The sequence below is a fragment of the Piscinibacter sp. PDB1-1 genome, from assembly GCF_056675995.1.
Genome location: NZ_JBWVZJ010000003.1, coordinates 564,392 through 767,616, shown reverse-complemented (window position 1 = coordinate 767,616; position 203,225 = coordinate 564,392). Strand labels below are relative to the sequence as shown.

Genomic DNA, 203,225 nt, shown 5'->3' with positions numbered 1-203,225 from the left:
CGCAGATCGTCATCCAGGGCTCGGGCATCACGGTGCAGTGCCCGGGGAAGATCACGGTCAGGGCGGCTACCAAGAGCTTCGTGGGGGGTGGGAGTGAGAGTTATGCGGTGCCGCTGATGCCCAAGGGCAAGCTCAAACTGAGAAAGCAGCGGCCCACATCGCGCTAACAAGACAAGAACGAATCAGGATTTTGCATGCTTATCAGCCCCCCGTTTCTGCCGCCGCGCGGCACCCAAACAGAAGAACAGTGGCTCAACACTGCCATGTCGGGCGGGCAGCCTGGCCATGGCGCATTCCCGGCCAGCTACATGTTGGAGTGGCACGGTGGCATGCATCTCACCGCTCCGATGGGAGGCAACGGGGTCGCTCTGCCAGTGCGCGCCATTGCGGATGGCACTGTCGTGTTCGTCCGGCAACGCACCAGTGCTGATTCCCCTGAGGATCCGCTCAACTACGGCGACGGCTACACGAGCGACGCAGTGGTGGTGATCCGCCACGACACCGAGATCGGCGCGAATGCCGGCGGCCAGGCGACGCAGGTGCGCTTTTATTCGCTGTACATGCATCTTCATAGCATCCAGCCGACGGTGATGGCGGGTCGACCCATTTACCGCAAGGATGAGATCGGTCAGGCAGGGCACATCTATGGTGAGCCCAACGTCATGCACTTCGAGATCTGCTGCGATGACGCCAATCTGCGGCGCCTCGTCGGGCGTGCCACCGGAGATCTCAGCGTTGCAGCTGACGGGCGCACAGATGTCTTGTTTGGCGAGATGTATTTCCACCTGCCAGCGGGCACACGGATCTACGGGGCAAAGCCATTGCCTCAATTCACCCAAGCAATGATGCAACCCGCTGCTACACCGGCCAGACGCGGGCAACCAGCCAACCCGCCGCCTGCGCCAGTGGCCCTTCAGGCGGTGCACACGACGTCCAGCGAGTTCGTGATCGGACTGCGCTACGCCGGCGGTGAGGGCGCTGCTGGGCAGCGGGGCGACGCGCTACTGACAACCTATCGAATGACAGGAGAGGTTGAGGGTGTGCCGCAGCGCGAAACCGAGGCCGAATACAAGCTCTACACGAGCGCTAAGAAAATCAGCGAGGCCTACCCTGCTGCGGCTCGGCCGATTCCCAGTGCGGTGTATGAGCTGCTGCGTTTCGGCCGTGTCGTCGGGCCTGACGCCCTGGCTCCGACCGACGTGCCGCATTGGCGTGAAGTGAGCTATCCGGGGGGGCAGGGCTGGGTGAACCTGAATGCGCCCAACGTGCACAAGTTCAGCGATGCCGACTTCCCGCACTGGAGTGGCTGGGCACTGATTGACGACGACACCAATGGTGACAGCCGCTGTGACTCGGCCAAGCTGCGCCAAATGATCTATGACAACGGCGTGAGCTGTTTGCAGCCGAGCAAGCAGCATGCGACCGCGCAGCTCAACAGCCCGGCTGTGCAAGTAAAGCTCTCCCGCACGGTGTGCAAATTCCCCAGCGAGTGGGACGCATCGACGATCGACCGGCGCTGGAGTTGGCTCAAGACTCAGAGCGATGAGAACCCTGAGCCATTGACGGAGGACGACTACACGGCGTTGAAGGCGCATGTGCAGGCGCTTTGCTTCCCGATGCCCGAACTGTTCTCAGCGCAATGGTGTTTCAACGCCAAGAAATTCATCGAGCACTTCCGCCTCTGCGGCTGGTTGAGCGCGAATGAGATGGCTCAGAGCTTCCCAAGGTCGGTTCTGCATCTGCGTCAAACGCAGTTTCATGCCTCTTCAACGACATGGGCGGTAGCCCTGAGCCGGGCGCAAAGGTGGTGCGCCGCCTTCAACAGGGCAACCAGAAAATATGGCGTTTCTTCATCTAAATATCGGCTCATTCATTTCTTTGCGCATGTAATACCGGAAACGGGCAACCTAGGTCTTGTCAAAGAGATTCAGGGCGAAACGCAGTCCTACAGCCCCTACTATGGGCGAGGGCTCATTCAGCTCACACACCTTGACAACTATCAATCCTACGGTCAGTTCAGAGGCTTCCAGATTAGCAATCCGTCCAACACCTTCCCCGCGCTGGGGTGGAGCCCTGACGATTTAATCGCAAGAGACAATAGCGGGAATCACAATTCAGATAACTGCGCCGATAGTGCTTGCTTCTATGTGGTCAAGCGCCAAAACATGCTGAGCCACTTGGATAATGGAATTTCGCAGGCAGACGCCATTGTGGCAAGCAAGGATGTGAATGGCTATGTTGCGATTGAGAACTTAAATGGACTAGATGTTCGTCTCCAATCTGTCGCTTATCTGAGTACCGTGTTCCTGGATGACGTGCCTGCTGGCAATACAGTTCCTATTACATTCACTTGGAGACGCAACAGTCAAAAAGAGCCTGTCTTTGACGCCCAAGGGAACCCGGTAATGAGCGGTACACCCCCACGTCAGAAGAAGCAGTTCCTTCCTGTACAGCATGTAATCAATGCGTCCTTGCAAAAGCAAAGGCCTTGAGTCGAAGGGAAATGATCGTGAAGACACTTGCTGCCATTCTGTTATCGCTGGTTTCGGTCAGCGCATTTGCCGACGTCACCACTGAACTGTTTTGCTTCACTTCTGCGGGCAAGAAGCCGATTCGTTTCGAGATGCGCTTGTATTTTGACACTGACACCAAATGGAGCGCTGGATCAGTTAAGTACGCAAAGGCCAACTCTTATATACCTATAGTTCAAAAGGATTTTAAGTCTGAAGCAAGCGGCCGAGATCGACCAAATGAGACCACTGCATCGTGGGTGGAGATATCCAATGGGGCCGTGACGGGTGTCTACGAAATGGATTGGCAAGGAGCTGTCATTAATTCCATGACATACGTCAATGCTGCAAGCGGCAAGAAATTTGCCTTTCTTGCGGATACCGGGATCGAGTCGTCTCTTTCAAAAGGGTGCCAGTGGGACAAATGAGCGCCGGATTGCCACGGCGGTCGCGAATTACGTCGTGAAGTGCTGTCGTTACTGAGATGCTCCAGGCGTCTTGAACTATCTGGAATCACTGTCCGTCACGTTCGCTCTGGATGCCCTCTCGCACATCGGCAAACGAGTGGCGTTCAATCGATGAGCCGCTTCACCTTTCAATGGTCAGCGACCTCTTAATTTTGTGCGCATGGGTTGGCCCTTGTATCTACAAGGAGCTGACCATGTCCTCTTTTCGTATACCTGTTACCGGGGGACTTCATGGGTCCGGTCTACGTTCTCTAGGATCAGCAAGGCGGAATGCTTCCTCAGCCTGATCCGTTGAGCCAACCCGTTGCCGTGCCAGACAACGGTGTTGTCAAGCTCGCGGGCAGCGTCTCTGAACTGCTTCGCGACTCTGAGTCAGCGATGCGACCTGAGGCAATGGTGCTCGTCGGCAAGGACGGATCACGCGGAATGCTCAAGATCTTCGCCGAGCCACATCGAAGCGACGATGGGAACTCGCTTTAGGAGGCCTACGTGGATGATCACGACGAATTGCACGGGTTCGAGGTTCATAACCTGGGCGATTGAGGCGGCGAGAAGCCGCAAAGGCGATTTCACTTCCTGTCTGACGCTCTGATGGCGGAGTGCATGGTTTTCAACGAGGGGGCAGCAGCCACCAGGGCTTCGTTTCGAATCCGGCGAAGATTCGTTCTTGTGAGGAGGGCATCGCCTCGGCTGGGGTGCCTGCGTGCAGCCGGTTCCTCGCTGTCGCTCCCCCTGGCATCGTCGCTGGCCTGCCCATATGGCTATGGGAATCGCCTTCTTCGCGGCTTTACGAATCTATCGATGGGTTTGTCTCCGAAGCCAACACGCGTGCATTGAAAAGGAGTCAGATTCCTCTGTCCGCCGCGGGATCATCCGTCAGGTAGTCGTTTCTGCCCCGAGGTCTGCGGCAGTTTTGACTCACGGGCTGAGGTGGCAAGGCGGTGCGCACTACGGCCGTCGACCCCAAATCACCCTGTCCGCTGGACCGAGTCAACCGCAGTTGCCTGCCGAGAGCCACCCAACCAGTTGTGCGTCTCGGCCTTCACAAGTGTCGCGGCAGACCGCGTTCGCCACAATCTGAAGAAAGCTGCATGATTCGGTTCAATTGCTTGATAGTCGCGGGCATCCTTGCCTGCAGTTATGGCGATGCGCGTTCTGACGGTACGCCCACGGCTTGTGGAAACCCAACCGCCAGCGGATCAGGACTTCGGACAACGAGTTGCACCGTCGAACAGGGAGTGTTGGTCGTTCATCTCACTGGCGCAGAACCGTTATCCCCTTACGCTTCTGAGTTTGACAAACGATCCGTTGTTTTCGCCATTGGAACTGATTCGAAGTCGGTCACGTCGGTGGCGGGTATTCGTGAAGATCGGCAGGGCCCGTCAGTGCAAGCCGGTTTGACAACGCCACCGGAGGTCGACCAGGTCGCACGGCGCAGCCCCTCCAAGTCGTTCAAACATCGGCAATGGGTTGTCGCGTCGGAGCGAATTCAGTATGCGGCTCAGGGCGGAGCTCCAGGATTTGTGTTTGACTGCGCGACCGCAATTCGAAGAGATCGGCAAAAGGCGGTTGCAGTCGCAGAGTGCTTCCTCGTCGAAGAGCGCCCGCGCTACCTACGAACACTCGACTCCGCAAAGTAGATTGGGCGGCACGGCATTTGACGCTTGCTGCTGACCAGGCCTTGCCAGCACAGGACCGTCCGGCACTCACGTCGCTGAACTGACCGGACTGTGTGAGCGCACCTTGATCGCCTGTCCACCCCTGATGGGTCCGGAAGTGAGTGTCGCCTGTCGTTCGGGGTCGTCGACTGGCTCGGCCGCAGTGAACTGACGCTTCGCGTGACTGTGCGAAAACAGAGCGGGCCTGCCGCCATGCGTGCCGAGTCGGCGCCAATAGCCTGTCTGCGAACGCAAACCTACGAGTTGGAGCGGCTGCGACGCAGGGTGCTTGTCGCAGTGTTCGCCCAGGTCGCGTATCGCGTGTCCGTCTGCGGGAGCCATCTGCGTCGTCGCTGCAGCGGCCAGACTCGCTCGACCTGCAGAACATACGCCCCTCACTCGTGGCATGGCTAGGGTTTGACCCCGCTATCAAACGTGTACCAGTTCTCTACATTCCGCTCGCTGACCGAGAGCCGGGAGTGCTTGTCAGCCGAAGTGAATTCCGCAGTGCAGGTTCCCGCAGAACGCGTGAGCCACAGCAGGGAGAAATCGAATCGACGCGAGCACTTCAACGCCGCTTCTTGCCGTCACCGACGTGACGGTTCGTTTCGGCGGTATCACGGCCCTGGACAAGATCTCGTTTGCTGTTCATGGCGGCAAGATCGTGGGGCTCATCGGCCCCAACGGCGCGGGCAAGACGACGCTGTTCAACTGCCTGTCGCGCCTCTATGAGTTCAGCGAGGGGCGCATCGATTTCGAAGGGCGCCCGCTGACCGACACACCGCCGCACGGCATCGCCGCGTTGGGCATCGGCCGCACGTTCCAGAACCTCGCGCTGTTTCGCACCATGAGCGTGCGACAGAACATCCTGCTGGGCGGGCACAGCCGCACGAGCACCGGCTATCTCGCCAACGCGTTCCGGCTGCCGCAGGTGCGGCGCGAGGAGCAGGCGCTGGGCGAGCGCGTTCAGCAGGTGATCGAATTGCTCGATCTCGGTCCTGCAGCCGAGACGCCAGTGGCCGATCTTCCGTTCGGTACGCAAAAACGTGTGGAACTGGCGCGTGCCCTGATCACGCAGCCCAAGTTGCTGCTGCTCGACGAGCCGGCCGGCGGTCTCAACCATGAGGAGGTGGCGGCATTGATGGATCTGCTGCGCCACATTCGCGACCAGTTGAAGCTGACCATCCTGCTGGTGGAGCACCACATGAATCTGGTGATGCGCATCTCCGATCAAGTCGTGGCGCTCAACTTCGGTCGGAAGATCGCTGACGGCACACCGGCCGAGGTACAGAGCAATGCAGAGGTGATCAAGGCCTATTTGGGGACTGAAGCATGAGTGGCGCCGAAGTGCTTCTCCAGGTGCGCGACTTGCAGGCCGCCTACGGCCCCACCAAGGTGTTGCATGGTCTCGACTTCGACGTGAAGGCCGGCGGTATCACCACCATCCTTGGCGCCAACGGCGCAGGCAAGACCACCACGCTGCGTGCGGTGTGCGGCATGGTGAAGACGCAGGGCGAGGTGACCTTCGGCGGCGTTCGCATCGATGGCAAGGCCACCGAGAACATCGTGCGGCTCGGCGTGGCACATGTGCCCGATGGGCGAGGCACCTTCCTCAACTTCTCGGTCGAAGAGAACCTGCGCATCGGCGCCTACACGCGAAAGGACAAGACCGAAGTCGCCCGCGACTTCGAGCGCATGTTCAGCTACTTCCCGCGTTTGAAGGAGCGCCGCAAGCAGCAGGCGGGCACGCTCTCTGGGGGCGAGCAGCAGATGCTGGCCGTGTCGCGCGCCTTGATGCTGCGCCCGCGCCTGCTGTTGCTCGACGAGCCTTCGTTCGGCCTAGCGCCGTTGGTGGTGCAAGAGCTGTTCGAGATCTTCAAGTCGATCAATCAGGCCGACCGCATCAGCATGCTGCTGGTGGAGCAGAACGCCTCGCTCGCGCTCAAGCTGGCCGACCACGCATACCTGCTCGAGACCGGCAGGGTGGTGATCTCCGGCAGTTCCGAATCGATCCGCAATGACGAATCGATCCGCCGCTCTTACCTCGGCTACTAAAGGCAGGACAAGGCATGGACCTTCTGATCCATCAGGTGCTCTCCGGCCTGGCCACGGGCGGCATCTACGCCAGCATGGCGCTCGCGCTGGTGATGATCTACCAGGCCACGCATGAGATCAATTTCGCGCAGGGCGAGATGGCGATGTTCGCTACCTACCTGGCGTGGGCGCTGCTCCAGGCCGGGTTCCCGTACTGGGTGGCCTTCGTGCTCACCACGGTGATTGCGTTTGTGGCGGGCGTGGCAATCGAGCGCATCATCATCCGCCCGGTGGAGAACGCGCCAGTGCTTTCGGTCGTGACCGTCTTCATCGGCCTGCTGGTGATCTTCAACAGCATTGCCGGCTGGATCTTCGGCCACACGATCAAGCCGTTCGAGAGCCCGTTCCCCGAGCAGCCGTTCTTCGGCAACCGGTTCATGTCGTCGCACGAGATCGGCTCGATGGGCATCACGCTGGTGTTGCTCGCGCTGTTGTTCGCCTTCTTTCGCTTCACGCCGCTCGGCCTGGCCATGCGCTCAGCGGCTCAGAACCCGGTCTCGGCGCGGCTCGTCGGCGTTCGCGTCGGTTGGATGCTCGCGCTCGGCTGGGGGCTGGCCGCGGCCATCGGTGCGATTGCCGGGATGATGGTGGCACCCGTGGTGTTCCTCGAGCCCAACATGATGGGCGGCGTGTTGCTCTATGCGTTTGCGGGTGCGCTGCTCGGTGGCATCGAGAACCCCTGGGGCGCTGTGATCGGCGGCTTCATCGTCGGCGTGCTCGAAAACGTGGTGGGCGTGTACCTGGGCACCGAGCTCAAGCACACCGTCGCGTTGGTGTTGATCGTGGCCGTGCTGGTGATCAAGCCTTCGGGCCTGTTCGGCAAGGTCCATGTGTCGCGGGTCTGACAAGGTGAACGACATGAGCAACACCAGCCCCAACCCCGCCGGCCACAAGCCCGCGTTGAGCCGCAACCAACTGATCGGCCTGGCGGCCTTGCTGGCGGTAGCGGTCGTGGTGCCGCTCTTCATCCCCAACTACCGCGTGTTCCAGCTCGCACTGGCGCTGTGCTACGCCATCGCGATCCTCGGGCTCAACATGCTGATGGGCTTCAACGGGCAGATCTCGCTCGGGCACGGGGCTTTCTATGCCATCGGGGCCTACGTCGCTGCGATCCTGATGGACAAGGCTGGCATGCCGTACTGGGCCACGATTCCCATCGCGGGCCTGGTGTGTCTGCTTGCGGGGTTCTTGTTCGGCCTGCCTGCGCTGCGGCTCGAAGGCCTGTACCTTGCCATCGCCACGCTCGCGCTCGGCATCGCCATGCCTCAGATCCTGAAGCACAAGGCACTCGAGCACTGGACGGGGGGTTCTCAAGGTCTGGTGATCATCAAGCCCGATGCGCCGGAGTGGACCGGCCTGTCGCAGGACCGCTGGCTGTACTACTTCATTCTGGTGTGGACGGTGCTGCTCTTCTTCATCGGCTGGAACCTGTTGCGAGGGCGGATCGGCCGCGCGATGGTGGCCCTGCGTGATCAACCGATTGCCGCGCGTGCGATGGGGGTCAATGCCTCGTTGTACAAGTCGCTCACCTTTGGCATGTCGGCCATGTACACCGGGATCGCCGGTGCACTGGGTGCGATCGCGGTGCAGTTCGTGGCGCCCGATTCCTTTGGCATCTTTTTGTCGTTCACGCTCTTCATCGGCGTGGTGATCGGCGGGTTGGCTTCGATCTCGGGTGCGATCTATGGCGCCTTGTTCATTCAGTTCATCCCGAACGTGGCGGATCAGATCAGCAAGTCGGCGCCGTGGGCCATCTACGGCGTGTTCCTCATCGTCTTCATGTACGTGATGCCCACAGGTGTGGCGGGCTTCTTCAGGCTCGTGCGGGCTCGGTTTCTACGAGGGCGGGTAACTCAGTAGTCCCTCATCGCGGTCTGGTGCGTTGATGCTTGGCGCACCAGGCGCTTTCCGTGTCTCTGGTTGATAGTTCGAAAGGAAGCGACATGACATCGAGAACCTTGAACCTAGTGCAATGGGTGGCAGCGTCTGCGTCACTGGCTTTCAGTGTGGGCGCGATGGCGGCTGGCAAATACGGCCCGGGTGCATCGGACACCGAGATCAAGATCGGGCAGACCATGCCCTACAGCGGCCCCGCATCGGCGTACGGCACGATCGGCAAGTTGCATCAGGCCTACTTCAAGATGGTCAATGAGCAGGGCGGCATCAACGGCCGCAAGGTGAACCTGATCAGCCTCGACGACGGCTACAGCCCGCCCAAGACGGTGGAGCAGATCAGAAAGCTCGTCGAGCAAGAGGAGGTGCTTGCCACCTTCAATACGCTGGGCACTGCGCCCAACAGCGCGATCCACAAGTACATGAACGCGAAGAAGGTGCCACACCTCTTCTTGTCCACGGGCGCCACCAAGTGGGCCGACCCGAAGAACTACCCCTGGACCATTGGCTGGAACATCGCCTACCAGTCCGAAGGCATGATCTACGCGAAGTGGCTGATGAAGAACAAGCCCAACGCCAAGATCGCGATCCTTTACCAGAACGACGACTACGGCAAAGACGTTCTCAAGGGCGTGAAGGACGGCCTGGGCGCCAAGGCCGCGTCGATGATCGTGAAGGAGGCCACTTACGAGGTGTCCGACCCGACCGTCGATTCACAGGTGCTCACGCTGCAAGCGTCGGGCGCCGACACCTTCATCAACATCGCCACGCCCAAGTTCTCGGCGCAGGCGATCCGCAAGGCGTTCGATTCGGGCTGGAAGCCGCTGCACATCGTGAACAACGTGGGCGCGTCGGTCGGGTCGGTGCTCACGCCGGCCGGCTTGGACAAGTCCAAGGACCTCATCACGCTGCAGTACTACAAGGACCCGAACGACCCGCAGTGGAAGGATGACCCGGCGATGCTCGAGTGGCGCGCCTTCATGGGCCGCTACTACCGTGATGGCGACCCCAAGGACGCCAGCAACATGTACGCCTATCTCACCGCGCAGACCCTGCACCAGGTGCTCAAGCAATGCGGAAACGACCTCACCCGCGAGAACCTGATGAAGCAGGCCGCCAACTTGAAGAACTTCAAGATGCCGCTGCTGCTGCCGGGCATGTCGGTCAACACGTCGCCGACCGACTACTTCCTGATGGAGCAAGGCCAGTTGGCCAAGTTCAACGGGACGCAGTGGCTGCTGTTCGGAGAATTGATCGGGACGAACGACTGAAGTCGGCTCACTCCTGAGAACGCCGGGGCCGCCGCGAGGCGGCCCCTTTCTTTGGCTCAAGCGAATCGGCACCGATGGCGATAGAACGAAGCACTCTCCAGGTCGATGGCGTCGACGTTCACATTGAAGGCCAGGGCGACGAGACCGTGGTGATGATCCACGGCTGGCCCGACACATGGCGCCTGTGGGACGCGCAGGTGGCCGCGCTGGCGCCAACGCGCCGCTGCGTGCGCTTCACCGTGCCCGGCTTTGACATCACGCAGCCCGAGCGCCGCGGCCTGCCGCTCGACGCGATGGTGGCGTTCTTCGCGCGTGTGGTCGACGCCGTCTCGCCAGATCGCCCGGTGGTGCTGATGCTGCACGACTGGGGCTGCGTGTTCGGCCTGCAGTACGCGCTGCGCCATGCGTCGCGGGTCTCGCGCGTGGTGGCGGTTGACGTGGGCGACAGCGGTTCGCCGCAGGTCAAGGAGTCGCAGACCTTGCAGCAGCGCTGGCGCGTCGCTCACTACCAGTTGAAGCTCGCGCTGGCCTGGCATGTGGGCGGAACGTGGGGCGATCGCATGACACGCGAGATGGCCGCGCTGCAGCGCGTGCCGGGTGACGCGGCGACCGTGTGCGCCTCGATGAACTACCCGTACGCGATGCGCTGGTTCGGAGCACTCGGCGGCTTGCGCCACACCCTCCCGGCCCGGCCGGCGTGGCCCACGCTCTTCATCTGGGGCACGCGCAAGACCATGATGTTCCACTCGCCGCAGTGGATTGCCGCGCTGGAGGCGCGGCCCGATTGCCGCATCGTCGGCATCGATGCGGGCCACTGGATGATGGTGACCCGCGCCGCGGAGTTCAACGCGGCGATGCTCGATTGGCTGGATGAGCCGCAGCCCGCTCAGTAGCTCGCGTTCAGCGTCACCAGGAAGTTGCGCGGCCGGCCATAGGCTTCGGCCGCGCTGTTCCAGTACCAGCTGGTGCCGATGTTCGAGTAGTAGACCTCGTCGAAAACGTTGTTGACGTCGAGCTTGACGCTGAGGTTCTTCGTCATGCGGTAGCTGGCCGTGAGGTCGACGACGCCGCGTGCGTCCTGCTGATTGCGAACGATCTCGCCCGCCTGGTTGTCGCCGTCGTAGTAGATCTTGCTTTGCCACTCGACCCGCGCGCCGAGCGTCAACTTCTCCCAGGCCCCAGGCAAGGTGTACTGGGTGCTCAGCTTGAACAGCGTCATCGGGTCGAGGGTGCTCACCCGCTGCCCCACCATGGCTGGATCGGGGTCTTCGCGGTAGCGTGATTCGGAGTAGGTGATGCCAGCGCCGATCTGCCAGCTGGGCGTGAGCGCACCCTGCAGCTCGACGTCGACCCCCTCGGTGCGCACCAGGCCGGCGGGCGCGAAGCAGGCAGGCTTGGGGCAGCCGGTTTGGTCCTCGACGTAGATGGGCCGGTTGTTCTCTTCGATGCGGAAGAGCGCAATGCTTGCGTTCAGCGCGCCCTGCAGGTACTCGCCCTTCATGCCGATCTCGTAGTTCTTGCCGGTCTTGGGCGGGAGGTAGCTGCCGCTCATGTCGTACAGGTTCTGCGGCTGGAACACGTCGGTATAGCTCGCGTAGGCCGAGTGCTGCTGGGCGAACTTCCATGTCAGCGCGAGGTACTTCGTGAGGTTCGCATCGACGGTGAAGGGCTCGGGGTCGGCGATGGCCTCGCGGTCGTACCAGTCGAGGCGCAGGCCCAGGATCGCGTCCAGCGAATCCGCGACGTTGAACTTGCCGACGGTGTACAGGCTGTCTTGCCGGTAGCTGCCCTGGTCTTCGGTGAGCCAGGGGCTGGTGCTGCTGGTGTCGGGCTGAGGCAGGACGTGGTTCCAGTTGCGCAGGTCGATGCCGCTGCTCAGCGGCGCGTCCCAGCCCTGCCACCATTCGTTGAGGTGCGAGTCCTGGCGGTTGAGCGTGGCGCCGAGCGCGAGATCGTGCTTGCGGCCGAACCACGAGACGGGGCCGGTCACCTTGAGGTCGACCGCCTTCTGCACGCGGGCCACGTCGCCCGCCCACCACGCATGCCCCCAGCCGCCGACATCGGGCGTGGGGATCAGCCAGGTCGAACGCATGCCGTAGCGGCGGTCTTCGTAGATGCCATTGAGGCTCAGGTTCCAGCCGCCGCCGAAGTCGTGCTCCAGGCTCGCGTAGAAGGTGTCGACGTTGGCCATGTTGTACTCCCAGTCGGCGCCGGCGTAGGTTGAACGCGGGAGGTCGAGGTGGGTGAACTCGTAGCTCGTGGGCATGCTGCCCCAGGCCATGCGCTTGTTCGAGTACAGGTGCGAGTAGCCAATGTTGAGCGTGGTGCGCTCGGTCAGGTCGAAGTCGACCGTGCCGTAGATCAGGCGTTTGTCGTCGACGGCCAGGTCGTAGTAATCGCCGGCATCCTGTGCAAAGCCGACGAGGCGGGCGCGCATGCGGCCGTCTTCCGACACGGTGCCGCTCACGTCGGCCGTCACCATGTAGTGGTCCCAGCTGCCGGCGCTGGCGGAGCCCTTGAACTGTGGGGTGCTCGTGGGCCGCTTGCGGATCATGTTGATGGCGGCCGAGGGGTTGCCTGCGCCCTGCATTAAACCGGTGGCGCCGCGCACCACCTCCACGCGGTCTTGCATGGCCAGGGCGCCGAGCGCGTCGCCGGTGTAGGCGTCGTACAGAGTGGACAAGCCGTCCTGGCTCACGCTTTCGACCACGTAGCCGCGCGACATCAGCTCCGGCCGCACGCCCACGATCCACAAGCCCGGTGTGGCCTTGGCGATGTCGACCAGGTCGACGATGTTGTCGGCCTCGATGCGGTCGCTGGTGAGCACGGTCACCGACTGCGGCGTCTCTCGCATGGAGAGCGGCAGGTGCGTGGCGCTGGACATGGATCGCGTGGTGAAGGAGCCGCTGCCCTCGGTGGTCGGGTCGCGCTCGGTGGTTGCCGTCACCCGGACGGGTGCGAGCGTGGCGTCAGCGCCGCTGGGCGCGGGGCGGATCGTCACTTCGTTGCCTTGGATGTCGGCCACCAGGCCGCTCCCGCTCAGCAACTGGTCGAGTGCCTGGCGTGGCGTGAACTGGCCCGAGACGGCGGGGGCCGTCTTGCCGGTCACGAGCGCCTGCTGCACCGCGAGCTGCGTGCGCGTCTGGCGCGCCCAGGCGTTGAGCGCCTCGCCAAGTGGCTGCGCGGGGATGCTGATGGCGATGGGGGCTTCACTTTGTGCCCACGCGCTGGGCAGCGAGAAGACGAGAGGGAGGGCGAGGGACAGCGCGAGAACCAGCGGTGCCGGCCGCAGAACGAGGCGGTTCATGGAAACTCCGAACAAGATGGGAATGATTCTTGTTCGTGTAGACGCGGTGGCTTCCGAGTTACCGGATGCCCCGGGCAAACTTTCTGTTCGAAGCCCTCAATCCGCGGGGTGCAAGGCTACGCCGCTCCCGTCGGGCGCGAGGCGGATGGGCAAGGCTCGCGTCAACAGCCGGCGCGTGGCGGGAGCGTTGCGCGGGTCGAAGGTGCCGCTCAGGCGCAATTGGGCAACGGCCGGGTCGACGGATGTGATGCCGAGCGCGCCATAGCGCTCCATTTCGGCCACGGCCTGGGCGAGCGGCACGTCGCTGAAGCTCAGGGGCAGGCTGCGCCACGGCGCGATGCCGTCGGCGCTCACCGTGCGGTGCTGCGCCTGCTGCGCGGCAGCGTCGAACGCCAGGGCTTGCATGGCGCTCAGCTCGAAGACCTGCGGCCAGCCAACGCCCGACGGCTGGTGCGAGACCTTCACCCGGCCTTCTTCGACCGCCACCTCCACGCCTTCGCGGCCGGGCACGCCAGGCGTCAGCCGCACCGCGAACCGGGTGCCGACGACGGTGATGCGCACATCGCCTGCCGTGACATGGAAGGGGCGCTGCGCATCTTTCGCCACGTTGAACACGGCTTGGCCTTCGGCGAGCCTCACCTCGCGCCGCCGCCTATAGAAGGTGGCGTTCAGCGTGGTGGCGGTGTCCAGGCGCAGCGTGGAGCCATCGGGCAGGGTCAGGGTCGCCATCTCACCCTTGGTCGTGTGAAAGGCGTTCTCGTACACCGGTTGGGCCTGCAGGTGCTGCCACCCGAGCCAGCCAGAGGTGACAGCCACGGCGGCCACGCCGGCGAGCGCCAGGCCCTGCGTGATCCAGCGCCGACGTTGCGGCAGCGCTGGGGCCTGCGCGCGGCGCCGGTCGTCGTCGACCAGGGCGCGCAGCCGTTGTGCCGAGGCCCGCGGCATGTCGTCGATCAAGCGCCAGTCGGCTTCCCACCGCGTGTACATCGGCTGGTGCCCGGGCTGGGCCAGCCAGAGCTGGAACTCGGCTTCGTCGTCGCTGGTCCACCGCGGGTTGCCGCGGCGCACGAACCACGCGACCAGTTCCTGGCGCGCGAGTGTGGTGTCGTCAGGCTGGGCGGTGGGCGTCATGGCGGAGCGGCGAACTCATTGAAGCTGTAGACGCACGAGAAGCATGGTTGCCGGATGCGCGGCCTATTGGGCACTGCCTGATGGGCGGCGGCTGCGCGGACGCGAGGGCGGGGCGCCGTCCAGCATTTGCAGGCAACGCAGGCAGGCGTCCATCGCGATCTCGAGGTGCGTCTCGACCGTCTTCACGCTCACCCCCATCTTCTCGGCCACCTCGCCGCGGCTCAGCCCGTCGAGCTTGTAGAGCACGAAGGCTTCGCGTGGGCGCGGGGGCAGGGCCGCGACGGCCTCCTCGATGGCGGCGAGCCGCTGGCGGCCGGCGAAGATCGCATCGGGCTCGTCGGAGGGCGAGCCGTGCACGGTGTCTGACTCGTGTGCATCACCGGCTTCTTCCACATGCGCGCGCACGCTGCTGCGGCGGTAGTGGTCGGTGACGAGGTTGCGCGCGGTGGTGTAGAGCAATGCCCGGGGTTCGGCCACCGTCTTGTTCTCTGGAGCGGCCGCGTACAGGCGCGCATAGCTCTCCTGCGCAAGATCGGCGGCCAACTCGCGGTCGCCCACCTTGCGTGCGAGAAAGTTCAGTAGCTCGCGGTAATAGCGCTCGAACACGGAGGCACCACGCCGGGAGGGGCCGCCGGAACGCGTGCGTTCCGGTCAGCCCGATCACTCGGCGAACAACTTGCTCAGAAGGTGGTGACCAGTGCCAGAGACAGGTTGCGCGCTTCGCCAGGGTTGCCCGCACCCCAGCCACCGCTGGCCCAGTACTTCTCGTTCAGCAGGTTGTTGATGTTGACGTGCAGCGTGCAATCCTGCGCCAGCAGGGGGAAGTCGTAGCTGAGACCCGCGTTGACCACATGCCGGCTCGGCACCTTCAGCAGGTTGTCGTCGGCGACGTAGCTGCTGCCGAAGTAGCGCCAATTGCCGTGCAGCTTCAGGCCCGTGAGCATGGGCACCTTGTAGGTGGTGTTGGCGACCACCTGCCATTCAGGTGCGTTGGAGGGGCGGTTGCCCAGAAGCGACTCGTTCTCGGGCGAGACGCGGTCGATCTTCGCGTTGAGGTAGGTCGCTCCTCCACCCACTTCGAGATTGCGTGTCACCCGGACGTTGGTTTCCAGTTCGACGCCGCGGTAGATCACCCGGCCGTCCTGGGTGAGGTAGCGCAGGCCGTCTCGCAGCTCATCGATCTGGTTGGCGCGGTCGATCTGGAACAAGGCCGCGGTGAAATCGACACGCTCGCCGGCCAGCTTGAAGCCCAGCTCGCCCTGGCGCGACACGGTGGCACCGAGGACGTCGCCTGCGTTGGCGTACGGCGGGCCGACGCGGGTGCCCGGCTCCATGGCTTCGACATAGCTGCCGTAGATGCTGGCGTTTGCATGTGGCTTGTAGATCAAAGCCAGCGTCGGGCTCGTCGCGCCGACCTGGTAGCCGAAGGTGTCAGGGTCGTCGTCCAGGTCTTCCTGGTCGTACTTCGTGTAGCGCAGGCCGACGATCGCCTGCCAATGCGGGCCGAAATGCAGCGTGTCGCTGGCAAAGGCGTAGGTCTGGTTGACCTCGCTGCTCACGGGCTGCAGCGAATAGTCGAACGGGCGAGACTCGAGATAGGGTTGGGCGACATAGAGGTTGCCGGTGAAGTCGCCGCCGTTGAAACGGAAGTCGGACGTCCATCGGTCGGTTGCCCGCTGCAGCCCCACGCCGGTGACGAGTTCGTGGCGCACGGGGCCGGTATCGAGCTTGCCGCTCACCATGGCCTGTGTGTAGAGATTGTCGAGACGGCCGCCGAAGGCGTAGATCGTGCCGTCGTAGTCGCCCTCGCGGTTCAGGATGTTGGCGAACGACTTGCTCGACTGGTGGTCCTTGCGGGTGAAGCCCAGCTGATAGCGCAGTGCCCAGTCGGGTGCGAACTCCCAGCGCAGGCTGGTGGACGCCATCATGGTCTTGGTCTTGTAGTACGAGTTGTCGATGTTGAAGTTGTCGTAGTCGTAGCTCACGTCGGGCAGCACGCCGCCGCTGCCGACCACGTCGTAGCTGGAGAGATAGAACTGGAAGGGCTCGCCGGTGTTCTTGCTGTCTTCGTAGAGAAACGTCGTTTCCCATTTCACGGTGGCGCCGAAACTCTTGTCGAGCGCAAGCGATGCCACGGTGCGGTCGATCTCGGCCGCGTTGTACGCGGTGCCCTGTTCGGTGGCGAGGTTGGCTCGCAGGCCGAACGACTCGCCGAACCGATGGCTCGTGTCCACCTGCGCCTGATAGAGCCTGGGGTTGCGGTAGCCGACCGTGACGGTCGTCTCGGGTGCAGCGAGTGGCCGCTTGAGGGTGTAGCTGAGTGCTCCGCCGGGTTCGCCGAAGCCGTACATGAAGCCGGCCAGCCCCTTGAGCGCGGTCACGCTTTCGACCGCCTCGACGGGGAAGTCGCCGCCCCAGTACAGCAGCATCGGCACCTCGTCGACGTACATGCTGCGCACGCCCAGGCCGCGGATCTGCGTGCCCCACCAGTCGGTCGAATACGAGTTGGAAGGTGTGTAGACCGAAGCGTCGTTCGCGAAGATCTGGCCGATGGAGCGGGCGCCGCGGGCCGTGATGTCTTCCTGGGTCACGATGCTGATGGAGAAGGGCGTGTCGATCACCTTCTTCTCGCCCAGCGCGCCGGTCGTGCTGTCCTTGCGCAGGTAGTCCATGGTGGAGTCGGACGCGCCCTTCACCTTGACGGCCGGCAGGGTGGCCTCGGTGCTTGTTGCGGGCGGCGTGGGCGCCACCGGTGCTGCGGGTGTCTCGCTCGGCGCTGCCTGCCCCATGGCCGCGGGGACGGCGAGGGCGAGCATCACGGCGACGGCCGTTGGGGTGAGGCGTGGGCCGAAGGGCGGGCGGTTCTTCATGGGGACTCTCGGAATAATGCAAATGCGAATGATTCGCATCATATTCGACGAAAGGCCGACGCCCGCGAGAACAGCTGGCTCAGCGTGGTTCGGTGTCGCGCCGAGGCATCTCTGCCGCGGGCGCCGCGTGCACGAAGTCGGCCACGTCGTCGAGCACGGTCGACATCCAGCGCAATGACCACGCCATCGATGCGACCAGCGTCACGTGGTTCACGCCGTCGTAGAGCTTCATCTGCACCGGCGCACCGGCGGCTTTCATGCGCTCGGCCATCTGCACGGTGTTGCGTATCGGGTCGACGAGGTGATCGTCGCTGGCAGCCCCGAGGAAGGCGCGCGGCGCGTCACGCCGCACGTAGTCGATGGGCTGCGTGCCGGGCGGGTAGTTGGGGTGGTGGAAGACGACTTGCGCCTGCGGGTTCGTGATGGGCAGGAACTCGTACGGCCCGGCCAACCCGATCCAGCCGGCGAGCGATGCCGGCGACTGGCCCTGGGCCTTGAGCCAGCGGTCGTCGAGCGCCAGCATCGCGGCGTTGTAGGCGCCGGCGCTGTGGCCCATCACGTACACGCGCTGCGGGTTGCCGCCCAGCTTCGAGGCTTCGCGCAGCGCATGGCTCGTGGCCATCGCGCTGTCTTGCAGGAAGGCGGGGTAGCGCACTTCGGGGTACAGCCGGTAGTCGGCGATCAGCGCCAGCACGCCGCGCGAGGCCAGCGCCTCGCCGGCGAAGGTGTACTCGCCACGGTTGCCCCAGTGCCACGAGCCGCCGTAGAAGAACACCACCACCGGCCAGCCGCCGGGTGGCGCCGGGGTGACGGGCCGGTAGATGTCGAGTTGTTGTCGAGGGTTGGGGCCGTAGCTCACGCCGTCGGTGGCGACGAAGGTCGACGACGGCTTGAGCTTGTTGAGGCCAGACGAGCAAGCGGCGAGCGCGACGCTCAGAACGACAAGCGCGATTCGCCGGCCCGCGTGCATGCGCTCAGGCGGCGAGGCGAGCGCGGTGCCGCGCAATCTGCGCGCGCACCTGGGCCGGCGCCGTGCCGCCCAGCACGTTGCGCGCGTTGAGCGAGCCGTGCAGGCTCAGCACGCCGAACACGTCGTCGCCGATGGCAGCGTTGAAGCCTTGCAGCGTGGCCAGCGGCAGCTCGCTCAAGTCCTTGCCCGCCGCGATGGCGGTCTTGACGGCATGCGCCACCACCTCGTGCGCGTCGCGGAAGGGCAGGCCCTTCTTCACCAGGTAGTCGGCGAGGTCGGTGGCCGTGGCGTAGCCCTTGAGCGCCGCGCGTTCCATGGCCTGCGGCTTGACGATGATGCCCGCCACCATCTCGCTCATGATGCGCAGCGTGTCGCGCACGGTGTCGACGGTGTCGAACAGCGGCTCCTTGTCTTCCTGGTTGTCCTTGTTGTAGGTGAGGGGCTGGCCCTTCATCAGCGTGATCAGGCCCATCAGGTGGCCGACCACGCGGCCGCTCTTGCCACGCGCCAGCTCGGCGACATCGGGGTTGCGCTTCTGCGGCATGATCGACGAGCCGGTGCAGTAGCGGTCGGCCAGGTCGATGAAGCCGAAGTTCTGGCTCATCCACAGCACGATCTCCTCACTCAGGCGCGACACGTGCACCATGGTGATCGAGGCGAACGAAGCGAACTCGAGCGCGAAGTCGCGGTCGCTCACGGCATCGAGGCTGTTCTGGCAGACGCCCTCGAAACCCAGGGTTTTCGCGACGCGCTCGCGGTCCAGCGGGTAGCTGGTGCCGGCCAGTGCGGCCGCGCCCAGTGGCAATTGGTTCACGCGCTTGCGCACATCGGCCAAGCGCTCGGCGTCGCGGGCGAACATCTCCACATAGGCCAGCAGGTGGTGGGCAAAGCTCACCGGCTGCGCGACTTGCATGTGGGTGAAGCCGGGCAGGATGGTCTCGGCGTTGTTCTCGGCCACGCCCACGAGTGCGAGCTGCATGTCCTTGAGCAGCGGCAGCAGCGTGTCAATCTCGTCGCGCAGCCACAGGCGCACGTCGGTGGCCACCTGGTCGTTGCGCGAGCGGCCGGTGTGCAGGCGCTTGCCGGCGTCGCCCACCAGGGTGGTGAGGCGGGCCTCGATGTTGAGGTGCACGTCTTCGAGGTCGAGCTTCCATTCAAAGGCGCCGGATTCGATCTCCTGCGTGATCTGCGCCATGCCACGCTGGATGTCGGCCAGGTCTTGCGCGCTGATCACGCCTTGGGCGGCCAGCATGTCGGCATGGGCCAGGCTGCCGGCGATGTCAGCCTTCCACATGCGCTTGTCGAAGAACACGCTCGAGGTGTATCGCTTGACCAGTTCGCTCATCGGTTCGGAGAAGAGCGCAGACCAGGCTTGGGATTTCTTGTCGAGTTGGTTCGAGGACATGGGGAAAGACCGGAGGGTGTAACGCTTGGTAGGCCCGATTGCCGAGTAGCAGGACTTGGCGACAATTGAGTGACGCCGCCGCGCTTGCAGGCCCACGCAAGCAGAAGAAGACCGTTCGATTCTATGGCCGACGCCAGCCGACAAGACGCTTCCGCCAAGAGCCGCCGCCAAGGGCTGGCGGAGCTCACCCGTCCCGGCGCGCAGCCTCACTCCAGCAGCATCTTCGGGCCCACGGGTTTCGGCTTGGCCGATGACGTGAAGGCGCGTGCGCCGGGCTCCGGCTCTGCCTTCGATGTGTGCCATGTGGGCGTCGTGCTGCGTGCGCTGCTGTTTGTTCATGGTGTGCTGGCCGTCGGTGTCGTGTTCGCGGCGGGCGATGTGACTGGCTGGCTGACGCTCCTGGCCATCGGCTCCAGCATGGCCTTGCCGGGTGTGCTGCTGTGGCTGGTGGCGGCCTGCCTGCTCAAGCGCCAGCTTGCGGCCTTGGCGCCCGGTGGGCAGTGGGTGGCCGCGATAGGCCTGGGCGCCCTGGGTGGCGCTTTCGGCTGGGGCATGCAGGCGGCCGGTGGTCTGAACCTCTATGGGGGTGGCATGTCGTGGGTGGGGCCGGTGCTGGCGGGGGCAACGCTTGCAGCCTGCTTGTTCTACTGGCTCACGCTGCGCGCCCGCGCGCGCTTGCCGGCCGACACCACGGCGCGGTTGGCCGAGCTGCAATCGCGCATCCGCCCGCACTTCTTGTTCAATACGCTCAACACCGCCATCACGCTCGCGCGGCTCGACCCGGCGCGCACCGAGGGCCTGCTCGAAGACCTGGCCGAGCTGTTTCGCGTGGCGCTCACCGAGAGCGGCGAGTCGGTGAGCCTGGCCGATGAGGTCGAGCTCGCCAAGCGCTACCTGGCCATCGAGAAGGTGCGCTTCGGCGAGCGCTTGCAGGTGAGCTGGGAGCTCGACGACGATGCCGGCACCGCGCGCGTGCCGCCGCTGCTTCTGCAACCGCTCGTCGAGAACGCAGTGAGGCATGGCATCGAACCTGCCACCGATGGGGGCGTGGTCCGCATCCGCACACGCGTGAAGCACGCGCATGCGGTGGTGAGCATCGTCAACACCCTGCCGGGCCAGCCCTCGCGGCCGGGCAACGGGATCGCTCTTCGCAACGTGCGCGAGCGCCTGCGCTTGCTGCACGACGTGTCGGCGCAGTTCGAGGCCCGCCAGGATCGCGATGTGTTCCGCGTGCAGATCGTGGTGCCGTTGTGAGGCGTGACCGATGAGCGACCAACTGCGCGTACTGCTGGTAGACGACGAAGAGCTCGCGCGCCTGCGCCTGCGCGGTCTCGTGGGCGAGTGCGAATCGCCCAAGGCGCGTGTGGTGGGTGAAGCGGCCAACGCCGGCCAGGCCTTGTCGTGGATCGGCGCCAACGAGTGCGACCTGGTGCTGCTCGATATCCACATGCCCGGGCCCGATGGCACCCAGCTCGCCGCCCGATTGCGGCAGTTGCCGCTGCCGCCCGCGGTGGTGTTCGTCACGGCGCATGCCGAGCATGCCTTGCAGGCCTTCGAGCTCGAAGCCGTCGACTACCTCACCAAGCCCGTGCGCCGCGAGCGGCTGCAGGCAGCCTTGCAGCGCGTCGCGCAGCGCTTGGGTGGTGGCCGACCCGCAGCGCCACCGCCTGCGAGCGACGAGCCCGTGCTGCTCGTCAATGAACTCGGCCGCAAGGTGCGTGTGCCGTTGTCGGAGGTGCTGTACCTCAAGGCCGAACTCAAGTACGTGACCCTGCGCACCGCCACGAGCACCCATGTGCTCGACGATGCGCTCACCGACCTGGAGCAGCGGCTGGGCGATCGCTTCCTGCGCATCCATCGCAATGCGCTGGTGGCGCGCCGCGCCATGCGCTCACTCGAACGGCGGGTGCTGCCGGGCGACGGCGACGACGAAGCGGCCGAAGGCTGGGCCGTGCGCGTGGCGCCGGTCGATGAATGGCTGGTGGTGTCGCGCAGGCAAGTCGCTGCAGTCAAAGAAGCAATAGCCCAGGGAGGGGTGTGATGGAACAAGAGACGGAAGAACCGCGAACGCGGGCGCGATGGTTCGGCCTCGCGCTCATCGTGCTGGCCCTGGTCGGCGTGGCTTGGCAGGCCTGGACGTCCGGCTTCGGCGCCGAGCCGCCGCCCCATGCCATGCCGGCGGGCTCCGTGTCGCAGCCCAGCCTGCGCGAGATGTTCGATCGGATCGACCCGAGCCGGCTTGCAATCTCGATGGGCGCAGCCGCATCGGTCCCGCTCATGCAGATCAAGCCCGCGCTGGCGCCTGACGAAGCCGAGGTATGCGGCCTGGGTGCACGCAAGACCGACGACGCCGGCCAGCTGCAGGACATGACCCCCGTGGTCGATGCCGCCCGCGGCGCCCGTACCAAGGCGCTGGCCGCGCTGCTGCGCAGCCCCGATGAACAAGGCCGCGCGGCGGGCTTGCTGCTCATGGCGCTGAACGCCGAGGCCGGCGACGGCCCCGAGCCCATGCAGCAGGCGCACGCACGCGACGCTCTGGCCGGCATGGCCGTCGCCACGCAGTCGCCGGCGGTTTATGCCTGGGCCATGCGCGCATGCCAGAACGACCGCAGCGAAGGCAATTGCCAGTTGCTCAACGCCGACCAGTGGGCGCGGCTTGAACCGGGCAATGCCATGGCCTGGATGCAAGCCGGCGTCGACGCCCAGGCGCGGCTCGATCCTGCAGGCGTGGCCGAGGCCATGTATCGCGTCTCGCAGGCCAGCCGTGTCGACGCGCACTGGAACAACTTCACGAGCGCCGTGCTGGCCCGCTTGCCGGGCGACGTGACCCCGTTGGGCAAGGGAGCGCTCGCCGAAGAACTCGTGGGCATCGAGGGCGCTGTCGCTTCACCGCACCTCATCGCCAGCCAGTTCTGCACAGATGCCGACGTGCGCGACGCCAACCGCCGCCAGACCTGCTCCGCGGTGGCCGAGGTGTTCAAGTCACGCGGCACCACGCTCACCGACGTGGGCCTGGCCGCCTCGCTCGGCGAGCGTGTGGGTTGGCCGGCGGATCGCGTCGACGCCCTGCGCGACGAGCGCGACGCCGTGTTGCAGGTGTACCGGCAGCGCGCCGAGGCACCGCGCGAGCGCTGGAGTTGTGCAACGCTGGCCAAGAGCACGCGCGAGTTCGCCGAGATCGGCCAGCAGGGCGAAATGGCAGTGTTGCGTCGCTCGTTCACGGATCAGACCGAGCCCGCCGCTGCGCTTGCACGGCGCTATCGTGAGACGGCGGCCAAACAGGCTGCGAACGGGGCGAGTGCAGTGGCGACGTCGGTTCTCCCAAGTGGGGGCTGACTAGGTCGTTCCCTCCCCACGAGACATTGCCAACGGGGTGCTTGGATGAGAGACGCAGGCGAGGGCCAGCCGCGACACTTGGCTCACTGGCTGGGCCTTGTACTGATCGTGGTCGCCGTCGCAACTGTCGGCCGGCTGGCCTGGACATCGCTTGAGGCCGATCAGCCATCGTCCGTCAGTCCGAGGCGCCCAGCGATGCAGCGGGAGACCCCCAGTCATCCCGGTGATGAAGCTGCCGATTCCGCGCTCTCGGGTAGTAGGCAGGCATCCGCTGTGTCGGCTCAGGATGGTGCGAGCGTCTCGCTGCGGTCCGGCGAGGTCGAGGTTTGCGGCGTGGGGCGACTGAAGGTCGACGCGAACGGCGAGCCCGCGAATCCAGAGTTGTTGCAGATCCCGCTACAAGAGGCGCGCGAGCGCGTGCTGCGTGCCCTTGCCGGCAGCAGCGACGAGGACGAGCGTGCTGCGGGTTTCTACATTGAGGCAATGTCATCGCAGCAGGTGATGGCCGCGGCTGAAGCGGCTTCCCTGCCTGCACTCGTGAAGGTGGAAACGGGGGCCGTCGACTCCCTGGTCCGCATGGCAGTCAACACGCGCTCGCCGCAGGTCTACGCGCTTGCCATGAGCGCCTGTCAAAAGCGGCCCAAGGGGGTGTGCCAGATGCTGTCGGCCGGGCAGTGGGCGCGCCTGGACCCGACCAACGCGGCCCCATGGCTCTACGTGGCGCAGGAGGCTCACCACCAGCGCAATGAAGCGGGCGTGGCCGAGGCCGTCTACCGAGTGTCACGCGCCACCAACAATGACTCACGCACGCTTCCGGCCGTGCGAGCCGCGATGGCGCATCTGCCGCCTGGGCCCCCGGGCTTCGTGCACGTGATGCTGTCGACAGAGCTGTTGGCCATGAGCTTTGCAGCGTCCCCTCCGCTCCAAGCCCTTGTCCGGCATTGCGACAAGGCGCGCTTCGACGCGAACCGGCAGCAGCTGTGTTCGGGCGCCGCTGAGCTGATGGTTTCGAGCAATGGTTCGTTGATGGATCTGCACATCGGCATTCGCCTCGCGGAACGCGCAGCCTGGTCGGATGAGCGCCTGAAGGCGTTGCGCGATGAACGCGACGCCTTGCACGAACGCTCCGTGGTCGCCATGAAGGACGTCGGCGACTTCATGAGCTGCCGGGCGGCCGAAGCGCTGTCGAGCTACCTGGGCGAACTAACCCAACATGGCGGCGAGCTCGGCGCCCTGCGCCAGATGAACAGTCCCTCGCGAGCCGACGCGGTGACGCTCGCGCAGCGCTACCGCGAACGGAGCCCTGTATCGGCAGCGGCCGCGAGCGCTTCGGCTTCCGGGCCGAACGCGTACACGTCCATCCCCAGGCAACCGTAGGTCACGCCTTCGTGCAGGCGCAGGGGCGTGCTCTCGCGCCCGCCGGCGCCGGCGGCCACGAACCAGGGCAGAAGGTGCTCGTCGGTCGGGTGCATGTCGGCCGCGTTCGGTGCGAGGCTTCGGTAGTCGAAGAGGCTTTGCCAGTCGCGCGCGCCACTGCGATCGTTCACCCATAGGCGAAACGCCGCGCTTTCGGCGATCTCCGGCGCGTGGGTGTCGGCGCGGCCGCCGGCAAACACGCGGCGCAGGTTGTGCGTGATGCTGCCGGTGCCCATCACCAGCACGCCTTGCTCGCGCAGGCTCGCAAGCGCTTCGCCAAGTGCGAACTGCTGCGCGGGCGGCAGGTTGGGCACCCAGGCGAGCGGCAACACGGGGATGTCGGCCGCGGGGTACATGAAACGCAGCATGCTCCAGATGCCATGGTCGAGGCCGCCTTGGTCAAGGCGGTGCACCGGCCAGCCGGCGCGCGAGAGCAGGCCTTCGACCTGGGTGGCGAGTTCGGCGGCGCCCGGGGCGTCGTAGCGAAGCTGGTAGAGAGCGTCTGGGAAGCCGCCGAAGTCGTGCACGGTGGTGTGCTGCGCGGCGGCCAGCAGCACGGGCGCGCGTGCGGTGCTGTGGGCCGATATGGCGAGGATGGCGCGTGGACGGCCGAACGTGGCGTCAATGGCCGGGCCGAGCGTGCCCAGGAACGCTCCGGTGGCGCCGGGTTCCAGCGCCAGCATGGGCGAGCCGTGCGAGACGAAGAGGGCGGGCAAGGTGGTGGTGCTCATGCCTGCATTGCAGCACCGCACTTGCGAGCGTTGGTTCGGCAGATTTGCATGCAGTGTTCGTGAGCCTTGCTCGACGGCCCCTGATGCGCGGCGGTTCAGTTGCCGTCGACCACCGGGTTGCGCAGCACGCCCAGGCCTTGAAGTTCGATCTCGCACACGTCGCCGGCCTTCATCCAGATCGGTGGCTTGCGGGCCATTCCGACACCAGCCGGCGTGCCGGTGATGAGGATGTCGCCGGGTTGCAGCGTCATCGCCTCGGAGCACGCGGAAACCAGCGTGGCCACGTCGAAGATCATGTCGCGCGTGTTGCCGTCCTGCAGGGTCTCGCCGTTCAGTCGGCACTGGATCTGCAGGCCACTCGCACCGGGCGGCAGTTCGTCGGCCGTGACGAACTCGGGGCCGAAGGCGCCGGTGGCGTCGAAGTTCTTGCCCATCAGCCACTGGTGGGTGCGGAGCTGGTAGTCGCGGATCGAGCCGTCGTTGAAGAGCGAGTAGCCGGCCACGTGCTCCAGGGCGCGTTCTTTCGGGATGGCGCGACCGGCCTTGCCGATCACGGCGACCAGCTCGGCCTCGTAGTCGAATTGCACCGATACCCGCGGGCGCTGAAGCGCCTGACCGTGTGCCACCCACGACGACGGGTAGCGCTGGAACACGACCGGGTGCCTGGGGGCTTCGAAGTTGCTCTCGCTCGCGTGATCGCGGTAGTTCAGTCCGATGGCCAGGGCCTTGCCGGGGTTGAGCACGGGTGGCAGGTAGCGCAGCCCGGCGAGTGGCACGCGCGTGGCGGCGCCCGCAGCAGTGGTGCGCGCCGATTGCATGGCGCTGTCACCCAGGCGCAGCAGTTCGTCGAGCGTGGCGGGCAGGCCGAGGGCGGTGATGTCCACCAGTTCGTCGGGACCGGTGCGCACACCCAGGGCGGGCTGGCCGCGGTCGTTCTGGAATGCGATGAATCGCATGGTGTTCTCCTGTGTCTGGGCTGAGGGTGCCAACAAGAACGCAGCGATCAGCGATCGAGTCGCGTGGCACCGGTCACGAAAACGGCTTTGCGGATGCGCCCGTGTTCTACCTCGTAGATGCACAGCATCTCCAGCGTGCCGCGGCCTTCGGGGAAGTTGCGTGTGATGAGCTCGTGGTCGCTCACGACCGATCCCACCGCCACGCGCGACAGCAGCCGCGCATGCAGGTCGGGCTCGACAAAGCGTGCCCGGTAACGCTCTCGCATCTGCGCGTGCCCGGCGGCGATGCGCTCGCCCTGCAGCGTGCACTGCTCGGCGTCGGGCGCGTAGGTGGCGAGCAGGGCCTCGATGTCCTTGGCGTTGTAAGCATCGAGCTGTGCTTGCACGACGGCGATGGCGGCCGTCTCGGGTGTGGATGGCTGGGGCATGGCATGTCAGGGCGGTCTGTGGGCGGATTCAACCATGCCTGCCCGAGCAGAGCCCGAGTTGCCGCGCGGCCACCGGCCTTGCGGTAAGGTGCAGCGCTCATGGAGCCTGTCATGCCCCCACACACCCCTGCATCCCTGTGGCAACTCGCCTGGCGCCAGATGGCCCGCGATTTTCGCGCCGGTGAACTGCGCCTGCTCTTGGTTGCGGTGACGCTGGCCGTGGCGGCGCTGAGCGCGGTGGGCTTCTTTGCCGATCGGCTCAACAACGGGCTGGCGCGCGACGCACGCCAACTGCTGGGGGGTGATGCGATCGTGGCGAGCGACAAGCTGCTGCCCGCCGAGTTCAGCGAGAAGGCAGCCGCGCTCGGCTTGAAACTCGCGCACAGCGCCACCTTCCCGAGCATGGGCCGCGCGCCGGATGAGAAGGGTGGCGCGAGCAAGCTGGTGGCGGTGAAAAGCGTGAGCGACAGCTACCCGCTGCGCGGCGCGCTGCGCATCGCCCGCGAGCCGGGCGGGGCAGAGCAGTCGGTGACGCGCGCGCCGCCGCCCGGCAAGGTGTGGATCGATGGCCCCTTGCTCGACGCCTTGCAACTGCGCATGGGCGACACCTTGCTGCTGGGTGATGCACAACTCACCATCGACGCGATCATCGTGACCGAGCCCGACCGTGGCGCAGGCTTCATGAGCTTTGCGCCCCGCGTCATGCTGAACGAGGCCGATCTCGCGTCCACGGCGCTGGTGCAACCGGCGAGCCGCGTTACCTACCGGCTGGCTGTGGCCGCGCCGGGCAAGAGCGACCGGCCGGTGAGCGACTTCGTGGCCTGGGCCGATGCACTGCTCAAGAAGGAGTCGCTGCGGGGTATCCGTGTCGAGTCGCTCGAAACCGGACGCCCCGAGATGCGCCAGACGCTCGACCGCGCCGAGAAGTTCCTGAACCTCGTGGCGCTGCTGGCGGCGCTGCTGGCCGCGGTGGCGGTGGGCATTGCGGCGCGCGACTTCGCAGAGCGGCACCTCGACGACTGCGCCATGCTGCGCGTACTCGGCCAGCCGCAGCGCACGATCGCCCTGCAATACCTGATCGAATTTGCGTTCGTGGGCCTGCTGGCCAGCGTGGCCGGCGTGGCGATCGGCTATGCGGTGCATTACGTGTTCGTATGGCTGTTGGCGGGGCTGGTCAGCGCCGCATTGCCTGCCGCAACGGGCTGGCCGGCGTTGTTCGGCGTGGGCGTGGGGTTCACGTTGCTGATGGGGTTCGGCCTGCCGCCGGTGCTGCAGTTGTCGCAGGTGCCGCCGCTGCGCGTGATCCGTCGCGACGTGGGCGCGCTCAAGCCGGCATCGCTCGCCGTGCTCGGTGCGGGTGCGCTGGGCTTCGTGGCGCTGTTGCTTGCGGTGTCGTCCGATCTCAAGCTCGGGCTCATCGCGGTGGGTGGGTTCGCGGTCGCGGTGGCGGTGTTCGCGGCGCTGTCGTGGCTGGCGGTGCAGTTGCTGCGCCGCGCCGTACCCGAATCGCGGGCGCCACGCTGGCTGGTGCTGGCCACGCGCCAGATCGCGGCGCGGCCGGCGTTCGCCGTGCTGCAGGTGTCGGCGCTCAGCGTGGGCCTGCTTGCGCTGTGCCTGCTGGTGCTGCTGCGCACCGATCTCATCTCGGCCTGGCGCCAGGCCACGCCACCGGATGCGCCCAACCGCTTCGTGATCAATGTGCAGCCCGACCAGGGCGAGGCCTTCCAGGCGCGCCTGAAGGCCAGCGGCGTGGGCAAGTACGACTGGTACCCCATGATCCGGGGCCGTCTCATCAGCATCAACGGCCGGCCTGCGTCGACCGACGACTACGCCGACGACCGCGCCAAGCGCCTGCTCGATCGCGAGTTCAACCTGAGCCACAGCGCGGTGCTGCCGCAGCACAACGCCGTCACCGTCGGCAAATGGGTGCCGGAGGAGCAGGGCGGCCTGAGCGTCGAAGACGGCCTGGCCGAGACGCTGCGCCTGAAACTCGGCGACACCCTGCGTTTCGACATCGCCGGCGTGCCGGTGGAAGGCCGCATCACCAGCCTGCGCAAGGTCGACTGGGGTTCGATGCGCGCGAACTTCTTCGTGATGTTCCCGACCGCGCAGATGGCCGACGTGCCGGCCACCTACATGGCGGCGTTCCGCGCGCCCGCACCGGCCGATGTGCCGGGCTTCGACAACGCGTTGAGCCGCGAGTTTCCGAACATCACCAACGTGGATGTGTCGGCGTCGATCGCGCAGGTTCAGGGCGTGCTCGACCAGGTCGTGAGGGCGGTCGAGTTTCTCTTTGCCTTCACGCTGGCCGCGGGGCTCGTGGTCTTGTTCGCGGCCGTCACCGCCACACGCGAGGCGCGTGCGCGCGAGTTCGCGGTGATGCGTGCGCTGGGTGCCAGCGGCAAGCTGCTGGCCCAGGTGCAGCGCGCCGAGTTGCTGGGCGTGGGCGCGCTGGCGGGCTTTCTCGCCGCCGTGGCGGCCATGGCCGTGGGCTGGGCGCTGGCCCGGTTCGTCTTTCAGTTCACCTGGACGGCCGCGCCATGGGTCCCGTTGGCCGGCAGCCTGGCGGGCGCCGTGCTCGCGCTGGGCGCGGGCTGGTGGGGCTTGCGAGAGGTGCTGCGCCGCCCGGTCATCGAGACACTGCGGCGCGCGGCGGCGGAATGACGGCGCGTTGGCGCGAGCGGGTCGACAGCAAGAGACACAACGACAACCAAGGAGCAACGCATGGCCAATGACAAGAACCCACCACGCCACTTCTCGATGATCCGGGGCTTTCACCTCGCGGACTTCCTCACGCTGGGCAACGCCGCATGCGGCGTGTGTGCGGTGTTCCTGGCGATGGCGTTCATGTCGAGCCGCTCGATGGGGCTCTTCTTTGCCGCGGCGGCCATGGCACCGGCCGCGTTCGTGTTCGACATGTTCGACGGCCGCGTGGCGCGCTGGCGCCAGACGCACTCGGTGCTCGGCCGAGAGCTCGATTCGCTGGCCGACGTGATCTCGTTCGGCGTGGCCCCCGCATCGCTCGCCTTTGCCGCGGGCCTGGACGGCGGTTGGGACGTGGTCGGCCTCGTGTACTTCGTGTGCTGCGGCGTTTCGCGCCTGGCTCGCTACAACGTGACGGCCGAGTCGCTCGCCGGCGGCGCCGACAAGGTGGCTTACTTCGAAGGCACGCCGATCCCCACCAGCGTGATCCTGAGCGGCGTGCTCGCGCTTGCCGCATGGCAAGGCGCGATCGGGCCTTCGGTCTGGGGCGGCGCATTCGCGATCGGGCCCTGGGTGCTGCACCCGCTGTCGTTGATGTTCGTGCTCTCGGGCACGCTGATGATCAGCAAGACGCTGCGCATCCCCAAGCTCTGAAACCACACGCCGCGGGCGGCTGCATCCACACGGGGTCGGGCGACCGATGCATGATCCGGCCCTGTGCAAGGAGGATCGAACATGAAGCGACGCGCACTCCTCTCGACCCTGGCCAGGCTGGGTCTGGCCACCTTCGTTCTGGCGGCGCTGGGTGGCCCCAGCCTCGCGCAGGTCTACCGGCCACGGCCCGGCCGCGGCCAGGGGGCGGTTGCCCGAGGGCGCTTCAGGGGTTCGACCGGCGGGGTCAACCGCGGTCCGCTGCCGGGTGTGTTCACCGTGAAGTCGGTCGATGCGGGTCAAGGCATCCTGCTGCTGGGCGACGAAGACGGCCAGACCGGTGAGGTCTATGTGCAACCCCGCGTCTTCGACATCAGCACCCTGCAAGCAGGAGACGAGGTCGAAGTCGATTTCGTCGTGCCGAGCGGGAGCAGCAGCAGTGAAAGCGACAGCGGCCGCCCTACGGCAGCCGCCCTCTGGAAGGTCGAACGCGTCAGCGAGTAGACAGGGTCAGACCTTGACCAGGTGCACCGGCTGACGCACCCCGTGCATCAGCCCATGCGCTCGAAGATCGCCGCGATGCCCTGGCCGCCGCCGATGCACATCGTGACCAACGCATAGCGGCCCTTGACGCGCTCCAGCTCATAGAGCGCTTTCACCGTGATGATCGCGCCGGTGGCGCCCACCGGGTGGCCGAGCGAGATGCCCGATCCGTTGGGGTTGACCTTGGCAGGGTCGAAGCCGAGGTCCTTGCTGACCGCGCAGGCCTGTGCGGCGAAGGCCTCGTTGGCCTCGATCACGTCGAGGTCGGAGACCTTGAGGCCCGCCTTCTCCAGCGCCTTGCGCGTGGCCGGCACCGGGCCGATGCCCATGTACAGCGGGTCGACACCTGCATGGCCGTACGACACCAGGCGCGCGAGCGGCTTCAGGCCGCGGCGCTCGGCTTCGGCGCGCTCCATCAGCACCAGCGCAGCGGCGCCGTCGTTCACGCCCGAGGCGTTGCCTGCAGTGACGCTGCCGCCTTCTTTCTTGAACGCGGGCTTCAGCTTGGCCATGTCTTCGAGCTTGGCGTCGTTGCGCACGTGCTCGTCGGTGTCGAACATCACGGTGCCCTTCTTGCTCTCGAGCGGCACCGGCACGATCTGCTCCTTGAAGTAGCCGGCCGCGATCGCCTTCTGGGCACGGCGGTGGCTCTCCAGCGCGGCCTCGTCCTGCTGGCTGCGGGTGATCTCCCACTTGGCGGCCACGTTCTCGGCGGTGATGCCCATGTGCACGTTGTTGAACGGGTCATGCAGCGCGCCGAGCATCATGTCGACCAGCGTGGCGTTGCCCATGCGCGCACCCCAGCGCGCCTGCGGCATCGAGTAAGGGCCGCGGCTCATGTTCTCGGCGCCGCCGGCGAGCGCGATGTCGGCATCGCCCAGCAGGATGGTCTGCGCTGCGCTCACCACGGCCTGCAGGCCCGAGCCGCACAGGCGGTTGACGGTGAGCGCGGGCGTCTCCTGGCCGACACCGCCTTCAACCGACGCCACGCGGGCGAGGTACATGTCGCGCGGCTCGGTGTTGATCACATGGCCGAAGACCACGTGGCCGACGTCCTTGCCGTCGACCTTGGCGCGGGCCAGCGCCTCGCGGGTGGCAATGGCGCCCAGCTTGGTGGGCGGCACGTCTTTCAGGCTGCCCCCGAAAGTACCGATGGCGGTGCGTGCTCCGCTGACGACGACGACTTCTCTCTTCATGTTGGGCCTCTCGGGTGGTGGGTTGAACCGATGAATGGTGAACCGGCATTGTGATCACATCCACAATGCCGAGTGTCCTGTTCAACCAGTCGAATGCCCATGACGTCCTCACTCTCCATCGTCATCACCGGCGCTGCCGGCGCGCTGGGCCAGGCGACGGCCCATCACCTGCTCTCGGCTGGCCATCGTGTGGCCCTGCTCGATCAGGATGCGAGCCGCCTGCAGGCCATCTTTGGGGCGTCGGCGGGCGCCTTGCTCCTGGCCGCCGACGTGACATCGCCCGCGAGCGTGGCCGCCGCCGTGACACAGGTGCATCAGGCGCATGGCGGGATCGACGCACTCGTTCACATCGCCGGTGGCTTCGAGATGGGCGAGGCGGTGCACGAGATCACGCGGGCCTCGTGGGATCGCATGATGGACCTCAACGCCTGGTCGTTCGTCAACCTCACGCAGGCGGTGGTGCCCGTGATGAAGCGCCAGGGCAGCGGCGGCGTGGTGGCCGTGTCGGCGCATGCGGCCTTCGAGGGCCAGGCGCTCAAGGGCGCCTACTGCGCGGCCAAGAGCGCGTTGCAGCGCTTGGTGGAGTCATTGGCGCGCGAGGGGGGCGCAGACGGCATCCGCGCCAACAGCGTGGCGCCCACGATCCTCGACACACCGGCCAACCGGCACGCCATGCCCGACGCCGACCGTTCGGCGTGGGTGCCGCTCGAAGCGGCCGCACAGGCCATCGCCTTCCTGGCCACACCGGCCGGGCAGGCGGTGACGGGGCGGCACGTGTCGCTCGGGCGGAGCTGAGTGCGGCGCCCTATCGCGACAAGGTGATCTGCGAATCCTTGACGTGCAGGGCGCCGTCCTTGCCCAGGTCCACCAAGGTGCCGTCGCCCAGCCGGTATTCGGAGATGCCGGTAGGCTCCCAACGTTCGGGTTCGCTCGGGCCGGCCGAAGGGTCGCGCACCATGTGCTCGAAGCCATAGACCTTGTGCGTGGCGCCGTCCGAGCCGTGCGCGTCGAACGATTCGAGGAGATGAAGCTTTCTGTCCATGAGGGCCTCCTGTGTGAGCAGTGTTAGAGGGTGCTCGCCACATGATGTTCCCCTTCTGGTTTCGCCAAGCGGGCTACCCATGCGGCCCGCGTGGACGCTGCTCTGGATGCGGCAGCGCGCCGTTCAAGCATGCACCTGCTGGCTCGGCGGATGTTCATCGAAGGTTCAGTGGCACGTGCCCCTTCACGGTGCTCGGGTTCTCCACTTTTGATGTGGTTAAGGCTGTGGATAAGCCGCCTTCGTGCCCCGCGAAGCGGCGCAAATGCGTCGCTTTCTCAAGCTGCCCGCCGATTGAGCAGGCCGCTGCGGCGCAGCATGCCAGGCGGCCTTGAGAAGTGAGAAAGACGACACGCGCGGACATCGCCTGAGCATGGCGTGATCTGGGTTGCGTCGGTAAACTGTATAAAAAGACAGTTGTTGTGCGGGCATCTCCGGTGCATGCACTTTCTCGATGCCAGCCGCCATGTCCCCCACCGCTCCCGCCGCGCCTTATGCCGAGTTGCATTGCTTGAGCAACTACAGCTTTCTTCGCGGAGCATCGTCGCCCGAAGAACTGGTGGCTCGCGCGCAGGAGTTGGGCTACAGCGCGCTCGCGATCACCGATGAATGCTCGCTCGCCGGCGTGGTGCGTGCCCACCACGCGGCGCTGGAGCACAAGCTGCACCTCGTCATCGGCAGCGAGATGCGCCTGTGCGGCAGCGACGACACCCGCACGCCGCATGCGCACCTGGTGCTGCTCGCGCAAACGCGGCGCGGCTACGGCAATCTTTCGCACTGGATCACCGTGGCGCGGCGGCGTGCCGCCAAGGGCTGCTACCTGGCCCACCCCGGCGATGTGGAAGGCCAGGTGCCCGATGCACCTACGCTCGCCGGCCTGCCCGACTGCCTGGCCTTGCTGGTGCCCGATGCCGATCAACCTGTCGAGGAGGTGCTTGCCCATGCGCAGTGGCTCAAGCGCTGGTTCGGTGACCGTGCAGCCCTGCTGATCGAACTGCTGCACCACCAAGGCGACGACACCCTGCGTGACACCGTGGAGCAGGTGGCCGAGGCCACTGGCCTGCCCATCGCCGCGGCCGGCGGTGTGCTGATGCACGTGCGTTCGCGCAAGCCCCTGCAGGACGTGCTCACCGCCACGCGGCTGGCCCGCCCGGTGGCGCAGTGCGGCTGGAGCCTGGAGCCCAACGCCGAGGCCCACCTGCGCCCGCGCGCGCGGCTGGCCGGCATCTACCCGGCCGAGTGGCTGGCACAGACGATCACGCTGGCGCAGCGCTGCAGCTTCTCGCTCGCCGAACTGTCGTACGAGTACCCGCAGGAGATCGTGCCCGAAGGCGAAACACCCACCAGCTACCTGCGCAAGCTCACGCTCGCCGGCGCGCAACGGCGGTATCCGCGCGGCCTGCCCGAGCGGGTGCTCGATCAGATCGAGCACGAGCTCGACCTGATCCGCCGGCTCGACTACGAGCGCTACTTCCTCACCGTGGCCGACATCGTCGAGTGGGCTCGCGCGCAGCACATCCTTTGCCAGGGCCGGGGGAGCGCCGCCAATTCGGCGGTGTGCTACTGCCTGCACGTGACCGAGATCGACCCGGGCCGCTCCACGCTGCTGTTCGAGCGTTTCATCAGCATGGAGCGCAACGAGCCGCCCGACATCGACATCGACTTCGAGCACCAGCAGCGCGAAGAAGTCATCCAGTACATCTACGCCAAGTACGGCCGGCACCGCGCGGCGCTCACCGCGGTGGTGATCCGCTACCGGCCACGCTCGGCGCTGCGTGACGTGGGCCGCGCGCTGGGCATCGACCTGCAGCGCATCGATGCCGTCTCGAAGAGCCTGCACTGGTTCGACACGCTGGAAGGCAACCAGGCCCGGCTGCGCGAGCACGGCTTCGACCCCGAGGCACCGCTGTGCAAGTTGTGGCTGGAGCTCACCGCGGCCTTGATCGACTTTCCGCGCCACCTGAGCCAGCACCCCGGCGGTTTCGTGATCGCCCGCGACCAGGTCTCGCAGCTGGTGCCGGTCGAGAACGCAGCCATGGCCGACCGCAGCGTCATCCAGTGGGAGAAGGACGACCTCGAATCGCTCGGGCTGATGAAGGTCGACATCCTCGCGCTCGGCATGCTGAGCGCGCTCAAGCGCTCGCTCGAGTTCGTCAGCCACAAGCTGGGCCGGCCCTTTCGCCTGCAAGACGTGCCCGACAAGGACGAGGCCACCTACGACATGGCCTGCGCGGCCGACACCGTGGGCGTGTTCCAGATCGAGAGCCGTGCGCAGATGAGCATGCTGCCGCGCCTGCAGCCGCGCTGCTACTACGACCTCGTGGTGCAGGTGGCGATCGTGCGGCCCGGGCCGATCCAGGGCGGCATGGTGCATCCGTACCTCAAGAACCGCCGCCTACATGACGACGAGATCGAGTACCCCGCCGAGTTGCGGCCCGCACTCCACCGCACCAAGGGCGTCCCGATCTTCCAGGAGCAGGTGATGCAGATCGCGATGCTCGCGGCCGACTTCACCCCCGGCGAGGCCGATCAACTGCGCCGCGCCATGGCCGCCTGGAAGCGCAAGGGCGGCCTCGGGCCTTTCCATGACAGGCTGGTGAACCGCATGGTGCAAAAGGGCTACAGCGAGGCGTACGCCGAACGCATCTTCAAGCAGATCCAGGGCTTCGGCGAATACGGCTTCCCCGAGAGCCATGCCGCGGGGTTCGCGCTGCTCGCCTACGACAGCAGCTGGCTCAAATGCCATCACCCCGATGCCTTCCTGGCGGGCCTGCTCAACAGCCAGCCGATGGGCTTCTACGCACCGGCCCAGTTGGTGCGCGATGCGCGCGCGCATGGCGTGGAGGTGCGCGCGGCCGATGTGATGTGCAGCGGGTGGGAGTCGAGCCTCGAAGGCGCGGCGGGCAGCGATGGTGGCGGCGTGCACGCACCCCTGCAACCGGTGCGACTGGGCCTGCACATGGTCTCGGGGCTCTCGCAGGAAGCCGGTGAACGCATCGCGGCGGCTCGTGCCCAAGCCCCGTTTGAGAATGCCGAAGACCTGGCGCGCCGCGCGCACCTGAACGCACACGATCTCAAGTGCCTGGCGCAGGCCGATGCATTGCACGGGCTGAGCGGCCACCGCCACCAGGCGGCGTGGGCCGTGGCAGCCATCGACACGCGGCCCACTGCCCTGCTGCGCGAGACGCGGCTGCACGAAGACGCCACCGCCGTGCTCGAAGCACCTTCTGCGATCGACGACACCCTGGCCGACTACCGCACGCTCGGGCTCACCCTCAAGCAGCACCCACTGGCCATGCTGCGCGAGCAACTTAATGCCTTCAAGGTGCAGACCGCTGCCGAGTTGCGCCACTGCCCGAACGGGCGCCTGGCGCGTGCGAGCGGGCTCGTCACGCATCGGCAGCGGCCTGGCACGGCAAAGGGCACGATGTTCGTCACGCTAGAAGACGAGACCGGCGTCATCAACGTGGTGGTGTGGCCGCGGGTGGTGGAGTCGCAGCGCAAGCCGTTGCTCGCGTCCACCTTGCTCACCATCTACGGGCAGTGGCAGCGCGAAGGCGAGGGCGCACGCACGGTGATGCACCTGGTGGCCATGAAGGCCATCGACCATTCGGCATTGCTGCAGGGGTTGGTGAGCCGCAGCCGCGACTTCCATTGACACCGCAAGCGAGGTAGACGGGCGTAGGAAAGAACCGACACGCAAACCGGCTACGGGCCGAGGGACAAGGCGAGTCGCCGCTCCTACAGTTCATCGCACAGGCTCATCGAGAAGCCGACGACAACCTCAGGAGTTCCCATGAAAGTTCAATCTGCCCTCTACGTCTTCATCGCCACCGTCTCCATCGCCATGGCCGCGTGCCAACCGGCCGAAGGCCCGGCCGAGCGTGCTGGCAAGTCGATCGACAACGCTGCCCAAAAGGCCGGCAACGAGATCGAGAAAGCCGGCGACAAGGTGAAGGACGCGGTCGACGACGCGAAGAAGTAAAGCCAAGCGCCGCGTAGCCCAGGGCTTGCGGACACGCCCTGGCTATCAGGCCATCTCGGCGGTGGCGGCCTCTCTGGCCGTTGCTTTCGTGGTGGCCTTTTCATGTGCGTTGGCGTGGGCTTTGCCTGCCTGCCCCGCCTTGGCTCGCTTGGGGGGCATGGTCATCTCGAGCGTCGCGTTGTGCCTGGGTGCAATCTCTGCCCCCCGCAGCACATGGTTCAGCTCTCGCGCGCCACCGAGCACCACCACCAGTGGGCAACCCACCTGGCGCAGGTTGCGCACCTGTTTGGCCTGCGGCAGCCACAGGATGGGCGTGGCGCCCCAGGCCGACGCCGCCTGCATCAGCGGCCCGACCGGGTCGGTCTTGAACTTCTTGCCGCTTGCACCCACCAGCAGCGATTCACCTTCGATCAGGTCGGTGTTCCAGTCTGCGTCTGTGCAATCCTGGATATCGATCACGAAGCGCACACCGTCGGAGCGGATCACCGCCACCGGGATCACGCCGCCGTGCGGCACCGCCTTGTCGAAGCGCACCGCCCATTGCGTCGGGAAGTTGAGCGAGCGCCGAGCCTTGAGCAGCACGCGCAGCGGGCGCTGGCGGATTTCGGTGAAGGCCATCCATGCCAGGCCGCACGCCGAGACGACGAGGCTCGAGACGGCGAACTCCCACCAACTGCCCCAGGTGATGCGCGCGGCTTCGATGCCGCCGACGAAAAGCGCAAAGCCCAGGAGCATCTTGGCGAGCCAGGTGACGAAGGGAGTGCTGCGCATGGCGGTGCTGCGGATACAAAAGGTGTTTGCAGTGACGATTCTGTACAAGCCTTCACGCGGCACAAGCGACGTAATGCACAGTTCGCCCGGTCTGATGCAGGCGTGGCCGAGAATTGCCGCATGCACTTTCTGATTTCCCCCGCGAAAACCCTTGACTACGTTAGTCCTCACATCGCTCCGCTCACGACGCGCCCCCGGTTCATCGAGCAATCCGAAGAACTGATTTCGGTGCTGCGGCCCCTGTCCGCCGAGCAGATCGCCGAGCTGATGAGCCTCTCGCCGGCGCTCGCCGAACTCAACGTGGCCCGCTACGCGGCGTGGTCCACGCGCTTCACAGAGCGCAACAGCAAGCCCGCGGTACTCGCCTTCAATGGCGATGTGTATGAAGGCCTCGATGCGCCCACGCTCAGTGCGGACGACTTGCTCTGGGCGCAGTCACAGGTGTCGATCCTGAGCGGCCTCTACGGCTTGTTGCGCCCGCTCGATCGCATGCAGGCGTATCGGCTGGAGATGGGCACGCCTCTCGTCACCGCGCGGGGCAAGAACCTGTATGACTTCTGGGGCGACACGCTCACCCGCCAGATCAACCGGCAACTCGCGAGCGACAAGCCGCCTGTCGTCGTGAACCTCGCGTCGCAGGAGTACTTTCACGCGGTACAGCGCAAGGCCCTCAAGGCGCGCGTGATCGATTGCGTGTTCGAGGACTGGAAAGGCGGCGGCTACAAGGTCATCAGCTTCTTCGCCAAGCGCGCGCGCGGGCTGATGCTGCGGCACGCGATCACCCAGCGGCTCGATGATCCCGAGGGCTTGAAGGTATTCGACGCAGAGGGCTACCGGTACGACGCACGAGAGTCCGACGAAGACCGACTGGTGTTTCGCCGCCGCATCGACTCTTAAGCAATGCTCTGCCTGCCCAGCAGCATCACGACCACGGTGAAGATCGCCCAATCGTTGAGGATGTGGGCGCCGGTCGAGACCCAGATGTTTTTCGTCGCGACGTAGCCCAGCAGCAGCACGGCGCGCGCTGCGCCAATGACGACGAAGCACTGCACGAAGTTCCAGCCATAGGTGGGCAGGTGCAGCGCACCGAACAGGACGCAGGTACTGGCCCAGGCCACGACGACCGAGGTCTTTCGTGCCATGCCCAGCCTGGCGTGACAGAGCCACAGGACGGCGAGGAACGGCAGCACCGACACCACCTCTTCACCGAAGAGCTGCGGAAGGGTCTTGAGATAGAACAGCACGCGCTCCAGTCCGGAGTAGCTGCTCAGCAGCGTCCCGACCGGGTTGGCGTTCATGTCGAACACACGCCGCACCAGCAAGGCGACGCTGACCGTCACCACGAGGTTCAGCAGGGCCAGACCGAGCATCCACAAGATGTCTCGCACGAGCAGCGGCCTGAACACCGCCTTCCAGCCCGAGCCCGCCACCAGCCCCAGCGTCGCAAGCGGAATGGCCGGGAACAGAATGGCAGGCAGCCAGCCCCCGAGCACGCCTTGCAGCAAAGGGATCGGGGCAATCAGCGCCGCAAAGCCGAGGCACACGCCGAGCAGCACCGCCGCCCACTGGCCGGCCGAAAGGCCCACAGGCTGATCTCGACAGTATGGAAACTCGCCAGCCGAGGTTCGTTCGAACCAGAAGAGGTTTCGTGCCCATGGGGCAGTGATATCGGCAGCTTGAACCTTCGTCATCGCGGCTTCTTTCCTTCGCTCTGCGGGCTTTGGTGCTTGGCGCTTGGCGTACGGGAATTGTGACGGCAGCCTGCGATCCGGCAGAATCGCTCCGCGCTTTTTGACCACCTCCGGTGGCAGACGAGGTTTGACATGAGCACGCAGAACGTTACCCCCGAACTCAAGCAGTGGATCATCGAACAGGCCAAGGCCGCGCGCCCGCCCGACGAAGTGCTCAAGTCGATGATGGCCAGCGGTTGGGACGAAGACGTTGCACTCGCCGCGCTCGAAGACACGCTCTCGGGCTTCCTGAAGGACCACGCCCAGGCCAATGGCCTGCCGGCGCCTGCGCGCGTGCCCGAGCCGCCGATCTTCGATGCCCCCAATGCGTTGGTGGTCGACGGCCACAAGGTCGAGATCGTGATGACCTTGCGCAACCCACGCGTGATCGTGCTCGGCAACTTGATGACGCACGACGAGTGCGATGAACTCATCGCGCTCGCGCGCGCACGCTTGGCGCGATCCGAGACCGTGGTCACCAGCACGGGTGCGAGCGAGGTCAACGTGGCGCGCACCAGCGAAGGCATGTTCTTCGGCCGCGGCGAGAACGAGATGTGCGCGCGCATCGAGGCCCGCATCGCCGCCTTGTTCGGCTGGCCGGTCGAGAACGGCGAGGGCCTGCAGATCCTGCGCTACCGGCCGGGTGCGGAGTACAAGCCGCACTACGACTATTTCGACCCCGCTCAGGCCGGCACGCCCACCATCCTCAAGCGCGGCGGCCAGCGCGTGGCCACGCTCGTCACCTACCTCAATACGCCGGAGCGCGGCGGTGCGACCACCTTTCCTGACGTGAACCTCGAGGTCGCACCGGTCAAAGGCAACGCCGTGTTCTTCAGCTACGACCGCGCGCACCCGATGACGAAGACCCTGCATGGCGGCGCGCCCGTGCTCGAAGGTGAAAAGTGGGTTGCCACCAAGTGGTTGCGCGAAGGGCGCTTCGATTGAATCGCCGATGTGTGGTTCAGCTTCTACTCATGCTGGATGCAAGCTGAACGGTGCGAGATGCACGCAGAAGGGCGTCAACCGCCGTCATCGGGGTGGCGTTGTGATGACGAGCGCAATGCTCGACACACTGCAAAGGAATCCTGATGAACAAGATCATCGCGGCCCTGGTCGCTGCCTGTTTCTCTCTCGGCGCATTCGCGCAAGGCTCGGCGGCACCTGCTGCTGCCGCTGAACCCGCAGCCAAGACCGCGCCGGCTGCGAAGAGCGAGAAGCCGGCTTCGAGCAAGAAGAAGAGCTCGTCTGCAAAGAAGAAGTCGAGCTCCTCCAAGAAGGCAGCTTCGGGCGCCTGAAGACGCACGCACCGAAAGTGAAAACCCGGCCGAGGCCGGGTTTTTCATGTGCGCGCTTGTAGCGAGCGAATCAGTCGGGGATCAGGCGCGGCGTCTCGGTGCGTTATCGAGCAATTCGCCGGGTTGCGTGGGGGTGGTGCTGTTCATTCCGGCGAACGGGCGGCTGAGCGCGATGCGCATCCACTTGCGCTGCTCCCAGGTCTGCGGCCCCACCAGCGGCCACTGCTCGATGCGTGAGGCGAGTTCGCTGCGCGGCACGCGAGCATAGGCCGGCGCGCCGGGACGTAGCAACCAGAGCCCGCGGCGCAGGCGCGTGGGCAGCGAGGCCTTGCCCTCGGGCACCCAGTACACACACTGCCTCTCGGACCAGAAACTCAGCCGTTCGAAATTGACGCGGCCGGCGAAGCCGGTCTCGGCGGGAAGGAGCACGTATTCCTCGGGCAGTTCGACCAGCGCGAACATCAGGTCGCCCGGCGTGTCGCCATTCCCGCGGTGAGCAAAGATGACCCGTTCGATCTGGGATGACGCGAAGCGATCGACCTCGACTTCATCGCGGAAAAGGACCAGATCCGAGCCCTGCCAGGCCGTGTTCCAGGTTGTACGCATGAGACTTACTCCACAAAACGGCAGAAAGGCTCTGTTGTAAGCGCTCATTCATGCTGCGACGCGACAACCTGCAAGCAGCGAAGGTCTTTTCAGCCCTCGGCGAAACACTTTGTGACAGTTCGGCGGCGAGCGGGGCGCCTCAGTGCATGTCGCCCGAGCGCAGCAGGGTGAGGCCGGGGTTGCCATCCTGCAGCGCGCGCACAAGCGATGCTGCCACCTGGCTGGCGCGAATCGGGCGAATGCCGCGTGGCAACCAGCCCATCAAGCGGGCGCCCCAGACCTCGCCCGCGCGCACCGGCTGACCCAGCGCGCTTCGATCGCCGAGCAAAAGCGAAGGCCGCGCGATCACGACCGTCTCGTAGCCGATCTCGGCCACGGCCTGCTGCATCTCGCCCTTCACGCGGTTGTAGAACACGCGCGAGTGCGCATCCGCGCCGAGTGCCGAAACCACGGCCAGGCGGCGTGCCCCTGCGTGGTGGGCAGCCCGTGCGGTGTTCACGACGGCGTCGAAATCGACCTGCCGGAACGCCGCCTGCGAGCCCGCCACCTTGATCGTCGTGCCGAGGGCGATGTAGACGTCGTCCACGTGCGGCAGGTCGGGCAGGGCCTGGAAGTCGACCTCATGCACCTGCAATCGGGATTGCGGCGCGAGGCCCGACCGGCGCACGAGCGCATGAACCTTCGCGTAGCGTGGCGAAGCCAGCAGAAGGGGCAGCAGCGCATGGCCGACCAGCCCGGTGCTGCCGGCGATGAGCGCAATGCGGTCGGTGGAATCAGTGGCCATGGTGTCGGCCACTGTACTCACATCAGCGCTTCGGGCCCGAGGTCAGGCGCGGCGTCTGCTTGGTGCCGCCGTCACGGCGTGGCTCGGGGCGCGGGCCTTGCGGGCGGGCCGACTGGGGCTGGCCGTGCGGGCGCGCGCCGCCGTGGCCAGGCTGTGCTGGCTTGTGTGCTGTGCTGCCTGCGCTGCGCCCGCCGGGCTGGCCTTGGCGGGCCGGCGCATGGTGGCCGTCGCGAGACGGTGCGGCCTGGCCTTGGCGACCACCGCTGTTGCCGCGGTCTCCACCGCGACCGCCGCCGCCACCACCGTGGGAGCGCTGGCCCCCGCGGCCTGCGCCCTGGCCGATCGTCATGCGGCCGAGCACGATGGGCTCGGGGCGTTCGCTCGGGTGCGGTGCGAAGCCTTCGATCACCTCCTTGGGGATCTCGCGCTTGATGAGTTTCTCGATGTCACGCAGGAAGCCGTTCTCGTCCACGCACACCAGCGAAACCGCCTCGCCCTGCGCGCCCGCGCGGCCGGTGCGGCCGATGCGGTGCACGTAGTCCTCGGGCACGTTGGGCAGCTCGTAGTTCACGACGTGCGGCAGTTGATCGATGTCGATGCCGCGCGCGGCGATGTCGGTTGCCACCAGCACCTGCAGATCGCCGCTCTTGAAGTCGGCGAGCGCCTTGGTGCGTGCGCTCTGGCTCTTGTTGCCGTGGATGGCCATGGCGGTGATGTCGCTCTTGACGAGGTGCTCCACCAAGCGGTTGGCGCCGTGCTTCATGCGCGTGAAGACGAGCACCTGGTGCCAGTCGTTGCTCTTGATGAGGTGGACCAGCAGATCCTTCTTCATCTCGCGGCCGACGGGGTGAACCTTCTGCGCGATGCTCTCGTTGGTCTGGTTGCGGCGCGCCACTTCGATCAGGCCCGGCTTGTTGAGCAGGCGGTCGGCCAGGGCCTTGATCTCGTCGCTGAAGGTGGCGCTGAACAGCAGGCTCTGCTTTTGCTGCGGCAGCAGGGCGAGCACCTTCTTGATGTCGTGGATGAAGCCCATGTCGAGCATGCGGTCGGCTTCATCGAGCACGAAGATCTCGATGTGCGACAGGTCCAGCGTCCTTTGCTGTGCATGGTCGAGCAGGCGGCCCGGCGTGGCGACGAGGATGTCGACGCCGCGCTTCAACTTGTCGATCTGGGGCTGCATGCCCACGCCACCGAACATCACCATCGAGGTGAGCTTCGAGTGCTTGCCGTAGTTGCGCACGCTCTCTTCGACCTGGGCCGCGAGTTCGCGTGTGGGGGTGAGGATCAGCGCACGGATCGGAAGGCGGCCGCGTGCATCGCGCACGGCCGGCTTGGCCATCAGGCGATGCAGCAGCGGCAGCGTGAAGCCGGCAGTCTTGCCGGTGCCGGTCTGCGCGCCGCCGAGGACGTCGCCGCCTTGCAGCACGAGCGGGATGGCCTGCGCCTGGATGGGAGTGGGGGTGGTGTAGCCCTGTTCGTGAATGGCACGCAGCAGCGGCTCGGCAAGGCCGAGAGAGTCGAAAGACATGGGGTTCCAGAAGAACGATCGGCCTGTCGCTTGATTGTGGCCAAGCGCCAGTCGCAGGCAGAGGGGGAGTGGGTTGAGCCGCGATGGGCTCGTGTCAGAACTGACGGCGTCGCTGTGACTGGTGCTGCGACGAGTGCCGCGATTGTAACGGTCGTGCGCCCATCTGCTGGTACGCAAGGGCATACAGATCGACGACATCGTCACGTTCGTCCCCCAGGTGAAGGGGGTGTGTCGACAGGGAGCAGCGCTGCGGCGGCCCGTCCTACAGCGAGAACCGCATGCATCCCGCTGCGGCCACGCGCCTGCGGCCGATAGAGTGGCTGATCGGAGGAGGATCGACATGCTCACACTCGACGCGTTGCAATGGCCGGCCATGCTGGCCACCGTGCTGGCCTCGTGGCTGGTGGCATCGAAGGACGACGCGCACCGCGCGCATGGCTTCTGGGTCTTCCTGTTCAGCAATGCGTTGTGGATCGTCTGGGGCTGGTCCACTCACGCCTGGGCGCTCGTGGTGCTGCAGTTCTGCCTCATCGCGATGAACATCCGCGGCGCGCGCCAGAACGACACGTCCGACTCGCGCTGAGGCGAGTTGAGAGGCTACGAAGCTGGCGCAGCCGCCCGTGGCGACGGGTGGGGCATCCGATGTCCGGGATAATCCCCGGCTTCCGCCCGCGTCACGCGGCCGCATTCCATCCCCAGTTCCACCGAGAGAAGCGCCCCATGGCCCAGTACGTCTTCACCATGAACCGCGTCGGCAAGATCGTTCCGCCGAAGCGTCAGATCCTCAAGAACATCTCCCTCAGCTTCTTCCCGGGCGCCAAGATCGGCATGCTGGGCCTGAACGGCTCGGGCAAGAGCACTCTGCTCAAGATCATGGCCGGGGTGGACAAGGACATCGAGGGTGAAGCCACCCCCATGCCCGGCATCAAGATCGGCTACCTGCCGCAGGAGCCTGTGATGAACCCGGACCAGACCGTGCGCGAAGCGGTCGAAGAAGGCATCGGCGGCGTGCTGGCCGCCAAGAAGCGCCTCGATGAGGTCTACGCCGAGTACGCCGAAGAGAACGCCGACTTCGACAAGCTCGCCGCCGAGCAGGCCGAGCTCGAAGCCATCATCGCCGCCGCCGGCAGCGAGAACACCGACCTGCAGCTCGAACTGGCCGCCGACGCGTTGCGCCTGGCACCGTGGGACGCCATCATCGGCAAGCTCTCCGGCGGCGAGAAGCGCCGCGTGGCCCTGTGCCGCCTGCTGCTCAGCAAGCCCGACATGCTGCTGCTCGACGAACCCACCAACCACTTGGACGCCGAATCGGTGGACTGGCTGGAGCAGTTCCTGCAGCGCTTCCCCGGCACCGTGGTGGCCATCACCCACGATCGCTACTTCCTCGACAACGCCGCCGAGTGGATCCTCGAACTCGACCGCGGATCGGGCATCCCCTGGAAGGGCAACTACTCCACCTGGCTCGACCAGAAGGAGCAGCGACTGGAGCAGGAGCAGAAGACCGAAGACGCGCGCACCAAGGCGATGAAGAAGGAGCTGGAGTGGGTGCGCCAGAACCCCAAGGGCCGCCAGGCGAAGAGCAAGGCGCGCCTGGCGCGCTTCGAGGAGCTGAGCGACGTCGAGTACCAGAAGCGCAACGAGACCAACGAGATCTTCATCCCCGTGGGCGAGCGCCTGGGCCATGAAGTGCTGGAGTTCGAGAACGTCACCAAGAGCTTTGGCGACCGCGTGCTGATCGACAACCTGAGCTTCAAGGTGCCGGCCGGCGCCATCGTCGGCATCATCGGCCCCAACGGCGCCGGCAAGTCAACGCTGTTCCGCATGATCTCTGGGCAGGAGAAGCCCGACAGCGGCACCGTGAAGATCGGTCCGACGGCCAAGATGGCCTTCGTCGACCAGAGCCGCGAATCGCTCGAAGCCGACAAGACGGTGTGGCAAGACGTCTCGGGCGGGCTCGACAACATCGTGGTCGGCAAGTTCGTGATGCCCTCGCGCGCCTACATTGGCCGCTTCAACTTCAAGGGCAACGACCAGCAGAAGCTGGTGGGCTCGCTCTCGGGTGGTGAGCGCGGCCGCTTGCATCTGGCCAAGACGCTGGCCCAGGGCGGCAACGTGCTGATGCTCGACGAACCGTCGAACGACCTGGACGTCGAAACCCTGCGTGCGCTCGAAGACGCGTTGCTCGAGTTCGCCGGCAGCGTGATGGTGATCTCGCACGATCGCTGGTTCCTTGACCGCATCGCCACGCACATCCTGGCCTGCGAAGGCGATTCGAAGTGGTTCTTCTTCGACGGCAACTACCAGGAGTACGAGGCCGACAAGAAGAAGCGCCTGGGCGAAGAAGGCGCCCGCCCGAAGCGCGTGCGCTTCAAGGCGCTGAAGTAAGCGGCTCTCCGTTCGATCGATAGCGGAGATCCCGGCGCAAGCCGGGGCTCCGCCTGACCGCGTGAACCCCGGCCCGCGCCGGGGCGTCGCACGCCGCCAACGCCGCCGTCTTGACGGCTGCGGATCGTGCCCAGACCATGCGCCCTCCGCAACGCAGCAGGGACACCATGGCCACGCGCACGAAGACCACCACCGCCACGAAGAAGACCGGCACGGCCACGAAGAAGAAGCCCACGGCCTTGTTCATGCGCGTTGCGCGGCCCGATCCGCCCGACTCCCGTGACCGCCCCTTTCGCCCGGCAGTGAGCCGCCCGCCCGCGGCGACCCTGTTCCCGGCTGTCGCCCTGCCCATCAAGAACCAGGGCGACACGCTGGCCTGCACCGGCTTCTCGCTCTCGGTGGTGGTCGAGTACCTGTTGCGCAGTGCCAGGCGCGAGAAAGCGCCGAATATTTCGGGCTTCATGCTGTATTCCATGGCGCGGCGCTACGACGAGTTCCCGGGGTCGGCGCAAGACATCGGCTCCAGCCTGCGCGGTGCACTCAAGGGCTGGTTCAAGCACGGGGCCTGCCGCGAAGACCTGTTCCCCGAGCGCGAGATGCCCGAGGCCAAGGCCAAGCCCACCGAAGACTGGTGGTTCGATGCCGTCAAGCGCCCGCTCGGTGCGTACTACCGCATCGACACACAGTCGCTCACCGACATGCATGCCGCGTTGAATGAGGTTGGCATCATCTACGCGAGCTGCGGCTGCCATTCGGGCTGGGATGTCGGCCTGGAGCAGCCGCCGATGAAGCGATGCCCCGCGTCGTTCAAGAGCGTGTGGGAGATCCCGGTGCAAGGCGGTGAGGCCGACCACCCCGGCCATGCCTTCGTGATCGTGGGCTACAACGAGCGCGGTTTCCTGATCCAGAACTCCTGGGGGCCGGGTTGGGGATCGCACGGCTACGCGATCCTCACCTACGACGACTGGCTGCGCAACGCGATGGACTGCTGGGTGGCGCAGCTCGGTGTGGTCACGCGCGACCACACGGCCATCTCGCAGGCCATCAGCCTGCGCACCGACAAGGCCGGGCGCGTGGCCCTCGCGGCCGATGAGACCCTGCGCAACCGCGAGATCTCGCCCTTCATCGTGAACATGGGCCACGACGGCTCGCTCAGCAACTCAGGGGTGTTCCGCACCCAGCCGGACGATGTGCGCGCGCTGGTCGATGTGCAACTCGTGCATGCGCGCAAGCTCTGGGCGCGCGAGCGGGGCGTGGTCGATGTGTGCATCTACGCGCACGGCGGCCTGGAGGGCGAAGCGGCCGCGGCCGAGGTGGCCGCCCGCTGGATCCCGCACATGTACGAGAACAAGGTGTTCCCGATCTTCCTGATGTGGGAGACCGACTTTCACACCACGCTGCTGCGCTACATCGAAGACGCCGTGAAAGAGGTACCCACGCACCCCGGCGTGGCCGGCTACGCGCTCTCCGGCTGGTGGGACCAGCGCCTGGAGCGGCTGCTCTCGCGCCCCGGCACGCGCATCTGGAGCGAGGTGAAGTCGAACGCCGACCGCATGAGCGCCTACAAGCCGGACGTGGGTGACGACGACCAGGCCGGTGGCGTGCTGCTGTATCGCCACTTCAAGCACGGCGTGGCCGACCAGCGCGTGCGCATGCACTTCGTGGCGCATTCGGCGGGCAGCATCGTTGCGAGCCACATGATCGACCGCCTGGCGCAAGAGGGGCTGCGCTTCGAATCGGTGAGCTTCATGGCGCCGGCGGTCAAGGTGTCGACCTTCGACCAGTGCGTGCGCCCGCATCTCGAATCGGGCGTCGTCAAGCGCTACCAGCAGTTTCACCTGACCGACCGGGCCGAGCAGGACGAAGGCACTTGCGGCGCTTACCGCCGCTCGGTGCTCTACCTGGTGCGTGAATCCTTCGAAGGCGGCAACACCACGCCGGTGCTCGGCTTGAAGAAGGACTTCGATGCCTATGCCCGCAAGCTGCCCCGCAGCCAGAGCGTTGTCGCGCCCGGCGCGGTGAGCGGTGCCACCACGCACGGTGGCTTCGACGACGACCCGGGCACGCAGGCCCAGATCCTGAAATTCATTCTGGGGAAATGATCCGCCGCACGCGCTCGGCCTGCTCGTCGCTGAGTCGGCCCGCGGATTGCACGAGCGCCAGTTGGCGCCGCGTGAACTCGCGGTACAGCGCGGCGTGCTCAGGCCCCAGCGTGTCGAGTGCGGCCAGGTGGCGGGCGATCACGCCATCGTCGCCGCGCGAGATCGGCCCGGCCACTGCATTGGCGAGCCCCTTGCTCCGTGCGGCTTCCAGGGTGCCTTGCGCCATCGGCAGTACGGCACGCAGCAGCTGCGCTTCGTCTTCGATACCGAAGCTGCGCCAGATCGCGCCCACCTCGGCCAGCATCGAGAGCAGGAAGCTCGCCGCATAGCTGGCGCCCCCGTGGTACAGCGCGCGGCTGCCAGGTGGCAGGCGCAACGGGTGCATGCCGAGCACGGTGGCGAGATCGCGCAGGCGTGCCTCCAGCGGCGCCGGGCCTTCGATGGCGACTGTGCTGCCGCCCAGCAGTTCGACTGCCCGCGCTGGATCGGAAAAGATCTGCAGCGGATGAAACCCGCCGATGTCTGCGCCGGCATCGGCCGCCGCCTGCAGCACCGACACCTCGGTGGCGCCACTGCAATGCACCACCGCCTGACCGCGGCGCCACGGCAGTTGCGCGGCCAGTGGCGCGAGCGCGTCGTCACGCACGGTGAGGAAGACCAGATCCGCCTGCGCGGCCGTTGCAGCATCGACCGCCTGGCAGCCGGGCAGCCGCGTGGCAAGTTGCCGTGCTGCATCGGGGTTGCGGTTCGCCACCATCGATACGGCCTCGCCGCGCTGGTGCAGTGCCGTTGCCAGCGCGGTGCCCAGCCGGCCGGTCCCGATGAAGGCGATGCGCGCACTCATGGGGATGCGCGATCAGGCCGCCTGCGTGGGCTTGTCTCGCGCGAGCTCGCCGCCGAGCGCGTCGACCAGTTGCGGGATCAGCTGGCTCAGCTCGCCTGTGGTGAGAGCCACGTCGGTGTCGAAGCCGCCGCTCTCATCTTTACCGCCGCCGTTGCCGCCGGCTGTGGAGCCCACGCCTTCGAGCGCCACGTCGAGCAGCTTGAGCTTCTTGATGGCGCCGGCCTCGTTCAGCACGAAGGAGACGCGGCTGTTCCACGTCATGGCCAGTGAAGTGGGCAGCTTGCCCTGCGCGATGTGCTCGCCGACCTCTTCGATGTCGAGCGTGTGGCGCGCGTAGCGCACGGTGGCCTTCTCGCTGTCGGGTTGCTTGAGTTCGCACTCGCGGTCGATGCTGAAGCCGGCAGGCGCCTCGCGGGTCTTCAGCCAGTCGGCCATGGCCGTGGCCGGCGAGACCTCGGTCTGCACCAGAGTCATCGAAAAGCCGTCGCCCTTGTCGTTCGCAAGCAGCTCCACCAGCATGCTCACCACGCGGTCGGTCGCTTTCACGCTGCCCGAGCCCACCACCACCAGGCGTGCGCGCGGGTCGATCCAGATCAGCGTGGTGGATCGCTTGGGGAAGGCGCGCGGCAGCAGGCCGTGCACGATGTCTTCCTTGATCTCCTTGGCCTTCTTGCCCTTCGGGCGGCGGCCGGTGTCGGCCTCGATCTTCTCCAGCTGCTGGTCGAGCTGGTTCTTGACCACCTGGCTGGGCACGGCCTTGCGCTCCACGCACAGCTTGAGGATGAGCTGGCCGCCAACGCCTTCCATGAGCGCGCCGCCTTTCTCGCCACGCGGCTCGACCCAGCCGACCGACTCGGCCTGCGACGCGCCGCATTCGACAAAGCGACCGGCGTCGAGCCGGCTTTCGATCTCGGCGCTGGAGGGCGGCTCCCAGGGGCCGATGCGGTAGACGAGGGCGTTCTTGAACATGGAGTCGTGTGGGTTCGCGGGGCGGGGGCGGATTGTAGGAGCGGGTATTGCCACCTGCTGTCACACGGCCTGCCGCCATTCGCACCCCCAAATCCGTGGCTCGTCGCAGCCACGAGCCCGCACATCTTGGGAAACCGCCTGAATGCCCGTATCGTGAGCGGCATGGATTCCCCCCAGCCCGCCGCACAACCTGCATCTGCCCGCGCCGCGGCGCTGTCGCTGCTGCGCTCGGCCTTCAGGGGGCCGCGCCTGCTTCTCGTGCTGGCCGTGGCGACGGCGGTTGCGGCCTTCCTCAACGGGCACTTCGTCACCTCGTTCGTCAGCATCCTGGCGCGCACCGTCTTCGTCGGTCTCGCCCTCCTGCTGGCATTCGAGATGGCCGGGCGCTGGCCGCAGCGCTGGGTGCCGCGCTGGGTGATGCAGGTGCTGGCCATCGTGCTGGCCGCACCCGTCGCCACCTTGCTCGCGTACCTGTGGATGGCCGAAGGCAGCGTGCTGCGCGTGCTGGCGCACGAGGGCATGGTGGCGGGGTTCATGAACATCACCGTGTGGGCCATGGCCCTGGGCCTGGTGCTGGCCCTGGGCGCCCTGCTGCGCGAGCGTGACGCCCAGGCGCGCGCCCAGACACTCGCCTTTGCGCTGGAGCGCAGTCAGCTGGAAAAGCAGGCCCTCGATGCGCGGCTGCGCCTGCTGCATGCGCAGATCGAGCCGCACTTTCTCTTCAACACCCTGGCCAACGTGCAGCAACTGGTCGAGTCGGGTTCGCCGCGCGCGGCCGAGGTGCTGCAAAGTCTGATCGCCTACCTGCGCGCCGCCGTGCCCGCGCTGGGCGAGCAGGCGACCACGCTCGGCACCGAAATGGCCCTGGTGCGCGCCTATCTGGAGTTGATGCGCATGCGCATGCCCGACCGGCTGGAGTTCAGCGTCGATCTGCCGGCGGAACTGGCGGCGTTCCGGTTCCCGCCGATGGCCTTGCTCACGCTGGTCGAGAACGCCGTGCGCCACGGCATCGACCCGCAGGAGTCGGGTGGGCGCATCCAGGTCGTGGCCGTTGCCAGCGGCGGGCAGGTCGAGGTGTCGGTGGCCGACACCGGCGGGGGCATGTCGGAGACCTCGGCCCCCGGTACCGGCCTCAGGAATCTGCGCGAACGCCTGCGCGGGTTCTTCGGCGAGGGTGCGCAGTTGCAGATGCTGCAGGAGTCGCCCCGCGGCCTGCGCGCGGTGATCGTCTTCCCCCAACCTTGATGGCGGACGCATGCCAAGCGCTCTGATCGCCGATGACGAACCGCTGCTGCGCGAGCGCTTGTGCGGCCTATTGCAGCGCCTGTGGCCCGACCTGAGCGTGGTCGCACAGGCGCGCAACGGCCGCGAGGCCGTGGAGATGTTCGACGAGCATGCGCCGCAGGTGGTGTTTCTCGACGTCCACATGCCGGGCCTCAACGGTGTCGAGGCGGCGCGTTCGATCGCCCGGCGCGCCGAGCTGGTATTCGTCACCGCCTTCGAGCAGTACGCAGTGACGGCCTTCGAGCAGGGCGCGGTCGACTACGTGGTCAAGCCGTTTGACGAGGCGCGCTTGTCCGACACGGTGCAGCGCCTCCAGCAACGCCTGTCGCGTGCCACGCCGCTCGAAGGCGCGGGGCTCGATGCCGTCATCGAAAAGGTCTCGGCCGAATTGCGCCGGCGCGCAGCCAGCCCGGCGGGGTGGCTGCAGTGGATCAAGGCATCGGTCGGCAACAGCCTGCGCCTCATTCCGGTCGAGCAGGTGGCCTACCTGCGCTCGGACGAGAAGTACACGCTGGTCGTTTGGGAAGGCGGCGAGGCGCTCATCCGCAAGACCATCCGCGAACTGGCCGATGAGCTCGACCCCGATCGCTTCGCACAGGTTCATCGCTCGGTGATCGTCAACCTGCACCAGGTGAGCCAGGTCGACCGCGGCCCGAATGAGACCGCCGAGGTGCGGCTCAAGGGGCGCAGCGACGTGCTGCCGGTGAGCCGCAGCTTCGTGCACGTGTTCCGGCACATGTGAGCACACGTGCGGGGGAGTCAGGCGGTGTCAGCCCTTGTCCGCCGTGGTGGGCTTGGCGTCGGGCTCCTTGTCAGCCACCTTCAACTCAGGCGCCGCGCGACGGCCCACGATCTCCACGCGTTCCAGTTGGATGACCTGCTGTGGTGACATCCCTTGCGCAATCAGGGGGGCGTCACTGCGAGCAGGCATCGCAATGAGTGCGCTGGCAAAGCCGATGGTGCCGGCGATCAGCGTGAGAAAAGTAAGGGCGGGGGCGAAGAGGCGATCCAACATGGCGGGCTCCGGTGAGATGTGTCGAGATGGGCGTTGAGAGTGACTCTAGGCAGCGGGCCGCGGCCTCACCAGCGGATTGCGATGAACTGCCGAAAGCGGGGCGTGAACTGCAGCTGGCGATTGCCCGCCCCAGAAACAAAAATGGCGACAAGGCTCGGCCTTGTCGCCAATGAGTGATCCGGGGCTTCAGCCCGACAACGGGATCGCCGGGTCAGGCAGTCGGGCCCGGATGTTTCAGGAACTGCGCTTGCCGGTGACGACCACCGTGTCAAGCATGACAACCGGGACAGCAGGTGCCTTGGCCAGTTGCGGCGCGGCTTGCTCGGCCGGCGCGCCGATCAGGGCGCTCGCGATCGCCACGTGGCCGGCGATCAGAACCAGGAAGGTCAGGGCGGGGGCGACGATGCGTTCAAACATGATGTTCTCTCCAGGCGGTTGTGTGTTGCGTTGGAGTGAACTTTAGGCAGCGCCTCCCGTTGCGGCGAGCGGATTGCGACGAACTGCGGATCAGGCGGGATGGGCCGCAGCCCAGCGCGATGCGCACGCCCGCTCTCGGTAGCGGATCACTGCAGCAAGACCGACATGGAGAGTCGCTGCGTGTAGCTCACGCTGCCGCGTGCGAAGGTCACAACGACGACCCACGCACTGGAATACCCTTCGGCTGGGCCGGGGGTGCCGCTCATCACACCGGTGTTGGCATCGATGCTCACCCAGGCCGGCAAGGGGTGCAGGCCGTCGGACTCCAAAGCGAAGGTCACCACGTCACCCGGCAGGGCACGGCTGACGACCGGCCTGCTCGACAGGTAGGGTTGGTTGCGCAGCGCGTGGAAGTCCGCGACCGTGTAGGTGGTCGTTGGGCGCTCAGTGTTGTAGCGCAGTTCCCAGGTGGCCGTGCTGGTGGCGCCATCGGTATGGGTGATGTGCTGCGTCACGGTTGACAGGGCCGGGCCATCGACCACCGCCAGCGTGCCGGAGATCCGGCCCGTGCCCGCATCCAGGCTCAGGCCGCCTGGCAGAGGCGTGCTGGTGAAGTGGACGCTGCCGGCGCCGTCGTAGCTGGGGCGCGCTTCGAAGTTCACCGGCTGGCCGAAGACCATGTCGCAGCAATTGAGGAAGTTGAGTGTCGGGGGTGTGACGTTCAGTCTGACGAGTCCCGGCAGGCTGGTGACTTGCAGCGCCCCGCGGCGCACGGTGGCCGTGACGTTGACGTCGAACTGCCCGGTGGCGGTGGTCTGGCCGATGATCTGGCCGCTGCTGGTCAGCGTGAGGCCGCCGGGCAGGCTGCCGCCTTGCAGCGCGTAGGTGATCTGGTCGCCGGGCTGGTCGTTGAAGTTGCCCATGCGAACGGCCTGCACGGCCGGGTGCGTCGAGCCCCAAGGCCAGCTTTCCATGGAGCTGAAGGCTTGCATGACAGCGGGCTGCGCCACCCGGACGTCCAGCGAGGCATCGATCGAGCCTTGGTAGCCGTTGACCGTGAGGCGGATCGTGGCGTTGGTGCTGCCGGGCTGGGTCGGCGTGCCGCTGAGGTTGCACCCGCGCAGCGCCATGCCCTGCGGCAGCGTGCCGCTGGCGAGCGTGCACTGCGGCGAGTTGCCCTCCAGGCCGGTGAAGACCGGCGAGATGGTGGTGTCGTCCCACAGGGTCGGGTTCGGCGAGCCGTAGCTGAAGGTCACCTTCAGGTCGCCGTTGCCTGAGCTGCCAGTGCCTCCGTCGCCGCCACCCCCTCCGCCGCAGGCAGACAGGAGTACCACCAAGCCGCATGCGGCCAACAGCTTCATCATGAAAAACTTCCCCGTGTCGTTGCTGAAAAACGACCGGGAGTCTAATCGCACGAGCGTGCGAATTTCCTTGGGGGCATCCCTTGCATGAGGGCCCGGCAAGCGTTCAAAGCGCCTGGGTGCGCTCGTTCAGCCAGGCGAGTGCGTCTCCTCCAACCAGCGGGGCGACCCGCTCACGCACCACCTCGTGGTAGCGGTTGAGCCAATCGATCTCGTCGGCGCGCAGCAGGCTCTTGTCGATGCAGCGGGTGTCGATCGGGCACAGCGTGAGCGTCTCGAATTCGAGGAAGGGGCCGAAGCCGCCGTCGGTTGCCGACGGCACGTTGAGTACCAGGTTCTCGATGCGCACCCCCCACTGGCCGGGCCGGTACAGGCCGGGCTCGATGCTGGTGATCATGCCGGTCTCCATCGCCATGTGCGGCTCTGGTGGGGTCTTGGAGATGCTTTGCGGACCTTCGTGCACGTTGAGGAAGTAGCCCACCCCGTGGCCGGTGCCGTGGCCGTAGTCCAGCCCCTGCTCCCACAACGGGGCGCGGGCGATGGCGTCGATCATGGGCGAGAGCGTTCCGCGCGGGAAGCGCGTGCGGCTGAGCGCGATCGTGCCCTTGAGCACGAGGGTGTAGTCGCGCCGGTGCGCGGCCGTGATGGTGCCGATGGGCCAGACGCGGGTGATGTCGGTGGTGCCGCCCAGGTACTGGCCGCCGCTGTCGATCAGCAGCAGCCCGTCGCCTTCGATCACCGCATGCGAATCCGCTGTCGCGCGGTAGTGCGGCATGGCGCCGTTGGCGTTGAAGCCGGCGATGGTGTTGAAGCTCAGGCCGACGAAGCCCGGTCGCTTGGCGCGTGCGGCACTCAGCTTCTCGTCGACCGTGAGTTCGGTGATGCGCACCTTGCCCAGCGCCTGCTCGAACCAGGCGTAGAACTCGCACATGGCGGCGCAGTCTTGCGCCATCACCTCGCGCACGTGCGCGGCTTCGGCGTCGCTCTTGCGGCTCTTGAAGAGCGTACTCGGGTTGATCGCCTCGACCACCCGCGTGGATGGGTTCACCGTTTCGCGCAGGCCCAGGGTGATGCGCCGCGGGTCGACCAGCAGCACGTCGGTCGCGGTCAGCGCGGCGAGTGCGTCGCTCGCTTGCGCGTAGGGCGCAATGACCACGCCATCCGCCGCGAGCAGCTTCTGCAAGCCCGCAGGCACCTTGCCTTCGGACACGAAGATCGTGGCGCCGTGCAGCCCGATCAGCGCATGCGCGAGGAAGACGGGGTTGTAGCTGACGTCCGAGCCGCGCAGGTTGAAAAGCCACGCGATGTCGTCGACCGTGGACACGAAGTGATGCGTGGCGCCGGCGCGCGCCATCTCCTCGCGTACCTTGGCCAGCTTGGCCCCGCGCGCAAGCGGTGCGTGGGGCGGCAAGTGCTCGTAGACCGGCGCATCGGGTAGGCCCGGGCGCTCGGGCCAGATGATGTCGAGCACATCGAAATCGGTGCGCAGCTTCACGCCGGCGCGGTCCAGCGTGCGGAGCAGGGCCTGTGCCGAGGCGAGGCCGAGCACGCTGCCATCGACACCGACCGCCTGACCGCGCGGCACCTGGGTGGCGAGCCAGTCGAGGTGGTGCGTGGCGGTGCCGGTGGGGATCTTCACGAGCTCGATGCCCGTGCCGGCGATCTCGGCCTCGGCCTGTGTCCAGTAGCGGCTGTCGGCGAACAACGCGGCCTTGTCCAGCGCGACGACGAGCGTACCCATCGACCCGGTAAAGCCCGACAGCCACTCTCGGCCCTGCCAGCGCGCGGGCAGGTACTCGGAGAGGTGGGGGTCGCTCGACGGCACCAGCACGGCGCTCAGGCCGTGTTGCTGCAGTGCCTCACGCACGCGTTCGAGTCGCAAGCGGATGGGGGAGGTGCGGGTGTCCATGGTGGCGGTCCGGTAGGTGCCGCATGGTGCCCGGTGAGGCACAGGCTGCGGCCAGGCTGGGGTTGGGCCATTCTAGGAGGCGATACCCCGGGGCGTGCCGGGAACCCGCACCCCGCCTCGGGTGTCACGGGGGGATCAGGACCGGCGCAGTGGCAACGTATCCGCTGCCTCGGTGATCACGGGCGGCTGCGTGGCGGGCGCGTCGCCCGGCGTGGCCGCCACCACGCGTGCACGCCGGTCGTAGGTGAGGTACGAGCCGGCCCAGTCGAGCATGACGAGCGGCCGGTTGCGATAGCCGATCAGGAAGTAGATGTGCGCGAAGAGCCACAGCAGCCAGGCCGGCAGGCCCGAGAAGCGCCAGCGGCCCACGACAGGCAATGCGAGGTCGGCCACGGCGGCGCTGCGACCGATGGTCGCGAGCGCACCGGCGTCGTGATAGCGGAAGGCGCGCGTCGGCTCGCCGCGCAGGCGGCACAGCAGGTTCGCGGCGGCCAGGCGGCCCATCTGCTTGGCCGCGGGGCTCAGGCCCGGCACCGGCGTGGGCGGGCTGCCGGCGTCGCCATGGCTGTAGGCCGCGGCCAGGTCGCCGACGACGCTGATCTCGGGGTGGTTGACGAGGCTCAGGTCGGGCAGCACCAGCACACGCCCGCTGCGGTCAAGCGTGGCGCCTGCGCTCGCGGCGAGGGTCGCGCCGAGGCCCACGCCCGCCACGCCGGCGGCCCAGATAACCGTGCGGGTGGGCAGGTGATGGTCGAGCTCCACGTCGCCTTCCTGCGATTGATAGCTCACACCGCCGGCATGGATGTCCGTGGCGCGGCAGTTGGTGCGAACGTCGACCCCGAGCCGCTTGAGTTGCTCGCGCGCACGTTGCTGCAAGCCGGGGTCGAAGCTGCTCAGCACCTTCTCCGAACCTTCGAGCAGCACCACGCGGGCGAGCTTGGAGTCGATGCGGCGGAACTCGCGCGAGAGCGTCTCGCGGGCGATCTCGCTCAAGGTGCCCGCCATTTCCACGCCTGTTGGGCCGGCGCCGACCACCACGAAGCTCATCCAGGCGGCGCGTTCCATCGGGTCGGCGCAGCGCTCGGCGCGCTCGAACGCGCCGATCACGCGGGCGCGTATCTCCAGCGCGTCGGCCAGCGTCTTGAGGCCCGGCGCATGCGGCGCCCAGGCGTCGTTGCCGAAGTAACTGGTGCGCGTGCCGGCGGCCACGATCAGGTGGTCGTATCGCAGGCGCTCGTCGCCGTCGAGCAGCAACGTGCGCGAGGTGGCATCGATGAACTGCACCTGCGCCTGCAGCACCGTGAGCCGCCCCCGCGCGATCTGGCGCCGCAGGATGTGCCGGATCGGCGCCGAGATGGCCGGGGCGCTCAGCCCCGCGGTCGCCACCTCGTAGAGCAGCGGCTGGAACAGGTGGTGGTTGGTGCGATCGACCAGCGTGATCTGCACCGGCGCCTTCGCGAGTGCGCGCACGGCCTCCAGGCCTGCGAAGCCGCAGCCGATGATGACGACGTGGGGGAGCGGGTGTTGTGGTGACATGGGTTGAACGGCCTCAACCCGCCGCCGCGAGCAGCCGCCCACGCACCATCTGGATGTGCCCGCGCAGCGCGTACAGCTCGTCGGCATAGCTCAGCGGCACCGACACGTGCTCGGCCGCATGCTCGATCTCGTCGAGCTCCTTGAGCAGCTCGGCGGTGGGGCGCTGGCCTTGGGCCTCTTCGACCACGCGCAGGCGCCCGTACCAGCGGAACACCCGCGAGCGGATGCGGAACTCATACAGCGGCGGCACCACGCGCGACATCGGGATCAGGATGGCGATGATCGACACCAGCACCACCCACATCCGCTCGATCACGTTGGCCACCCAGAAGGGCAGATAGCGCTGCAGCACGGGCACGCCGCGCGCGTAGTAGCGCTGCGCTTCGGCGGCCAGCGGGTGCTCGACGTTGTCGGGGCTGGGGAACTGGTTCTTCTTCTGGAACCAGCCGGCCGGGCTGTGGATGGGCGTGGCAGCCTGCACGAAGAGCTGGATCAGTGCCGGGTGCGTCTCCTTGCGCGCGACCAGGGCCGCCGTGGGGGCGATCAGGCGAACGTCGGCCGGCGGCAGGTCGGCGGCCAGGTCGACCACGCCGCGCGGCAGCACCACCGGGCTCATGAACGAGAAGCGGCGCGAGTAGGCATCGGCCTGGGTGAAGTTGAACAACTTGATGCCAGGCGTTTGCAGCAGCATCTGCACCATTACGGCCTCGGGTGCGGAGTTGAACACCATGGCATCGCTCTCGCCAGCCAGCAGGGCCATCACCGCCGGCGTGAGTGGCTCGCGCAGCAGGGCGATCTTGTCGCGGTCGATCTTGTTGGCCTCGACCATGCGGCGCACCAGGTTGGGCGTGCCGCTGCCGCGCACGCCGATGTTGACCCGCCAGCCTTCGAGCTGGCCCAGGCTCTCCAGCGTGTCGCTCTTGAGCAGGCGCCTGGCAGAGTCTTCGCGGTAGAAGAGCCACACCGGCTCGTAGAACATGCTGCCGATGGAGACCAGGGGGTCGTCGTCGTCGTCTTCGCCGCTGGGGCGGCGGTCGCGGTCGTCGGCGCCACCCTGCACGAACGCGATGTCGACACCCGACGACGGGTCTTTCAGCAAGCGCAGGTTCTCGGCCGCACCTGCCGTGTTGCGCAACTCGACCTGGATGCCGTGCTGCTTGAGAAGCTCTGCATAGCGCTTGCCGAACTCGCTGTACGCGCCTTGCGGCACGCCGGTGGCCAGCACCACGCGCCGCGGCGGAGACGGGTCCAGCGCGAAGTACGCGAGCAACAGGAGCGCCAGCGTCAGAACGATGAACGGCCCAGCCGTGAGGATCAGGTCACGGGCGGACAGCAGGGTGTTGCGCAAGGCTTTGGGCATGGCATGACTGCAGGGTTCCGGGCGAGGCTGCGGCCCGCACGATACCGTATGCTTTTCCTCCCCTGTAGCCCACCTGACCGATGCGCCTGCTGCTGGTAGAAGACGACCGCATGATCGGCGAGAGCCTGCGCACCGCCCTGCGCCAGGAGGGCCACGCCGTGGATTGGGTGCGCGACACCAGCGCCGCTCAGGCCACGCTGGGCAGTGAGCGCTTCGATCTGGTGCTGCTTGATCTGGGCCTGCCCCCGGTGGCGGATGCCGCGCCAAGCGGCGAAGGCGGCCTGGGCGTGTTGCGCTGGTTGCGCGGGCGCAACGATGCCACCCCGGTCATCGTGCTGACCGCGCGCGACGGCCTGGGCGACCGCGTGGCCGGCCTCGACGCCGGTGCCGACGACTACCTCGTCAAACCCTTCGAGCTCGATGAGTTGCACGCCCGCATGCGCGCCGTATCGCGCCGGCTCGACGGCCGTGCGCAGCCGCAGCTCTCGCACCGGGGCGTCACCCTCGACCCGGCCACCCGGCAGGTCACGCACAACGGCCAGCCGGTGCTGCTGTCGGCGCGCGAGTTCGCGGTGCTCGAAGCGCTGATGGCGCGCCCCGGCGCCTTGCTCTCGCGCGCCCAGATCGAAGACAGGCTCTACGGCTGGGGCGAAGAGATAGAGAGCAACGCGGTGTCGGTCTACATCCACCAGCTGCGACGCAAGCTCGGGGCCGAGTTCATCCAGAACATGCGCGGCGTGGGCTACTTCATCCCGGCCTGATGTTGTCGATGATGAACTCCATCCGCGCCCGGCTGCTGTTGCTCCTGCTGGGCATGCTCGCCTTGGCCGCCATCGTGATGGGGGTCGTGACCTACCGCAATGTGCTGGCCGAGACCGAGGCGCTCTTCGACTACCAGCTGCGCCAGATGGCCCTCTCGCTGCGCGACCAGGGTGAGGTGAGCCCCACGCAGGCCGACGCCCTGGCCAACGAGCAGCTCGACTTCGTGGTGCAGATCTGGACCATCGACGGCCGCAGCATCTACGCCAACCGGCCGCACTCGGAGCTGCCATCGCGCGCCTTGCTCGGCCTGGCCGATGTGCCGGTGCGCGGCGAGGTGTGGCGAACCTTCAGCGTGGCCACACCCGGCCGCGTGATCCAGGTCGCACAACCGCGGGTCACGCGCCAGCGTCTCGCGGCCCGGGCCGCGCTGCGCAGCGTGGCGCCGCTCGCGGTGTTGGCGCCACTCCTTGCGGTGCTTTCGTGGTGGCTGTCGAGGGTTGCGCTGCTGCCACTGAACCGCGTGGCCAACGAGGTCAGGTCGCGTGGCGACCGCCTGCTGCAGCCGTTGGCCGAGCAAGGCCTGCCGCGCGAGGTGTCGCCGCTGGTGCGCGCACTCAACGGATTGTTGCAGCGCCTGGGCCAGACGCTCGACACGCAGCGCGCTTTTCTGTCCGACGCGGCCCATGAACTGCGCTCACCGCTCACCGCGCTCAAGTTGCAGATCGAGACCCTCAAGCTCGCGCCCGATGCGCCCGCGCGCGATGCGGCTGTGGCCATGCTCGCGCAAGGCATCGACCGGGCGGCGCGCATCGTCGAGCAGTTGCTGGCGCTCGCCCGAAGCGAGCCCGGCGCCCAGGCCGGCACCCTGCAGTCGCTGGACCTGAGCGAGCTGGTGCGCCAGGCGCTGGCCCAGACGGCGCCCTACGCCATCTCGCGCGGCAGTGAACTGGCGTTGCACGCCGACGATCCCGTGTCGGTGCAGGGCGACCCGGCCGGCCTGACTGCGCTCGTGCGCAACCTGGCCGACAACGCGTTGCGCTATTCGCCGCCGGGTTCGCGCGTGGACCTGCGGGTCTGGCGTGACGGCGCCGCGGCCGTGCTGCAGGTGGATGACTCCGGCCCGGGCATCCCGCCGTCGGAGCGTGAGCGGGTGTTCGATCGCTTCTACCGCCGAGCGGGTGGCGGTGAAGAAGGCACGGGCCTCGGGCTGGCCATCGTTCGCAGTGTGGCAGCGCGGCATGGCGCCACCGTGCAACTCGACCAATCACCGCAGGGTGGATTGCGTGCCACCGTGCGTTTTCCACTTCAAGGAGAGAACCCATGAGAAGACTGAAAGTCACCTGGGCGCTGGTACTCGCCGCAAGCCTGCTCGCTGGCTGTGGCACGCAAGTCGTCAACCCCGTCACCGGCGAGACCGAGCGCAGCGCGATGAGCGAGCAAGACGAGATCGCCGAAGGCAAAAAGGCGCACGCGGGCGTGCTCGAGGAGTACGGCGCGTACGACAACCCGCGCCTGCAGGCCTATGTGAACGACCTCGGCCAACGCCTGGCCGCGCAATCGCACCGTGCCAACCTGAAATGGACGTTCACCGTACTCGACAGCCCGGAGATCAACGCCTTCGCGTTGCCCGGCGGCTATGTGTACGTCACGCGGGGGATCATGGCCTACCTCGACAGCGAGGCCGAACTCGCCGGCGTGATGGGGCACGAGATCGGCCACGTCACCGCCCGCCACGGCGCGCAGCGCGCCACGCGCCAGCAGAACGCGGGCTACGGCGTGATGGCCGCCACCGTGCTCGGTGCCGTGCTCGAAGTCGCGGGCGTTGGCGGCGCGACCAACCTCGCGAGTCAGGTCTCGCAGACGGCGGCCGCCGGCTACGTGGCGTCTTACAGCCGCGACCAGGAGTCGCAGGCCGACCAGCTGGGCGCCGAGTACCTGGCGCGCAACCACTACGACCCCAAGTACATGATCGAGGTCATCGAGGTGCTCAAGAACCAGGAGCGCTTCGCGGCCGACGTGGCCAAGGCCGAGGGCAAGACGGCGTCGTCGGGCACGAGCTGGCTGGCCTCGCACCCGAGCAACGACAAACGGCTCGCCGACATCCGCCAGTACGCGGCCAAGTACCAGACGGCCAGCCAGAGCAGCTACGGCGACAGCGGCCGCGATCGCTACCTGCAGGCGGTCGACGGCATGAGCTTCGGCGAAAGCGCGGCGCAAGGCCTCACGCGCGGGCGCAACTTCTATCACTCCGACCTGGGCATCGCGCTCACCGCGCCTGCGGGCTGGGAGATCGACAACAGCGCCGAGGCAGTGATCCTGGCCAACAGTGCGGGCGACGCCGGGCTGATTGTGCGCCTGATCCCCGCCAAGGCCGGCAGCACGCATGAAGAAATGATCCGCAACGTGCTCAAGCCCACCGACGGCCGCACCGAGCGGCGCAGCATCAATGGCCTGCAGGCCACGCAGTTCACCGGCACGGTTCAGAACAAGCAGGGGCGCAGCTCGAACGTGCGGCTCACGCTCGTTACCGGCCCGGGTGGGCGCACCTTCGCGCTGCAGCAGGCCGCCAAGGACTCGGCGGCGCTGCAGCGCAACAGCACGCAGCTCGCGGAGGCCGAGAACTCCTTCCGGGCCATGACCTCGGCCGACCGCGCGGCCGCGAGGCCGCTGAGCGTCAAGACCGTGGCCATGCCCCGCGGCGGCTTCGCCGAACTGGCGCGCAGCTCGCCGCTGCCTGCTCGCGCCGAATCTCAGCTGCGGCTGATGAACGGCGCCTACGGTGGCGAGGTGCCCGAGCCCAAGCCGGGGCAGCGGGTCAAGGTGGTGCAGTGAGCTGACACGCGCTCACGCCGGCACGTGGATCGCGTGCAGGCCGGCGGGCATCAGCCGCGGCATCTCGGCCTGGGCGATGGGGCCATCGGCCAGGCGCGCGGCGTCGAACACCGAGAACAGCGTGCTGCTGCGCGCCACGTCGAGCGCCGTGCCCACCAGCCAGCCGTCGCCCTCGCGCATGCTGCCCGGGCGCGGCACGAAGAGGTGCTCTTCGACCATCACGCTGGCGCCGTACCGGTAGTGGTCGGTGGCGCCGCTGGCGATGTCCTGGCGCATCACCGCGTCGTAGCCCGGCCGCTGGCCGGGCGAGAGCCTCAGCGCCGCATAGAGCTGCTGGTGCCGCTGGCCGACGCGTCGCGGGTCGATGCGCGGGAACTCCGCTCTTTGCGGCAGCACCTGCTGGCGTGCCCGGCGCGCGCCAGGGTCGATCTCGATCAGCGTGAGTTGGGCGTACCCCTCGTGGTCGAAATGGCCGCGCATCAACTCCTTGATGCCGGTGGTGGCCTGCCACGCGTCGTCGGCGCGCATGCAGTCGAGGCGGATCACGCCGGAGCGGTCTTCCCAGGCGTTGCCGATGTGAAAGACGAAGCCCGCCGGCAACTCGAACCACTGCGGCTTGTCGAGCGCGTCTTTCGGCAGCACCAGCACGCGCATGCCGAGCTGCGGCTTCCACACATGGCTGTCGAGAAAGCTCTGGCCGCCGCGCCAACGCTCGGTGTCGAACACGAAGGGCGGCAGCAAGAAGACGAGGTGCCGCTCTGTCACCGCGAAGTCGTGGACCATCGCGATGTCTGGCACCGGCAACGCGCTGGCCTGTGCCAGCGACCCGTCGCGCAGCACGCGGTACACGATGAGCAGGCCGCCCGACGCGCTGATCCCGAAGTTCCACAGCGTGCCGTCGGTCTCGATGCGCGGGTGGGCGGAGAACGGCACGCCGGCGAGCTCGGGTGACCAGACCTTCACGCCGCGGGTGCCAAGCGTCTTCTCATCCATTCGGTAGGCCGAACCGCCTTCCCACAGCGCCATCAGCTCACCACCGTGCCAGACGACGCTCGTGTTGGCTACGTTCACTGCATCGGGGCCGGTGGGTGGTTCGGCATGGGGCACCACGGTACCGAAGGCCGAACGCACCGGGCGGCCGGCGGCGCTGTCAGCCTTGAACTTCTCGGTGCGTACGAATCGGGCCTGGTGGCTGATGCCCTTGCTCGACAGCGTGTAGCGCTGCAGCAGGCCGTCGCCGTCGAACCAATGGTCGTAGCGCAGGCCGCCCAGTTGGTGGCGCGCCGGGCCGTTGCGGAAGAAGGCGCCGTGCAATGCCGGAGGGAGCTTGCCGCGCAGTGTCATGTCGAGGGCCGGCACATCGGCCTGCACGCCGACGTAGGCCTGCGTCCACGGCTGGGTGGCACGCTGCGACTCGAACGCGGCGAGTGTGCTGGGCGCGTCGGCGCGGACGGCCGTGAGCGGCAAGCCGGTGGCGGCCAGCGCGCCGGCGCCGAGAAGGCGCTGGAGGGCGTCGCGGCGCGCGCCGTCTTCCAGGGCGGTTTGAAAGTGCTCCATGAGTGTCGCCCCTTGCGTCAGCGCAGCTGGATGCGCAGGGTGGTGTCGGCCTGCAGTTCGACGGCTGCCTGTGCGAACGAGGGCGGCCCCATGGTCGGGCTGCCCGTGAAGCCGTAGGGCTCGGTCGGCATGCCCAGCATGTTGGTGTCGAGCTTGCCGTTGCCGTTTTCGTCGTGATACGCCGAGAGCGCGTACTTGCCCGGTGGCAGGTCGTTGAACACGAGCACGGTCTTGTCGGGTGTGGGCGAAAGTCTGCGCACCTGGGCAGCCTTGTCGATCTGGCGCCAGCCGGTCTCGCTGTTGTAGAGCGCAGCGTTGATGCTCCCTTCGGTGGAGCGTGCATCGACGAGTTCGATGGTGAGCGTGAATGCTTGCGCGCTGCCTGCAAAGGCCAGGGCGGCGGTGGCGAGCGTGAGGGCTTGAAGAGGTTGGGTTCGCATGATGGGTCCCTTGAAGAGTTGGAAGGCGGACCTATCGTGTGATGCGCCCTGGTGTGGCGCGAGCGGGATGCGACGAAGCGCCGGCTGGCGGCGCGAGTGGTGCCGAGAAGGGCGCAGGCGGTGCCAAAAAAGTCGCTGCAACACCGCCCTTGAAATATCGACCGAGGGGCACATCTCATGACTACCGGCGGCGAGAGGCCGCCCTCGTTTCAAGACATGCGTACCCCCAAGGAGAGCCAGATGTTCGCTTCGATCCTGAATCACCCAGACACCGTTTTCGCCCAGTTCGACCGCCTTCGCCGCGAGCTCGATGGTGCGTTCGCCGAGCCGCGGGTTGCCCGCAGCGTGGCGCGCGGCAGCGTGCCGCCGCTGAACGTTGGCCGCACCACCACGAGCGTGGAAGTGCACGTGTTCGCGCCGGGCCTCGATGCGTCGAAAATCGACGTGACGCTCGACCGCGGCGTGCTGAGCATCAGCGGCGAGCGCGTGGCTGATGCGCCCTCGAAGGAGGCCAAGGCCACCACCTACACCCGCGAACGCGGCGCCGGCCGCTTCACGCGCACCGTGAAGTTGCCCGACGACGTTGACCCGACCCAGGTGAGCGCAACCTACCGCGATGGTGTGCTGCGCGTCAGCATCGCCCGCAAGGAAGCCGCCCAACCCAAGCGCATCGCCGTGCAGTAAGGAGAACCGACATGAGTAACGCAAACGACATCACGACCACCCAGACCGCCGCGAAGGCGCAGCGCACCGTGCAGCCGCCCATCGATGTCTTCGAGACCGATGACGGCATCACCCTGCTGGCCGACATGCCCGGTGTGGCGCGCGAGCAGCTGGAGATCCACGTCGAAGGCAACTCGCTGCTGATCGAAGGTCAGGCCCAGCCGCTGACCCCGGCCGACCTGGAGCCACTGTGGGCCGAGACGAGCGTGCCGCGCTACCGCCGCAGCTTCAAGCTCGGCCGCGAGCTCGACACCTCGGGCATCGAGGCCAACCTGAAGGACGGCGTGCTGACCCTGCGCATCCCCAAGCAGGCGCAGGCGCAGGCGCGCCGGGTCGAGGTCAGCGTGCACTGAGCTGCCGTGGCGATCGGTGGGCGGACAGGCTCACCTAATCGATCATCGTGACATCACCAGCCGATCGCGCAAATGCGGCCCCGGGGCGACAAGCCCTGGGGCCGCTTTGCTTTGCCCAGAGCGCTTCGCCCTCCGCCCTGAGGCATTCCTTTGGCGATATGCTGACTCGGCCTCCCTGCACAGGACAGCCCCACCATGAGCCCAGCCGCCCCCACGCCAACCCGCGCCCGCGTCGTCCGCCTCGATGAACACGGCGGCCCCGATGTGCTGAAGCTCCACACCGTGGATCTGCCGGCACCAGAGGCAGGCGAGGTGCGGCTGCGCCACACGGCCATCGGCTTCAACTACATCGACGTCTACCAGCGCTCCGGCAAGTACCCTTTGCCGATGCCCAGCGGTCTCGGGCACGAGGCCGCTGGCGTCGTGGAGGCGGTGGGCAGCGGCGTGAGCGAGTTCAAGGCCGGCGACCGCGTTGTCTACCTGAGTGCCGGTGTCGGCTCCTACGCCACCCACCGCAATGTGCCGGCCGGCAAGCTAGTGGCATTGCCCGCAGGCTTGGCCGATGACGCGGCCGCGGCGGTGTTCTTCAAGGGCCTGACCGCGCAATACCTGCTCCGCAGGACGCACCGGGTGCAGGCCGGCGAGATCGTGCTCGTGCACGCCGCGGCGGGCGGGGTGGGCCAGATCCTCTGCAGCTGGGCCAAGGCGCTCGGTGCCACGGTGATCGGGACGGCGGGTTCGCCCGAGAAATGCGCGATCGCCCGCGAGATGGGTTGCGATGCGGCCATCGACTACTCGCAGCCCGACTGGGTTCAGCAGGTGATCGACGCCACCGGCGGGCGCAGGGCGCGTGTCGTGTACGACTCGGTGGCGCAGCACACGTTCATGGGTTCGTTGGATTGCACCGCGCCCTTCGGCCTGGTGGTGCTGTTTGGTGCGGCCTCGGGGCCGGCGCCCGAGATCCAGCCCGAGCTTCTCAACAAGAAGGGCTGCCTGTTCCTCACGCGGCCGTCGGTCTTCCCGCACAACGCCGACACGGCCAGCTTGCGCGCCAATGCGGCCGAACTCTTCGACGCGATGGCTGCAGGCGCCGTTCGCGCGTCGATTGCAGCGAGCTTGCCGCTCGAGAAGGTGCAAGAGGTGCACCGGCTGGCCGAGGCGCGGGGCAACGCAGGGGCGATCGTGATGCTGCCGTGAGGCGCGGAAGGCGTCACACCCACCACGGAGACCACCATGGACCTGGCACAGATCTTTGCCATCGACGTCTCGCCGCTTGAACTCGTGCTGCGCGGCACGTTGATGTATTGGTTCTTGCTGCTGATCTTCAGGTTCGTGCTTCGGCGCGATGCCGGTGCGTTGGGCGTGGCCGATATCCTGCTCGTGGTGCTCATTGCAGACGCTTCGCAGAACGCCATGGCCGGCCCCTACCAGAGCGTGACCGAGGGGGCCATCCTCGTCGCCACCCTGGTGTTCTGGAACTACGCGCTCGACTGGGCGAGCTTCCGCTGGCGCTTCGTGCGCAAGCTGACCGAGCCCGCGCCCCTGCTGCTGGTGAAGGACGGACAGATGCTGAGTCGCAATCTGCGCAAGCAGTTCCTCACGCGAGAAGACGTGGAGACGCAACTGCGCGAGGCAGGCGTCGACGATCTGTCGCGTGTGCGCGCGGTCTACCTTGAGGGCGATGGTCGCTTCTCGGTGCTCCAGTTCGACGATGGGGACGCGCCTGCCAAGCGCCCCGGCAAGGCCGATCGACCGCTCGGCATGTGACGCGGTCAGGCGCCACTGTGCTGCAATGCAGTGATCCCCACGGGCCCTGACATGACTGAACTCGAACTCAAGTTCCGCCTCGATGCCGCCAGTTCACTCACCTGGCAGGCCTTGTTCAAGACCCAGCAGGCGCGGCGCCTGCGCCTGCGTGCGCGCTACTTCGACACGCCCGATACGCGTCTCGCCCAGGGCGCCGTGGCGATTCGTCTGCGCCTGCAGGGTACCCGCTGGGTTCAGACGCTGAAGGCAGCCGGCGACAGCGCCGTGCACCGGTTGGAGCATGAGGTGAACGTCGCCGCCAGTCGGTCCGAAACGCCGGCATTGGATGTCGGCCGGCACCAGAGCACGCCGGCGCTGGAGCGCTTGCAGAGCGCGCTCGGCGGCGCCTCGCCCGATGACCTGGTGCAGCGCTACGAGACGGATGTGTGGCGGTCGATCGTGATGCTGCGCGACGGCGAGGGTTCGCAGGTCGAGGCGGCGCTCGACCTCGGTGCCGTGCTGGCCGGCGATGCTCGCTCGCCCATCGCCGAGATCGAGTTCGAGCATGTGGCAGGCCCGGTGCAGGCCGTGTTCACGCGCGCGCTCGAAGCGCTGGAGCTGGGCGGCATGTGGCTCAGCACCATCTCCAAGGCAGAGCAGGGCGAGAACCTGCGACGCGGCGGCGTTGGCGCACCGGTGAAGGCATTGCCGCTCGAACTGCCTGCCACTGCGTCGAGCGCCGTGCTGTTGCGCGGCGTGGTGCGCAACGTGCTGGCCCAGGTGTTACCCAACGCGAGTGTCGTCGCAGAGGGCGAAGGCGGGGCAGAGCATGTGCACCAGTTGCGCATCGGCCTGCGTCGCCTGCGCACCGCCCTGCGCGAGCTGGCAATCCTCAGCCCTTGCATCGCTCCGGAGTGGGAGCGCGCGCTCGCCGCCACCTTCGGCGCGCTGGGTGAAAGCCGCGACAACGAGGTGATCTCCGAAACTGTGCGGCCCCTGCTCGAAGAGGCGGGTGCGCCGAAGACGACATGGTCGGCATGCGCAGGGGCGGCCGACCCCGTGCTGGCGGTGCGCGATCTGGCGTTCCAGCGCACGCTGGTGGCCATCCTGGCGCTGGCGCATGCCGGCGACGAGGCGTTTTCATCGCACGATGCCCAACACACCCGGGCGCTAGTCGCGAAGCAACTGCAGCATCTGCACCGGCAGGTCGTGAAAGACGGGCGGCGTTTCATGTCGCTGCCGCTTGAGCAACAGCACCGGGTGCGCAAGCGCGTCAAACGCTTGCGCTACCTGAGTGAATTTGCGCAGCCGCTGTGGCGGCCCAAGCGGGTGGCGCGCTATCTCGAATCACTCAAGCCCGTGCAAGTGGCCCTGGGCTGGCACTCCGACTGTGCCGTGGCCGCCCAGCACTTCGAGTCAGACGCCCATACCGACCCGAAGGGGCAGTTCGCGGCCGGCTACCTCAAGGCGCACCTCGCCGTGACGGCTCAGGCGGCCTGCGGCGAACTCAAGCGACTGGCGAAGGCCGAGCCCTTCTGGTGAACAGCACCCGCACTCAGGCAATCAGCTCGTGCCTTCGTTCAGGCGGAGCAGGCACACGAGGCCTCGATGGCACGCTGTGATTCGAACTCGGCGGCGTTGGTGTGGGCGCCCCTTCGGCACGGGTGCCGAAGGGTGACTCGCACGTACCGACCACCAGCAGGCGGCATGGCGCCCTGCCGGCTGGTGTCGGGGTGAATGGGGTTTCCCAGGTCAGCGCAGCGGGATTCGCAAAGTGGTGTCGTCCTGCACCTCCACTGCAGCATTGACGAAGCTGGGAACGCCCATGACGCGGAGCGCGTCGCGCGAGAAGCCATAGCGCTCGGTGGGCTGGCCCCACATGTCGCGTGCGAATCGGCCATCACCGTTTTCGTCGTGGTAGGCGGCGATGGCGTAGCGGCCAGGAGGGACATTGGCGAAGACCAGCACGGTCTTGTCGCCAGCCGATGAGGCCCTGAGGGCCTGCGTGGGCTCGCGGAACGTCAACCAGCTGCCCTCGGAGGTGTATAGCGCGACGTTGATGTTGCCCTGGGGGGAGATGGCGTCGGTGACTTCTACGGTGAGTGTGAGGGCCTGGGCGGCACCGACGGCGAGCAGGCTGAGCGCGCAAAGGGGCTTGGCGAGGTTCATGTCGTCTCCGTGTGTTAAGAAGGTTAGGCGATGATGGCACCGCCACGCGTGCCTGCCAAGGGCCTGCGAAGAAATGACCCCGGCCGTTACGAACGGCACTCAGTCTTGCCCCAAATGAAACGGCCGCCCCAAGGCGGCCGTTCGAGGCGGGGCTGCAACCCTTACTGCGTCAGTTCCTTGACCATGTTGCGCGCGATCACCATCTGCTGGATCTGGCTCGTGCCTTCGTACAGGCGGAACAGGCGCACGTCGCGGTAGAAGCGCTCCATCGAGTGCTCGGCGATGTAGCCCGAGCCCCCCAGGATCTGCACGCCGCGGTCGGCCACGCGGCCCACCATCTCGGACGCGTACAGCTTGGCGCACGAGGCTTCGGTGGAGTGCGGCAGCTTCGCATCGCGCTTGCGGGCCGCGTCGATCACCATGCACTCGGCGGCGTAGAGCTCGGTCTTGCTGTCGGCCAGCATCGCCTGCACCAGCTGGAACTCGGCGATGGGTTGCCCGAACTGCTTGCGCTCCACCGCGTATTGCAGCGCGTCGGCCAGGATGCGCTTGGCCACGCCCACGCAGATGGCGGCGATGTGGATGCGGCCCTTGTCGAGCACCTTCATCGCCGTGTAGAAGCCCTTGCCCTCGACGCCGCCGATCAGGTTGGCAGCCGGCACGCGGCAGTTCTCGAAGATCACGTCGCAGGTGTGCGCGCCCTTCTGGCCCATCTTCTTGTCGCGCTTGCCGAGCGTGATGCCGGGAGACTTGGCGTCGACGATGAAGGCCGAGATGCCCGAGGCGCCTTTCTTGGCCGGGTCGGTGCGCGCCATCAGCGTGAAGATGCCGGCCTGCGGTGCATTCGTGATGAAGCGCTTGGTGCCGTTGACCACGTAGTGGTCGCCGTCCTTGATGGCGGTGGTGCGCAGCGAGGCCGAGTCGGAGCCTGAATCAGGCTCGGTCAGCGCGAACGAGGCGGTGATCTCGCCGGTGGCCATCTTGGGCAGGTACTTTGCCTTCTGCTCCTCCGTGCCGTCCATCAGGATGCCTTGCGAGCCGATGCCCACCGTGGTGCCGAACACCGAGCGAAAGGCCGGCGAGGTCTGGCCCATCTCGATCATGGCGAGCACTTCTTCTTCCATCGTGAGCTCGAGGCCGCCGTAGGCCTCGGGGATGGTCAGGCCGAACAGGCCCAACTCGCGCATCTCGTCGACGATGGCCGGCGGGATCTCATCGGTGTCGGACACCTCGTGCTCGGCAGGCACGAGGCGCTCGCGCACGAAGCGGCGCACGCTGTCGACAAGGGCGGTCAGGGTTTCTTGGTCGCGGATCATGTGAACACTCGGGTGTAAGGCGGGGAGAACTGTCGTTCGAGAGCGAACGGGCCGGCCGAGAGCATAGTGGATGCCCGTGCTTAATCCAGTCGCCTACCGGACGCCTACCCGCGAGCAGGGGAGCGCAGCACGATGTCGGTGCAAGCCCCCTCGCGGGTGGCCGCGGTGCCCACGTACATTGGCGACTCCCCCACGAACTCGAGCGCGGACATTGAACGTCACCCCCACTCCCATCACCGCCGCCCTCGCGGGCGGCTTCTCGGCCTTGGTCATGCCTTTTCTGTGGGCGCGACTGGCCAACGACAGCATGTGGCTGGTGCTGGCTTTCCTGCTCATCGTGGCGCTACCGGCGCACGCGTTCGTCTTCGGCTTCGGCCGCAATCAGGTCGCGGGCGGCACGCTCGACACCGCCTTGCTCAAGCGCATCGGCGCCTGGTTTGGCGCGGCGGTGGCGGTGCTGGCCATTGCATGGGCGGCGCGCTCATAGGTGCGTGATCGCCGCGCCCAGTGCGTGGCCGCTCACGCAGCAGGCGCTGCGGCAGGCGCCGCGGGCGTCATCACCAAGGTACGGGTCGGGAACGCGAAGTCGACGCCCAGTGCGGCCAACTCGCGCATCAAGGCGAGGTTGATGCGCTGCTGCTGGTCCATGTAAGGGCCATAGCCGGGGTCGAGCACGATGTACACGACTTCATAGTCCAGCGAGCTTTCGCCGAAGGACTTGAAGTGCGCCCGGTCGAAGCGAAGCTGGTCGCTCGCCTCGACCACGCGCTTCACGATGGCCGGGATGGCCTCGGCCTGCTCGGGCGTCGTGTTGTAGGTGACGCCGAACCCGAACACGATGCGCCTTTCGCGCAGGCGCTTGTAGTTGCTGACGGTGTGCTTCAGCAGCTCGGTGTTCGACATGACGATCTGCTCGCCACCCAGGCTTCGGATGCGCGTGGTCTTGATGCCCACGGTTTCGACGGTGCCCGCCACGCTGCCGAGCACGATGAAGTCGCCGACCTCGAACGGCTTGTCCACCGCGATGGCGACCGAGGCGAAGAGGTCACCCAGGACGTTCTGCGCGGCCAGCGCGATGGCGATCCCGCCCACCCCCAGGCTGGCGATGAACGCGGTGATGTTCACCCCCACGTTCGACAGCATCGCCAACAGCACGACGGTCCACAGCAGCGTGCGCGCGCCCCACGACATCAGCGTCGTGGCTGCGCTCGCAGGCGCATCCGGCCTCTCCGAATGGCGTTCGCGGTAAAGGTGCAACCCGATGGTCACCGCACGATTGGCCCACAGCGCCACCTGAAGTGCCACCACCACGAACCAGAACTGCGCGACACGGCCCTCCCATTTGTCGGGGAGATCGATGAAGCCCAAGCCGATGAGCAGCGATGCCAGCGCGATCAGCCAGCCGCTCGTTCCGCTGAGCACATCGACCAGCACGTCGTCCATCCGGTTGACGGTGTGGTCGGCGATCCTGCGAAACCGCCCCAAGGCCAGGCGGGTCACCAGCGTCATCAGGAGGTAAGACACAAGCGCCGCCACCGCCGCCAATGCGACCCTGCTCAGTGGGAGCCCGAAGACAGTGTGGTTGTCCAGCCAGAAGATATTCAATTGCTCAAGCATCGAGCGACCGTAACAGGGTGGGCAGGCCACGACGCGCTTTAGCGCACTAACCTGCCGGGTTTTCTGATCGCGCCTCGCGCGGGGGTACGGCCCCGCCGTGCCTGGCTGTCGGCAAAGGGAATGCCATTTGCCCCGTCACATCATCTCGCAGGCATTGCGATGGAAAAGGCGGGGGTACTCATGACAGATCTTTCGATTTCTCGACGCGACCTGCTCATTGCCGGTACTGGCGCGGTCGCTTCGTCGTCCGCTACGGCCCAGGCCAGCGATTCGGCCGGTGCCGTGACCGGTTCCGCGACTGGAGTCGCCGGGGCTGCCACGATGAAGGTCTCGTTCGCGGTCAACGACCGCTCCCGCACGCTCGACCTTGACACGCGAACCACCTTGCTCGACGCGCTGCGCGAACACTTGCACCTCACCGGTACCAAGAAGGGCTGCGACCATGGCCAATGCGGCGCGTGCACAGCCATCGTCGACGGCCGGCGCATCAACACCTGCCTGAGCTTGGCGGTGATGCACGAAGGCGCACGCATCACCACCATCGAGGGCCTGGGTTCCCCTGAGAAGCTGCACCCCATGCAGGCCGCCTTCGTCAAGCACGACGGCTACCAATGCGGCTACTGCACCCCCGGACAGATCTGCTCGGCCGTGGCCGTGCTGGACGAAATCCGTGCGGGCGTGCCCAGCCACGTCACGGCCGACATCACCGTGAAGCCGCTCCTTTCCGCCGAGGAACTGCGCGAGCGGATGAGCGGCAACATCTGCCGTTGCGGTGCCTACTCCAACATCATCGATGCGATCACCGAGGTGGGCGCGGCACCTGCCGGGAGGCCGGCATGAAGCCCTTCACCTACGAGCGCGTGACCACCGCCGAACAGGCCGCCGCGGCGATTGCCCGCACGCCACACGCCAAGTTCATCGCTGGCGGTACCAACCTGCTCGACCTGATGAAGCTGCAGATCGAGGCGCCCACGCATCTGGTGGACGTGAACGCCTTGCCGTTGGCGCGGATCGACACCACGACCGAGGGCGGACTGCGCATCGGCGCGCTTGTGCGCAACACCGACCTGGCCTCGAACGAGGCGGTGCGACGGGACTACGGTGTGCTGTCGCGCGCGCTGATGGCCGGCGCGTCGGGCCAGCTGCGCAACAAGGCCACCACCGCCGGCAACCTGCTGCAGCGCACGCGCTGCCCGTACTTCTACGACACGGCGCAGCCTTGCAACAAGCGGGTTCCCGGTAGCGGCTGCGGTGCCCTGAACGGCATGAGCCGCCAGCATGCGATCGTCGGCACCAGCAATGCCTGCATCGCGACCCACCCGAGCGACATGGCCGTGGCCATGCGGGTGCTCGATGCCACGGTAGAGACCGTGAGGGCGGACGGCCGGCAGCGCCGCATCCCCATTGCCGATTTCCATAACTTGCCTGGCAGTACGCCGCAGGTCGAGACGACGCTCGAGGCGGGTGAGTTGATCACCGCCGTCGCGCTGCCGCCACCCGTAGGAGGCACGCACGTCTATCGCAAGGTGCGCGACCGCGCCTCGTACGCGTTTGCGCTGGTGTCGGTGGCGGCCATCGTGCAGCGCGACGGCACCGGGCGGATCGCCCTGGGGGGCGTGGCCCACAAGCCGTGGCGTGTCGAAGCGGCCGAGGCCGAGTTGCCGCGTGGCGCCACGGCCGTCAGCAGCAAGTTGCTCGCGGGCGCAAGGACCACCGAGCACAACGCCTACAAACTGCCGCTGGTGGAGCGCACGCTCGCCGCCGTACTCACCGACGCGAGGGCCTGAGCATGAAGTTCGACACCCCGGCCACCACCAACCCGATCGATCAACTGAAGGTCATCGGCCACCCCACGGATCGCATCGATGGGCCACTCAAGACCACCGGCACCGCCCGCTACGCGTACGAGCAGCATGAGGCCGCTCCGAATGCACTCTACGGTTACATCGTCGGGGCCACGATCGCCAAAGGCCGGATCGTGTCGATCGACCAGAAGGCCGCCGAAGCGGCGCCTGGTGTGCGGACCATCGTGACGGCGCGCAGCGCAGGCAAGCTGGGCAAGGGCCAGTTCAACACGGCGCGATTGCTGGCGGGACCCGGGGTGGAGCACTACCACCAGGCGGTCGCGCTGGTCGTGGCCGACACCTTCGAGCAAGCCTGGGCCGCCGCCGATTTGGTGCAGGTGCGGTATGCCACGTCGGCCGGCAGCTACGAGTTGGCGAAGACGCGCCGCAATGCCAAGCCGCCCAAGCCATCGGGCTTCGCCGGCCCACCCGACACCCGGGTCGGAGATTTTTCCGCAGCGTTCGCTTCGGCGGCGGTGAAGATCGACGCCACCTACACCACACCGGATCAGTCGCACGCCATGATGGAGCCGCATGCCTCGATTGCCTCGTGGCAGGGCGACCGCCTGACGCTGTGGACGTCGAACCAGATGATCGACTGGAGCACGGGCGATGTCGCAAAGACGCTGGGTATCGAGAAGCAGAAGGTGCGCCTCGTGTCGCCCTACATAGGCGGTGGGTTCGGCGGCAAGCTCTTCGTGCGGGCCGACGCGGTGCTGGCTGCCCTCGGCGCCAAGGCGGCGGGGCGGCCGGTGAAGGTGGCGCTGCAGCGCCCGCTGATGATGAACAACACGACGCACCGGCCGGCCACCATCCAGCGCGTCCGCATCGGCGCGGGCCGCGACGGCAAGATCACGGCGATTGCGCATGAAACCTGGTCGGGTGATCTCCCCGGTGGGCAACCCGAAACGGCGGCAAACCAGACGCGCCTGCTCTATGCGGGTGCGAACCGGCTGACCGCCACGCGGCTGTCGGTGCTCGATCTGCCGGAAGGCAACGCGATGCGCGCACCGGGAGAAGCGCCCGGCATGATGGCGCTCGAGATCGCGGTCGACGAGATGGCCGAGAAGTTGGGTCTGGACCCGGTCGAGTTTCGTATCCGCAACGACACGCAGGTCGACCCCGAGAAGCCAGAACGCCCGTTCTCGCAACGCCGGCTCGTCGAGTGCCTGAGGCAGGGAGCCGACACCTTCGGCTGGGCCAAGCGCAACCCGCGCCCCGCGCAGGTGAAGGAGGGGCGCTGGCTTGTGGGGCTTGGCGTGGCGGCGGCTTTTCGGAACAACCTCGTCATGAAGTCCGCAGCGCGTGTACGGCTCGATGCACAAGGCATCGTCACCGTCGAGACCGACATGACCGACATCGGCACGGGCAGCTACACCATCATTGCCCAGACGGCGGCCGAGACCATGGGCGTGCCGCTGTCCAAGGTTTCGGTGAGGCTCGGCGATTCGAGCTACCCGGTGTCCTGCGGCTCAGGCGGGCAGTGGGGCGGCAACAATTCGACCGCGGGCGTCTTTGCGGCATGCATGAAGCTGCGAGAGAGCGTGGCGCTCAAGCTCGGCGTGGCACCTTCTGACGCCGAGTTCACCGACGGCACGGTGCGCGCAGGTGGACGTACGGTGTCGCTGGCTGAGGTGGCCGGTGCCGAGGGCTTGGCCGCGCAGGATCACATCGAATACGGCGACCTCGACAAGAAGTATCAGCAGTCGACCTTCGGCGCGCATTTCGTCGAGGTCGGTGTCGATGCAGCGACCGCCGAGGTGCGCGTGCGGCGCATGCTCGCCGTGTGCGCGGCCGGCCGCATCCTCAACCCGAAGTCGGCGCGCAGCCAGGTGATCGGTGCGATGACGATGGGCGTGGGCGCAGCGCTGACCGAAGACCTGGGCCTCGACGTGCGGCGCGGCTTCTTTGTGCACCACGACCTGGCCGCGTACGAGGTGCCTGTACATGCCGACATCCCGCACCAGGAGGTGATCTTCCTCGACGAGACCGACCCGATCTCGTCGCCCATGAAGGCCAAGGGTGTGGGCGAACTGGGCATCTGTGGCGTAGGAGCGGCCGTCGCCAACGCGATCTACAACGCCACCGGCGTGCGTGTGCGCGACTACCCGATCACGCTGGACAAGCTGATCTCGAGCATGCCGGTGCTGACGTAGCCCCGTCGGCGCTCGCAGTGCGGCAATCGAGTGCATCGCCGCCGGGTCATCCAAAGAAAAAGGCCTTGCATGACAAGGCCTTAAACGTTGGTGGTGGAGAGGAGGAGGATCGAACTCCCGACCTTCGCATTGCGAACGCGACGCTCTCCCAGCTGAGCTACCCCCCCAACGAAGCGACAAGTCTAGCAAAAGGGCGTTGAGCGGTGTGCCTCTGGCGCGGTCTGCCGGGGCGGGTTAGAAAGCAGCTGGCTTTCACATCCACCCACTTCGGACCCTCCCATGCCGCAACCTGACCCCGCCTGGCTCGACGTTCAGTACAACAACCGCGCACGGGTGCCCGAGCACCCCCAGATCTTCGAGCGCTGGGCGATGGCGTCGCAGCGCGTGCGCGAAGGGCTCACCTGCCTGCTCGACCTGCCTTATGGCGATGGCGAAAAGGAGACGCTCGACGTGTTCCCTGCCGCGCAACCGGGGTCGCCGGTGTTCGTGTTCATCCATGGGGGCTGGTGGCGCAGCTCGGACAAGGCGGACAACTCCTTCCTCGCAGCGAGCCTGGTTCGTGCCGGCGCGATGGTGGTGTTGCCGAACTACGCGCTGTGCCCTGGCACGGTACAGGCGCCGGTGACCATAGAGACGATTGCCTTGCAGCTGGTGCGTGCCGTTGCGTGGACGTACCGCAATGCCGCCGCCTATGGCGGTCGGCCGGGGCGCATCGTGGTGGGCGGGCATTCGGCTGGCGCTCACCTGGCCGCCATGCTGTTGTGTTGCGACTGGCAGGCCGTGGATGCGAACCTGCCGACGCGCGTGGTGCATTCGGCCCTCGCGATCTCGGGCCTCTTCGACCTGGAGCCGATCCGCCACACGCCGTATCTGCAGGCCGACCTGCGGCTCACGCCGGACATGGTGCGCCGCGTGAGCCCGGTGCGCTTTCGCGCGCCGGCGGGCCGGCTGAACGCGGTGGTGGGCGGCGATGAGAGCGACGAGTTCCTGCGTCAGAACGGGTTGCTGCGCGACGCGTGGGGCGCTGAGGTGGTGCCGGTGTGCGAGGCCATCGCCGGCGCCAATCACTTCACCGTGCTGCATGACCTGGCCGACCCCGACGGGCGGCTGAATCGCATCGCACTGAACTTGCTCGATCTCAGGTAAGGGGGCGGCGCACGCTGTCGCTCACAGGCTCGATCGTCCTACACGGGTGCGGGCAGGTGGCCGATGGGCGGGGCCGCGTGCAGTTTCTACAGTTCATTCGGGGCGTTTGATCGCGTTGCCGATGACAAAGGTCGTCGAATCAACCTGCAAGCGCACGTTCGGCGCCGACAGGCGCTTGCCACGCGAGTGGCTACAACCTGAAGGAACTGACCATGAACCAATTCAAGACCCCTGTCGCCACCCTGGGCGTGATCACGGTGGCCTTGGCGCTCGGCGCCTGCCAGCGCAATGACGAAAACGCCACCGCCGGCCAGCAGGTCGACCAGGCTGTCGCATCGGCCGAGCAAAAGGCCGACGCGATGAAGCAAGACATGAAGCGCGAAGGCAACGAGGCCAAGGACGCCATCAGCAACGCGGTCGACAAGGCCGGCGACAAGGTGAAGGACGCGAGCATCACGACCGCCGTCAACGCCGAACTGGCGCGTGACACCGAGTTGAGCGCTCTCAAGATCGACGTCGACACCAGCAGCGGCCGCGTGGTGCTGCGCGGTACGGCGCCCACCGATGCATCCCGCGATCGCGCCACGCAGATCGCACAGCGTGTCGATGGTGTGGTCTCGGTCGACAACCAGTTGAGCGTGTCGCGCGGCTAATTAGAACCAGCAAAGCGCCCATGCCCATGCCGCTCCACGAGCGGCGAGGCGGCCACTTCTTCGGAGGCTGGCCGCCTTCTTGTTTTGGTGCACGCACTTCTTTGTTGCAGCTTGCGTTTTGATACCGGGCCGGGCACGCCGTTCGCCGGGGTGAGCCATCACCTTCACCCACCCCGAGCACCCACCCATGAAACGCGAATTCGATGAGCTGGCACCCCGTGAGGTGTTGTATGTCGAAGACCACCCGACCAATGTGCGCTTGATGCAGGCACTGTTCGAACGCCGCCCGCACCTCGAGCTGGTGATCGCCGGAGACGGCCGAGAGGCCTGCGAGATCGCCCAGCGCATGCGCCCGGCGCTCGTGCTGCTCGACATGCGCTTGCCCGACTGCGATGGCGTGGCGCTGCTGCAGGCGCTGCGTCGCAACGAGGGCTGGGAGACGCTGCCGGCGGTCGTGGTGACGGCCGAGCAGGGCTTCGACATCAGCGGCACGGGCTTTTGCGAGCTGTGGCCCAAGCCGATCGACCTCGCGTTCGTTCTCAGCCGCCTCGATGAACTTGCTGCAACGGCGCAGGCACCTGCCCCGCAGGCTGCTGTCGCGGCGACGCAGGCGGCTGCCGCTTGAGTTCCGCTGCCGGATCGTCAACCCGGCCTTGACCGAGCCTCAACAGGAGACCCACCATGACACCACCATTCATCGCACGCATCGCCGCCAGCTCGACTCTGGCGATCGGCCTCGCCACGGCGCTGAGCGCCTGCGATCCGAAACCGCCAGAGCCCAAGGCTGCACCGGATGTGACGACAACGAGCCCCATGCCCACGCCTTCCGCGTCGGCTCCGGCGAGCCAATGACGACGCACGCACCATGACCCAGATTGCCGGTGGCGCCACGCCACCACCTCCGGTGCCGGGTCACGTGCCGCCGCCTGCAGCGCCGCCGATGCCGCCGCCCGGGCCGGACCTGCCGGCGCCCGACGTCATCGACCCGCCTGCGCCCGGCCGGCACGACCCCGTGCGCGAGCCCGAGCGGCCCGTTCCAGAAGTCACCCACCTGCATTGAGGGGCGCGGGTTACCCGAGGCCCTTCGCGCGGCAACTCTTACACGTAAGCGCCGCAGCGGTCGGTATGAATGGCAATGCGCGTGCCCGCGCCCATCGTGCAGTGCAGCAATGGGCCGAATTTTTCGGGATCGATTGACCCTGATGCCAGCGTGGCACCGCGTTTGCCCCAACAGCGAATCGGGATTCAGGTGGGGCTCTTGGGCTGCCCTGTTTCCCCATCACGGAGAACCAGGAGGCACCGCGTGGAATCCACTCGCAGTCATCGCAACGTCACGAACCCAAACCTCTCCCTTTCGCGCCGCGCACGTGCTCAGCGCGGCGTGGGCCTGCTGGCCCTCAGCATGCTCGCGGCGCTGGGCCTTTCGGCCTGTGATCGCGGTAGCAAACCCGGTGGCGGCGCCACGCAGATCGCAGCGCGCGTCAACAAGGAAGACATCTCGGTCCACCAGGTCAACTTTGCGTTGCAGCGCCAGCCCGGGATCACCCCCGAGCAGCTCGATGCCGTCAGCCGCAAGACGCTCGAAGCACTGGTTGACCAAGAGCTGGTACTGCAAGCCGCTACCGAGCAGAAGATCGATCGCGACCCGGCCGTGGTGCAGTCGATCGACGCCGCCCGCCGCGAGCTGATTGCGCGCGCCTACGCCGAGCGCCTGGCGGCCACCGTGCAGCCGCCGACCGAGGCCGACGTCAAGGGCTACTACGACGCGAACCCGGCGCTCTTTTCGCAGCGGCGCTTCTACAAGCTGGTCGATACGGCCGTCGAGGCCACGCCAGAGCAGCAGAAGGACATCCAGGCGCAGTTGCCCACCACGCGCAACGCCAGTGATGTGTCGGCGGTGCTCACGCGCGCCGGGCTGCGTCACGGGGCGCGGCAGTCCACGGTGGGGGCCGAGGCGCTGCCCATGCAGGCCGTGAACGACATGGCCAAGCTGCGCGAAGGCCAGAGCCTGCTCATTGGCAGCCCGAAGGACGCGCACGTACTGACCGTGGTGGAGGCCACCTCCGCGCCCATGACGCTGGAGCAGGCGCGTGCGCCGATCGAGGGCTTTCTCACGGGCGAGCGCAAGCGCGAGCTGCTGAAGAAGCAGATCCAGACCCTGCGCAGCACCGCTCAGATCGAGTACCGCGGCCGCTTCGGCGAGCCGGCTGCCGCAGCGGCCACCGTGGTGCCGTCAAGCACGGTGGCCCCGGCGGCCGAGGCTGCATCCGCGCTCAAGACCGTCGCGGCGCTGAAGTGAACAACAACAAGGGGACGAGCACCATGCGAAGCCGAATCATCCTGACCTCTCTCTCATTGATGTGGGCGCTGTGTGCCTGCGCCCAGACTTCGACTGCCCCCGTGGGCCAGGCCGCACCGCCCACGGCGGCGGCCCCGGCTGCGGCCGTGCTGCCGCCGCCTGCGGCCGCACCACTGCCGCCCACCACCACCGCGGCTGCGAGCCCCCCCACGACTGCCTCTCCGGGTGCCGCTGCCGGTTCCACAAGCGGCCGCGCCATCGACATGCAGCGCGACTACATCGTGGGCCCCGGCGACGTGCTGCGCATCACCGTCTACCAGAACGACGACCTGACCCGCGAGGCGCGCGTCTCCGAAAGCGGCGTCATCACCTACCCATTGCTCGGCCAGGTGACGGTGAGCGGGCTCACCATCAGCCAGGTCGAGGTGGCCATTGCCGATGGGCTCAAGAAGGGTAACTTCCTGAAGCAGCCGCAGGTCGGCGTGCTGCCCGTGCAGGTGCGCGGCAACCAGGCGTCGGTGCTGGGCATGGCGTCGCGCCCGGGCCGCTACCCGATCGAGGTGAGCGGCATGCGCCTGAGCCAGCTTCTGGCGCTGGCCGGTGGCGTGGCCACGGGTGGCAGCGAGATCGTCACCTTGAGCGGCACGCGCGACGGGCAGGCTTACCGCAAGAAGGTCGACGTGAGCGCGCTCTTCACCGGCGGCACGCCGCTCGAAGACCCGGTGGTTCTCAACGGCGACACGCTGTACGTGGATCGCGCGCCTACCGCCTACATCTATGGCGAGGTGCAGCGCCCCGGCCCGATCCCGCTGCAGGGCGAGATGACGTTGCTGCAGGCCGTGGCCAGCGGCGGCGGCCTCACCCAGCGCGGTACCGAGCGAGGCATGCGCATCCACCGCCGCAATGACAAAGGCAAGGTCGAAATCATCTCGCCCGAGATGACCGACCTGGTGCGCACGGGCGACGTGATCTACGTCAAGGAAAGCCTGTTCTGAACCGACGCTCCCTACCCGAACCCCCTCGCGAACCACCTCGCACGAAAGCCGCTCCATGAACTTTTCGCAACTGATGGGCATCCTGCGGGCGCGCTGGGTGTCGGCCGCCATCGTGTTCAGCCTGATCGTGGCCACGGTCGTCGGCGTGAGCCTCATGCTGCCGCGCAAGTACACCGCCACGGCGGCCGTGCTGATCGACATGAAGTCGAACGATCCGATCGCAGGCTTGGGCACGGTGAACGGCATGCCCATGGGCTACGTGGCCACGCAGGCCGACATCATCATGAGCCCGCGCGTGGCCCAGCGCGTGGTGCGCGACCTGCGTCTGGCCGAGACGCCGGAGCTGCGAGGCCAATGGCTGTCGCAGACGGGTGGCAGCGGCACCTTCGAAGGCTGGCTGGTCGATGCGCTGCAGAGCAAGCTCGACGTGAAGCCCTCGCGCGAGAGCAGCGTGATCAACGTCAGCTTCACCTCGCCCGACCCGAAGTTCAGCGCCAGCCTCGCGAACGCGTTCGTGCAGGCCTACCTGGACACCACGCTCGACCTGCGCGTCGACCCCGCCAAGCAGTACAGCAGCTTCTTCGACAGCCGCTCCAAGGACCTGCGTGAGCAGGTCGAGAAGGCCCAGGCCAAGTTGTCGGCTTATCAGAAGGAGCACGGCATCACGGCCATCGACGAGCGCTACGACGTCGAGAACGCCCGGCTGGCCGAGCTCTCGTCGCAGCTCGTGTCGGCACAGGCCGTGAGCGCCGAATCGTCGAGCCGGCAGGCGCAGGCGCGCAGCTCTGCCAACCAGCTTTCCGATGTGATCAACAACCCCTTGGTGGCTGGTCTGCGCGCCGATCTGTCGCGCCAGGAGGCGCGCCTCGAAGAGATGAACGTTCGCATGGGCGAGGCGCACCCGCTAGTGATCGAGGCGCGCGCCAACATCGCCGAACTGCGTGCACGGCTGAACACCGAGACCGCCCGCGTCAGCAACAGCATCACGGTCAACAACAACATCAACCAATCCCGCGAGGCCGATATCCGCAACTCGCTCGCCGCGCAGCGTGCCCGCGTGATGCAGATCAAGGAGCAGCGCGACGAGGCGATGGTGTTGCAGCGCGACGTGGAAAGCGCACAGCGCGCGTACGACGCCGTGACGGCACGCCTCACGCAGAGCAGCCTGGAGAGCCAGACCAAGCAGACCAACACGGCCTTGCTGGCCGCTGCGGCCGAACCCACGCGGCACTCGTCGCCCAACGTGATGCTCAACACGCTGCTGGCAGTGTTCGTGGGTGCGATGTTCGCCGTGGCCACCGCGCTGCTTCGCGAGCTGCGCGACCGCCGCCTGCGCGGACCGCAAGACGTGGCGCAGGTGCTCGGCATCCCGGTGCTTGGCAACCTGCCAGGCCCGATCCGACGGCCCTTGCTTGGTGGGCGGCGCTTCGTGCTGCCCGGTCATGTGATGGCGCGCCTGCCCGGTTCGCGCCCCGGTACCGGCCTGGAGGCACAGCCATGAGACGCGATCACTACGAAGCGCCGCAGTTCGAGACGCCGCCGCAGTCGGCCTTCCAGCAGGACTGGTGCGACGACGACAACAGCGCCGTGCTCGACCGACCGATCGGCAGCATCCTCACCGAGAGCGGCCGCCTCGACGCCGACGACGTGCAAAGCGTGATCGACCTGCAGCGCAAGAAGGGCCTGCGCTTCGGCGAAGCGGCCGTCGAGCTGCGGCTGGTGAGCGAAGACGACGTGTTGTTTGCGCTCTCGCAGCAGTTCCACTACCCGTACGCACCGCAGCACCGGCGCGACCTGAGCGGTGAGTTGGTGGCCGCCGTGCAGCCCTTCAGCGAGCAGGCCGAGGCCTTCCGCGCGCTGCGCAGCCAGTTGACCATGCGCCAGGTGGTGGGCAGCAGTTCGCGCCGTGCGCTCGCTGTGGTGAGCCCGGAGCGCGGCGATGGCAAGACTTTCTTCGCCGCCAACCTCGCCATCACGCTCGCGCAACTGGGCGGCAGCACTTTGCTGATCGACGCCGACCTGCGCGCGCCGCGCCTGCACAAGGTGTTCTCGATCCCGGGTGCGGCGGGCCTGTCGGGCGTGCTCAACGGTCGCCAGCAACCCAACCTGATCCACCAGGTGCCGGACCTCAAGACACTGTTCGTGCTGCCGGTGGGCGTCACGCCGCCCAACCCGCTCGAGCTGGTCGAGCGGCCGGCCTTCGGCCGCATGATCGGTGAGCTGCTGCGCAAGTTCGACAACGTGGTCGTCGACACGCCAGCGGCACAACGCGGTGCCGATGCCGGCGTGATCGCCTCGCGCTGCGGTTCGGCGCTCATCGTGGCGCGCCAGCACCAGAGCCGCATGAACGCGCTCAACAAGCTGGTCGGCACCATCAACCAGGGCTCCGCGCAGTTGGCGGGCCTGGTGATCAACGAATACTGAGGCAGCCCGCCGATGCTGCCCCTCAGCCCCGACGCCGGCCACGACGCGACCGTGGCGCGCCGCCCGGCCTGGAAGCTGCCCAAGGCCTGGGTGGTGCCCGCGCTGCTCGCGCTCGGCGTGCTCGTGCTGTACCTGCCCACCTACTGGCACCTGCTGCGCACCGTGTGGGCCACCGACGAGCAGGGCCACGGGCCGCTCATCGTGGCCTTGTGCGGTTGGCTGGCGGTGCAGCGCTGGCCCCAGTTGATGGCGCTGCCCGAACGCCCGGCCACGGGGCTCGGCGGCAGCGTGCTGGCGCTGTCGTTGCTCGCCTACGTGCTGGGCCACTCGCAGGGCATCCCGGCCGTCGAAGTGGCCTCGCAGATCGGCGTGCTGGGCGCGCTGGTGCTGTGCTTCAAGGGCGTGCCGGGGCTGCGCGTGATGGCGTTGCCGCTGGCCTTCTTGCTGTTCGCGGTGCCGCTGCCCGGCATCCTGGTGCAGACGCTGACCATGCCGCTCAAGGTGGCTGTCTCGGCGTGTGCCGAAGGGTTGCTGCACCTGATGGGATACAGCGTGGGCCGCACCGGCGTGATGCTGGCGATCGGCCAGTACCAGCTGCTGGTGGCCGATGCCTGTGCGGGCCTCAACTCGATGTTCACGCTCGAGGCCCTGGGCTTTCTGTGGATGAGCCTGCGCCCACGCAGCACCCCCTTGCGCGACACGATGCTGGCGCTCGTGATCCTGCCGATCTCGTTCACCGCCAACGTGATCCGCGTGATGGCCCTCGTGCTCATCACGTATCACTTCGGTGATGCCGCGGGGCAGGGCTTCGCGCACAGTTTCTCGGGCGTGCTGCTGTTCGTGGCGGCGGTGTTGCTGATGATGGTGGCCGAGGCGGTGATCCGCCGACCGGGGCGACCGAAGCGCGATGAAACACACGGGGTGGCGGCATGACGGCGCACATCGCATCCGCACCCGCGAGCCGGTCTACACGGCGTGCCTTGTCGCCGCGCACGCGCTCCGTGCTGCTCCTGCTCGCCATGCTGCTGGCCGCGGCCCTGGCCGAGGTGATGCGCCCTCGCCAGGAGCTGGCCTCGCAGATGCAGGTCGTGCAGTTGAATCAGCAGGTGCCTCGCGCCTTTGGCGGGTGGCGCATCGACGAAAGCACGGTGCCCGTGCTGCCCGACCCCACGCTGCAGGCTCGGCTCGATTCCGTCTACGACCAGACGCTGGCACGTGCCTACGTCAACGCCAAGGGCGAGCGGGTGATGCTCACCATCGCCTACGGCCGCGACCAGAGCTCCGAGGCTACGGCCGTGCACCGCCCCGAGTTCTGCTATGGCGCACAAGGCTTCCAGGTGCGCGGGCGCGGCGTGGAGAGCGTGGCGCTCGACGACGGCGGGGTGGCCGTGCAGCGGCTGGTGGGCACCCTGGGCCAGCGTGTGGAACCGATCAGCTACTGGGTCACGCTGGCCGACCAGGCCACGCTGCCCGGCGCGCGCCGCAAGATCGCGCAACTGCGACTGGGCCTGGCGGGCTATGTGGCCGACGGCATGCTGGTGCGCGTCTCGACCATCGGCATGCCGGCACCTGGCTCCACCGCCAGCCCGTATGCCGCGCAAGACCGCTTCCTTCAAGACCTGGCCCGCGCGCTGCCGAGCGACGTGCGCCTGCGCTACTTCGGGGTCTGAGCCGTGTCAGCAGTCGCCATCGATTTCGCGCCCACACAGCCGCCGGTCGACGTGGCCGGCCGGCCGGCGCGCGCCTCGCTCGTCGACACGCAGGCGTACGCGGCCTTCCTGCTCCTCGCGGTGGTGGGGCACCACTGGCTGCTGTGCTTCATGCACACGCGGGGCATGCCCGTTTCGGTGGGCAAGGTGGCCATGTTCGAGCTGGCCATCTATGCCACCTGCCTGCCGCTGCTGCTGCACCGCCTGTCGCTGCGCTCGCTGATCGCGGTGTTCATCGCGCTGGGCATGACGGGGCTGATCGCCCTGGCGCGCGGTGGCTACTTCGATCCCAAGTCTGCGCGCGACCTGCTGATCCCGCTGGTGTTCGTGTGGGCGGGGCGCAGCTACGCGCAGGGCTCGCGCTCGCTCGACAAGCCGCTGCTGGTGGTGATGGTCGCGGTGGCCGTTGTCGGCCTGGTCGAGGCGGTGATACCCAACGTCTACAACCGCTTCTTCAACACCTTCAACTACTACGTCGATCTCGGCGGCATCCAGGCCAGCTCGGCGCAGGTGGCAGGGCAGAGCGTGACGCTCAACGGCATGCGGCCCGAAGGCATCGGCCGCACGATGCTGCCGCAGATTCTGGGCGCGCAGCGGGTGTCGTCGACTTTCCTGGAGCCGGTATCGCTGGGCAACTTCGCCGTCATCCTGCTCGCCTACGGCTTGGCCAAGCCGTGGCGCGAGTGGCGGGCGATGGCGCTGTTCACCGCCGGCGCGGCGGTGCTGGTGGTGCTCGCGGACTCGCGCTTCGGCCTGTACATGTTCGGCCTGCTGGTGGTGCTGCGCCTGGTGATGCACGGCCGCATGCACGCAGTGGCGTTCATCTTCCCGGTGATCGGCGCCTGCACGCTGCTCGCCCTGGCGGCCTATGCGCCGGGCATGGGCGACAACCTCGTCGGCCGCATGACGGTGAGCGGGCAGTACCTGCTGACCTTCGACGAACTGAGCCTGCTGGGCCTGCGCGACTACGCCACCAACTTCGGCGACATGGGCTACGCCTATGTGCTCAGCCGATTCGGTCTGCCTGGCGTGGCGCTCATGTGGGTGTGCGTGTTCATGCTGCCGCTGCGCGATGAGCCGGCGCGGCGGTTTCGCACCGCGATGTCGGCCTACGTGACCCTGATCCTGTGCGTGAGTGGCACCTCGCTCTTCGCACTCAAGACTGCTGGCGTGCTGTGGTTCGTGTTCGGCGCCATGTCCATGCACCAACCCCCCAAGGAGAACGACAAATGAACGGACTACGGGTCGTGCACGTGGTGCGCCAGTACCTGCCTTCGCGCGGCGGCATGGAAGACGTCGTCTTCAACATCGCCCGTACGCAGCGCGAGCTACACGACCAGCGCCCGAGCGTCGTAACGCTCGACCGCGTGTTCAGGCACGACGAGGTGCTGCCCGCCGACGAACTGCTCGACGGCATCCCGGTGCACCGCCTCTCGTACCGCGGATCGGAGCGCTACCCGCTTTACCCGGCAGTGCTGGGCCACATCCGCGAGGCCGACGTGATCCACGTGCACGGCATCGACTTCGCGTTCGACTACCTCTCGCTCATGCGCTGGTGGCACCGCAAGCCGATGGTTGCCTGCACGCACGGCGGGTTCTTCCACTCCAACTTTGCGCAGCGCGCGAAGAAGCTCTTCTTCCACAGCGTGACGCGCTGCACCGCGCGGGGCTACAACCGCATCCTGGCGAGCAGCGCCAATGATGGCGAGATGTTCCGCCAGGTGGTGGCCGACGATCGCGTGCGCGTGATCGAGAACGGCGTCGACATCGACAAGTTCGCCGATGCTGCCGCCCGCACCCTGCAGCCCACGTTGATCTATGTGGGCCGCTGGGTGGAGCACAAGGGCCTGCCGCGCACCTTCGACCTGTTGGCCGCGCTGCGCGAGCACAACCCGGCCTGGCGGCTCATCGTCGCGGGGCGTGAGTACGACCTCGACGCCCAGGCGCTCGCGCAGATCGCGCAGGACAAGGGCGTCTCCGATGCCGTCACGATCATCCCGAACCCCGACAACGATGCCATCCGCGCCGCGATGGCGCAGGCGAGCTACTCGGTGTGCCTTTCGCGGCACGAGGGGTTCGGCCTCGCGGCCATCGAAGCCATGAGCGCCGGGCTGGTGCCGGTGCTGAGCGCGATCCCACCCTTCATGCGCCTGGAGGCCGAATCCGGCGTGCCGCTGATCGTGCCGGACGACCCGGCGCAGGCCGCGGCGCTCGTGGCCGATCGCCACCGTGCCCTGCAGTACCGCCATCTCACGGAGCGCGCGCAGGCGCAGCGGGCCGTGCAGCGCTACAGCTGGCGCGAGGTGGTCGGTGCCTATGTGGAGGAGTACCAGAGCGCACTCGATCCACGGCTTGCCACCTTGCGGGCTGCCGCCTGAAGGGCCCGCGATGAAACACTGGCTCGCGGCGATCCTGTACCTGGCGCTTGGTGCTGCCTCAGCTGCCCATGCGGCCCCCGAGCCGTGCATTGGCGACAAGCCGCTGCGCGGCGTGAACATCGCCGGCGCCGAGTTCAACCCGACGCGCATGCCGGGCACGCTGTTCAAGGACTACACCTACCCGGGCGCGGCCGATCTGCGCTACTTCGCAGGGCAGGGCGCCAACACGATCCGGCTGCCCTTCCGCTGGGAGCGCTTGCAGCGATCGCAAGGCGCGGAGCTGGACGCCGGCGAGCTGGCGCAGATCAAGAAGGTGGTTGCGACCGGGCGCGAGCTGGGCCTGTGCGTGATCCTCGATCTGCACAACTTCGGCGCCTACGCCAAGCAGCCGGTGGGCTCGCCCGAAGTGCCCATCACGGCACTCGCAGAGTTCTGGCGCCGCATGTACCAGGCGTTTCCAGACGCAGGGCATGTGGCGTTCGGCCTGATGAACGAGCCGATCGGGGCTTCGCGCGGCGCTTGGGCGCGTGCCGCGCAGGAGACGCTCACGAGCCTGCGCGAGGCCGGCTCTCAACACCTGGTGCTGGTCTCGGGTGCGGGCTGGAGCGGGGCGCACGACTGGATGTCCAAGCATGGCGGCCTTTCCAACGCCGACGCTTTTGCCAGCCTGAAGGACCCGCTGCAACGTAGCGCGCTCGAAGTGCACCAGTACGCCGACCGCAACGCGTCGGGCACCGGCAAGGAGTGCATCGACCCGGCGCGCATGGCCGCGATCATGAAGCGCGTGGCCGACTGGGCCGAGTCCAGCGGGCAGCGCGTGTTCCTCGGCGAGTTCGGTGTCGGGCCCTCGCCAGAGTGCCTGGAGACGCTCAAGGCGCAGCTGGAGGCGGCCCGCAAGTCACCCTGGGTTGGCTGGACGTACTGGGCCGCCGGTGGCTGGTGGGGGCCGACGTATCCGTTCAGCGTTCATCCGCTCAACGGCCAAGACCGTGCGCAGATGGCCGTGCTTCGTGATGCCTGGAGTGCGCCATGAGCAGCGCCGAGAGCAGCACCACAAGCAACACCAAGGGCCAGATCGAGTCGCTCAACGCGCTGCGCGGCGTGGCCGCGCTGCTGGTGGTGTTCTCGCATCTGCCCGAGTTTCTCGACTACCGGTTCGGCACGCCGCGCGAGGGCCACTTCGGCGTGATGCTGTTCTTCACGCTCAGCGGCTTCTTGATGGGGCTGCTGTACCTGCGCCAGCCGGTGAGCGCGCGCAGCGTGAGCCGCTACGCGGTGGCACGCTTCTCGCGCATTGCGCCGCCGTATCTCATCGTGGTGCTGGTGGCGTTTGCCGTCTACACGCTGATCGACCCGGCGTTCCCCTACGCGATCGACCGCCACAACCTGCTGCGCCATTTGCTGTTCTCGGGCAACGTGAGCGTGCTCTGGAGCATCCCGCCCGAAGTGCAGTTCTATGCCTTCTTCGTCGCGCTGTGGTGGGCGGTGCAGCGCGCAACGACCGGCCGCGGCGCGGGTGCCTTGATCGCGGTGCTGGCGCTGGCGGTGGTGGGCATGTGCATGCGCGATGCCGTTCCTGGCACCTTCGTGAGCTCGAAGATGCATTACTTCCTGATGGGGAGCCTGCTCGGTTGGCTGCACCCGCGCCTGCGCAGTGCGCCGCTCGGAACGCCCGCGCTCACGCTGCTGCAGGCGGGGCTGCTGGTGGCGCTGGCACTCTTCATGATTGGCGCGATCAACCTGCGTGCCGACTACTGGTCGGACTTGGCGCCCACCTTCATCTGCGCGCTGGCGGTGTACGCCTTCTCGCACGACCGCACCGCGATCGACGGCGTGCTCGCCGCACGGCCCTTCCAGTGGCTGGGCGACTGGAGCTTTTCGCTCTACCTGTTGCATGTGCCTGTGCTCTACCTGCTGGCGCAAGCCGGCCTGCCGCGCGGCACGGGGCTGTCGGCGCTGGTGGGCGTGGCCGTGGTGCTGGGTGTCACGGCGGCCTTCAGCCTGCTGGTGGAGCACCCCGCCTGTGCCGCCACCAAGCGACGCCTGCTGGCGCTCGTGAGTCGCGAGAGCGATGCAAGCCCCCCTTCCGTCCTTGCTGTCGATCGGAGACCCTGACGATGAACACGCCCCACCAGACCCTTCCCGTGCTGATCAACGACGCCAGCACCTGGGAGGCCTTGCGCGCCAACCTGCGTGCCATGGCGGAGCGCAGCACCGGGCCGCTCAAGTACGTGCCCAACGACGGCAATGCCGGTGATGCGCTCATCGCCGCCGGCACCTGGCAGTTCTTCGACCACATGGGGATCGCACCCACTTACGCCCGTACACGCCAGGTGCAGCGCGGCGACACCGTCATCTACGCTGGCGGCGGCAACCTCGTCACCGAATACCAGAGCGCAGCGCGCTTTCTCGAGCGCTGCCTGGCGGTGGGCGTGGCATCTGCGCTCGTGATGCCGCACACCATCCGTGGCCACGAGGCGCTGCTCGCACGGCTCGATGACCGCTTCACGCTCGTGTGCCGCGACCAGGCGTCGATCGAGCGCGTGCGTGCCACGGGTACCGGCGCGCATGTGCTGTACGCGCCCGACATGGCGCTCTACATCGACGTGCACCGCCTCTTCAAGCAGTGCGAGAGCTACCGCGGCGCGGCGTTCTGGTGGCGCATGGCGCTGCACCGCCGCCTGCTGCCCTACCTGAGCTGGCGGCTGGCGCTGTGGCGCCGCCCGCCACCCAAGCACCTGCACCTCGACGTGATCCGCGTCGACGCCGAAGCCATCGCCGCGCTGCCGGGCGACAAGCGCTGGGACATGTCCAACCTCTACGGCTCGCCGTTCCGGCTGCGCGAGGAGTCGGACCTCATCACGCGCGACTTCCTGCGCTACTTCGGGCAGCTGGTGGCGGTGCGCACCAACCGCCTGCATGCGGGCGTGGCCGCTGCGCTGATGGGCTGCGAGGTCACCTACCTCGACAACTCGTACGGAAAGATCCGCGCCGTCTACGACGCGTGGCTCAGCCACCTTCCGTCCATCACGTTCGAAACCACACGGGAGGCACGCGCATGAAGTTCTCTCTCATCATGGGCACGCTCGGCCGCACGGCCGAGGTGGGCGAGTTCCTGGCGTCGCTCAAGCGGCAGGACCACCGCGACTTCGAGCTGCTGATCGTTGACCAGAACCCCGATGAGCGCCTCGCGCCGTTGGTGGACGAGTACCGCCAGCACTTTCGCGTGCTGCGCTATCGCAGCCCACCGGGGCTCTCGCGTGCGCGCAACGTCGGCCTGCGCTACGCCACCGGCGACGTGATTGCCTTCCCCGACGACGACTGCTGGTACCCCGACGGCATGCTCACCCGCGTGGCGCGCGAGCTGCAGGCGCACCCCTCGCTCGACGGCCTGACAGGCCGATTCGTCGACGGCAACGGCCGCTCCGAAGGCCGCTGGCTGAGCGAGACCCAACCGCTCACGCCGTTCAACGTGTGGCACGGGGCCATCTCGTTCAGCATCTTTCTGCGCCGCACGCTGGTGGAGCGAATCGGTGGCTTCGACGAAGACCTCGGCGTGGGCGCCGGCACACCCTGGGGCGCCGGCGAGGAGACCGACTTCCTGCTGCGCGGCCTGAAGGCGGGCGGGCGCATCGAGTTCCACCATGACCTGGTGCTGCACCACCCGGTCAAGACGGCCGATTTCGGCGCAGCGGCGATCGAGCGGCAGCGCCGCTACGAGGCGGGTTTCGGGCGCGTGATCCGCAACTCGCAGTTCCCGGCGTGGTACTTCCCGTGGGTGTGCCTGCGCACCACTGGCGGCATGCTGATCGCGCTGCTGCGCGGCCGCCCCGCACAGGCGCGCTTCAAGTGGAACAGCCTGCTCGCCCGCATCGCAGGCTGGCGCAGTGCCGGGCGATCCGCTCAGGTTCTGCCTGCACCGATGCCGCCGGGTGCGCCGCGCGCGCCGCACCTGCCGCCTTCGCCTGGTTCCTCGCGTTCCAGTTCTCAGGCCCGCCACGCCTGAGCCGAGAAGTTTCAACAGAAAGGACCACCCCATGAGCACCCTCACGCCTTCCTTGCAGATTGGTCCGTTTCGCGTCAAGTCATTCGGCGCGCAGGAATTGATGGGCCAGATCTACCGCCGCCTCGCGCTCGGCCGGCGCACGGAACTGTTCTTCGCCAACACCAACTTCGTCGTCACCTGCGAGGATTTCGCCAAGCGCTTCGACGACCCGGGCATCACGTTGGTGAACGACGGCGTGGGCATGGACCTCGCCGCGCGCATGGTGCATGGCCAGCGCTTCCGCGAGAACCTGAACGGTACCGACTTCATCCCGCGCCTTTTGAGAGGCAGCCCGCTGCCGCTGCGCGTGTTCCTGTTCGGCGCACGACCCGATGTGGTCCAGGAGGCATCGCGCACGGTGGAGCGCCGCTTCGGCCAGCAGGTGGTGGGTGCGTGCTCGGGCTACGGCGTGGACGACGCTGCAGTGTGCGAGAGCATCCGGCAGGCTCGGCCCGACGTGGTGCTGGTGGCGCTGGGCAACCCGCTGCAGGAGCGCTGGATCCTTGACCACGCCAAGGACATGCCGCCGGCGCTCTACGTCGGCGTGGGGGCGTTGTTCGACTTTCTGGCGCAGCGTGCGCCGCGCGCGCCGATCTGGATGCGCCGGCTGCGCATCGAATGGCTCTACCGTCTGGCCCATGAGCCCAGCCGGCTCTGGAAGCGCTACACGATCGACGCGGTGCGCTTCTTCCGGATCTGCAGCCACGGGCGCGCCTGATGCCAGAGGGCGCGGACAACTCGGTTCTGGCGCGGGTGCGCGGCGCCATCGCGCGCCGCAAGGCTGGCGGCTGGGCGACGAAATCGCTCTGGTCGGTGTGCGACAACATGGTTCAGCAGGTGTTGTCGTTCCTGGTCTTCGCGGTGCTCGCGCGGTGGCTCACGCCGACCGAGTTCGGGCTGCTGGCCATCGCGCACCTGATGGTGCTATTCGTGCGCATGTCGCTGCTCGACGCGGTGGCCATGCCGGTGCTGCGTGCCCCCAAGGCCGACGCGTACCTCTTCAACTGGGTGTTCACGCTGTGCACGGTGGCCGGTGGTGCCGCGGCCTGCGTGATGGCGCTGCTGGCGTGGCCGATGGCGCATTTTTTCGAGGCCGAAGGCCTGGTACCGGTACTGCTGGGCATGAGTCTGGCCGTGCTGCTGTTCGGCCTGTCGCGCGCGCACGAGGTGCGGCTGGTGCGAGAGGGCAACTTCCGCCTGCTGGCCATCCGTTCCTTGTGCTCCGTGACGACCGGCGGCGTGGTGGCGCTGGTGCTGGCGTGGCAGGGCGCAGGCGCCATGGCGCTGGTCGCGCAGCAGTTGGTAATGGGCGCGGTGTCACTCCTGATCGCCCTCGTAGCCGAGTGGCGGGTGTGGCGGCCTAGCTGGGTCTGGTCGACGCCCTTGATCCGCGAGTCGCTCGGCGAGATGCGCCGCGTGGGTGGCAGTGCGCTCGTCAGCTACGCCAATGGCAATGGTGACGCGGCCTTGCTGAGCGTGCTGCTGGGCCCGCACGCCACCGGTCTGTACAACCTGGCCAAGCGCGTGCTGGGCTCGGCCTACCTGGTGGTGGCCGCGTCGCTCAGCCGCGTGGGCATCAGCCTCTTTGTGCAGCGCCAGCATGACAACGCGCTGCTCGCACGCAGCTACGTGAGCATGCTGGGGTGGACGCTGCTGCTGCTGGCGCCCATCTACACCATTGCCACGCTGGTGGCCGAGCCGCTGGTGGTGTTCGTGTTCGGTGACAAATGGCGCGAGAGCGCCGCGCTGTTCGGCTGGTTGTCGGTGGCCTGCGTGACGCAATCGGCGTACATGCTGGGGCAGAACCTGTCGTTCACCACCCGGCACAGTGCGCGTGCGCTCAAGTTGTCGACGGCGCAGCTCGTGGTGTCGGTTGCCTTGGCCGTGGGCCTGTCGATGCGCTGGGGCATGGTGGGCGTGGCCGCGGGCTTTGCCATCGGCAGCAGTCTGGGGTGCCTCGCGATGCAGGTCGCGATCCAGCGGCAGCTCAGCGTGTCGTGGCTTGCGTTCGCACGATCCATCCTGCCGGCAGTCATGGGCTCGGTGGCGGCGGCGCTCGCGCTCTGGTGGCTGCCGCAGACCGGCACCGAGCATCTGTGGCGCTGGCTGGGCTTGCTGGCCTTCGCTTTCGTCTGCTACGCCGTGATGGCGTCGCTGGTGCACTGGCTGGTGCGGCGCCAGCCGGCGTGAGCTGAGCCTGTCGATCGGAGCACCGCCTCCGGTCTGCTTCTTCTCCCTTCTGGAAGCTAACCGCAGGTTTCACGCGGTCTGACTGCTCGCTCTCCGTTCGCACAAAGAAAAACAGCCCGGCGGGGCCGGGCTGTTTCAAGGAGAGGAAAGTGAGAGCCGGGAGCTGGCTCAGATCCGGCGGCGGCGGCCGACGAACACGATCGCGCCCAGGCCTGCAAGCAGCATCGCCATCGTGGCCGGTTCCGGCACGGCGGTGATCTGGATGTTCTGCAGCGCCAGGCCGAAGCGCGGGCTCGGGATGCCGCGCAGCGCGAACACCAGTGCCGCATCGTCGGCGGCCCGCGTGATGAACGAGTAGGTGTTCCAGCCCGGGGAGTTGGTCGAATCGGTCAGGTAGCCGCGCGTGAAGTCGCCGCTGTCGCTGCCGAAGAGAAAGCCCAATCCCAGGGTAGCGTTGCCCGGACCGGAAAACTTTTCTGCCTGAAATTCAAAGCTGACGTTGTAGAGCCCTGCGGCCAGATCGTCGAACTTCTCAACGCAGAAGCGTTCGCCGACCTTGCTGGTCAAGGGGTCGTCGCAACTCAGGAAGGCATGGGCACTTGTGGTGCCCAATGTGAGCGCGGCTACCGCCACGCTCGCTAGAAGTTTTTTCTTCATTGGCATTTCTCCAGTGGTTGTGGGACGGGTTGTTCCGAGCTATTAACGGCAATCGATGTTCCTGGCTCGGGGATGGAACACAGTCGGTTTCAAAGGGGTGCGCGCGGTGTTTCCGGGTGCGCGTTTGTGCATCATCAGTAGGCGTTGCGGTCGAAGATCAGCACGCGCACGGTGCGCGCAATGATCTTCAGATCGAGCCCCAGCGACCAGTTGCGCAGGTACTCGAGGTCGTAGTGAACGCGTGCGGCCATCTTGTCGACCGTGTCGGTCTCGCCGCGGTAGCCGTTCACCTGTGCCCAGCCGGTGATGCCCGGGCGCACCTTGTGGCGCAGCATGTAGGCCTGCACGATCTTGCGGTACTCCTCGTTGTGCGCCACCGCGTGTGGCCGCGGCCCGACGAGGCTCATCGTGCCCAGCAGCACATTGAAGAGCTGTGGCAACTCGTCGAGCGAGGTCTTGCGGATGAAGGCGCCGAAGGGCGTGATGCGGGGGTCGCCGCGCGTGGCCTGGCGCACCACGTTGCCGTTGTCCTGCGTGGTCATCGAGCGGAACTTGAAGACCATGATGTCCTTGCCGTCCAGCCCCGTGCGGCGCTGCTTGAAGATGATCGGCCCGGGTGAACTCATCTTCACGCCGATGGCGATGGCCAGCAGCACCGGCAGGATCATCACCAGGATGATCGACGCCAGCACGATGTCGGTGCCGCGCTTGACGAGGTGGTTGGTGCCGGTGATGGGTGTCTCGAGCAGGCTCACGACCGGCACGCCGCTGATGTCGTGCAACTGCCCCTGGATGATGTTGATGCCGAACACATCCGGTGCGTAGTGCACCGAGGTGGTGGTGTCCTGCAGCTTGGCGAGCAGCTCGATGATGCGCGGCTGCGCTGTCAGCGGCAGCGTGATGTAGACGTGGTGCACGTCGTTGTTCTTCACGTGCTCGGCCACGTCGTCGAGACGGCCCAGGACCTTGCCGAGGGCGTCCACATGCACGCGCTCGTTGCTGCGGTCCTCGAAATAGCCCAGCAGCTCGTGCGAGCAGTCGCTCTGTGCGGCGAGCGCCTGCGCCACGCGCGCGCCATTCTCGCCGGCGCCGATGATCACGCTGCGCCGGCGGTACTCGGGCTGCCGGTTCAGGTGCTGCAGCCAGCTGCCCACGGCCACCACCGCCACCCACAGCAGCACGGGGGTGAGCAGCGCCCACCACAGCAGCAGCGAGGGCTGGAAGTACTCGAAGCTGTCGGTGGCGTAGCCGCACAGCAAGAGAATCGCGACCACCGCGATCCAGTCGCCCGCAATGTTCATGGCGGCGTTGAAATGCGACTCCTTGAAGCGGTCCACGCCCGGAAACGTGAGCACCACGACGAGCATGCACAGGATCAGCGCAGGGCGTTCGATGGGTTCGTCATGCCACACGCTCAGCATGAGAAAGCTCGCCAGCATGACGGCGGGCTCGAGCACCGCCGCGACGAAAGCGTGGATGGATGGTGGTGCGCTCGGAAACAAGCGCGAGCGGCCTTCAGCGTCCATGGGGAACCCCCATGCAAACGTCACGCGGTACTTCTGACATACGCAACTCCCAACACCGGTTAAGACTTCCGGCCAAGGGGGCGCGACCAATCAAGGTGCACGCTTTTTCAGCGTGTCTGTCGGCGTCCCAACTCTGGCCTTGGCCTTAAAGGGCAAAGGGCGTGCCGCAGTGCAGCAATTTCAATCGATAGTGACGCGCAGCCACTCCGTGCGCAGGTCTTCTTCAACCCATCCGATCAGCAGACCGCGGCCAGTGCATCCGCACTGCGTTTCGAGTTGCGCCAGCTGTTGCAAGGCGTGACGGTCGCGACTCACGACAAGGCGTGCGTCGCCCACCCAGCCCAGGTGTTGCCCGAGTGCGGCGAGCACCTGGCTCGCCTGGCTCTGCATGAAGGTGAATGGCATCGGCATGCCCGCCGCGAGCTGCTCGGCGAGCGCGTGCGTCGCCTGGCGCGGGCCGCTGAGGCTGGCCAGCCGCAGTTGTGCATCGGGGGGGAGAGATTCCTCGCCAGCGGCATCGAGACACAGGCGCGCGCCGTACACCGCCAGCTCCGCCCACGTGCCGATACGCCGGGGCCGCGCGCCGAGGCGGCGTGCCAATTGCTCGCGCCAGTCGGGTGGCAGCGGGTCGACCACCACATGGGCCAGAGTGCGCCAGGTGCTCATGCCTGCGTGTCTTCCAGGATGACAGCGGCGTGACCGCCACCGAAGCCGTTGATGCTGGCCATCACGTGGCGCACGCGCGGCGGTGCGCTGGGCGACAGTGGCGTAAGCAGCGCCGGGTCTTGCGCGTAATCGGCCACCGGCCAGGCGCCGTGTTCGAGGCATTGGGTCAGCAAGGCGATCTCGGCCGCGCCGGCGGCGCCCAGGGTGTGGCCGATGGCAGCCTTGAACGACACCATCGGTGGCAGTGGGGTGAAAACCTGCTGCAGCGCGCCCCATTCGGCGGCATCGCCCACCGGGCTTCCGGCCGCCTGTGGCTTGATGAGATCGATCTCGTGCCCCGTCACACCGCTGTCATGCAAGGCCTGCTGGCTCGCGGCCACCACCGCGCTTGGCACGGTGCCCGCCGGGTCGCGGCCATCGACCACATTGGCACCACCAGCGATGCGCCAGCGCGCCGGCTGCGCGCTCAGGTGCAGCGCAGCCACGGCTTCGCCCAGCACCAGGCCCCGCCGCTCGGCGCCGAAGGGCAGGGTGCGTTGCGGCGCCAGCAGTTGCATGGCGCCGAAGCCGCCCACCGTCGTGCGGTTGCGCAGCTCCAGCCCCAGCACCAGCGCGTGCTCGGCCTGGCCGTGGCGGATCAAGGCGCGGGCACTCAGCAACGCGTTGAGTGCCGAGGTGCAGGCGGTCGAGACCGTGTAGACCGGGCCGCGCCAATCGAGCCAGCCGGCCACGGTGTCCGCGAAGCTCATGTAGTCGACATAGCGGGTGATGTCCTGCTCGAGCCAACCCATGTCCAGCGATGAAGAGGCGATGAACAAGGGCCCCGTTCGCGCGGACGCATCTGCGCCGCTTTCGGCCACTACCTGGCGCACCAGTCGGCGCGAACGAGCGAGCCAGTCGGTGTCTTCGTCGGCGATGCCGAGATAAGGCCAGGCCATGCCTTCGGCCAGCGCAACAGCCTGCGGCGGGACACCGCCTCGCGCGAGCTGCGCCAACGCGGTCGCCAGATCGGGCCCCAGCGCGCTCGCGAGCCCGCAGCCGGCGAGGTAGGCCTGCCTCATCCCTTGCGGCGTTCGGACAGGTGCTGCGCCAGATGCGCGATGGAGGCGAGTGCGCGGCGCGTCTCCTTGCTGTCGGGCATGCGCACGCCATAGCGCTCTTGAATCGCCATCGAGACTTGCAGTGCGTCGAGCGAATCGAGCGCCAGGCGCGAGTCGGGGCCGAAAAGGGATTCGTCGTCCGAGAGTCCGCCGTCGGGCGCGTCTTTCTCCGCGGCGTCGAGCACCAGGGCTTTCAGCTCGTTCTTCAACTCGATCAGGGGATCGTTCGTCACGGCGGTGGAGCTCATGTGTCGGTGGTTTGGAACAGCCGCACGGCGGCCGCGAACATCAGCGCGGCCAACGCACCCAGGCAAAGCAACTGCGGTGCGATCGTGATGACACCGCCGCCGCGCACCAGCACGTTCAGCAGCGCCTCCAGCCCCCAGTTCATCGGCGAGCAGACGGCCAGCTTCTGCATGGCGATGGGCATCACGAACTGCGGCACCATGATGCCGCCGATGGCAGCCATCAGCACGTTGGCGATCGGCCCGATGGCGGCGGCCTGCGCAGCGGTGCGCACGGCGCAGGCCAGCGCGAGCGCCAAGCCCACGGCGGCCAGCGAGATGAACAGCAGCGCCAGCAGCAGAGCACCCCAGTGGATGCCGGCCAGCGAGAGGGCATCGCCACCGATCAGCGGCATCAGCCACACGCCCACAGACAGCATCAGCGCGGCCTGGATGGCGTTCACGCCCAGGTAGGGCAGGGCCTTGGCGGCGAGCTGCACGCTGCGCGGCACGCCCAGGCTGCGAAGGCGTGCGAGCGTGCCGCTCTGGCGCTCTTCGACCACCAGCCCGGCGAGCGACGCGACCACGAAGAACATGCCGAACACCAGCCAGGACGGTACGTTCTGCTGCACGGCGCTCGGGCGCGGGCCCTGGTTGCCGGCTCGCTCGGCCTGCACGATGCCGAGCATGGACGCGCCCGGCGCCGGCTTGGGTGCGTTGGCCTGCGCCAGCGCGGCGCGCGCCTTCAGTTCGCCGGCGCTGCCGGCCAGCTCGGCCTGCAAGCTGTTGAACAGGTTGCCGTCGAGCCCCGGCTCGGCAAGCAGCCTGATGTGCGGCTGCGTGGGCAGGGTGGGCTCCTCGAGTTCTTGCGACAGGCCGGGCATGAGCACCAGCACGTACTTGAGGTGGCCCTCTCGAAGCTGCTGCGGCCAGTCGGCGGCCAGGGGCTGTGCGGCGCCGTGGCGCGCTTCCCACCCCTTGAGGAGCGCGCGTGACAGTGGCCCGGTGTCGCCTGCCTGCACGGCGTAGGGCAGGCTCTTCTGCGGCGGGCTGTAGTAGTCCTTGAGCGCGAGCGACATGATCACGATGAAGGCCACCGGCAGTACGAAGAGCGCCGCCAGGCCGTGCGGGTCGCGCAGCAGGGCGAGCAGTTCCTTCTTGATCAATGCGCCGAGCATCAGTCGTCTCGCAGAGAGCGTTGAGTCAGCGACATGAAGAGCTGCTCCAGGTTGCCGCGGCCGAACTCGGCGTGGCGCACGCGGGCACCGGCGGCGTCGAGCGCGGCGAGCACCTCGGCCGGCGTGGAGCGAAGCTGAACGCGCAGCGTTGTGCCCAACGCTTCGGCTTGGCCATGGTGCGAAAGCAGCGCCAGCAGCGCATCGGGCGCGATGCCATCGGCCGCAAGCGTCATCACCAGCGCATCCTGCTGCAGCAGTTCATCGAGCGAGCCCGAGCGCAGCACCTGGCCGTGGTCGAGGATCACCACGCGGTCGGCGATGGCTTCGATCTCGTCCATGTAGTGCGAGGTGTAGATCACCGCCGCGCCTTGCCGCGCGAGCGCCTTGATGGCGTCGAGGATGAACGCGCGTGATTGCGGATCGACACCGACCGTGGGTTCGTCGAAGAGCACCAACTCGGGTTCGGGCAGCAGCGCAATGGCCAGGTTCAGGCGGCGCTTGAGTCCGCCGGAGAGCTGCGCGGCGCGCGTGTGCGCAAAACGATCGAGCTGCGCGAATGCCATGCAGGCGGCGATGCGCTCATCACGCCTCGCACCGGCGAGCCGCGCCGCACCGGCAAAGCAGGCCAGGTTCTCGGCGACGCTGAGCATCGGGTAGAAGGCGTAGTCCTGGGGTGCGACGGCGATGCGCGCCGGAGCCTTGGCGCGTACGGCGGCAAGCCGCTCGCCGTCGATGAGGATCTCGCCCTGCTGTGGCACGAGCACACCTGCCAGGTGCGAGATCAGCGTCGTCTTGCCCGCCCCATTGGGGCCGAGCAGGCCCAGCACCTCGCCACGTTGGGCTTGCAGCGACACATCGCTCAGCGCGGCGCCGGGCGCCTTGCGGTAGCGGTGCGCCAGGTGCTGTATGGAGAGCATCAACGCACTGCGGCTCGCAGCTCGCGGAAGAATGCTTCTTCTTGGGTGGCCTGCTCGCGCAGCCTGGCGGCGATGGCCGGCGGGTCGAGCGCTTCGCGGCCTTTGACCATGCGCGCGGCTTTCAGCGCAAGCACGCGCCAGCCGTCACCGATGGCGGTGAGGCGGTCGGAGAACTCGCTCAGCACCGGTAGCTGCGCCAACTGCGCGGCTTCCTGCAGGAAGGCGGCGTAGATGAAGCGGAAGCCCGCCCCGCCGGTGCCGATCTCTTCCTGCATGCGCACGATGTGGCCGATGAAGGCGGTGCTGTGCGGGTCGGTGGGCGATAGCTTCTCGATCTTGTTCGCGAGCGAGCGCATGCCGCGCACCCCGGCGATGGGCACGGGCGGCAGCATCGCGCGGCAGTTCTTGCGGATGGCAACGCGCACGGCCTCGGGCGTGACGCTCTTGCGGCTGATCGACTTGGGGTAGTAAAGCAGGCCCTTGGGTGCGAGCGCACCCTTGGCGAAGCGGGCGCGCTGCAGGTCAGCGCTCGCGCAGCGCTGGGGTTCTTCGAACACCGGGTCGCTGATCAGGTAGTCGTCGCCCTCCTTGCCGTACACCAGCAGGTTGTGCGCGTTGAAGTGAAAGCGCATGTCGGGCGGGAAGTACGGCAGCCAGTAGACCGAGGTCTGCAGGCCCACGATTTCGCCGCTGGCCAGCAGCGCATCGAGGCGTTGCTGCCCGGCCTGCGGCGAGCGGAAGGTCTCGAAGCGAAAGCGCGCGGCCAGTGGCGAGATCAGGCCCTTGATGATGGCGCGCGGCAGGGAGCGGTAGGCAATCAGCGGCAGCCCGTTGATCTTGATGAAGGGCAGGTACGCGAAGGCGAGACCGGCCGAAAGGCCGAAGGCCAGGCTCTCCGACATCGGCACACCGTGGTGGCGCAGCAGGTTGGAGATGACGCCGCTCTCGCAGTGCGCGGCGTGCTGGTGCTGGAAGCTCATGCTGGCGCTCATGCCTGGATCGACGGCAGCTTCTTCAGATCGTCCGGCGAGACGCCCAACGCGTGGCAGTAGCGCTCGATCGAGCTGCGCGACAGCTTGGCGAAGTGCTCCGGCTTCAGATGACGGCGCACGCGCCATTGCCAGAAGCCACTGGTCTGTGACAGCAGCGGCACGTCCATGCGGCGCTCGTACATCCAGAACTCCAGCGGCGACGACACGCCCGCGAGCACCCGCGCCCGCGCCTGCTCGGCCTGCAGATGCAGCGACTCGACGGCGTGGCTGGTGACGATCTCCTCGGCCTCCCAGCCGGCAGAAGGCGCGATCACCATGCGGCCGTTCGCGTCCTTCGCGTACATCGCCTTGCGGTGGCCGCCCAGCGTGGCGTTGCCCTCCTGGGGAACGGAGTCGAGGTCCATGTCAGACCGCAGTCATGTAGATGAAGCCACTGCTGAATCGGCCACTCTCGGGGATGAACATCAGCAACTTCTCGCCCGGCTTGATGCGGCCGGAGCGGAACAGCTCGTCGAGCATGATGAAGGGCGAGGCCGAGCCAGTGTTGCCCTTGTGCACGAGGTTGCTGAACCAGCGCTCGCGAGGGATCGGCAGGCCCACGTCGGCCAGGGCCTGTTGCACCGGCTCGCGGAAGAACTGCGACGAGAGGTGCGGCAGGAACCAATCGACATCGGCCACGCGCAGGCGGCGCTTGTCCATCACTTCGGCCAGGGGCTCGCGAAGCGCGGCACGCACGATGTTCTCGTTGAGCAGGCGCACGTCCTGCTTCACGGCAAAGACCGACTTGGCCTGCCAATCGGCGGTGGAGAAGCGCAACCAGCCGCGCAGGGAGTCGTCAGCGTTCTTGTCGGCGCCGGCGTACATGCAGGCCGGCAGTTCGTGCGCGGCCGACGACAGCTCGATCCAGTCGACACGCAGCGAGATCGGGCCGTGCGGAGCGGTTTCGAGCAGCACGGCGCCCGCGCCGTCGGAGAGCATCCACCGCAGGAAGTCCTTCTCGAACGCGATCTCGGGGCGTTCTTCGAGTGCTTGCAGCTTGTGCTCGACCTCGGGTTCGAAGTTGCGCGCCAGCATGATGGGCGAGGCGAGTTCGGAGCCGGTCGCCACGGCGCGTTGCGCTTCGCCGGCGCGCACCGCGAGCCAGGCGTGCTTGAACGCCGCCGTGCCCGACAGGCAGATCCCCGCGCACGAGACGGCCTCGAGCCGAGGCCAGCCGAGTTCGCCATGCACCATCACGGCGTGGTTGGGCATGAGCTGGTCGGGCAGCGAGGTGCCGGTGACGAGAACATCGACGTGCCCCACATCGCCCATGGCGCGGATGGCGGCGGCCGTCATCTGCGCGTTGGTCATCGCCGGCTCGCCGGTGGCGCGGTCGATCGCGTAGTGGCGCGACTGGATGCCGTTGCTGCGCAGGACCATGCGGCGCGCACGCGAGGGGCGCCCGCCGACCTGGCCGAGCACCTTCTCGATGTCGTCGTTGCCGACCGGCTCGAAGGGCAGGAACGCGCCCGTGCGGGTGAGAAAGACGTCAGTCCTCATACAGATGGCTTCGTGTGGTGGACGAGCCCGAGGGCTGCTCGAAATGAGCCTTCATTCTAGAAAGCCAGCCCTGCATGAAGGGCCGCAACACGGCCTGCAGGAAGAGGCTCGTGGGCACCACCGTGACAATCATCACTATCAGGAAGACGACATACAACACCAGCAGCGGCACGCGCTGCCATGCGCCCGGCGCACCTGCTGCGCGCAGCAGCTTGCCCCACACGAAGAAGCTGCGGGTTCCGGCCCGCTCGCTGATGAGCAGGCGGGGGTCGGCACGTACCGCCCCCAGGCCTGCCAGCAGCGGTTCGTGGCCCTTTTCACGGTTGGCGTGCAGCGCCTCGCGCAGCGCCAGGCCGAACCGGCGCGAGCCGCGGATCTGCGTATCGCTCAGGCCCGCTCGGGGCATGCCCCAGAAGCCCTCTTGCTTGCCGGTGAGCAGCCAGCGCGGTGTGGTGAAGAAGCTGGCCAGCGTGGGGCCCTCGTCGATCAGCACCACGTTGTCGATCAGGCGCGCGCCGGTGTCGGACAGCATCGCCTTGAGTTTCTCGTGCGCCAGGTGCCACATGTTGCGGCAGGCGATCACCGTCACCACGGGTTTGCCGCGCAGCAGGCGTTGTGCGACCGGGTGCTTCAGGAACGCGGTGATGGGTTGCGACGGCGCCAGGAACCACACCTGGTAGGGCAGCACGATCAGGTCGAAGTCTTCGTCGCCGCGCAGCGTGAGCGGCTCCATCGGCGGCGGCACCATGTGGGCCGATTCGGGGAAGGCGTCGAGAAAGCGGAAGAAGCCCCACGGGAAGGGGAAGGGGCGCTTGGGCACGAGCGTCTCGACGTGCAGCGCAATGCCCGGGTCGGCGCGCAGCGGCTCGATGATGCTGTCGGTGAGGGCGTTCAACTGGCCTGTCTGCGAGTATCGAACGACGAGTACGCGCTTGGACGGGCCGTGGGCCTCGGAGGTGCCGGTATTCACGGGGCCAACTCAGAAGTTTGGAAAACCCCCGATGGTAGGTGACGCCATGGGCCCGACCGACCCCCAAACGGGGTGACTTGGCCGATTGCTGGCCTCAATTCACGCTGGCGCGGGAGTCGTCATGCGTGCGCGCCACCAGCTTTCGGCGCTGTAGATGGCCAGCGCCATCCAGATCAGCACAAACCCGATCAGCCGTTCGGTCGAGAAGGGCTCGTGGAACACCCACAGGCCGATGGCCATCTGGATGGTCGGGCCGATGTACTGCAAGAGGCCGAGCGTCGTGAGCGAAATGCGTCGCGCGCCTGCGGCAAAGAGCAGCAACGGAACCGCGGTGATCGGCCCGGCCGCGATCAGCCACGCGTTGGTGGCGAAATCGGGCGTGGGGAAGGTGCTGGTGCCCTGCGACATCCAGAAGCCGAGCACGGCAAGCGCCACGGGTGTCAGGACCAGGGTCTCGATCGTCAGCCCCTCGATCGCACCCAGTGAGGCCACCTTGCGCAGCAGCCCGTAGCAGCCGAAGGTGCAGGCCAGGGCCAGCGCGATCCATGGCGGGCGGCCCGCCAGCACGGTGAGCCACAGCACGCCGAGTGCTGCGATACCGAGCGCCGCCCACTGCACGCGGCGCAGCCGCTCGTGCAAGACCGTGTAGCCGAGCAGCACATTGACCAGTGGGTTGATGAAGTAGCCCAGGCTGGCTTCGATCACATGCCCGCTGTTGACCGCCCACACATAGATCAGCCAGTTGAGTGACAGCAGCGCGGCGCTCGCCGCAAACGCCCCGAGCACGCGTGGCTGGCGCAGCACAGGCTTCAGCCACGCCCAGTGACGGCGCATGGCCAGCACCGCCAGCACGAACACCAACGACCAGACGATCCGATGGATGAGGATCTCGCCCGGCGGCACCGCGGCCAGTTGCCGGAAGTAGAGCGGGAACACGCCCCACATGGCGAAGGCGAGGGCGGCGTAGAGGGCTCCGGTGGGCATGGTGCTTCGGCAGGCGAGGGGAGGCGCATTGTCTGCGCGCCCGGGCGCCCCCGCTCGGCGCTGGCCTTTTGCTCAGGCGCGCGCCATCATCGCCGCGTGGCACGCATCGTCTTCACCCAGCAGCTCCGGCGCTTCACCGAAACGCCCGAGGTCGATGCGCCGGTGGCCACACTGCACGAGGGTTTGCAGGCTGCCTTTCGCATCAACCCGCGGCTGCGCGGCTACGTGCTCGACGACCAGGGGCACCTGCGGCCCAACGTGGTGGTGTTCATCGACGGTCAGCGCAGCCGAGATCGCGTCGCGCAGACCGACCCTCTGCGGGCCGGCAGCCAGGTGCATGTGCTGCAGGCCCTCTCGGGAGGATGAAGATGACCGCCCTTTGCTCGGCAAGCACAACTCAAGGAGTCTCCAGATGATGCAACGCGCCTGGGTGGCCACACGCAAGGGCCTGTTCGAGTTGGCGCGCAAGGGCGGCCGCTGGGAGATCGCCCGCGTGAGTTTTCTCGCCGAACCGGTGTCGATGCTGCTTCCGCCACTCGATGGCGGCGGGCGCATGCTGGCGGCGCTCAACCTCGGCCACTTCGGCGTGAAGGTGCATGCCTCGGACGACGCGGGGGTCAGTTGGCAAGAGGTTGGCACGCCGGCGTATCCACCACAACCGCCCGAGGCGGAAGGCGTGCCCTGGAAGCTGGTGCAGATCTGGGCGCTCGAAGCCATGGGTGGCGCGATCTGGGCCGGCACGCTGCCGGGTGGCCTGTTCCGCAGCGGCGACGGCGGCGAGTCGTGGCAGCTGGTCGAGTCGCTCTGGTCGCGGCCCGAGCGCGCGGGCTGGTTCGGCGGCGGCTACGACGTGCCGGGCATTCACTCGATCCTGCCGCACCCCACGCGCTCCGGCGAACTGCTGCTGGGCATCAGTTGCGGGGGCGTGTGGGGCAGCAGCGCCGGCACGACCGAGTGGGGGCTGCAGGCCAAGGGCATGCGCGCCGAGTTCATGCCGCCGGAGCAGGCCGAAGACGAGAACACCCAGGACCCGCACGCCATCGCTGCCTGCGCAGCGCATCCCACGGCGCTCTGGTGCCAGCACCACAACGGCATCTTCCGGTCCACAGATGGCTCGGTGAGCTGGCACGAGGTGGCTGCGCCCCTTTCCAGCTTCGGCTTTGCCGTGGCAGCGCACCCGAGCGACCCCGACACCGCGTGGTTCGTGCCCGCGGTGAAAGACGAGAAGCGCGTGCCGGTCGACGGCGCGCTCTTCGTCAGCCGCACGCGCGACGGCGGCCGCAGCTTCGAGGCCCTGCGCACCGGCCTGCCGCAACAGGACTGCTACGACCTCATCTACCGCCACGGCCTGGCGGTCGATTCGAGCGGCAGTGCGCTGCTGATGGGCAGCACCACCGGCAACCTGTGGGCGAGCGATGACGGCGGCGACACGTGGGCCTGCGTGTCGAACAACCTGCCGCCGATCCACGCGGTGCGCTTCGGGTGATGCGCCGTTTTTGAGCACTTGGCCACGCGGGTGTGGCGCCTTGCGCACACACGTCCCCCTGCAACACGGGGGTGCCCCAGCGCAAGGGAATGACACCTGCGATCGCGCTTCTGACAATGGGCGCACCCCATCAAAAGCACGCGCAGGAGCACGCCATGCCCACCACCATCGCTGTCGGAGCCCGATCGATGTTCGTCACCACGACGGCATGGGTCTTCATCCTGCTGGCGATGGTTGCAAGCTTCGCGGTGGTGGTGCGCAACGCGATGCTGTTCTCGATGCTGCCGATGTCGAGCGACTCGGTCTTGACCGGCCTGCTCGTGGCCTACATGCCGTGGGTCATTGCGGCGGGCGCCGTGGTTTCGCTGGCCACGCTGGCCTCGGCCATCGGCCTGCTGATGCGGCTCGATTGGGCGCGGCGCATCTTCATCGGCCTGATGGCCGTCGCCATCATCGCCAACCTCGTGGGCCTGTGGCTGCAGCACGAGATGATGCAAGCCGTGGTGAGCAGCACGCTCGACGGCGTCACGCTGCCACCGCAGGCGCAAGGCGTGTTCGGCGGGTTCGTGACCGCCGTGCGCGTCATGGCCGTGGTCGTCACGCTCGGCGCCTGCGCCTTCCTCGCGTGGATCATGCGCCGGCTGATGTCGGCTGGCGTACGCCGCGAGTTTGCGTAGCCCCCCAGTCGCTTCGCTCCTGCCCCCAAGGGGCGCCGTCCGGCTTGGGGCGGCCCGGCGCCGGACCTTCTCGCATCAACGCAGGTCACCGTCCACGTAGAACCAACGCCCGTCTTCGCGCACGAAGCGGCTCGTCTCGTGCAGCCGGTGGGCGCGCCCGCCGAGTTTGCTGCGGGCCACGAACTCCACGGTGGCGTGCGTGTCGTCCTGCGTGGCATGCGACTTCACCTCCAGCCCCAACCAGCGCAGGCCGGCCGGGTTAGGTTCCAGCGTGGCGGGGCGGGTGCTCGGGTGCCAGGTGGCAAGCAGGTAATCGATGAGATCGCGCACGTACGCGCTGTAGCGTGAACGCATGAGCACCTCGGCATCGGGCGCCTGCAGGTGCAGTGGGCCACCTTCGGTGTGGAAGCGGCCACAGCAATCGGCGTAGGCGCGTTTCGCGCCGCAATCGCAAGTCATGTCGGCCCCTCGCCCGACGAATACTTCTGGCGATCCCCCAAGGGGATGCGCGCCGGCTTGGGAGCGGCTCGGTGCTCGGCCCGCGTCGTGAGTTCCTTCTGCCAGGTTTCGCTGACCAGATCGAGCCCGAAGCTGCGCTGCGCTTCGCTGGCGGTGACGCGGTAACCCGCCTTGCGATAGATGTTGCGCGCGGTGAGCAGGTGGGCGTTGGTCCACAGGGTGATGCGCTCGTAGCCCGCCATGCGCGCAAAGCGCTCGCATTCATCCACCAGGCGCGCACCCAGGCCCAGGCCGCGCGCCGTGGGTTCGACCAGCAGCATGCGCAGCCGGGCCGTGCCGGGCACGGGTGCTTGCGTGGCTTCATCGCGGTCTTGCACGAGGAAGACGCTGCCCACGTTCTGGCCGTCGCGTTCGGCGATCCAGCAGGCTTCGCGAGTGGGGTCGAAGCGCTCGACGAAATCCGCGGCAATGCGTGCCACCAGCGCCTCGAAGCGCATGTCGAATCGGTGTTCCTGCGCGTAGAGCGCGCCGTGGCGGCTCACCACCCAGCCGATGTCTCCCGGGTGGTGCGGGCGCAGCAGATAAGGCGCGCTGCGTTGCGATGCCGCGGACTCGCCCAGCAGTTGCTCGATGCGCGCCATGGCCTGCAGCAGTTGCTGTTGCTGTGCCTCGGGCAACGCGTTCAGCATGTCGCCGACCTGCTCGCGCGAGCGCTGGTGCAGCGGTGCATACGCCTTGCGCCCGGTGGGTGTGAGGCTCAGGTGCATCTGGCGTGCGTCGGCGCTCGAGCGGCTGGCCTTGACGAGCCCTTGCTCCTTCAAGCTGCGCAGCATGCGGCTCAGGTAGCCGGCATCGAGATCGAGCGCGCGGGCGAGGCCGGTGGCGGTGGGGTGCTCGTGGTGGGCCAGCTCCCACAGCAGGCGCGATTCGGCCAGGGTGTAGGGCGAATCGAGCAGGCCTTCGTGCAGCACCCCGATGCGCCGCGTGTAGAAGCGATTGAAGGCGCGCACGGCTTCGATGGGGTCGAGGGCGTCGGCGTGAGGCATGCGCCATGATACTTGCCAAAAGCAATAATCAAGTTGCCAAAAACAAGGCATGAAAGCGCTCAGGATTTGCGCGAACAGCTGTATGGGCATACAGTATTTGCAATGGATGCCTTCCTCCCCCTGCCGGACCCTCAGCCTCACCCGCCCCTGGCGCCGGCTGCGGCCCAGCCGCGGCCGCTCCGGCCGGCCCTGGTGGCGCCCGAGGTGCTGCATGCCAGCCTGTGGCGGGCCGATCAACTGGGCCGTGCGGCCGAGCACGCCTTGCCCAGTGGCTTTGCCGCGCTCGATGCGCAACTGCCCGGTGGTGGCTGGCCGCGTCGCGCGCTGACCGAACTGCTGCTGCCGCACCCGGGCATCGGCGAGATCCGCCTGCTGGCGGCCAGCCTGGCGGCCATCCAGCGCGACGGCCGCCTGGTGATGATGTTCGACCCGCCGGCTGCGTTGTCCGCCCCTGCGCTGGCCGAACTGGGGTTCGATGTGGAGCAGATCCTCGTCGTCCACACCCACCTGCAAGTGCGCCCTGGTGCCGACCGCCTGTGGGCACTGGAGCAGGCCCTCAAGAGCGGGCATGTGGGTGCGGTGGTGGCCTGGCTGCCGCAGCCGCTGCGCAGCGAGCGCCTGCGCCGCCTGCAACTGGCCGCGCACGCGCACGACGGCCCGGCCTTCATGCTGCGCGAGATGGCCGCGCAAGCCCATGCCAGCCCCGCACCGCTGCGCCTGGCTCTGCACCCGGCGGGGGCCGATCAACTGGCGCTGCGCGTGCTCAAGCGGCGCGGGCCGCCTTTGCTGCGGCCAATTCATCTTTCGCTGCCGCCGGTGCTATCACCTGCGGCCCTGCGCCGTGCGCAAACCGTGAGCCATGTGCCTGGTCGCACTGCTCAGCCTGCGATGCCAACGGCAACCGGAACGGCCGCATCTACAACATCGACATCGACATCGACATCGACATCGACATCGACATCGACATCGACATCGACGTTGCGCGGCGCCACCTTCGTCAACCTGGCGTGATGCGCTCTTCTTGCGCGATCTCTTGCTGCCATGCTCTGGGTCGCTCTGCATCTGCCATGGCTGTCGCTCGAATCCTTCGCGGCGACGCTGCCACCCGCCCAGGCGGCACAACCGTTGGCCTTGCTGGATGCTCACCGCATCCTCAGCGCCAGCCTGAGCGCGCAGGCCCTGGGCGTGCAGCCGGGCATGAAGCGCGCCACCGCCTTGTCGCTGGCGCCGCATCTGCTGCTGGGCCAGACCGATGCGCAACGTGATCTCGCCGCGCTGACTGGTGTGGCGCATGCGGCGCTGGCCTTTACGCCGAGTGTCAGCCTTGCCTTGCCTCAGGGCGTGCTGCTGGAGGTGCGCGCTAGCCTGCGTTACTTTGGCGGGCGCGAGGCCTTGCTCCACAAACTGCATGCGGCTGTCACGCCGCTGGGCCATCGCGTGCATTGCGCCAGCGCGCCCACTCCCCTGGGGGCGGCGTTCTTGTCGCGTTGGTGCCCTGGCGAACATTGCGCCGACCGGGCCGCCTTGGCCAGGCGGCTCCGAGCAGCGCCACCGGCGCTGCTCGCCACGGCCGCCGAGCATGGCGACACCCTGCAGGGCATGGGGCTGCACACCCTGGGCGATGTGCGGCGGCTGCCCCGCACCGGGCTCGCGCAGCGCTTCGGCCAAGCCCTGCTCGATGAGCTCGACAGCGCTTACGGCGACCGGCCCGACCCCCGCGAACCACTCAGCCTGCCGCAGTCGTTTCGCAGCCAGATCGAACTCTTTGCGCGTGCCGACACCACCGATCAACTGCTTCACGGCGCGCAGGTGCTGCTCGCCCGCATGGTGGCCTGGCTGTCAGCCCGGCATGCCTTCGTGCGGCGGTTCTGCCTGGTGATGAAGCACGAGCCCCGTTGGGGCCACGCGCGCCCGCACACCGAGCTTGCACTCGCCCTGGCCGAGCCCACGCGCGATGCCGCTCACATGCTGGTGCTGCTGCGCGAGCGACTCGCCGCCTTGCAGCTGCCCGCTCCCACGCTCGAACTGGCGCTGCAGGCCGACGACATCGCGCACCAGCCGCCGCCCAATACCGAGCTCTTCGCCACAGTACAAAGCGAACGTGCCGGCCTCACGCGCCTGATCGAGCGTTTGCAGGCACGCCTCGGCCAGGAACAGGTGCAGTGCCTGCGGCCATTGGCCGATCACCGGCCCGAATGCGACACGGCCACGCCACCCGCCGAGCCGCTGCTGCCGCATCGTCATCAAGATGAAATCCCACAGCGCCTGCTTCGGAGGCAAAGCCATCGACTGACACGCCCGCTGTGGGTGCTGACGCAACCGCAGGTCTTGCCCGAGCGCCGCATGCGCCCCGAACTCGACGGCCAGCCCCTGCGCCTGCTGAGCGGCCCCGAACGCATCGAAGCTGGCTGGTGGGACAAGCGCCTCGCCGAGCGCGATTACTTCATCGCGCAAACGCCCGAAGGCGCGCTCGTCTGGATCTTCCGCGAGCGGCCCACCGTCGCAGCGCTCGGGATGTCGTGGTTTCTACAAGGCCGATTTGCCTGATCGACGCTCAATCCGCGGGCTGCAGATGCCACACCACCTGCGAGGCCAGCGGCGTCCACACGCTCACCTTCACGCCCGCGTCACGCAGCGCGCGGCCTGTCCAGGCATTGCAGGTGGTGAAGAGGTCGTAGCTGCCGCGCGCTTCATAGAACGCATCGTGCGGACCGTAGTGCTGGCCGGGCAGATGCGTCACGCGGCCGTCGGGCGAGCGCGCGAGCGTCGCTTCCACACGGGCCACCAGTGCGGCGTATTGCGCGGCCGTCAACGGCAGAGCGTAGCTGCCCGGCCCGTGGAGATCGGCCGCTCGCAGATGGGTCACATGCAGCAGCGAACGCCCGCTGCCCGACAGCGCCTGCAACGCCCGCCCCAAGGTCAGATCACGCCACTGCGGCGTGTGCAGATAGAACTCGCGATCACCCCAGCCGATCGCCACGTACGCCGCCTGTGGGCCAGGGTCACGCGCCAGATGCGCCGAAGGGAACACCACCGACCAATCCACGCCCTGTGCGCGCAGCGGCAAGACCAGATCCGTGTGTACGCCATTGGAGAGCACATACGCCTGCACCACGACAGGATCAGGCGGCGTGGCCTGTTGCTTCGGTTCGGCTGGCACCAGAACCAACCCATAAGCCACTGCGAAGTACGCCGAGACCAGCGAAGCCAGCAGCGCAATGATCGCCAGCGCCAGCCGCCCCGTCCACTTCAGCGCCTGCGGGATGACGGCGCTCATGCCATCAGCCACTGCGCCGGTTCAGCCCTGCGCCGCGTGGCAGGCCACACACAGCTTGTTCCCGTCCGGGTCTCGGAAGTAGGCGCCGTAGTAGTTGGCGTGGTACTCCGGGCGCAGGCCCGGCGCGCCTTCAGACGCTCCGCCATGCGCCAGCGCGACCGCGTAAGCCTCGTCCACCAGCGCACGCGTCTGCGCCAAGAACGCCACCATCTGCCCATTGCCCGGCTGCGCCGCGAGTTGGTCGTAGGGCTTGCCGATGAGGAACAGCGGCCGAGCCTCGGGGCTCGATTGCCAGCCCGCCCAGGGTCTGTCGGGCTCGCAAAACCGCGCCTCGATGCTGAGGGCCGCCATCAGCGGGGTATAGAAGCCCAACGCGCGATCGAAGTCGTTGACGCCGACAAAGATGTGAGAGAACACGGCTGCCTCCTGTACGCATAACCGCGCGGTGATGCGAGCGGCGAACGCATTGTTCATGAAGTAGCAGGGGTTGTCCGGAAGGCTTCTCTACCCTCGTTGAGCGAGGCGCTTGCGCGGATGCGGTACGGCTGTCACAGCTTGGGCGGGTCCTGGTTCTGATCCCACTGCCAAACGGTGGCTCCGTAGTCGCCGCCGACTTCAGGCATCACATCGCCTTGCTTGAAGTAGCGCCGGCTGCCGGCTTGTGCTGGCGTGAACCAGAAGCCGTTGCGCAGGCAAGACTCACCAGCGGCGCAGCGCAGGCGCGTAACATCCAGATTGGCACCATCGCTCAACACCGCCGGTCGGGGCAGGCTGCGCGCGTAATCCACCATGTCGCGCGGGTAGAACTCGTGGTCTCGGTAGCTGGTGTCGTCGATGTCGAGCAGGTAGGTGATCGCGCCCGCCTCGAAACTCCAGTAGCCGAGGAACACCGCGCTGCCCTCGTGCGTGCCGTGGTAGTACTCGCGGCGAGAGGCCTCGTACCACTTCTCCAGATACCGCTTCATCAAGGCAGGCCGCTCACTCGGGGCTGCGTTGAAGATCTTGATGGTGTTGCGATAAGGGAGCTCGCGCGTGGAGTCGTCCGGCAGTGGATCAACCGCGAGTCCGAAGGGTTGAAGGAGGCGTTCGATCAGACAGTCACGATCCGGATTTCCGTGATCGAGGACAGACTTGATGCGGCAGATCTGTTCTGTGTGCCCGAGGAGATACGCAAAGCACGCTAGCCTCAATGCGTCGTAGTAACCGTAGTTCCCCTGCAATGACAGATGCGCGACGACGGCTCCATGGTGATCGGAACTCTCCTGGTACGCCGTGTCGAACTGAGAAAACTCCTCCCAGAAGTTGACCAGATCTGGATATGCCTTGGCGATGAGATCGACCGCACCGCCAGCGGTGTAGTTGATCGTTGCGAGGTTCACCCCGTGGGTCGCACGGGCATAGGCCGCGCTTTGGATCTCCCCGGAGCTCTTGCCACTTCGCCAAGCGGGGTCAACAAGTCGACCCGTCACCTTGGGGATGCGAGCCTCCATATCACCCGCTTCGTCCGCGTACTGGGAAAACGAAAGCAACTTGCTGCGCGCACGCGCAGCGAACTCGCTCTCGGATCTGATAAGCATCTTCATGCCTGTTTATCTTCGCAGAAAGTTCGGCGCGTCTGGCAGCACGACGATTGGCTTTTGAACGTTGTGAACATGTGGAGGAGTCTTCTTCGAAGATTCATGGAGGTGCTTTTGGCGTCCTGTCACCATGATCACCCACCGGTGATACGGGCAGGAGATGTCGCCTTCCAGAAAGTCCGTGATTTGGGAGCGCAGGGAACGCGCGTTTGCCGCGTCGAGAGTCCGATCGGAGATCGCGTTCCTGAATATCCACTCGTGACTCATCTGCGTCGCAAGCCCAGTTCTCTCATTCGCATTGTTCAACCCTTGCTGGCGCTTGCCGTGTTCATCGCGCCCGCCTTTCGTGAGCCCCTGATCACTCTGAACCTCAGCTTTCTTGGCCGGAGCGTTGTCACGCTGCTCGTTGCCGAAGGCGTTCGGGCCGGCTCCACTGGCCTCATCTGCACGTAGTGCGTCGAAATGCTGACGTATCTCCGGAGTGAGCGCCGCCAAGAAGGCAAACGATCCGATCAGGCTCCCCTTGGTCTCTGCAATCACATATGGCTTGCCGCCTTTGCCGGTCTGGGCGAACACGGTTGGGTTGACGGTGCTCACTCGCCAGATGTGGTCGATGCCTGGCCCCCGCGCACCGTCTCTCTCCTCAACCTTGCGTCCGTGGTCGTTGACCTTCTTGAAGTTGCTGTGGTGCTTGGCGACGTGGTAGTCAGCAATGTGTTCCGGCAGCACACCGCTGTACCAGTTGTCTCGCTTCTTCTTGGATTCGCGCGTCTGGTCGGCTTTGCGTGTGTCAGGGCCGCCTTGATTGCGACCCGTTTGATCCTGCCTCTTCGGTGTGCTCCCGGAAGTGCGTTGGGTCGATGTCGGCGACGGAGCTCCCGCTTTCGCGTCAGCGGCGTTCGAAGCGGCCTTGGCCGAGCCTCCGCTACCCGTCTTGGCGGTACTGACGGGAGCAATGTCGTCGAGGATCTTCTTATGCAACTTCTTCAGTTCTTCCAGTGCCTCGTCAAGACGCTTGGGTGCGATGCGCTGAATGCCCTTCAGTTCGCTGATCAGCAGATCCACGTTGCCCTTGCCAGCCACGATTTTCACTGCCCACGAGTCCAGGCCGCCGATGAAAGCCTTGAGGGTGCCGTCGAGCGTGCTCTTGGATTGCTGGGCCACCGAGCTCCAGTTGATGTTGCGCAGCCATTTGTCGACGTCACCCTTGAGCACGGCACGAAGAGCATCGAGCACACGGCCCACGCCATGGCCTTGTCGTACGAGCTTGAAGCACACCTTGAAGGCATCCCCCAGGCCCGGAATGAAGCCAACCAACGTGATGAGGAGATCAACCCAGATGAGCGGATTGGCGGGGCTGGCCGAGAGCGCGATGATTCCGAGAATCAAGTCGCGTACGTCGAAGGCCTGCCCCAAGCCGGGTACCACCCCAATGACGCCCGTGATGATGATGTGCGCGGGCGAGCTTCCTTGTCCAGTGACGAGATCCTTCAGCCATTTGCCGATGCCGTCATCGGCTTGCGACAAGGCCTTGGCCGCGCGGCCAGCATTGGGCGCATTGATGGCGCTGGTGGCTCCGCTCACGATTGTTCCTCCGCGGCTTGCTCATGGCGCTCGGTATACGTCGTTTGCTGTGCCGCAACTTCCTTGAGTTCCTGCTCGGTCAGATAGGCGTTGTAGTGATGCTCGAACGCGGGGGCGTTGGTGCCGCCGTACTCAGGTACTTCGGTGGCCATGTCGGCGATCTCGTCGTTGAAGAAGTTCTCTTTGAGGAATTCATCCTCCTGTGCGAGGTACTTCGCGATCAGAGAATTGGCTTGTTCTTCGCCTGTGGCAGATTGGCCGGCCAGCGCATTGCTCCCACGATCGAGCCTCGCGAACGCCTGCCGGCTGTCTTCGCCATAGGTCACCTCATACGGACCGTTTGGCACACCATCCAGGCGCGCGAAACCGCGTTGATCGAGCTTGCCTGTGCGGGTGGACCCATCTGCGAAGGTCACCTTGTAGTCCGCGCCAACGATCGGATCCATGTCGCTGTAACGGTAGTCAAGTTCGACGAAGTGAGTTGACTTCCCTGCTTGCCCGGTTGGAAGGGCGGTGAGGCTTGCAGCGCCGTTCCCACCCCCAGCCCATTCATGGCTCGCCGCCTTGACCGTAAACGCCCCCGGCGTCACAAACTCGATGTCCCCCCCACTGAGCACCACCTTCGAGTCCCCGCCCACCATCTCGATGCGCTCCTTGGCGGTGATGGTGATCTCGTCATTCACGCTGATGACTGTGATCTCCTTGTCGGCCAGCAACTCCAGTTGATCGGTGTGCGCGCGCAGCGAGAGCTTGCCGTTGGCGGCGATCGCCTGCAGCTCGCCTTCGTGCGTGTACAGGCTCGTCGTCTCGCCCGAGACCAGGCTCAGCGTGTGCGCTGCAGCGGCGTGGATGTCCGACTGCGCCACGAGCGTGGTGTCTTGGCCCGAGTAGCTGGCGATGCCAGCGGGGCTGGCGGTGATCGCGGCGCTTGGCGTGTCCAGCAGGATGAACGGCTTGGCGAACTGCGCCACCGGCTCGTTTGCATCGCGGGTTGAGCCGTGCTGCTCGTTCGCGTGCTTGCCGTTGCGGGTGATGTCGATAGCATCGAGAAGCGCATGGAGCGCCTCGGTGTCCTTGGCGTCGTGGCTGGGCAACGCGAGTGCGCCTTGGGCCTGTGCGGCCTGCCCCAAAGCCTGGCCGAGTTGCTGGGCGCTCTTGAGTTGCGCGGTGGCCTCCTGCGCGTCGAGCTGGCTGCCCTGAGCGCTGCCATAGCTGCCGGCGCGAGCCGTGGTCGACAGCAGCATCCCCTGGCTGGCGCGCAGGCTGGCCCAGCCGTCCGTGTGGGCGTAAAAGCCCGAGCCCAGCCAGGCACCGCGCTGCGCGCTGCCCGACCCCTGGCTGATGATGTGGCCCAGGCTCAGCTCGCTCCAGGGTGAGCCGCCGCTCTGGCTGGCCAGGCGCATCCGCAACTGGCCGGTGGCGTCATCGACCACCCATTGGTTGATGCCGTCGTCATCGAGCGGTCGGCTGTGCCAGCCCGACACCGTGCCCGGGTGGTTGGCGCCAGAGTCGACGCCCGCAGGCCAGGGCAGGGCGTCTGCGCCGTTGTGCAACTGGCCGATGACCAGCGGTCGGTCGAGGTCACCTTCGATGAACTCGATGAGCACCTCCGTGCCGATGCGCGGCATGAACACCGCGCCCCAGTTGGCGCCGGCGCTGGGTTGAGCGACGCGGACCCATTGGCTCGCGGCCGCGTCTCCGGGCGCATGGCCGGTGGGTTGTTGGCCTGGTGTCATGGGGCCCTCGAATCCGCCAGGCACAGGGACGCCACCGCGCTGCCATGGGAACTGAACACGCACGCGCAAATCACGCTCGGTCGTGACGGCGTCGTTCTCGTGGCCGACGACGAGTGCGGTCTGCACGCCCGGCGCGCGGGGCTTGGGTTGCGCGCCAGGCGCGAGCGTGGCCGCGGCGGGAGCCGCGTCGAACCGGTTGGTGTACGAGCCCGCCTCGAGTTGGTTGCTCCGCAAGATCTGAGCTGCCTCGCTGCCCAGGTTGTTGGCTGCTTCGTGGTGCACGCTGAGCACCACAAACTGGCTGTCGCTTCGAGGGCTGGCGGGCCCGTAGAGGCTGTGGCCGGTCAGCGTGAAGTTCGCGCCTGGAACGAGCGCGCGCACGGCACCTTCGCCGTTGAGCTGCTTGTAGCGAAGCTCATGGCGAGCCATGGACAACCTGGCCTGGCGCTCCGCAGCTGGCGGGTGGGCTTGGTCGTCGCTGGCTTCGTGCTGCACGAACCGGCGCTCGCCACTGCCGTCGTAGATCTCAAGTGAGGGGATGTCCCCGGCGTCCAGGCTGCTGCGAACCTCGGCGCTCACGCCCGCGAGCTGGCGATGGTCCCAAGCCGCGTTGGTGACTGCATTGGGCCGAACGACGCGCTCCATTGCCAGCGCGGTGATGGTGTCTTCGACCAACCCGGCAGGCAGGGGTGAGCCTTGGCGCACATCGGGTCGCCCAAACCGCAGCGAGCCCAGGTCAACCCGTTGCGCGACTGGGTCGCTGATCACCAGGCAGTGCTTGGCCGACTTGGCGGCACTGAGTGGCTTGTCGTCGTCGATGTGATCCAGGCGCCAGTTCCAGCCCTCTTCTGCCAGCAAGCGCTGAACGAAGGCGGCATCCGTTTCGCGGTACTGGGTGATCGTGCCGCGGCGGGGCGTGGCGTCGAGCGCTTCGGCGCTGACGTCGAGGCGAAAGTTGGCCTGTGGATAGGCGCGCAGGACGGAGCTGATGACCTCGTCGGCTCGTTGGCCGAGAAACACGCGGCTGTCGGCGCGCAATGCCATGAAGTGCGTGAAGGCCGTCAGTTGCAGTCGGTACCGCGCCAGGCCGCCATCGGCTCCGAGTTGCGCGGCCTGAGCGACGTAGCCATGCCAGGTGCGGTACGCGCCAGACGGCAGCATGAGGCGCAGGCTCATCTGCTCGCCGATCAGCGCCTTGAGTTCAAGGTTGGCGCTGCTGCTCAGGCAATCGACCGTTGCTACCAGCGCAGAGAGCGGGTCGGCCGAGGCCACATGCCCGCTGACGCACTCGGACCACTGCGCGCGTTCGACGACGAGCGTCGCGCTCGGCAGTGCCGTCTCGATCTGCAGTATGCGCTTGTGCTGGCTGATGCTCAGCATGGCCTTGAGGCGGCCAAGCCCATCGGCAGTGCTTGCGTTGAGTGAGGTGAGGTTCATGTTGTTATCTCCCTGTCCATTGCGTGGCCGGTGCCACGCTAGCCACGCACCGTGCTCATCGGTGCATGCCCATGCGCCTGTTCATTCGCTCATGGCAGCGTGATCGTCACGTGGGCGGCCTGGGGTGCGAGCTTCACCACGTCTTGGTAAGTGGCTAGATCGCGCTGCGTGCTTCGCGAGAGCTGCCAGCGGATGCCGGTGAATGCAAGAGCAGCCAGCAGCGCAAACACTGAGCCGATCACCCACAGAGGCACCTCGTTCTTGAGGCGGTTGCTGACCTGATCGGGGGGTGCCCAGTGCGGCGCAAAGGCGGCGCGTGAGCCCTTGAGATGCGCGATCTCGTCCCCGAGCCGGGCCGTGAGGTAGTTGAGCTTCTCGCTGCCCTCGATGAGGTACTTGCCTTGGAACCCCATGAGCAAGCACATGTGGAACACCTCGAGGATCTGGATGCGGGAGCCTCCTTCGCGGCGCAGTGCTTCGAGCTTGGCGAAGAACTGCTCACCCGCCAGTTGCTCGCCGAAGAACTGAAGTTGAAGCGGCTGACGCTGCCATGCATCTCGCACCTTGAACTGCGACATCAGGATCAGTTCGTCGACCGTGGCGCAGAAGGCGTACTTGCACAGGTGAACGTCTTCGGCGGCACTGCCCAGCTTGGTCGCGCCGCGTTCCACCGAGGTCAGAAAGTCCTTGATGTGGGTGCGGAACGCATCCGCGTCACCTGGTCCCTGTTTGGCCCGCAGAAGAAACAGCAGGTAGAAGCCGTCGTACATGAGGTCGAGCAGTGTCCTGGCCTCGCGTGGAGCGCCGCCGCTGAACTGCCCGGCGTGCGGTGCGGTCCCGGCGTTGAATAGGGAAGGAGCTTGTGGGGTTTGCGCGTTCATGAGTTGATCGCGATCAATTCGAGTTGGAGATCCGAGATGCCACTAGGCACATACAACGAAACCGCTTGGGCCTGGAGCATTCGTTCATAGAGCGCACCGCGCGGCTCGATCGCGAAGTAGTAGCTCCCCGGGCGAACCGGGATGGCCGCCGGCACTTGCGGTGCGTGCGTGATGGGTACGCCTGCCATGGCAGAGAGGACAAGCTTCTCGACGTCTTCGGGCGCGCCGATCTTGAAGCGCAATGGCACAGCCTCGACCAGCTCCGCCGGCGGCATCGCCGCATTCACGCCGAGATAGAGCTTCGTGGAGCCGCTGATCTGCTGGGCATCGAGCCGGCCCTGGTGGAACGAGGGCCGAACCTCTGACAGGGTGATCGCGAAGTAGCGGGTGGAGATGACTGTCTCCAGCAACTCGCGAATGATGTGGTCGAGCTTGAAGAATCCTGGCGCCGGGTTGCCGTGCTCGTAAGCGGGCAGGTCGGCCAGTCTGAAACTGCGTGAGAAGGTCAGCAATGCGCCCGCCAACTCCAAGAGGTTCTGGAACAGACGCTCGGGGTGGAGGCCGGGGTGCCGCATCAGATGCGACAGCGAGGCATATGCCGCGCTCGCGGTGTGCAACAGCCAGAAGGAAGCCACATCGCCTGATCGAAACTCGATAACGTTTTTCGATGGCTCGCGGTGAAAGCCGTAAAGCGCGTCGACCTTGGCCTGAAGCACATCGAGCAGGCGGCGCAGATGCAAGAACATCACGGGCGATGCCTGGATCGAAACGGCTGGCGGGATGAATTTCGGGTCGAGTTCGAAGCCGCCCGTGGCGTTACGCCGCACGCGAAGCACCGGGAGGCTGACGAGGTGGCTGCGCGGCTCATGCTCGGACACAAGCTTCACCGACTTGCCCAGCACGCTCAGTTGCGCCGCGGTGGCGTCGGTGAACTGATCTTCAATGTCGCGCTGTACCTGGTAATAGCGCGTTGCGGTGTCCGCCTGTTCTCGGTTCGTCGAGAAGTTGCTGCCTTTGGTACGCAGTGGCGCCACCGCGGCATGCAGGACCAGCTCATTGCCCTGCGCGAATGCGGCGTCCAGTGCTAGAGGCTCTGGCAATTCGTCCTCAGACGGTGCGTTGTAGAACTCGCCGTCGGGCAGGAGCATGTTGAGTTCAAGCAGACGCAGCCGACCGGCTTGCAGGGCGTCAGTGTCGACCTTGATGCTGTGTACACCCCATGCATAGGGGTGCAGGCCACGAACCGCCTGCGCGACACGCCACTCGTGATACGCGTCCTGCTGCTGAAAGTGTTGTGGTCTGAGGAACAGGCCTTCGCCCCACAGGACCTTTGAAGTCGGAATCAAGATCTACCTTCCTGTGTTGGTTATCTGATGCTGCATGTCGAACTGCCGAGCTTCATGGCCGCGGGCGACACGCCAATTGGTTCACCCGATGCGACGCTCAAGGTGCAGGCGTGAGCGCCGATCACCAGGCCCGGGTCGGCCTGGGCAGATTCGAGCGCAAACGCATAGCGCCACCTTTGTGCCGCGGGAGCGCGGAACAAGCCAACGACGCCCACGTAAGGCGCCTCGCGAGCCCAGCGTTCGTTGAGCTCTTGCTTCTGGCCAGGCAAGAGAACGATCTCTCGTCCTTCGATCAACTCGTCGGCAAGGGCCTGCTTCTCTCTCGCCGTGTTTCCGAATGTTTCGTAAGGGGCATTGAGGAACGCCGCCGGGCTGCGCAACTTGTACACGCGCACCACGAGAGAAAGCGAGCGACCGTTGGCGTCGACATTGAGCGAGTCACTGGCGGCCAGCTTGAGTCTGAGGTGGCGCGCTGGCTTGGCCGATTCGGGCAACTCAGGCATGGCGGGCGCTTCAGGCTTCTTGAAGCCGATGGTTTCCAGCGCTTTGTCTCCCATGTTGCCGAAGCCCTCGCCAAGCTTGCTTGCCGTCTCGCATCCGGCAACTGCCAGCGCGATCGGAAGAGCGATGAGCAGCATCCGGCTGCGTGCGCATCGATCGCTGCTTCGCTCATTCATCGTTGACATCATTTGCACTGAATTGCTGGCCCGCGCGCTCACTCGCAGCGCTGAGAGAGCGCGGAGTTTAGGGCGCGCCAACAGCGCAAACACTCAGTTTCTTCTCGCGCCCCCATGAGAGGGATGGCAGGCCACGAGGCCCTCAGTAACATCAAGTAAGCATTGAGAAGTGCCAAATAGTTTTGAGATTTAATCCGGCCCTACCGCATCAGACTCACGGGCTATTGCGTCGTCACAAGGCTCGCAACGCAAGCCGTTCAGCGAGTTGTTCAGGGAGTTGATTGGTGAAGTTTTCTGTACGGTGTGCCCGCCGACGAATGGCCATCTGCGTGGTTTCGGCATGGCTTGTAGCCCTGACCGGTTGCGCAGGTCTCGCGACCACGCCATTGAGCCCGGTCACTCCGCCTTCTTACGCTGAACTCATGGTGTCTGCCGACGAGGCCCACCGCAAAGGTGGGATCGTCGAGGCCATGGGCCTGTACGAGCAGGCCGCGAAGGCAGACCCATCCAAGAAAGAGCCATGGTCTCGCATTGCACAGTCGCAGTTCGATGCTCGCAACTACGGCGCCGCAATTTCGGCCTCGCAAGAAGTGCTGCAACGTGACACGACCGATGTCACGGCCAAGAGCATCATGGCTGTGAGTGGCTTGCGTGTTTCGGCGGCTGCCCTCGAACAATTGCGGTTCGCGAATGCGTTGGGTGGCAGCGCGCGTGAAGAGGCCCAGTCCCTCGCTCGCATCATGCGCGACGCGTTGGGCGAGTCGATCCTCCCGCCACCCACGGTTGTCGCACCACCTTCCGAGAAGCCCCCGGTCCGCCCGCCTGTGCGCCGGGCGGCCCCGCCAGCGCCCGTGTCGTCGCCGCCCGCAACGGTGGCACCCGCAGCGGCCGAGCCCAAGCGCAATCCCTTCGATGCCCTCAAGGGCTGAGACGTTCAACCCAGTACAGCAGAGAGGACATCTTCATGGCCAAGAAAGACAGCGTTCAAAAGCGGTTAGAGCGGGTGCGCCCGCCCCGCGTTCAGCTCTCCTATGACGTCGAGATTGGTGACGCCATCGAGAGCAAGGAGTTGCCCTTTGTGATGGGCGTGATGGGTGATTTCACGGGTCAGCAAGACCCGAACAACCCCCAGCCCAAGCTGAAGGAGCGCAAGTTCGTCAGCGTTGATCTCGACAACTTCGACGACGTCATGCAAGGCATGGCGCCCAAGGCGAGCTATCGCGTGAAGAACAAGCTGAGCCCGGATGGTGGTGAGTTCGCCGTGAACCTCAGCTTCGACCAGCTCGACGACTTCAAGCCGGAGTCGATCGTTCAGCAGGTCGAGCCTTTGCGCAAGTTGCTCGAGGCTCGAACGAAGCTCTCCGACCTGCGCAACAAGCTGGCGGGTAACGACAAGCTTGAAGACGTCCTCAGCGATGTGCTGAGCAACACCGAGAAGCTCAAGCAACTTGGCCAGGAAGCCGGAACCGCACAGGAGTAAGCCATGAGCGCAGCACTTCAAGCACAAGCACAAGACGTGGCCGTTGCCGAGCCCGGCCTGCTCGACGAGATCGTCGCTCACAGCAAGGTCGCCAAGACCACGTCAGAGCACGATCGCGCCAAGGACATCATCGGCGAGTTGGTGAAAGAGGTTCTCCAGGGGACGGTGGTCGTTTCCGACAATCTCTCGGCCACGCTGGATGCCCGAGTGGCTGAACTCGACGAACTGATCTCCGCTCAGTTGAGCGAAGTGATGCACGCCGAGGAGTTCCAGAAGCTCGAATCGTCGTGGCGCGGCCTGCACTACCTCTGCCAACACACCAGCACTGGCGAGCAGATCAAGATCAAGCTGCTCAATGCCACCAAGAAGGAACTGGTCCGTGACTTCAAGACGGCCATCGATTTCGACCAAAGCGTTCTCTTCAAGAAGGTCTACGAGGAAGAGTTCGGGACCTTCGGTGGCGCCCCGTTCGGAGCGCTGATCGGCGACTTCGACATCGGCCGCCAGGCTGAGGATCTCTACTTCGCCGAGCAAATGGCGCACGTCGCGGCTGCCGCGCACGCCCCTTTCATTTCGGCGGCTTCGCCCGAGCTGTTTGGCTTGGAGTCGTTTACCGATCTGGGTAAGCCGCGCGACCTGTCGAAGGTGTTCGACACCGTCGAGTACGCCAAGTGGAAGTCATTCCGCGAAAGCGAAGACGCGCGCTATGTGGCGCTCACGCTCCCGCGCTTCCTGGGCCGCCTGCCGTTCAACCCCAAGGACGGCTTGACGACCGAAGGCTTCAACTTCGTCGAGCGCGTGGACGGCAGCGACCACAGCCGCTACCTGTGGATCAACACCGCTTATGCATTCGGTGCACGTCTTACGGCGGCGTTCGAATCCTATGGCTGGTGCGCGGCAATCCGCGGTGTCGAAGGTGGTGGTTTGGTTGAAGACCTGCCGACACACACGTTCAAGACCGACGAGGGCGAGGTGGCCCTGAAGTGCCCGACAGAAATCTCGATCACCGACCGCCGCGAGAAGGAACTGAGCGACCTCGGTTTCATCCCGCTGGTGCATTGCAAGAACACCGACTACGCGGCCTTCTTCGGCGCGCAATCGACGCAGAAAGCCCGCAAGTACGACACCCCCGCCGCCAACGCCAATGCGGCGCTTTCGGCCCAGCTGCAGTACATGTTCTCTGTGTGCCGCATTGCCCACTACCTGAAGGCCATGATGCGCGACAAGGTGGGCAGCTTCGCGTCGGCTGACAACGTCGAGATGTTCCTGAACAAGTGGATTCAACAGTACATCACCACGGATGACGCAGCGACTCAGAACGTCAAAGCTCAGTATCCGCTTCGTGAGGCGCGGGTTGAGGTTTCGGAGGTTCCGGGCAAGCCGGGCCAGTACCGCGCCGTGTCGTTCATTCGTCCGCATTTCCAGTTGGACGAATTGACAGTGTCTCTTCGTTTGGTTGCGGAACTCCCGCAGTCGGCAAAGAGCTAATCGTTAACTAAGGAGAGGAAAACATGAAAGACATCTACGTTGACTTCAAGGCCGGAACCATCAAAGGCGACAGCCGCGACAAGACCCATCCGGGCACCGTTGAAGTCAGTTCGTTCAACCATCTGATTCGCCAGCCGAAGTCGGCCACGGCTTCGACCGCAGGCGGCCACACCTCGGAGCGTGTCGAGCACGGCGAGCTGGTGTTCACCAAAGACATCGACTACGCAACCCCGGCCCTGCTGGTGGCTTGCTCTTCGGGTTCGGTCATCAAGGAAGTGGAAGTGCACTTCTACCGCGCCTTTGGTTCTAACACCGCTTCTGGTGCTCAGAACCGCAAGAAGTACTGGCACCTCAAGCTGAAGAACGTGATTGTTTCTTCCGTGTCGAACTCGGTGAGCTCTGAAGGCCTGCCTGGCGAGACCTTCAGCCTGAAGTACTCCGCGATTGCATGGAGCTACGACGAAATCAAGATCGACGGCAGCCAAGGTCAGAAGATGACCAAGGAATGGAACCTCGAGAACAACACGGCCATTTACGCCTGATTCTCAAGAGTTCTATGGGGGGCGAGCCCAGCGCTCGCCCTTTTTGTTGGTGGCTCTATGGATGCCTCTGGTGCTGTGATTTCTTGAGGCGGCAAATCTCCAAGGCCGAAATTCTCTGATGCTCCGATTCTCACCTTCATTGTTCGAGCGTCTCCTCGACGACCATGTGGAAGTCGAGGCTGACCCGATGTCGCGTGGCCTGAGTCTGGAGCAGATGAAGGCGAGCGTTGCACGCGACGTCGAGTCCTTGCTGAACAGCCGGATCGGGCTTCTCGAGGAGGTGACGCAGGGATTCCCGCAGGCCCGCTCATCAGTGATGACCTATGGCTTGCGTGACTTCGCTGGCGCCAGCTTCGATAGCACCACAGATCAGAATCAGATCTGCGAGGCAATACGTCTTTCGATCGAGCGGCACGAGCCTCGGCTGCGCAATGTTGCAGTTGCATTGCATGACGATGAGCAGCGGCAGCTCCTCAATTTTTCTGTAAGCGCCATGCTGGTCATTGACCCGGCTGTCGAGCCCGTGAGTTTCGATGCATTTCTGCAGCCGACGACGCACAAATATGCGGTCTCGCTGTCAGGCCGTCGCTGAGGCGACCCAGGTTCATCACAGGAGAAGTTGTAGCCATGGATGAATTGCTGCCGCACTATGAAAGGGAGCTCGCCTTCCTGCGTGAGGATGCCAAGGAGTTCGCTCAGCGCTATCCGAAGGTGGCAAGGCGGCTGCAGCTTACAAGCGGCATGGCCGAGGATCCACATGTCGAGCGACTGATCGAGTCCTTTGCGCTGCTCGCCGCGCGGGTACACAAGCGCCTCGATGACGACTTTCCTCTGGTGACCGAGTCGCTGCTGGAGGTGTTGTACCCCCACTACCTTCGCCCGTTTCCGTCCTGCTCCATAGCTCAGTTCGACCTCGGAACAGCCGCGGGGCAAATGAGTGGTCCAAGCCGTGTCGAGCGCGGCACGCAGCTCACCACGCGGTCGGTGAGAGGTGTGGCATGCAAGTTCCGTACAGCGTTCCCGTTGAAACTGTCACCGGTGCGGATCAGTGGCGTCCAGTACCGCCACTCGGTAGCAGCGCCGGAGGGTACGCGCCTGCCAACGACCGCCAGCGCGGTGCTATCGGTGCAGCTGGAGTTGACGTCACCGCAGGCGAACTGGGCCAGCATCGGCCCCTACTTGCGCGTCTACCTCGATGCGGAGCAGTCGCAGGTCAGCATTCTTCGCGATGTGTTGTGTCATCGCGTCGTTGGCTTGATGGTGCAGACCTCTCCGCATGGCCCGTGGTCGGGGCCGCACAACCAGCGGGCGCAGCTTGTTGGCTTCGCCGACGATGAAGCGCTCATTGACTACGACGAGCGATCTCATCCTGCGTACCGCCTGCTGACCGAGTACTTCGCCTTCCCGGAGAAGTTCAACTTTGTCGACCTGCCGCTGCCCGCAGCCGCGATGCCCGCCGCGCGCGAATCGCATGCCGCCACATCGGGTGTTTCGAAGGTCACGCTGCATCTGATGTTGGCGGGGCTGCGATCGGATTCGGATCAGGCGCGCCTTCTCGAAACCGTGTCAGCCCGGAATTTCGTGCTCGGGTGCACGCCGGTGGTGAATCTGTTCGAGCAGAACGCTGAGCCCATCCGTGTAAGCCACGCCGCCACTCAGTATCCAGTGGTCGTCGACGCGAGGCGCGCATTCGGCTACGAGGTGTATTCAATCGACAAGGTCTTTCGCGTCAAGCAGACGGCGACTGGTGAATCGATTGACGAGTTCAGGCCATTCTTCTCACTCTGCCACGAAGATCTTCTGCAGGTTGATGAAGCAGGGGGTTCCGAGCCGCCGGGCCGTTACTGGCACGCCCAACGCAACGAGGCACTTGCGGACACAAGCCCCGGGTACGAAGTCCAACTGTCGATCGTCGATGCGGATTTCGACCCGGCCACTCCCCAGACCGATACGTTGTCACTTCACGTCACAGCGACCAATCGCCAGTTGCCGTCGCTCTTGAGCCACGGTGTTGCTGGTGGCGACTTGTTCCTGGAAGGCGGGGGTGTAGCTCGCGAAATCCGCCTGCTGCGCAAGCCGACTGTCAGCCGGGCATTCGAGCGCGGCAATGGCACTCTGTGGCGCCTTGTCTCGCATCTGTCTTTGAATCACCTGTCACTGAGTGGGCGTGGCGTTGATGCGCTGAAGGAGATGCTTCGCCTCTACGATCTGCCGCGCGATCCCGCCAACCGACAACAGGTGGATGGCATCGTGTCAGCGCAGTTCGTGCCCGCCACGGCGTGGCTGGACGGCCAGCCATTTGCCACCTTCGTTCGTGGTACCGAGATCATCCTCACCGTGGAGGAGGGCAACTACGTTGGCACGGGGCTGAGTCTGTTCGTTTCCTTGCTCGACAGATTCTTCGGCCTCTACGTTCACATCAATAGCTTCACCCAACTCACCGTCGTGTCGGCCAGTTCCCAACAGACCTTGTTCAAATGCTCTCCCCGCAACGGCGCCACGGCCCTGATCTGATCTCGCAGATCTTCGAGGACCCGCACCGCTTCGAGTTCTTTCAAGCGGTTCGGTTGCTTGAGCAATGGCTCACGAATGAAGGCGCGACCAAGGGCGATCGGCTCCCGAAGGCCGTGCGCTTTCGCAACTCGATGTCGCTGTCGTTTCCTGCGAGTGAGATCGAACTTCTGAAGGTTCAGTACCCCGATGAGCGGGAATCGTCGGTTGATGACACTAGGCGGCCCGAACGGATTGACATCACACCCGCGTTCATGGGTTTGCTGGGGGTCGCCGGTACCCTGCCGAGCGTCTACACGGAGCAGATCTCGCACCGCGAGATCTACCAGCGAGACACGGCAGCACGTGCCTTCCTCGATCTGTTCAGCCATCGCGCGGTGGCGCTCTTCTATAGCGCGTGGAAGAAGAGCCGCCTTCAGCTGCAATACGAATCGAGTCGCGACAATCGCTTCGCGCCGATGGCCATGGCATTGGCTGGCCTCGGATACAAGTCACTGTCACAGCGCCTGCGGCCGAGAGACGGTGGCGTACATGACGAGGCCCTGGCTTTCTTTGCCGGCACCTTGCAACAGCGCACGCTATCGGCCAGCCAGCTCAAGAATTTGCTCGAACGCTATCTGCGCGTTCCGGTCAGCGTGGAGCAGTTTCGTGGGCGCTGGTATTCATTGCCAGGGTCGGCTCGCACGACGCTTGGTCTGGGCAATGGTGTCCTGGGGCGCAACGCATTGATGGGCGAGCGTCTCTGGCAGCGCGATCTGTGCGTGCGGGTTGTCCTCGGTCCGCTCGACGCCGAACACTTCCGCCGGTTTCTGCCCGGTGGGGCCGGTGCCACGGCGTTGACCGAGCTATTGCGCTTGGTTTCTGGCGTCAGCCTGGAGTACGAAATCTCGCTGCGGTTGCGCGCCGAGGCCGTGCAGGGCAGCCGCATCGACTCCACCCGCTCAAACCTGGCCGGTCGGCTCGGTTGGGACTCGTACCTCCAGACTAGGCCGGCTCAGAGCGACCGCTGCGATGTGCGCTACGACGTGCGTCACGAGCTCCAGGCCGCCTAGCAAGCTGTTCGTTCATAACAAATCGCTGTCATCACTGTCTAGTCACATGTCCAACAATCTCAAGACGCTCATCTCGAAGCTCAACGACACGACCCGCCGCGCGGCGGAGCGCGCAGCCAGCCTGTGCATGGCGCGTGGCAACTACGAAGTCGATATCGAGCACCTGTTTCTCGCCTTGCTTGAGAGCCCGCAGGGCGATCTGGCGCTGCTGTGCAAGAAGTTCGGCATTTCGGTCACTGAACTGCAGCGCGATCTGGAGACCGAGATCGGTCGATTCAAGACTGGCAACTCGCGCACGCCGGTGTTCTCGCAGCATCTGCCCGCGCTGCTTGAGCACGCTTGGTTGATAGCATCGTTGGAGTCTCACACCGTACGCATCCGCAGCGCGCACCTCTTGCTCGCTCTGCTGACCGAACCCAGTCTGAGTCAGTTGGCCTACCGTGGATCAAAGCTGTTCGTGAAGTTCAAGTTGGATGACTTGAAGCACAAGTTGGGCGAGTTCACAGCGGGTTCGCAAGAGGCAGTGGAAACGCTTCGCGGCCCTGACGCGCCAGCGGCGGAGACCGACGAAGAGCAGGCCGAACAACTTGCCGCACCGGGCAAGACGCCAGCGCTTGACCAGTTCACCACCAAGCTCACCCAGCGTGCGCGTGACGGGAAGGTCGACCCGGTGATCGGCCGAGACCCCGAGATCCGCCAGTGCATCGACATCCTGATGCGTCGCCGCCAGAACAACCCCATCCTCACTGGCGAAGCGGGGGTGGGCAAGACCGCCGTGGTCGAAGGCCTGGCCTTGCGGATCGCCCAAGGCGACGTGCCGCCCCCTTTGCAGGGCGTTGAGCTGCACACACTCGACATGGGTTTGCTGCAGGCCGGCGCCTCGGTCAAGGGCGAGTTCGAGAACCGCTTGAAGAACGTGATCGACGAGGTGAAGAAGAGCCCGCACCCGATCATCCTTTTCATCGACGAAGCCCACACCATGATCGGCGCAGGCGGGCAGGCGGGCCAGAACGACGCAGCCAATCTTCTCAAGCCCGCACTGGCCCGGGGTGAGCTTCGCACTATCGCCGCCACCACGTGGGGTGAGTACAAGAAGTACTTCGAGAAGGATGCGGCGCTGGCGCGGCGCTTCCAGGTGGTCAAGGTCGAAGAGCCGAGCGAGCCATTGGCCGCCGCCATGCTGCGGGGCATGTCGCCCCTGATGGAGAAGCACTTCAACGTGCGGCTGTTCGACGAAGCCATCACCGAGGCGGTTCGCCTTTCGGCGCGCTACATCAGCGGTCGTCAATTGCCTGACAAGGCGATCAGCGTGCTGGACACGGCATGTGCCAAGGTGGCTCTGGGCCAAAGCGCCACCCCGTCGGCGATCGAAGATACGCAACGCCAGATCGAGCGGCTGGCCGCCGAGCGCACAGCGCTCGAGCGCGAAGCGTCGGCAGGTGCGGACCATCGAGTGCGCCTCGCCGAACTCGATGAGCAGCGCCAGCAGCTCGGCGACACCTTCGGTGCTCTCAAAACCCGTTGGGAGCAGGAGAAGGCGCTCGTCCAAGAGATTCGATCGATGCGCGAAGGGCTTGAAGCCGCTCCTGCCATTGATGCGCCCGGTAAGCCGATGCCTGCCAAGGTGGGCAAGGGCAAGGTCTCTGCCACGCCGGAGCAGGCGGCACTGCAGTCGAAGCTCGCTGAACTGGCTGCCCTGCAAGGCGAAAGCCCGATGGTGCCGATGCAGGTCGATGGCACGGTCGTTGCGGAGATCGTGGCGGCCTGGACGGGCATCCCGCTCGGCAAGATGGTCAAGGACGAGATCAAGACCGTATTGGGTCTGCTGCCCACGCTGCGCGAACGCATCATCGGCCAGGACCATGCGCTGGCCGCCGTCGCACAGCGCGTGCGTACCGCACGGGCGAATCTCGAAGACCCGAACAAGCCGAAGGGCGTGTTCATGTTCGTGGGTCCGTCTGGTGTCGGCAAGACCGAAACGGCCTTGGCGCTGGCGGACGTGCTTTACGGCGGCGAGCACAACATCATCACCATCAACATGAGCGAGTACCAGGAGGCGCACTCGGTGAGTGGCCTGAAAGGGTCACCACCCGGTTACGTGGGCTATGGCGAGGGCGGTGTGCTGACCGAAGCCGTGCGCCGCAGGCCGTACAGCGTCGTGCTGCTCGACGAAGTCGAGAAGGCCCACCCTGATGTGCTGGAGATGTTCTTCCAGGTGTTCGACAAAGGTGTGATGGACGACGCCGAAGGGCGCGAGATCGACTTCCGCAACACCTTGATCATCCTCACCAGCAACGTCGGCTCGCAGGCAATCATGCAGGCGTGCCTGAACAAGCCTGCGGCCGAACTGCCTGACGCAGACGGCCTGGCCGAGCAACTCCGGCCTCAGCTCTACAAGACGTTCAAGCCCGCGTTCCTCGGGCGCATGAAGGTCGTGCCGTATTACCCGATCTCCGATGACGCGCTCGAGCAGATCATCCGCCTCAAGCTCGGCCGGATTGCCGCCCGTGTTGCGACGAACCACAAGGCACAGTTCGACTTCGACGAAGGCCTGGTCGATGCGGTGTTCGCTCGCTGCACCGAGGTCGATACGGGAGCCCGTGCTGTCGACCACATCCTCAACGGAACCCTGCTGCCCGAGGTCGCCGAAAGCGTGTTGGCACGCATGGCAGAAGGCCAGGCCATCAGCCGCGTCAAGGTGGGTGCCGGCAAGGACGGCAAGTTCAAGTACAGCGTCAAGTGAACTGTCGCCTGGCTGCCACCAAGGTTTCACCTGTTACCCCTGGGTGTCGTCCCTCTGAGGGATTGAGGCATGGTGCGCGTTTGGCCATGATCTGTATCCGGCTTCATGCGCCCGTGAACTTGCTCCCGCAACTTGCCTGACATGCCCGAATCGTCTGCAGCTCAATCACTCGCCCAGGCTGTATTGGCGGCGCTCGGCCCGAACCAGAACCAGCGACTGCTGCGTCTTGAGACTCCGCTCGGCCCGAACGTCCTGCTGGCTGAACGCCTGCGCGGTATCGAGGCCATCGGGCCGCAATCACCCGGGCACCCATCGGCCGCGGGCTACAAGTTCGAGCTTCTGGCCTTGAGCACGAATGCTCACCTCAAGCTGAAGGATCTGCTCGGCCAGCCGGTACGAATCGACATGCTCACGCAGAAAAGTCGAAACGTGATGCGGCCGTTTCACGGGCACATCACGGCCTTCTCGCTCCTCGGGAGTGACGGTGGGCTTGCACGCTACAAGCTAACGATCGAACCGTGGCTGAGCTTTCTCTCTCACCGGCAAGACGCCTGGGTCTTCCAGGATCAGACGGTCATGGAGATCCTCGACGAGGTCTTCGCCGACTACCAGGGCCAGGGTGGGCTTGTGCCCGCATGGCGGTGGGAGATTGCTGATACGAGCGTTTATGCCCGCCGCAGCCTGTGCATCCAGTATCACGAGAGTGACCTGGCATTCGTGCAGCGGCTCATGGCCGAAGAAGGCCTCTTCTGCTGGTTTGAGCACGAGGCTGACGGGGGTGAGACGCTCGGGTCTCACACCCTGGTGATTGCCGACCACAACGGCGCATTCAAGCCCAGCCTCCAACCGCTGGTGCGCTACACGCAAAGTGGCGCAGCCAGCTTCAAGGAAGACAGCATCACCCGACTCGACCGCGCGCGCAGCGTGAGGCCGAGCGTGCTCTCTGCTGCCAGCTGGGACTACCGTTCTGTGTCGCAGCCGGGGTCCGAATCGCTGGGGGACGCCGGCATCGCCGCCCAATCGCTCAACCTTGCGCTACATCCCCAGCCCGGCGCCTACGCCTACGAAACAGGCGCGCAGGCCGAGCGCCGGGTGCAGCGGCAAATCCAGGCGCTGCAAGCCAGCGGCTACCGCAGTCATGGCGAGGGTGCGATTCGCCAGGCAGCTTGCGGTACCACCTTCTCGCTGGCCGAACACCCGAGCGTGTCCGCAAGCGAGCAATGGGTTCTGCTTTGCGTGCAGCACCGTGCCCGCAACAACATCACGGCTGATCTTGCGACCAGCCTGCGTTCTTTGCTAGGCCCAGTACCACAGTCCTTCGGCGATACGACCTCTGACGATGCGCCTGAGCGCGCCGAACGGCCAAGCCTTTTCCGCGGGCCGGCCAATGTGACGACCGAGCCGCTTTACCAGGCTCGCTTCTTGGCGCAAAGCGCTCAGCAACCGGTGCGTGCCGCGCCTTCTGTGAGCGAGCAAGGTGAACTCACCTTCGCCCGGCCCGCGGTGGCCGGCACCCAGACCGCCATCGTCGTGGGGCTGGGCGAGCCTGTGCACACCGATCGCGACAACCGGGTCAAGATCCAATTCCACTGGCAGCGCGGTGGGCAGAGTGCTCACCGGCTGAGTCACCCAGCCGGCAGCAATGCCCCCGCCAGCGACAGCAGCGGAACCTGGGTTCGCGTGGCTCAGCCTTGGGCGGGTGCGAACTGGGGGGCCACCTTCACACCGCGCCTCGGCCAAGAGGTGCTCGTCAGCTTCGTCGAAGACGACATTGACCGCCCTGTCGTCATCGGTGGTACCTACAACGGCCAAGGCCAGAACGACGCGCAGGGCAATCAAGTCGGGGCGGGCGCGGCCTCGGCCACGGGCAACGCCGGCGCCTGGTTCCCCGGCAATCAGAAAGCAGGAGAACTTCAAGGCCATCAGCATGGGCCGGTTCTTGCTGGCTTCAAGAGCCAGAGCCTCGATGCCAGCCAGAGCGGCACGGGTGGACACAATCAGCTCGTGTTCGACGACAGCCCCGGCGAAGCGAGAACAGTGGTCGCCAGCACCACTGCATCGAGCTGGCTGCAGATAGGGCACCTTCTGCAGCAGAACGACAACCAGCGCCTTGCCAAGCGCGGCCACGGGCTAGACCTCAGAACCACAGCCTATGGTGCAGTACGCGCGGGCAGCGGCCTCTACCTGAGCGCGTACACCCGCAACCAGGGCAGCGGCGCGTCTGGCCAGCCAGCGGAGGCACGTGCCGCCGTCACGCAGCTTGAAGAATCTGCAGAGGTCATGCAGACCCTGAGCGACACAGCTCAGAAGCACAACGCCAAGTTGACCGGCGAACCGCAGCCCAAAGATCTGCTGGTGAGCAAGGGCCAACAGGCCGGCATCGAAAGCCTCCAAGGCAGTGACCAACGAGGTGACACGTCGCACGAGACCTCATCCGAAATCTCATCCATTCAGGGCGGTGCGGGAAGCGTTAGTGCCTGGTCTCGGCCCGAGCTTCTAGTCAGCGCGCCTGGTGGGGTCGCGTCGGCTACGCCAGCACACACGGCGCTGAGTGCTGGGGCTACCGCAAGCTTGATAGCCGGGCAAGACATCAACCTCGAAAGTCAGCGGAACACCGCCTTCGCAGTGAAGTCTGGCATCAGCGTCTTCACCTACGGAAAAAGTCAGAACGCGAGCAAGCCGAATGCGGAGACCGGTATGCAACTGCATGCAGCCAGCGGCGGGGTGAGCGTGCAGGCTCAAGCAAATACGCTAGGCCTGACGGCGGATAGGGCGGTGAACGTTGCCAGCGTGACGGCGGCGATCACGTTGGGGGCGCCCAAGCATGTGTTGCTGACGGCAGGAGGGGCGAGCTTGCGCATCACCAATGGCGCCATCACGTTCACGACCTCAGGCCTTTCGGAGTTCAAGGCGGCGATGAAGGAGTTGACAGGGGCAGAAACGGGGAGCGCAGCGTTGAGTTTGCCTAGGGCGCCGGAATTCAAAGGGTGCGCTCAGCAATTGCAGACTGCGATGTCGAATCAGGGCGCAGTGGTGCGTCTTGACTGACGGGGCCGTGTGGCTGGATTAGGCCTGGGCGCCATGAGCAGCTTTCTTGATGGTCGCGGCGAGAGGGTCTCTTCGCAAGTCGCATCGATCAGTGATGCACTGCATCGAGCGCTCGAGGCTTCGGGGGAGACGCGTTGCTGCGTCATGTTCGACCAAGCGATGGGGAGTCCGGCTGAGGCTGCATCGACGACCGAATGGGCGGGCCTTGATGCGAATTGGGCGCGTGTTCAGATTTCACATCCACAGATGGATCCGAGTAGATGGCCACTGTGGCTGCCCCTCGACTTAGCGGTGCCCCAAGACAGCCACGTTGCTCAGGCCTCCATCGGCGCATCGCTTATGGAGTTGCAGGTCGAGGCGTTGAGGCAGGGGGGCGGTCGACGCGTTGGCGGTTGGATCGTGCTGGACTCAGGTGCCTCGGCTCATCAAGCGGCCGCATCGTTCGGACGGTCAATGCTGCAACGACCGCCAAAGGGGGGCACCTTGCTGCTGCGTCTGAGCGATCCGGCCGTGGTCTGGGTGCTCTGGTCCTTGCTCGATCCTCAGCAGAAAGCGCAGCTTCTGGGGCCGATCCGCTGCTGGTGGCTGCTCGATCCTCTTGGAGGGCTTTGCGAGTTGAAAGCAGAGGCGAACGCTTCGGGGCCTTTGGTCCTGAAGCCCGAACAGTGGGATGACGTGACCCTTATTCAACCGTTGAATCAGGCGCTGCGCGAATGGTTGGGCCAAGCCTCGGAAGCGCCCGACGCATTCCGCCGCGTGCTTGAAGTTGCGCGTGACGTCGCCATGCAGGCGCTGCGTCGAGCGGTGGCATACGGTCTGTCCGATGCAGCTGATCTGTCGGCCTTTGCGACGCATGCTATTACCCATCACCCGCGTTTCGACGATCACCCTCGGTTACAGGAGAAGCTTCGGCACCGATTGGCCGACGATGGGCACTACACCAGCATCATCGAATCACTGACCGACGCTGACTGGAAGAACATTGATGCCGATCTGCGCGGCACGTCGCTTGCGCAGCGTCGCCTGCCGGCGCTATAGAAAAGAGGAATAGACGATGGCCACGTTGTGCGACAACTGCCAGGCAGCCGGTTTGCCCATCTTGCCGGTGCGCTACGTTCCGGTGCCCAATGCCGTCAAGCTCGACTTGCCTGCCTGGGCCAGTGGTGCTCGCGTGAAGGATGTGTCGCTCGGCGCGGACCATCACTACGCGCTGCGGACACTGCGTAGCGGCTTTATCTACCTCTTCTATTCGAAGAACGCGCGCGGCTCGAACCTGTGGGAGTGCTACAGCGTGACGCCGGATGGCTGTCTGGTGAAGCAAACGAGTCCGAGCGCAGCACAGGTCATGACGGCCAGCATCCAGTGCAGCCGTCAAGGCCACAGCAACGTGCGCTTGCATCACCTCGTGATCGAGAAGCCCGAGAAATGCGGTCCGACCTGGATCGCTTTCAGCGAACACAAATGGAGCGATGAGACGCTTCGAGAGTACACGAGCAACATACCGCTGCGCGATGCGCGCATGCAGACCATCCGCCCGGAGGCCATGGCCACTGGCGCGAAGCATAGCCATGGCGCGATCGCTACCGAGGCAGTGCTCAACGAGGTGATCGAGTACTCGCCCGCGTTCGGTACCGACCAGTTGCCCCACAACGCATCGCCGGGCGCCTTCAGCAAGCCGGACGGTGGCTTCGACGCCGCGCGCTTGCTGCGCCAGAGTACCTCCTACGCGTGGCATCAGCGGCAAGGCCAGGCGGCCGAGGCCGTGAGGCTCATGAAGGAGCGTGCCAAAAGGCCAAACGGCACCGAGAACACTTCGCACGTCCTTGCCCTGTGGGATGCCATCGGCACAGTCCACGAACTGAATGGCTTCCGCAACGACCCAGCCGGCCGGGTTGTGGCCTACGGTACCGAGCGCGAACTCGAGATCACAGCCTTCAACGCCATCGAGGGCGTCAAGAAGGCCTTGGAAGAGCGAGCAGGAGGGCGGCAGCAGAAGGCACAGGACGAACGACAAGGTCACGCCGCCAATTGGTTCGATCCCAATAGTTTGGCCGAGCGCCGTGCTCGTGCCATGAAGCTTGCTGAGCCTCAGCGTAGCCAGGAGCTACAGGTCTGCGCCATCACCGAGGACTGGGCGCGCCGTCAAGTGCCCAATACCGGCTACCTCGGCAGGTTGAACCACTACAACACGCTGCCTGAGCCCAAGCGCAGCCAGGCGATCGCGGGGCTGCAGGGTGAAGTCAACGACTTCCTTGCCCGCCGCGCGAAGAACTACAACTCCAACATCAACGAGGCTGTCGCCGACGCGTGGCCGAAGTACGAAGACAGGCTCGACCGACCCAGCTTGAACGACTTCAAGACGCAGTGGAGCCGGCTGACCGAGCAGGCGGATGCGCTCATCGACAAGCGCACCGAAGTGCTGATTGATTGGCTGGAAGCACCGCTCTTCATCGATACGCTGGAAGACTTCCATCCGACCAATTTAGGTGACGGCGTACTTTTCCACGACCTTGTCGAAGGTGGCATATTCGGCATCGGATCGAGCAAGTCAGGCGCCAAGAAGATTGCTGAATGGGTGACGCAGGCCAAGGCCAGTATCAAGCCAAACCTTCTCTGGCGTGCGGTCGCACTCAACCAGAAGGAAGGCATTGCCGAGGTTGATGCCGCCCTGAAGTTTGCGGCGGGTCAAACTCAGACGCTCAGCGAGGCTGCGTGGGGCAACGTCGGCGCCCAGGTCAAATGGAACAAGCTCGAGGACCTTTACAAGAAGTCCATCTCTCTGCACAACGCCAATCGCAAGGCGGGGGTCACGCCAGTTAACACGCTGGCGGTCGACCGCTTGCTCATCACGGTGGGCGACGCCATCCTCAAGCCGTTCGCCAAGACCGTTGACACGGTCAATGAGAAGGTGATCCAGCAACTGCTGCTGCTGCGGGCAGGAGTCAGCGAGAAGGCAGCGACTGCGCTGGTGTTGGCCCAGGCCAAGTGGGAAGGCGTGAGCCGCGAGCGCTTGATCCAGCGGGTTAACACGACCAAGACCTTCGTCACCGCTCAGGTGTCGGCCGAGCGCGCCGAGGTGATGAAGCGCTGGGAGGCCATGAAGGCCACGGCCGACGTTCCCGATGCCAAGGGTTTCAGTGCGATCAAGGAGATCCGTCTAGGCTTGGTAGTGGCCGTACTCGAGATGGTGAATCTCTGGAAGATCAGTTCCAAGGTGAGCAACGACCCGAAGATCAAATGGCAGTTGCGCGCAGCCGCCATGGCCACCAGCGCGGCCTGTCTCGACGTGGTCGCCTCTGGCATCAAAGGCCTGCACAGTGCGAAGGACCTGGCCGTCTCGTTTCAGCTCCTGAAAGTGGCGGGTGGTTTCCTGAGCGGGGGGGCATCCTTCATCGGGGGCACGCTCGACTTTGGCGACGCACTCAAGGAGAGCGCTGGTGGACAGTACGGCATGGCGGTGCTTTACTTCACGCGTTCGGCAACCCAGTTCGTCGGCGGGATCGCAACGATCTTCGTCGCGCTCTCGTATGCCGCACCGCTGCTACAGAAGGCGGCGGAACGCTATGCCGGCCGCGCCGTCGTCCAGGGGGCAAGCCGCGCGGCTGCGTGGGCGTTTGCCGCGCGGGCGGGGTTGATGCTGGCGGGTGTCTGGTTCAGTGTGGCGACATTGGCCATCTCCCTGGCGATCTGGTACTTCTCCGATGATGCGTTGCAGGACTGGTGCGAGGAGTGTGCGTTTGGCAAGAAGCCGCAGCCCAAGCGTTTCGGCTCCGGTCAAGCCCAGATGAGCAGCCTCGAAAAGGCGCTACTCGAAGTCATTTGATGTGAGGGTTATGCTGTGTTGCCAGAGCCTGTGGTAGTGGTCCGTGGTGTGGTGTCAGGACTTCGTGTGTCGTCATCCGAGGAATCGTTTGTGATGAATGATTCCGACCGGACGATGGGCGGTGCGGCTGCGGTGGGGTTGGCGGCAGCTGGGCTGGCCGGTGCGGCCACTGGTGCGGCGTTGAGCGTCAGCGATACAGCCGAGCGCGTCGAGTCCTTCATCTGCCAGGTGGATGGGCGCAGCGTGGCGGGTCGGTTTGGCAAGGTGAGCTTCGTCGATGGCGACGGGATCGAGGTGTTGGCGAGTGCGAGTTCTGGTGGCGGGCTTTGGGCCTATGCCGTCACCCGCCCGAGCGACCGCACGATCTGGATGCATCCGCACTGCGGCCGCGGTTCTGCGAGCTACCGAAACTACTGCATCGGCGCCATAGCCCGAGTGGCTCTCGGGGTGCCGGCCGTCCTCGTGGGCGCATTCGCTGCATACGCATGGGCTGAGGGTTTCGTGTTGCCGACAGCACTCTTCGTAGTGATGTTCGTTGTCGTGGCGGCGATTCTCACCGCGGGACTGGCGTTTGTCGCCACTCGCTTCGTGCGGTTCGCGCGCCTGTCGGATGCCATTTTCGCGGGTCTGGGCTTCGAGCAGCCCCGCGAAGTCGATCTGCATCGGCGCTTGCGCGAGGCGAATCCACCCACAGGGGCGAAGGACCGCGCGAACTACCACCCGTTTGCACGATGGGTCTACAGATACTGATGGGGGCGGACCCCCACCCTCGTCAAAACCCCAAACTCGCCAGCAAGTCATCCACCTCAGTCTGATTCGCCACCACATCCGTGCGCCCTTCCGGGTTCACGACAGGGCCGTTCAGCGAAGATGTGCTGTGCTCGATCACCTTCTGCGCTTCAGGCGGTGCGGCTTGCACGAGCAGTTTGACGAGGCTGTCTTCCAGGTCGGCTGCGAGTGAGACGACCTTGGCGACCACCTGACCAGTGAGGTCGTGGAAGTCCTGCGCCATCATGATGTCGGTCAGGTGCTGGTCGATGCGGGCGGTGGCGTCTTCGACGTCGCTCACGAAGTTCATCACCGAGCCCGAGGCCACGGCCTTCACCGGGTCGGAGACGATGGCGGCAGCGATGCGGCGGGTTTCGGCGGCGATGGCGTTGTGCTCCACCTTGGCCTGGTCGACCGAGTTCAGCACCTTGTTGGCGGCGTTGCCCGTTTTCTCGGCGATGTAGTTCAGGCGGCTGCGCGCGTCGGGCAGGTTGTTCGCGGCCACTTGCAGCTTGGGCATCACGCCCAGTTGGTGCAGGGTGTCGTGCAGCTGGCGGGTGATGAGGCCGAGCTGCTGGAACACCTCGGCCGAGGCGCCACTGGTACCGGGTGCCGGGGCGAGCACGGCCATGTCGTCCATCTTCATGGGTGTCTCCTGGTCAGGCCGCGGCGGCCAGCTTTTGCATGATCTTCTGAACCTTCTCTTCCAAGGTGGCCTTGGTGAAGGGCTTGACGATGTAGCCGGCGGCGCCGTCTTGCGCGGCGCGCACGATGTCTTCCTTGCGCGCCTCTGCGGTGACCATCAACACGGGCAGGTACTTCAGGCTGTCGTCAGCCTTGATGGCGGCCAGCAGCTCGAAGCCGTTCATGTTGGGCATGTTGATGTCGCTCACCACGAAGTCGTACTTCGAGTTCTTGAGCATCGCCAGAGCGGCCACGCCGTCTTCGGCCTCTTCGGCGTTGTTGTAGCCCAGCTCCTTCAACAGCCCGCGCACGATGCGGCGCATGGTGGAGAAGTCGTCGACGATCAGGAATTTCATGTCAGGGTTGCTCATGGCGGGCCTCGCGTGGGTGCTGGACTGTTGCTGTTATCGGGTGTTCGGGCTGGATATTGAGGACGCAGTTGCCAAATCGGCCTCAGGTGCGCTCGCCGCGTTGGCTTGCGGCTCCGCGCCACCGGCGGCGTCGTCGTCGGCCACGGGCAGCTTGCCGAAGAGGCGATCCTCTGCGTCACGGTTCATCACGATGATGCTGATGCGCCGGTTGCTCGGGCTGTTGGGGTCGTCGCGGTCGAAGAGGACGCTTGCGGCCAGCCCTTGCACTCGCAGGATGCGTTCGGGCGGCAGGGCGCCCGCGACGAGTTCGCGGCGTGATGCGTTGGCGCGGTCCGACGACAGCTCCCAGTTGCCGTAGCCCAGCCCGCCGCGGTCGCCGCTGAAGGGCTGCGCATCGGTGTGGCCTTCGAGCGTGAGGCGGTTCGGCACGTCGGTGAGGATGGCGCCGATCTCGCGCAGCAGTTCGCGCATGTAGGGCTTCACGACAGCGCTGCCGCTGTCGAACATCGGGCGGTTCTGCTCGTCGATGATCTGGATGCGCAGGCCATCGGGCGTCATGTCGAGCTTGATCTGGTTCTTGATGGCGCCGAACTTGGGGTTGTTGCTCAGCACCTCTTCCATCTGCTTCTTGATCTGCTCGAGCTTGCCGGCCTCGGCGGCACGCTGCTCGGCGCGCATCGCGGCGAGGTTGATGGTGCTCTTGGTGGTGCTGATGTCACCGCGCTTGACCTGGCCGCCCGAGCGGGTGATGTCGGTACCACCGCCCTTGATCACGTGCGATGAGTCGCCCGAACCCGTGCCGCCCGAGAGCAGCGCCACGCGCAGCGGCGACTGGAAGTAGTCGGCAATGCCCTTCTTATCGCCCTCGGTCGTGGAGCCGAGCAACCACATGAGCAGGAAGAAAGCCATCATGGCCGTCACGAAGTCGGCGTACGCAATCTTCCATGCGCCGCCATGGGCGCCGTGGCCGCCCTTCTTCACCCGCTTGATGATGATCGGCTGCAGCTTCTTCGAATCACCAGCCATGGCTCACTCCCCAGCGAGCGCAGCGAAGCGCCGAATCAAGCAACGCCCACGGATCCGGCTTTGCCGGTCCGTTGGGTGGCGCCCCTTGGGGGCAGGAGCGTGAGCGACTGGGGGGCTCACTTCTTACCCTTTACGTGGGCTTCGAGCTCGGCGAAGTTCGGGCGTTCGGTGGAGTAGAGGACCTTGCGGCCGAACTCGACCGCCACTTGCGGTGCGTAGCCTTGCATGCTGGCAAGCAGCGTGGTCTTGATGCACTGCAGTTCCTTGGTGCCTTCGTCGTTTTTCTGTTCCATCAGGCCGGCGAGCGGCTCGGCGAAGGCGTAGGCCAGCAAGATGCCGAGGAAGGTGCCGACGAGTGCCGAGCCGATCATGCCGCCCAGGATGGCGGGCGGCTGGCCGACCGAGCCCATGGTGTTCACCACGCCCAGCACGGCCGCCACGATGCCGAAGGCGGGCAGGGCGCCGGCGAGGCGGGCGATGGCCGCCGCGGGTGCGTGCGCTTCGTGGTGGTGGGTGTCGATCTCGCTGTCCATCAGGCTTTCGATCTCGTGGGCGTTCAAGTTGCCCGAGACCATCATGCGCAGGTAGTCGGTGATGAACTCGACCACGTGGTGGTCGTTGCCCACCGCGGGGTACTTCTGGAAGACAGCGGATTCGTGCGGCGCGTCTACATCTTTCTCGATCGCCATCAGGCCCTCCTTGCGGGCCTTTTGCAGCAGGTCGTAGAGCAGCGCGAGCAGCTCCATGTAGCGCGCCTTGGTGTACTTGCTGCCCTTGAGCAGCTTGGGAAGGGCCGACAGGGTGGCCTTCAGCACCTTGGGCTGGTTGTTCACGACGAAAGCGCCGAGCGCGCCACCCAGGATGGCCATCAGCTCCGTCGGCAGCGCGTGGATGATCACGGCGATGTTGCCGCCGTGAATGATGTAGGCCCCGAAGATGCACCCCAGGGCGACGCCGTAGCCGATGAGAACAAACATGGTGGTCTGTGGTGGTTGCGTGTGGCTCGCTCGAGGCCTTGCTCCAGCAGAGCCTCAGGGCCTATATCGGCGCGTTCCACCGCCGCTTGAGCGAGTCTGAACGCCAAGGCCCCAAATAGATCGCCGCAACAAGGCGGTGTTCGCAGGCCAAAAAAAAAGCGGACCCATCGGGTCCGCGAGAAGCACTCTCTTAAGTGCCAGGAGGAGACAAGAACCGTGAAACCTGGGGCCCCAAGGTCAGCTTGCGCTGCCCGACCCCCGAGGGCGTCGAATCGATCTTGGTGCGGCCCGGTGCTCGATATGGATCATTTATCGACCACCGCGGCAAAAACTTGAAGGCTCAGTGCATCTGGATGCCGCCCGAGGCCTTGCCCTTGCCGGCGCGTGCCGGCGGGTTGCACAGGCCGCAGATGTAGTGCTTGCTGATCTCGTGCGGGTGGCTCACAAAATGGCCGCCGCACTTGGAACACTTGGTCATGGTGAGCATGCCGTTGTCCACGAACTTCACCAGGCGCCAGGCGCGGGTGACGGAGAGCAGGGCTTCGAGGTTCTGTGCCTTGGTCTGCTCCTGGTAGAGCTGGTAGGCCTTGATGACGGTGTCGATCTCGTCCATCTCGGCAACCTTGTTCAGGTACTCGTGGATGTTCAGGAACAGCGAGGCATGGATATTGGGCTGCCAGGTCATGAACCAGTCGGTGGAGAAGGGCAGCTGGCCCTTGCTCGGCGACTTGCCAGACACTTCCTTGTAGAGGCGCAGCAGGCGCTCGTAGCTCAGGTCGGTCTCGGATTCCAGAACCTGCAGGCGTGCGCCCAGGTTGATCAGCGTGACGGCACGCTCGATTTGCTTGGCTTCGGTGAGGATGCTCTTGCTACGCATGGCGGAATCTCTTTGATCTGGCTCAGGGTGGACGGCGAGCTGTGGCTCAGGCGGCTTCTTGATGGCGGCCGGCCATCAGGATCGACGCGTGCAGGCGGCTGGTGGTGTCGTTGGCAGCGCTCTTGCCGTGATTGGTGAGCAGGCCCCAGACCAGATCGTCATCCATGCGGAAGCGGCACAGCAGCGTGTTGCCGGCGGCCACCTTCATCATCTGAGCAGGCGTCAGCAGCTCGATCATCGCGGCGCTCTCTTCGCTGATGCCCAGGCGGTACAGGGCTTGTTCGCGGTCGCTGCGGATCAGGCTCTGCGCGAGCATCAGGTACGACAGGTTGGCTTCGCGGATTTCGGTGAGGATTTGGTCGGCGTTCATGCTGCGGTTCCTAAGGTTGTCTGCGGTGCGTTGCTTGGGGCTTGTCTTGTAGTCGTTGGGTTGCGTCTCAACGTGGAATGAATTGTGAAGACGCGAACTGGGAGGCAACATCAGGCCGTCTCTGTGGCTTGAGTCCAGCTTCTTCCATGGTGCGTGTCAGACAAGTTCCTACAAGCCTGCGGCGAGAGCGTTTGCGAGCGCGCGCTTCGCAGGGGCTGCCGGGCAATCGCATCAAGGGCGAAGGGCCGGTGTGCGGTAGTTCTTCACGACTGCGTGGATGTCAGCCGGGGCGGCACCCTGTAGGGCAGGTGCGCAATGCGTGGCGGCAAGGGTGTGGCCCCGACGGCGTGGCGCCGTGGTGCGGCCTCAGGCCGGAGCGTTGATCGAGCGGTACTTCTGCAGCGATGGGCCCGAGATGCCCCGCTCGGCGAAGTTCTCTTCGCGGAACAAGCCGGTGGCACGCACGCGAATGGCGCGCTCCGAGAGAAAGCGGTCGAAGCGAATGCCGTGCTTGACGCAGAACCACAAGAGCAGGCTCTCGGAGTGAAGCGCCTCATTCGTCACCGCGCAGAACTCCAGCACCTGCTCGAACCGCGTAGCAAACGCGGCGGCGGCCGATGGCGTGCACAGGGCGAAGCGGTCATTGAGGCCGCCCCATTGCTGCCACAGCGGTGTGAGAGCGGCATGGGGGCCCATGTCGTTCAGGTCGCTTGCCATGCGCTTCGCATCGAACCGGTCGATGTAGAAGAGGTCGGGTCGAACGAACAGATAGTGGTCAGCCCCGCCGTCCTGCTCGGCCAGCTTGTACGACTGGCCCATTGCGTACAGTGACCTGAAGATGTTGCGGCTGCTGGCGTGGCTGTCTCGGTAGTGGTCACCGATGTGGGGGAGGAAAGTCTCGAAGCGGATGCACCCGTCCAGGTCTTCCTGCTTGGTCATCGAGACCTGCCGAAACTCCAGCAGGCCCAGGGAGTCGGTCTCGGGCTTGACGCCGATCTCGCCTGAGCGCGGGTTCTGAAGGCCCGACTCGGGCTGCAGGAACGCGCCGTACAAGCGCACTTCGCCCAGCTGCGCCCACGGAGCGAGCACGTTCTCCAGGATGGAGCGGTGCGTCACCGAGAGCGAGCGGTTGATGCCGTACAGGCAGATGGCGACCCGTGTCATGGCGAATGCCGCTCAGAACTCGCCGTCGCGGGAGATCTTCTCGTAGTAGTAGACAAGTCGGGGGATCATGGCGTCGAAGCGCTCCTGGTCCCGCTTCGATGCGTCCTTGCCGATGCCGAAGAACAGCAGGTCGGCGTGCGAGTGATCGACGAAGAACACGTGGCGCGAAAAGAAGTGCTTGAGGTCGATGAACTCCAGATCGCTTTGCACGATGTTGCGGTAGTAGTCCTGCCCCATCTGGATGGTCAGCGGCGACGACTTCGGGTCGCTCTTGCGTGTGCCGTGCTGGCGGCGGCCTTCGGTGGCGCAGGTCATCAGCATCAGGCCATCCGACTTGAGAACACGGATCATGTTCAGCCAGGTCTTCTCGTATCCTGGGTTGTGCTCCATGCATTCGCAGGAGATCACGGTGTCGAAGGAATTGGCGGCCCCCGGGAAGTCTTCTCCCTTGACGGCCATGTCGACACCGCGACCCAGGCTCACGTCGATGCCGACGTAATCGCAGCCTTCGAAGAAGGTGCGCGCGCTCCCGTTGATGTCCAGTGCACCCACCTCCAGGCACCGCGTGCCCTGGAAGTAGTGGGGGTGCATCTCCTTCACGTACGCAATGAAGCGGTTCTGTTGCATATGGGCCATGATCTGGGCGCCTCGGTTCGTCGTTGATGGGGAGGGGTTCGGAGGTGAGAGATTCGGTCAGCCGCGAACGTGCAGCGTTCCGTGTGCGGCCTGGCTGACCTGCACGGTCGGCAGGTTCGCTTCGAGGTCTTGGGTGGCGGACGCAATGTCGGCCGCGTCGAACCCGGACATCCACACGTCGAAGGCTTCGGTCACGTAGGGTGCCAACGCCGCCATCGCGATGAGAGCGTTGCGCTTGCCGCCCCAGGCGTTGCTGTCGATCACAACCAGGTCGTAGGGCTGCGACGCTGGCGGCAGCTCGGGCAGGTAGCAACGGTCGTCGCCGATTTCGTACTCGGCCCAGGCTGCGCGCACGACGTCGAAGGATGTCGTTTCGGGCGTCTTGTCGGCGCCGGCGATGACGGTGATCGTTCCCTTCTCGTGGCGCACCAGGCAGTCGAGTGCGGCAATGCCGGGGCCGTAGCCGAGCGCCAGAACCTGCAGGCCTTTGCGGCGCTTGAGCGCCTGGTGCCATGAGAGTGTCAGCACAGGGTCGAGCGCGCCCAGTTCACTGGCGTTCACCTCGGCGAGCAGCGCGGGTACCTGCGTGACGAGGTGGCTGGCCACGGCAGCCGCCCAGGCGGGGTTGTGGTCGGGTGCCGTCGAGAGGCCGGCTTCCTTCTTGGATGAAGAAGGCTCGGTCTCAGGCTCCTGGCGTGGTGTCTTCATGATGTCGATGCGTGGCAGCGGGGCTTTGGACAGCACGATCGCCGCACACTGGCGCTGGCGAGGCGACGAGAGGCTTTGCTGCTCGGCCGCCAGGTTGTGGTGCGACTGCGGGTTGGTTTCCGTGTAGCAGTACGCCCGGATCGGCAGGAACTCGTAGCGGCGCGTCTGGTCCAGGATCGGGAAGGCGATCGCGAAATCGCAGGCGGCATCCAGCCAGCGGCCATCGGGGTACTGAAAGTAATGCGATGGCACGTTGGCGAACAAGCCCGCGCGAAAGCTGAAGAAGTGGCTGGTGCGCCACGGCTGCGCGCGAGGCGACAGCTCGGTGCTCAGCGGGCCGTTGTTCCCCAGACGGCCGCGGTCGGTGACATAGCTCGTCCAGACCACATCCTTGCCGGCCAGGTAGCTGGCGGCGAGCTTGTCGACCACCTCGGGGTCGACGAGACGGTCGTCTGCGTCGAGGATGGCGACCACGTCGTGCTGGTCGACGAGGGGCCGAAGGTGGGTGCTCGCGCTGTAGACCTTGCCTTGCCGCGTGGCATTGCTGATCAGCGTGTGGCGGCCAGGCAGGTGCTCTTGCAACGCGGCGGCGGCCGCGTCGCGCGTGCCGTCGTCAGATGCATCGTCCACATAGAGAACGTGAACGCCACGGTGCGTCTGGCTCGCCACCGACCGAACGGCCTCGCGCACGTACTGTTCGCAGTTGCGTCCGGTCATGAAGACCAGGACGCGGAGTTCGTTGGTTGTCGTCACGTTCTCTCCAGTTGTCTGTGGCGCATTGCCGCTGTTCGCGCCTACGCCATTGAGAAGGGAGCTTAGGTGGGCAGGGTGATCGCCACTCGCGCGATAAGCGCGTGAATCGCTGCGCATCTTTGGGTGCAAGCGAAGCGGGCCGATCGTGCCTGCGGCCTGCCCCTCACGCTGCGGGGAGGTGATCCGCCGGCAGCCCCGCCTGATGCCGCGTCCACATGCGCTGATACAGGGATTCGAGATCGCGCGAGAACCGCTGGCTGTCGAACAGCGCAGACTCCTGCGCCGCTGACGACAGCTTCATGCGCAGCGTGGCAAGGGCCGCCGGGTTTCGGCTCAGCGACAGTGCGCGCTCCTCGTACTGCTGGACGCTCAGGCACGACAGCTCTTTGAGATCCACCGCATGCAGCAGGCTCGATGCGACGCGCGAGGCGAATATCTCGCCCTGCAGCGTCAACAACGGGAGCCCGGCCCACAGGGCGTCGCTGGCCGTCGTGTGCGCATTGCAAGGCCAGATGTCGAGCGCCAGATCGGCTACGCCCAGGCGGGTGAGGTGATGTTCGGGGGCGAGGGGCGGCGCGAAGATGATTCGGCTCGGGTCGATGCCTCGGGCCTGGGCTTCACGACAAAGGTTGATGCGGCTTTGCTCGCCGCCATCGAGTTGCCACAGCACGCTGCCGGGTACTTGCCGCAGGATGCGCATCCACACGTCGAAGACCTCGGGCGTGAGCTTGTAGCACTGGTTGAAGCTGGCGAACACGAAGCCAGTTTCAGGCAGGCCCCATTCGGTGCGATGGGTCGCGCGCGGCTTCGGGCGCTGCGGGTCGTTCGGCTGGTAGCACACCGGCATGTGCGCGAGCTTCTCGGTGAAGTGCGCGGCGTGCGCCAGTGGGGTCACGACCGGGTCACCGATCATGTAGTCGATGTAGTCGGCGCCGCTCGTGCCAGGGAAGCCGAGGAACGCAACCTGGACCGGCGCGGCCCGGTACGGGAAGATGCCGAAGCGGTTGCCGCTGGTGTAGCCCTTCAGGTCGACCAGGATGTCGATGCGGTCATCGCGGATGCGCCGAGCCGCCTCGTGCGGCGGCAGCGGGCCTATGTCCACGAAGTGGTCGCAGGCCTGGCGGATGCGCTGGCGGATGGCCGAGCCGTCGTCCTGGCTGTGGCAGTACAGAGTCACCTCGAATTGATCGGTGTCCCGGTGCTCCAGCATGCCGGTCAGCAGCATGGCGGTGGCGTGCTGGTGAAAGTCGTTCGAGACGTAGCCGATGCGCAGCTTGCGCCGGCGGTCGGCGTCGGTGTCGATGCGCTTTGGAAGCGGCACCACGCCGCTCGAGAAGCGATGTGCCTCCAGCCGCGTGGCGATCAGGAATTCGTCAGGCGTGTGATCCATGGCAACCAACGCGAACGGCGTGGCCTCGGCACCCTGCGCCAGGCGCGCGGGTGTCACGCGGTGCAGGGCGTCGAGCAGGTTGCGGCGGTTCTCGTCGAACTGCGCCCAGCGGCAGGCGAACTGGTCCATGTGCGCCACAAAGGCGTGGGCCAGCAGGTTGTCGGGGTTGAGTGCCACGGCGGTGCGAAAGGCCTCCACCGCCTCTTCATACAGCTTGAGTGTCTTGAACGCGGTGCCGAGCGACGCATAGGCGAGCTCGTAGTCCATCTGGATGGCGAGCGCCTGCATGAACTCGCCGACGGCCGCCTGGGCATTGCCCGCGCCCATCAGCGCCATGCCGTGATTCAAGTGGAAGTGCTGGTCCTTGGTGGCATGCGCCGGGAACCGATCGCAGACCGACACGGCCTCCGCATAGCGCTGCATGGTCAGCAGGCCTTGCGTCATCACCATGTAGCCATTGGGCAGGGCCGGGTCAAGTTCGATCGTCTTGCGCGCAGCCTCGATGCTGCCGGGTACGTCGCCGCTCTTCCAGCGCGCGGCCGACAGGCCCAGCCAGTCGGTCGCAGTGGCCTGGCGTGTCTGCAACGCCAATGTCAGAACCTTGGCGGCCTCGCCCCACTTCTGCTGGCGCAGCAGTTCGCGCCCCTGTGCCAGGTGGTTGGAGGCCGGAAGACCCTTGGCCTTGCGCGAAGGAGCCGGTGCGTAGCGAGGTTGCATGGCGGAGATCCGCTTTGTTGATCCAGGCCACTTTAGAGACGGGCGCTCCGCGCCATGGTCTGAATAGAAGGGGCTTTGGGTGGCTGTTCAGACGCGCCGCAGACTTGGTGCAGGCCGTCAAGAGGTGTGAGCGAATGAAAAGAGGGGGCTGCGACCGCTCTGTTTGATCGATCGAATCGACAAAGCGCTCAAGTTCTTCGCCACGCGGTCGAAACAGGTCCCAACGGATCTCGACCGGGGTCCGTGGACCGGGTAGGCGACCGAGAGTGTCAGGTCCGAGCCGAGCAGGCGAGGTACCAGGACCTTCGAGGTGACCGACGCCGGCCTAGCCGAAAGCGCGAAAAGCGCCAGATGCAAAGCCGGCGTTTGCCGGGGTCACTTCAACTTCATGGAGGCCATCAAATGGCAATGTCTGTCAACACCAACACCATCTCGATGAACTCGCAGCGCAGCCTGTCGGGTTCGCAAAGCGCTCTGTCGACCTCGATGCAGCGCCTGTCTTCCGGCCTTCGCGTGAACAGCGCCAAGGACGACGCTGCCGGCCTGGCGATTGCCGAGCGCATGAACGCGCAGGTCAAGGGCATGAGCGTTGCGATCCGCAACGCCAACGACGGCATCTCGCTGGCGCAAACGGCCGAGGGCGCGCTGGGCAAGATGGGCGACATGCTGCAACGCATGCGTGAACTCGCCGTGCAGTCGCGCAACGCCACCAACAGCGATGGCGACCGCTCGAACCTGCAAAAGGAATTCAAGGAGCTGCAAGACGAAATCAAGCGCACGGTGGATTCGTCGAGCTTCAACGGCAAGGCCCTCTTCAGCGCCGCTGGCACCTCGACCATGGACTTCCAGGTCGGCGCCAACACCAACAGCTACGACCGCATCTCGGTGACCTCGCAAGGCCTGAGCGGCACGGCGGTGGCGGCAGGTTCCGCTGCCTCCAGCACCGATGCAGCGGCGATCCTCGCCACGGCATTCGGTTCGGTCACCACCACGGCCGCTGCCGGCACCGGTATCGCCATCGGCGGCTGGTCGGGCACCGTTGCCAGCGCCGACGCCGGCACCGCGATCGACAACGCGATCAACGTGATCGACAACGCCCTGACCACGGTGAACGACGAGCGCGCCAAGTACGGTGCGGTGCAAAACCGCTTCGAGGCGGCGATCGCCACGCTGCAGGTGAACGTGGAGAACACCACCGCATCGCGCGGGCGGATCATGGATGCGGACTTCGCGGCCGAAACGGCGAACCTGTCGCGCTCGCAGATCCTGCAGCAGGCTGGCACGGCGATGGTCTCGCAGGCCAACCAGCTGCCGCAGCAAGTGCTGTCGCTGCTGCGCTGATCGTCGCGCTGATCAGCTACCGGATGCCCTCGCGGCATCCGCACGAAAGCCCGGTTTTCACCGGGCTTTTTTTCGATTCGCGCACTTGCGCGACTCAAGTTTTTCTGGTGCACGTCGAAAACCAACTCAGCGGGTCTTCAACCGGAGCCCGTGGACCGGGTAGGCGACCGAGAGTGTCAGGTCCGAGCCGAACAGGCGAGGTACCAGGACCTTCGAGGTGACCGACACCGGCCAAGCCGAAAGCGCGAAGAGCGCCAGAAGCAAAGCCGGCGTTTGCCGGGGTCACTTCAACTTCATGGAGGCCATCAAATGGCAATGTCTGTCAACACCAACACCATCTCGATGAACTCGCAGCGCAGCCTGTCGGGTTCGCAAAGCGCTCTGTCGACCTCGATGCAGCGCCTGTCCTCCGGCCTTCGCGTGAACAGCGCCAAGGACGACGCTGCCGGCCTGGCGATTGCCGAGCGCATGAACGCGCAGGTCAAGGGCATGAGCGTTGCGATCCGCAATGCCAACGACGGCATCTCGCTGGCGCAAACGGCCGAAGGCGCGCTGGGCAAGATGGGCGACATGCTGCAACGCATGCGCGAACTCGCCGTGCAGTCGCGCAACGCCACCAACAGCGACGGCGACCGCGGCAACCTGCAAAAGGAATTCAAGGAGCTGCAAGACGAAATCAAGCGCACGGTGGATTCGTCGAGCTTCAACGGCAAGGCACTGTTCAGCGGCACCTCGTCGCAGACACTCGACTTCCAGGTCGGTGCCAACACCAACACCTACGACCGCATCTCGGTCACCGCGCAAGGCCTCAACGGAACTGCGCAAGCTGTGACCGGCACGGCTGCCTTCACCTCCACCTCGTCGGCCGACATCCTGGCAACGGCGTTCACCGCTGACTTGAGCAATGCCGGCACGGCTGCCGCTGGCATCGCCATCGGTGGCTGGACGGGCACAGTGACGGGTGACTCCATCGGCCAGGAAGTCGACAACGCCATCAACGTGATCGACAAGGCCCTGACCGCCGTGAACGACGAGCGCGCCAAGTACGGTGCGGTGCAAAACCGCTTCGAGGCGGCGATCGCCACGCTGCAGGTGAACGTGGAGAACACCACCGCATCGCGCGGCCGGATCATGGACGCGGACTTCGCGGCCGAAACGGCGAACCTGTCGCGCTCGCAGATCCTGCAGCAGGCCGGTACGGCGATGGTCTCGCAGGCCAACCAGTTGCCGCAGCAAGTGCTGTCGCTCTTGCGTTAATCGGTGCGCTGATCAATACAAGTGGGGAGGGCGCCTGCGGGCGCTCGGAGGAAAGCCCGGCTTCGGCCGGGCTTCTTCATTCCAGGCCGGATTTGAAATGACCGGCTTTTCGGCCACTTATCGTCGGCTTGGCAACTTCAGTCGAACAGAACAATGGCGTCACCGACTCGGGACTCGGTCACACCGGCGCCCAATGCCGGAGTCAATTCTGATTCGACAAGGAGTGCTGCCATGCCCCAGACCATCAATACGAACATCTCGTCGCTGAACGCGCAGAGAAACCTGAATTCTTCGCAGAGCTCTCTCGCCACCGCGATGCAGCGCCTCTCGTCGGGCTTGCGCGTGAACAGCGCCAAGGACGACGCGGCGGGCCTGGCCATCGCGGAGCGGATGAACTCCCAGATCCGCGGCATGAACGTCGCGATCCGCAACGCCAACGACGGTATCTCGCTGGCCCAGACCGCCGAAGGCGCGCTGGGCAAGCTGGGCGACATGCTGCAGCGCATGCGTGAACTGGCTGTGCAGTCGCGCAACGCCACCAACAGCGACGGCGATCGCGCGAATCTGCAAAAGGAATTCGTCGAGCTGCAAGGCGAAATCCAGCGCTCGATCCAGTCTTCCAAGTTCAACGGCAAGAGCCTGTTCGATGCCAACGGCCCCTCGTTCGAGGCCGAGATGGTCTACCAGGTCGGTGCGAACACCGAAGCCTCCGACCACATCGTGCTGACCGGCCAGAACCTCAACGGCACGGCCGTGGCGGTCTCGGGCACCGGTGCATTCACCTCGACGCTGGCCGCGGACATCCTGGCCACGGCCTTCACCGCCGACCTTACGACCACCGGTTCGTCGGCCGGCATCGCCATCGGCGGCTGGACCGGCACCGTCGCCAGCTCGGTGATGGGCGAAGAGATCGACATGGCCATCAAGGTGATCGACTCGGCGCTGACCGTGGTGAACGACCAGCGTGCCAAGTACGGCGCGATCCAGAACCGTTTCGAGAGCGCCATCGCCAACCTGCAGGTGGCTGCCGAGAACCAGACCGCCGCCCGCAGCCGCATCATGGATGCCGACTACGCCGCAGAAACCGCCGCCTTGTCGCGCGCGCAGATCCTGCAGCAGGCCGGCAACGCGATGGTGGCGCAGGCCAATCAGTTGCCGCAGCAGGTGCTCCAGTTGCTGCAGGGCTGATAAAAAAGTTGATGCCGGGGCTTAAGTTCCGGCATTTCCTGCCGAAGACGGAGTACCCGGGCGAGTCTTGGGTGCTCCGTTCTCATTTCTGAACCGTGAAAGGTCGACATCATGGCTAGCCTCAGTTCCATCGGCATCGGCAGCAGCCTGCCCGTTGAGGAAATGATCACGGGCCTGATGGCGGTCGAAAAGCGCCCGATCGAACTGCTGCAAACGCAGGCCAGCGAGATCAAAAGCAAGATCTCGGCGTTCGGCTCGCTGGCGTCGGCCATGTCGACCATGCGCGACGCAGCGCTCAAACTCACGCGGTCGGACACCTGGAGCGCAACGACCGGCAGCTCGTCGGATACGAGCGCCGTGTCGATCACCACCACCGGCGGTGCGCCGGCCGGCAGCTACGCGGTCGAGGTGCAGTCGCTCGCCAAGGCCCAGTCGATCGCCGGCCAGACCTACGCATCGGCCGATGCCTTGGTGGGCGAAGGCCAGCTGCAGGTGTCGTTCAGTGGCCAGCCGGATTTCCCGCCGCTGGACATCTCCATCAGCTCGACCGACACGCTGGCCACCTTGCGCAACAAGATCAATGCGGCCGGCAGCGGTGTTTCGGCAGTGATCGTGAACGACGCCACCGGCGCGCGCATGGTCATCACGGCTGTGGGCACCGGCGTGTCGAACGCGTTCACGATCACCGGCTCCGATGGCGGCGCGTCCTTCGCGTTCAACCCCTCTTCGCCCAATGCGGGCCCGATGCAGCAGCTGCAGGCGGCAAGCAACGCTCAGGCGACGATCAACGGCCTGCCGATCACATCGGCCAGCAACACGCTGACGAATGTGATGGACGGTGTCACCGTGACGCTCAACAAGGAAACCAGCACCAGCGGTGTGGTGCAGCTCAAGGTCTCGCAGGACGAGACCTCGATCAAGGCGGCGGTGCAGGGATTCGTGACCGCCTACAACAGCCTGTCCACGCTTCTGTCCAACCAGGTGGCGTACGACGAGGCCACCAAGGTGGCTGGTGCGCTGCAGGGCGACAGCACCGCGGTGTCGCTGCAGCGGCAGATGCGCAACATCGTGGGAGCGAACAATGGGTCGTCCGATGTGTTCAAGACCTTGTCGTCGGTGGGTGTCGAGGTCCAGAAGAACGGCACGCTCAACCTGAACGAGACCCGCTTCAAGAGCGCGCTCGCGCAGCCGGCCGAGTTGAAGAAGGTGTTCATGCAGTCCGCCACGAACGACGGTGACCCCACCGGTTTCGCGCGTCAGCTGGTGAAGTTTGGCGACGGCGTTCTGGGCACCGACGGCGCCCTGACCACACGCACCGCGGGCCTGAACACCACGCTGACCAACAACACCAAGCGCCAGGACGCCATGACGCTGCGCCTGCAGCTGATGGAAACCCGGCTGCGCGCCCAGTACACCGCGCTCGACACGCAGATGGCCGGGCTGACGACGCTCAACAGCTACATCACCAACCAGGTCGCGGCCTGGAACAAGGGTTGATCGGCCGGTGCGCCGCCCCGGGTACAGCCCCGACGCCAGCCTGACAGGGAGCCCATGGGCTCCCTGTTTCCGTTTTGGAAGGCCGCTCGTACGCCCCAATTGAACGGATCGGCGCCGGGCGGGGCCCTCAAGTTGTTCGATCGTGCACCGATATTGAAAGCATCTGATTCATGCCCAAGGCCAACGACACCATGTTTGCTTCTGCTGCTCAACTGTCTGCCCGGCGCCAACTCGGCGCTTATCAGCTCGTGCAAGTCGCCAGCATCGTGGACGACGCCTCGCCGCATCGTCTGGTCAGCATGCTGTTCGATGGCCTGATCGATTCGCTCGCCCAGGCGCGCGGCGCCATGCGTGCCGGCAACATCGAAGAAAAGGGCCGCGCGATCACCCGTGCGGTGCGCATCGTCGAAGAAGGCCTGAAGGCAGGCCTCAACCTGAAGGAAGGCGGCAAGCTCGCCACCGACCTGCGCGACCTCTACGCTTACGTGAACTACCGCCTGACGCAGGCGAACCTGCACAACGACGAAGCGGCGATCGAAGAATGCCGCAGCCTGATCGAGCCGCTGCGCAGCGCTTGGGCCGAAGTGGCCAGCCAGGTCAAGGCGTGAAGCCGATGACCCGCACCCCGAAGGGCATTGCCGTTGCCGCGGCTCAACTCCAGGAAAACAACATGAACGCTGCTTTGCTGTCCTACTACGAAGCCATCGAGCAGGCGAGCGCCGACATGCTGTCTGCTGCACGCACCGGCGATTGGGATCTCGTCGTCAAGCTCGAAGGCGCCTGCGCGGTGCTCATCTCGCAGCTCAAGCACGCCGCATCGCAAAAGCCGCTGGGCACCGAGGAGTCGCAGCTCAAGTCGCGCATCATGCAGCGCATCCTCGTCAACGATGCCGAGATCCGCCAGCTGGCCGAGCCCTGGCTCGAAGACCTCGACGGCATCCTGGCCGGGCGACCCAAGTCTGTTCATTGACGTGCTCGAATCGCTGCACACCGCCATGACCCAAGACACCATGCCGATGCAGCTCGACGCCGTGGCCGCGGCGCACGGCGGGCTGGACGAGTTCCGAATGTCGGCGCCTGGCGAGATCGCCGCAACGCTCAAGACCCTGGCCGAAGGCAATGTGCTGATCAACCTGAATGGCAGCGACGGCGCCTCGTACACCACCACGTTGTGGGCGATGGATGCGGCGCGCGGCGTGCTGAGCTTCAGCGCCGACGCCGACAGCAACCAGGTGCAGGCGCTTGTCGAAGCCGAGGACGCGGTCGCCGTGGCCTATCTCGACAGCATCAAGCTGCAGTTCGACGTCACCGGCCTGATGCTGGTGCGCGGGGGAAAGAGCAGCGCTTTGAGCTGCAGCTACCCGCGCGAGATGTATCGGTTTCAGCGGCGCAACGGCTTTCGCGTGCGCCCCTTGTTGCGCAGTTCGCCCATGGTGCGCGTGCGCCACCCGATGATCCCCGACATGACGCTCAACTTGCGCGTGATCGACGTGAGCATTGGCGGGTGCGCGCTCTTCCTGCCCGACGACGTGCCACCGCTTCAGCCCGGCGTGGTGCTCAACGGCGTGCAACTCGAACTCGACGTGGACACTCGCGTGACGGTGTCGCTGCGCCTTCAGCACGTGACCTCGCTCAACCAGGACGCGCGTGGCGTGCGCCTGGGATGCGAGATCGTCGACCCGACCCCCGACGTGATGCGCTCCATGCAGCGCTACATCGACCAGACCCAGAAGCGCCAGCGCGCTCTGGGCCGCTGATCGAGCGGGCATCGGGAAACCCCTTCCCCTCGAAGTGCCCGCGGCAGCGTCTGCGTACAAGCGGGCGCGGCCCGCTGCGGCCACCATTGGCGCGGGTTGAATGTGATCGTCTGATCACCTGTTTGACGCACTGGCTGGTGTCTCCCTTTTCGGGTGGCGCTTGTTCAGTTTGAATCCGATGCGCGGTGATCCGCTGCATCGGTTTTTTTTCGCACTGGAATCCCCCGATGCGGCCCCCTGTGTCTCGCCGTTAGGCTGGCGAGGTATTGCATTTGCCGTCATGAGTGGCTTCGCTCCTCCTCCCCTGTTCGCCGGCGCCCTGGGCACCGACATCGGCATCGCCACGCGCCGCGACCAGTTGGTGCTGCTCGAGGGCGGCTTCGTCTACGCCGGCCGCTGGATGCAGACCGACACCACGCGGTTCTCCGCGGGCATCGTGCTCACCGTGTCGCCCGGAGACAGCTTCGAATTCAGCGCGCCCGGCATCGAGTGGCAGCGTTGCGGCTCCTGCGTGACGCGGCCTCACGCTCGCCGGCGGCTGCGTGTGCGGGATGTGCCCGCGGTGAGCATCGGCCTGAGCCCCAACCACCCAAGTTATCGGCTCTTTCGTGGCATTGGGGAAGGCGGAACGATCGGTCTGCCGCGCGAGTTGTTCTCAGCCCTCGACACGCAGTTGCAGGCCGTCTACGAAGGACGCACCAGCCTCGACGAGGTGCGCGAGATGCTGCAGCGGCTGGTGGACATCGTCGTGCCGCATTTGCCGGTGCATCGGCAGGCGGCGCGCGACCCACGAATCGGCCGGGTGCTGCGCATGCTGAACGCCGAGCCCACGGCGGGGCTGGATGCACTGGCGGAGGCCTCCGGCTTGTCGTACGACCGCATGTCGCATCTGTTCAGCCAGGAGGTCGGGTTGCCGCTGCGCAGCTACCAACTGGCCCAGAAGATCCACCTTGCCACGCAGTTGGTGGGATCGGGCCTGTCGCTCACCGGCATCGCGCTGGCTGCAGGCTTTGCCGATTCGGCCCATTTCAGCAAGGTCTGGCACAAGGCCTACGGCGGGCCACCCACGCACTTCTATTGCAACGAGGGCGTCGAGGTGAAGAGCGCCTTCGGGCCGCCGCCGCGCGCGGTCTGATCCAGCCCCCCGGCTCTTACGGCTTGACCACTGGCGTGCGATTGCGCTGGGCTTCGTTCCATGTGGCCTGGCACTGGCCGCGCAGCTTCTCTTCCATCTGCGGCGATTCGGCGTGGTCCTGTTTCTTCAGGGCGCTGGCGCGAGCATCCTTATAGGCCTTTGTCTGGCGCGCCTTGGCGAGTTCGGCGCGCGCCTTGTCGTCGGGCTTGATCTTCCACAGCGCCAGGTAGGCCTCGTCGCCGTAGCCCTTCATCTGCTCGAAGCGCGCCTCGCATCGTGCGTAGCCCAAGTCGAACTCCGCCAGCCGCTTGGCGTCCGGCGCTGCCCACGAGGCCGGGCAGAGGGTGGCAAGCAGCAGGCTCAGCCCGAGGGCAGGGAGGGGGGGCAGGAGGCACTTCATGGGGCGTTCGCAGCGGTGGCCGATGGCGCGTGATTCTGCGGGCGAATCCGCGGTCTGCGTGAAACGGAATGTCGCGTTGCCACGTGTTCGGTGTGCGGTATCTGCGCTCCGCACGGGCTTTCGGCGCGTGCCTGCGCGGGGCACACGCCCGGCGATATGCTGGCGTCCCGCCCCTGAGACGCCCCCGAGAGCCCGGCCATGAGCGCAGCCCTTTCCTACCAATCTGGTTTCGGCAACGAGTTCGCGAGCGAAGCCGTGCCGGGTGCCTTGCCCGTCGGTCGCAACAGCCCGCAGCGGGCGCCGCATGGTCTGTTCGCCGAGTTGCTGAGCGGCACCGCGTTCACCGCCCCGCGTGCGGAGAACCTGCGCACCTGGCTCTACCGGCAGCAGCCCTCGGTGGTTGCGGGTGCCTTCGAGCCCCTGGCGCATGCCTACGTCAAGACCGGCTCGCGAGAGGGGCAGGCCGCGCCACCGAACCCGATGCGGTGGCTGCCCGTGCCGATCCCCGGCGAGCCGAGCGACTTCGTTCAGGGCCTGCGCACCATCGCCGTCAACGGCGACGCCCAGGCGCAGACCGGCCTGGGCATCCACGTGTACCTGGCCAACGTCAGCATGAGCGACAGCGCCTTCGTGAATGCCGATGGCGAGATGCTCGTCGTGCCGCAGCAAGGTGCCCTCACCATCACCACCGAATTGGGCGCGCTCGTCGTGTCGCCGGGTGAGATCGCGGTGCTGCCGCGCGGCATGTATTTCAAGGTCGGGGTGAGCGGGCCTTCGCGCGGCTACATCTGCGAGAACTACGGCGCGGCGTTCAGGCTGCCCGAGTTGGGGCCGATCGGCAGCAACGGGCTGGCGAACGCGCGTGACTTTCTGGCACCCGTTGCGGCAGTGGAGCAGGGTGCCGGTGCCTATCGGCTGATAAAGAAGTACGACGGCGCGCTGTGGGTGGCGCATGCCGCGGCCACGCCGTTCAACGTGGCCGCCTGGCACGGCAATCTCGTGCCGTACAAGTACGACACGGCGCGTTTCATGACGATTGGCTCGATCAGCTTCGATCACCCCGACCCGTCGATCTTCACCGTGCTCACCTCGCCCAGCGACACACCGGGCACGGCCAACTGCGATTTCGTGATCTTCCCGCCGCGCTGGCTGGTGGCCGAGGACACCTTCCGCCCGCCCTGGTACCACCGCAACGTGATGAGCGAGTTCATGGGCCTGGTGCACGGCCATTACGACGCCAAGGAAGAAGGCTTCGTGCCCGGCGGCATGAGCATCCACAACAGCTTCGTGCCGCATGGGCCCGACGCCGACGCCTTCGAGAAGGCCAGCGCGGCCACGCTGGCACCGCAAAAGCTCGCCGATACGCTGGCGTTCATGTTCGAGAGCCGTTATCGCTTTCTGCCCACAGGCTTTGCAATTGGTAGCGGTTTGTTGGACCCGAACTACGCGCAATGCTGGGCGGGTCTGGGAAGCCGACGCCAACCGTGAATTGGGGCGCAGAAGGCCTGTTGTTGTGCGTCAAGCCCGACGGGATTGCGACGAAGAATAGAGAACCAGCCAGTTCTCTCGGAGCTTCCCCATGGCCTCAGTCTCTTCTGCAATGAACGCCACCATGCTGCGCGAATGCCTCATGGCGCCGGAACCCATGCCGCGTTTCACCGCGCTGCATGCGCTCGAAGAGGTGGGTCATGTCGCCGGCACACGCCCGGCCAGCGCAGCGCTGGCCCACACCGTGGCTCGCTTCGTCGAGCGAGGCATTCCGTACTACTCGGCGCAAGACCCGCACTACCAGGCCTGGGTTGCCAAGGCCGTGTCGTACTGGGAAAAGCTGGCCGGCCGCGCCTGAGCCGCCTCGGCGGCCAGCCCGCAGGGCTTGCCGCAAACACTGCGCGAAGCCGCGTAGGACTTGCTCACCGCGCCGTGCATGGCGCCCGGCACACCCGTTGCCCCTGGTCTCGCCATGAGCGCGACCCTAGGCGAAAAGCTTGACGAAAAGTCAGGCAAGACCACCCCTCGGCCATCCACTCCGACCGCCGACCACCTGCCCTGGCTGGACGGCCTGCGTGGCCTGGCTGCCGCCTGGGTGTTCATCGCCCATGTGCAGATCCTGAGCGGCATGCATTACCTGCCGATCGTCTCGTGGGGTGGCCTGGCGGTGGATCTGTTCATGATGCTGTCGGGCTTTCTGATGGCACACCACTACCTGTTGCGCCGCGCACGGGAGCCATGGAGCGCGCCATCGACCTGGGGCCATTTCTGGACACGGCGGTTCTTCCGCATCGCGCCGCTTTACTACCTGATGTTGCTGGTGGCCCTGGCGCTCGGCCCGTGGCTCGGCTTGCAGCGCGAGGCCATCGCCGTGCCGTGGCCCGAGACCGCCACGGCCGTGGCGCGCTACACCGACCAGAGCGTGGCCAACCTGGTCGCACACCTGAGCTTCGTGTTCGGCACGCTGCCCGACTACGCCTTTCGCACCGCGTTGCCGGATTGGTCCATCGGGCTGGAGATGCAGTTCTACCTGGTGTTCCCGCTGCTGATGATGGCCGCGGCGCGCTTTGGCGCGGTCGCGACATCGGTGCTGCTGGTACTCGCCTGCGCCTGGGCGCAGTGGCAGTGGCCGGGGTTCTTTCACCGCTTCGAGATGCCGGCCTTTCTGCCGATCAAGCTCTATGTGTTCCTGATCGGCGTGGGCATCGCGCTGGGCCGGGCCAAAGGGCGCCTGGCGCCTGCGCTGTGGCTGTCGCTGGCCGTGTGCGTGGCCTACGCGCTGGTCGAGCGCAGTTCCGAAGCGGCGGCGCGTTTGCCGCTCGTCGTGGGCCTCTTCTACTTGATGGACGATGGCAGCCTGCCGGGTGGCGCCCGGTTGAGCCGAGCGGTGCGAGCGGTGCGGGGCGTGATGTCGAACGCAGTCGCCCGCTTCATGGGTGACACCGCCTACGGCTTCTATCTGGTGCACCTGCTGGTGCTGTTGCCGGTGGCGGGGTGGCTGGCTCGTCAGCCAGGTTACGTGAGCGCGCCGGGCGTGTTGCGCATGGGCCTGTGTCTGGCGCTCGTCGCGCCCCTGGCCTACGGGGTCGCCTGGGCGCTCTACCAGGTGGTCGAGCAGCCGGGCATTCGCTTGGGCAAGGCTTTGCTCAGGCGCCGGGCCGTTGCAGTCGCCTGAACCGACGCGCGCTCAGCGCCAACGCGCCGTCAGGCGTTGCAGGGGCATGACGATGGCCACCCCGATCGCCAGGCCGACGGCATCGGCCAGCAAGTCGTGCCAGTCGGAGCTGCGGTCCGGCACGAAGTACTGCACGATCTCGATCAGCCCGCCCAGGGCGAACAGCCCCAGCAGCAGCCAGATCAACCGCCGCTGGGAGCCCGGAAACGCCAGGCGCCCGGCCACAGCGAGCGCGGCGAAGGCGAGAGCGTGGTTGAGCTTGTCCCAGCCCAGATCGGCTTCCTTGGGCGGTGAAGGCGTGATGGCGAGGTAGCACACCACGCACACCAGCACGAGCAGCAGGCACTGCCAGACCCTAGGTGCGTGGATAAGCCCCGCGACGCGGCGTGCGAGTGGATGCTTGGGCGACAGGGACGCGCTCATGAGGCCTTCTCGGGAGCACCAGGCTGTAGAGAGCAAAAAAGCCAACGAACCGCGCTGGGCGATTCGTTGGCTCCTGCTCTTATCGTGGTGCCGGTGAAGAGAGTCGAACTCCCGACCTTCGCATTACGAATGCGCTGCTCTACCAACTGAGCTACACCGGCGTGAAGCCCGCGATTATAGCGGGTTGCGTCAGGTGTACGTGATCCAGGGTGCGAGATCGGGGTGGTCGAGGTGGGGCAACGTGTTGTAAGTCACCAGCATGTGCCGCTTGGGCGTGAAGGCCAGCTCGGTGATCGAGCTGTTGCGGATGCGCAGGTTCAGCTCGATCGTCGTCTCGGGCGAGGTACCCAGCACGTGCCCGACGACGGTCGAGATCGGCCCGCCACTCGAGACCACCAGCACGTTCTTGCCGTGGTGTTCGGCGCGCACATGATCGAGCGCGCCGACGATGCCCGCCACGAAATCGGCGTAGCTCGGCATGCCTCCGGGCTGCACCCTACCGCTCATCCACGCAACGAGCCCTTCGCGCAGCAGCCTGAAGTGGTGCCGCACCATTTCGGGCGTGGTGGGCTTGGCGAGCGGCTCAGGGTGGATGGCGGTGACAACCGCCTTGCTGTCGTATTCGTTGAGCCCCGGCCACGAGAGCGTCTCGGGCGTGCGCTGCATGCCCTCGGCAATGCCGCCGAGCGAGTCGATCTGGCGCTGCAGCGTGCCGACGAGTGCGGCATCGAAGCTGAGGCCCTTGCCGCGAAAGTATTCGCCCAGGCGAACGCATTGGCGCCGGCCGAGATCACTCAACTGGTCGTAGTTGTCGGCGCCAAACGAGGCCTGGCCGTGGCGCACGAGGTAGACGGTTCCCATGGGGAGATTCTCAAGGGCTCGCCGCCGCGGGGCAGTCGCGGCGGCGACGCAACGCGGGCTTCAGGCCTGCTCGTTGTGATACGCAGTGACGCGCTCGACCTCGTTCTTCGACCCGAGCACCACGCTCACGCGTTCGTGCAGCTTGCCGGGTTCGATGTCGAGGATGCGCTGTTTGGTGTTGGTGGCCGCACCGCCCGCCTGCTCGACCAGGAAGCCCATCGGGTTGGCCTCGTACATCAGGCGCAGCTTGCCGGGCTTGTCGGGCTCGCGCTGATCCCACGGGTACATGAACACGCCACCGCGGGTGAGGATGCGGTGCACGTCGGCCACCATGCTGGCGATCCAGCGCATGTTGAAGTCCTTGCCGCGCGGCCCCGTCTTGCCAGCCAAACACTCGTCGATGTATCGCTTCATGGGCGGCGCCCAGTGGCGCATGTTGCTCATGTTGACAGCGAATTCCTTGGTGTCCTCGGGGATCTGCACGCCGTCTTGGGTGAGCACCCATGAGCCTTGCTCGCGGTCGAGCGTGAACATCGCCACGCCGTCGCCCACGGTGAGCACGAGCGTGGTCTGCGGGCCGTAGACGCAGTAGCCGGCGGCAACTTGCCTGTTGCCGGCCTGCAGGAAGTCGCCCTCGCTCACGCCTTCGTGGCCCTCGGGCTTCTTGAGCACCGAGAAGATGGTGCCGATGCTCACGTTGACGTCGATGTTGCTCGAACCATCGAGCGGGTCGAACAGCAGCAGGTATTCGCCCTGCGGGTAGCGGTTGGGCACCACGTAGATGCCTTCCATCTCTTCGCTGGCCATGGCGGCGAGCGCGCCGCCCCATTCATTGGCCTCGATCAGCACCTCGTTGGCGATGATGTCGAGCTTCTTCTGCACCTCGCCCTGCACGTTCTCGCTGCCGGCGGTGCCGAGCACGTCGCCCAGCGCGCCCTTGTTCACGCTGATGCTGATGCGCTTGCAGGCGCGCGCCACCACCTCGATCAGCAGGCGAAGCTGCGCCGGGATGTGGCCGTGCTGGCGCTGTTGTTCGACCAGGTATTGGGTCAGGCTGACTCGTTTGCCGCTCGGGTTGCTCATGCTGCTGATTCCTGTTGCAGGGCTCGTTGGATGATTTCGGATACGCCGTTGGAGAGGTCGGGCTTGGCGGCGACGCGTTTCAGCGCCTCGCCCGCGGCGCTGCGATAGGGCTCGGCCAGTTGGCTCCAGCGGTCCATCACGCGGGCCAGGCGGGCGGCGAGTTGCGGGTTGACGCCGTCGAGCTCCAGGATGCGATCGGCCCAGAACACGTAACCGGCCGCATCGCTGCGATGGAAGGCCGCAGGGTTGCCCATGCACAGCGCCGCGATCAGGCTGCGTGCACGGTTGGGGTTCTTGAGCGAGAAGTCGGGGTGCTTGAGCAATTGCTTGGCACGGGCAAATACCTTGCCATCCTTCTCAGGAGCCGTGGCCTGAAGCGTGAACCACTTGTCGATGACGAGGGCTTCGTCCTTGAACAGGGCATGGAAACGCTGCAAGGCCAGTTCCGCCAGATCGGAATGCGAGCTGGTGAGCGCCGTGAGCGAGCCCAGGCGGTCGGTCATGTTGCCGGCGTCCTTGAAGCGCTCGTACGCGCGGCCTGGCCACACCACATCGCCATTCGCCACGGCATGGCGGCACAGCATGGTCAGGGCCAGGTTGGCGAGCGCACGACGCCCGGCCGAGACCGGGTCGGGCGAGTAACCGCCCTTGACCTGGTGCGACTCGAAAGCCCAGGCCCAGTCGTCGTGCAGTTCGCTTGCGAGCTGCATCAGCATCGACTCGCGCACCGCATGGATGCGCTGCGGGTCGACCGGGTTGAGTTGCTCGGCCAGGTAGGCCTCGCTCGGCAGCGTGAGGGTGAGCTCCTTGAACGCGGCGTCGAGGGCGGGGTCGCGAAGCACGCTGCGCATCGCGTCGATGAAGGCGGCGTCGAGCTGCAGGTCGTTGCCGTCCTTGATGGCTGCGAGCAGGCGGTTCAGCGCCAGCCGCTGGCCGGTCTCCCAGCGATTGAAAGGGTCGGTGTCGTGCTGCAGCAGCGTGAGCAGGTCGGCGTCGCTCAGGTGGTCGGCGAGCACCACCGGGGCGGAGAAGCCGCGCAGCAGCGACGGCACGGGTTCGGCATCGACGTTCACGAAGGTGTAGAAGCTGCGTGCTTCGTTCAGCACCAGTACGCGCTCGGTGCCCACCGGCTCGGCTTCGCCTTCGAGTTGCAAGGGCAGCGCGCGCCCGTCTCGGCTCACCAGGCCCATGGCCAGCGGGATCACGTAGGCCTGCTTGCTCGGTTGGCCGGGCGAGGGCAGGGCAGTCTGTTCGATGCCGAGCGTGTAGGTGCGGCTGGGCGCGTCGTAGCGCCCGCGAGCGCTCACGCGGGGCGTGCCTGCCTGGCTGTACCAGTGCTTGAACTGCGTCAACTGCCTGGCCAGCGCGCTGTCGGGGTTGGCATCGGCGATCGCCTGAGCGAAGTCGTCGCAGGTCACGGCCTGCCCGTCGAAGCGGCTGAAGTACAGCGTGATGCCGCGCGCAAAGCCTTCGCGGCCCACCAGCGTCTGCATCATGCGCACCACTTCGGCGCCCTTCTCGTAGACGGTGGCGGTGTAGAAATTGTTGATCTCGACGTAGCTGTCGGGCCGCACCGGGTGGGCCATGCTGCCTGCGTCTTCGGGGAACTGCACCTGGCGCAGCGTGCGAACGTCTTCGATGCGCTTGACGGCACGCGCGGTCGGCGTGCCGGCCATGTCCATGCTGAACTCCTGATCGCGGAAGACGGTGAGGCCTTCCTTCAGGCTGAGCTGGAACCAGTCGCGGCAGGTGATGCGGTTGCCTGTCCAGTTGTGGAAGTACTCGTGGCCCACCACGCTCTCGATGCCGGCGTAGTCCACATCGGTGGCGGTGGCGGGGTTGGCCAGAACGAACTTCGTGTTGAAGATGTTCAGGCCCTTGTTCTCCATCGCGCCCATGTTGAAGTCGCCCACGGCGACGATCATGAAGCGCTCCAGGTCGAGCGGCAGCCCGAATCGGGCCTCGTCCCACACCACGCTCGCGATCAGCGAGTTCATGGCGTGTTCGGTTTTCTCCAGATCACCGCGGCGCACGTACACCTGCAGCAGGTGGTCCTTGCCCGAACGCGTGCGAATGTGCTGCTCGCGCGCCACCAGGTCGGCCGCGACGAGGGCGAACAGGTAGCTCGGCTTGGGGAACGGGTCGTGCCACACGGCGTAGTGGCGAGGGCCGTACACGCCGGGCTGCATGTCGCCTTGCTCCACCAGGTTGCCGTTGGACAGCAGCACCGGGTACTGCGCCTTGGCGGCGCGCAGCGTGACGGTGTAGACGGCCATGACGTCGGGCCGATCCAGGAAGTAGGTGATGCGGCGGAAGCCCTCGGCCTCGCACTGCGTAAAGAAGCCGCCACCCGAGGTGTAGAGCCCCGAGAGCTGCGTGTTCTTCTCGGGTGCGCAGGTGTTGCGGATCTCCAGCGTGAACGGGCCGGGCGGCACGTCTTGCAGGCTGTCGATCACCAGCATGCCGTCTTCGTGGCGGAACGACACCGATTCGTTGTTGACCAGCACGCGCGTGAGCGTGATGTCTTCGCCGTGCAGCCGCAGTGGCTGGGGCGCCACCGCCGTGTTGCGCTCCATCTGCATGCGGTTGATGACCAGCGTCTTGATCGGGTCGAGGTCGAACGTCAGGTCGACGGTCTTGATCCAGAACGCCGGCGCGGTGTAGTCCTCGCGGCGGATCAGGGTGGCAGCGCCTTCACGCAACATGCTCTCTCTCCTTGTGAGAAGTCTTCTTAGACGCCTTGCTTCAGGCTGGCTTCGATGAACGAATCGAGGTCGCCGTCGAGCACTTTCTGGGTGTTGGAGATCTCGACGTTGGTGCGCAGATCCTTGATGCGGCTCTGGTCGAGCACGTACGAGCGAATCTGGTGGCCCCAGCCCACGTCGGTCTTGGTGTCTTCGAGTTTTTGCTGTTCTTCGAGCCGCTTGCGCATCTCGTGGTCGTACAGGCGCGAGCGCAGGCGCTTCCAGGCCACGTCACGGTTGCTGTGCTGGCTGCGGCCGTCCTGGCACTGCACCACGATGCCGGTCGGGATGTGCGTGAGCCGCACCGCCGAGTCGGTCTTGTTGATGTGCTGGCCACCGGCACCGCTCGCGCGGAAGGTGTCGGTGCGTACGTCGGACGGATTGATCTCGATCTCGATCGAGTCGTCGACCTCGGGGTAGACGAAGAGGCTCGCAAAGCTCGTGTGCCGGCCACCGGCCGAGTCGAACGGGCTCTTGCGCACCAGGCGGTGCACGCCGGTCTCGGTGCGCAGCAGGCCGAAGGCATATTCACCTTCGACCTTGATGGTGGCGCTCTTGATGCCGGCGATGTCGCCCGGCGTCTCGTCTTCCATCGTGGTCTTGAAGCCCTTGCGCTCGGCATACTTGAGGTACTGGCGCAGCAGCATGCCGGCCCAGTCGCAGGCTTCGGTGCCGCCGGCGCCGGCCTGGATGTCGATGAAGCAGTTGCTCGGGTCGGCCGGGTTGTTGAACATCCGGCGGAACTCGAGTTCCTTCACGGTTTCTTCGAGCTTGGCGGCCTCGGCCTCGATGGCCAACAGCGAGCTTTCGTCGCCGTCTTCCTTGGCCATGTCGTACAGCTCGGTGTTGTCGGCCAGGTTGCTCGTGAGGTGGTTGATCGTCTCGACCACGGTTTCGAGCGTGCGCTTCTCGCGCCCCAGCTCCTGCGCGCGCTTGGGGTCGTCCCAGACCTTGGGGTTCTCCAGCGAGGCGTTGACTTCGTTTAGGCGCAGTGCTTTGCGGTCGTAGTCAAAGATACCCCCGTAGGTCGACCGTGCGCTTGCTCAGGTCGGCCAGGGAGTTGCCAATGGCATTGATGTGTTCGACGTCCATGATGCGGGTCCATTCTTAGAAGCCCGCCATTATTTCACGCACGCCTGGGCTCACGCCCCGAGAAAGGCCTCCAGAAGGTGCGCCAAGGCCTCGGGCTGGTCATGGTGAAGCATGTGCCCCGCCGGCGAGAGCACGTGCTTTTCGACGCGCGGCACCACCTTCAGCCGCTCATGGAACTCGCCCTTGCTGTAGCGGCCGTTCCACCACTTGTCGGTGTCGGTCTGGTCACCCTCCACCCACATCAGCGGTGCGGTGATCTGCCCCCAGCAGGCCAGCGCCTCGTCGCGCTGGTACAGGTGCGGGTTGCTGCGCTTGTGCGCAGGGTCACCCAGGATCTGCCACAGGCCGTTCTCGTCCTGCCTGGCCCAATGGTGCGCAAGCCACGCGGCCCGGTCGGCGGGCAGCAGCGGGTTGGTCTTGCGCAGGCGGGCGGCCACGGCGTCGGCGCTCTTGTAGGGGCGGATCTCCACCGGCTCCTTCAACTCATCGAGCCACTTGGCGTAGCGCTTGGGGGCCATCGACGCCACGGTGGCCGCCATGCCGAAGCCTTCGAGGTTCACCAGCCGCCGGATGCGCTCCGGGCGCACGCCGCCGTAGAGCATCACCACGTTGCCGCCCATGCTGTGGCCGACGAGATCGACCTGGGTGAGCGCCGGGAACGGCTTCAGCACATGGTCGACCAGGGCGTCCAGGTCGCCCATGTAATCGGCCATCCAGTAGCTGTCTTCCTGCGGGGTCTCGGTCAGGCCGAAGCCGCGCCAGTCGGGTGCGATCACGTAGCGGTCGCGCGAGAGTGCGTCCACCACGAACTGGAACGAGGCGCCCACGTCCATCCAGCCGTGCATCATCAAGAGAGGGGGTGACTCGGCCGCCACGGCGGAGGTATCACCCCAGCTGCGCAGGTGGTAGCGCAGGCCGCGCACGGAGATGAACTCGCTGCGGCTTTCAAGCCGCACGGCATAGGTAGGTTCGCTCATGCGGGCCATCGTATCGGCGGCATGGCGTAGGCGCTGTCACACGCGCGAACCTCCGATTCAGAACGTTTAAGGCGCGGTTCAAGACGCCGCGGCCACCCAGGGCGACAGTGCGCTCAGGCATACCCACGGAGCCCGCCATGAACCCCTCAACCGACTTCTCACGCGCAGCAGGCCGGCTGCTGGCGGCCGTGTGGGCGCTGGCCCTGGTGCTGGTGGCGCTGGCCTTGGTGGTCACCTGGTCAAAGCCCGACCCCGCCGCGGACCTGCCCACCGCGGCCCGGCCGGCCCATTTGCTCACCGAGCCGATGGTCGCGATCGCCATTGCCAAGGACAAGCTCGATTGAGATGATCGCCCCGAGAGGGGGAGGGGAGTCGATTTGTTGCCACCACGAGCAACCCGAGGGCTGAACATCGGTGTAACGGGGCATCGCTTGAACCGCGTTTCGCAGCGCCAACTGGACCGCCTGACACCCCAGGTGCAGCCCCTGCTCGCCCAGGTGGCGCAAAAGGCGCGCGCCAGTGGCGTCACCTCGCTCATGCTCGTGTGCGGCCTGGCCGAAGGCGCCGACCGGCACGTGGCCCGCCTGGCGCTTGACGAGGGCTATGGCCTGCATGCAGTGCTGCCGTTCGACCGAGACCTTTTCGCGCGCGACTTCTCCTACGCGCAATCGCGCCGCGAGTTCGACGCGCTGCTGCGCTGCGCCGAGCGCGTCACCGAGTTGCCCGGCCGCTTTCGCTTCAGCGCCCAGGCCTACCACCGCGCCGCGCAGGTGCTGCTCGATCAATCCGACCTGCTGCTCGCCCTGTGGGACGGCCTGCCAGCCCAAGGCCCCGGCGGCACGGCCGAAGTGGTCAACGGCGCCTGCCACCGACGCATGCCGGTGATGTATGTGTCCACGGCCCCGCGTGCGGCGCCGGCGCTCATCTGGCAGCGGCGCGGCCGCCCGGCTCGGGGCTTGAGCGCCTGCGAAGCCGCCCCCTCGCGCCGCTGCGGCCCGGCGCAGGTGGCCACCGCGGTGTCGCAGTTGGTGAGGGCACGGTGATGAGGCTCCAGCTCGTCACCCCCGACGGCCCACCACCCGCCGGCCCTGCCATGCCAGCCGATGGCTTCAGGTACGGCGCATTCCTCAGCTACAGCCACCACGACAAGGCCATCGCCAAGAAGCTGCAGAAGCAGCTCGAGACCTACCGCGTGCCGCGCCGCCTTGTCGGCCGCGAAACGCCGCACGGCGTGGTGCCCGCACGCATGTCGCCTGTCTTCCGCGACCGCGACGAGCTGCACGCCGGCGCCGACCTCAAGGCCAGCGTGCAAGAGGCGTTGTCGCGCAGCCGCTGGCTGATCGTGGTGTGCACGCCCGACGCCGCGCGCTCGCCCTGGGTCAACCGCGAGATCATCGAATTCAAGAAGCTGCACGGTGAGCGCCGTGTGCTGGCGCTGATCGTGCGGGGAGAGCCGTTTGCGAGCGACAAGGCGGGGATGGAGGCGCAGGAGTGCTTCCCGCCTGCGCTGCGGAGGGCGCTGGATGACGCCGGCGAGCCCGCCGGCGTCCCGCTCGAACCCATTGCTGCCGACATGCGCAAAGAGGGCGACGGCTCGCACCGTGCCGTGCTCAAGCTGGTGGCCGGCATGTTGGGCGTGCCGTTCGACGACCTGGTGCGCCGCGAAGTGCAGCGGCGCGTGCGGTGGCTTACCGCGCTGGCTGCATCCTCGGTGGTGGGTGTGGTCGTGTTCGGCGTGCTCGCGGTGATGGCATTTCAGGCGCGCAATGAGGCGCAGTACCAGCGGCAGCAGGCGGAAGGCTTGATCGAGTTCATGCTCGGTGACCTTCGCAAGAAGCTGGAGCCGGTGGGGCGGTTGGAGGTGCTGGATTCGGTGGGGGAGAAGGCGCTGGCGTATTACGGGGCGCAGGAGGCGGGGCAGCTGGATGCGACGGCGCTGGGACATCGTTCGAGGGCGATGCACCTCATCGGCGAAATCCGCGATCTTCGTGGAAACCCAGCTGAAGCACAGAAGGCGTTCGAGCAGGCGGCAGCAACCACCGCGCAGTTGCTAGCCCAGTCGCCGAACGACGGCCAACGGATCTTCGACCATGCCCAAAGCGTTTTCTGGGTGGGGTACGCAGCATGGAAGCGAATCGATGGCCCGACGGCCGAACGCAAGTTTGAGGAGTATTTGAAGCTGGCGCAGCGACTAGTGCAGATTGATCCGAACAATCGGGATTGGCTTGCCGAAGTCGCTTACGCCCATGCGAATCTCGGAACGGTCCGACTTGGAATGACCCGGCCCGTGGATGCGCTGGTTTCTCTGCAACGAGCGGGTGATCTCCTGAGCGAACTCGTACGTACCCGCGCAGATTTGGGCTTTGACTTGGCGCAGAACTACGGGTGGCTGGCGGGTGCTTACGAGATGATTGGTGACTACCACCTTGCGTTGAATGCGACGCAGCGCAAGATGGAGGTATTGCAATCGACTCCCGATCTCGAAAAGAACCTGATCGTGCAACGAGAGATTCTCAATGCTCTGATGGGAGCGACACGCTTAGAACTGTCGCTCGGAAGAATTGAGGTCGCAGAGGTCAAAGTTCGACGGTCGTCCGAGATCTCGGAAGGCCTGCTTCGAGGCGATCCCAATAACCTTCGTTGGCGTGCTGACGCCTGTTTGGTTTTGCTGAGGGCAGTTGAGATTTCCCTGCTGCAAAAGCGGCGTGGAGAGGCCGAACGTCAGTATCAGCAGGCATCGCAGTGTGTAGCTCAGTACGACGCGTCAGGGTCACGCGGATTTCGCGACTCGACCTTGCTTCAGGCGCGCAAGCTAACCCTAGCTGCGACCCTCGCATCGGCTAGTGACCACGCCGCCGTCGCGGTATCGATACAGCAGTTCTTGCCGAAGGCGATTTCGAAGGTCGGCCCTGAAACTCCGGATCGAGTGCACTTGTCGCTTGAATTGGCAAATGCAGCTCTTGCCTTGGGACAATTGCTTTCGCCAAACGCTCCGCCGGAAGCCAGAGCTGCGTGGTTACAGGTCCTGAGTTTGTTGCAACCATTTCTCCAATTGAATGACGGTGCGGTTCTCACGGCGTTGGCGCAAGCCCACTTCTATCTGGGCGATCTGCGCAGTGCACAAGCCCTTGTCACCCGAATCAAAAGTTCGTCGTACCGGCACCCCGCATTCGCCGATCTTGAAAAGCAAGTGCATGCTGCGCGGGGCAGCAGCAATAACTGAACCCAGGAGAAAACATGCTCAGAGGCCGGAAGTCACCCATCATTCACATCCTTGCCTATCGCAAGAGCAAAGAGAAGCCCGACATTCTCTTGGCCATCACACCTGACGTACTAGATATGACCGAGTACGCGCGAGGTGCCCACGTCATTACGTGGAAGATCGATACAAAGGGCTACCACTTCCCCAAGGAGGGGCCGACGATCGAGTTCACGTCTCCGGGATGGGATGAGTCGTTTCGAGATTTCAAAGTGAGCGGCTGTGGGCGCATCGTTACCGCGCGCAACTTGAACCGGGACGGGATGGCTTACGCCTACAACATCAATGTGGTTGAAGCAGCCACGGGAATGAAAGCATTCCTCGACCCCATCATTGGGAACAACTCGCAGTGATGCAGTTCATGGTCATCAAGCAAGGGGAATCGAGGGGAATCGGGGTCAGGTCTTGCCTTTTGCCTCCACCCCTGCAATCACCCGACTGACCCGCGAAACCGAGAGCCCCAACGCCGAGGCGATGCTTGTCATCGACGAGCCGCCTTCGATATTGGCTCTGTAGATTCCCTCGTCCCGCGACGCTGCCTGAGCCAGCCACTCTTCCAGCGGCTTGCCAGCCAGCCGTTGCGGGCGAGGAATCTCCCGGTCGTCCATTCGGGGCGCGGCCATGAGCGCTTGCATGCGTTCGACGAACTTGTCGTCTCCCAGGTAGATCTGCTGCCGCAGCCCATCAGGCCAAATCTGCAAGTCGGGCGCGCTGGCCACCAGTGAGGCGTAGCGCTGAGCCGTGAACTTTCGATCTGCTTCGTTGTGTACCGGGTGGCCCAGCATGTAGCCATGCAAGCCTGCCGTATCGAGCCACGCGGGAGCTTCTGCGCTACCCACATGAGCGAGGTAGCTTGACCAGGGCCACGCAGACGGGGCATGAACCATCTGCGCCCGAACCGGGTTCAGCTCCACATACCGGCACAGCTGCAGCAGGTAGGCGTCTCGATCAACCAGGATCGCCTTGAAGCGGCCTTGGAGCAAGTGGCCGGTGATGCCATGCCGCCGGTTGTGGGTCTGTGTGTAGGCCCATTCAGATGACGCATCAGCAAAGACAGATTGGCCTGCCGGGTGTGCAGCACCAAGTGACCCGGCGATCACCTCGGCTGATACGCCACACGAGGCTCCGAGCGTTCGGGCGCGGGGCCCGCTTCCTAGCAAGACGTAGAGCGAGTTGCTTCGTTATTCCGGCTTTGTCAGGGTGGCCAAAGCAGTTCAGCCCAGCACCTCCGACTCGGGCACTTCCACCCCCAGCCGCCCGCCCAGCGGCTCAAACCCCAGCCGATCAAAGAACCCTTGCGCGCCCGCTACCCCACGGTTCGCCGACAAGACCAAGCTGCGGCAGCCATCCTGCTGCGCCACACCTAGCGCGCATGCCACCAGTTGGCTGCCCAGCCCTTCGCGGTGCATCGCGGGGTGCACGGCCACATCCTCGATCACGGCCGTCGGTGCGTCACTGCTCGAGGCCGGGGGCTGCACGGCCAGCGTGAGCGCGCCCATCACGGTGCCGTCGCAACGGCGGCCCACGATCACGCGTACGCCGGGCAGGGCTTGCTGGGTCGCGTCCCAGCGGGCTTGGGCGGCGGCCTCGTTCATCGGCTCCGCGTCGATCAGGCCGTTCATGGCCAGCAGGTCGGCCAAGGCTTCCGCGTCGTCGCGGGTGGCCAGGCTCAGGTGCATACCGTGCATGTGTCAGTCTCTGCAGGGGTGGGGGAGCGCGCACGATAGCCGCTCGGGCGCGCTGCGTCTCTCGGGTGTTTTTCGGGTGTGGCGGGCAGTGCTACAGCGCCGCGGCCTCTTGCTCGAGCGCCGAAGCGGCAGCCGCATCCCCGCGCGCCTGAAGCGATTTGGCAAGCCCTGCGATCGCTGCCTTCAAGGTCGCGGGGGATCGCTGCCCGCGCAGCCGGCGGACCAGGGCCTCGCCGGTCTCGACGGCTTCATCCAGTTGCCCCATCTGCCGCATCAGGTCGGTGAGATGAAGCAGGGCGCGCAGTTGCCCCCGTTCGTCACCGGCGGCGATGCGCAGCGCCAGTTCAGCTTCTCGCGCGGCGCGGCTGTCGGCGAGCCGCCCTTCGGCACGCGCCACGTCCGCCCGTGCACGTTGGCCCCAGGCGCGTTCGCGTGCAGGCCAGTCGGGCTGTTCGAGTGCCAGCGCTTCTTGCAGCGCGGATTGCGCCTGGGCATTCGGCTCGCTCCACATGCCGGCGAGGCCGGCCAGCTCGGCGTAGAGGCCGTGCACGTCGTTCAATTCGCGGTACAGGCGGTGTGCGTGCTCGGCGGCGGCGCGGGCGCGTTCGGGGGCGGTGTCGGACCACGCCCATTGCGCGGCCCGCCACCATTGCGCGGCCAGTGGCTTCGGCGTGTCGCTAGCGAGCAAGGCTTCGCTGGCCTCGTGCCACTGCCGCGCCTCGGCGTGCAGTGACAGGTGATGCCACAGCGGTGCCGCCGAGCCCACCAGGGACACCACGGTGTGTGCATCGCCCTGGGCGTGTGCCCAGGCCAGCGCCGCACGCAGGTTGTCCAGCTCGGGCTCGTAGCGTGCCAGCCAGTCGGCATCGCTCATCTGCAGCCAGTCGTCGGGCGAGGCGGCGAAGAAGCGGGCCATGGTGGCCGCATGGCGCGTGCGCAGGGCGGCGCGCTCGGTGCTGCCTTGCAGTTGCAGCAGTGCGTAGGCACGCGCAGTTTCGCTGAGGGCGTAGCGTGGGGGCTCGCTGCTGCTCACGCTCAGCAGCGAATGCTCGGCCAGGGTGGCCAGCGCGTCGATCAGGGCCCATTCGTCGAGCGCGTCGGACGCCAGCACCTCGCCTGCCAGCCCCAGCGTAAAGCCGCCGGCGAACACGCCCAGGCGCTGGAACACGCCGCGCTCGGCTTCGGGCAACAGGGCCAGGCTCCAGTCGAGCGCGGCCTGCACGGTCTGGTGGCGGGTCGGTGCCGAGCGGCTGCCGCCGGCGAGCAGCCTGAAGCGGTCGTCCAGCCGCTCGGCCACACCGCGCGCGCCGAGCAGGGGCACGCGGGCGGCGGCGAGTTCGAGTGCGAGCGGCAGGCCGTCCAGGCGCTGGCAGATCTCGATCACGTCGCGCACGTTGGTGTCCGCCAGCGCAAAGCGGCGGTCGGCAGCGCGGGCGCGCTCCACGAAGAGGGCGACGGCGCCGTGCTGCGCGGCGGCTTCGGTGTTGCTGCCGGCCTCGGGCACGGTGAGCGCCTCGAGCCGCAGCGTCTGCTCGGCGCGCAGGCGCAGCGGCACCTGGCTGGTGACGAGCAGGCGCACGCCGGGCGCGCCTTGCAGCAGCACCTCGACCACCGGGGCCAGGTCGTCGAGCAGGTGCTCGGCGTTGTCGATGGCCAGCAGCAGCTGCATGGGCTTGAGCGCGGTGACGAGGGCCGAGAGGGCATCGCCGCCGGGTGAGAGTTGCAGTGCCAGCGCCTGCGCGATCGCGCCGGGGATCAAGCGCGCATCGGTGATCGAGGCGAGTTCGACCCAGGCGGTACCGTCGGCCCAGGCCTGGTGGCGGGCCTGCAAGGCGGTGCGCGCGAGGGTCGTCTTGCCGATGCCGCCGGCGCCTACCAGGGTGACGAGCGGGTGCTCGTCCAGCAGGCCGAGCAAGGTGCCGAGTTCGACATCGCGGCCGAGCAGGGTCACGGCGGGAGGCGGCGGTTGCAGGCGGGCCGGTGTCTCTCGTGCCACGGGCGCGCCGATGGGCGCTGCGGCATCGCCCGCGAGCGTGAACCGGTAGCCGCGCCCCGGCACGGTGGCAATGGCCTGCGGGCCGAGCAGCTTGCGCAGGGTGGACACCTGCACCTGCAGGTTGTTCTCCTCCACCACCAGCCCGGGCCAGACGAGGTCGAGCAACTCGTTCTTGGTGACCAGGCGAGCGCGGTTGTCGACCAGGGCGAGCAGCAGGTCGAAGGCGCGCGCGCCCAGCGTGGCGGGCTGGCCGTCGATCAGCAGTTGGCGCTGAGCCGGCCGGATCTCTGCGCGGCCGAAGTGGAGTGGGGCGGTCACCCGGCGAATTTAAGCGATGGCGGTTTCAGAACGCTTCAGACGATTGAAGGACGCGCCCCGCACGGGCTGGAACCATGGGCACCAATGCGCTGAAACCCGCGCACCCGAAACAGGAGTACCCCATGAACACCGCACTCGGCCTGCCCGCTCCCACCCTGGCGTCGAACCTGTTCGCATGGGCCGCGAACGCCGTGGCCGGCGCGCCGCGCAAGCCCGTGGCGCTCGACAGCTCGATGCGTTCGGCCAGCCCCGACGAGGTGAGCTTCCCGTCGCGCGACGGGCGGGCACAGGTGGATGCCTGCCTGCTCACGGCGCCGGGCGCGGAGTCGGCGGTGGTGATCGTGGTCGGCCAGGTGGGCTGCTGGGGCAGCGACGCGAGCGTGCCCGGGCGCAGCCTGCATGTGCGCACGCTGGCGCAGGCCCTGCGTGCGCGGGGCGTCACGGTGCTGGTCGCGCGCATGCGTGGCCACGGCGATTCGGAGCGGCACGACGTGCTGGGAGCCATCGACTACCTGTTGGCCCAGGGCTACCGGGCTGGCGGCATCGGCGTGCTGGGCGCTTCGCGTGGCGCCTCGGCGGCGTTGCTTGCCGCGGTGGAAGAGACCGCCGTGCGTGCCGTGGTGGCCGACAGCCCGCGCGGCGCGGCCTACGCGGCCCTGCCGGCCGGTGGCCTGCCCACGGCGCAGCTGCTGGTGCGCGGTGTGTGGCGGTGGTTGGGCCGCCTGTTGTCGGGCGTGGACCTGGGCCACCGACCGCTGCTGGGCAACCTGTCGTCTCTGCGCGGTCGCCAGGTGCTGATCGTGCACGGCCGCGGTGACCGCATCGTGAGCACACAGGCGGCCGAGGCGCTGGCCCAGGCCTGCGGTGCTCAGCTCTGGCTCACCGCGAGCCGGGGGCATGCCGCCACCTTGCACGAGGCCTTGCCGCTGTACATCACGCGGGTGGTCGATTTCTTTTCGCAGAACCTGCTCATCCCGCGCAGCGAGCCCCTGCTGGTGCCTGCCACGCCGGCCGGCGAGCCCTCACCCGCATGACCCAAAGTGCATGAAAGGAAGCGGCAAGGCGCCGCTGCCAGAATGCGTGCATGCCCTCACATCCAAGCCCCGAAGCCAGCGTTGCGCCCACCAAACCCGCGGTGCAGTTGCGCCCGGCTGAACTGCGCGATGTCGTCCCCATCGTCGGCCTGATCCGCGAACTGGCCGAGTTCGAGAACCTCACGCACCTGCTGCAGGTGACACCCGAGAAACTGCGCCCGCACCTCTTTGGCGAGAAGCCGGTGGCCGAGGCCCTGGTCGCCGAGACGGGCGGCGAGGTGGTGGCCTTTGCGCTGTACTTCACCAACTTCTCCACCTTCCTGGCGCTGCCAGGGCTGTACCTCGAAGACCTGTACGTCAAGCCCGCGCACCGCGGGAAGGGCGTTGGTGAAGCGCTGCTGACCCGGCTGGCCAGGGTGGCGGTCGAGCGCGGCTACGGCCGCTTCGAGTGGTGCGTGCTCGACTGGAACGAGAACGCCATCCGCTTCTATGAGCACATGGGCGCCACCGTGATGCCGGACTGGCGCCTGTGCCGGCTCACGGGCGATGCGCTGACGGCGGTGAGCGAGCGCTGAGCGCAGGCGCTTGGGCGGTGGTCACGCGCTGTGATCAGGCGCTGTGATCAGCCCCGTTGGCCGCCGGCGCGCTCTTCCTCGATCTGCCTCAACACCTTGCGCTGCACCTTGCCGGTGGTGGTCATGGGCAGGGCGTCGATGAACTCGATCTCCTTCGGGTACTCGTAAGGCGCGAGCTTGCCGCGCACGTGCGCTTGCAGTTCTTCGATCAGTTGCGCCGTGCCCTTGTGGCCCGTGGCGAGCACGACGAAGGCCTTGACCAGTGCGCCGCGCTCCTTGTCCGGCTTGGGCACGATGGCCGCATTGGCCACCGCGGGGTGTTTGACGAGGCAGTTCTCGATCTCACCGGGGCCGATGCGGTAGCCGGCCGCCTTGAACACGTCGTCGCTGCGGCCCTGGTACCAGAGGTAGCCGTCTTCGTCCATGGTGGCGGTGTCGCCGGTGCGGCACCATGAATCGCTTGGGTCGCCTGTGTACTTGGCGTTCGATGCGGCCTCGTTGTTCCAGTAGCGCAGGAAGAAGATCGGGTCGGGCTGGCCGTGTGTGTCCAGGCGGTGCACAGCCACGTCACCCGGCGTGCCGGGCGGGCAGATGCGGCCGTCGTCGTCGAGCACCGCGATGCGGTGGCCTGGGTAGGGCCGCCCCATGCTGCCCGGGCGTGCCGGCCAGCCGCGGTGCGCGGTGCCGGTGGTATCGACATAAAGGCCGCAGTTGCCGACCACGTAGTTGATCTCGGTCTGGCCGAACATCTCGTTGACGGTGATGCCGAGCTGCTGCTGGCAGTAGTCGAACACCGCGTCGCCCACCGCCTCGCCGGCGCTCATGATGCAACGCAGGCTGAGTGCGTAGCGATCGCGCGGCGCGGGCACGGCTTTCATCATGGCCTTGAGCGCCGTAGGGAAGAGAAAGGTGTTGGTCACGCCGTAGCGCGCCATCACGTCGAAGGCCTTCTCGGGCGAGAAGCGCCCCTGGTAGGCCACGATGGGGTGGCCGAAGTACAGCGTGGGCAGCAGACCATCCATGAGGCCGCCGGTCCAGGCCCAGTCGGCGGGCGTCCAGAACACATCGCCGCGCTGGGGAAACCAGTTCTGGCTGCACACGAAGCCGCTCAGGTTGCCGATGACGGCGCGGTGCGGCAGCAGCGCCCCCTTGGGCTGGCCGGTGGTGCCGCTCGTGTAGATGAGGATGGCCGGGTCGTCGGCGTGCGTGACGATGGGCTGGAACTGCGCGGGCTCGCGCGCAAGCAGTGCAGGCCAGTCGGTGACGTCCGCCCCGAAACCCTGGCCGTGCGCGTGGCCGACGGCGATCACGACTTGCAGGGCCGGGCATTCGGCACGCGCAGCCACCAGGTTGGCGATGCCGCTCTCGTCGGCGATGGCGAGCTTGGCTTCGCTGTGCTGCAGGCGGAAGGCGAGCGCCTCCGGCCCGAAGAGCATCGACAAGGGCATGGCGATCGCGCCAAGCTGGTAGATCGCCATGTGCGCCACGGCCGTCTCGATGCGCTGTGGCATCACGATCGCCACGCGATCGCCGCGCTGGATGCCCAGGCGCTGCAGCGCGTGGCTGAGCCGGTTGGCCTGCGCCTGCAGGCTGGCGTAATCGCAGCGCAGGGTCTGGCCGTTCTCGTGTTCGTAAAGCACGGCCAGCGCCTCGGGCGTCTCGCGCGCCCAGCGGCCGCAGCACACGTCGGCGATGTTGAAGCGCTTGGGGACCTTCCAGCGGAAGCTGCGGTACAGCTCGTCGTACGCCGATGCCACGCTCATGTGCGTCTCCTGCTCGAGTTTCGCCGGCCAGCATAGGGCAAGTCGATGCACCTGCCCTGCACGGGGCGCACGATTGCGGCACACTGCCAAGCTTCGACGACACAGACACTTTGCATCGGCATGAAGCGCATTCAACTGGGTCAAAGCGACCTCAGCGTCACCCCCATCTGCCTTGGCACCATGACCTTCGGTCAGCAGGTGGACGAAGCTCTCGCCCACGAGTTGCTCGACACCGCCGTGGCGCGCGGCATCAACTTCATCGACACCGCCGAGATGTACGCCGTGCCCGCGCGGCGCGAAACCTATGGCGCCACCGAACGCATCATCGGCACCTGGTTCGCTTCGCGCCCCGGCATGCGCCAGAAGGTGGTGCTGGCCACCAAGGTGGCGGGCCCGTCGCGCGGCATGGACTGGATTCGCAACGGCTCGGCCGACCTGAGCGCCACAGACATCATGCAGGCCTGCGACGACAGCCTGAAGCGCCTGCAGACCGATGTGATCGACCTCTACCAGATCCATTGGCCGACGCGCCACGTGCCCATGTTTGGCTCGATCTATTTCGACCCGGCCAGCGACAAACCGGTGACGTCAATCCACCAGCAGCTCGAAGCGCTGGGCAAGCTGGTGCAGGCCGGCAAGGTGCGATACGTGGGGCTGTCGAACGAGACACCGTGGGGTGTGAGCGAGTTCGTGCGCCTGGCAGAGCAGCATGGGCTGCCGCGCGTGGCCACGGTGCAGAACGCCTACGCGCTGACCAACCGCGTGCCCGACAACGGCCTCGACGAGGTGTTGTACCGCTCGGGCGTCTCGCTGCTGGCGTACTCGCCGCTGGCCTTCGGCGCGCTCACTGGCAAGTACGACGCGACGGGCTTTGCCGCCGCGCCGGAAGTGGGGCGCATGGCGGCCTTCGAGGCCTTTCGCAAGCAGCGCTGGGGCCGGGCCGACTCCCTTGACGTGGCCAAGCGCTACAACGCGCTCGCGCGGGCGCATGGCATCGACCCGGCGCAGATGGCGCTCGCCTTTTGCTACCGCTCGTGGCGCGTGGCCAGCACCATCATCGGCGTGACGACTGCGCAGCAGTTGGCCTACAACCTCGATGCGTGGGATGTGGCCTTGTCGCCGGAGTTGCTGGCCGAGATCGATGCCATCCGCCAGACGCATCGCGACCCCGCTCAATGAACTTGATCGCAGCCAAGGCACGTTGATCGCATGGCCAGGAAGGATCACGTATCCGAGACGCCCGCCACGCAGTGGCTCAAGCAGCGCAAGGTGGCCTACACCGAGCATGTGTATGACTACGTGGACCATGGCGGCACCGGCGAGTCGGCGCGCCAACTCGGGGTCGACGAGCACCAGGTGGTCAAGACGCTCGTGATGGAAGACGAGAACGCCAAGCCGCTGATCGTGCTGATGCATGGTGACAGGCAGGTCAGCACCAAGAATCTCGCGCGGCAGATCGGCAACAAGAAGGTTGCGCCCTCCAAGCCCGAGGTGGCGCAGCGCCACAGTGGCTACATGGTCGGCGGCACCTCGCCCTTCGGCACGAAGAAGGCTATGCCTGTGTATGTGGAGGAGAGCGTGCTGGCCTTGCCGCGCATCTACATCAACGGCGGGCGGCGTGGCTATCTGTTAGGCATGGAGCCCCGTGTTCTGGTCGATGTGCTGGCGGCTGCGCCGGTGCAATGTGCGGGTGCAGAATAGCGGGCACCTCACACCCCAGAACGCCCGATGGAGACTCTCTACTCTGCTGCCGCCGTGCTCGCGGCCTACCTGATCGGCTCGTTGTCGTTCGCCGTGATCATCAGCCGCGTGATGGGGCTCTCGGACCCGCGCAGCTACGGCTCGGGCAACCCCGGCGCCACCAACGTGCTGCGCTCGGGCAACAAGACGGCGGCGATCCTCACCTTGCTGTTCGATGCGTTGAAGGGCTACGTGCCGGTGCTGCTGGTGCAGATCTTCGGGCCGCGCTTCGGGCTGGGCAACGGCACGGTGGCGATGGTCGGTCTCGCAGCGTTCGTCGGGCACCTGTGGCCTGTGTTCTTCCGCTTCGAGGGGGGTAAGGGTGTGGCCACCGCGGCCGGCGTGCTGCTCGCCTTCAACCCGTGGCTCGGGCTGGCCACGCTGCTCACCTGGGTGATCATCGCGGTGTTCTTCCGCTACTCGTCGCTGGCGTCGATCGTGGCAGCCGCCTTCGCGCCGTTCTATCAGTTGCTGATCTGGGGCGAAGGCACCATTGCCGCGGCCATCGTCGTGATGAGCCTGCTGCTGATCTGGCGCCACAGTGCCAATATCCAGAAGCTCATCGCCGGCAAGGAAAGCAAGCTGGGCCAGAAGGCCGCCGGCACCGCCCGTTCAACTGCTCCTTCAAAGGGACACAAGCCATGACGCATGCCGTTCGGCGCTTCCATGTGGGTGACCGCCTGTCTGAGATGGCGATCCACCACGGCACGGTCTACCTCGCGGGCCAGGTGCCCGACGACACCACGCAGGACATCCGTGGCCAGACCCGGCAGGTACTCGCGATGGTCGACAAGCTGTTGACCGAAGCACATACCGACAACGCGCACATCCTGATGGCGCAGATCTACCTCGCCGACATCACCGAGATCGACGGCATGAACGAGGTCTGGGAAGACTGGATCGCACCGGGTGATGCGCCGCCGCGGGCCACCGTGCAGGCGAAGCTGGCCAAGCCGGAGTGGAAGATCGAGATCGTGGTGACGGCGGCGCTGAAGGCTTGATCAGCAGCTGAGCCAGCGGGCGTCAGTCGACGCCGAGCCCCAGCCGCGCGGGGTCACCGCGGCCGATGCGCCCGAGCACGGGCAGCTCGCCGGTCAGATCGATCACCGTCGTCGGCTGAGCGGGGCAGGCCCCGGCATCGACCACCACCTGCACCTGGCCCGAAAAGCGCTCGCGGATCTCGTCGGGGTCGTTGAGCGGCTCCGAATCGCCCGGCGGGATGAGCGTGGTCGACAGCAGAGGCTGGCCGAACACATCGAGCAGCTCCTGCAGCATCTTGTGCTCGGGCACCCGCAAGCCCACCGTGCGGCGCGACGGGTGCGACACGCGGCGCGGTACTTCCTTCGTGGCTTCGAGGATGAAGGTGTACGGACCCGGCGTGGCGAGCTTGAGCAGTCGGTACTGCTTGTTGTCCACGCGCGCGTAGCTCGCCAGTTCCGAGAGATCGCGGCACAGCAGCGTCAGGTGGTGCTTGTCGTCCACGCCGCGGATGCGCCGCAGGTTCTCGGCGGCCGACTTGTCGTCGAGATGGCAGACGAGCGCGTAGCTCGAATCGGTGGGCACGGCGGCAATGCCGCCTTCATGGAGCGCCTGCGCGGCCTGCTTGAGCAGCCGCGCCTGCGGGTTCTCGGGGTGGACTTCGATGAGCTTGGACATGCTGGTGCGCTCAGTCGGCGGTCAGTGCCGATTCGCTCGGCGCGATGCGTTGGGCCGCGGCACTCTCGCGCAGGTTCAGCCAGACCGATGCCGCGCCGCAAGCCGCCACTACCGCCATGCCCACGAAGGCCCAGCCGTCTGGAACATGGCGAAACACCAGCCAGCCGGTAAAGCTCGCGAAGCCGATCTGCATGTAGGTGAAGGGCATCAGCACTGGCATCGGCGCCACCCCGAGCGCAATGATCAGGCACAGATGCCCGGTCGTGCCGGCCACGCCGGCCAGCACCAGCAGCGCCAGGATCGACGGCGGCGCGGCGCGCAACGCCGCCCACGATGCCTCGGATTGAAACCCGAGCATCACGGCACCGACGATCACCGCGCCGACGAGGCCGGTGTAGAAGTGTGTGGTGAGTGGGTGTTCGAGGTGCGAGAGCTGGCGCGTGAGCAGCTGAAAGCTCGCGTAGATCAGCGCCATCACCAAAGGGATGACTGCAACCCAGCCGAACAGGCCGCTGCCCGGGCGCACCACGATCAGCGCACCGACGAAACCGCCGGCCACCAGCATGGCGCGCAACGGCGACACATGCTCGTGCAAGAAGAGCGCGGCAAGCAGCGTGACGATCACCGGCGTGAGCATGCCCACGGCAGTGAACTCGGCCACGGGCATGAACTGGATGCCGAAGAACAGCAGCGCGCTGGTGGCCAGCAGCAGCGAGCCGCGCAACATCTGGAACCTCGGGTGCCGGGTGCGCAAGAGGTTGCTACCACCGCGCGCGCGCCGCACGCCGAGCCACACGCCCATGATCAGCGCCTGGAACGCATAGCGCGAGAACAGGGCGAGCAGCACCGGCATGGTCTGCCCGAGGTACTTGGCGCTGGTATCGAGCGTGGCGAAGCACATGCCCATCAGCAGCACGAGGCCGATGCCCAGCATCGGCCGCGGCCTGGCGCCGCCGGGCAGGGCAGGCGTGCGCTTCACGGGCGCTGCACCCGTTCGCTCAGCGCATCCCAGACGGGCGTGAGTTGCTTGGGCAATGGGGGGAGCTTGCCGAGATCGATGTGGCTTTCGTCGGGACTGTGGAAGTCCGAGCCGCGCGAGGCCAGCAGGTCGAACTCCAAGGCCATGTCGGCGTACTTGGCGAAGTCGGCCTGCGTGTGGCTGCCGGTCACCACCTCGACCGACTGCCCGCCGTGCGCCTTGAATTCGCTGAAGAGTGCGTACTCTTCGTTCGGCGTGAACTTGTAGCGGCCCGGGTGCGCGATGACCGCGATGCCGCCGGCGTCGTTCACCCAGCGCACCGCCTCGCCGAGCGTGGCCCAGCGGTGCTGCACATAGCCGGGCTTGCCATCGACCAGGTACTTGCGGAACACCTCGCCGGTGTCACGGCACACGCCCGCGTCGACCAGAAAACGCGCGAAGTGCGTGCGCGAGATCAGCTCCGGGTTGCCCACGTACTTGAGGGCGCCTTCGTAGGCCCCGTGGATGCCGACCTTGGCCAGGCCGGCAGCCATCTCGAGCGCACGCTCGCCGCGGCCGCCACGCGTGGCAAAGAGGCCGGCCTTCAGTGCTTCATCATCGGCATCGAAGCCGAGCCCGACGATGTGCACCGTGATGCCGGCGAAGGTGACTGAGATTTCGGCGCCGGTGAGGTAGGCCATGCTGTGCGCGAGCGCCGCGCTTCGGGCGCGCTGCTGGCCGCCGATCTCGTCGTGGTCGGTCAACGCCCACAGGTCGACCCCGTTGGCGTGGGCCCGGGCGGCGAGCACCTCGGGTTCGAGCGTGCCGTCCGACACGACGGAGTGGCAATGGAGATCGGCGTTCGTGAAGCTCACGGCGCGATTCTAGGGAGCGCGCCCGGTTGCCGTGGGCGCATGGGTACTCGGGCCAGCTGGGCGAACACCGCCCGGAGATCAGCGTTCGATGCGAATGAGCTTGCCGCTGTCGGTCAGCAGGTAGAGCCAGCCGTCCGGCCCCTGGCGTACGGTGCGGATGCGCTCGCCGAGCGAATCGAAGAGCCGCTCGCGTGACACCTCGGCGTCGCCCTTGATCACGACGCGCCAGAGCGCCTTGTCGGCCAGCGCGCCAAAGAAGATGTTGCCTTGCCACTCGGGGAAGCGACTGCCCGTGTAGAAAACCATGCCGCTCGGCGCGACCGACGCATAAGGTGTGGGCACGCCCGGCGCGGGCCATCGGCTGACAGGCTCGGTGTACTTGGGCGCGTGCGTGCCGCCGCCGAGTTCGCACTTCGGGGTGCGGGTGCCGTAGTCGCAGCCGTAGCTCACCAGCGGCCAACCGTAGTTCTGGCCGGCGCGGGCGATGTTGATCTCATCGCCGCCTTGTGGGCCATGCTCCATCTCCCACAGCTCGCCGGTGTCGGGGTGCAGCGCCGCGCCTTGCGAATTGCGGTGTCCGAGGCTCCAGATTTCGGGGCGCGCCTGAGTGCCATCGCCGGCGCCCAGCTTGGGGTTGTCGGCCGGCACGCTGCCGTCGCGGCTGATGCGGACCACCTTGCCCAGGTGGCTGTTCAGGTCTTGCGCGGGTGCTTTCTTGAAGCGCTCGCCGAGCGTGATGAAGAGCGTCTTGTCGCGCCGGAAAACCAGCCGAGAGCCGAAGTGGTTGCCGCCATCCACCTTGGGCAACTGCCGAAAGATCGGCGTGGCCGGCACATCGGTGAGGCGGTTGTTGGCGACGTCGAGCTTGCCGCGGTTGACGGCAGTGCCAGCGCCGCCGCTGCCGGCCTCGGCGTAGGCGAAGTAGACCCAGTTCGATCCGGGCGTGGCGTAGTCGGGGTCGATGGCCACATCCAGCAGGCCGCCCTGGCCGCGGAAGGCGACTTCGGGTACGCCCGCCAGCGGGGCCGACTTGCTCTTGCCGTCGGCGCTCAGGATCACCATGCTCCCGGCCTTCTGCGTGACGAGCATGCGGCCGTCGGGCAGGAAGGCGAAGGACCACGGGCTGTCGAGCGTGTCGTTGAGCACCGTGGCGCGCGGCGTGGTCTGGGCTTGTGCGCGGGCGGGCAGGCTGGCCGAAAGGGCGAGTGCGAAGGAGATGGCGAGAGCAGGCAAGGCGAGACTTGAGAAGGCTTTCATTTGACGGCCTCGACGATCATCTGCAAGCGTTGCTGCCCGTTGTACTCGTCAACGCGGAGTTGATACGCGAGTGTGACCTTGTCGCCGATGGGTTCGCTGTGGCCGAACCAGATCGCATCGCGCACGGCGCCGGCGTGACGCACGGCGAGCTTGAGGTGCTTCTCGCCCACCAGGCGTTGCGACACGATCTCAACCTCGTCGCTGAACACTGGCGCATCGAAGGCCTGGCCCCAGACCTGCGCGTCGAGCGAGCGCACGGTGTCGAGGTTGAAGTATTCGGCGGGCAGCGGGCCGTCGGTCATCAGCGTGCGCGACAGCGTCGACGCATCCAGCCACTCGCGCGCCACTTGCTGAAACGCCTGCTCGAAAGTGTCGAAGTCTTCTTCGGCCAGCGTGCAGCCGGCCGCCATCGCATGGCCGCCGAACTTCTTCAGCACGCCGGGGTGGCGCTTGGTGACGAGATCGAGGGCGTCGCGCAGGTGAAAGCCGGCGATCGAGCGGCCAGAGCCTTTGAGAAAACCGTCCTGGCCGAGCGCGAACACGAAGGTGGGGCGATGAACGCGGTCCTTCAGGCGAGACGCCACGATGCCGACCACGCCTTCGTGAAACTCGGGGTCGTAGATGGCAAGCGCCGTGGGCGGCTCGCCTTCGGGCATCAGCGATTCGAGCATGGCCTCGGCCTGCTCGCGCATGCCGCTCTCCACGTCGCGGCGCTCGCGGTTGATGGCGTCGAGCATCTGCGCGAGTTCTGTCGCGCGGGCCGGGTCGTCGGTCATCAGGCATTCGATGCCGAGCGTCATGTCAGACAGCCGGCCTGCGGCATTGATGCGAGGGCCGAGCGCGAAACCGAAATCGAAGCTGTTGGCGCGGCTGGCGTCGCGGCGGGCGGCGGCGAAGAGCGCGGCCACGCCGGGCTGCATCTTGCCTGCGCGGATGCGTTTGAGACCTTGCGCCACGAGGCGGCGGTTGTTGGCGTCGAGCCGCACCACGTCGGCCACGGTGCCGAGGGCGACCAGATCGAGCAGGGCATCGAGCCGCGGCTGCGTTTGCGCGGTGAACGCGCCCCGCTCGCGCAACTCGCCGCGCAATGCGAGCAGCACGTAGAACATCACGCCCACGCCGGCGAGGTTCTTGCTCGCGAAGCTGCAGCCGGGCTGGTTGGGGTTCACGATCACCGTGGCGTCGGGCAGCACGATGAGGTCGTTCTCCTTGGCGGGCAGGTGATGGTCGGTCACGACCACGGCGAGGCCTTGCGCGCGGGCATGCGCCACGCCGGCGAGGCTCGCGATGCCGTTGTCCACCGTGAGGAGCACATCCGGCCGCTTTTGCATCGCCAGGTCAACGATGGCGGGTGTGAGCCCGTAGCCGTGCACGGCGCGGTCGGGCACCACATGGTGCAGCGTGCCGTCTCGCGCGCCGAGCATGCGCAGGCCGCGCAGCGCGACCGCGCAGGCGGTGGCGCCGTCGCAGTCGTAGTCGGCCACCACGCACACGCGCTTGCCATCGGCGATGGCATCGGCCAGGTGGCGCGCCGCGGCTTGCGCGCCCATCAGATCGGCGGGCGGCAGCAGGCGCGCGAGGTTGTCGTCGAGCTCGTCGGCGCTGCGCACGCCGCGCGCTGCGTACAGCCGCGCGAGCAGAGGGTGCACGCCGGCCTGTTCGAGCGCCCAGGCGGTGCGCGGCGCTACCTCGCGTTGGGTGATCAGCGGTGTGGCGCTCACAGCGCCTCCAGCACGGGCAGCACGGCCGGTGGCGAGAGCCGCTTGCCCACACGCGACAGCAGCCCCTCCCGCTGCGGCTCGAAGCGCTGCGCGTAGCGCTCGCCACACAAGGTGACGCTGACAGCTTCGCCCTGGCGCGCGCGCTGCAACGCGGCGTGGACCTCGCCCGCGTCAAGCGCCTGCCAGGCCTCGATCCATTGCGCCCAGTTCGAGCCGAGCGCCGCGGCCCGAAGCCCGTTCGCGATCACCAGGTCTTCGATCGGCTGCGCGGGCTGCGCGGCGCCGCAGCCGCTGAGCCAAAACGAATTGACGGGCAACGCGCCCTGGCCCACACGGTGGTCGTTGATGGGCTCCTGGTAGAGAAGCATCTGTACTTCGTTCTGCAGCCGGCGAATGAACCGCGCCTGCGGCGTGCTCGGCATCCACAGATCGATGTTGCGGCCGATCACGCGGTCGATCGACGCGCTGGGCAGGCCGGCGAGCGACTCGTGTGCGGCGTACCAACGCGTGGGCGCGCCCCAGGCCATCACCCAGCCTTCGGTTTCGAAGAGCGGCTTCACGGCCTCGAACAAGGCGTGCGACTCCTGCGCGCTCAGGTGCAGGTTGACGGGGTCGGGCAGGCTGACGTGATCGGCGCTCACATGCCAGTGCACCGGTGTGAGCTGCCCCCATGCGAGCGCGGCGGTATCGATGCCGTCGAGGGCGGCCTGTCGCGCGGCCCACGGGTAGCAGCCGTCGGGGGCGCTCCAGCCGAGCAACTGGGCATGCGCCTGTTCGTGAGGTGGGCTGAGGCTGTACTCGTCGCTGCCCTGCCGCAAGGTGGGGCTGAGCCGTGCGAGCAACTGAGCCAGGTTCGGGAGCTTGAGCTTTCTGAGTGCTTGCGCGCCGCGCTCGGAAAGCGCCGAGGCGTAGGGGATCAGCAGATGCATCGGCGGATTATCGGCGCAGCCTGCGGCAGGCCCCGAAGCGTCATGGGCTCTTCACGGCAGCTTCACGACGGCGTCACGCCGGGGCCGGACCATGCCCTTCCATGCAAAGAGAAGCCGCCTTCCTGAACGCGTGGACACATGCTGCACAGCCGGCAGGCGATGAGCCGCCCGCTGGCGACGTGCAGAGCTACCGCACGCTGTGGATCTCCGACCTGCACCTGGGCACGCCCGGTTGCCAGGCCGAGGCGCTGCTTGATTTCCTCAAGCACACCGAGTGCGAGAACCTCTTCCTGGTCGGCGACATCATCGACGGCTGGCAACTGCGGCGAAGCTGGTACTGGCCGCAGGCCCACAACGACGTGATCCAGAAGCTGTTGCGCAAGGCGCGCAAGGGCACGCGGGTGATCTTCATCCCGGGCAACCACGACGAGTTCGCGCGGCGCTACGTCGGGAACAACTTTGGTGGCATCGACGTGGCCGAGGAATGGGTTCACCAGACGGCTGACGGCCGTCGCCTGTGGATCACTCACGGTGACTATTTCGACGGCGTGATCCAGTGCGCCAAGTGGCTGGCGCACGTAGGCGACTCTCTTTATGAGTTCACGCTGAAGCTGAACCGGCACCTGAACTCGCTGCGGGCGCGCATGGGGCTGCCGTACTGGAGTCTCTCGAAGTACCTGAAGCTCAAGGTCAAGCGGGCGGTCAACTTCATCGGCGACTTCGAGGCCGCCGTGGCCAAGGAGGCGCGCCGGCGCGGTGCGCAGGGTGTCGTCTGCGGCCACATCCACCACGCCGAGCTGCGCGAGATCGATGGCATCACCTACGCCAATGACGGCGACTGGGTGGAAAGCCTCACCGCCCTGGCCGAGCACGCGGATGGCCGGCTGGAGATCATCGACTGGGCTGCCCACATGCGCGCGCGCCGTGGCACGTCGGCCTCGCGAAAGCAGGAGGTGCTGGCATGAAGAAGATCGTGATCGTGACCGACGCCTGGAAGCCTCAGGTCAATGGCGTGGTGACCACGCTGGTCGAGTTGCAGCAGGGCCTGGAGGCGCGCGGGCTGGAGGTGGTGGTGATCGAGCCGTCGGGCTTCAAGCGATTCGCCTGCCCTGGCTACCGCGAGATTGAACTCGCCTGGCGGCCCGGCCGAAAGGTGGCTGCCTGGCTCGACGAAGCCCAGGCCGATGCCATCCACATCGCGACCGAAGGGCCGCTGGGGTCGGCGGCTCGCACCCATTGCCTGCGCCGGGGCTGGGCGTTCACGACGGCTTTCCACACCCGCTTCCCGGACATCCTGGCGCGCGCGCTGCGCATCCCGGAGCGCTGGGGCTACGCGTGGTTCCGGCGCTTTCACGCGCCATCGAGCGGCATCATGGTGCCCACGAGCGGCATGCTGAAGATACTTGAAGGCTACGACTTCAAGCCGCTCAAGGCTTGGTCGCATGGGGTGGACCTGAGTCTGTTCCAGCCCGTGCCGGGGGCCGACCTGGGCCTGCCGCGGCCCGTGTTCCTGTACGTGGGGCGGGTGAGCTACGAAAAGAACCTCGAGGCCTTCTTGCGTCTGGACCTGCCGGGCTCGAAGGTGGTCTACGGCGTCGGCCCGCTGCTGGAGGGTCTGCAGCACAAGTACCCCGAGGTTCATTGGCGCGGTGTCGTTCCGCGCAGCGAGCTTGCCCGAATCTACAGCGCGGCCGATGCGTTCGTCTTCCCGAGCTGCTCGGAAACCTTTGGCCTTGTGATGCTCGAAGCCATGGCCTGCGGCACGCCCGTTGCAGCCTACCCCGTGCCAGGCCCGCTGGATGTGGTTGCGCCGCAGCACAAGGCGACCGATGGCGGTGTGTTGCACGACGATCTCCGCGTGGCGGCACTGGCGGCGCTCAAGCTGCCGCGCGAGGCAGCGCGCGGGCGGGCGCTGGAGTTCGACTGGAACGAAGTCTGCCGGCAGTTCATCGCCCACCTGGTGCCGGCCTGTCACACAGAGTCTGTGACAGTCACAAAACCGTCGCAAAAGGTTCATAAACTCATTTCATGAACCAGGATCAGTCGACGCTGCGCATTCCGGCACTGCTCAACCGAGAGAGCTCCATACTGGAGTTCAACCGACGGGTGCTGGCGCAGGCGCGACGCGACGACGTGCCCCTGCTGGAGCGCCTGCGCTACATCTGCATCGTGTCGTCGAACATGGACGAGTTCTTCGAGGTGCGGTTCGCCGATTACATCGAAGCCAGCCGCATGCCCGGCACGCTGGTCTCGTCGCGAGACCTCGAAACCGTGGCGGCCGAGGCCCACACGCTGATCGATGACCAGTACCGCGCCTTCAACGACGAGGTGATGCCGGCGCTTGCGCGCAAGGGCATCGTGATCCTCAACCACTCCGACCGCGACGAACCCCAGCGGCGCTGGGTGGAGCAGTTCTTCCACCGCCAGGTGCGGCCCCTGCTCGTGCCGGTGGGGCTGGACCCGGCGCACCCGTTCCCGCAGGTCGCGAACAAGTCGCTCAACTTCATCGTGCGCCTCGGCGGCAAAGACGCCTTCGGGCGCGAGAACACGATTGCCATCGTCAAAGTGCCGCGCGTACTGCCACGGGTCATTCGCCTGCCCGATGAACTGGTCAAGCCCGGCACACAGGCCTTCGTGTTGCTCACCAGCGTGATCCGCGCCCACCTCGCCGAGCTGTTCCCGGGGCGGGAGGTCGAGGCGTTTTCGCAGTTCCGCCTCACGCGCGATTCCGACCTTGCCGTCGACGAAGAAGACGTCGTTAACCTGCGCCAGGCGCTGCGCTCGGGGCTGACCACGCGGCACTTCGGCCAGGCGATCCGGCTGGAGGTGGTCAACACCTGCCCACCGGAGCTGTCGGACTTTCTCCTCGCGCAGTTCGCGCTGCCGGCCGCGGCGCTCTATCTGGTGAACGGGCCGGTCAATCTGGTGCGCCTCAATGGCCTGATCGACGCGGCCGATGCACCCAGGTTGCGTTTCCCGCCGCACGAACCCGTGTGGCCCCGTGGCCTTGGGCGCGACGAACCCATCTTCGACCAACTGCGCCGGGGTGATGTGCTGATGCACCACCCGTTCGAGTCCTTCGACCCTGTGGTGCAGTTTCTGCGCGAAGCGGTGGACGACCCGGCCGTGCTCGCCATCAAGCAGACCATCTACCGCACGGGCAGCGAATCGCCGCTCATGGTCTTGCTGATCGAGGCTGCACGCCGCGGCAAGGAAGTGATGGCCGTGGTGGAGCTCAAGGCCCGCTTTGATGAAGAGGCCAACATCAATTGGGCCGAGCGCCTTGAGGCCGTGGGCGTTCAGGTGGTGTACGGGATCGTGGGCCTCAAGACCCACGCCAAGTTGCTGCTCGTGACGCGCCGCGAAGAGGGGCGCCTCAAGCGCTACGCGCACCTGTCCACCGGCAACTACAACCCGAAGACGGCGCGCTTCTATACCGATGTGGGCTTTCTCACCGCTGACCCGGATCTCACGTCCGACGCCGACGCCGTCTTTCAGCAGCTTGCCAGCCTGGGCAAGACACGGCCGCTGCGCCAGATCCTGCAGGCGCCGTTCACGCTCCACAAGCAAACACTCAAGCTCGTGGAGCAGGTGACCGCAGCAGCCCAGGAAGGCCGGCCCGCGCGCATCGTGGCCAAGTTCAATGCACTGACCGACCTGCCGCTGATCGAGGCGCTGATCACCGCCGGCCAGGCGGGTGCCGACATCGACCTCATCGTGCGGGGCGCCTGCATGCTGCCGCCGGGCATCCCGGGCGTGACCGACCGCATCCGCGTGCGCTCGGTGGTCGGGCAACTGCTGGAGCACTCGCGGGTGATGTACTTCCGCTGGGGAGCCGGCGCCGATGACGAAGCCTTGTACCTGTCGAGTGCCGACTGGATGAGCCGGAACATGTTTCGCCGCATCGAGACCGCCTGGCCGGTGCGCGACCCGGCCCTGCGCCAGCGCGTGATCGACGAGTGCCTGGTGCCGTACCTGCACGACCGGCTGGACGCCTGGGAGCTCGATGCCAGCGGCACCTACACCCGTATCGGCACCGAAGGGCCGAGCGCACAACAGGCGCTGATGCGCCTTCACAGCTGATGGACCTGATCCTCTGGCGCCACGCCGAAGCCCACCTCGCGCGCGAAGGGCAGAACGACATCGAACGCGCACTCACGCAAAAGGGTGAGCGACAGGCGCAACGCATGGCCGAGTGGCTGAACCAGCGCATGGCGCACTCCACGCGCATCCTGGTCAGCCCGGCTGTGCGCACGCAGCAGACTGCCAAGGCGCTGGAGCGCAGCTTCAAGACCGTGCAGGCGCTGTCTCCCGGAGCGTCGGCCACGGCCTTGCTCAGCTCTGCGCGCTGGCCCGAGTCGAGCGAGCCGGTGCTGGTGGTGGGGCATCAGCCCACGCTCGGGCACGTGGCGGGGCTGCTGATCGGCGAGGTGGCCCAGAGCTGGGTCATCAAGAAGGGGGCCGTCTGGTGGCTGCGCACCCGCGAGCGCGAGGGCGGCCGCCAGGTCTTCCTGCAGGCCGTGCAAGCACCAGACCTGCTTTGAACTGACGCGCCGGTCGCGGCTGGATTTGCTGCGGTGCACCCAAAGGGGCGGCGCCGTGCGAATATCTCGCCATGAAGACCCACGTCAAGCAACTCGTCGACCTGCTGCAGGTCGAGCGCCTCGAAGACAACCTGTTCCGCGGCGTCAGCGGTGACATCGGCAGCCCCCGTGTGTTCGGCGGGCAGGTGCTCGGGCAGGCGCTGATGGCCTCGGCCCTCACCGTCGAGCCGGGGCGCTCGGTGCACTCGTTGCACGCCTACTTCTTGCGCCCGGGCGACAAGACCGCGCGCATCGTCTACAACGTCGACCGCATTCGCGACGGCGGCAGCTTCACCACGCGGCGCGTGGTGGCCATCCAGCACGGGCAGCCGATCTTCGGGTTTGCGGCGTCGTTCCATGTGCGAGAGACCGGGCCGGAGCATCAGGCCGAGATGCCCAAGGTGCCGGGGCCGGATGGCCTTGCCTCGGAACTCGAGCTGCGACGCCAGTACATCGACCGCATCCCGGAGCATCTGCGCGAAGCCGTTCTGGCCGAGACCGCGATCGAGCTTCGCCCCATCGGCCCGCCGGACGATCCGTTCAACCCCAAGCCGACGCCGCCTCAGGCCGACACCTGGTTCCGCGCGGAAGACCGATTGCCCGACGACCCCGTGCTTCACCAGGCCATGCTCGCGTACTCGTCCGACTTCGGCCTGCTGCGCCCGGCGCTGATGCCGCACGGGCTGACCTGGCTGCGGCGCAATGTGCAGGTTGTCAGCCTGGATCATGCGATGTGGTTCCACAACGATTTCCGCATGGACGACTGGCTGCTCTACCAGACCGAGTCACCCGCCGCCGGCCACGCACGTGGCTTCAGCCGAGGCAGCATCTACACCCGCGAGGGCGTTCTGGTGGCGTCGGTGGCACAAGAGGGGCTGATGCGCGTGCAGCAGAAGAAGACGCCGGCCCCCGCTGCACCAAATGCGGAGTGACACCGGGCCGCTATTGCGCTGCAATCGCGGCATGTTGGGTGCGACAAGGAACGCGATGGGATCGATGTGGCGGTGGGTGTTGACTGGGCTGCTGGCCGCGTGCGCGGTCTCGGCGGCGGTGGCGCAAGGCACGGTATCGGAAGCTGCATCGACGCCAGGGCGCGCCGCCTCGGCAGCGATTCACGGGGGCGAAGCAGTCGCCGCCGGCGACGAGGCCGAGGTGAAGGTGCTCGGCCGCACGGTGGCCGTGCTGCGTGCGCCGTTCCTGGGGGTGCCGCCGGCCGCGCGGGCGCGTCGGACCGAAAGCGTCATCAAGGAGTTGATCGCACGCGGTGGGCCTGGCACGGTCACCATTCAACCCGAGTCACTGGGCAGCGTGCTGCTGATCGATGGACAGTACGCCCTGCTGTTGACCCCGACCGACGTCGATTCCGTGCGGCGGGAGACGCTCGCCGATGCGACACGAGCGGCCGAAGTGGCGCTGACCCGTGCGCTGGAAGACGGCAAGGAGGCACGTGACCGTGCCCGCACGCTGAGGGCCGCCCTGTGGGCGGCGGGCGCCACGGTCGCCTTCTTCGTGGCCGCCTGGGCAATCCTGAAGCTGCGTGCCCGTCTCGTGGTTCGCGCGACCGCACTCCTGTCCGAAGGCGCGTCGCGCGCCAAGCTGGGGGGCGTGCCCTTGTGGCAGACCTTCCGGCTGCGCGTGTTTGCCGCCGGCATCGTCAATACCGTCACCTGGCTCGTCATCGCGGGGCTCATGTACCAGTGGCTGGTGTTCGTCTTGACGCGCTTTCCGATCACCCGCGCGCTGGGCGAGCGCCTGGGCAGCCTGCTGTTCGACGCGGTGGAGCACGTCTTCGACGGGGTGCTCGGCGCGATCCCGGACCTGCTCGTGGCCATCGTGATCCTGTTCCTGGCCAAGCTGATCAGCAACGCGGCTCAGCCCGTATTCGATCGCATCGCCCGAGGGCAGTTCAGCTGGGGCTGGGTCGATGCCAACACCGTGGCGCCGACGCGCCGGCTGTTCCAGATGGGCGTGTGGATCTTCGCCGTCGCCATGGCTTACCCGTATCTGCCCGGTGCCGATACCGATGCGTTCAAGGGCATCTCGGTGCTGGTGGGCGTGATGCTCACCGTGGGCGGCTCGGGCCTCGTCGGCCAGGGCGCAAGCGGCCTGATCCTGATCTACTCGCGCACGCTGCGGGTGGGCGAGTTCGTGCGCGTGAATGACCACGAGGGCACGGTCACGGAGCTGGGTACGTTCACGACCAAGATCCGCACCGGGCTGGGCGAGGAGCTGTCGATCCCGAATTCGGTCCTGCTCGGGACCACGACGAAGAACTATTCGCGAACCGTACAGGGTGATGGCTTCGTGGTCGACACCGTGGTGACCATCGGCTACGACACGCCATGGCGTCAGGTGCACGAGCTCTTGCTCGAAGGCGCACGGCGCACGGAAGGCGTGCTCGACAAGCCGACGCCGCGCGTGTTCCAGACGGCGCTCTCCGACTTCTACGTCGAGTACCGCCTCGTGGCGCAGGCGGTGCCCAGCGAACCCCGCCCGCGCGCCGAAGTCCTGAGCCAGCTTCACGCCAACGTGCTCGACGCCTTCAACGACGCGGGCGTTCAGATCATGTCGCCTCACTACTTCAGCGACCCCGCCGAGCCCAAGGTGGTGCTGGGCGAGCGGCGCCCAGGCTGATCGCCGGCGCCTGGACGCCGGCGGTGGGCCCCTGCACCTGGCGAGGTGCCGGGCGCGCTCTTGCGGCTGGGCGAACTCAGCGGTTGCGCAATTGCAGGCGCAGCATGCCGCTGCGCTCCCACACAGCAGCTTCTTCCTCGAGCAGGTGCAAGGTTCTCGGATGCGTCTCGGACCAGCTCTCGGGCAGGCTGAGCACGGCATGGTTGTCGCGCCTGGACAGATCGATCAGGCGGGCGTCGATCTCCTGCCGTGCATGGCAGACGATGATCGCGAGCCGCAGGCACAGTGCCTGCCACGCGAAGCCGACATCAGCGAGCTGCGTATCGACCTTGCGCAGTCCACCGCGCTGCGCGAGCACGAGGTCGGCCAGGCGCCGTTGCTCTGACTGCGAGAAACCTGCGGCGTCGGCATGGCCGAGCAGATAGGCGCTATGGCGGTGGTGGTCGTGGTGCGAGACCATCATGCCGATCTCGTGCACGGCAGCCGCCCATCGCAGCTCGCGCGCCGCCTGATCGGCTGCCTTGGGCGCGATGCCGGCGTAGAGCGCCTGCGCCACATTGCTCACTCGCATCGCCTGCGCGGTGTCGGCTTCGAAGCGGCGCTGCAGCTCGGCCACGGAGTCGTCGCGCGAGTCGTGGCCGATGGGGCTGTTGTCTGCGTTCAAGCGTTCGTCCAGGTCGAAGATCACGCCTTGGCGCAGCGCGCCGCGGGTGGGCTTGAGCACCTCGATGCCGAAGTGTGTGGCCAGTGTGTAGAGGATGGCGAGCCCGCCGCCAAGGACGGCGCGGCGATCTTCCTTGATGCCTGCGAGGGTCAGCTTGTCCACGCGCCCGGCGCGCAGGCACTGGTCCATGCACCAGCGCAAGGCGTCTGGCGTGATGGCGCCGTCGGTGATGCCGTTGGCCGCCAGCAGCTGCGACACCGCTCCGGCGGTGCCCGATGAACCCAGCGCCTCGCGCCAGTGCCGGGCGGCGAAGGGTTCGAGTGCCTCTTCCAGCTCGGCGCCCGCGGCGACCTGCGCGTTGCGAAACGCCCGCTCGGTGAAGCGGCCATCAGAGAAGTAGCGCATCGACAAGCTCACGCTGCCGACGCGAAACGACTCCGCCCGCAAAGGCGTACGGCCCTGGCCCAGGATCATCTCGGTGGAGCGCCCGCCGATGTCGATCACCAGGCGCGGATCGTCGGACGGCTGCAGGCGCGCCACCCCGGCGTAGATGAGGCGCGCCTCTTCGCGGCCAGAGATCACTTCTATCGGGTGCCCGAGCGCCGTCTGGGCGCGAGCGAGAAACACGTTGCGGTTCTGCGCTTCGCGCAGGGTCTGCGTGGCCACGGCACGCACCTGGGAACGCTGGAAGCCGTCGAGACGGTGAGCGAAGCGGCGCAGGCAGGTGAGGCCGCGCTCGATCGCTTCTTCGGTCAGCAGGCCTTGTTCGTCGAGGCCACCGCCCAGGCGTACGGTTTCCTTGAGGTAGTCGATGCGTTTGTAGCGGCCGGGGCTGAGCTGGGCGATCTCCAATCGAAAGCTGTTGGAGCCCATGTCGATGGCCGCCAGCAGGCCTTGTTGTGGTGAGCGCGAGTCGGTCATGCCGCAATTGTGCGGGCATCACCGCGACACTTCGATGAGGGCGGAGACTTTTCCGGGCTTTGCGGGCCGCCCGATCAGGGCTCGGTGGGCAGGGGCAGCGTCGCTCGGGCCAAGGGCTGATCGATGTCGCAGCGTTCGGGCACTTCGCCGCGCGAGCGCAGAAATTTCCTCACCTCGGCGGGCGGCATCGGCCGGGCCACCAGGTAGCCCTGCACACCGCCGCAATGGTGCTCACGCAGCAGTTCGGCGGCGTCCTGGTCCTCCACGCCTTCTGCGAGCGTTTCCATCCGCAGCGCGCGAGCCATCTCGATGGTGGCGCGCACGATGGCGCGGGCGTCGGGGCGGGCCACGATCTCGCTCACGAAAGAGCGGTCGATCTTGAGTTGATCGAACGGGAAGCGGCGCAGGTAGGCCAGAGACGAGTACCCGGTGCCGAAGTCATCGAGCGCGATGCGCACGCCCAGCTCGCGCAGGCCGTGCAACTTGGCCAGCGTGCTGCCGTTGTCGTCCATCAGCACCGACTCGGTGATCTCGATCTCGAGCCGCTGCGCCGGCAGGCCGCTGACCGCCAGTGCATGCGCCACGTCGGCGCGCAGGTCGCGGGCCATGACCTGCAGGGGCGACAGGTTCACCGCCACGCGCACGTGGTCGGGCCACGCGCGGGCTTCCTTGCAGGCCCGGTGCAGCACCCATTTGCCGATCTCGTGGATCAGGCCGGCATCTTCGGCCACCGGGATGAACTCGTTGGGCGGCACCACGCCCAGTTCCGGGTGCGTCCAGCGCAGCAGGGCCTCGAAGGCGAAGACTTTTCCGTCTTCGAGGCGGATCTGCGGCTGAAAGACCAGGTGGAGCTGCTTGCCCGGGATCGCTTCGCGCAGCGCACGCTCCATGTCGAGCCGCTTCACCACGCGCGCGCCCATGCTCTGCGTGTAGAAGCTGAACTGCCCGCGCCCCGCGCCCTTGGCGGCGTAGAGGGCGAGGTCGGCATTCTTGAGCAAGGTGTCGGTATCCAGGCCATCGGTGGGCGCGAGGGCGATGCCCAGGCTCGCGCCGAGCGGCACCGTCACGCCGCCGATCTCGCACGGCTTGCTCAGGGCATACAGCACCCGGCCGGCGACGAGTGCCACCTCGTCGGGGCTGTTGGCGTCGCGCACGATCAGGCCGAACTCGTCGCCGCCCAGGCGCGCAACCACGTCGCCTTCGCGGCGAGCCGCCTGCAGGCGCTGGCCGACCACGCGCAGCAACTGGTCGCCCATGTCGTGGCCCAGAGCGTCGTTGACGGTCTTGAAGCCGTCGAGGTCGAGGCAGAGCACGGCGATCTGCTCGCCGGACCCGCGCAGCCTTTGCAAGGCGTCGTCGAGCTCTATACGGAAATGGTGGCGGTTGCTGAGGGCCGTGACCGCGTCGAAATGCGCGAGCTGCCAGACGTGGCGCTGCGCCTCGCGCGCCGCCGTCACGTTGGACACGACGCCGCGCCAGCCATCGCCACCTTCCACCGGCTTGGCGGTGAGCGACCACCACACCGTGCGCCGCGCGATGCTCACCGGCAGCTCGATGTGGCTAAAGGGCGTGCGGTCTTGCAGATGTTGCGCAATGCGCGTGAGCGCCGCTTCGCCTTCGGCCGCCGCGGGTTCGCCCAGCCTGCGCTGGCGGCGCATCAGCAGCTCCAGCATGCTGGTGCCTTCGAGCGCGCGGCCGGGTCGCCCCAGCAGGCGAGCCATGCGGCGCGACACCTTGCGCAGGCGGCCTTCGTTGTCGACCTCCCAGAGCACGTCCGCGGCATGCTGCTCGAAGTCGTGCAGCAGCAGGCCGATCACCTCGCGCTGCCGTTCGGCACGCAACTCGGCCACCACGCGGGCCTTGAACATCCGTGACCAGGCCTGCGTACCCGCCAACACGACGCCCACGTACACGACCAGCAGCATGGTCATCGGCGCCGCGCTCTCGACCCCGAGCTGCAGCACCGCCGCGCCCGCGCCCAGGCTCATCAGCGCGAGGAAAACGGTGGCAGCCTTGTGCAAGGGCGCCAGAGCCGCCGACCCCGCACACATGATGCCCACCGTGATGCTCGTGAGGATGAGGAACTGCGCCGGCGACGCGACCGAACTCATCAGCGGCAGGGGCAACCCCCATAGGGCGCCCATGATCAGTGCGTGCCGCCACGCGTGCGTGGTGGCGCGTGCCGAGGCATACCGTGGCACATGACCGCGCCGCATGCGTGACCAGGCGCGCAGGCCCATCGCCACACCGCAGCCTATGGCCAGCGCCCACAAGGCCAGCATGGCCGCCGGAACGCGGTCGCGGAAGGTCAGGCACAGCGTGCTCACACCCACCGCATTGGCTGCCACGATCATGGGGGTGAGCACCAGCACGGCCTGAACCTGCAAGGCGCGCAGCCGCCCGCGCAGGTCGTTGCTGGGCGGATCGAGCAGCTCGGACAGCTCGGTCTCGGTGGCGAGCGCGCTGGTGTTCTCCGTCAGGACGGCGGTGGACATGGGCACGGTGAATCAAAACGAGGGGCCCCGACGCGTGACACGATGGGGTGATCAGCAAGGATTGCCGCAGCCCAGCGGCCGCGCAAGGGGCCGCGCGGCCGCTCAGTGCACGCGCATGCGGTTTCGCGCGAATACTGCCCATTTCTCGCGGGCCAGCCCCGGAGATGGGGTGGGCGCGGGCCCGTGAATTGCGTCACGCCCAAGTGGTGGCGTGCAGACACGCGCTAAGCTTCGCGCCTTGCCCGGGTCGTGCGCAGTGCGTGGCTCACTCGAGGCGTTCTCGCTTGCGCCCCTCATGACACTTCTCTATATCGTCGCGGCCACGTTTGCCGGCGGCCTGCTTTCCGTCTTGATCGCCGCCACGCTCACGGTGAAGGTACTGGGCCGCGTGGTGCACCACTTGGTGAGCCTGTCGGCCGGCGTGCTGCTGGCGACCGCCCTGCTCAACGTGCTGCCCGAGGCCTTCGAGAGCACGGCCAGCCCGCATGCGCTGTTCGGCACGCTGCTGGCGGGGCTGATCTTTTTTTTCCTGCTGGAGAAGGCCGAGCTGTACCGCCACAGCCACCACCACCAAGGGGACGGCCACCACCATCACCACCACTTCGATCAGCAGCAGGCTGGGCGCGGCGGCTGGAGCGTGCTGATGGGCGACAGCATCCACAACTTCTGCGACGGCATCATCATCGCGGCGGCTTTTCTCACCGACTCGCACCTCGGGCTCGTCACGGCGCTGGCCATCATCGCGCACGAGATTCCGCAGGAGGTGGGCGACTACATCGTGCTCGTCAACGCCGGCCTGTCTCGGGGCAAGGCGCTGCTCTACAACGCGATCTCAGGCTTTGCGGCCGTGGTGGGGGGCGTGCTGGGCTTTTTCATCGTCGGGCCCTGGGTCGACCTCTTCCCCTACCTGCTGGTCGTGGCGTCGAGCAGTTTCATCTACGTGGCCGTGGCCGACCTGATCCCGCAACTGCAGCACCGCTTGTCGATCCGGGACACCGCGATTCAACTCGCCTGGCTCGGTGCCGGCATGCTGGTGATCGTGCTGGTGCTGCAGATGGTGCACGGCCACAGTCACTGAACGCTCTTGGCGGCCGGTGCGCGGCCGAGCTTGGTGTGTACCCGCATGACATCCACCGCGAACTGAAGCGCTGGCGTCATGCGCTGCGTGTTCCATGCCGCGGCGGTTGCCACGGTGCTGATCCGCTCCACCAGGGGGCGAAAGGTAACGTTCTGCGGCGCCAGCGCGAGCAGGTCTGACGGCACCAGCGCGACGCCCTGGTTGCAGGCCACGAAAGCCACCTGCGTGGTCACGCTTCGCACCTCGCGCAGGATGCGCGGCGAGAAACCTTGCGCTTGGCAGGCCGCGATGATGCTGTCGAAGTAGGCGGGGCTCAGCCGCCGCTCGAACATCACGAACAACTCGTCGGACAGCGAGGCGAGCTTGATGCGGCTCTTGGCGGCCATCGGGTGCGAGCCGGGCAGCGCGACCGAGAGGCGGTCGCGCGCCATCGGCAGGGTGGCGATGGTGTCGCTGTTGTCGGGCTGCAGGCGTGCGAAAGCGAGGTCGATGTCGCCGGCTTGCAGTGCGGGCAGGGCCTCGGCGCTGTCGATTTCGCGCACCGAAATGCTCAGGTCGGGCCGCTGTGCGCGCAGCTCCTCCAGCAGAGGCGGCACCACCTCGAGCAGCGCCGATGAGATGGCGCCGATCGTGAGCGTGCCGGATTGCCCGGCCACCGCCTCGCGCACGGCGATCTCGAGGTGCTCCAGTTGATCGACGAACTTGCGCACCGCCGGCAGGATGGCCCGGCCCACATGCGTGAGCTGCGCCCCACGGCGCGATCGCTCGAAGAGCTTGACCTTGAGGGCCTGCTCCAGCACCTGGATCTGCTCGGTGAGTGGCGGCTGCGACATGCCCAGTCGCCGTGCGGCGCGGCCGAAGTTCTGCTCTTCGGCCACGGCCAGGAACAGCCAGAGGTGCCGCACAAGTCGAAAGTTGATCATAGGTTTGGCGTATGGAAGTGTTCCGTAGAGAAGAATTTACAGAATGAACGACGGCAGCGACAGTGGGCACACCATGAGTTCACACACTTCCATTGCCGCCCCGGCACGCCAGGCACCCACCGGCCGCGGCCTGGGCATCGCGCTGGCGCTCGCCGGATCGATCGGCTTTTCAGGCAAGGCCATCCTCGCCAAGCTGATGTACCAGTACGGTGTCGACGCCGTCACCGTGGTGGCGTGGCGGATGCTGATCGCGCTGCCGATGTTCCTGCTGCTCGCCGCGTGGGCCGGGCGCGGCAAGCCCCCACTCGCGCGCCGGGACGTGGCGGCTGTGCTGGGGCTCGGGTTCTCGGGCTACTACGCGTCGAGCATGTTCGATTTCTATGGGCTGATGTACATCAGCGCGAGCCTCGAGCGGCTCATCCTGTACCTCGGCCCGACCATCGTGATGCTGCTGTCGGTGCTGTGGGTCAAGCGGCCGGTGACGCGCCGCCAGTGGGCTGCGGCAGGCGTGAGCTACCTGGGCACGGCGGTGGTCTTCGGTCGGGAGTTGCACGTCGAGGGCTCGCACGCCGCGTTGGGTGCGGCCCTGGTGTTCGCGAGTGCGGTGAGCTACTCGGTCTACCTGATCGCGAGCGGGGAGGTCGTGAAGCGCGTGGGCGCCATGCGGCTCACCGGCCTCGCATCGAGCGCGGCTTGCGTCTTCTGCCTGCTCCACTTCGTGGCGGTGAAGCCGCTCGGCGCGCTGATCGTGCCCGAACCGGTGTTCTGGTTGTCGGCGCTGAACGCAGTGGCCTGCACCGTGGCGCCGATCCTGATGGTGATGATGGCGATCGAGCGCATCGGATCGGCGCTGGCTGCCCAGGTGGGCATGGTGGGGCCCGTCTCGACCATCGCCATGGGCGTGTGGCTCCTTGGCGAGCCCCTGACGCCCGTGCTGATGGTGGGGACGGTGCTGGTGCTGGCCGGGGTCACCCTGGCGTCGTCAAAACGCGCCTGAGTGTGGCTGGTCGGTCAACGCACCACCAGCACGGGCACGGTCGTGTGGGTCAGCACCTTCTGGGTCTCGCTGCCCAGCAGCAGGGCCGTGACGCCGCGGCGCCCGTGCGAGGCCATGACGATCAAGTCGCACGAGTTGCGTGAGGCGTGGTCGATGACGGCCTCCCAAGGGTGCAGCGCCTCGACGGTGTGAGCCTCGCAGGCCAGTCCGGCCGCCTCGGCGGCGTCGCGCACGTCCTTCACTCGGGCGGCGGCGATGCGCTCTTGGGCGTCGAAGAACTCCTGCGGCGGTGTCGGCTGCATCTCGGAGATCGCGCTGTACGGGAAGGGCTCCTTGACGCTCACCGTGAAGAGCGTGGCGTTGAGCGTCTTGGCGAGCCCGATGGCGGTGTCGATCGCCTTCTTGGTGATGTCGGAGCCGTCGGTGGGGACGAGGATGCGCTTGTACATGACCATCTCCTGTTGAAAGAGCGGGCGGCGCGGGCGTGCGCGGGGCCCATTCGGTGCCAAGTTACCCCGAGGCCGGGGACGGGTCAACCGGGCGGGCAGTGTGTCGCGCTGTAGGTGCTGCCCTACGGCGCAGTGCTCGCTCCCGGGCCGCGCACCATGGGGCGCGCAGGATCGCTGCTCCATTCGCTCCACGAGCCGGGATAGAGCAGGGTGCTGCCCAGGCCCGCGACTTCCATCGCAAGGATGTTGTGGCAGGCCGTCACGCCCGAGCCGCACTGGTGCACGACAGGGCGCGGCCCGAGCAGGGGCGTGAACTCGGCACGCAACTGCTCTGCAGGCTTGAAGCGGCCATCGGCCTGCAGGTTATCCATGAAGAAACGATTGGCTGCGCCGGGGATGTGGCCTGCGACCTTGTCCAGCGGTTCAACGTCGCCACGGAAGCGGGCGGGTGCTCTGGCGTCGATCACCTGGACCTCGGCGAGGCGCGCCTGCAACTCGCCAGCATCGACCATGGCCACGAGGGGTTCGCGGTCGGGGTAGGGCGCAGCCTGGCGTGGGACGACCAGTTCTCGCGTCAAGGCCCCACCAGCCTGCTCCCAGGCGGCGAGCCCGCCATCGAGCACCGCGACATGGCTGTGGCCGAGCCAGCGCAACAGCCACCATGCACGCGCGGCATACATGCCGCCCTGCCGGTCGTAGGCGACGACCGGCGTGCCCGGAGCAATGCCAAGCCGACCCGCCCATTGCGCGTACTCGGCTCGGCTGCGCTGTGGGTGGCGCCCGTTGAGGCCGGTCTTCGGCGCCGAGAGATCCCGATCGAGATGCACGTAGTGCGCGCCGGGCAAATGGCCTTCGGCATAGCTGCGTTCGCCCGCGGCCGGGTCGCCGAGATCGAAGCTGCAGTCGAGCAGGATGGGCTGGAGGCTGCCGGAAAGAAGTTCGTTCGCGCTGATGAGAGGGTGCATGGCGTCAGCTTTCAGTCGGGGAACTGGTGTCAGCGAAAGCCGCCTTGCTGCGCAGCAGGGTGGCGGCCAGGCCCGCGAAGACGATCAGCAGCATGCCGGCGAGCGCCATCCAGGTGATCTTGTCATTGAACAAGAGCACGCCATACACGAACGAAAAGGCGATGCCCAGGTACTGCAGGCTGGCATTGACCAGCATTTTGCCGGTGCTGTAGGCGCGCGTCATCATCGTCTGCGCAGTGGTGGCGAGCACGCCCACGGCGAGCAGCAGGGCTGCACCGCGCCAGGTGTGGGCATGCATGCCGGTCCACAGCGTGCTGATCAGACCGATCAGCATGCCGCCGAGCGAGAAGTAGAAGACGATGCGGTAGACCGGCTCACCCACGCGGCCGAGCGCCGTGACTTGCAGGTAGGCCGTGGCCGAGATCATCCCGGAGATGAGCCCGATCATCCCGTGCCAGAGCTGGTTTTCCTCGATCGTGGGCCTGAGGATCAGCGCCACACCCGCGAAGCCGAGCAGCACGGTGGCGATCAACCGGCCATCGACCCGAGAAGTGCCGAGCATCACTGCTCCACCGATCAGAAAGAGCGCCATCCAGACCGACGACATGTAGTTCAGCGTCATGGCGGTGGCCAGCGGCAGGTTGCCGATGGCGTAGAACCACAGGCTCAGCGCCATCACCCCACTGATGCTGCGCCAGAAATGCATGGCGGGCACCTTGGTGCGCAAGGTGCCGCCTTGGCGCCAGGCCACGAAGGCCAGCGTGAGTGCACCCACGGCACCGCGGTAGAACACGATCTCGCCGGTGCTGTACAGCTCGGACGCCAGCTTGACGCACACGCTCATGGTGGCGAACAGGAAGGACGCAAGGATCATCAGGACCGGAGCGCTCATAGCTTGGCTCCGGCCAGGGGTGCGATGCGCAGGGAGACAGGCGGGACCGCCGCGCAAGTGGCG

At 66.4% G+C, this 203,225-nt stretch carries 187 protein-coding genes and 2 tRNA genes; 103 read left to right on the top strand and 86 right to left on the bottom strand.

The genetic code is table 11. From position 1 onward, the window contains the following. Positions 1-194 precede the first annotated feature (194 nt). The 8 genes from AC1KAR_RS19430 (at position 195) to AC1KAR_RS19395 (ending at position 10,786) form a co-directional block, all read left to right on the top strand. Positions 195-2,492, top strand: a complete 2,298-nt coding sequence (locus AC1KAR_RS19430; protein ID WP_480320755.1) for a M23 family metallopeptidase — start codon at positions 195-197, stop codon at positions 2,490-2,492. Positions 2,493-2,509: 17 nt separating this feature from the next. Beyond that, entirely contained in the window at positions 2,510-2,938 is a 429-nt protein-coding gene (locus AC1KAR_RS19425; RefSeq protein WP_480320753.1) for a hypothetical protein, read from the top strand. A 2,292-nt stretch (positions 2,939-5,230) separates the two neighbouring features. Continuing rightward, a complete protein-coding gene (locus AC1KAR_RS19420) occupies positions 5,231-5,971 on the top strand; it encodes an ABC transporter ATP-binding protein (RefSeq protein ID WP_480320751.1) in 741 nt (246 codons plus the stop codon). Beyond that, on the top strand, positions 5,968-6,690 hold the full coding sequence (locus AC1KAR_RS19415) for an ABC transporter ATP-binding protein (RefSeq protein ID WP_480320749.1): 723 nt from the start codon (positions 5,968-5,970) through the stop codon (positions 6,688-6,690). Before AC1KAR_RS19420 ends, AC1KAR_RS19415 begins: the two co-directional genes overlap by 4 nt. Before the next feature lie 14 nt (positions 6,691-6,704). Further along, entirely contained in the window at positions 6,705-7,574 is an 870-nt protein-coding gene (locus tag AC1KAR_RS19410; RefSeq protein WP_480320747.1) for a branched-chain amino acid ABC transporter permease, read from the top strand. A gap of 13 nt (positions 7,575-7,587) precedes the next feature. Beyond that, positions 7,588-8,589, top strand: a complete 1,002-nt coding sequence (locus AC1KAR_RS19405) for a branched-chain amino acid ABC transporter permease (protein WP_480320744.1) — start codon at positions 7,588-7,590, stop codon at positions 8,587-8,589. An 83-nt stretch (positions 8,590-8,672) separates the two neighbouring features. Further along, positions 8,673-9,893, top strand: coding sequence for an ABC transporter substrate-binding protein (locus AC1KAR_RS19400; RefSeq protein ID WP_480320742.1), 1,221 nt, complete (start codon positions 8,673-8,675; stop codon positions 9,891-9,893). A 74-nt stretch (positions 9,894-9,967) separates the two neighbouring features. Then, the gene (locus AC1KAR_RS19395) at positions 9,968-10,786 is read left to right on the top strand and encodes an alpha/beta fold hydrolase (RefSeq protein ID WP_480320740.1); all 819 of its coding nucleotides are present in this window, start codon (positions 9,968-9,970) and stop codon (positions 10,784-10,786) included. Here AC1KAR_RS19395 and AC1KAR_RS19390 read toward each other — a convergent pair. From AC1KAR_RS19390 to argH, 6 genes are all read right to left on the bottom strand, one after another. Continuing rightward, positions 10,780-13,200 (bottom strand): TonB-dependent siderophore receptor, encoded by a 2,421-nt coding sequence (locus tag AC1KAR_RS19390; RefSeq protein ID WP_480320738.1) that lies wholly within the window; start codon positions 13,198-13,200, stop codon positions 10,780-10,782. The two genes, AC1KAR_RS19395 and AC1KAR_RS19390, sit on opposite strands and share 7 nt — an antisense overlap. A 96-nt stretch (positions 13,201-13,296) precedes the next feature. After that, positions 13,297-14,331, bottom strand: a complete 1,035-nt coding sequence (locus tag AC1KAR_RS19385; protein ID WP_480320735.1) for a FecR family protein — start codon at positions 14,329-14,331, stop codon at positions 13,297-13,299. A gap of 63 nt (positions 14,332-14,394) precedes the next feature. Continuing rightward, positions 14,395-14,937, bottom strand: coding sequence for an RNA polymerase sigma factor (locus tag AC1KAR_RS19380; protein WP_480320733.1), 543 nt, complete (start codon positions 14,935-14,937; stop codon positions 14,395-14,397). Positions 14,938-15,011: 74 nt separating this feature from the next. Beyond that, entirely contained in the window at positions 15,012-17,201 is a 2,190-nt protein-coding gene (locus AC1KAR_RS19375) for a TonB-dependent siderophore receptor (protein ID WP_480320731.1), read from the bottom strand. Between the two features lie 79 nt (positions 17,202-17,280). Next, on the bottom strand, positions 17,281-18,207 hold the full coding sequence (locus AC1KAR_RS19370; RefSeq protein ID WP_480320729.1) for an alpha/beta hydrolase: 927 nt from the start codon (positions 18,205-18,207) through the stop codon (positions 17,281-17,283). After that, positions 18,176-19,576 (bottom strand): argininosuccinate lyase, encoded by a 1,401-nt coding sequence (gene argH, locus AC1KAR_RS19365; RefSeq protein WP_480320726.1) that lies wholly within the window; start codon positions 19,574-19,576, stop codon positions 18,176-18,178. Before argH ends, AC1KAR_RS19370 begins: the two co-directional genes overlap by 32 nt. 123 nt (positions 19,577-19,699) lie before the next feature. On the opposite strand from argH, the gene AC1KAR_RS19360 reads away from it, so the two are divergent. From AC1KAR_RS19360 to AC1KAR_RS19345, 4 genes are all read left to right on the top strand, one after another. Continuing rightward, positions 19,700-20,830 carry a sensor histidine kinase gene (locus AC1KAR_RS19360; protein WP_480320724.1) on the top strand — a complete coding sequence of 377 codons (1,131 nt, stop codon included), beginning with the start codon at positions 19,700-19,702 and terminating at the stop codon, positions 20,828-20,830. Positions 20,831-20,840: 10 nt separating this feature from the next. Further along, positions 20,841-21,617, top strand: coding sequence for a LytR/AlgR family response regulator transcription factor (locus AC1KAR_RS19355; RefSeq protein ID WP_480320722.1), 777 nt, complete (start codon positions 20,841-20,843; stop codon positions 21,615-21,617). Beyond that, the gene (locus tag AC1KAR_RS19350) at positions 21,617-22,912 is read left to right on the top strand and encodes a hypothetical protein (RefSeq protein ID WP_480320720.1); all 1,296 of its coding nucleotides are present in this window, start codon (positions 21,617-21,619) and stop codon (positions 22,910-22,912) included. Before AC1KAR_RS19355 ends, AC1KAR_RS19350 begins: the two co-directional genes overlap by 1 nt. A gap of 78 nt (positions 22,913-22,990) precedes the next feature. Beyond that, positions 22,991-24,289: a hypothetical protein gene (locus AC1KAR_RS19345; protein ID WP_480320718.1), complete on the top strand. Its 1,299-nt coding sequence runs from the start codon at positions 22,991-22,993 to the stop codon at positions 24,287-24,289. Here the strand turns inward: AC1KAR_RS19345 and AC1KAR_RS19340 are convergent. The 3 genes from AC1KAR_RS19340 to AC1KAR_RS19330 all read right to left on the bottom strand — a co-directional run bounded on the left by AC1KAR_RS19340 (position 24,199) and on the right by AC1KAR_RS19330 (position 26,443). Further along, on the bottom strand, positions 24,199-25,059 hold the full coding sequence (locus AC1KAR_RS19340; protein WP_480320716.1) for a dioxygenase family protein: 861 nt from the start codon (positions 25,057-25,059) through the stop codon (positions 24,199-24,201). The two genes, AC1KAR_RS19345 and AC1KAR_RS19340, sit on opposite strands and share 91 nt — an antisense overlap. A gap of 95 nt (positions 25,060-25,154) precedes the next feature. Next, positions 25,155-26,015 (bottom strand): fumarylacetoacetate hydrolase family protein, encoded by an 861-nt coding sequence (locus AC1KAR_RS19335; RefSeq protein WP_480320714.1) that lies wholly within the window; start codon positions 26,013-26,015, stop codon positions 25,155-25,157. A 47-nt stretch (positions 26,016-26,062) separates the two neighbouring features. After that, a complete protein-coding gene (locus AC1KAR_RS19330; protein ID WP_480320712.1) occupies positions 26,063-26,443 on the bottom strand; it encodes a nuclear transport factor 2 family protein in 381 nt (126 codons plus the stop codon). A gap of 111 nt (positions 26,444-26,554) precedes the next feature. On the opposite strand from AC1KAR_RS19330, the gene AC1KAR_RS19325 reads away from it, so the two are divergent. The 3 genes from AC1KAR_RS19325 to AC1KAR_RS19315 all read left to right on the top strand — a co-directional run bounded on the left by AC1KAR_RS19325 (position 26,555) and on the right by AC1KAR_RS19315 (position 30,301). Further along, on the top strand, positions 26,555-29,107 hold the full coding sequence (locus AC1KAR_RS19325; RefSeq protein ID WP_480320710.1) for an ABC transporter permease: 2,553 nt from the start codon (positions 26,555-26,557) through the stop codon (positions 29,105-29,107). Between the two features lie 60 nt (positions 29,108-29,167). Then, entirely contained in the window at positions 29,168-29,800 is a 633-nt protein-coding gene (locus AC1KAR_RS19320; RefSeq protein WP_480320708.1) for a CDP-alcohol phosphatidyltransferase family protein, read from the top strand. An 81-nt stretch (positions 29,801-29,881) separates the two neighbouring features. After that, complete coding sequence (locus tag AC1KAR_RS19315) at positions 29,882-30,301, top strand: hypothetical protein (protein ID WP_480320706.1); 420 nt, start codon at positions 29,882-29,884, stop codon at positions 30,299-30,301. Between the two features lie 47 nt (positions 30,302-30,348). On the opposite strand, the gene bktB is transcribed toward AC1KAR_RS19315, so the two are convergent. Then, positions 30,349-31,536 (bottom strand): beta-ketothiolase BktB, encoded by a 1,188-nt coding sequence (gene bktB / locus AC1KAR_RS19310; RefSeq protein WP_480320704.1) that lies wholly within the window; start codon positions 31,534-31,536, stop codon positions 30,349-30,351. 99 nt (positions 31,537-31,635) lie between these two features. Between bktB and AC1KAR_RS19305 the strand changes: the two genes are divergently transcribed. Then, positions 31,636-32,331, top strand: a complete 696-nt coding sequence (locus AC1KAR_RS19305; protein ID WP_480320702.1) for an SDR family NAD(P)-dependent oxidoreductase — start codon at positions 31,636-31,638, stop codon at positions 32,329-32,331. 10 nt (positions 32,332-32,341) lie between these two features. Here AC1KAR_RS19305 and AC1KAR_RS19300 read toward each other — a convergent pair whose 3' ends face one another. Then, positions 32,342-32,578, bottom strand: a complete 237-nt coding sequence (locus tag AC1KAR_RS19300) for a hypothetical protein (RefSeq protein ID WP_480320700.1) — start codon at positions 32,576-32,578, stop codon at positions 32,342-32,344. Positions 32,579-33,041: 463 nt separating this feature from the next. Here AC1KAR_RS19300 and AC1KAR_RS19295 point away from each other — a divergent pair, with 463 nt between their 5' ends. Beyond that, positions 33,042-36,233: an error-prone DNA polymerase gene (locus AC1KAR_RS19295; RefSeq protein WP_480320698.1), complete on the top strand. Its 3,192-nt coding sequence runs from the start codon at positions 33,042-33,044 to the stop codon at positions 36,231-36,233. Positions 36,234-36,371: 138 nt separating this feature from the next. Next, entirely contained in the window at positions 36,372-36,560 is a 189-nt protein-coding gene (locus AC1KAR_RS19290) for a hypothetical protein (RefSeq protein ID WP_480320696.1), read from the top strand. A 45-nt stretch (positions 36,561-36,605) separates the two neighbouring features. On the opposite strand, the gene AC1KAR_RS19285 is transcribed toward AC1KAR_RS19290, so the two are convergent. Then, complete coding sequence (locus tag AC1KAR_RS19285) at positions 36,606-37,331, bottom strand: hypothetical protein (protein WP_480320694.1); 726 nt, start codon at positions 37,329-37,331, stop codon at positions 36,606-36,608. A 120-nt stretch (positions 37,332-37,451) separates the two neighbouring features. Here AC1KAR_RS19285 and yaaA point away from each other — a divergent pair, with 120 nt between their 5' ends. Beyond that, the gene (yaaA, locus tag AC1KAR_RS19280; protein WP_480320692.1) at positions 37,452-38,228 is read left to right on the top strand and encodes a peroxide stress protein YaaA; all 777 of its coding nucleotides are present in this window, start codon (positions 37,452-37,454) and stop codon (positions 38,226-38,228) included. Here yaaA and AC1KAR_RS19275 read toward each other — a convergent pair. Then, positions 38,225-38,917 (bottom strand): CPBP family glutamic-type intramembrane protease, encoded by a 693-nt coding sequence (locus tag AC1KAR_RS19275; protein WP_480320690.1) that lies wholly within the window; start codon positions 38,915-38,917, stop codon positions 38,225-38,227. The two genes, yaaA and AC1KAR_RS19275, sit on opposite strands and share 4 nt — an antisense overlap. Positions 38,918-39,154: 237 nt before the next feature. Between AC1KAR_RS19275 and AC1KAR_RS19270 the strand changes: the two genes are divergently transcribed. Next, positions 39,155-40,006 carry a 2OG-Fe(II) oxygenase gene (locus tag AC1KAR_RS19270; RefSeq protein ID WP_480320688.1) on the top strand — a complete coding sequence of 284 codons (852 nt, stop codon included), beginning with the start codon at positions 39,155-39,157 and terminating at the stop codon, positions 40,004-40,006. A gap of 143 nt (positions 40,007-40,149) precedes the next feature. Then, positions 40,150-40,356: a hypothetical protein gene (locus tag AC1KAR_RS19265; RefSeq protein ID WP_480320685.1), complete on the top strand. Its 207-nt coding sequence runs from the start codon at positions 40,150-40,152 to the stop codon at positions 40,354-40,356. Between the two features lie 81 nt (positions 40,357-40,437). Here AC1KAR_RS19265 and AC1KAR_RS19260 read toward each other — a convergent pair whose 3' ends face one another. From AC1KAR_RS19260 to AC1KAR_RS19250, 3 genes are all read right to left on the bottom strand, one after another. After that, positions 40,438-40,962 carry a hypothetical protein gene (locus AC1KAR_RS19260; RefSeq protein ID WP_480320683.1) on the bottom strand — a complete coding sequence of 175 codons (525 nt, stop codon included), beginning with the start codon at positions 40,960-40,962 and terminating at the stop codon, positions 40,438-40,440. 139 nt (positions 40,963-41,101) lie between these two features. Beyond that, positions 41,102-41,746, bottom strand: a complete 645-nt coding sequence (locus AC1KAR_RS19255) for an NAD(P)H-binding protein (protein ID WP_480320681.1) — start codon at positions 41,744-41,746, stop codon at positions 41,102-41,104. A gap of 22 nt (positions 41,747-41,768) precedes the next feature. Next, the gene (locus AC1KAR_RS19250) at positions 41,769-43,274 is read right to left on the bottom strand and encodes a DEAD/DEAH box helicase (RefSeq protein WP_480320679.1); all 1,506 of its coding nucleotides are present in this window, start codon (positions 43,272-43,274) and stop codon (positions 41,769-41,771) included. Positions 43,275-43,614: 340 nt separating this feature from the next. On the opposite strand from AC1KAR_RS19250, the gene AC1KAR_RS19245 reads away from it, so the two are divergent. The 3 genes from AC1KAR_RS19245 (at position 43,615) to AC1KAR_RS19235 (ending at position 47,761) form a co-directional block, all read left to right on the top strand. After that, on the top strand, positions 43,615-43,857 hold the full coding sequence (locus AC1KAR_RS19245; protein WP_480320677.1) for a hypothetical protein: 243 nt from the start codon (positions 43,615-43,617) through the stop codon (positions 43,855-43,857). Positions 43,858-43,994: 137 nt separating this feature from the next. Beyond that, positions 43,995-45,659, top strand: a complete 1,665-nt coding sequence (gene ettA, locus AC1KAR_RS19240) for an energy-dependent translational throttle protein EttA (RefSeq protein ID WP_480320675.1) — start codon at positions 43,995-43,997, stop codon at positions 45,657-45,659. A 167-nt stretch (positions 45,660-45,826) separates the two neighbouring features. Then, the gene (locus tag AC1KAR_RS19235) at positions 45,827-47,761 is read left to right on the top strand and encodes a C1 family peptidase (RefSeq protein ID WP_480320673.1); all 1,935 of its coding nucleotides are present in this window, start codon (positions 45,827-45,829) and stop codon (positions 47,759-47,761) included. Here AC1KAR_RS19235 and AC1KAR_RS19230 read toward each other — a convergent pair. After that, positions 47,745-48,605: a Rossmann-like and DUF2520 domain-containing protein gene (locus tag AC1KAR_RS19230; protein ID WP_480320671.1), complete on the bottom strand. Its 861-nt coding sequence runs from the start codon at positions 48,603-48,605 to the stop codon at positions 47,745-47,747. The two genes, AC1KAR_RS19235 and AC1KAR_RS19230, sit on opposite strands and share 17 nt — an antisense overlap. Positions 48,606-48,617: 12 nt before the next feature. Beyond that, positions 48,618-49,574 (bottom strand): recombination-associated protein RdgC, encoded by a 957-nt coding sequence (locus AC1KAR_RS19225; protein ID WP_480320669.1) that lies wholly within the window; start codon positions 49,572-49,574, stop codon positions 48,618-48,620. A gap of 162 nt (positions 49,575-49,736) precedes the next feature. Between AC1KAR_RS19225 and AC1KAR_RS19220 the strand changes: the two genes are divergently transcribed. Beyond that, entirely contained in the window at positions 49,737-50,819 is a 1,083-nt protein-coding gene (locus tag AC1KAR_RS19220; protein WP_480320666.1) for a sensor histidine kinase, read from the top strand. A 10-nt stretch (positions 50,820-50,829) separates the two neighbouring features. Further along, on the top strand, positions 50,830-51,600 hold the full coding sequence (locus tag AC1KAR_RS19215) for a LytR/AlgR family response regulator transcription factor (protein WP_480320664.1): 771 nt from the start codon (positions 50,830-50,832) through the stop codon (positions 51,598-51,600). Between the two features lie 27 nt (positions 51,601-51,627). Here the strand turns inward: AC1KAR_RS19215 and AC1KAR_RS19210 are convergent, their stop codons facing one another. The 6 genes from AC1KAR_RS19210 to AC1KAR_RS19185 form a co-directional block, all read right to left on the bottom strand. After that, positions 51,628-51,873 carry a hypothetical protein gene (locus AC1KAR_RS19210; protein WP_480320662.1) on the bottom strand — a complete coding sequence of 82 codons (246 nt, stop codon included), beginning with the start codon at positions 51,871-51,873 and terminating at the stop codon, positions 51,628-51,630. 234 nt (positions 51,874-52,107) lie between these two features. Next, the gene (locus tag AC1KAR_RS19205; RefSeq protein ID WP_480320660.1) at positions 52,108-52,290 is read right to left on the bottom strand and encodes a hypothetical protein; all 183 of its coding nucleotides are present in this window, start codon (positions 52,288-52,290) and stop codon (positions 52,108-52,110) included. 146 nt (positions 52,291-52,436) lie between these two features. Then, positions 52,437-53,654, bottom strand: coding sequence for a putative Ig domain-containing protein (locus AC1KAR_RS19200; protein WP_480320658.1), 1,218 nt, complete (start codon positions 53,652-53,654; stop codon positions 52,437-52,439). A 103-nt stretch (positions 53,655-53,757) separates the two neighbouring features. Beyond that, a complete protein-coding gene (locus AC1KAR_RS19195; RefSeq protein ID WP_480320656.1) occupies positions 53,758-55,560 on the bottom strand; it encodes an aminopeptidase P family protein in 1,803 nt (600 codons plus the stop codon). A 135-nt stretch (positions 55,561-55,695) separates the two neighbouring features. After that, positions 55,696-57,096 (bottom strand): NAD(P)/FAD-dependent oxidoreductase, encoded by a 1,401-nt coding sequence (locus tag AC1KAR_RS19190; protein ID WP_480320654.1) that lies wholly within the window; start codon positions 57,094-57,096, stop codon positions 55,696-55,698. 13 nt (positions 57,097-57,109) lie between these two features. Next, entirely contained in the window at positions 57,110-58,456 is a 1,347-nt protein-coding gene (locus AC1KAR_RS19185) for a TAXI family TRAP transporter solute-binding subunit (protein ID WP_480320652.1), read from the bottom strand. Between the two features lie 80 nt (positions 58,457-58,536). Between AC1KAR_RS19185 and AC1KAR_RS19180 the strand changes: the two genes are divergently transcribed. Genes AC1KAR_RS19180 through AC1KAR_RS19170 form a run of 3 tightly spaced genes read left to right on the top strand, consistent with a single transcriptional unit; the run spans position 58,537 to position 62,050 of the window. Beyond that, positions 58,537-59,217: a response regulator transcription factor gene (locus AC1KAR_RS19180; protein WP_480320650.1), complete on the top strand. Its 681-nt coding sequence runs from the start codon at positions 58,537-58,539 to the stop codon at positions 59,215-59,217. Beyond that, positions 59,217-60,542 carry an ATP-binding protein gene (locus AC1KAR_RS19175; protein ID WP_480320649.1) on the top strand — a complete coding sequence of 442 codons (1,326 nt, stop codon included), beginning with the start codon at positions 59,217-59,219 and terminating at the stop codon, positions 60,540-60,542. Before AC1KAR_RS19180 ends, AC1KAR_RS19175 begins: the two co-directional genes overlap by 1 nt. Next, positions 60,539-62,050, top strand: a complete 1,512-nt coding sequence (locus AC1KAR_RS19170; protein ID WP_480320648.1) for a M48 family metalloprotease — start codon at positions 60,539-60,541, stop codon at positions 62,048-62,050. Before AC1KAR_RS19175 ends, AC1KAR_RS19170 begins: the two co-directional genes overlap by 4 nt. 12 nt (positions 62,051-62,062) lie before the next feature. On the opposite strand, the gene AC1KAR_RS19165 is transcribed toward AC1KAR_RS19170, so the two are convergent. Further along, entirely contained in the window at positions 62,063-63,607 is a 1,545-nt protein-coding gene (locus tag AC1KAR_RS19165) for a carotenoid oxygenase family protein (RefSeq protein ID WP_480320645.1), read from the bottom strand. 17 nt (positions 63,608-63,624) lie between these two features. Continuing rightward, positions 63,625-64,047: a DUF2141 domain-containing protein gene (locus AC1KAR_RS19160; protein WP_480320643.1), complete on the bottom strand. Its 423-nt coding sequence runs from the start codon at positions 64,045-64,047 to the stop codon at positions 63,625-63,627. Positions 64,048-64,287: 240 nt separating this feature from the next. Here AC1KAR_RS19160 and AC1KAR_RS19155 point away from each other — a divergent pair, with 240 nt between their 5' ends. The 5 genes from AC1KAR_RS19155 to AC1KAR_RS19135 all read left to right on the top strand — a co-directional run bounded on the left by AC1KAR_RS19155 (position 64,288) and on the right by AC1KAR_RS19135 (position 68,411). Then, positions 64,288-64,731, top strand: coding sequence for an Hsp20/alpha crystallin family protein (locus tag AC1KAR_RS19155; RefSeq protein WP_480320641.1), 444 nt, complete (start codon positions 64,288-64,290; stop codon positions 64,729-64,731). A gap of 11 nt (positions 64,732-64,742) precedes the next feature. After that, entirely contained in the window at positions 64,743-65,123 is a 381-nt protein-coding gene (locus AC1KAR_RS19150) for an Hsp20/alpha crystallin family protein (protein WP_480320639.1), read from the top strand. A gap of 195 nt (positions 65,124-65,318) precedes the next feature. Then, positions 65,319-66,320, top strand: coding sequence for a quinone oxidoreductase family protein (locus AC1KAR_RS19145; protein WP_480320637.1), 1,002 nt, complete (start codon positions 65,319-65,321; stop codon positions 66,318-66,320). Positions 66,321-66,356: 36 nt separating this feature from the next. Next, entirely contained in the window at positions 66,357-66,890 is a 534-nt protein-coding gene (locus AC1KAR_RS19140) for a DUF421 domain-containing protein (RefSeq protein ID WP_480320635.1), read from the top strand. Positions 66,891-66,941: 51 nt separating this feature from the next. Further along, the gene (locus AC1KAR_RS19135; protein ID WP_480320632.1) at positions 66,942-68,411 is read left to right on the top strand and encodes a CYTH and CHAD domain-containing protein; all 1,470 of its coding nucleotides are present in this window, start codon (positions 66,942-66,944) and stop codon (positions 68,409-68,411) included. A gap of 210 nt (positions 68,412-68,621) precedes the next feature. Here AC1KAR_RS19135 and AC1KAR_RS19130 read toward each other — a convergent pair whose 3' ends face one another. Next, positions 68,622-69,038, bottom strand: coding sequence for a DUF2141 domain-containing protein (locus AC1KAR_RS19130; protein WP_480320630.1), 417 nt, complete (start codon positions 69,036-69,038; stop codon positions 68,622-68,624). A 161-nt stretch (positions 69,039-69,199) separates the two neighbouring features. Beyond that, positions 69,200-70,354 (bottom strand): acyl-CoA dehydrogenase family protein, encoded by a 1,155-nt coding sequence (locus AC1KAR_RS19125; protein WP_480320628.1) that lies wholly within the window; start codon positions 70,352-70,354, stop codon positions 69,200-69,202. A 211-nt stretch (positions 70,355-70,565) separates the two neighbouring features. On the opposite strand from AC1KAR_RS19125, the gene AC1KAR_RS19120 reads away from it, so the two are divergent. Then, a complete protein-coding gene (locus AC1KAR_RS19120) occupies positions 70,566-70,841 on the top strand; it encodes a hypothetical protein (RefSeq protein ID WP_480320626.1) in 276 nt (91 codons plus the stop codon). Positions 70,842-70,873: 32 nt separating this feature from the next. On the opposite strand, the gene AC1KAR_RS19115 is transcribed toward AC1KAR_RS19120, so the two are convergent. After that, on the bottom strand, positions 70,874-71,971 hold the full coding sequence (locus tag AC1KAR_RS19115) for a mechanosensitive ion channel family protein (RefSeq protein ID WP_480320624.1): 1,098 nt from the start codon (positions 71,969-71,971) through the stop codon (positions 70,874-70,876). Between the two features lie 180 nt (positions 71,972-72,151). Here AC1KAR_RS19115 and paoA point away from each other — a divergent pair, with 180 nt between their 5' ends. Genes paoA through paoC form a run of 3 tightly spaced genes read left to right on the top strand, consistent with a single transcriptional unit; the run spans position 72,152 to position 75,971 of the window. Continuing rightward, a complete protein-coding gene (gene paoA / locus AC1KAR_RS19110; protein WP_480320622.1) occupies positions 72,152-72,811 on the top strand; it encodes an aldehyde dehydrogenase iron-sulfur subunit PaoA in 660 nt (219 codons plus the stop codon). Next, the gene (locus tag AC1KAR_RS19105) at positions 72,808-73,758 is read left to right on the top strand and encodes an FAD binding domain-containing protein (RefSeq protein ID WP_480320620.1); all 951 of its coding nucleotides are present in this window, start codon (positions 72,808-72,810) and stop codon (positions 73,756-73,758) included. Before paoA ends, AC1KAR_RS19105 begins: the two co-directional genes overlap by 4 nt. Positions 73,759-73,760: 2 nt before the next feature. Further along, positions 73,761-75,971, top strand: a complete 2,211-nt coding sequence (paoC, locus tag AC1KAR_RS19100) for an aldehyde oxidoreductase molybdenum-binding subunit PaoC (RefSeq protein WP_480320618.1) — start codon at positions 73,761-73,763, stop codon at positions 75,969-75,971. Positions 75,972-76,062: 91 nt separating this feature from the next. On the opposite strand, the gene AC1KAR_RS19095 is transcribed toward paoC, so the two are convergent. Further along, positions 76,063-76,138 (bottom strand) — tRNA-Ala (locus tag AC1KAR_RS19095). 112 nt (positions 76,139-76,250) lie between these two features. Between AC1KAR_RS19095 and AC1KAR_RS19090 the strand changes: the two genes are divergently transcribed. From AC1KAR_RS19090 to AC1KAR_RS19000, 19 genes are all read left to right on the top strand, one after another. Further along, positions 76,251-77,117 (top strand): alpha/beta hydrolase, encoded by an 867-nt coding sequence (locus AC1KAR_RS19090; RefSeq protein ID WP_480320616.1) that lies wholly within the window; start codon positions 76,251-76,253, stop codon positions 77,115-77,117. Between the two features lie 212 nt (positions 77,118-77,329). Continuing rightward, positions 77,330-77,770: a BON domain-containing protein gene (locus tag AC1KAR_RS19085; protein WP_480320614.1), complete on the top strand. Its 441-nt coding sequence runs from the start codon at positions 77,330-77,332 to the stop codon at positions 77,768-77,770. A 187-nt stretch (positions 77,771-77,957) separates the two neighbouring features. After that, positions 77,958-78,395, top strand: a complete 438-nt coding sequence (locus AC1KAR_RS19080) for a response regulator (RefSeq protein ID WP_480320612.1) — start codon at positions 77,958-77,960, stop codon at positions 78,393-78,395. A 56-nt stretch (positions 78,396-78,451) separates the two neighbouring features. Next, positions 78,452-78,622, top strand: coding sequence for a hypothetical protein (locus AC1KAR_RS19075; RefSeq protein WP_480320610.1), 171 nt, complete (start codon positions 78,452-78,454; stop codon positions 78,620-78,622). 13 nt (positions 78,623-78,635) lie between these two features. Further along, entirely contained in the window at positions 78,636-78,830 is a 195-nt protein-coding gene (locus AC1KAR_RS19070; RefSeq protein WP_480320608.1) for a hypothetical protein, read from the top strand. A gap of 243 nt (positions 78,831-79,073) precedes the next feature. Continuing rightward, complete coding sequence (locus AC1KAR_RS19065) at positions 79,074-80,069, top strand: EpsD family peptidyl-prolyl cis-trans isomerase (RefSeq protein WP_480320606.1); 996 nt, start codon at positions 79,074-79,076, stop codon at positions 80,067-80,069. A 23-nt stretch (positions 80,070-80,092) separates the two neighbouring features. Then, on the top strand, positions 80,093-81,064 hold the full coding sequence (gene epsE / locus AC1KAR_RS19060; protein ID WP_480320604.1) for a polysaccharide export protein EpsE: 972 nt from the start codon (positions 80,093-80,095) through the stop codon (positions 81,062-81,064). A gap of 55 nt (positions 81,065-81,119) precedes the next feature. Beyond that, positions 81,120-82,565 (top strand): chain length determinant protein EpsF, encoded by a 1,446-nt coding sequence (gene epsF / locus AC1KAR_RS19055; protein WP_480320602.1) that lies wholly within the window; start codon positions 81,120-81,122, stop codon positions 82,563-82,565. Beyond that, positions 82,562-83,488 carry a polysaccharide biosynthesis tyrosine autokinase gene (locus AC1KAR_RS19050; protein WP_480320600.1) on the top strand — a complete coding sequence of 309 codons (927 nt, stop codon included), beginning with the start codon at positions 82,562-82,564 and terminating at the stop codon, positions 83,486-83,488. Before epsF ends, AC1KAR_RS19050 begins: the two co-directional genes overlap by 4 nt. Before the next feature lie 12 nt (positions 83,489-83,500). Continuing rightward, entirely contained in the window at positions 83,501-84,421 is a 921-nt protein-coding gene (xrtB, locus tag AC1KAR_RS19045; RefSeq protein WP_480320598.1) for an exosortase B, read from the top strand. After that, positions 84,418-85,158 (top strand): exosortase-associated protein EpsI, B-type, encoded by a 741-nt coding sequence (gene epsI / locus AC1KAR_RS19040; RefSeq protein ID WP_480320596.1) that lies wholly within the window; start codon positions 84,418-84,420, stop codon positions 85,156-85,158. The genes xrtB and epsI overlap by 4 nt, the downstream gene beginning before the upstream one ends. Before the next feature lie 3 nt (positions 85,159-85,161). Next, positions 85,162-86,430 (top strand): polysaccharide polymerase, encoded by a 1,269-nt coding sequence (locus AC1KAR_RS19035; RefSeq protein ID WP_480320594.1) that lies wholly within the window; start codon positions 85,162-85,164, stop codon positions 86,428-86,430. After that, positions 86,427-87,575 (top strand): glycosyltransferase family 4 protein, encoded by a 1,149-nt coding sequence (locus AC1KAR_RS19030; RefSeq protein WP_480320592.1) that lies wholly within the window; start codon positions 86,427-86,429, stop codon positions 87,573-87,575. The genes AC1KAR_RS19035 and AC1KAR_RS19030 overlap by 4 nt, the downstream gene beginning before the upstream one ends. Before the next feature lie 10 nt (positions 87,576-87,585). Beyond that, positions 87,586-88,608 (top strand): glycoside hydrolase family 5 protein, encoded by a 1,023-nt coding sequence (locus tag AC1KAR_RS19025; protein ID WP_480320590.1) that lies wholly within the window; start codon positions 87,586-87,588, stop codon positions 88,606-88,608. Further along, entirely contained in the window at positions 88,605-89,690 is a 1,086-nt protein-coding gene (locus tag AC1KAR_RS19020; RefSeq protein WP_480320588.1) for an acyltransferase family protein, read from the top strand. The genes AC1KAR_RS19025 and AC1KAR_RS19020 overlap by 4 nt, the downstream gene beginning before the upstream one ends. A gap of 2 nt (positions 89,691-89,692) precedes the next feature. Then, complete coding sequence (locus AC1KAR_RS19015; RefSeq protein ID WP_480320586.1) at positions 89,693-90,637, top strand: polysaccharide pyruvyl transferase family protein; 945 nt, start codon at positions 89,693-89,695, stop codon at positions 90,635-90,637. Next, complete coding sequence (locus AC1KAR_RS19010) at positions 90,634-91,581, top strand: glycosyltransferase family 2 protein (RefSeq protein ID WP_480320583.1); 948 nt, start codon at positions 90,634-90,636, stop codon at positions 91,579-91,581. Before AC1KAR_RS19015 ends, AC1KAR_RS19010 begins: the two co-directional genes overlap by 4 nt. A 31-nt stretch (positions 91,582-91,612) precedes the next feature. Next, positions 91,613-92,338 carry a WecB/TagA/CpsF family glycosyltransferase gene (locus AC1KAR_RS19005; protein ID WP_480320581.1) on the top strand — a complete coding sequence of 242 codons (726 nt, stop codon included), beginning with the start codon at positions 91,613-91,615 and terminating at the stop codon, positions 92,336-92,338. Continuing rightward, entirely contained in the window at positions 92,338-93,810 is a 1,473-nt protein-coding gene (locus tag AC1KAR_RS19000) for an oligosaccharide flippase family protein (RefSeq protein ID WP_480320579.1), read from the top strand. Before AC1KAR_RS19005 ends, AC1KAR_RS19000 begins: the two co-directional genes overlap by 1 nt. 168 nt (positions 93,811-93,978) lie before the next feature. Here the strand turns inward: AC1KAR_RS19000 and AC1KAR_RS18995 are convergent, their stop codons facing one another. The 12 genes from AC1KAR_RS18995 to rarD form a co-directional block, all read right to left on the bottom strand. Further along, positions 93,979-94,377: a PEP-CTERM sorting domain-containing protein gene (locus tag AC1KAR_RS18995; RefSeq protein WP_480320577.1), complete on the bottom strand. Its 399-nt coding sequence runs from the start codon at positions 94,375-94,377 to the stop codon at positions 93,979-93,981. Between the two features lie 224 nt (positions 94,378-94,601). Continuing rightward, on the bottom strand, positions 94,602-95,993 hold the full coding sequence (locus tag AC1KAR_RS18990; protein WP_480320575.1) for an undecaprenyl-phosphate glucose phosphotransferase: 1,392 nt from the start codon (positions 95,991-95,993) through the stop codon (positions 94,602-94,604). 180 nt (positions 95,994-96,173) lie between these two features. After that, a complete protein-coding gene (locus AC1KAR_RS18985; protein WP_480320573.1) occupies positions 96,174-96,659 on the bottom strand; it encodes a hypothetical protein in 486 nt (161 codons plus the stop codon). Beyond that, the gene (locus AC1KAR_RS18980) at positions 96,656-97,720 is read right to left on the bottom strand and encodes a beta-ketoacyl synthase N-terminal-like domain-containing protein (RefSeq protein WP_480320571.1); all 1,065 of its coding nucleotides are present in this window, start codon (positions 97,718-97,720) and stop codon (positions 96,656-96,658) included. The genes AC1KAR_RS18985 and AC1KAR_RS18980 overlap by 4 nt, the downstream gene beginning before the upstream one ends. Beyond that, on the bottom strand, positions 97,717-98,007 hold the full coding sequence (locus AC1KAR_RS18975) for a phosphopantetheine-binding protein (RefSeq protein WP_480320569.1): 291 nt from the start codon (positions 98,005-98,007) through the stop codon (positions 97,717-97,719). The genes AC1KAR_RS18980 and AC1KAR_RS18975 overlap by 4 nt, the downstream gene beginning before the upstream one ends. After that, positions 98,004-99,161 carry an ABC transporter permease gene (locus AC1KAR_RS18970; protein WP_480320567.1) on the bottom strand — a complete coding sequence of 386 codons (1,158 nt, stop codon included), beginning with the start codon at positions 99,159-99,161 and terminating at the stop codon, positions 98,004-98,006. The genes AC1KAR_RS18975 and AC1KAR_RS18970 overlap by 4 nt, the downstream gene beginning before the upstream one ends. Then, positions 99,161-100,078: an ABC transporter ATP-binding protein gene (locus AC1KAR_RS18965; RefSeq protein ID WP_480320565.1), complete on the bottom strand. Its 918-nt coding sequence runs from the start codon at positions 100,076-100,078 to the stop codon at positions 99,161-99,163. The genes AC1KAR_RS18970 and AC1KAR_RS18965 overlap by 1 nt, the downstream gene beginning before the upstream one ends. After that, positions 100,078-101,058 (bottom strand): BtrH-related acyltransferase DarH, encoded by a 981-nt coding sequence (darH, locus tag AC1KAR_RS18960; protein WP_480320562.1) that lies wholly within the window; start codon positions 101,056-101,058, stop codon positions 100,078-100,080. Before darH ends, AC1KAR_RS18965 begins: the two co-directional genes overlap by 1 nt. A gap of 8 nt (positions 101,059-101,066) precedes the next feature. Beyond that, positions 101,067-101,474, bottom strand: coding sequence for a DarG family dialkylresorcinol biosynthesis protein (locus AC1KAR_RS18955; RefSeq protein ID WP_480320560.1), 408 nt, complete (start codon positions 101,472-101,474; stop codon positions 101,067-101,069). A 1-nt stretch (position 101,475) separates the two neighbouring features. Then, positions 101,476-102,609: a beta-ketoacyl-ACP synthase III gene (locus AC1KAR_RS18950; RefSeq protein WP_480320558.1), complete on the bottom strand. Its 1,134-nt coding sequence runs from the start codon at positions 102,607-102,609 to the stop codon at positions 101,476-101,478. Continuing rightward, positions 102,599-103,579 (bottom strand): dialkylrecorsinol condensing enzyme, encoded by a 981-nt coding sequence (locus AC1KAR_RS18945; protein WP_480320556.1) that lies wholly within the window; start codon positions 103,577-103,579, stop codon positions 102,599-102,601. Before AC1KAR_RS18945 ends, AC1KAR_RS18950 begins: the two co-directional genes overlap by 11 nt. Positions 103,580-103,678: 99 nt before the next feature. Then, the gene (gene rarD / locus AC1KAR_RS18940; protein ID WP_480320554.1) at positions 103,679-104,563 is read right to left on the bottom strand and encodes an EamA family transporter RarD; all 885 of its coding nucleotides are present in this window, start codon (positions 104,561-104,563) and stop codon (positions 103,679-103,681) included. A 96-nt stretch (positions 104,564-104,659) separates the two neighbouring features. Between rarD and AC1KAR_RS18935 the strand changes: the two genes are divergently transcribed. From AC1KAR_RS18935 to AC1KAR_RS18925, 3 genes are all read left to right on the top strand, one after another. Continuing rightward, positions 104,660-104,929, top strand: a complete 270-nt coding sequence (locus tag AC1KAR_RS18935; protein ID WP_480320552.1) for a MoaD/ThiS family protein — start codon at positions 104,660-104,662, stop codon at positions 104,927-104,929. A gap of 46 nt (positions 104,930-104,975) precedes the next feature. Further along, positions 104,976-106,049 (top strand): WD40/YVTN/BNR-like repeat-containing protein, encoded by a 1,074-nt coding sequence (locus AC1KAR_RS18930; RefSeq protein ID WP_480320550.1) that lies wholly within the window; start codon positions 104,976-104,978, stop codon positions 106,047-106,049. A 155-nt stretch (positions 106,050-106,204) separates the two neighbouring features. Further along, positions 106,205-106,726: a hypothetical protein gene (locus AC1KAR_RS18925; protein ID WP_480320548.1), complete on the top strand. Its 522-nt coding sequence runs from the start codon at positions 106,205-106,207 to the stop codon at positions 106,724-106,726. A 75-nt stretch (positions 106,727-106,801) separates the two neighbouring features. Here the strand turns inward: AC1KAR_RS18925 and AC1KAR_RS18920 are convergent, their stop codons facing one another. After that, the gene (locus AC1KAR_RS18920; protein ID WP_480320546.1) at positions 106,802-107,185 is read right to left on the bottom strand and encodes a YchJ family protein; all 384 of its coding nucleotides are present in this window, start codon (positions 107,183-107,185) and stop codon (positions 106,802-106,804) included. Continuing rightward, positions 107,182-108,231 carry a bifunctional helix-turn-helix transcriptional regulator/GNAT family N-acetyltransferase gene (locus tag AC1KAR_RS18915; RefSeq protein WP_480320544.1) on the bottom strand — a complete coding sequence of 350 codons (1,050 nt, stop codon included), beginning with the start codon at positions 108,229-108,231 and terminating at the stop codon, positions 107,182-107,184. The genes AC1KAR_RS18920 and AC1KAR_RS18915 overlap by 4 nt, the downstream gene beginning before the upstream one ends. Positions 108,232-108,333: 102 nt before the next feature. On the opposite strand from AC1KAR_RS18915, the gene imuA reads away from it, so the two are divergent. Both imuA and AC1KAR_RS18905 read left to right on the top strand, forming a co-directional pair. Further along, positions 108,334-109,242: a translesion DNA synthesis-associated protein ImuA gene (gene imuA, locus AC1KAR_RS18910; RefSeq protein ID WP_480320541.1), complete on the top strand. Its 909-nt coding sequence runs from the start codon at positions 108,334-108,336 to the stop codon at positions 109,240-109,242. A gap of 30 nt (positions 109,243-109,272) precedes the next feature. Next, positions 109,273-110,778, top strand: a complete 1,506-nt coding sequence (locus AC1KAR_RS18905; protein ID WP_480320539.1) for a Y-family DNA polymerase — start codon at positions 109,273-109,275, stop codon at positions 110,776-110,778. Positions 110,779-110,785: 7 nt separating this feature from the next. On the opposite strand, the gene AC1KAR_RS18900 is transcribed toward AC1KAR_RS18905, so the two are convergent. The 8 genes from AC1KAR_RS18900 to tssJ all read right to left on the bottom strand — a co-directional run bounded on the left by AC1KAR_RS18900 (position 110,786) and on the right by tssJ (position 120,707). Further along, positions 110,786-111,508, bottom strand: coding sequence for a TIGR02117 family protein (locus AC1KAR_RS18900; RefSeq protein ID WP_480320537.1), 723 nt, complete (start codon positions 111,506-111,508; stop codon positions 110,786-110,788). 21 nt (positions 111,509-111,529) lie between these two features. Then, a complete protein-coding gene (locus AC1KAR_RS18895) occupies positions 111,530-111,925 on the bottom strand; it encodes a VOC family protein (protein WP_480320535.1) in 396 nt (131 codons plus the stop codon). Positions 111,926-112,056: 131 nt separating this feature from the next. Next, positions 112,057-113,091 carry a PoNe immunity protein domain-containing protein gene (locus tag AC1KAR_RS18890; RefSeq protein WP_480320533.1) on the bottom strand — a complete coding sequence of 345 codons (1,035 nt, stop codon included), beginning with the start codon at positions 113,089-113,091 and terminating at the stop codon, positions 112,057-112,059. Between the two features lie 6 nt (positions 113,092-113,097). Next, positions 113,098-114,669: a hypothetical protein gene (locus AC1KAR_RS18885; RefSeq protein ID WP_480320531.1), complete on the bottom strand. Its 1,572-nt coding sequence runs from the start codon at positions 114,667-114,669 to the stop codon at positions 113,098-113,100. Continuing rightward, positions 114,666-117,842, bottom strand: a complete 3,177-nt coding sequence (locus tag AC1KAR_RS18880) for a type VI secretion system Vgr family protein (protein WP_480320529.1) — start codon at positions 117,840-117,842, stop codon at positions 114,666-114,668. Before AC1KAR_RS18880 ends, AC1KAR_RS18885 begins: the two co-directional genes overlap by 4 nt. An 89-nt stretch (positions 117,843-117,931) precedes the next feature. After that, positions 117,932-118,723, bottom strand: a complete 792-nt coding sequence (gene icmH, locus AC1KAR_RS18875; protein WP_480320527.1) for a type IVB secretion system protein IcmH/DotU — start codon at positions 118,721-118,723, stop codon at positions 117,932-117,934. After that, entirely contained in the window at positions 118,720-120,069 is a 1,350-nt protein-coding gene (gene tssK / locus AC1KAR_RS18870) for a type VI secretion system baseplate subunit TssK (RefSeq protein WP_480320525.1), read from the bottom strand. The genes icmH and tssK overlap by 4 nt, the downstream gene beginning before the upstream one ends. 20 nt (positions 120,070-120,089) lie before the next feature. Next, positions 120,090-120,707, bottom strand: coding sequence for a type VI secretion system lipoprotein TssJ (tssJ, locus tag AC1KAR_RS18865; RefSeq protein ID WP_480320523.1), 618 nt, complete (start codon positions 120,705-120,707; stop codon positions 120,090-120,092). Positions 120,708-121,168: 461 nt separating this feature from the next. Between tssJ and AC1KAR_RS18860 the strand changes: the two genes are divergently transcribed. The 12 genes from AC1KAR_RS18860 to AC1KAR_RS18805 all read left to right on the top strand — a co-directional run bounded on the left by AC1KAR_RS18860 (position 121,169) and on the right by AC1KAR_RS18805 (position 138,183). Continuing rightward, on the top strand, positions 121,169-121,675 hold the full coding sequence (locus AC1KAR_RS18860) for a hypothetical protein (RefSeq protein ID WP_480320521.1): 507 nt from the start codon (positions 121,169-121,171) through the stop codon (positions 121,673-121,675). A gap of 35 nt (positions 121,676-121,710) precedes the next feature. Continuing rightward, a complete protein-coding gene (tssB, locus tag AC1KAR_RS18855; protein WP_480320519.1) occupies positions 121,711-122,226 on the top strand; it encodes a type VI secretion system contractile sheath small subunit in 516 nt (171 codons plus the stop codon). 3 nt (positions 122,227-122,229) lie between these two features. After that, positions 122,230-123,714, top strand: coding sequence for a type VI secretion system contractile sheath large subunit (tssC, locus tag AC1KAR_RS18850; RefSeq protein ID WP_480320517.1), 1,485 nt, complete (start codon positions 122,230-122,232; stop codon positions 123,712-123,714). Between the two features lie 23 nt (positions 123,715-123,737). After that, complete coding sequence (locus AC1KAR_RS18845; protein WP_480320515.1) at positions 123,738-124,256, top strand: Hcp family type VI secretion system effector; 519 nt, start codon at positions 123,738-123,740, stop codon at positions 124,254-124,256. 118 nt (positions 124,257-124,374) lie between these two features. Continuing rightward, on the top strand, positions 124,375-124,848 hold the full coding sequence (tssE, locus tag AC1KAR_RS18840) for a type VI secretion system baseplate subunit TssE (RefSeq protein WP_480320513.1): 474 nt from the start codon (positions 124,375-124,377) through the stop codon (positions 124,846-124,848). A gap of 35 nt (positions 124,849-124,883) precedes the next feature. After that, entirely contained in the window at positions 124,884-126,770 is a 1,887-nt protein-coding gene (tssF, locus tag AC1KAR_RS18835; RefSeq protein ID WP_480320511.1) for a type VI secretion system baseplate subunit TssF, read from the top strand. After that, a complete protein-coding gene (gene tssG, locus AC1KAR_RS18830) occupies positions 126,734-127,819 on the top strand; it encodes a type VI secretion system baseplate subunit TssG (protein ID WP_480320509.1) in 1,086 nt (361 codons plus the stop codon). The genes tssF and tssG overlap by 37 nt, the downstream gene beginning before the upstream one ends. A 46-nt stretch (positions 127,820-127,865) precedes the next feature. Continuing rightward, the gene (tssH, locus tag AC1KAR_RS18825) at positions 127,866-130,562 is read left to right on the top strand and encodes a type VI secretion system ATPase TssH (protein ID WP_480320507.1); all 2,697 of its coding nucleotides are present in this window, start codon (positions 127,866-127,868) and stop codon (positions 130,560-130,562) included. 141 nt (positions 130,563-130,703) lie between these two features. Beyond that, positions 130,704-133,610, top strand: coding sequence for a type VI secretion system Vgr family protein (locus AC1KAR_RS18820; protein WP_480320505.1), 2,907 nt, complete (start codon positions 130,704-130,706; stop codon positions 133,608-133,610). Between the two features lie 33 nt (positions 133,611-133,643). Next, positions 133,644-134,648 (top strand): DUF4123 domain-containing protein, encoded by a 1,005-nt coding sequence (locus tag AC1KAR_RS18815; RefSeq protein WP_480320503.1) that lies wholly within the window; start codon positions 133,644-133,646, stop codon positions 134,646-134,648. Between the two features lie 16 nt (positions 134,649-134,664). Beyond that, positions 134,665-137,433 (top strand): T6SS effector BTH_I2691 family protein, encoded by a 2,769-nt coding sequence (locus AC1KAR_RS18810; protein ID WP_480320501.1) that lies wholly within the window; start codon positions 134,665-134,667, stop codon positions 137,431-137,433. A 15-nt stretch (positions 137,434-137,448) separates the two neighbouring features. Further along, positions 137,449-138,183, top strand: coding sequence for a putative type VI secretion system effector (locus AC1KAR_RS18805; RefSeq protein WP_480320499.1), 735 nt, complete (start codon positions 137,449-137,451; stop codon positions 138,181-138,183). A 22-nt stretch (positions 138,184-138,205) separates the two neighbouring features. Here AC1KAR_RS18805 and AC1KAR_RS18800 read toward each other — a convergent pair whose 3' ends face one another. The 10 genes from AC1KAR_RS18800 to AC1KAR_RS18755 form a co-directional block, all read right to left on the bottom strand. Beyond that, a complete protein-coding gene (locus AC1KAR_RS18800; RefSeq protein ID WP_480320497.1) occupies positions 138,206-138,847 on the bottom strand; it encodes a protein phosphatase CheZ in 642 nt (213 codons plus the stop codon). Positions 138,848-138,860: 13 nt separating this feature from the next. Further along, positions 138,861-139,256, bottom strand: a complete 396-nt coding sequence (gene cheY / locus AC1KAR_RS18795; RefSeq protein ID WP_480320495.1) for a chemotaxis response regulator CheY — start codon at positions 139,254-139,256, stop codon at positions 138,861-138,863. A gap of 33 nt (positions 139,257-139,289) precedes the next feature. Beyond that, entirely contained in the window at positions 139,290-140,282 is a 993-nt protein-coding gene (motB, locus tag AC1KAR_RS18790) for a flagellar motor protein MotB (protein ID WP_480320493.1), read from the bottom strand. Between the two features lie 116 nt (positions 140,283-140,398). Beyond that, positions 140,399-141,259 carry a flagellar motor stator protein MotA gene (motA, locus tag AC1KAR_RS18785; protein WP_480320491.1) on the bottom strand — a complete coding sequence of 287 codons (861 nt, stop codon included), beginning with the start codon at positions 141,257-141,259 and terminating at the stop codon, positions 140,399-140,401. A gap of 340 nt (positions 141,260-141,599) precedes the next feature. Continuing rightward, on the bottom strand, positions 141,600-142,136 hold the full coding sequence (flhC, locus tag AC1KAR_RS18780; RefSeq protein ID WP_480320489.1) for a flagellar transcriptional regulator FlhC: 537 nt from the start codon (positions 142,134-142,136) through the stop codon (positions 141,600-141,602). A gap of 46 nt (positions 142,137-142,182) precedes the next feature. Then, positions 142,183-142,506 carry a flagellar transcriptional regulator FlhD gene (gene flhD / locus AC1KAR_RS18775; protein ID WP_480320487.1) on the bottom strand — a complete coding sequence of 108 codons (324 nt, stop codon included), beginning with the start codon at positions 142,504-142,506 and terminating at the stop codon, positions 142,183-142,185. A gap of 366 nt (positions 142,507-142,872) precedes the next feature. Next, the gene (locus AC1KAR_RS18770; RefSeq protein ID WP_480320485.1) at positions 142,873-143,670 is read right to left on the bottom strand and encodes a hypothetical protein; all 798 of its coding nucleotides are present in this window, start codon (positions 143,668-143,670) and stop codon (positions 142,873-142,875) included. Between the two features lie 12 nt (positions 143,671-143,682). Continuing rightward, entirely contained in the window at positions 143,683-144,306 is a 624-nt protein-coding gene (locus AC1KAR_RS18765) for a class I SAM-dependent methyltransferase (protein ID WP_480320483.1), read from the bottom strand. A 57-nt stretch (positions 144,307-144,363) separates the two neighbouring features. Next, entirely contained in the window at positions 144,364-145,767 is a 1,404-nt protein-coding gene (locus AC1KAR_RS18760) for a glycosyltransferase family 2 protein (protein ID WP_480320481.1), read from the bottom strand. A 163-nt stretch (positions 145,768-145,930) separates the two neighbouring features. Next, complete coding sequence (locus AC1KAR_RS18755) at positions 145,931-147,874, bottom strand: O-linked N-acetylglucosamine transferase, SPINDLY family protein (protein ID WP_480320479.1); 1,944 nt, start codon at positions 147,872-147,874, stop codon at positions 145,931-145,933. Positions 147,875-148,276: 402 nt separating this feature from the next. On the opposite strand from AC1KAR_RS18755, the gene AC1KAR_RS18750 reads away from it, so the two are divergent. From AC1KAR_RS18750 to AC1KAR_RS18715, 8 genes are all read left to right on the top strand, one after another. Then, positions 148,277-149,215 (top strand): flagellin N-terminal helical domain-containing protein, encoded by a 939-nt coding sequence (locus AC1KAR_RS18750; RefSeq protein ID WP_480320477.1) that lies wholly within the window; start codon positions 148,277-148,279, stop codon positions 149,213-149,215. Positions 149,216-149,524: 309 nt separating this feature from the next. Next, positions 149,525-150,472 carry a flagellin N-terminal helical domain-containing protein gene (locus tag AC1KAR_RS18745; protein ID WP_480320475.1) on the top strand — a complete coding sequence of 316 codons (948 nt, stop codon included), beginning with the start codon at positions 149,525-149,527 and terminating at the stop codon, positions 150,470-150,472. A gap of 231 nt (positions 150,473-150,703) precedes the next feature. Then, the gene (locus tag AC1KAR_RS18740; protein ID WP_480320473.1) at positions 150,704-151,660 is read left to right on the top strand and encodes a flagellin N-terminal helical domain-containing protein; all 957 of its coding nucleotides are present in this window, start codon (positions 150,704-150,706) and stop codon (positions 151,658-151,660) included. Between the two features lie 111 nt (positions 151,661-151,771). Beyond that, positions 151,772-153,157, top strand: coding sequence for a flagellar filament capping protein FliD (gene fliD, locus AC1KAR_RS18735; protein WP_480320471.1), 1,386 nt, complete (start codon positions 151,772-151,774; stop codon positions 153,155-153,157). Positions 153,158-153,327: 170 nt separating this feature from the next. After that, the gene (gene fliS / locus AC1KAR_RS18730) at positions 153,328-153,765 is read left to right on the top strand and encodes a flagellar export chaperone FliS (protein WP_480320469.1); all 438 of its coding nucleotides are present in this window, start codon (positions 153,328-153,330) and stop codon (positions 153,763-153,765) included. A gap of 62 nt (positions 153,766-153,827) precedes the next feature. After that, the gene (locus AC1KAR_RS18725) at positions 153,828-154,127 is read left to right on the top strand and encodes a flagellar protein FliT (protein WP_480320467.1); all 300 of its coding nucleotides are present in this window, start codon (positions 153,828-153,830) and stop codon (positions 154,125-154,127) included. A 25-nt stretch (positions 154,128-154,152) separates the two neighbouring features. After that, positions 154,153-154,914 (top strand): flagellar brake protein, encoded by a 762-nt coding sequence (locus tag AC1KAR_RS18720; RefSeq protein WP_480320465.1) that lies wholly within the window; start codon positions 154,153-154,155, stop codon positions 154,912-154,914. A gap of 280 nt (positions 154,915-155,194) precedes the next feature. Continuing rightward, positions 155,195-156,049 (top strand): helix-turn-helix domain-containing protein, encoded by an 855-nt coding sequence (locus AC1KAR_RS18715; protein WP_480320463.1) that lies wholly within the window; start codon positions 155,195-155,197, stop codon positions 156,047-156,049. 16 nt (positions 156,050-156,065) lie between these two features. Here AC1KAR_RS18715 and AC1KAR_RS18710 read toward each other — a convergent pair whose 3' ends face one another. Then, complete coding sequence (locus AC1KAR_RS18710; RefSeq protein WP_480320461.1) at positions 156,066-156,449, bottom strand: hypothetical protein; 384 nt, start codon at positions 156,447-156,449, stop codon at positions 156,066-156,068. A 198-nt stretch (positions 156,450-156,647) separates the two neighbouring features. Between AC1KAR_RS18710 and hmgA the strand changes: the two genes are divergently transcribed. From hmgA to AC1KAR_RS18695, 3 genes are all read left to right on the top strand, one after another. Beyond that, complete coding sequence (gene hmgA / locus AC1KAR_RS18705) at positions 156,648-157,937, top strand: homogentisate 1,2-dioxygenase (RefSeq protein ID WP_480320459.1); 1,290 nt, start codon at positions 156,648-156,650, stop codon at positions 157,935-157,937. Positions 157,938-158,028: 91 nt separating this feature from the next. After that, positions 158,029-158,295, top strand: a complete 267-nt coding sequence (locus AC1KAR_RS18700) for a hypothetical protein (protein WP_480320457.1) — start codon at positions 158,029-158,031, stop codon at positions 158,293-158,295. Between the two features lie 114 nt (positions 158,296-158,409). Next, positions 158,410-159,612: an acyltransferase family protein gene (locus AC1KAR_RS18695; RefSeq protein ID WP_480320454.1), complete on the top strand. Its 1,203-nt coding sequence runs from the start codon at positions 158,410-158,412 to the stop codon at positions 159,610-159,612. A 12-nt stretch (positions 159,613-159,624) separates the two neighbouring features. On the opposite strand, the gene AC1KAR_RS18690 is transcribed toward AC1KAR_RS18695, so the two are convergent. From AC1KAR_RS18690 to AC1KAR_RS18660, 7 genes are all read right to left on the bottom strand, one after another. Next, positions 159,625-160,035: a VanZ family protein gene (locus AC1KAR_RS18690; RefSeq protein WP_480320452.1), complete on the bottom strand. Its 411-nt coding sequence runs from the start codon at positions 160,033-160,035 to the stop codon at positions 159,625-159,627. Between the two features lie 85 nt (positions 160,036-160,120). Then, positions 160,121-160,196 (bottom strand) — tRNA-Thr (locus tag AC1KAR_RS18685). 28 nt (positions 160,197-160,224) lie between these two features. Then, complete coding sequence (locus tag AC1KAR_RS18680) at positions 160,225-160,896, bottom strand: histidine phosphatase family protein (protein ID WP_480320450.1); 672 nt, start codon at positions 160,894-160,896, stop codon at positions 160,225-160,227. A 60-nt stretch (positions 160,897-160,956) separates the two neighbouring features. Continuing rightward, positions 160,957-161,979, bottom strand: coding sequence for a class 1 fructose-bisphosphatase (locus AC1KAR_RS18675; protein WP_480320448.1), 1,023 nt, complete (start codon positions 161,977-161,979; stop codon positions 160,957-160,959). Continuing rightward, positions 161,976-164,681, bottom strand: coding sequence for an aminopeptidase N (pepN, locus tag AC1KAR_RS18670; protein WP_480320780.1), 2,706 nt, complete (start codon positions 164,679-164,681; stop codon positions 161,976-161,978). The genes AC1KAR_RS18675 and pepN overlap by 4 nt, the downstream gene beginning before the upstream one ends. Before the next feature lie 29 nt (positions 164,682-164,710). Continuing rightward, positions 164,711-165,815 (bottom strand): peptide chain release factor 2 gene (prfB, locus tag AC1KAR_RS18665; RefSeq protein WP_480320446.1). Its coding sequence is split into 2 segments (ribosomal slippage): positions 164,711-165,733 and positions 165,735-165,815, totalling 1,104 coding nucleotides; the frame shifts between segments, so codons are not numbered across the junction. A gap of 50 nt (positions 165,816-165,865) precedes the next feature. Then, entirely contained in the window at positions 165,866-166,792 is a 927-nt protein-coding gene (locus tag AC1KAR_RS18660; protein ID WP_480320444.1) for an alpha/beta fold hydrolase, read from the bottom strand. 137 nt (positions 166,793-166,929) lie between these two features. Between AC1KAR_RS18660 and AC1KAR_RS18655 the strand changes: the two genes are divergently transcribed. The 4 genes from AC1KAR_RS18655 to AC1KAR_RS18640 all read left to right on the top strand — a co-directional run bounded on the left by AC1KAR_RS18655 (position 166,930) and on the right by AC1KAR_RS18640 (position 170,404). Beyond that, positions 166,930-167,136 (top strand): hypothetical protein, encoded by a 207-nt coding sequence (locus tag AC1KAR_RS18655; protein ID WP_480320441.1) that lies wholly within the window; start codon positions 166,930-166,932, stop codon positions 167,134-167,136. A gap of 87 nt (positions 167,137-167,223) precedes the next feature. Continuing rightward, a complete protein-coding gene (locus AC1KAR_RS18650; protein WP_480320439.1) occupies positions 167,224-167,835 on the top strand; it encodes a hypothetical protein in 612 nt (203 codons plus the stop codon). Further along, positions 167,835-170,015, top strand: a complete 2,181-nt coding sequence (locus AC1KAR_RS18645; RefSeq protein ID WP_480320437.1) for a TIR domain-containing protein — start codon at positions 167,835-167,837, stop codon at positions 170,013-170,015. The genes AC1KAR_RS18650 and AC1KAR_RS18645 overlap by 1 nt, the downstream gene beginning before the upstream one ends. A 14-nt stretch (positions 170,016-170,029) precedes the next feature. Beyond that, on the top strand, positions 170,030-170,404 hold the full coding sequence (locus AC1KAR_RS18640) for a hypothetical protein (RefSeq protein WP_480320435.1): 375 nt from the start codon (positions 170,030-170,032) through the stop codon (positions 170,402-170,404). Positions 170,405-170,449: 45 nt separating this feature from the next. Here the strand turns inward: AC1KAR_RS18640 and AC1KAR_RS18635 are convergent, their stop codons facing one another. From AC1KAR_RS18635 to AC1KAR_RS18625, 3 genes are all read right to left on the bottom strand, one after another. Beyond that, positions 170,450-171,151, bottom strand: a complete 702-nt coding sequence (locus tag AC1KAR_RS18635) for a transposase (protein WP_480320433.1) — start codon at positions 171,149-171,151, stop codon at positions 170,450-170,452. 114 nt (positions 171,152-171,265) lie between these two features. Then, positions 171,266-171,739, bottom strand: coding sequence for an N-acetyltransferase family protein (locus AC1KAR_RS18630; RefSeq protein ID WP_480320431.1), 474 nt, complete (start codon positions 171,737-171,739; stop codon positions 171,266-171,268). A 91-nt stretch (positions 171,740-171,830) separates the two neighbouring features. Beyond that, the gene (locus AC1KAR_RS18625) at positions 171,831-174,053 is read right to left on the bottom strand and encodes an ATP-binding protein (RefSeq protein ID WP_480320429.1); all 2,223 of its coding nucleotides are present in this window, start codon (positions 174,051-174,053) and stop codon (positions 171,831-171,833) included. A gap of 122 nt (positions 174,054-174,175) precedes the next feature. Between AC1KAR_RS18625 and AC1KAR_RS18620 the strand changes: the two genes are divergently transcribed. Both AC1KAR_RS18620 and AC1KAR_RS18615 read left to right on the top strand, forming a co-directional pair. After that, positions 174,176-175,087: an alpha/beta hydrolase gene (locus AC1KAR_RS18620; protein WP_480320427.1), complete on the top strand. Its 912-nt coding sequence runs from the start codon at positions 174,176-174,178 to the stop codon at positions 175,085-175,087. Positions 175,088-175,137: 50 nt separating this feature from the next. Further along, a complete protein-coding gene (locus tag AC1KAR_RS18615; protein ID WP_480320425.1) occupies positions 175,138-175,662 on the top strand; it encodes an N-acetyltransferase family protein in 525 nt (174 codons plus the stop codon). Positions 175,663-175,709: 47 nt separating this feature from the next. On the opposite strand, the gene AC1KAR_RS18610 is transcribed toward AC1KAR_RS18615, so the two are convergent. Continuing rightward, the gene (locus tag AC1KAR_RS18610) at positions 175,710-177,425 is read right to left on the bottom strand and encodes an acetate--CoA ligase (protein ID WP_480320423.1); all 1,716 of its coding nucleotides are present in this window, start codon (positions 177,423-177,425) and stop codon (positions 175,710-175,712) included. 120 nt (positions 177,426-177,545) lie between these two features. Between AC1KAR_RS18610 and AC1KAR_RS18605 the strand changes: the two genes are divergently transcribed. The 4 genes from AC1KAR_RS18605 to AC1KAR_RS18590 are packed head-to-tail and all read left to right on the top strand — an operon-like array spanning position 177,546 to position 180,166. Further along, positions 177,546-178,604: an aldo/keto reductase gene (locus AC1KAR_RS18605; protein ID WP_480320421.1), complete on the top strand. Its 1,059-nt coding sequence runs from the start codon at positions 177,546-177,548 to the stop codon at positions 178,602-178,604. 30 nt (positions 178,605-178,634) lie between these two features. Next, positions 178,635-179,126, top strand: a complete 492-nt coding sequence (ybaK, locus tag AC1KAR_RS18600) for a Cys-tRNA(Pro) deacylase (RefSeq protein WP_480320419.1) — start codon at positions 178,635-178,637, stop codon at positions 179,124-179,126. Positions 179,127-179,153: 27 nt separating this feature from the next. Further along, the gene (gene plsY, locus AC1KAR_RS18595) at positions 179,154-179,810 is read left to right on the top strand and encodes a glycerol-3-phosphate 1-O-acyltransferase PlsY (RefSeq protein ID WP_480320416.1); all 657 of its coding nucleotides are present in this window, start codon (positions 179,154-179,156) and stop codon (positions 179,808-179,810) included. Then, positions 179,807-180,166: a RidA family protein gene (locus AC1KAR_RS18590; protein WP_480320414.1), complete on the top strand. Its 360-nt coding sequence runs from the start codon at positions 179,807-179,809 to the stop codon at positions 180,164-180,166. The genes plsY and AC1KAR_RS18590 overlap by 4 nt, the downstream gene beginning before the upstream one ends. A gap of 22 nt (positions 180,167-180,188) precedes the next feature. On the opposite strand, the gene AC1KAR_RS18585 is transcribed toward AC1KAR_RS18590, so the two are convergent. The 6 genes from AC1KAR_RS18585 to AC1KAR_RS18560 form a co-directional block, all read right to left on the bottom strand. Next, the gene (locus tag AC1KAR_RS18585) at positions 180,189-180,821 is read right to left on the bottom strand and encodes an L-threonylcarbamoyladenylate synthase (protein ID WP_480320412.1); all 633 of its coding nucleotides are present in this window, start codon (positions 180,819-180,821) and stop codon (positions 180,189-180,191) included. A gap of 10 nt (positions 180,822-180,831) precedes the next feature. Then, positions 180,832-181,800, bottom strand: a complete 969-nt coding sequence (locus tag AC1KAR_RS18580) for a DMT family transporter (protein WP_480320410.1) — start codon at positions 181,798-181,800, stop codon at positions 180,832-180,834. Beyond that, the gene (locus AC1KAR_RS18575; protein ID WP_480320408.1) at positions 181,797-182,654 is read right to left on the bottom strand and encodes a 3',5'-nucleoside bisphosphate phosphatase; all 858 of its coding nucleotides are present in this window, start codon (positions 182,652-182,654) and stop codon (positions 181,797-181,799) included. The genes AC1KAR_RS18580 and AC1KAR_RS18575 overlap by 4 nt, the downstream gene beginning before the upstream one ends. A gap of 78 nt (positions 182,655-182,732) precedes the next feature. Then, a complete protein-coding gene (locus AC1KAR_RS18570; protein ID WP_480320406.1) occupies positions 182,733-183,911 on the bottom strand; it encodes a PQQ-dependent sugar dehydrogenase in 1,179 nt (392 codons plus the stop codon). Continuing rightward, positions 183,908-185,632 carry a single-stranded-DNA-specific exonuclease RecJ gene (gene recJ, locus AC1KAR_RS18565; protein ID WP_480320404.1) on the bottom strand — a complete coding sequence of 575 codons (1,725 nt, stop codon included), beginning with the start codon at positions 185,630-185,632 and terminating at the stop codon, positions 183,908-183,910. Before recJ ends, AC1KAR_RS18570 begins: the two co-directional genes overlap by 4 nt. Then, the gene (locus AC1KAR_RS18560) at positions 185,629-186,561 is read right to left on the bottom strand and encodes a hypothetical protein (protein WP_480320402.1); all 933 of its coding nucleotides are present in this window, start codon (positions 186,559-186,561) and stop codon (positions 185,629-185,631) included. The genes recJ and AC1KAR_RS18560 overlap by 4 nt, the downstream gene beginning before the upstream one ends. Positions 186,562-186,662: 101 nt before the next feature. Here AC1KAR_RS18560 and AC1KAR_RS18555 point away from each other — a divergent pair, with 101 nt between their 5' ends. The 6 genes from AC1KAR_RS18555 (at position 186,663) to AC1KAR_RS18530 (ending at position 193,778) form a co-directional block, all read left to right on the top strand. Next, a complete protein-coding gene (locus tag AC1KAR_RS18555; protein WP_480320400.1) occupies positions 186,663-187,526 on the top strand; it encodes a UDP-2,3-diacylglucosamine diphosphatase in 864 nt (287 codons plus the stop codon). After that, entirely contained in the window at positions 187,523-188,593 is a 1,071-nt protein-coding gene (locus tag AC1KAR_RS18550) for a glycosyltransferase family 4 protein (protein WP_480320398.1), read from the top strand. The genes AC1KAR_RS18555 and AC1KAR_RS18550 overlap by 4 nt, the downstream gene beginning before the upstream one ends. Then, on the top strand, positions 188,590-190,644 hold the full coding sequence (gene ppk1, locus AC1KAR_RS18545; RefSeq protein ID WP_480320396.1) for a polyphosphate kinase 1: 2,055 nt from the start codon (positions 188,590-188,592) through the stop codon (positions 190,642-190,644). The genes AC1KAR_RS18550 and ppk1 overlap by 4 nt, the downstream gene beginning before the upstream one ends. Continuing rightward, positions 190,644-191,105 (top strand): phosphohistidine phosphatase SixA, encoded by a 462-nt coding sequence (sixA, locus tag AC1KAR_RS18540; RefSeq protein WP_480320394.1) that lies wholly within the window; start codon positions 190,644-190,646, stop codon positions 191,103-191,105. Before ppk1 ends, sixA begins: the two co-directional genes overlap by 1 nt. A 71-nt stretch (positions 191,106-191,176) precedes the next feature. Next, positions 191,177-192,076, top strand: coding sequence for an acyl-CoA thioesterase (locus AC1KAR_RS18535; protein ID WP_480320392.1), 900 nt, complete (start codon positions 191,177-191,179; stop codon positions 192,074-192,076). A gap of 55 nt (positions 192,077-192,131) precedes the next feature. Next, the gene (locus tag AC1KAR_RS18530) at positions 192,132-193,778 is read left to right on the top strand and encodes a mechanosensitive ion channel family protein (protein ID WP_480320390.1); all 1,647 of its coding nucleotides are present in this window, start codon (positions 192,132-192,134) and stop codon (positions 193,776-193,778) included. 76 nt (positions 193,779-193,854) lie between these two features. Here AC1KAR_RS18530 and ppx read toward each other — a convergent pair whose 3' ends face one another. After that, entirely contained in the window at positions 193,855-195,363 is a 1,509-nt protein-coding gene (gene ppx, locus AC1KAR_RS18525; RefSeq protein ID WP_480320388.1) for an exopolyphosphatase, read from the bottom strand. A gap of 74 nt (positions 195,364-195,437) precedes the next feature. Next, complete coding sequence (locus tag AC1KAR_RS18520; protein ID WP_480320386.1) at positions 195,438-197,858, bottom strand: putative bifunctional diguanylate cyclase/phosphodiesterase; 2,421 nt, start codon at positions 197,856-197,858, stop codon at positions 195,438-195,440. A gap of 295 nt (positions 197,859-198,153) precedes the next feature. Between AC1KAR_RS18520 and AC1KAR_RS18515 the strand changes: the two genes are divergently transcribed. Next, complete coding sequence (locus AC1KAR_RS18515; RefSeq protein WP_480320384.1) at positions 198,154-198,936, top strand: ZIP family metal transporter; 783 nt, start codon at positions 198,154-198,156, stop codon at positions 198,934-198,936. Here the strand turns inward: AC1KAR_RS18515 and AC1KAR_RS18510 are convergent. Further along, positions 198,930-199,859 (bottom strand): LysR substrate-binding domain-containing protein, encoded by a 930-nt coding sequence (locus AC1KAR_RS18510; protein ID WP_480320382.1) that lies wholly within the window; start codon positions 199,857-199,859, stop codon positions 198,930-198,932. The two genes, AC1KAR_RS18515 and AC1KAR_RS18510, sit on opposite strands and share 7 nt — an antisense overlap. Positions 199,860-199,932: 73 nt before the next feature. On the opposite strand from AC1KAR_RS18510, the gene AC1KAR_RS18505 reads away from it, so the two are divergent. Then, positions 199,933-200,856, top strand: a complete 924-nt coding sequence (locus AC1KAR_RS18505) for a DMT family transporter (RefSeq protein WP_480320380.1) — start codon at positions 199,933-199,935, stop codon at positions 200,854-200,856. 14 nt (positions 200,857-200,870) lie between these two features. Here the strand turns inward: AC1KAR_RS18505 and AC1KAR_RS18500 are convergent, their stop codons facing one another. The 3 genes from AC1KAR_RS18500 to AC1KAR_RS18490 form a co-directional block, all read right to left on the bottom strand. Further along, positions 200,871-201,305, bottom strand: a complete 435-nt coding sequence (locus AC1KAR_RS18500; protein WP_480320378.1) for a universal stress protein — start codon at positions 201,303-201,305, stop codon at positions 200,871-200,873. Between the two features lie 122 nt (positions 201,306-201,427). After that, positions 201,428-202,270: a sulfurtransferase gene (locus AC1KAR_RS18495; RefSeq protein ID WP_480320376.1), complete on the bottom strand. Its 843-nt coding sequence runs from the start codon at positions 202,268-202,270 to the stop codon at positions 201,428-201,430. A 4-nt stretch (positions 202,271-202,274) separates the two neighbouring features. Continuing rightward, positions 202,275-203,162 (bottom strand): DMT family transporter, encoded by an 888-nt coding sequence (locus AC1KAR_RS18490; protein ID WP_480320374.1) that lies wholly within the window; start codon positions 203,160-203,162, stop codon positions 202,275-202,277. Between the last annotated feature and the right edge of the window lie 63 nt (positions 203,163-203,225).

What these genes read in the sequence shown, in the direction of transcription:
- AC1KAR_RS19430 (WP_480320755.1), top strand. Translation starts at nt 195, where the DNA reads ATGCTTATCAGCCCCCCGTTTCTGCCGCCGCGCGGCACCCAAACAGAA.
- AC1KAR_RS19415 (WP_480320749.1), top strand. Translation starts at nt 5,968, where the DNA reads ATGAGTGGCGCCGAAGTGCTTCTCCAGGTGCGCGACTTGCAGGCCGCC.
- AC1KAR_RS19410 (WP_480320747.1), top strand. Translation starts at nt 6,705, where the DNA reads ATGGACCTTCTGATCCATCAGGTGCTCTCCGGCCTGGCCACGGGCGGC.
- AC1KAR_RS19405 (WP_480320744.1), top strand. Translation starts at nt 7,588, where the DNA reads ATGAGCAACACCAGCCCCAACCCCGCCGGCCACAAGCCCGCGTTGAGC.
- AC1KAR_RS19400 (WP_480320742.1), top strand. Translation starts at nt 8,673, where the DNA reads ATGACATCGAGAACCTTGAACCTAGTGCAATGGGTGGCAGCGTCTGCG.
- AC1KAR_RS19395 (WP_480320740.1), top strand. Translation starts at nt 9,968, where the DNA reads ATGGCGATAGAACGAAGCACTCTCCAGGTCGATGGCGTCGACGTTCAC.
- AC1KAR_RS19390 (WP_480320738.1), bottom strand. Translation starts at nt 13,200, where the DNA reads ATGAACCGCCTCGTTCTGCGGCCGGCACCGCTGGTTCTCGCGCTGTCC.
- AC1KAR_RS19385 (WP_480320735.1), bottom strand. Translation starts at nt 14,331, where the DNA reads ATGACGCCCACCGCCCAGCCTGACGACACCACACTCGCGCGCCAGGAA.
- AC1KAR_RS19375 (WP_480320731.1), bottom strand. Translation starts at nt 17,201, where the DNA reads ATGAAGAACCGCCCGCCCTTCGGCCCACGCCTCACCCCAACGGCCGTC.
- argH (WP_480320726.1), bottom strand. Translation starts at nt 19,576, where the DNA reads ATGTCCTCGAACCAACTCGACAAGAAATCCCAAGCCTGGTCTGCGCTC.
- AC1KAR_RS19360 (WP_480320724.1), top strand. Translation starts at nt 19,700, where the DNA reads ATGGCCGACGCCAGCCGACAAGACGCTTCCGCCAAGAGCCGCCGCCAA.
- AC1KAR_RS19355 (WP_480320722.1), top strand. Translation starts at nt 20,841, where the DNA reads ATGAGCGACCAACTGCGCGTACTGCTGGTAGACGACGAAGAGCTCGCG.
- AC1KAR_RS19350 (WP_480320720.1), top strand. Translation starts at nt 21,617, where the DNA reads ATGGAACAAGAGACGGAAGAACCGCGAACGCGGGCGCGATGGTTCGGC.
- AC1KAR_RS19340 (WP_480320716.1), bottom strand. Translation starts at nt 25,059, where the DNA reads ATGAGCACCACCACCTTGCCCGCCCTCTTCGTCTCGCACGGCTCGCCC.
- AC1KAR_RS19335 (WP_480320714.1), bottom strand. Translation starts at nt 26,015, where the DNA reads ATGCGATTCATCGCATTCCAGAACGACCGCGGCCAGCCCGCCCTGGGT.
- AC1KAR_RS19330 (WP_480320712.1), bottom strand. Translation starts at nt 26,443, where the DNA reads ATGCCCCAGCCATCCACACCCGAGACGGCCGCCATCGCCGTCGTGCAA.
- AC1KAR_RS19325 (WP_480320710.1), top strand. Translation starts at nt 26,555, where the DNA reads ATGCCCCCACACACCCCTGCATCCCTGTGGCAACTCGCCTGGCGCCAG.
- AC1KAR_RS19320 (WP_480320708.1), top strand. Translation starts at nt 29,168, where the DNA reads ATGGCCAATGACAAGAACCCACCACGCCACTTCTCGATGATCCGGGGC.
- AC1KAR_RS19315 (WP_480320706.1), top strand. Translation starts at nt 29,882, where the DNA reads ATGAAGCGACGCGCACTCCTCTCGACCCTGGCCAGGCTGGGTCTGGCC.
- bktB (WP_480320704.1), bottom strand. Translation starts at nt 31,536, where the DNA reads ATGAAGAGAGAAGTCGTCGTCGTCAGCGGAGCACGCACCGCCATCGGT.
- AC1KAR_RS19305 (WP_480320702.1), top strand. Translation starts at nt 31,636, where the DNA reads ATGACGTCCTCACTCTCCATCGTCATCACCGGCGCTGCCGGCGCGCTG.
- AC1KAR_RS19300 (WP_480320700.1), bottom strand. Translation starts at nt 32,578, where the DNA reads ATGGACAGAAAGCTTCATCTCCTCGAATCGTTCGACGCGCACGGCTCG.
- AC1KAR_RS19295 (WP_480320698.1), top strand. Translation starts at nt 33,042, where the DNA reads ATGTCCCCCACCGCTCCCGCCGCGCCTTATGCCGAGTTGCATTGCTTG.
- AC1KAR_RS19290 (WP_480320696.1), top strand. Translation starts at nt 36,372, where the DNA reads ATGAAAGTTCAATCTGCCCTCTACGTCTTCATCGCCACCGTCTCCATC.
- AC1KAR_RS19285 (WP_480320694.1), bottom strand. Translation starts at nt 37,331, where the DNA reads ATGCGCAGCACTCCCTTCGTCACCTGGCTCGCCAAGATGCTCCTGGGC.
- yaaA (WP_480320692.1), top strand. Translation starts at nt 37,452, where the DNA reads ATGCACTTTCTGATTTCCCCCGCGAAAACCCTTGACTACGTTAGTCCT.
- AC1KAR_RS19270 (WP_480320688.1), top strand. Translation starts at nt 39,155, where the DNA reads ATGAGCACGCAGAACGTTACCCCCGAACTCAAGCAGTGGATCATCGAA.
- AC1KAR_RS19265 (WP_480320685.1), top strand. Translation starts at nt 40,150, where the DNA reads ATGAACAAGATCATCGCGGCCCTGGTCGCTGCCTGTTTCTCTCTCGGC.
- AC1KAR_RS19260 (WP_480320683.1), bottom strand. Translation starts at nt 40,962, where the DNA reads ATGCGTACAACCTGGAACACGGCCTGGCAGGGCTCGGATCTGGTCCTT.
- AC1KAR_RS19255 (WP_480320681.1), bottom strand. Translation starts at nt 41,746, where the DNA reads ATGGCCACTGATTCCACCGACCGCATTGCGCTCATCGCCGGCAGCACC.
- AC1KAR_RS19250 (WP_480320679.1), bottom strand. Translation starts at nt 43,274, where the DNA reads ATGTCTTTCGACTCTCTCGGCCTTGCCGAGCCGCTGCTGCGTGCCATT.
- AC1KAR_RS19245 (WP_480320677.1), top strand. Translation starts at nt 43,615, where the DNA reads ATGCTCACACTCGACGCGTTGCAATGGCCGGCCATGCTGGCCACCGTG.
- ettA (WP_480320675.1), top strand. Translation starts at nt 43,995, where the DNA reads ATGGCCCAGTACGTCTTCACCATGAACCGCGTCGGCAAGATCGTTCCG.
- AC1KAR_RS19235 (WP_480320673.1), top strand. Translation starts at nt 45,827, where the DNA reads ATGGCCACGCGCACGAAGACCACCACCGCCACGAAGAAGACCGGCACG.
- AC1KAR_RS19230 (WP_480320671.1), bottom strand. Translation starts at nt 48,605, where the DNA reads ATGAGTGCGCGCATCGCCTTCATCGGGACCGGCCGGCTGGGCACCGCG.
- AC1KAR_RS19225 (WP_480320669.1), bottom strand. Translation starts at nt 49,574, where the DNA reads ATGTTCAAGAACGCCCTCGTCTACCGCATCGGCCCCTGGGAGCCGCCC.
- AC1KAR_RS19220 (WP_480320666.1), top strand. Translation starts at nt 49,737, where the DNA reads ATGGATTCCCCCCAGCCCGCCGCACAACCTGCATCTGCCCGCGCCGCG.
- AC1KAR_RS19215 (WP_480320664.1), top strand. Translation starts at nt 50,830, where the DNA reads ATGCCAAGCGCTCTGATCGCCGATGACGAACCGCTGCTGCGCGAGCGC.
- AC1KAR_RS19210 (WP_480320662.1), bottom strand. Translation starts at nt 51,873, where the DNA reads ATGTTGGATCGCCTCTTCGCCCCCGCCCTTACTTTTCTCACGCTGATC.
- AC1KAR_RS19205 (WP_480320660.1), bottom strand. Translation starts at nt 52,290, where the DNA reads ATGTTTGAACGCATCGTCGCCCCCGCCCTGACCTTCCTGGTTCTGATC.
- AC1KAR_RS19200 (WP_480320658.1), bottom strand. Translation starts at nt 53,654, where the DNA reads ATGATGAAGCTGTTGGCCGCATGCGGCTTGGTGGTACTCCTGTCTGCC.
- AC1KAR_RS19195 (WP_480320656.1), bottom strand. Translation starts at nt 55,560, where the DNA reads ATGGACACCCGCACCTCCCCCATCCGCTTGCGACTCGAACGCGTGCGT.
- AC1KAR_RS19190 (WP_480320654.1), bottom strand. Translation starts at nt 57,096, where the DNA reads ATGTCACCACAACACCCGCTCCCCCACGTCGTCATCATCGGCTGCGGC.
- AC1KAR_RS19185 (WP_480320652.1), bottom strand. Translation starts at nt 58,456, where the DNA reads ATGCCCAAAGCCTTGCGCAACACCCTGCTGTCCGCCCGTGACCTGATC.
- AC1KAR_RS19180 (WP_480320650.1), top strand. Translation starts at nt 58,537, where the DNA reads ATGCGCCTGCTGCTGGTAGAAGACGACCGCATGATCGGCGAGAGCCTG.
- AC1KAR_RS19175 (WP_480320649.1), top strand. Translation starts at nt 59,217, where the DNA reads ATGTTGTCGATGATGAACTCCATCCGCGCCCGGCTGCTGTTGCTCCTG.
- AC1KAR_RS19170 (WP_480320648.1), top strand. Translation starts at nt 60,539, where the DNA reads ATGAGAAGACTGAAAGTCACCTGGGCGCTGGTACTCGCCGCAAGCCTG.
- AC1KAR_RS19165 (WP_480320645.1), bottom strand. Translation starts at nt 63,607, where the DNA reads ATGGAGCACTTTCAAACCGCCCTGGAAGACGGCGCGCGCCGCGACGCC.
- AC1KAR_RS19160 (WP_480320643.1), bottom strand. Translation starts at nt 64,047, where the DNA reads ATGCGAACCCAACCTCTTCAAGCCCTCACGCTCGCCACCGCCGCCCTG.
- AC1KAR_RS19155 (WP_480320641.1), top strand. Translation starts at nt 64,288, where the DNA reads ATGTTCGCTTCGATCCTGAATCACCCAGACACCGTTTTCGCCCAGTTC.
- AC1KAR_RS19150 (WP_480320639.1), top strand. Translation starts at nt 64,743, where the DNA reads ATGAGTAACGCAAACGACATCACGACCACCCAGACCGCCGCGAAGGCG.
- AC1KAR_RS19145 (WP_480320637.1), top strand. Translation starts at nt 65,319, where the DNA reads ATGAGCCCAGCCGCCCCCACGCCAACCCGCGCCCGCGTCGTCCGCCTC.
- AC1KAR_RS19140 (WP_480320635.1), top strand. Translation starts at nt 66,357, where the DNA reads ATGGACCTGGCACAGATCTTTGCCATCGACGTCTCGCCGCTTGAACTC.
- AC1KAR_RS19135 (WP_480320632.1), top strand. Translation starts at nt 66,942, where the DNA reads ATGACTGAACTCGAACTCAAGTTCCGCCTCGATGCCGCCAGTTCACTC.
- AC1KAR_RS19130 (WP_480320630.1), bottom strand. Translation starts at nt 69,038, where the DNA reads ATGAACCTCGCCAAGCCCCTTTGCGCGCTCAGCCTGCTCGCCGTCGGT.
- AC1KAR_RS19125 (WP_480320628.1), bottom strand. Translation starts at nt 70,354, where the DNA reads ATGATCCGCGACCAAGAAACCCTGACCGCCCTTGTCGACAGCGTGCGC.
- AC1KAR_RS19115 (WP_480320624.1), bottom strand. Translation starts at nt 71,971, where the DNA reads ATGCTTGAGCAATTGAATATCTTCTGGCTGGACAACCACACTGTCTTC.
- paoA (WP_480320622.1), top strand. Translation starts at nt 72,152, where the DNA reads ATGACAGATCTTTCGATTTCTCGACGCGACCTGCTCATTGCCGGTACT.
- AC1KAR_RS19105 (WP_480320620.1), top strand. Translation starts at nt 72,808, where the DNA reads ATGAAGCCCTTCACCTACGAGCGCGTGACCACCGCCGAACAGGCCGCC.
- paoC (WP_480320618.1), top strand. Translation starts at nt 73,761, where the DNA reads ATGAAGTTCGACACCCCGGCCACCACCAACCCGATCGATCAACTGAAG.
- AC1KAR_RS19090 (WP_480320616.1), top strand. Translation starts at nt 76,251, where the DNA reads ATGCCGCAACCTGACCCCGCCTGGCTCGACGTTCAGTACAACAACCGC.
- AC1KAR_RS19085 (WP_480320614.1), top strand. Translation starts at nt 77,330, where the DNA reads ATGAACCAATTCAAGACCCCTGTCGCCACCCTGGGCGTGATCACGGTG.
- AC1KAR_RS19080 (WP_480320612.1), top strand. Translation starts at nt 77,958, where the DNA reads ATGAAACGCGAATTCGATGAGCTGGCACCCCGTGAGGTGTTGTATGTC.
- AC1KAR_RS19075 (WP_480320610.1), top strand. Translation starts at nt 78,452, where the DNA reads ATGACACCACCATTCATCGCACGCATCGCCGCCAGCTCGACTCTGGCG.
- AC1KAR_RS19070 (WP_480320608.1), top strand. Translation starts at nt 78,636, where the DNA reads ATGACCCAGATTGCCGGTGGCGCCACGCCACCACCTCCGGTGCCGGGT.
- epsE (WP_480320604.1), top strand. Translation starts at nt 80,093, where the DNA reads ATGCGAAGCCGAATCATCCTGACCTCTCTCTCATTGATGTGGGCGCTG.
- epsF (WP_480320602.1), top strand. Translation starts at nt 81,120, where the DNA reads ATGAACTTTTCGCAACTGATGGGCATCCTGCGGGCGCGCTGGGTGTCG.
- AC1KAR_RS19050 (WP_480320600.1), top strand. Translation starts at nt 82,562, where the DNA reads ATGAGACGCGATCACTACGAAGCGCCGCAGTTCGAGACGCCGCCGCAG.
- xrtB (WP_480320598.1), top strand. Translation starts at nt 83,501, where the DNA reads ATGCTGCCCCTCAGCCCCGACGCCGGCCACGACGCGACCGTGGCGCGC.
- epsI (WP_480320596.1), top strand. Translation starts at nt 84,418, where the DNA reads ATGACGGCGCACATCGCATCCGCACCCGCGAGCCGGTCTACACGGCGT.
- AC1KAR_RS19030 (WP_480320592.1), top strand. Translation starts at nt 86,427, where the DNA reads ATGAACGGACTACGGGTCGTGCACGTGGTGCGCCAGTACCTGCCTTCG.
- AC1KAR_RS19025 (WP_480320590.1), top strand. Translation starts at nt 87,586, where the DNA reads ATGAAACACTGGCTCGCGGCGATCCTGTACCTGGCGCTTGGTGCTGCC.
- AC1KAR_RS19020 (WP_480320588.1), top strand. Translation starts at nt 88,605, where the DNA reads ATGAGCAGCGCCGAGAGCAGCACCACAAGCAACACCAAGGGCCAGATC.
- AC1KAR_RS19015 (WP_480320586.1), top strand. Translation starts at nt 89,693, where the DNA reads ATGAACACGCCCCACCAGACCCTTCCCGTGCTGATCAACGACGCCAGC.
- AC1KAR_RS19010 (WP_480320583.1), top strand. Translation starts at nt 90,634, where the DNA reads ATGAAGTTCTCTCTCATCATGGGCACGCTCGGCCGCACGGCCGAGGTG.
- AC1KAR_RS19005 (WP_480320581.1), top strand. Translation starts at nt 91,613, where the DNA reads ATGAGCACCCTCACGCCTTCCTTGCAGATTGGTCCGTTTCGCGTCAAG.
- AC1KAR_RS19000 (WP_480320579.1), top strand. Translation starts at nt 92,338, where the DNA reads ATGCCAGAGGGCGCGGACAACTCGGTTCTGGCGCGGGTGCGCGGCGCC.
- AC1KAR_RS18990 (WP_480320575.1), bottom strand. Translation starts at nt 95,993, where the DNA reads ATGGACGCTGAAGGCCGCTCGCGCTTGTTTCCGAGCGCACCACCATCC.
- AC1KAR_RS18985 (WP_480320573.1), bottom strand. Translation starts at nt 96,659, where the DNA reads ATGAGCACCTGGCGCACTCTGGCCCATGTGGTGGTCGACCCGCTGCCA.
- AC1KAR_RS18980 (WP_480320571.1), bottom strand. Translation starts at nt 97,720, where the DNA reads ATGAGGCAGGCCTACCTCGCCGGCTGCGGGCTCGCGAGCGCGCTGGGG.
- AC1KAR_RS18975 (WP_480320569.1), bottom strand. Translation starts at nt 98,007, where the DNA reads ATGAGCTCCACCGCCGTGACGAACGATCCCCTGATCGAGTTGAAGAAC.
- AC1KAR_RS18970 (WP_480320567.1), bottom strand. Translation starts at nt 99,161, where the DNA reads ATGCTCGGCGCATTGATCAAGAAGGAACTGCTCGCCCTGCTGCGCGAC.
- AC1KAR_RS18965 (WP_480320565.1), bottom strand. Translation starts at nt 100,078, where the DNA reads ATGCTCTCCATACAGCACCTGGCGCACCGCTACCGCAAGGCGCCCGGC.
- darH (WP_480320562.1), bottom strand. Translation starts at nt 101,058, where the DNA reads ATGAGCTTCCAGCACCAGCACGCCGCGCACTGCGAGAGCGGCGTCATC.
- AC1KAR_RS18955 (WP_480320560.1), bottom strand. Translation starts at nt 101,474, where the DNA reads ATGGACCTCGACTCCGTTCCCCAGGAGGGCAACGCCACGCTGGGCGGC.
- AC1KAR_RS18950 (WP_480320558.1), bottom strand. Translation starts at nt 102,609, where the DNA reads ATGAGGACTGACGTCTTTCTCACCCGCACGGGCGCGTTCCTGCCCTTC.
- rarD (WP_480320554.1), bottom strand. Translation starts at nt 104,563, where the DNA reads ATGCCCACCGGAGCCCTCTACGCCGCCCTCGCCTTCGCCATGTGGGGC.
- AC1KAR_RS18930 (WP_480320550.1), top strand. Translation starts at nt 104,976, where the DNA reads ATGATGCAACGCGCCTGGGTGGCCACACGCAAGGGCCTGTTCGAGTTG.
- AC1KAR_RS18925 (WP_480320548.1), top strand. Translation starts at nt 106,205, where the DNA reads ATGCCCACCACCATCGCTGTCGGAGCCCGATCGATGTTCGTCACCACG.
- AC1KAR_RS18920 (WP_480320546.1), bottom strand. Translation starts at nt 107,185, where the DNA reads ATGACTTGCGATTGCGGCGCGAAACGCGCCTACGCCGATTGCTGTGGC.
- AC1KAR_RS18915 (WP_480320544.1), bottom strand. Translation starts at nt 108,231, where the DNA reads ATGCCTCACGCCGACGCCCTCGACCCCATCGAAGCCGTGCGCGCCTTC.
- imuA (WP_480320541.1), top strand. Translation starts at nt 108,334, where the DNA reads ATGGATGCCTTCCTCCCCCTGCCGGACCCTCAGCCTCACCCGCCCCTG.
- AC1KAR_RS18905 (WP_480320539.1), top strand. Translation starts at nt 109,273, where the DNA reads ATGCTCTGGGTCGCTCTGCATCTGCCATGGCTGTCGCTCGAATCCTTC.
- AC1KAR_RS18900 (WP_480320537.1), bottom strand. Translation starts at nt 111,508, where the DNA reads ATGAGCGCCGTCATCCCGCAGGCGCTGAAGTGGACGGGGCGGCTGGCG.
- AC1KAR_RS18890 (WP_480320533.1), bottom strand. Translation starts at nt 113,091, where the DNA reads ATGAAGATGCTTATCAGATCCGAGAGCGAGTTCGCTGCGCGTGCGCGC.
- AC1KAR_RS18880 (WP_480320529.1), bottom strand. Translation starts at nt 117,842, where the DNA reads ATGAACCTCACCTCACTCAACGCAAGCACTGCCGATGGGCTTGGCCGC.
- icmH (WP_480320527.1), bottom strand. Translation starts at nt 118,723, where the DNA reads ATGAACGCGCAAACCCCACAAGCTCCTTCCCTATTCAACGCCGGGACC.
- tssJ (WP_480320523.1), bottom strand. Translation starts at nt 120,707, where the DNA reads ATGCTGCTCATCGCTCTTCCGATCGCGCTGGCAGTTGCCGGATGCGAG.
- AC1KAR_RS18860 (WP_480320521.1), top strand. Translation starts at nt 121,169, where the DNA reads ATGGTGTCTGCCGACGAGGCCCACCGCAAAGGTGGGATCGTCGAGGCC.
- tssB (WP_480320519.1), top strand. Translation starts at nt 121,711, where the DNA reads ATGGCCAAGAAAGACAGCGTTCAAAAGCGGTTAGAGCGGGTGCGCCCG.
- tssC (WP_480320517.1), top strand. Translation starts at nt 122,230, where the DNA reads ATGAGCGCAGCACTTCAAGCACAAGCACAAGACGTGGCCGTTGCCGAG.
- AC1KAR_RS18845 (WP_480320515.1), top strand. Translation starts at nt 123,738, where the DNA reads ATGAAAGACATCTACGTTGACTTCAAGGCCGGAACCATCAAAGGCGAC.
- tssE (WP_480320513.1), top strand. Translation starts at nt 124,375, where the DNA reads ATGCTCCGATTCTCACCTTCATTGTTCGAGCGTCTCCTCGACGACCAT.
- tssF (WP_480320511.1), top strand. Translation starts at nt 124,884, where the DNA reads ATGGATGAATTGCTGCCGCACTATGAAAGGGAGCTCGCCTTCCTGCGT.
- tssG (WP_480320509.1), top strand. Translation starts at nt 126,734, where the DNA reads ATGCTCTCCCCGCAACGGCGCCACGGCCCTGATCTGATCTCGCAGATC.
- tssH (WP_480320507.1), top strand. Translation starts at nt 127,866, where the DNA reads ATGTCCAACAATCTCAAGACGCTCATCTCGAAGCTCAACGACACGACC.
- AC1KAR_RS18820 (WP_480320505.1), top strand. Translation starts at nt 130,704, where the DNA reads ATGCCCGAATCGTCTGCAGCTCAATCACTCGCCCAGGCTGTATTGGCG.
- AC1KAR_RS18815 (WP_480320503.1), top strand. Translation starts at nt 133,644, where the DNA reads ATGAGCAGCTTTCTTGATGGTCGCGGCGAGAGGGTCTCTTCGCAAGTC.
- AC1KAR_RS18810 (WP_480320501.1), top strand. Translation starts at nt 134,665, where the DNA reads ATGGCCACGTTGTGCGACAACTGCCAGGCAGCCGGTTTGCCCATCTTG.
- AC1KAR_RS18800 (WP_480320497.1), bottom strand. Translation starts at nt 138,847, where the DNA reads ATGAAGATGGACGACATGGCCGTGCTCGCCCCGGCACCCGGTACCAGT.
- cheY (WP_480320495.1), bottom strand. Translation starts at nt 139,256, where the DNA reads ATGAGCAACCCTGACATGAAATTCCTGATCGTCGACGACTTCTCCACC.
- motB (WP_480320493.1), bottom strand. Translation starts at nt 140,282, where the DNA reads ATGGCTGGTGATTCGAAGAAGCTGCAGCCGATCATCATCAAGCGGGTG.
- motA (WP_480320491.1), bottom strand. Translation starts at nt 141,259, where the DNA reads ATGTTTGTTCTCATCGGCTACGGCGTCGCCCTGGGGTGCATCTTCGGG.
- flhC (WP_480320489.1), bottom strand. Translation starts at nt 142,136, where the DNA reads ATGCGTAGCAAGAGCATCCTCACCGAAGCCAAGCAAATCGAGCGTGCC.
- flhD (WP_480320487.1), bottom strand. Translation starts at nt 142,506, where the DNA reads ATGAACGCCGACCAAATCCTCACCGAAATCCGCGAAGCCAACCTGTCG.
- AC1KAR_RS18770 (WP_480320485.1), bottom strand. Translation starts at nt 143,670, where the DNA reads ATGACACGGGTCGCCATCTGCCTGTACGGCATCAACCGCTCGCTCTCG.
- AC1KAR_RS18765 (WP_480320483.1), bottom strand. Translation starts at nt 144,306, where the DNA reads ATGGCCCATATGCAACAGAACCGCTTCATTGCGTACGTGAAGGAGATG.
- AC1KAR_RS18755 (WP_480320479.1), bottom strand. Translation starts at nt 147,874, where the DNA reads ATGCAACCTCGCTACGCACCGGCTCCTTCGCGCAAGGCCAAGGGTCTT.
- AC1KAR_RS18750 (WP_480320477.1), top strand. Translation starts at nt 148,277, where the DNA reads ATGGCAATGTCTGTCAACACCAACACCATCTCGATGAACTCGCAGCGC.
- AC1KAR_RS18745 (WP_480320475.1), top strand. Translation starts at nt 149,525, where the DNA reads ATGGCAATGTCTGTCAACACCAACACCATCTCGATGAACTCGCAGCGC.
- AC1KAR_RS18740 (WP_480320473.1), top strand. Translation starts at nt 150,704, where the DNA reads ATGCCCCAGACCATCAATACGAACATCTCGTCGCTGAACGCGCAGAGA.
- fliD (WP_480320471.1), top strand. Translation starts at nt 151,772, where the DNA reads ATGGCTAGCCTCAGTTCCATCGGCATCGGCAGCAGCCTGCCCGTTGAG.
- fliS (WP_480320469.1), top strand. Translation starts at nt 153,328, where the DNA reads ATGCCCAAGGCCAACGACACCATGTTTGCTTCTGCTGCTCAACTGTCT.
- AC1KAR_RS18725 (WP_480320467.1), top strand. Translation starts at nt 153,828, where the DNA reads ATGAACGCTGCTTTGCTGTCCTACTACGAAGCCATCGAGCAGGCGAGC.
- AC1KAR_RS18720 (WP_480320465.1), top strand. Translation starts at nt 154,153, where the DNA reads ATGACCCAAGACACCATGCCGATGCAGCTCGACGCCGTGGCCGCGGCG.
- AC1KAR_RS18715 (WP_480320463.1), top strand. Translation starts at nt 155,195, where the DNA reads ATGAGTGGCTTCGCTCCTCCTCCCCTGTTCGCCGGCGCCCTGGGCACC.
- AC1KAR_RS18710 (WP_480320461.1), bottom strand. Translation starts at nt 156,449, where the DNA reads ATGAAGTGCCTCCTGCCCCCCCTCCCTGCCCTCGGGCTGAGCCTGCTG.
- hmgA (WP_480320459.1), top strand. Translation starts at nt 156,648, where the DNA reads ATGAGCGCAGCCCTTTCCTACCAATCTGGTTTCGGCAACGAGTTCGCG.
- AC1KAR_RS18700 (WP_480320457.1), top strand. Translation starts at nt 158,029, where the DNA reads ATGGCCTCAGTCTCTTCTGCAATGAACGCCACCATGCTGCGCGAATGC.
- AC1KAR_RS18695 (WP_480320454.1), top strand. Translation starts at nt 158,410, where the DNA reads ATGAGCGCGACCCTAGGCGAAAAGCTTGACGAAAAGTCAGGCAAGACC.
- AC1KAR_RS18690 (WP_480320452.1), bottom strand. Translation starts at nt 160,035, where the DNA reads ATGAGCGCGTCCCTGTCGCCCAAGCATCCACTCGCACGCCGCGTCGCG.
- AC1KAR_RS18680 (WP_480320450.1), bottom strand. Translation starts at nt 160,896, where the DNA reads ATGGGAACCGTCTACCTCGTGCGCCACGGCCAGGCCTCGTTTGGCGCC.
- AC1KAR_RS18675 (WP_480320448.1), bottom strand. Translation starts at nt 161,979, where the DNA reads ATGAGCAACCCGAGCGGCAAACGAGTCAGCCTGACCCAATACCTGGTC.
- AC1KAR_RS18660 (WP_480320444.1), bottom strand. Translation starts at nt 166,792, where the DNA reads ATGAGCGAACCTACCTATGCCGTGCGGCTTGAAAGCCGCAGCGAGTTC.
- AC1KAR_RS18655 (WP_480320441.1), top strand. Translation starts at nt 166,930, where the DNA reads ATGAACCCCTCAACCGACTTCTCACGCGCAGCAGGCCGGCTGCTGGCG.
- AC1KAR_RS18645 (WP_480320437.1), top strand. Translation starts at nt 167,835, where the DNA reads ATGAGGCTCCAGCTCGTCACCCCCGACGGCCCACCACCCGCCGGCCCT.
- AC1KAR_RS18640 (WP_480320435.1), top strand. Translation starts at nt 170,030, where the DNA reads ATGCTCAGAGGCCGGAAGTCACCCATCATTCACATCCTTGCCTATCGC.
- AC1KAR_RS18630 (WP_480320431.1), bottom strand. Translation starts at nt 171,739, where the DNA reads ATGCACGGTATGCACCTGAGCCTGGCCACCCGCGACGACGCGGAAGCC.
- AC1KAR_RS18620 (WP_480320427.1), top strand. Translation starts at nt 174,176, where the DNA reads ATGAACACCGCACTCGGCCTGCCCGCTCCCACCCTGGCGTCGAACCTG.
- AC1KAR_RS18615 (WP_480320425.1), top strand. Translation starts at nt 175,138, where the DNA reads ATGCCCTCACATCCAAGCCCCGAAGCCAGCGTTGCGCCCACCAAACCC.
- AC1KAR_RS18610 (WP_480320423.1), bottom strand. Translation starts at nt 177,425, where the DNA reads ATGAGCGTGGCATCGGCGTACGACGAGCTGTACCGCAGCTTCCGCTGG.
- AC1KAR_RS18605 (WP_480320421.1), top strand. Translation starts at nt 177,546, where the DNA reads ATGAAGCGCATTCAACTGGGTCAAAGCGACCTCAGCGTCACCCCCATC.
- ybaK (WP_480320419.1), top strand. Translation starts at nt 178,635, where the DNA reads ATGGCCAGGAAGGATCACGTATCCGAGACGCCCGCCACGCAGTGGCTC.
- plsY (WP_480320416.1), top strand. Translation starts at nt 179,154, where the DNA reads ATGGAGACTCTCTACTCTGCTGCCGCCGTGCTCGCGGCCTACCTGATC.
- AC1KAR_RS18590 (WP_480320414.1), top strand. Translation starts at nt 179,807, where the DNA reads ATGACGCATGCCGTTCGGCGCTTCCATGTGGGTGACCGCCTGTCTGAG.
- AC1KAR_RS18585 (WP_480320412.1), bottom strand. Translation starts at nt 180,821, where the DNA reads ATGTCCAAGCTCATCGAAGTCCACCCCGAGAACCCGCAGGCGCGGCTG.
- AC1KAR_RS18570 (WP_480320406.1), bottom strand. Translation starts at nt 183,911, where the DNA reads ATGAAAGCCTTCTCAAGTCTCGCCTTGCCTGCTCTCGCCATCTCCTTC.
- AC1KAR_RS18560 (WP_480320402.1), bottom strand. Translation starts at nt 186,561, where the DNA reads ATGCATCTGCTGATCCCCTACGCCTCGGCGCTTTCCGAGCGCGGCGCG.
- AC1KAR_RS18555 (WP_480320400.1), top strand. Translation starts at nt 186,663, where the DNA reads ATGCAAAGAGAAGCCGCCTTCCTGAACGCGTGGACACATGCTGCACAG.
- AC1KAR_RS18550 (WP_480320398.1), top strand. Translation starts at nt 187,523, where the DNA reads ATGAAGAAGATCGTGATCGTGACCGACGCCTGGAAGCCTCAGGTCAAT.
- ppk1 (WP_480320396.1), top strand. Translation starts at nt 188,590, where the DNA reads ATGAACCAGGATCAGTCGACGCTGCGCATTCCGGCACTGCTCAACCGA.
- sixA (WP_480320394.1), top strand. Translation starts at nt 190,644, where the DNA reads ATGGACCTGATCCTCTGGCGCCACGCCGAAGCCCACCTCGCGCGCGAA.
- AC1KAR_RS18535 (WP_480320392.1), top strand. Translation starts at nt 191,177, where the DNA reads ATGAAGACCCACGTCAAGCAACTCGTCGACCTGCTGCAGGTCGAGCGC.
- AC1KAR_RS18530 (WP_480320390.1), top strand. Translation starts at nt 192,132, where the DNA reads ATGGGATCGATGTGGCGGTGGGTGTTGACTGGGCTGCTGGCCGCGTGC.
- ppx (WP_480320388.1), bottom strand. Translation starts at nt 195,363, where the DNA reads ATGACCGACTCGCGCTCACCACAACAAGGCCTGCTGGCGGCCATCGAC.
- AC1KAR_RS18520 (WP_480320386.1), bottom strand. Translation starts at nt 197,858, where the DNA reads ATGTCCACCGCCGTCCTGACGGAGAACACCAGCGCGCTCGCCACCGAG.
- AC1KAR_RS18515 (WP_480320384.1), top strand. Translation starts at nt 198,154, where the DNA reads ATGACACTTCTCTATATCGTCGCGGCCACGTTTGCCGGCGGCCTGCTT.
- AC1KAR_RS18510 (WP_480320382.1), bottom strand. Translation starts at nt 199,859, where the DNA reads ATGATCAACTTTCGACTTGTGCGGCACCTCTGGCTGTTCCTGGCCGTG.
- AC1KAR_RS18505 (WP_480320380.1), top strand. Translation starts at nt 199,933, where the DNA reads ATGAGTTCACACACTTCCATTGCCGCCCCGGCACGCCAGGCACCCACC.
- AC1KAR_RS18500 (WP_480320378.1), bottom strand. Translation starts at nt 201,305, where the DNA reads ATGTACAAGCGCATCCTCGTCCCCACCGACGGCTCCGACATCACCAAG.
- AC1KAR_RS18495 (WP_480320376.1), bottom strand. Translation starts at nt 202,270, where the DNA reads ATGCACCCTCTCATCAGCGCGAACGAACTTCTTTCCGGCAGCCTCCAG.
- AC1KAR_RS18490 (WP_480320374.1), bottom strand. Translation starts at nt 203,162, where the DNA reads ATGAGCGCTCCGGTCCTGATGATCCTTGCGTCCTTCCTGTTCGCCACC.